Below are 230,686 nucleotides of genomic sequence, written 5' to 3'. Positions count from 1 at the left end.
GACGAAGTGATTGAGATTATCCGTAGCGAAGACGAACCAAAACCCGCGCTGATGTCGCGTTTCGGCATCACCGAGACCCAGGCGGAAGCAATCCTCGAACTGAAACTGCGTCATCTCGCCAAGCTGGAAGAGATGAAAATTCGTGGCGAGCAGGACGAGCTGGAAAAAGAGCGTGACCAGTTGCAGGGCATTCTCGCGTCCGAACGCAAAATGAATACCTTGCTGAAAAAAGAGCTACAGGCGGATTCCGATGCCTATGGCGACGATCGCCGTTCTCCGCTGCATGAGCGTGAAGAAGCTAAAGCGATGAGCGAACACGATATGCTGCCGTCCGAACCGGTGACTATCGTGCTGTCGCAGATGGGCTGGGTGCGCAGCGCCAAAGGTCATGATATTGATGCGCCGGGGCTTAACTATAAAGCGGGCGACAGCTTTAAAGCCGCGGTGAAAGGTAAGAGCAATCAACCGGTGGTGTTTATTGATACCACCGGGCGTAGCTATGCTATTGATCCCATTACGCTTCCGTCGGCGCGCGGGCAGGGCGAGCCGCTGACCGGCAAACTGACGCTGCCGCCGGGGGCGACCGTAGAGCATATGCTGATGGAAGGCGATGACCAGAAACTGCTGATGGCGTCGGATGCGGGCTACGGCTTCGTTTGTACGTTTAACGATCTGGTTGCCCGTAACCGTGCCGGTAAGGCGTTGATTACTCTGCCGGAAAACGCGCACGTCATGCCGCCGTTGGTGATTGAAGACGAGCACGATATGCTGCTGGCGATTACTCAGGCCGGACGTATGTTGATGTTCCCGGTAGACTCTCTGCCGCAACTGTCGAAAGGCAAAGGAAATAAGATCATTAATATTCCGTCAGCGGAGGCGGCGAAAGGCGATGATGGTCTGGCGCATCTGTACGTGTTGCCGCCGCAAAGCACTCTGACTATCCATGTCGGGAAGCGCAAAATCAAACTGCGTCCTGAAGAGTTACAGAAGGTGGCCGGCGAACGCGGACGCCGCGGCACATTAATGCGCGGCCTGCAGCGTATCGATCGTATTGAGATTGATTCACCGCATCGCGTAAGTCATGGCGACAGTGAAGAGTAAGAAGGTGTCACTCGTAGGCCGGATAAGGCATTTATGCCGCCATCCGGCGCTCTGCCGTTGCCGGATGATGATGCAGTAGCGTCTTATCCGGCCTACGGTTTCAGATCGGATTAACATTAAAATTTCCCGTAAAACCGTTGTTTATTCGTGCATTGCGATTAACAATACGTTTTTCCAGAGAGCCACACTTACCAAAATCCTAACCTGAATTTCAGGTGACGTAGAATGCCGGGCTCTTAGGCCTTCAGAGGTTGTTATGCTATATATTTTTCGTCTTATTGTTACCGTTATTTACTCCATTCTGGTCTGTGTTTTCGGTTCTATTTACTGCCTTTTCAGCCCACGTAACCCAAAACACGTGGCGACGTTTGGACATATGTTCGGTCGCCTGGCCCCGCTGTTTGGCCTGAAAGTGGAGTGCCGCAAACCCGCAGACGCGGAAAGCTATGGCAATGCTATCTATATCGCTAACCACCAGAATAATTATGATATGGTCACGGCGGCGAATATTGTGCAACCGCCAACCGTGACGGTGGGGAAAAAAAGCCTGCTTTGGATCCCGTTTTTTGGGCAACTGTACTGGCTGACCGGTAATCTGCTGATTGACCGTAATAACCGCGCCAAAGCGCATAGCACCATTGCGGCAGTGGTTAACCATTTTAAAAAGCGCCGTATTTCTATCTGGATGTTCCCTGAAGGTACGCGTAGTCGGGGACGCGGTCTGCTGCCGTTTAAAACCGGCGCGTTTCATGCGGCTATCGCGGCTGGCGTGCCGATCATTCCTATCTGCGTTTCCAACACCTCTAACAAAGTCAATCTAAACCGCCTGAACAACGGACTGGTGATTGTGGAAATGCTGCCGCCAGTCGACGTCAGCGAATATGGTAAAGATCAGGTTCGCGAGCTGGCAGCCCATTGCCGTGCGTTAATGGAGCAAAAAATCGCGGAACTTGATAAAGAGGTTGCGGAACGTGAAGCGGCCGGTAAGGTTTAAGCGATCTTACTCTGTTATTGTAGAAATCATTTTTTCAGGCACAACTCTTTAGCCTGTTTTACATGGAGCTTATATGTCATTCAGTCGGCGTCAGTTTCTTCAGGCATCGGGAATCGCACTATGTGCAGGCGCGATTCCCTTCAGGGCGAATGCTGCCGGTCAGCAGCAGCCGTTGCCTGTTCCGCCGTTGCTGGAGTCCCGTCGCGGACAGCCGCTATTTATGACGCTACAGCGAGCGCACTGGTCTTTCACGCAGGGCACGCGCGCGCCGGTTTGGGGAGTAAACGGTCGTTATCTGGGGCCGACAATCCGCGTCTGGAAAGGCGATGACGTTAAACTCATCTATAGCAACCGTCTGGCGGAAAATGTCTCCATGACGGTTGCTGGTTTACTGGTGCCGGGGCCGCTGATGGGGGGGCCAGCGCGTATGATGTCGCCGAACGCCGACTGGGCACCAGTGTTGCCGATTCGCCAGAGCGCCGCGACGCTGTGGTATCACGCCAACACGCCTAACCGCACTGCGCAGCAGGTGTATAACGGCCTGGCCGGAATGTGGCTGGTCGAAGACGACATCAGTAAAACGCTGCCCATTCCGAACCATTACGGCGTGGATGATTTTCCCGTCATTATCCAGGATAAGCGGCTGGATAACTTTGGGACGCCGGAGTACAGCGAACCGGGAAGCGGCGGTTTTGTCGGCGATACGTTGCTGGTGAACGGCGCGCAAAGCCCCTATGTCGAAGTGTCCCGCGGCTGGGTGCGGTTACGGTTATTGAACGCCTCGAACTCGCGCCGGTATCAGCTCCAGATGAGCGATGGCCGGGCGCTGCATGTGATTTCAGGCGATCAGGGCTTTTTACCTGCGCCGGTTTCCGTCAAACAGTTGTCACTGGCGCCCGGCGAGCGACGTGAGATCCTGGTTGATATGACTAACGGGGATGAAGTCTCGATCACCTGTGGGGAAGCGGCCAGCATAGTCGATCGGATTCGCGGTTTCTTTGAGCCTTCCAGTATTCTGGTTTCTACCCTGGTGCTGACGTTGCGGCCAACCGGATTGCTGCCGCTGGTGACCGATAATCTGCCGATGCGTCTGTTGCCGACGGAGATCATGAGCGGCGCGCCTATCCGCAGCCGGGACATTAGTCTTGGCGACGATCCGGGGATCAATGGCCAACTGTGGGATGTGAATCGCATTGATATTACCGCCCAGCAAGGCTCCTGGGAGCGCTGGACGGTACGCGCCGATATGCCGCAATCGTTCCATATTGAGGGCGTCTCTTTCCTGATTCGTAACGTCAACGGCGCTATGCCGTTCCCGGAGGATAGAGGCTGGAAAGATACCGTCTGGGTGGATGGGCAAGTCGAATTGCTGGTCTACTACGGTCAGCCGTCCTGGCCGCACTTCCCGTTCTATTTCAACAGCCAGACGCTGGAAATGGCGGATCGCGGCTCGATTGGGCAGATGCTGGTAAACCCGGCGCCATAATCCTTTTCTCGCCCGTCAGGGCGAGAGGTGAATACCTTTCGATTTCTCCTTCGTTCCGGCTTATAATCCCCGGCCTTTGATTATTTTTTTACCATTTTTGGAAGCACTATGAGCGCAACATCCCTGATCCAACCGGATCGCGACCTTTTCTCCTGGCCGCAGTACTGGGCCGCCTGCTTTGGGCCGGCGCCGTTTTTGCCGATGTCACGTGACGAAATGGATCAACTTGGCTGGGATAGCTGCGACATTATTTTGGTGACGGGCGACGCGTATGTCGATCATCCGAGTTTCGGCATGGCCATTTGTGGCCGTATGCTGGAATCCCAGGGCTTCCGCGTCGGTATCATCGCTCAGCCGGACTGGAACAGCAAAGACGACTTTATGCGTCTGGGCAAACCGAACCTGTTTTTCGGCGTCACCGCCGGTAATATGGACTCGATGATCAACCGTTACACGGCCGATCGCCGACTGCGCCACGACGATGCCTATACGCCAGATAACGTGGCGGGCAAGCGCCCGGACAGAGCCACTCTGGTCTATACCCAGCGTTGCAAAGAAGCGTGGAAAGATGTACCGGTGATCCTCGGCGGCATTGAGGCCAGTCTGCGCCGTACCGCGCATTACGACTACTGGTCTGATACTGTGCGCCGTTCCGTGTTAGTCGATTCCAAAGCCGACATGTTGATGTTCGGCAACGGCGAGCGTCCGCTGGTGGAAGTGGCGCACCGTCTGGCAATGGGTGAAACCATCGATCAGATTCGCGACGTGCGTAACACTGCGATTATGGTTAAAGAAGCTCTGCCTGGCTGGAGCGGCGTCGACTCCACTCGTCTGGACACGCCGGGTAAAATCGATCCAATCCCCCATCCCTATGGCGAGGATCTGCCGTGCGCGGATAACAAGCCGGTCGCGCCGAAAAAGCAGGAAGCTAAGGCGATTACCGTGCAGCCGCCGCGTCCGAAGCCGTGGGAAAAAACCTATATCCTGTTGCCATCCTTTGAAAAGGTGAAAGGCGACAAGGTGCTGTACGCCCATGCGTCGCGTATTCTGCATCACGAAACTAACCCTGGTTGCGCGCGGGCGCTGATGCAAAAGCACGGCGATCGCTATGTCTGGATTAACCCGCCCGCTATACCGCTCTCCACTGAAGAGATGGATAGCGTGTTTGCGCTGCCGTATCAGCGCGTACCGCACCCGGCTTACGGCAATGCCCGCATTCCGGCCTATGAGATGATCCGCTTTTCGATCAATATCATGCGTGGCTGCTTTGGTGGCTGCTCTTTCTGCTCGATCACCGAACATGAAGGACGCATTATTCAGAGCCGCTCGGAAGACTCTATCATCAACGAGATCGAAGCGATCCGCGACACGGTGCCGGGGTTTACCGGCGTGATCTCCGATCTGGGTGGTCCTACCGCGAACATGTATATGCTGCGCTGTAAGTCGCCGCGTGCGGAGCAGACCTGTCGTCGCCTGTCGTGCGTGTATCCGGATATCTGTCCGCATATGGATACTGACCATACGCCGACGATCAATCTTTATCGCCGCGCCCGCGAGCTGAAAGGCATTAAGAAAATCTTAATTGCCTCCGGCGTGCGCTACGACATCGCCGTGGAAGATCCTCGCTACATTAAAGAGCTGGCGAGCCATCATGTGGGCGGCTATCTGAAGATTGCGCCGGAGCATACTGAAGAAGGTCCGCTGTCGAAAATGATGAAACCGGGTATGGGCAGCTACGATCGCTTTAAAGAGTTGTTTGACCTTTACTCTAAACAGGCCGGAAAAGAACAGTATCTGATCCCGTATTTTATCTCCGCGCATCCGGGCACGCGGGACGAAGATATGGTGAATCTGGCGCTGTGGCTGAAGCGCCACCGCTTCCGTCTGGATCAGGTGCAGAACTTCTACCCGTCACCGTTGGCGAATTCGACCACCATGTATTACACCGGCAAAAACCCGCTGGGTAAGATTGGTTATAAGAGTGAAGATGTGGTGGTGCCGAAGGGAGATAAGCAACGTCGCCTGCATAAGGCGCTGCTGCGTTATCACGATCCGGCGAACTGGCCGCTGATTCGCCAGGCGCTGGAAGCGATGGGGAAAAAACATTTGATTGGCGGTCGCCGTGAGTGTCTGGTGCCTGCGCCGACCGTTGAAGAGATGCGCGAAGCGCGTCGCCAGAACCGCAACACCCGCCCGGCGTTGACCAAACATACGCCAGTGGCGCATCAGCGACAGGGGCTTGCTGCTAATAAGAAGCGCGGGAAAGGCGCGGGGCGTTAAACGGTTTTACAGGTATCCTATCAGGCTGGATAAGGCGAAGCCGCCATCCAGCGATTATTTTGCCTGATGGCGCTGCGCTTATCAGGCCCACAGATCGACCCAGGCCGAACGCATCCGGCAACGATTACGCCTGGATTTGCCGAATTCTGGCCGCCAGCGCGGCCAGTTTTTCATCACCCGCCCGTTCATGATCGTGCGATGAGAGATACCCCTCGTAGCGCTCGAAAAATTTATTCTGTCGCGATTCGATAGGTTTCCATTCACTCAGATTAGCTGTGCCGTGCATCGGACTTAGCTTACTGTGCACATGATCGACGCCAAATCCCTCAAAAAACATCCCGGTACGGCCCACATCCACAAACGCCTTATCCAGCAGTTTCGCCACTTTTTGCGTCGCCAGCATCAGGTCCGCCAGCGCCTGCGGTGGTAGATCGAACGCGTAGCTGGGGTAATGTTTTTTCGGGATCACTACGGTAAACCCATCGGTATTCGGAAAAATGGACAAAAAAGCCAGGTGATGCTCATCTTCCCAAACTTTATGACAAGGCGCTTTACCTTCAACTATTTGACAGAAAATGCAGGTCATTCCATTTCTCCGTTAACCGAGGGGCTTATCGATGCGTTAAGCGTTTAATACAACCCTAACACTTTCCACCATGCGAGGCCGACTGTCAAAAAGACCGCCTGATTAAAGAGGCTGATAATAAATCCCGTTCGCCACCAGACGCCCGTCGGTACATAGCCGGCGCCAAAAAGAATAGGGCCGCGTGCGTGGGTATACTGCGTAAGAGAGCAGTACAGGCTGCTGGTAAACGCCAGCATAAGCGCCATCGGCGCCGCCGGTATATTCAGATGCAGACCGACGCCCAGAAACACCGCATACAGCGCGGCGATTTGCGCGTTGCCGCTGGCGAAAAAATAGTGGGTATAAAAATAGGCTGCGTTAAGCAGCAGCAGGATGATCATCCAACTGGTTCCATGCATCGTACTGCCGATGCTGTCGCCAATCAGGTTGCCAAACCAACTGGTGAATCCTAGTTTCTTCAACTGGTTAGCCATCATCAGCAGCGCGGCGAACCAAATCAACGTATCCCAGGCGCCTTTTTCGCTTTTAACGTCTTCCCAGGTGAGCACGCCGCTCAGTAATAAAATCGAGAGACCGACAAAAGAGGCCGTCGTGGCATCCACGCCAAGCGTGTCGCCAAAAATCCACAGCACCAGTAACACGCCGACGGTCGCCAGCATGAGCCACTCGCCGCGCGCCATATTGCCCATTTGCGCCAGCTCTTTGCGCGCCAGATCCGGCGCATTCGGCGTATGTTTAATCTCCGGACGCGTCAGCCAGTAGACCAGCAGCGGGACGATAAGAAGAGAGACCAGGCAAGGCAGGAGCGCTGCGATAAACCAGCTTCCCCAGCTCAACGTAACGCCGGCGTTCGCCGCCAGTTTTACCGCCAGCAGATTACCCGTATAACCGGTCATAAACAGTGCGGCGGTGACGTCGTTAACATTGCCAATACAGGTGATCAGAAAGGTGCCGATTTTACTGCGAGACTCATCTTCCGGATGTGAATCAAAGCTGCGCGCCAGCGAGTCGGCGATCGGGTAAATCACGCCGCCGCAGCGCGCGGTGTTACTGGGCATCGCGGGGGAGAGGATCAGATCGGCAAACGCCAGGCCATAGGCCAGACCCAGCGTTCGTTTACCTAACAGACGGATCATTTGTAGGGCGATACGCCGACCCAGCCCGGTTTTGATAAACCCACGGGCAATCATAAATGCCACGACGATAAGCCAGATCAGTGAACTGTTCAGCTCGCTCAATGCCGTGGTAATCGCGCCGCTGGCCGTTTTATCGCCGGCGGCATAGGCGAGCGCAAAGACGGTGATGCCGATAATACCGATCGCGCCAATAGGCAGCACTTTCGCCACAATTGAGGCGATCGTCGCGACAAAAATAATCGCGGAATGCCAGGCCGGCGCGCTTAACCCGGAAGGGGGCGTTAGCTGCCACAGTCCTGCGGCGATCACCAGAATAAGAATGAATGGGAGCCATTTGACGCCCTGAGATTTTTTTTCCGCCACAATCACACATCCATAAATATTTTATATGCATTAAGTAAGCTGATAATTAATATGAATAAATTTTCATAAAATCAGAATAATGCTGCGCTTGTGCGCGGGGGAAATATACTGTTAAATGTGCGCCAATTGTTTCTTAATATTTCGGAATGCAAAAAAGCCCGACGAAATCGTCGGGCATGAAGCGCGGTAAGTCCGGCTTAGCCGCCGAACTGATCCGGATCGGGACCGAGGCGTTTTCCTTGATCCAGTTTTGCGATCTCGCCTAATTCATCTTTATCGAGACGGAAATCCCAGACAGCAAAGTTTTCCGCGATACGGGAAGGGGTGACGGATTTCGGGATGACGACCAGCCCGCAGTCCAGATGCCAGCGAATAACAATCTGAGCGGGCGTTTTGCCGTATTTATCCGCCAGCTCGCGAATCACTTTCTGATCGAATACGCCTTCGCCGCCCTGCGCCAGCGGGCTCCAGGATTCGGTCTGGATTTTATGCGTCGCATTCCACGCATGTAGCTGGCGCTGTTGCATCAAGGGGTGTAGCTCGATCTGGTTGATTACGGGGGTAACGCCGGTTTCATCGATCAGACGCTGGAGGTGATGGATCTGAAAGTTACAGACCCCGATACTCTTTACCAGCCCCTCTTTTTGCAGCGCGATCATGCCCTTCCAGGCTTCCACATAGTGATCGATAGCCGGTACGGGCCAGTGCATCAGATAGAGATCGAGATAATCAAGCTGCAGTTTTTTCAGACTCTCCTGCAGGGCTTCGCGGGGACGTTTTTGATCGTCATTCCACAACTTGGTGGTGATAAACAGTTCTTCCCGCGCCACGTTCGCTTCTTTTAACGCTTTACCGACACCCTCTTCATTCTGATACGCAGTGGCGGTATCAATCGATCGATAGCCCACCTCCAGCGCTTTATGAATCGCCGCGATCACCTCTTCATTGCTTGCTTTCCAGACTCCCAGTCCAAGTTGTGGTATTACGTTGCCATCCTGTAGCCTGATAATGGTTGGATTAGCCATGATGTGTTCCTCTTTTAATTGGCTCGCCGGAGTCGGGTCCGGCGAGACTAAGTGACTTAAGTCTGGACGAAATGGCCAAAAACGAAAGTCAGAGGCGAAAAAACCTTAGCGCGCCGCTTCGTAAATCCGACGACTGACATCCAGCGTAATATCCTGATTTTCACCTAAATTTGTGCATCCATGCGCCTCAAGTTTGGCCAGTAGTGCCGGAATAGCGCTGCCATCCAGACCGTAATCGGACAGGTGGGTAGGCACGCCCATTTGTTCGAAGAAATGGCGGGTGGCGGCAATGGCGGCATCAATACGTTCGTCGTCGGAACCGTCGGTGATATTCCATACACGTTCAGCGTATTGCAGGAGTTTTGCGCGTTTAACGTCGCGTTTTTCGTTCCATAGCGCAGGCAGAATGATAGCCAGCGTTTGGGCATGATCGAGACCGTGCATCGCCGTAAGCTCATGACCCAGCATATGCGTCGCCCAGTCCTGCGGAACGCCAGCGCCAATCAGGCCATTTAACGCCTGAGTGGCGGCCCACATCACGTTAGCGCGGACGTCATAGTTTTCAGGCTCTTGCAGCGCTTTGGGACCTTCTTCGATCAGTGTGAGTAAAATGCCTTCGGCGAAACGATCCTGAATTTTGCCGTTAACCGGGTAAGTGACGTACTGCTCAACGGTATGGACGAAAGCATCCACGACGCCGTTCGCAACCTGGCGCGGCGGTAATGTATAAGTGTAGACCGGATCGAGTACGGCAAATACCGGTTGCACGAACGAGGAGTGGAAGGCCTGTTTATCGCCAGTGGTTTTACGGGAAATGACTGCGCCGGCGTTCGATTCTGAGCCGGTTGCCGGCAGGGTCAGCACGGACCCCATCGGGATTGCGCTACGAATCTCAGTACCGCCGGTTTCCAGAATGTGCCACGGATCGACGCCGTCCGCATACTGCGCCGCTGCGGCGATAAATTTGGTGCCGTCCAGTACGGAGCCGCCGCCAACGGCCAGCAGGAATGTAATATTTTCGTCGCGTACAAGCTGAACGGCCTTCATCAGCGTTTCATAGGACGGGTTCGGTTCGATACCGCCAAACTCCCTAACGTCCAGCCCTTTTAACGCCTCCTGAACTTGCGCCAGTACGCCGGTCTTTTTCACGCTACCGCCGCCATAGGTAATCAGCACATGGGCGTCCTGCGGGATCTGATCGCGAAGATCGACGATTGCGCCTTTACCAAACAGAATGCGGGTAGGTGTATGTAATTTAAAATTGTTCATTGCTCATTCCCTTATATGGGTAAAAAGAGGGCAGACGGCTGTCTGCCTGATGGTCATCATTGTGGTCTTGTGATAGATGTCTCTCAATGCACATTTCTGCCAATGTTTTGCCTATTTCTCCAGAATGCTGGAGAAAATCGCTAAAAATGCGCACAATCCAGCGGAGTGGATTTGATAAAAGAATGGCGCGTTATGAATCGTGAAGTAATTTGCTTACAGCTAGCGGATAAAATTAATTATTTGAAAAATAATGATAAAATAATCAGCGAGCGACTACCGGGTATTCGTCTGTTATATGGCGTTGAGCCGGGACCGCGCACGCCGGTCATGTATCAGCCTGGCATCATATTTCTCTTTTCCGGCCATAAAATTGGCTATATTAATGAACGCGAGTTTCGTTACGACGCTAATGAATATCTTTTACTGACCGTTCCGCTCCCTTTTGAATGCGAGACCTGGGCGACGCCGGAGATACCGCTGGCCGGTATTCGGATCGACATTGATGTGCTGCAACTGCAAGAGTTGCTCATGGACATTGGCGAAGATGAGCGTTTCCAGTTGCCGATGGCGGCCAGCGGGATTAACTCCGCCACGCTGTCGGACGAGATTTTATGCGCGGTGGAAAGGTTGCTGGATGTGATGGAGCGCCCGCTGGATGCGCGGATTCTGGGAAAACAGATTATTCGCGAAATTCTTTATCATGTGCTGATGGGGCCGCGCGGCGGGGCGCTGCTTGCACTGGTTAGTCGTCAGACGCACTTTAGCCTGATCAGTCGCGTACTTAAACAGATCGAAATGAAATACACTGAGAATCTGAATGTTGAGCAACTGGCGGCAGAAGCGAACATGAGCGTGTCGGCATTTCACCATAATTTTAAGGCGGTCACCAGCACCTCGCCGTTGCAATATTTAAAAAGCTACCGACTGCATAAGGCGCGGATGATGATGATTCACGACGGTATGAAGGCCAGCGCCGCGGCGATGCGGGTCGGCTATGAGAGCGCATCGCAGTTTAGCCGGGAGTTTAAACGTTATTTTGGCGTGACGCCGGGCGAAGATGCGGCAAGAATGCGGACAATGCAAGGGAGCTAAGTGGGTCATCCCGCCACAGGCCAACGAAGCGTAACCGGGCCATCCTGGCCGGTTATGGATGCCTCAGGCGTTACAGTATTTCTTTTTAATCACCACGACCAGCGTACCTAACAGCCCGGCGACCAATAGGGCGATGGGAAGGATCATTAAAAATGTCATTACCTGGTCTTCATGGCGCTTAACAAACGGGATCATACTGAGCGCGTAGCCGAAGCTGGTCACGACAGTCACCCACAGCAGGCCGCTTAACCAGTTAAAAAACTGAAACCGGCGGTTGGAAAGGCCGGAAATACCCGCCATCGTTGGCAGCAGAGTGCGGACAAACGCCAGAAAACGCCCGGCAAGCAACGCTAACAAACCGTGACGGTCAAACATGCAGGTGGCGCGCTGATGATATTTTGCCGGAAGCTGCGCCAGCCAGCCTTTGACGGTACGCGTATTACCGAGCCAGCGTCCCTGGATATAACTTAGCCAGCAGCCGAGACTGGCCGCGGCGGTGAGAATGCCAATTGTTGGCAAAAAATGCATCACATCCTGGGCGATCAGCGCGCCTGCCAGTAGCAGCAGGCTATCGCCGGGTAAGAATGACGCTGGCAGCAGACCGTTTTCTAAAAATAGCGTGGCGAACATGACAAAGTAGACGACGCTAACAACGTGTGGATTCGCCAGCGCGGCAAAATCATGTTGCCAGAGCGCAGCGATAATATCTTGAATGACAGCCATGAACTTTCCTGTGGAACAGCATTTACGCTTTTATGTGCCTATTGTACTCCTGAATCGCCCGGGATGCCTTGATCCCGGACGCAACAAACGCAGACTTTTCCACGGAAATTGTCTGCATATATGTCCATCTGCGGCAACTTTACACAATTCTGGCGAATCCGGCGGCTAAATCAGCGATTAAATCATCAACATTCTCTAAACCAATATGCACCCGGACCAGCGTACCGGTAAAATCTACGCCGCCTGCGGGACGAATCGCGGCGATCTGTTCCGGCTGATTGGCGAGAATCAGCGATTCGTAGCCTCCCCAGGAGTAGGCCATACTGAACAGCGAAAAGTTATCCAGATAGGCTGATAATTCTGCCTCGGTCAGCTTTTTATTGAGCACGAAGGAAAACAGACCGCTGCTGCCTGTAAAGTCTCGTTTCCAGAACGCATGACCTTTGCTACCCGGCAGGGCCGGATGATTAACGCGCGCGACCTGAGGATGGTTCGCCAGCCACGCGGCGATTTTGAGGCTGCTTTCATGATGCTGGCGTAGTCGGACGCCGAGCGTGCGCAGACCGCGGCTGGTCATGTAAGCCGTGTCCGCGTCGAGCATTTGCCCCATCAGATAGGCGTTTTCCCGCAATTGTTCCCAGCAGCGCGCATTTGCAACGGCAGTACCGACCATCGCGTCAGAATGACCAATCAGATACTTGGTGCCTGCCTGGATAGAGATATCGATATCGAACTCCAGCGCGTTAAACAGAACGCCAGCCGCCCAGGTATTATCCATCATGATGACGGCTTCTGGCGCGACGCGTCTCACCGCACTGACAATGGTCGGAATATCATGTACTTCCATGGTAATAGAGCCGGGGGATTCCAGAAATACGACTTTCGTGTTCGGCTGAATATGTTGCATGATATCCGCGCCGATGAGCGGGTCGAACCAGCTTGTCGTCACGCCCAGTTTGCCGAGAATTTTGCTGCAGAAATCCTGGCTGGGTTCATAGGCTGTGTTAGTCATCAGGACGTGGTCGCCCTGTTCAACGAATGCCAGAATGGTGTTGGCGACCGCCGCCGCGCCGCACGGGAAGAGCGCGCATCCGGCGCCACCTTCCAGTTCACACATGGCTTCCTGGAGCGAAAAGTGGGTCAGCGTTCCCCGACGTCCGTAAAATAATTCGCCGTTGGCGCGATTGCGGGTGGCGTGTTTTTTGGCCTCGACGGTGTCAAATACCAGTGAAGAAGCGCGTTGAATCACACTATTCACTGAGCCAAGCGTGTATTTTTTGCTGCGTCCTGCGTTTACCAGTTTGGTATCCAACTGTTTATCCGTCATGTTGCGCTTCCTGATTTTAACCGTCTGGATGTCTAAACTAGCATGAATATAACAATCTGCATCCTGGCTACGTGTGATACAGATGAAAATTTTGCCAAAATAAAAACAGGTGACTTTTTTACTGCGTAAGCGCAAAGAAAAAGCATCAAAGGTGCGGCAGTATGTAAATAGTAATGAGAACGACTATCAATTCGACGTCGTTTTGATATTATTATGCTCAGATTTTGTGATTTGCGTCCTGGAGATACAGAGTGGGTAATAATTTGATGCAGACGGATCTTTCCGTCTGGGGTATGTATCAGCACGCCGATATTGTCGTGAAGTGCGTGATGATTGGTCTGATTCTGGCGTCGGTCGTCACCTGGGCTATCTTCTTCAGTAAAAGCGTTGAATTTTTCACTCAAAAGCGCCGCTTAAAGCGTGAACAACTGCAATTAGCCGATGCGCGCTCCTTAGAGCAGGCTTCCGATATTGCGGCAGGTTTCAGCGCAAAAAGCCTCAGCGCGCAGCTCATCAATGAAGCGCAGAATGAGCTGGAACTCTCTCAGGGCAGCGAAGATAACGAAGGGATTAAAGAACGTACCGGCTTCCGTCTGGAACGTCGCGTCGCGGCGGTTGGCCGCTACATGGGACGAGGCAACGGTTATCTGGCGACGATCGGCGCCATTTCCCCCTTCGTCGGGTTGTTTGGTACCGTATGGGGCATTATGAATAGCTTCATCGGTATTGCGCAAACGCAGACTACCAACCTGGCGGTGGTCGCTCCTGGTATTGCGGAAGCGCTGCTGGCGACGGCGATTGGGCTGGTAGCCGCGATCCCGGCGGTCGTCATTTACAACATCTTCGCACGTCAGATAGGCAGTTACAAAGCAACGCTGGGCGACGTAGCGGCGCAGGTATTGCTGCTGCAAAGCCGCGATCTCGATCTGAATGCGAGCGCCTGCGCGCAGCCGGTACGCGCCGCGCAGAAATTACGGGTAGGGTAATGCGTCATGGCAATGCGTCTTAACGAAAACCTGGATGACAACGGTGAAATGCATGAAATCAACGTGACGCCGTTTATCGATGTCATGTTGGTTCTGTTGATTATCTTTATGGTGGCTGCGCCGCTGGCGACGGTGGATGTCAAGGTGAATCTGCCCGCTTCTACCAGTACGCCGCAGCCGCGCCCGGAAAAACCGATTTATCTGTCGGTGAAAGCGGATAACACCATGTTTATCGGTAACGATCCGGTGACGGATGATACGATGATTGCCGAGCTAACGGCCCTGACGGAAGGGAAAAAGGATACTACGATTTTCTTCCGCGCGGATAAAACCGTAGATTATGAAACCCTGATGAAAGTGATGGATATGCTGCATCAGGCGGGCTATCTCAAGATTGGTCTGGTCGGCGAAGAGACCGCAAAAGCGAAATAAGTATTCTGCTGACGCTGTAGGCCGGGTAAGGCGAAGCCGCTACCCGGCTTTTTATTGCCTAAGATGGCGCTCTGCTTAACAGAATTGCGCCAGCTTAATCTACTCCATTCGTTAGCCTAAATGTTCCCCGCCGCACACGCCGTGCACTTCTGCGGTAACGTAACTTGATTCCTGACTTGCCAGATAGACATACACCGGGGCCAGCTCTGCCGGTTGACCGGCCCGCTTCATTGGCGTCTGCTGGCCAAACTGCGGAATTTTATCCTGTGTTTGGCCGCCAGAAATTTGCAGCGCTGTCCAGATAGGGCCAGGCGCGACAATATTCACGCGAATTCCTTTTTCCGCCACCTGTTTCGCCAGGCCGCGGCTGTAATTGAGGATTGCCGCCTTGGTTGCCGCATAATCCAGCAGGTGCGGACTGGGCTGATACGCCTGGATAGACGACGTCGTGATAATACTGGCGCCTTTTGGCAGCAGCGGAATCGCTTCCTGGGTTATCCAGAACAGGGCAAAAACGTTAACGGCGAAGGTTTGCTGAAATTGCTCACTGGTCAGATCTTTTATCTCCGGGATTGCTGTCTGTTTACCGGCTACCAGCGCCAGAATGTCCAGCCCACCCAGCGCTTCACGCGCCTTATGGACCAGCGAACGGGCGAAAGATTCGTCGCTAAGATCGCCTGGCAGTAACACCGCTTTACGGCCGCACTCCTCAATCAGCGTTTTAACCTGCTGGGCGTCCTCTTCTTCCGCCGGTAGATAGTTGATCGCGACATCTGCGCCTTCACGCGCGTAAGCGATGGCGGCAGCGCGCCCAATCCCGGAGTCGCCCCCTGTCACCAGCGCCTTACGATCTTTAAGGCGACCACTGCCGACATAACTTTTTTCGCCGCAGTCAGGAACAGGCGTCATTTTCGCCTGGACGCCGGGCGCCGGCTGTTTTTGCTTAGGATACTCGCCGGTATAATACTGCGTGGTAGGGTCGTATAGATGAGACATTGAGCTTCTCCCTTCAGGTTGAACACCTTTTAAGCGTAGACACTTTTACTACCGTAAGAGGGATAATCAGAACGATCCTTATGCTTCGCCCGTATTCACAACAGAGTTAACTAGCCATGACGGTTATTTTTCTTGCCGTGCGACGGTGGCGACGTTGCGCGTCCGGTAGTCGCCATCGGAAAGCTTACGCGTCAGACGTAAGGTTGCCGTCTCGCGAGCCAGCAGATGCTGCCAGTCACTTTCAAGACGAGACATAATTTTGTCTCGTAATTCAGGATGCTGCTCGATAATGGCATTGATGGTCGCGCCATAAATCTCCTCTTTGACCTGTAATGCATAAATCTCCCGTCGGTTTTGCCACTTCAGGCGCACTAACGCCGCCGGTATGGATACCACTTCCTGCGTTACCTTTTCCAGAGTGGCATTTTTACTGGCGATTAGTGCTGCAAGATTTTGCTTTAAGATAAATTCATCGCTTTTATGGTTATCTAAAGCCAAATAAACGTTATTATCTTCGACCTCTTTCATCTTTATCTTCCAGTGAATAAAATAGCGGCGTATTGGTCTCGCGAGTGATTAAATTAAGCCAAATGGCATTGCCTTTTTGATTTATCATTGCGGTTTTATCCGCCAGTATTTTACTTAGCGTTTGGGCGTCAATATCGCCTTCAGCCTGTAGTGCGTTTATCAGACGGGCAAACGTTTCAATTTTAGCCACACAATACAGACGTTCTTTAATATGACGGTCGCGTTCTTCAAATAATACGTTTCTGGGTTGCCCGGCAGCGTTAGCGCTAATTAAAATATCGGGCTCGTAATCGCTGAGTTTTGTCTTTCCCTGAGCCAAATTTTTACTGTTTTCTGTGGCTTCAGGGGGCGGCAATGACAGGCGAAAATGAGAGGAAACCAGATGCTCAGGAAGCATGACTAAATATCCTTTACGATCAGCGGTATACTATTTTTAATAGTGTAGGTTTCGTTGACAATAACATGGTGTAATTTTAAAATCAAAAAAAATGGAGCCTGCTATGAACAGTATTTTTTATTCTGTTATTATATTGCTATTACTGACTGGCGCGATACTCTTCCTGATGTGGGAGGTTAATAAAAAACGTCCTGGTGGAAAAGCCGTAAATTTAAATCAAACTGAACCCATGACAAAGGAAGAGGGTGAAGATCATTTTTCAGTATTAATGAATTCGATAACGCCGGTATGGTACTGGCGCGTTAACCATGAATATATCGATTTCCTTCATGCAACGATAAAACGAATGACAATGACTGAGTTGAATGAAACGCCCGGATTATTTGACGCTCAACGCCGTTGCAGCGACCTTAACTCTGCCGTTTATAAGTATTACGACAATATTAAGAAGCGTTGTCTGAACGGTGAAAAGGTGCCGTATTCGGATTTGGACGTCCTTAATTTACGTCAGTGTTTTCGGGAGTTCAGTCTTGAAGCCTACCCGGCGTTGGTAGCGCTGGTATGGCCTGAATATCAGCGCCCACAGGTTAAACCGGATGAGATTTAACTGGCATGTTGATCTGATGTTGCATGGTTGAGATATACTGTTGCTGGTTTTAGTTACCTGACAGGTCCCTATGGAACGCTTTCTTGAAAATGTAATGTATGCGTCTCGCTGGCTGCTCGCGCCGGTGTATTTTGGCCTCTCTTTGGCGCTGATCGCTTTAGCGTTAAAATTTTTCCAGGAAATTCTACACGTTCTGCCGAATGTTTTTGCCCTGGCGGAGGCCGATCTGATCCTGGTACTGTTATCGCTGGTTGATATGACGCTGGTCGGCGGGTTGCTGGTAATGGTCATGTTCTCCGGGTATGAAAATTTTGTCTCTCAGTTGGATATCTCGGCGGGCAAAGAGAAACTGAACTGGCTGGGGAAAATGGATGCGACTTCGCTAAAAAATAAAGTGGCGGCATCGATAGTTGCTATCTCTTCCATTCACCTGTTACGCGTGTTTATGGATGCGAAAAACGTCCCGGATAACAAATTAATGTGGTACGTCATCATCCATCTAACCTTTGTCCTGTCGGCGTTCGTGATGGGCTATCTTGACAGGTTGACGCGGCATAACCATTGAGCCGTTGTCAACGGCGGAGCAGTCGGGCAAAGGACGCTGAGCCCGGCTGTAAGACGCCGCTTCTTTAACGGCGGATAATCGTGTCCCTTCTGCCTTACGCAATATTTCTACTACATCCATACATTTGCTAAGTAATAACACTGAAAGATTTTCTCTGTGTTCACAGATATATAACATCTGTGCGCGCGTAAACGGCGATAACTGTAAAAAAATGGAGAATGCATTATATATTCTCCGCGCCTTGCCGATAACGAGAGTACGTCATCGTCTGATGACGAATCTCTTATATTCAGCAAGGAAATTCATATGCGTTTGCTGCAAAACTTTACTATTCGTATGGTCATGCTGACGATACTGGGGCTTTTTTGTCTACTCTGGTCGGGGGTGGGGTTATACAGCGTCCATGCATTATCCGAAGTTTCGGAAGGAAATGATATTGACCGACATCTTGTGCGGCAAATGACAGTGCTAAGCCAGGGTAACGATCAATATTTCCGCTTTGTTACCCGCCTTAGCCGCGCGATGGATGTAAAAATCGGCGGCGGCACGCCCGATTTTGCGCCCGCTCAGCAGTCGCTCGAGAATATGCGTCAGAAGCTGGAGGAGATGAAAACGCTGTCGCCAGGGCCGATGAACCCTGATATCTCAATGGCGGTGTTGTCCAACTGGCAGACCTTGCTGGAGAAAGGCGTTATTCCTCAAATGCAACTGGCGCAGCAAGGATCGCTGACCGCCTGGAGCGAACATGCCAGTACGGTCACGCCTGCACTCAGCCGCGCGTTCGGCGCCAGCGCGGAACGGTTTAATCATGAAGCTGGCGCCATGCTGGATAACACCCGCGTGATGGTCGATGGTAAAACCTATACCATCCGCATCCTGCTTATCACGGCGGTGATTCTGGGTATTGGCATCCTGATTTTTACCGATCGCTATCTGGTTGCAATGATGGTGAAACCGCTGGAGCGCATCCGTCAGCAATTTCAGCGCATCGCGCAAGGCGATCTTAGCCAGCCGATTGAAACGTTAGGGCGTAACTGCGTAGGTCGGTTGGTGCCGCTACTGCGCGCGATGCAGGACAGTTTACGGGAAGCTGTGAGTACGATTCGCGCCGGAAGCGACAATATCTGGCGCGGCGCGACGGAAATTTCTACCGGCAATAATGATCTCTCCTCCCGAACGGAAGAACAGGCCGCCGCGTTGGAAGAGACCGCCGCCAGTATGGAACAGCTTACCGCAACGGTGAAACTGAATGCCGACCACGCCCGCCAGGCCAGCCAACTTGCGGATGCCGCCTCGGTAACGGCAGGAAAAGGCGGTGAGCTGGTTTCCGATGTGGTGGAAACGATGGATGGTATTTCCGCCAGTTCGCAGCAGATCGCCGAAATTACTACGGTGATTAATAGCATTGCTTTCCAGACCAATATTCTGGCCTTGAACGCAGCGGTAGAAGCGGCCAGAGCGGGCGAACAGGGACGCGGCTTCGCGGTGGTCGCTGGTGAGGTGCGTAATCTGGCCAGCCGCAGCGCGGGGGCGGCGAAAGAAATTGAAGCATTAATTGGCGAATCGGTACGCCGCGTAGAGCAGGGTGCGGAGCTGGTTAAAGAGACCGGAGCGACGATGGACGCTATCCTGCGCGGCGTCACAGAAGTGACGACGATAATGAAACAGATCGCGTCCGCCTCCGAAGAGCAAAGTAAAGGTATCTCTCAGGTTGGCGTGGCGATTACGCAAATGGATAGCGTTACGCAACAAAACGCCGCGCTGGTGGAGCAGGTTTCCGCGGCGGCGGCGGCGCTGGAGCGGCAGACGGAGGATTTGCAACGCTCCGTACAGCAGTTCCGGCTTTCTGCTGGTGAACCGCAACAGCGCGCAACGGCGAAAGCGGCGCCTGGCGTTCAGAGAACGGCATCAGCTTCCGCGCAGGCTACTGATGAATGGGTAGCTTTCTGATGTGAAGCAAAAAAGCGCGTAATGCGCTGGCCTTCATTTAATTAGTCGCTATGTAATTTATTATATAGCGACTGGGGAGGTCAGATGAATAATCATTTTGGGAAAGGGTTAATGGCCGGGTTGAACGCGCCATATGCATATAGCGCGCATAATGCGGTGAATTTCTGTTCTGATTATAAACGTGGCTTTATATTAGGTTTTACGCACCGTATGTTCGAAAAGACCGGCGATCGCCAACTTAGCGCGTGGGAGGCCGGAATTCTGACGCGTCGCTATGGTCTGGATAAAGAAATGGTGATGGATTTCTTTAAAGAGAATCATTCCGGGATGGCAATTCGCTTCTTTATGGCAGGTTATCGACTCGAAGGTTGATCCAACAGGGGTATTATCTTGCTTTAATTAATTACACTATTGCCTCTTCCCTTCGTTTTACTGTTCCGTCGAAGTATTATGGCGCACATAACCATAAAAAAAGTGTGGTAAATGGCGCACCGATCGCAATAACTTCTTCGCGAACAGTGCAAAATAAAAGCCAGGTCTTCGTAACGGAATAACTATAAAATGACTGGAGATAATACTCTCATCACTTCTCACGGCATTAACCGTCGTGATTTCATGAAGCTTTGTGCAGCACTGGCCGCTACTATGGGGCTCAGTAGCAAAGCCGCCGCAGAAATGGCAGAGTCGGTATCCAATCCACAGCGTCCGCCCGTTATCTGGATTGGCGCTCAGGAGTGTACCGGTTGTACCGAATCACTGCTTCGTGCTACACACCCAACCGTCGAAAATCTCGTTCTGGAGACCATCTCTCTGGAATACCACGAGGTACTTTCCGCCGCGTTCGGCCACCAGGTCGAAGAAAACAAACATCACGCTCTGGAAAAGTATAAAGGGCAATATGTTCTGGTGGTGGATGGTTCTATCCCATTAAAAGATAACGGTATCTACTGCATGGTTGCCGGCGAGCCGATTGTGGATCACATCCGCAAAGCCGCCGACGGCGCAGCCGCAATTATCGCAATCGGTTCCTGCTCGGCATGGGGCGGCGTTGCTGCGGCTGGCGTAAACCCAACCGGCGCTGTCAGCCTGCAGGAAGTCTTACCAGGCAAAACGGTTATCAATATTCCTGGTTGCCCGCCAAACCCGCATAACTTCCTGGCGACCGTCGCGCATATCATCACTTACGGCACGCCGCCGAAGCTGGATGCGAAAAATCGTCCAACCTTTGCCTATGGCCGTCTGATTCATGAGCATTGCGAACGTCGTCCGCACTTCGACGCAGGCCGTTTTGCCAAAGAATTTGGCGACGAAGGCCACCGTCAGGGCTGGTGTCTCTACCATCTTGGCTGTAAAGGGCCGGAAACCTGGGGCAACTGTTCTACGTTACAGTTCTGCGACGTCGGCGGCGTCTGGCCAGTGGCGATCGGTCATCCTTGCTATGGCTGTAACGAAGAAGGTATCGGGTTCCATAAGGGCATTCACCAGCTTGCTCATGTCGAAAACCAAACTCCGCGTTCAGAGAAACCTGACGTCAATATGAAAGAAGGCGGCAACATCTCTGCGGGTGCCGTCGGTCTGCTTGGCGGCGTAGTAGGTCTGGTTGCCGGCGTCAGCGTGATGGCGGTACGTGAACTGGGGCGTCAGCAAAAGAAAGATAACGCTGACTCACGGGGAGAATAACCGTGAACAGACGTGACTTTATTAAAGCAGCCTCCGGTGGAGCATTGCTGTTGGGCGCCGCGCCCTCCGTCAGCCATGCGGCTGCAGAAAACCGTCCGCCGATTCCAGGTTCGTTGGGAATGCTGTACGACTCCACTCTGTGCGTGGGCTGTCAGGCCTGCGTCACAAAATGTCAGGATATCAACTTCCCGGCGCGTAACCCGGAGGGGGAGCAGACCTGGTCGAACAACGACAAGCTATCGCCGTATACCAATAACATTATCCAGGTATGGCGCAGCGGCACGGGCGTGAACAAAGATCAGGAAGAGAACGGCTACGCCTACATCAAGAAACAGTGTATGCACTGCGTCGATCCTAACTGCGTTTCCGTTTGTCCGGTGTCGGCGCTGAAAAAAGATCCGAAAACCGGCATCGTCCACTATGACAAAGATGTCTGCACCGGCTGCCGTTACTGTATGGTCGCCTGTCCGTACAACGTACCTAAGTACGACTATAACAACCCGTTTGGCGCGCTTCACAAGTGTGAGTTGTGTAACCAGAAAGGCGTTGAGCGTCTGGATAAAGGCGGTCTGCCGGGGTGTGTGGAAGTTTGTCCGGCAGGGGCCGTCATTTTCGGTACTCGTGAAGAGCTGATGGCAGAAGCGAAAAAACGTCTGGCTCTCAAACCAGGCAGTGAATATCACTATCCGCGCCAGACGTTGAAAACGGACGACACCTATCTGCATACGGTGCCTAAATACTACCCGCATCTCTATGGTGAAAAAGAAGGCGGCGGTACACAGGTGCTGGTGCTGACAGGCGTTCCTTATGAAGATCTGGATCTGCCGAAGCTGGATGACCTTGCAACCGGCGCGCGCTCCGAGCATGTTCAACACACGCTTTATAAAGGCATGATACTACCCCTGGCTGCGCTGGCGGGCTTAACCGTGCTGGTTCGTCGTAATAGCAAAAACGACCATCACGATGGAGGAGACGATCATGAGTCATGATCCAAAACCGCTGGGCGGGAAAATCATCAGTAAGCCGGTCATTATCTTTGGGCCGTTAATCGTCCTGTGTATGCTTCTTATCGTGAAGCGTCTGGTCTTCGGGTTGGGTTCCGTTTCCGACCTGAACGGTGGTTTCCCGTGGGGCGTCTGGATTGCCTTTGACCTGTTGATCGGCACCGGCTTTGCCTGCGGCGGTTGGGCGTTGGCATGGGCGGTGTATGTCTTTAACCGTGGGCAATACCATCCGTTGGTGCGCCCGGCGTTGCTGGCAAGCCTGTTTGGCTACTCGCTGGGTGGCCTGTCGATCACTATCGACGTTGGTCGTTACTGGAACCTGCCGTATTTCTACATTCCGGGTCACTTCAACGTGAACTCGGTACTGTTTGAGACGGCGGTCTGTATGACTATCTACATCGGTGTGATGGCGCTGGAGTTTGCGCCTGCCCTGTTTGAACGTCTGGGCTGGAAAGTCTCGCTCAAGCGTCTGAACAAGGTGATGTTCTTTATTATCGCACTGGGCGCGCTGCTGCCGACGATGCACCAGTCCTCAATGGGTTCATTGATGATCTCGGCGGGTTATAAAGTGCATCCTCTATGGCAAAGCTATGAAATGCTGCCGCTGTTCTCGGTTCTGACCGCGTTTATCATGGGCTTCTCCATTGTCATATTTGAGGGTTCGTTGGTTCAGGCAGGTCTGAAAGGAAACGGTCCTGACGAGAAAAATTTGTTTATTAAGCTGACAAATACCATCAGCGTGCTGTTGGCGATTTTCGTCGTCCTGCGCTTTGGCGAACTGATTTATCGCGATAAACTGTCCTATGCGTTTGCCGGCGATTTTTACTCCGCCATGTTCTGGATTGAAGTCGTCCTGATGGTCTTCCCGTTAGTGGTGCTGCGTGTGGCGAAACTGCGTAATGACTCTCGTATGCTGTACCTGTCGGCGTTGAGCGCGCTGTTGGGCTGCGCGACGTGGCGTCTGACCTATTCGCTGGTGGCATTCAACCCGGGCGGCGGCTACCACTACTTCCCAACCTGGGAAGAACTGTTGATTTCTATTGGTTTTGTGGCTATTGAGATTTGTGCATACATCGTACTCATTCGTCTACTGCCGATACTTCCTCCTTTAAAACAAAACGATCATAATCGTCATGAGGCGAGCAAAGCATGAGCCAGAGAATTACTATTGATCCGGTAACCCGTATTGAGGGTCATTTACGCATTGACTGCGAAATTGAGAACGGCGTCGTATCCAAAGCATGGGCGTCCGGCACCATGTGGCGCGGTATGGAAGAGATCGTGAAGAACCGCGATCCGCGCGATGCGTGGATGATTGTGCAGCGTATTTGCGGCGTTTGTACGACAACCCACGCAATTTCCTCCGTTCGTGCGGCGGAAAGCGCGCTGAATATCGATGTTCCCGTCAACGCGCAGTATATCCGTAATATTATTCTGGCGGCGCATACCACCCATGACCACATTGTCCATTTCTACCAGCTCTCTGCGCTGGACTGGGTGGACATTACCTCTGCGCTGAAAGCCGATCCGGCAAAAGCTTCCGCGATGCTTGATGGCGTGTCGAGCTGGCACCTGAACAGCGCGCAAGAGTTCACGAAAGTTCAGAACAAGATCAAGGATCTTGTCGCCAGCGGTCAGTTGGGTATTTTCGCCAATGGCTACTGGGGACACCCGGCAATGCAGTTACCGCCGGAGGTCAACCTGATTGCGGTCGCCCACTATCTACAGGCGCTGGAATGTCAGCGTGACGCTAACCGCGTGGTGGCGTTGCTGGGCGGTAAATCGCCGCATATCCAGAACCTGGCGGTCGGTGGGGTGGCGAACCCGATCAATCTCGACAGCATCGCTACGCTGAACCTTGAACGCCTGATGTATATCAAATCGTTTATCGATAAGCTGAGCGATTTTGTCGAGCAGGTGTATAAAGTGGATACCGCGGTCATCGCGGCCTACTATCCGGAATGGCTGGAGCGCGGCAAAGGTGCGGTGAACTACCTGAGCGCGCCGGAATTTCCGACCGACGGTAAAAACGGCAGCTTCCTATTCCCTGGCGGCTACATCACCAATGCCGATCTATCGACCTGGCGTCCGATCACCTCTCACTCCGACGAGTTCCTGATTAAAGGTATTCAGGAGAGCGCGAAGCACGCCTGGTATAAAGATGAAGCGCCGCAGGCGCCGTGGGAAGGCACCACGATTCCGGCTTACGACGGTTGGTCGGATGACGGTAAATACTCATGGGTCAAGTCGCCGACATTCTACGGCAAAACCGTAGAAGTCGGGCCGCTGGCAAACATGCTGTGTAAGCTGGCCGCCGGTCGTGAATCCACGCAGACTAAGCTCAATGAAATCATTGCGCTTTATCAGAAGCTGACCGGCAAAACGCTGGAAATGGCTCAACTTCACTCTACGCTGGGTCGTATCATCGGGCGTACCGTTCACTGTTGTGAACTGCAAAATGTATTGCAGGATCAATACAATGCGCTGATTGTGAATATCGGCAAAGGCGATTACACCACTTTTGTGAAGCCGAACATTCCGGCGACAGGCGAGTTCAAAGGCGTGGGTTTCCTGGAGGCGCCGCGCGGTATGCTGTCTCACTGGATGGTGATTAAAGACGGCATTATCAGTAACTATCAGGCGGTGGTGCCATCGACCTGGAACTCAGGTCCGCGTAACTTCAACGATGACGTGGGGCCGTACGAACAGTCGCTGGTCGGCACGCCGATCGCCGATCCGGCTAAGCCGCTGGAAGTGGTACGTACGATTCACTCCTTCGACCCTTGCATGGCGTGCGCGGTGCACGTGGTGGACGCCGATGGCAATGAAGTCGTCTCGGTGAAGGTTTTGTAATGCGGATATTAGTCTTAGGGGTCGGCAATATTTTGCTGACCGATGAAGCCATCGGGGTGCGTATTGTTGAAGCGTTAGAGCAACGATACACCCTGCCGGATTTCGTTGAGATTCTGGATGGCGGTACGGCGGGAATGGAACTTCTTGGCGATATGGCGAGTCGGGATCATTTGATCATTGCCGACGCCATCGTGTCGAAAAAGAACGCGCCGGGAACCATTATGGTACTGCGCGACGATGAAGTTCCGGCGCTGTTCACCAACAAAATTTCCCCCCATCAGCTTGGACTGGCCGACGTATTGTCGGCCCTCCGCTTTACCGGCGAGTTTCCGAAGAAACTGACCCTGGTCGGCGTTATTCCACAGTCGCTGGAACCGCACATCGGCTTAACGCCAACCGTAGAAGCGATGATTGAACCTGCGCTTGAGCAGGTTCTTGCCGCGCTGCGTGAATCCGGCGTGGAAGCAATTCCTAAGGAGACGGCGCATGTCTGAAGCGTTTTCGGGATTCGACACGGCGCCCGTCGCCCGGGTTCAGGCGGCGTTTGAAGAGATAGCCCATCGTTCGATGCACGATCTTTCGTTTCTGCATCCGAATATGCCGGTGCATGTCTCTGATTTTACGTTGTTTGAAGGGCAATGGACGGGCGTGGTAATTACGCCGTGGATGTTGAGCGCGTTAATCTTCCCTGGCCCGGACCAGATCTGGCCGGTGCGTACCATCGGTGAAAAACTCGGTCTGCAACTGCCTTATGGCACGATGACCTTTACCGTTGGCGAACTGGAAGGCATTTCGCAATATCTCGCCTGCTCGTTGATGTCGCCGCTTTCCCGTAGTCTGTCGCCGGAAGAGGGCGTCCGGCTGGCGGATGACTGCGCGCGAATGCTGTTATCCCTACCGGTAAGCAATCCTGATGCGCCGCAGACAAGCCGACGTGCGTTGCTGTTTGGCCGTCGGAGCTGTGAGAATGCATGAGCTGTCCCTTTGCCAAAGCGCCGTTGAAATTATCCAACAGCAGGCAGAACAGCACGGTGTGGCGCGCGTCACCGGCGTATGGCTGGAGATAGGTGCGCTTTCGTGCGTTGAAGAGCGCGCGGTTCGTTTCAGCTTTGACATCGCCTGCCAGGGGACTTTAGCGCAAGGGTGCGAATTGCACATCGACTACAGACCGGCCCAGGCCTGGTGCTGGGATTGCAGTCAGGTGGTGGAAATTCTCAGGCATGACGCGCAATGTCCGCATTGCCATGGCGATCGCCTGCGGGTGGATACCGGTGATTCGTTGAAAGTAAAAAGTATTGAGGTCGAATAACCCGCATTTTATTTCAGGTGGTTAATTATGTGTATTGGCGTCCCCGGTCAGGTGCTGGCCGTCGGTGATGATATTCACCAGCTTGCGCAGGTGGAAGTGTGTGGCATCAAACGTGATGTTAATATTGCTCTGATTTGTGAAGGTAAGCCAGCCGAGCTGGTAGGGCAATGGGTATTGGTACACGTTGGTTTTGCGATGAGCATCATTGACGAAGACGAAGCGAAAGCCACGTTAGATGCGCTGCGCCGCATGGAGTATGACATCACCAGCGCGTAATCTCTTAATCACCTCTATTATATCGCTCTATAATCGTTGTATAATTATTTATATATCGATTGTGGGGCGAAACCTATGAATAAATTTTTGCGCCAGCTCTCTCTGCTGGCGTTGCTTTTTTGCTGGCCGTTAATGTCACAGGCGGCGCGTACTTTTACCGATCAAATTGGCCGCCAGGTCACGGTTCCGGATACCGTGGGCAGAGTGGTGGTGCTCCAGCATCAAACGCTCAATCTCCTTGTACAGATGAATGCCACTGACAAAATCGTTGGGGTCATGGCGAACTGGAAGCAGCAATTAGGCGATGGCTATGCGCGTCTGGCGCCGGAACTGGCGCAAAAAGCCTCGCTGGGCGATCTAACGCACGTTGATCCTGAAAAACTGGTGGCGCTGCACCCGCAGGTGGTGTTTGTCACGAATTACGCTCCGCAGGAGATGATCGACAAGATCAGCCGTCTTGGTATTCCGGTGGTGGCGATTTCGCTGCGCCATGATGTTGCTGGCGAGCAGGCTAAAATGAACCCGACCATAGCGGATGAGGAGCAGGCTTACGATCGTGGACTGCGTGAAGGAATCGCTCTGATTGGCGATATCGTCAATAAACCGCAGGAGGCGAAAGCGCTGATTGAGGCGATGGATAAAGGTCGCAAGATGGTCAGTGACCGTTTGCAGTCGGTTCCTGAAAATAAGCGGGTTCGCGCCTATATGGCGAATCCGGAATTGACCACTTACGGTTCCGGTAAATATACCGGTCTGATGATGGCCCATGCGGGGGCGCTCAATGTGGCGGCATCCACCGTGAAGGGGTTTAAGCAGATAACACTGGAGCAGGTGATCGCCTGGGATCCGCAGGTGATCTTTGTCCAGAATCGCTATCCAAAGGTCGTCAATGAGATCCTGCAAAGTCCCCAGTGGCAGGTCATTGACGCGGTGAAGTATCATCGGGTTTACCTGATGCCGGATTATGCCAAAGCCTGGGGATATCCGATGCCGGAGGCGGTGGGAATCGGCGAACTGTGGATGGCGAAAAAGCTCTATCCGGAAAAATTCCACGATATTGACATGCAAAAGGCTGCTAACGACTGGTATCAACGTTTTTACCGTACTGACTATCAGGGCGTCCAGTGATGCGAATACTGGCAGCGGGGAGTTTGCGTGCCGTCTGGCCGCAGCTAATGGCAGCGTTTCAGGCGGATGCGGTATGTGATTTCGGTCCGGCGGGGCTGTTACGTGAACGTATCGAAGCGGGCGAAGCGTGCGACTTTTTTGCTTCGGCGAACCTGGCGCATCCGCAGGCGCTGCTGGAGACCGGGCGGGCGCTGCGGATCGCGCGTTTTACGACGAACCGTTTGTGTCTGAGCGTGCGGGCGCAGGCGATGCGTGAAGGCGAGGACTGGCTGTCGCTATTAACCCGGCGGGATCTGCGGATCGGTACATCAACAGCAGGTTGCGATCCTTCCGGCGATTATACGCAGCAGCTTTTTTCGCGTATGGGCAACGAGGGCGAAGTGGTCCGAAAACGCGCGGTAGCGCTGGTTGGCGGCAGGCAGACTTTGCCGTTACCGGCGGGCCGGCTGGCGGCGGAATGGCTCATCAATCATGATTACACCGATATCTTTATCGGCTATGCCAGCTATGCTCCCCGTCTGCGGCGGGTTAATTCGCTGCGAGTGGTTGATATCCCGGAACCTTATAATCCCGTGGCTGAATATGGCTTTACCTGCCTGAGCGAGCAGGGAAAAACGCTTGCCGACTTTTTGCTGTCGCCACGAGCGAGGTTAATTCTCATGCAACATGGGTTTAGTTAAACGCCGAATATCACAAACGCGCAGGGTTGATAAGCGAAGGCTATCAGGCAATACAATGCCGGATGGCGACATCAAAATCTGATCCGGCATCATGGCTTAGCTCTGACGTTTGTCTTCGGTATTGGTATCAAAGTCGCTGGCGTCATGGCGTTCGTGAAGCTGTTCGTTCAACGGTCCGTTGGTCCGGTTGACGATGCGCCCCCGCTTTACCGCCGGACGTTCGGCTACTTGTTTCGCCCAGCGTTGCACGTTTTGATAACTGCCGGCATCCAGAAACTCCGCTGCATCATAGACATTCCCCAGCACCACGTTGCCAAACCACGGCCAGATTGCCATATCGGCAATGGTGTACTCCTCTCCCGCGACATACGGGTTGTGAGCTAACTGCTTATCCAGCACGTCCAGCAGACGCTTGGCTTCCATGGTGAAGCGATTAATGGCGTACTCAATTTTTACCGGCGCATAATGATAGAAATGACCGAAACCGCCGCCGAGAAACGGCGCCGCGCCCTGTAGCCAGAACAACCAGTTAAGGGTTTCTGTGCGCTTAGCCAGATCCTGCGGCAGGAAATGGCCAAACTTATCCGCCAGATAAACAAGAATCGCGCCCGACTCAAAAACCCGAATTGGCGGGTTGTGTGAGTTATCGCGCAGCGCTGGGATTTTTGAGTTCGGATTGATGTCAACAAAGCCGCTGGAGAACTGATCGCCCTCACCGATGCGAATCAACCAGGCGTCATATTCGGTGCCGCTTACACCCTGTGCCAGGAGTTCTTCCAGCATAATGGTCACTTTCTGGCCGTTAGGCGTTCCCAGCGAGTAGAGCTGTAACGGATGTTTGCCGACGGGCAGCGTTTTGTCGTGCGTCGGGCCGGAAACCGGGCGATTAATGTTAGCGAACGCGCCGCCGCCGGATTTATCCCACGTCCAGACTTTTGCGGGTTGATAAGTATTATCTGCCATATTGACCTGCCTTCAGAGTGGTGGTGTTGAAGCAGTGTAGCAGTTTGCTAACCGGACATTTAACCGATTGGGACATTCCGGCGAGTGAAATTTTAACCTTCTGGCCTCAGTGTGCCTTATTGAGGTGTATGATTATGTCGACCTCTGTCCGGTTAGTGTCACAGAGCAGACAATCAGAGCGAAATCACGCCAGGCTGCTCAGGCGGTATTGTTTTGAGGTAAGGTGCATGAGCAAAGGAACCACCAGTCAGGATGCCCCCTTCGGGACATTATTGGGCTATGCCCCCGGCGGCGTAGCGATCTACTCTTCAGATTACAGTTCCCTCGATCCGCGGGACGACGACGACGCAGCTTTTCGTAGCTACATCGACGATGAATACATGGGGCATAAATGGCAGTGCGTGGAATTTGCCCGCCGTTTTCTCTTTCTGAATTATGGCGTTGTTTTTACTGACGTTGGCATGGCCTGGGAAATCTTCTCGCTGCGTTTTCTGCGCGAGGTCGTGAATGACAATATTTTGCCATTGCAGGCCTTCCCGAACGGTTCGCCGCGCGCGCCGGAGGCCGGGGCGCTGCTCATCTGGCAAAAGGGCGGCGAGTTTAACGAAACCGGTCACGTCGCGATTATCACCCAACTCCTGGATAACAAAATTCGTATTGCTGAGCAAAACGTTGTCCACACGCCATTGCCGCCAGGGCAGCAATGGACTCGCGAACTGGAAATGGTAGTAGAAAACGGGTGTTACACCCTGCGCGACACTTTTGATGACACGACGATTTTAGGCTGGATGATCCAGACCGACGACACGCAATACAGTTTGTCACAGCCTGACATCGCTAATCAGTCGCTGGCGATTCGCGGCGCAAGGCTGCCAGAGAAAGGTCAGTTTGACGGTCAGTGGCTGGATGAGCGCGATCCGTTACAAAAAGCCTATGTACAGGCGAACGGACACGTTATCAATCAGGACCCGTACCAGTATTTTACGATCACCGAGAGCGCCGAACAGGAGCTTATCAAAGCGACCAATGAGTTGCATTTGATGTACCTGCACGCCACAGACAAAGTCTTAAAAGACGATAATCTGCTGGCGCTATTCGATATCCCTAAAATTCTTTGGCCGCGCCTGCGTCTCTCCTGGCAGCGCCGTCGTCATCATATGATCACCGGTCGTATGGATTTCTGCATGGATGAACGTGGGCTGAAAGTCTATGAATACAATGCCGATTCCGCATCATGCCATACCGAAGCGGGATTAATTCTCGAAAAATGGGCTGAGCAGGGCTATACCGGTAAGGGGCATAACCCGGCGGAGGGCTTAATTAATGAGCTGGCAGGTGCCTGGAAACACAGTAAAGCGCGTCCTTTTGTCCATATCATGCAGGATGATGATATCGAGGAGGACTATCACGCGCAGTTTATGCAGCAGGCGCTGTATCAGGCCGGTTTCGCGAGCAAAATTCTCCGCGGGCTGGGCGAGCTGCGTTGGGATGAAGCCGGGCAGTTGATCGATGGCGACGGACGGCTGGTTAATTGTGTCTGGAAAACCTGGGCGTGGGAAACGGCGATGGAGCAGATACGCGAAGTCAGCGAGACGGAGTACGCCGCAGTGCCTATTCGTACCGGGCACCCGGAAAATGAAGTCCGGCTGATTGATGTATTACTGCGCCCGGAAGTGTTGGTGTTTGAACCGCTGTGGACGGTTATCCCGGGTAACAAAGCGATCCTGCCTATCCTGTGGTCGCTCTTCCCGCATCATCGCTATCTGCTCGACACGGATTTTACCGTTAACGATGAGCTGGTGCAGACCGGCTATGCGGTAAAACCGATTGCCGGACGTTGCGGTAGTAATATTGATCTGGTGAGCCATCAGGAAGAACTCCTGGATAAAACCAGCGGCAAGTTCGCCACGCAGAAAAATATCTATCAGCAGTTGTGGTGCCTGCCGAAGGTCGCCGGGAAGTATATTCAGGTCTGTACGTTTACCGTGGGCGGTAACTACGGCGGTACGTGCCTGCGCGGCGATGATTCATTAGTCATTAAAAAAGAGAGCGATATTGAACCGTTAATCGTCATCAAAGCGTAACGGGGTCATTCTTGTCGGGATATCGGCGTTGGTGCCGATATCCCGCCTGCTGTGTTTACCAACGAACGGCTATCAGCTCGTCATTTACTGGTAACATATGAGAAATAATAACACAAATTATTCTTAACTTTTCTGGCGCAGGCGGCGACGCTAGCCGCGTTGGCGCATACGTTTCCTGATTTTCGTCTAATCGGTATTTTTTGCGGCCGATTACGCCGCCCCCATCCCTTTGGATTTAGGTCATGCCTGTTTAGCTGATAAACGGACAACACAATATATTGACGAGTTCAAATGACATTATTAGTCATATAAAAAGTTTACGTTAGGTTATTTTTCTATTCCAAAAATTTGTGTTTAAACCCTATCTGTAATTCTTAGATAAACCTGTAAATAAACAGAAATAAATGCTGTTAATTATTATTTATGCCTCCTTTTTTGCCTTGTAAGCGATATTTTTGTGTAAAGTAAAGCTACTTGTAGTATCGCTGTTAATGGCATTGTTGAATAATTTACTCTGTAATTATTTAAGTTTAGTGGACGTTTTGTCTTATTCTATAGAACGGACGATTATGGCAGATGACATCCGATTTTTCATTATGTTAGCATGAGTTGATAATACTTTATCCAGGCATAGATCAGGATGTCCACATATAATAAGGAGAATGGTATATGTTTAAAAAAGTATTAGGCTTGCGCCACTGGAATAATAATGTTGTAAAAATACCGCCGCCAGCAGAATCTGGCGCTAATGCGTCTGACGTGGTGATGGATACTCCTGAGCCTTATGAGCGGATACTGTGCCAAAAAATTCTGATGGGGATCTCGACGATCGATATCATTCGTAATGCCATCATCAAGTCCTGTGAGCAGCTAAACATTGAAAAAGAACGCATTAATGAACTTAACGAACAGAATGATAAAGCCAGAAGTTCATTAAAATCGCTCGTGGAATTCATCACTGAAATTGGCACGACTTCATCGGATATTGGCTGTCGTATGGGCGACTTAAATACCTCCTTAACGCAAATTAATGCGTGTATTAAAGAGATACAGAAGATCGCTAACCAGACCAACCTGATAGCGATTAACTCCGCGATCGAGGCCGCGCGTGTAGGGGATGCCGGGCGTGGTTTTAGCGTTATTTCGAAAGAAGTGAAAAACCTGTCCGAAGATGTTAAACACAGTTCGAAAAGCGTTAGTACGCTAACCTCTGTAATCAAAGATAATACGGCCAGAGTGAGTGAGGTGCTGGATAACCAACAACCAGTTATTGATAATATTACGACTAATATAAATCAAATTGTGGAGTCTATTGGCATCGTCATTGATAAATCGCTGAGCATGAAATCGGTCATGCAGTACATCTCTACGGTGCAGTTTTTGAATATTGTTAAAGTTGACCATGTTATCTGGAAAATGGAAGTCTACAAGTTACTCTTAAATAAAGACATAAACAGTAAAATAACGATGCACGATCAGTGCCGGCTGGGGAAATGGTACTACGGTTTTGAAGGACAGCAGTTTAGCAACTACTACAGTTTCCGTAGTCTGGAAGCGCCACATAAAGAGGTGCATACCGCTGGTCACTCTGCGCTGAACTATTTTACCGCAGGCGATATGAATGCGATGTCGCAAGAACTCGACAGAATGGAGCGTTCCAGTAATGAAGTTGTTAACCAACTGGAAATGCTGGCTGTCGATTTATTAAAAGAAACCACACCGTGAAGCCATGAGTTATTGCCGTATAGCTAACAGGAGCCATCATCGACAGGACTGAGGTATCACACTTTCTGCACTCGAGTTATTCCGAACAGAGAAAAGAAGCATGACGCAGAAGATGGCTGTGTTTGTTCACCCGAATCACTTACCTTAGTAAGTGATTCGGGATTAATCAGCGACATCTTTGCTTTTTATCGGAGGCCAGATGGCTGGAAAAATTCGTTACTGATAAATTTCTCACTTTCTTACCGCCTTCCTGCCCCTCGAAATACCTGAAACCTGTGCTCACAGATTAATAGCGATTATTTAATCGTGAAATAACGCTGGGCATTATTGAAGCAGATATCCTGAACCATACGGCTTAGCATCGCTTCATCATCAGGAATCTCTCCGTCCTGCGCCCACTGTCCCAGCAGGTTACAGAGAATACGACGGAAATATTCATGTCGCGTATAAGAAAGGAAACTGCGGGAGTCGGTCAGCATCCCGACAAACTGACTTAACAGTCCCATCTGCGACAGTTGCTCCAGTTGGCGCAGCATCCCGTCTTTCTGATCGTTAAACCACCAGCCGGAACCAAACTGCACTTTTCCGGCAATTCCCGGCCCCTGGAAGTTACCGATCATGGTCGCCAGGACTTCATTATCACGTGGGTTCAGGCAATAGAGGATAGTCTTGGGCAGTTCATTGGTCACATCCATACTGTCGAGCAAACGGGAGAGCGCCCAGCTAATGTTATTATCGCCAATGGAGTCAAAGCCGGTATCCGGCCCCAGCAGGCGGAACATACGGGTATTATTGTTACGGATCGCGCCAATATGTAGCTGCATTACCCAGCCGCGCGCGGCGTACTGACGGCCCAGCCAGACCAGCACCGCCGTGGTAAACTGGGCGATCTCAAGTTCGCTCAGCGTTTCGCCAGCCAGACGTTTGCCAAGAATGGCGTCAAGCTGCGCGTCGTCGGGCACCGGCGCAAATCGCAGCGTTTCAATGCCATGATCGGACGCGCGGCAGCCGCAGGCGGCGAAATGGTCGAGACGGCGAGTGAGCGCCTGACGTAAATCGTCGAAACGGGTAATGCTGACATCTGCCGCCGCTTCCAGTTTCCCCAGGTAATCGACAAAGCCGTCCAGTTCGATTTTGAAAGCTTTGTCGGGGCGCCAGCTTGGCGCGACTTCAATATCAATGCTATCGTCGGCGGCTATCTGGCGGTGATATACCAGAGAATCTATCGGGTCGTCGGTGGTTCCGACCATCCGCACATTCATCTGCTGCATAATACCGCGCGCGGAAAAGGCCGGCGTCGCCAGTTTCTCATTACACTGCGTCCAGATACTTTCCGCGGTATCCGGTCCGAACAGCGTGCCTGTAATGCCAAATGGACGGCGTAGCTCAAGGTGCGTCCAGTGATACAGCGGATTACCCAGCGTTTTCGGTACGGTATTGGCCCAGGCCATATATTTTTCATAATCGCTGGTCTCTTTGCCGGTGATCAGCGACTCATCCACGCCTGCGCTTCGTAGCGCTCGCCATTTATAGTGGTCGCCTTCCAGCCAGATCTGACCGAGGTTATCGAAACGGCGATCGTCGGCGATTTCCTGCGGGCTTAAATGGCAGTGGAAGTCATAAATCGGCATGGGCGCGGCGTATTTATGGTACAGCGTGCGGGCAATGTCGTTTTTAAGTAGAAAATCTTCAGTCATAAACGTAGCCATGATTTATCTCCTTACTCTCCCAGCGCTTCTACTGTGGCCTTCGCGCCGTTCTGCAATAGCTGTTGGTAAGCGTTGGTAACGGCTTGCACAAATTCGCGATTCTTCGGCAGGTCGTTGCCAAAGATAGACTCGATGGCTAGTAGCCCGCGTACGCGTTCTTCCGGCGTCTGATATTGCTGATGAATCGCCTGATACTGCGCGAGCAGCGGATCGACGACATCAATGGTTTTACCTTGTTCATCCACACCGCCGACGTAACGCATCCATCCGGCGACGCCCAGCGTCAGGCGGCGATAGTCATCGCCTTGTTGCAAGTGCAGACGTACCGGGTCCAACAGACGCTGCGGCAGTTTCTGACTGCCATCCATCGCGATCTGCCAGGTGCGGTGTTTCAACGAGGGGTTAGTGAAACGCGCAATCAACAAATTCGCATATCCTTCCAGATCGGTGCCTTCCGGCATCGACAACGTCGGTGCTTGTTCATCAAGCATCAGCGCGAGCGCCGCGCGACGGTAAGCCGGGTTGGTCATGGTATCGGCGATAGTGTCATACCCGCCGAGATAACCCAGATAAGCGAGGAAAGAGTGACTGCCGTTAAGCATACGTAGCTTCATCATTTCAAACGGTACGACGTCTGCAACGAATTGCGCGCCGACGGTATCCCAATCCGGGCGGCCATTCACAAAATTATCTTCGATGACCCACTGGCGGAAGGGTTCGCAGGCGATAGCGCAGGGATCATAAACGCCCAACTGGTCGGCAACCAGTTGTAGCGTCTCTTCGGTCGCCGCCGGAACAATGCGGTCAACCATGGTGCAGGGGAAGGTCACATTGTCGGCAATCCATGCGGCGAGGGCGGCATCACGAGCTTTCGCCAGACCGAGGACGGCAGCCTTCGCGACGTGACCATTCTCGCGCACGTTATCGCACGACAGCACGGTAAAGGCTTTCAGTCCTTTCTCCCGGCGCATGTTTAGCGCTTCGACAATATAGCCAATGGCGGATTTAGGCTGCTGTGGATGGGCAAGATCGTTTTGGATCAGCGGGTTATTGACATCAAGCTCGCCGCTGGCGGGGTCGGTGCAGTAGCCTTTTTCGGTCACGGTTAAGGAGACGATCGCGGTTTCCGGGCGCGCCATTGCCGCCAGAATCCCTGCATGGCCGTCGAATTCAGGGTGCAGCGCTTCTTTCATTGAACCGATAATTTTCAGTTCGGTGCTTTCTGCGCCGCGTTCTGCAACGGTGTACAGCAGATTTTGCGCTTTCAGGTTCGCGATCAGCCGCGCGTCGTTACCCGGCATCAGGTTTACTTCACAAATGCCCCAGTCGCTGTCGCTCTTTTCCAGTAGATGATGGGTAAAGAGCGCCTGGTGCGCGCGGTGAAACGCGCCGCAGCCCAGATGCACAATACGGGATACCAGACGTGATTTGTCCCAGTTTGGGCGGGCGACGGAAACCTGGGCGGTGGCGATATTCTGTTCCATTGCAAACTCCTGTCATTCGACGTCTTCGCCCACGATCTCCGGGGCGAGGCATGTTGCTATTGCATTGAGTAGGGGAAATCGCATGACGCGTCGCGCCATGCGAGAGAAGGTTACTTGCTAAAGAAAGCGCGCTGGATAGCCAGTTCGACACCGCGAACTTCCGCAAGCCCTTTCAGACGGCCAATGGCGGAATAACCCGGATTCGTTTTCTTCTTCAGATCGTCCAGCATTTGATGACCGTGGTCCGGGCGCATCGGGATCAGATCATCGCTACCTTCGGCTTTACGACGGTGCTCTTCTTCTACAATCGCTTTAACGACTTCATACATATCCACATCGCCGTGTAAATGGGCGGCCTCGTGGAAGGTCTTCGGATTCTCTTCGCGCAGCGTAGAGCGCAGATGCGTAAAGTAGATGCGCGGACCAAATTGTTTGATCATATCAACCAGATCGTTGTCGGCGCGCACGCCGTAAGATCCTGTACACATGGTGAAACCGTTCGCCATGCTATTGACGGTGTCTACCATCCATTGCATGTCTTCAATGGTAGAGACAATGCGCGGCAGGCCGAGAATAGGGCGCGGCGGATCGTCAGGGTGAACGGCCATACGCACGCCAACCTCGTCGGCAACCGGAATAATGGCTTTCAGGAAATAGGCGAAATGTTCACGCAGTTTTGCTTTATCGATATCTTTATACGTCGCCAGGTGTTGACGGAACTGATCCAGCGTATAGCCTTCTTCCGCGCCAGGTAAACCGGCAATAATGTTGCGGGTCAGACGCGCTTTGTCTTCCTCGCTCATGGTGGCGAAACGCTGATCTGCCTGAGCAATCTCTTCTGCCGTATAGTCGGCTTCTGCTCCCGGACGCTTCAGGATATGCAGTTCGAACGCGGCGAATTCAATCTGGTCAAAACGCAACGCTTTTGAACCATCCGGCAATACATATTCCAGATCCGTACGTGTCCAGTCCAGCACTGGCATAAAGTTATAGCAAACCGTGTAGATACCGCATTGCGCCAGGTTACGCAGCGTTTGCTGGTAGTTTTTGATCCATAAATCGTACTGACCGGTGTGGGTTTTGATGTCTTCGTGGATAGGTACGCTTTCTACCACAGACCACTCCAGACCCGCCTCTTCAACGATAGCTTTACGTTTCTGGATTTCGTCTACCGACCAAATTTCGCCGTTCGGGATATGGTGTAACGCCGTCACCACGCCGGTTGCGCCAGCCTGGCGTACATCTGACAGCGTTACCGGGTCGTTAGGTCCGTACCAGCGCCAGGTTTGTTTCATATCTCGTTTCCTCTTCTTGCGATAACGTCTTCGTGGTTGACCCATTGCCAGCCAACACCGAAATGTGCTTTGTAAAACCCGTTCTGGCCCCTAAATTCAACCAAAATTTTTCTCATGTCAACCTTATTATTTAAATTGGCTAACCAAATCACAAATATCATCATTTATGGTCTGCCAATTTTATTTATTTGATCTGTGTCAATTTTTGCCGGGTAAAAAGCATTCACCATTCAACTTGAAATGAGTTGATGTATTTATTTCAGAAATATTAATGGCGAGTGTTGCCGCCAGATTTTGACCGGTCCGGATGAGAAAATATTGATTGGTCAACCAATTTGTGTGATTTCAGTTTTCCCGCTACAGGTCAGACGGCGTGGAGATAATGTTTTTTAACGAGGCTTTATCATGAAGATGACAAAATTAAGATGGTGGATTATCGGCCTGGTCTGCGTAGGGACCATCGTAAACTACCTGTCCCGTAGCTCGCTTAGCGTTGCGGCGCCAGCGATGATGAAAGAACTCCATTTTGATGAGCAACAATATTCCTGGGTGGTGAGCGCCTTCCAGCTTTGTTACACCATTGCGCAGCCGATCACCGGCTATTTGATGGATGTCATCGGACTGAAAATCGGCTTCTTTATCTTTGCGTTGTTGTGGTCGCTGATCAACATGGCGCACGCGCTGGCTGGCGGCTGGATAAGCCTGGCATTTCTGCGTGGTCTGATGGGGCTAACCGAAGCGTCGGCGATTCCTGCCGGGATTAAAGCCAGCGCCGAATGGTTCCCGACGAAAGAACGTGGTATTGCGGGGGGCTTGTTTAATATCGGCACCTCGATTGGCGCGATGCTGGCGCCGCCGCTGGTAGTCTGGGCGATGCTGACCTTTGCTGATAGCGGCATCGGTACTGAAATGGCGTTTGTGATTACTGGTGGTATCGGCGTGCTGTTCGCCATCACCTGGTTCCTGATTTATAACTCGCCAAACAAACACCCGTGGATCACCCACAAAGAGCTGCGTTATATCGAAGACGGCCAGGAAAGCTATCTCCAGGATGACAACAAAAAACCGGCCGTTAAAGAGATCGTTAAAAAGCGTAATTTCTGGGCGTTGGCGATCACTCGTTTTCTGGCTGACCCGGCATGGGGAACGCTGAGTTTCTGGATGCCGCTGTATCTGATTAACGTCATGCATCTGCCGTTAAAAGAGATCGCCATGTTTGCCTGGCTGCCGTTCCTGGCGGCGGACTTTGGTTGCGTTGCAGGCGGTTTCCTGGCGAAGTTCTTCATGGAAAAGATGCACATGACCACAATTAATGCGCGTCGTTGTAGCTTTACCATCGGCGCTATTTTGATGATTTCGATCGGTTTTGTCAGTATTACGACTAACCCATACGTCGCCATTGCATTGATGAGTATTGGCGGTTTTGCGCACCAGACGCTTTCTACTGTCGTCATTACCATGAGCGCTGACCTGTTCAAGAAAAATGAGGTCGCGACGGTTGCCGGTCTGGCAGGATCTGCGGCATGGCTGGGACAGTTAAGCTTCAACCTGTTTATGGGGGCGTTGGTCGCTATTATCGGTTACGGCCCGTTCTTCATTGCACTAAGTCTGTTCGATATTATCGGCGCCATCATTCTGTGGGTACTGATTAAAGATCCAGAAAAGCGCCACCCGCAAATGACGGAGCAGCCGCTGGCGTCTCACCGCTAAAGCTGTCTTGGTTTCATAGGCCTGATAAGCGAAGCGCTACCAGGCTCTAACGGCCACCTTCGGGTGGCCGTCTTCATCTTACCTGAGCATAAAATCATACTGGATGCTCATTTTCACATCCCAGTAATTCAGGCGATCGCCCAGCGCGCTACCGTCGCGTTTTTCGCGCCCTTTGTCAGCGGCAAGAAAAATGTTCATGCCCTCTAGCGGCCCCTCTTCAATACGATAATTTATGGCTCCCAGCAGACCCAACCCCTTAATGTGAACAGCGCGCTGGCTGGACTCATAACCGCGCGTGACGACAGGCGCGAACGTCATGGTGAGCTGTGGCGTAACACGGTAATTAACGCCCGCCTGCCAGGACTGCATGCCTTCCCGGTTGCGATCGAGGCTTAAAGAGAAGGGATAACCAATATCGGTATCGACCACCGCGCCGTTCATGGCGTGTTGCAGATAGCCGCCGCTGGCAAACAGGCTGCCCCAGGGGGCGCTCCAGGTAAACTGACCGCTAACCAACCCGGTCTCATTAGGCTGGGTGGATGAACGGCTTAGCCCCTCCAGCCGGGCGTAAAAACCGAGCAGCTCGCCTTTCAGGGCATAACCATCGTCTAGTGGTATCCGTTTTTCAAAGATACCCTGTACCTGACGGGAGACATCGTTTTGCTGCGAGCCGCCTATGGAATAGCGGCTGTTCTCGTCGTGCCAACTGGCGGCGAAAAATGCGCGTGGACGATGATGATCATATTGACCCGTTTTACTGTTGTAGACGCCTTCATTGCGAATACCGGTCGTTGAGTCTGTCCACTGAAAAACGCGGGTACGCCACATTGCCCAGAGCTCTACATTTGGCGTCAGCGCCAGGTAGCCCAGCGCGCCTTCGGAAGCGGTCGGTAGCGTGCGCTGTGAGCTGTTGGCGATGAGCGGAATTCGCCAGGGGAGACTGCCATAACTATAATCGGTGCCAAAACGACCTATTTTTAAGCGGCTATTTTCTGTTGGCTTTATTTTTATTGCGCCAAGCACATAGCCGAAACTCTCGTGTCCGTCTAAGTACCAGCGCGTACTCATATTATCGCGAGCACCGAGTTTATAAACATAATACGCGCTACCCTCGACGCCAATCCGTTGTGAATAATAGCCGCTATTAAAATCAATTAACCCACCCTGGACCCAGGCATAAATATCTCTGCCGGCGCCCGCGCTGGGCTTATCAGCTCTTCGTAACTCATTTTTCAATCTAAAACGTAAGGCGGACTCATCATCAGAAATTTGTAGGGCCAGGGCAGAAGGACAGGCCGCGGCCACGGCTATCGGAATAGCCGCTATCTTCGCGAATTTTTTCATTGTTTAACCTGTTGTATATTATTGTTATCGAAAAGCTATTTATTGAAATCTTTAATAAGTTGTTGCTGTGACTGTTTTCGTTTATCTATCTCCTGAACAATCTCCTTAAATTTATTATCCGTTAATGGGTAAAACCAAATAATAATAAAAGCCAGTAACATAAAGCCGCACGGTATGAGCGATATAGACATCCGGATACCGGTAATGACTTCCGGCGTTTGCGTCTGATTGGCGATATAACCACTTAACCCAAGAATAAAGGCCGGAATAGAACCGCCGATAGCCTGGCCGCATTTACGGGTAAAAGAAAATAGCGAGTAAGTCAGGCCTTCTATGCGCACGCCCGTGAGATATTCGCCGTACTCCACGGTATCCGCCTCCAGCGCCCACATTACCGTCATGGTGATCCCCTGGCCAATAGCGGCAATCGCCAGAGCGGTTAAGGCCACGGGCACTGAATGGTCAGACATATAAAAGAAAAGTAAATACCCAAGGGTGCCCATTAAGGCGCCCGCCAGGAAGGTGTTCTTCTTACCTATCTTCGCTACCAGACGGGGAACCAGAGGTGCAGACGCCACAGAACCTACCAGCATTTGTACCAGCACGATAACCGAGAAAAGGGCGGTATCATTCAAAACATAGCGTACATAGAACAGTGACGATGCGCTGACGGCGAAGGTCGAGATCAGAATGCATAGCGCGCCGGTACAAAGCATAATTAGCGGGCGGTTCTGTTTAAGCGTTTGCAGACTGATTTTTAACGATGGCTGCGCGACGATACGCACCACGTTTTCGCGGGTAGATTTAAAACAGATGAAATACAGCGCCATACCGGCAATGGCCAGAATAATGGTCCAGAAGAGGTAGACCGACGCCATTTCTGTCGGGCTGGAATGAGTAATACGCGGCCCGATCAGGAAGGCCAGACAGACAAACGTTAGCGAGGCCGCAATACTGCGCGCCGCGCCGAGACGGGCGCGCGAACGCGGTTCCTGAGTCATTGCCGTCGCCAGCGATCCATAGGGAATATTGACCATGCTATAGCAGAACCCAAGTCCCATATAGGTGAGATATGCGTAAATAACTTTGCTGCTATGGCTCCACTCTGTCGGGACGCAGAAGACCAGTACGCTAAACAGCATTAACGGCGCCGATCCGAACAGCAGGAACGGGCGAAATTTCCCCCAGCGGGTATTGACGCTATCTACTATGCGTCCCGCCACCACATCGGCGAAGGCGTCAAATATGCGTACCAGTAAGAGCATCGTACCGGCAGCGGCGGCACCGACGCCTGCGACGTCGGTGTAATAACTTAGCAGGAATAGCGCCCCCATGGCGAAGGCGAAATTATTGGCGACATCACCCAGGCTGTAGCCTACGATAGCGCGCCAGGAAAGCGGCTGGTTCATGATTTCTCTCCCTGCTGTGGCTTTTCGCCGAAGGTCATACCGGTCCAGCGTTTTTGCAGTATAAAGGCCGCCGATTTTGGTCTTCTGTCGCGGGTAAAAATCCCTTTTCGATTACCGCCGACGCGCATAATGCCCTGTGAAGTCGCGAAATCGGCAAAGTTCCAGACCTGCTCGCCGACAACGGCGCTTACGCGATCGAATACCCGGTGATACATCTCCAGCCAGGCGCACTGGTATTCTTCGCTCCACATGTCGCTGTACACCGAATGCAGCCCTGCCAGCGTATCGACGCCATATTCCGTCATGATGATGGGGCGGTGGAGTTTCTCCTGCCAGGCCAGTAACTCTTTCTCCAGCACTTTTTCTGCTTTCGCAAGATCGCCGCTTTGTACATACCAACCGTAATAGCGGTTCAGGCATACCACATCGAAGAGGTCGGTGATGGTGTCGGTTTCCACATCACAGAACATGACGTTCACGCAGGTTATAGGGCGGGTCGGGTCCAGTTCGCGCGTGGCCTGCGCCAGTGGCGCAAAATAGTCTCTGGCGCCTTCTGGACGGGTATCCGGCTCATTCGCGATACTCCACATCACCACGCTGGGATGGTTTTTATCACGGGCGATCAATTCCTGAATAGCCTTGAGATGCGCCCGCTGTGTTTCATCATTGACGCCTTCCTCGCTGTATAGCGCCTTCGGTTTTTCGCAGGAATCAAAGCCGATACCTAAAGAGAGATTGAAACCAACGGCTGCGGTTTCATCAATGACGACAATGCCATGCTCATCCGCCCAGTCGAGCATCTCTTCGGCGTACGGATAGTGCGACGTGCGATAAGAGTTGGCGCCAATCCACGACATTAGCGCGTGATCGTGTACCATCAGCACGTTATCAAATCCTTTCCCTCGTAGATCGGCATCTTCATGGCGACCGAAGCCGGTAAAATAAAAAGGTTTATGATTTATCAGAAACTGTTCGCCTTTTACCGCTACGCTACGGATTCCTACCCGAAGCGGATAGTCATCACGTTCGCTCTGATGCTGTGCGATAACCCGCAGCTCGTACAGGTATCCTTCGCCCGGTTGCCATAAGCGCGGCGCCGCTATCTGTAATTCGCCCTTTGCCCCTTCGCCGTAGGCGACAATATGCTGCCCGGCATCCCGCAGTTCTACGCGTACTTCACCGTTGGCCTCCACCCGCCAGCTCAGCGTGGCCCGGGAGAGATCGTTCGCAATCTCCGTCGTCACCGTAATATCCTGAACAAACGTTTTTGGCGTGGTGTAGAGCATGACGCTACGGTGGATACCGGCGTAATTAAAGAAATCATGGAAGTATGATTGCTGCCTTTTCCCCGTTTCATCACGGGTCACCACCCCCGGAGGGATAGTCTGCCAGCTCAGCTCGTTATTGACGCATACCGTGATACGTATGCTCTCTCCGGCTGCCGCCAGGTGGCTGATATCCGCTTCGAAAGGCGTATAGCCTCCCTGATGTTCCATCACTGCGTGGTCATTTACCCATACCTTTCCATAATGCGTGACGGCATCAAAACGTAGAACGATGCGTTGATGCTCCCAGCCTTTGGGGATGCGGACGTTGAGCTGATACCAGACATTGCCGACATAGTTGCGGATCTCTGCATCGGCAAACTGATCGTTATAACTACCCGGTACGGCGATGGCGCGGCTTTGGGGGAGCGGTTGTCGCCACCATTGTTGCGCGATACCGCAATCGTCTGCATCCGTGCAAAACGACCACAGTCCATCAAGTTTTTTGATTTCGCGGCTCTGGGTTTCTACGGGACGTAACATTGTTTACTCCTTAATCCTGATGAATTTCCATTGGTCAACCAGCAATAAAAACAAGTTAACCAGTTGTCTGGGGCAATAGTTATCACGCAGCGATCGAGAGAGAAAATGCAGAAAGGAAGGATCTTAAGGCGGATCAAAAAAAGCAGGATTGCAACCTGATTTTTGTGTCTTTTGTCACATAAAACCATTTTCATCCGTTGACATATGGCAAAAAATGTTCAATCGAACGTTCGTTCTGTTGTTTTTTATACAGGAAGTGAGAGGGGGGGCGGGAGGGATATCATGAGGATCAAAGAAAATAGGATGAAGAGTAGGCGCCTGAAGTGCGCCCGGGTACACTGCCACCACGCAGAGTGAAAAATGGGTCAACGTAATGGAGAATAAACTTACCGAACCACTACCGACGCGGATGCGAATTTTACGCGCCGCCAGGCAGTGTTTTGCTGAAAACGGTTTTCACAGTACATCAATGAAAACGATCTGTAAGGCCAGCGACATGAGCCCCGGCACACTCTATCATCACTTCCCTTCTAAAGAGGCCCTGATTGAAGCCATTATTTTAGAAGATCAGGAAAGAGCACTAACCCATTTTCGTGAGCCGCTGGAAGGCGTTGGGCTGGTGGATTATCTGGTGGAGTCAACTATTGCCGTCACGCGTGAAGACTACGCGCAGCGGGCGTTGGTCGTAGAGATTATGGCTGAAGGGATGCGTAATCCTCAGGTCGCGGAAATGCTAACCAATAAATACCACACCATTATCGCCTCGCTGGTTGCACGTTTTAACGATGCGCAGGCGAAGGGGGAAATTGGCGCCGATGTGGATAAAGAAATGGCGGCAAGGCTATTATTAGCTATCACATATGGTGTTTTATCGGATTGCAGCTCTGCTGAGAATGCCCGGCACGTCAGTTTTGCGACGACGTTAAGAACTATGTTAACCGGGCTACTAAAATGCAACTCTGCAAGCTAGTTTTCGGCAAAAATACGCGTTCGTTTTATACGAGCGCGTTATCATTTAGTTTGCCTGGTTATTTTCAGATGCTGAAAATAATATTGTGGTAAGGGTTATTGTTTTCCGCCAGGATTTTTATCGACTCTCTAACTCGCTGCGTTAATCGATAACGTACCCTTTATGTAAATAAAGGCTCAATACTTCTACTTTTTTACTCCATAAATTTTGCGCAGCCTCACAAAAAATAGCCTGACGTTGAAATGCTTATTCCATAATATCCTCTATACACTATACGTTAATTTGGATTTAAATTTCATGTCGGGGATATCACGATGACACGCAATTTTACTGTTTCAGCCTGTCAGTATATTGTTACTGAAATAAACACTTTTGAAGATTTCATAACAAAGGTAAGAGCACTCCTTAATAAAAGTAAGGGTGCTGATGTCGTTATCTTCCCGGAACTATTTACCATTGAATTATTCACACTATTGAAAAAATGGCAAGAAAGACCAATTTCACACCTTATTTTAATTGAACAGTTCACGGATGCCTATAAGCAGCTTTTTCAACAGGAAGCGAAAGAAAGAGGACAGTTTATCGTTGCCGGCTCTCATCTGGAGCAGACCGGGGCAGATCGATATGAAAATGTTGCGCATATATGGGGACCCGATGGTGAACATTATTCCCACAGTAAGACGCATATCTTCCCGGCTGAACGTGGCTGGTATACTCAGGAAGGCGATAAAATGGCTGTTTTTCAACTGCCATTTGCCAGAGTGGGTTTTAATATTTGCTATGAAGCAGAAATTCCGGAGTGTGCCGCGACACTGGCGGAGCAGGGCGTGGAGTTAATTTTAACGCCTTCCGCCACGTTTACTGAACAGGGATTTTGGCGAGTCAGGCATTGTTGCCATTCACGTTGTATTGAAAATCAAATTTACCTTGTCCACTGTTGCCTGGGCGGAAATCCTGGCGGACCATTGCCTGCCTGCTGGGCCCGAAGTTCAATTTTAAGCCCCTGTGATGTCGTGTGGAAAAATCCACAAGGTATTATTGCAGAGGCGCACGTCAATAAAGAGGATGTCATCTCAGGAGAAATTAACCTCGATATTCTATATGAAAATAGACTTGAGGGAGCAGCAACAACGTTCAAGGACAGACGCAGAAAAGCAGGCATATACAATATCTGGCCATCACACATTAAATAACAAAATGTGTCCCTTCTATGTATTAACTGGAGGTCGTTATGGGATATTTAAAATTACCTGAGGGTAAAAGGATTGCGGTTAATCTTGGTGTCGATGTTGATGCTCAGTCTTTATGGCTTGGCGGATTTAATCGACCATCGCCATCCTTTATGTCACGTGGGGAGTTTGGTGCGCAAGTTGGCGTGCCGAGGCTTCTGAAATTGTTCAAAGAAAATAATATCAGAACCACCTTTTTTATTCCCGGACACTCTGTCGACACCTTCCCGGAAATCAGTAAAGCGATTTTTGATGCCGGGCATGAAATCGCTCACCATGGCTACTATCATGAAAACCCGACGCTGGTGAATCGTGACACAGAACGCCGACTTATGGATCTGGCATTCGCCTGTTATAAAAGACATTTCGGCATACGTCCTGCGGGATATCGTTCTCCCTATTGGGATTATAGCGAGAATACGCTGGATCTTCTGGAGGAAGCCGGTTTTATATATGACAGTAGCCTGATGGCGAGAGATCTTGTGCCTTACCATCCTCAGCGTTGGCAGGTGAATTGGGAGACGGGAAATATCGCAGGCCCAGCTAGCGCGATTCTGGAAATTCCTGTCAGTTGGTATCTGGATGACTTTCCCGCACTGGCGTATACCGGCAACCAGGAGGGGATGAGCGATACTGATGGTGTTCTGCGACGCTGGAAGGATATTTTTACCTATGCTTATAACCATCAGGAAAAAGGTTTATATGCGATGGCTCTTCATCCGCAGATAATCGGTCATGGGCATCATATGATGATGTTGTCACGTTTGATTGAACATATTAAAGGGCATGATGGCGTATGGTTTGCAACCTGTGAAGAGATAGCCCGTGTGTGGGTGGATGATGAAGAAGATCGTCAAAAAATGCTCCGTCCTGATGTTCGTGGCGTAGCGCCGGTTCCGGATGATTATGGCTGGCCTGGTAAATGATACCGCCTCATGACAATGTTAATAATATCAGCCGGGTAACGGATTACCCGGACAGAAGTTGTCTGTTTGCTCGCTCGTTAATTAATATTGTCCATCAGAAAGGGCTGCTATCCTGAGGCGTATAAAATTCTTTTTTATTTCAGTAAAAGCGTTAATTAACTGGAATGATTTGTTTTTTGATTTAAATCATTTTTTAGTGTATGCAGTAAAATAAAAAATTAAGAAAATAACATTCATAATGTGAATATTCAGAAAAATAAAATTTCCATAGTGATTAAGTTTTATTTAACGCTTTGATTTTTAATATTTTGTATGTGTTAATTGATGTGAGTCAATTTGGCGGTTTTTTATTGAATAAGTAAAAATTAAGTTGATATTTGTTTTTTGATGTGTTTTTTATATATGGCTGGTTATTATTCTGAAATGTCGATTTTTGAATAACGACGCTGTGATACCGGCGCCAGGGATACTTTGCGATAAAAGGGATTGAATATGGCAGAGAGCATTCAGTATAACCTCAATTGTATTTGGCCACTGTGGGTCAAAATCATCTTTGACGTTGCAATCGGCGGAATAACGTTCATTAGACGCGGGTAAACGTTAGCAAAACCTCTGTAAACCTGACGCTTTTCACGCTGTGTTTTTTGGTCGCTGCGCTTTTAATGAGAGTGACAAGAGTTAGCCGCCTGTATTCGTCTGGCCGCTGAACTGCCACCTGATCAACAAGGAGATAAATCATGGATGCGATTTTTTTAAAGCTCGACAATATCAAAGGCGAAAGCCAGGCTGAAGGCTTTGAAGATCAGATAGAGATCATGTCTTATAGTCACAATGTGGCAATGCAGGTAAGTAACGATGTTAGCCTCGCCGAGCGGACTTCCGGGCGCGCGCATGTTGGTGAAATGTCGCTCACCAAATTTGTCGACCTCGCCACGCCTGTGCTCAATGAGTACTGCTGTAGCGGGAGGCTAATTAGAACAGCGGTGCTGACGTTGTGCCGCAATGACGACGGCAAAATGCGGTCGCTTATCGTTTATACCCTGACAAACGCGCTGATATCACAACTCAGTGTTAGCGGCGGCGCCGGCGGTAAGCCGGTGGAAACGATGTCGCTGAACTTCACGAAAATCGAATGGCAAATCACTGCCGAGAAATCAGACGGCGCTCAACAGGAGTCCAGATCGTCAGTATGGGATCTGGCGATGGACCAGAAATGATGATGACGCCAGCCATTCCGGTCGCGCTATTCGACAGGCTCTTGGTTGAGGGGATAAGCCCACATGAATTGGTACGCCGCAAGTTAATGTGTTTATTCAATTCTTGCGCTGTGGCAGGTGGCGAGACGTTACCGCCGCTGCTCACTCGGGGTATGCCGGAATGGCACGAGGTAAATGTGGGTGATAAACGGGTTCTCAACTGGTTTTGCCGTGAACTTCGCGCTGCTATTTTACGTTATGAACCGAGAATCAACATGCTGAAAGTCAGTGTAAAAGATGCCCATCATCAGACGCTGGCGTTGTCTTTGGAAGCGATGTTACAGGATGAGCCTGAACCGTTAAGGCTGGAGATAGCCTACTCTAACGGTAGATGGCGCGAGTTAACGCAGGAAGGAACGCCGGGCCGGGCGTTTAACATTACCCACAAGCAATAAAACGCAGCGAGCGAACCTGATAATCAGGCAGGCAGTCCGCCTTTCGGTATGGCCGATCTGCCTGCATCATTTTCAGCGCACTATTGACGCTAATAGAACGTCGATTCGTTTAATATTGCTACGAGAACATATAACATTTTCATGATTGTTAATAACGGACCATGACCGATTTAAGTTCGGTATAGTCATCAATAAACGCGCTACCAAATTCACGGCCAATACCCGATCCTTTCATCCCTCCAAAGGGTACCGCTGGATCGAGAAAGGTATGCATATTTACCCACACCATGCCAGCATCAATATCTTCAGCGTAGCGTAATGCCTTACAAATATTTTCCGACCACACACTTGCTGCAAGACCAAATGGCGAAGCGTTGATATGCGAAAGCGCCTCTTTTTCATTCTGATAACCGATAAAACTACAGACAGGGCCAAAGGTCTCTTCGTGCATCAATGTACTGTTTTTACTACGCACTTTTACCGCCGTCGGCTGTAAAAAGTACCCTTCGCCGGGTAAAGTTTCACCGCCGTAAACAATAGTATCCCCTTCTTCCCGTGCGAGTTGAATCAGACGCAACACTTTTTCAAACTGAATCTGATTCGCCAGCGGGCCCATCACCGTTTTTTCATCTAAAGGCGAGCCGGGCGCGATCTCCGATAACCGTTGTCTGAGGAGCGTCATAACCGTATCCAGTTTTTCCTGGGGCAGATAAAAACGCTCTGCGGCCGCACAAATCTGTCCTTGATTCAGATAACCGGCTTCAAGAATACCGTTGACCATGGCTTGTGCCGTGAGATCATTGAGAAACAGCGCCGCATTTTTCCCTCCCAGTTCGAGGGTAACGCGTTTTCCTGACGATATTGCCGAACGCTGGACTTTCTCACCTGTCGCCACTGACCCTGTGAAACTAACTTTGGCGCAATCTGGATGCGCGATCAGCTGTTGCGCTATCTCACCGCCAACACCGTTTACCACGTTAATCACGCCATCAGGGAGACCCGCCTCTTTAGCCAGTTCAGCGACTCGCAACAGTGTCAGCGGGGTATATTCACTTGGTTTGATGACGATGGTGCAGCCACATACCAGCGCTGCGGCCAGCTTCCAGATAGCAATCATAATTGAGAAATTCCACGGCACGATACCGACGACCACGCCAATGGGTTGACGTTGGGTAAACGCTGTGTATCTCTCTTCCCCTATTGATGGCAGTGAGACATCCAGCGTTTCACCGGTTATTTTTCCTGCCCAACCGGCAAAGTAACGCAGGAATGCCACTGACTGATCGAGTTCAAGACCGCGCGACAGCATAATCGTTTTACCTGAACACACGCTTTCCAGTTGAGCTAACTCTTCACGATGAGCGGCAAGAGTATCAGCCAGTTTCAGCAGTAATGCGCCGCGTTGTAACGTTGGCATTTTACGCCAGACATCAAACGCCTGTCTGGCGCTCTGCATGGCCTGTTCTGCCTGCGCAGGAGTTGCCGACACAACGTCGGCAATGATTTTGCCGGTGGCTGGGTTAGTGACCGAAAAGTTCGTGCCGTTTCCGGCCTGACGTTCACCTGCAATAAATTGCCCGTGTCGTTGGCGTAAAAAAGTGGTTACTTCGGCAAGTAATGTCACATCGCTCATCAGAAGTGCCTGTAGGTCAGGAATGTACGTTTTTCCATCCCAACATACTTGCCTGGAAATGAATATCGTTCCAAAGAACGTCATTCTTCCGGACGATATTTTGTAAAACGTTACCGTGCTGTGATAGCGGTCTTAGTCAAGCGTGATGACAAGGTAACGCGATGAATACAAAAATCGATGCGTTGAATTACTACGGCGCGACGAAAAAATACCCGTTGCATTTTCCTGCTCTGCAAGAGGATATTGATGCCGATGTGGTGATCATTGGCGGTGGCTTTTCAGGCATCAATACCGCGCTGGAACTGGCGGAGCAGGGGATCACCAATGTTGTCGTTCTGGAAGCCCGACATCTTGGGTATGGCGGCACCGGGCGAAACGGCGGTCAGGTAATGGCCGGTATAGGTCACGACATTGAAGCCGTTAAAAAATATGTAGGCGCAGCGGGAATGGAGACGCTGTTTAAAATCTCGAACCTCGGCGCAGGCATTATTCGGGAGCGAATTCGTAAATACCATATTGATGCTGATTTTGTCCCCGGATATGGTTATCTGGCCTACAACCAGCGGCAGTTAAAAACGCTGCAACAGTGGGAAAAAGAATTCAAAGCCGCTACGCCGGAAGACGATATTGAACTCTATACCGGTAAAGACGTGCAGCAGGTTATCGGTTCCGACGTCTATTGCGGTGTTCTCAAGCATATGGGGGGAGGGCATGTCCACTCGCTGAATTTATTGCTGGGCTCCGCTCAGGCTGCGAATTCGTTGGGGGTGAAGATATTCGAATATTCACCAGTGGTTGAGGTCAGTTACGGTAAAACTGTGCGGGTACGTACTGCGATGGGCAGCGTAAAAGCGGCCAAATTGCTGTGGGCCTGTGATAGTTTCCTCAATAATCTGGAACCAGAAATTTATAAGAAAACGCTGGTTACTTATTCTTATCAGGTCTCTACAGAGCCTCTCTCCAGTGAGCTTGTTGAGCGGATCAGTCCGTTGCGCGGGGCTTTCAGTGATATCCGCCCGGTTATAAATTACTACCGTCTCACAAAAGAAAACCGTCTGCTGTTTGGCAGTGCCACAAGGTTTCTTGAATATACCCCTCACGATTTTGCTGCCTGGAACCGCGCTCTGTTGACCGAGGTCTTTCCTTATTTGAAAGACGTTAAAATCGATTTTGCCTGGGGCGGACCGATGGCCTGTAGCGCGAATCTGTTTCCGCAGATTGGCACGCTTCGTGAGCACAATAATGTTTTTTATGTTCAGGGATATTCCGGATTTGGCGTCACGCCCTCCCATATCGTATGCAAAATTCTGGCCGAAGGAATAAATGGCGGTTCCGAGCGGTATCGTCTGATGAGTAGCATTCCCCACGCGACAATTTATGGTCGCGATAGTCTACGTCTATTGCTGGTCAGTGCTGGAAAACTGATACATCAAACAGCCGGTTTCTGGAAAGGCCGGAATTAACCAGGAGAACATTAATGCACGCTTTTAAACTCAATCAACCTGTTCCTGAATTACAGCCAGTCGGGAGTGTCAGCCTGTTGGGGGCGTTACCAACAGAAGGCGATCCCCAGGTCGCTGTCGCAATGATTTACGGTAAACCTGAGGATGTATTTACCTGTGGACTGTTTTCATCGACCCGCGGCGGTTTCACTATGATTTATCCCTTTACTGAGCACGCAACCGTGCTGGAAGGGGAAGTGGAACTCACTGTCGCGGGTCAGGAACCGATACGTTTTTCACCGGGCGATAGTTGGTTTGTTGAACAGGGAACCGAAGTGGCGTGGAAAGTTTTGACGCCCCGTTTTGTAAAACATTATCTGGCAAAAGTTGAAAGCCACAAGCAGGACTGAATCCTTTAATTGTTCGTCAGTAGCGTTGGCATTACTGGGGAGAATAACTCACTCCCCATTTGCTATTAGCGCGTGCGGGGACGGCGTCACAAATTTATTTACCGTTATCCCTCTTCAGGACGATACCCGCTGGATGGGATGCCTGCCATAAATAAACGTTATTCCGGAGCGGTAATTTATTGTTGTAATAATAGTGAAGAGGTTGACCATGTTTAAAAACAGACTTGCCAGCCATCTTGAACGTGGCGTTATCGGTTTCCCCACGACGCTTGCCAGCTCCGTCGGGCTGATTATGGCAAGCCCGGTGATCCTGACCGTAACCAGTGGTTTTGGCTCAGGGGGAGATACCTTTGCTCTTGCGGTATTACTGGCATTTATTATGATGCAAGCGCAGATTACCACCTTTGCCGAAGCGGCAACACTCATTCCCACGACTGGTTCCGTCTACGACTATATTTCCTGCGGGATGGGGCGTTTTTTCGCTATCACCGGTGCGCTTTGCGCTTATCTGATCGTACACATTTTTGCCGGAACGGCAGAAACAATTCTCGCTGGCGTCATGGCGTTGGTGAACTTTGAGTCTGTTAATGAACACGTGGCCATGCAGCACAATACCTGGATGGTTGGCGTCGGCATGGTAGTGGTTTTCGGAATACTGAATGCCATTGGTGTTGAAGTATTTGGCAAGGTGGAAGTATTTCTTACTTTCGGTATGTGGACTACCCTGACTATCTTCGGTTTATGCGGGATCATGTTATCCCCGGTCACTCATCATTCTGGGTGGTTTGGCGCACCGCTTGATGTCAGTAATCTCTCTGGTCTGTTTGGTTATATTGGCATGGCGATGTTTATGTTCGTCGGTTGTGAACTGGTAACGCCAATGGCGCCGGAAATTAAAAAAGCGCATCGTACGATTCCCAGAGCGATGGCGCTTGGCCTTTTAGCGGTGGCAGGTTGTATGTTCCTCTATGGCGCCGCGATTAATCGTCAGGTAAATAATGTGGTCGTCGATGCGGCAAACAATATCTTTTTACTGGATACGCCGATGGCTATTCCCGCCTTCGCTAATCGTGTCATGGGACATGTCGGGCAATACTGGCTGGGCGTGGGGTTGTTGTTGGCGGGATGTGCGACGATTAATACTCTGATGGCTGCAGTACCGCGTATTATATACGGCATGGCGCTGGACGGCGCTTTGCCGCGGTTTCTGACCTGGCTGCACCCTCGCTTTAAAACACCGGTAATCGCCATCGCTTTCGGTGTTGCGATTCCCTGTTTACACGCCTGGTATCTGAACGGTGATATCGACCACATTGTTCCGCTGATCCTCGCTGCGGTCTGCGCCTGGGGGGTAGCTTATCTGCTGGTAACGTTATCGGTCGTTATCTTACGTATTCGGCGTCCCGATCTGCCCCGCGCTTACCGGGCCCCCTGGTTCCCCTTACCTCAGATTATTTCGAGCGTGGGTATTATTATCGCCATTATTAATATTGCACCTCCAGGAATGAACAGTCGGGATGTACTTATACCATTCGGTATTATGCTTGGATTGACTGCCGCCTATGCCTTATTCTGGACATTATGTGTGCAACGGGTTAATCCTTTCCTCCCGCTTCCCGTAGAAGAGGTCGTGGAACGGGCGATGGGCAATTATGAAAAGCGAAACAATGAAGAGATGACGCCAGATGTCCTCCGTCCCCTGGTTTAAGAGCACATTAATGAACATGGTGTTACGTGATTTGAGCGGCTGGCGTTGTGAAAAATTGACCGAGCATAGCGCCGTGCTGCATCTGAATGCATTTACCCAGGTTATCTGCCATGTTCAGCAAAAACGGTTATTTATGGCCAGTATTTATAGTTGTGAATTCAGGGTGAAAGGCGCAATCAATTATCCTTTGCAGGGTAAAATTCGCGTTCATCAGCCCGGATGGCTGAAACGTTATCCAGTCATTTTTACTGGCAGTAAAAGTACTGCCGGGCTGATTAACTATCTTAATCGTTTCCCCAATTTACAACAGGCTCTGAGTGAACTGGATTATCGTCGGTTTACTCTGGTTTTACATCATAAGGAATGGTATTGCAGCATTGAGCTATGGGCTGCTAGCGAAGTGGTTTGTAAAATGCCGCCGCTGCGCCGTTATCTGCGGCTTGAGCGGCACCAGCGTGTTCTTCTGCTGAGTGTGATAAATATGATCAATCAGGTCATGAATCAATGGCTGCAACAGGATACCGACGCCAGATAATATGACATTTTATTGAAGTGCCAGCTCAGAGAGTGCTATTAATTCAGGCATATATGACACGCGGGGAAACGTCCCGCCATTGACGCGGGATAAAAGAGAAAGCGTTCACATATTCAGTGAGTGTTGTACCGAGGGCATTCTGGTTCGGGAAACCAGTTCCGTACGATTTATCACTTCTGTTTTAGCAAAAATATTGCGTAAATGCGTTTTCACTGTTGAGAGAGAGATATTCAACTGACGGGCAATCAATTTGTTGCTGGCACCTTCGCAGACCATTCCCACAATTTCACGCTCTTTTGCGGTCAATATTGACGCCAGATCGTTGTCTCCCTGAAGAGAATCATGAATCGCCAGTCCCAGTAAGGGTTGTACTGCCTGTGCTCGCAAACGCTCTTCGCTGGAAAAAGGTATATCGCGCATTAATGAAATGCCCGCGATAATACGATGGCCCCGACGAATAAAGATCTCAATCATGTCGCAAACATGATTAGGTAGCATAAATTCATGATAATAATGGCGATGACGGGCACAGATACCGGGCGTCATCGTCGCTACTGTAATAACCCGTTGGCCGAACCGGGAGGGCGATAGCGGGTCTAATGGTTGAAAATGCTCCAGATATTGTTGGTGTGTGTCATTAGAAATGTTATGTAAAACATAACCTTCCGGTTTTAAATAATCATTAACACGATAAAAAACTGCCGACGACAGAGGAATGAGTTGCGCAATGCTCTGTAAGCAATGGAGAGTGATCCCGTCATTATGGCCAGTATTTGATAAGGCTGACATGTTATCTCCTTCCATCCGGATGAGCGCGCCGGGACGCAGTAAGACAGTGGTTGTTGAAACATACAATTTACATTCATTTAACACAATCATTCATATGTTAATAATGTGACGCGTGTTGCGATATTTTTCATAACCATTTGAAATATATGATTTATAATCTAAATATCATCTTGTTTTTTAAAAAACATCTAAAAATTATTAATATAATGCTTTTCTGTCGTGGTTGAACTCATATCCTGAAAATGCCGTCGGTTCTCGTCCTTCAGGACGATATCCTTTTGAGACGACTGTTCTATGATTTTCTGAAACAGCGCAGGTTAACAGAGACTTAATTTCTGGCTCAGATATGATTTGCTAAATAACGTTTCAATAGTGTCATGCGCTATGCAGAAAACCGGCGTGTCAATAGATACAGCTTGCTCACGGCATTCTGCCCGCAGCACCAGACGGACGTTATTGCGAAATGTTAGTGATGTCTCTGCATCAGAAATGATAATTACAGGACAGAATAATGTTGAATCTTAACACATTACGGCAACAGCAAATCCCCGTAATGACTGAAAACCGGGCGCTGGTACCCTTTCATATTCTGGCGAAACCCATAGGCCCTGCGTGTAATCTGGCCTGCCGCTATTGTTATTACCCACAGGGCGAAACGCCCGTAGAAAAAATGAATGAATCAACGCTGGAGGTTTTTATTTGTCGCTATATTGCGGCGCAACCTGCCAGTGCGCGTGAAATTAATTTTGTCTGGCAAGGCGGTGAACCGCTTTTAGCCGGAATCGGTTTTTATAAAAAGGTAATAGCGCTTCAACAACGATATGCGCCTGATGGCGTGACGATCAGTAATAGTCTGCAAACGAATGCGACGTTGTTAAACGATGCCTGGTGCCGTCTGTTTCGCGACAATAATTTTACTATTGGCATCAGTCTTGAGGGCAGTGAAGACTTGCAAAATCACCATCGTCCGGGCAAACGTGGCGAGGCCAGCTATCCGGCTGCGCTACGGGGAATCGCATTGTTACAACACTATCGAGTCGATTTTAACTTACTGATTGTCGTGCATGATGACATGGCTCGCCATGCGGCAGCCATCTACGATCATGTTGTTAGCCTTGGCGCTCGTTATCTGCAATTTCAGCCACTGATGAACGAAGGCAACGCCCTACAGCAAAGTTACCAATTGAGTGCGGATAACTGGGGGCGTTTCATGATTGATATCTGGCGTCAATGGCGCAAACGCGGCGATATGGGGCGGGTCTTTGTGATCAATCTTGAACAGGCATGGGCACAATATTTTACGCATATCAGCGCCACTTGTGTCCACTCCGCCCGCTGCGGCACGAATCTGGTCATGGAACCGGATGGCAAACTCTATGCCTGCGATCATCTGATTAATAGCCAGCATTACCTGGGACAGCTTGCTAATAATACGTTAGCTCCAGCAGTAGATGCCGCAATCCGGCTTCCCTTTGGTATTAAGAAAAGCCAGCGCCGGGAGTGTCAACGGTGTTCTGTGAAAATAGTCTGCCAGGGAGGCTGCCCCGCACATATCAACAGTGCCGGCTACAACCGACTTTGTAGCGGCTATTACTCTTTTTTCACGGAGATTCTGGCTCCGCTTCGTGCCTGGCCCCGGGATCTGAATGGCCTGAAGGCCTGGCGTGCTGACGTTGTGAACAGGTTTTCGGGCTGATAGCCCTTCTTGCCGCATTTGCCCGCCGCTCTTGTACAACATCCGTAGTCTGAAATGGAGAATAAGCCGTGAAAAAACAAGCAACACTTGCCACACTCAGCATTATCTTCTCCGGTACGGCGCACAGTACGCAAAACGAACGTCCTGATATTATCGTGATTATCGCTGATGATATGGGATATTCTGACATCAGTCCCTTCGGTGGGGAAATCCCAACGCCTAATTTGCAGGCGATGGCTGAGAACGGCGTGCGGATGAGTCAATATTACACGTCTCCCATGTCTGCTCCCGCCCGTGCGATGCTATTAACCGGGAACACCAGTCAGCAAGCTGGTATAGGCGGTATGTGGTGGTATGAAAATACCATAGGTAAGGAGGGCTATGAATTGCGCCTGACTGATCGGGTGACTACCATGGCTGAACGCTTTAAAGATGCTGGTTACAATACGCTGATGGCGGGTAAATGGCATCTTGGTTTTACGCCAGGCTCGACGCCAAAAGATCGGGGCTTTCGTCATTCTTTCGCCTTGATGGGGGGAGGCGCCAGTCACTTTGATGATGCTGTGCCGCTGGGAACCGTTGAGATATTTCATACCTATTACACCCGTGACAACCAGCGCATTTCACTGCCCTCCAATTTTTACTCCAGCGAAGCCTATGCCAGCCAGTTGAATCGCTGGATCAGTGAGACGCCACGGGAACAACCCATCTTTGCGTGGTTGGCCTTTACTGCGCCACATGATCCCCTGCAGGCGCCGGATGAATGGATTAGCCGTTTTAAAAGTCAGTATGAACAGGGCTATGCAGCCGTCTATCGTCAGCGTATTGCTCGTCTGAAGAAACTGGGTTTTCTGCGTGATGACATACCTCTGCCAGGACTGGAACTTGATAAAGAATGGCAGGCGATGACCCCGGAACAGCAGAAATACACGGCAAAGGAGATGCAGGTTTACGCTGCTATGATCGCCAATATGGATGCACAGATCGGCACCGTTATTGAGACGTTAAAAAAGACCGGGCGCGATAAAAACACGATTCTGGTCTTCTTAAGTGATAATGGTGTTAATCCGGCGGAGGGCTTTCACTATGAATCTGAACCAGATTTTTGGAAGCAATTTGATAATCGTTACGAAAATATTGGTCGTAAAAATTCATTTATCTCTTATGGCCCCCACTGGGCTGATGTCAGCAATGCACCTTATGGTCGCTATCACAAAACGACCAGCGGCCAGGGGGGGATTAATACCAGTTTTATGATTTCCGGTCCTAGTATCATACATAATGGCGCCATAGATCACACTACGATGGCGGCGTATGATGTCGCGCCCACGCTATATGAATTTGCAGGTATTGATGTCAGTAAATCATTATCTGAAAGACCGACACTGCCAATGATCGGCGTGAGTTTTAAACGCTATCTGACCGGTGAAAGTCTGCACGCGCCTCGCACGCAATATGGCGTTGAACTCCATAATCAGGCGGCCTGGATAGATGGAAAATGGAAATTGCGTCGTCTTGTCACATTATTCCCACAGGCTGGTAATGCGCCATGGGAATTATTCAACCTGCAACGTGACCCCCTGGAAACAGATAATCTCGCAGCAGATTATCCGGATAAAGTGAAAATACTGAGTAGTGCATATGAGGCATTTGCAAAACAGACAATGGTGCTTTATGCCAAAGGCAAGCTTATCGATTATGTGGGTATCGACAGTAAAACCGGGCGCTATCTGGCAGTCGATCCACAGACATTGCAGCCAGTTCCTGCTCCGTTAGTGATTCCTTTAAACACAAAATCGGGTCACTAATTATTGGTTACGTTTCAAATGATTATTCAACGCTCACGTAACAGCATTCAGCCAGTGACTTTCAGGATGAAGTTTCTCAGCGTTGGCGATGTATCGCCGCGCCGGTATGCCAGAGCCAGCTTTGCGACGGGCATCTGGTCTGCAACGGGGCGGTATACTACTCCCTTGACCTTAACCTGTCTCATTGAATCTGGAACCATCGACACGCCCATCTCTGCCGACACAAGGTTAATGACTGACGAAATTTGCGGCACGAGTTGACCAATTTTCGGTTCAAAGCCCGCCTTACCGCAGGCCTCGATCACTGCGTCATAAAGCGACAGGCCGATTTCACGTGGGAAGAGTAAAAAAAACTCATCTTTGAGAGTCGAGAGTGCAATCTGTTTACACGCCGCTGCTGGATGCGTTTCTGCCAGCACAATAACCATCGGCTCTTCAGACAGTAACCTGAGCTGGAACCGTTCATTGCCTGTAAAACCGGGTCTCAGAAAGGCAACATCCAGCGATCCTTCATTCAATTCATCAGCCAGTTGGGTTGTATTTCCTTCCTCAAGCTGTAAACGAACGTCAGGATAAGCCCGCTTGAAAGTACGGATTGCGCCGGGGACCACACTGTTAAATGCCGCAGAGGCAGTAAAACCCACCCTTAACACGCCCGACTCCCCCCTGGCAACACGCTGCGCCGCCAGCGCGGCTCTTGTCGCGGTAGCAGGCATCCCTTTAACAACATCATAAAATGCTTTTCCAGCCTCAGTTAATTCCGCGCCATGAGGCACTCTTCGGAATAGCTGCGCTCCCAGCTCTCTTTCCAGATCCTTAATCTGTTGGCTTAGCGGCGGCTGACCTATGCCTAATTTTGTCGCAGCCCGCGTGAAATGCCGCTCTTCAGCGACGGCGAGAAAATAGCGAATATGGCGCAGTTCCATCCTCATCTCCAAAAGCAATTAAGAATGGCACCATCATATATTGGAAGAATGAAACCGGCGAGCGCATAGTGAGGTTAACAGGAGGTGCAATATGTCCGATATTTCTCATGCTCCGACACGTAGCTGGCTTTTTACTCCAGCAATTCGACCCGAACGTTTCATAAAAGCAGTTGAAAGTGGGGCGGACATTTCTATTATCGATCTTGAAGATTCCGTCACCCCGAATGACAAGGCGCAGGCCCGGAAAATTGCGATGCAGTTCCTTTCATCCCGACCAAACTCATCGCTAAAAATAGCATTAAGAATTAATGGAATGAATACTCATGCTGGCATTGAAGACCTGCATATGTTACTGGAATGCCGTTTTTTTCCTGATTACATTATTCTTCCGAAAACAGAGTCAGCCGCGCACCTGCAAATCGTGGATAGTCTTATCATGATGGCTGGTTCTGATACTCGCCTTATTGGCATTATTGAGTCAGTTGCCGGGCTTAATGCCGTAGAGTCTATTGCGGACGCCACCCCCAGACTCTACGGGTTGATGTTTGGCGCCGCAGATATGGCGGCTGACATTGGCGCCACACCTGCCTGGGAGCCTCTTGCGCTGGCGCGGGCCAGAATAGTGGCTGCCTGCGCTATGAAAGGGCTTCTTGCAATAGATGCTCCCTTCTTTGATATAGGCGATTTTTCAGGTCTGAAAGAGGAAACGCTGCAGGCGCTCAGTTTTGGTTTTTCTGCAAAATCGGCTATTCACCCCGCTCAGATTAGCGTAATCAACACCGCATTTACTCCTACAACAGCAGAAATTAATCATGCTCGTGCAGTACTGACAGAGAATGCCAAAGGCGTCGGGATCGTTAGCGGCATGATGATAGATGCAGCCGTTGCCCGTCAGGCCCGGCGATTACTCGCCCGGGCAGGGATCTTTTCCTGATTTTATTAACAGAGGAATTGATTATGAACACGTTATTACCCGCTTATAAAACCATTAGCGAGGGGCGCTACCGAGAAATTTCGGGTCTTTACTGGGAGGATTTTTATCCCGGTGATATTTTTGAACATCGTCCCGGTCGGACGGTTCTGGACGCCGATAATGTGTGGTTTACCCTGCTCACTCTCAATGTGCAGCCGGTCCATTTCGATGCGGCTTACGCCAGCAAAACGGAATGGAAAAAGTTACTGGTTGATTCAACGTTCACTCTGGCGCTTTTAACCGGTATGAGCGTGCGTACTGTCAGCGCCAAAGTGGTGGCCAATCTTGGCTGGGATAAGGTACAAGCCGTCCATCCGGTTTTCGCAGGGGATACACTTTATGCTGAAAGCACTGTACTCAGCAAACGCCTGTCAAATAGTCGCCCGGGACAAGGCATCGTTACCGTTCGGACATGTGGTATTAACCAGGATGGTGTAGAGGTCATGCGCTTCGAACGAACAATGTTAGTTTATTGCCGTGGATGTTCGCCTGAAGAAGACGCCGCTTATTGAGAAATCGCCCTGAGGTTTAGAGTCATGATGAATGTTAATGCAGCGTATGCCGAAAAATGCGTGACGCCTGACGAAGCGGTTACTTTAATTACCTCCGGCAGTCACCTCTCTATGGGAATGTTTGCAGCAGAGCCTCCAGCTTTGCTGAATGCGCTGGCAAAGCGAGCGAAAAGGGGAGAAATCAACGATCTGCGGGTTTACTGTTATGAAACAGCCAACATTGCCGGGAACACTATTTTCCGTTATGAGCTAAGTGACTATATTCATCTCTACAGTATGTTTATTACCGGTATTGAACGGGCTTTAATACATCAGGGGATTGAGAGTTCCGGGCGAAAAATAGTTAACTATGTTCCTTCAAATTTTCATCAGGCGACGCGATTACTGGCTGATGATATTGGTATTGATACTTTTATTCACACCGTGTCCCCTATGGATAAGTATGGCTATTTTAATTTTGGAACTGGAAACGATTATTCCACCAGGATTGCGAGGACAGCTAAAAAACTTATTGTCGAAGTTAACCAATATATGCCGCGCGTTCATGGAGAAGGTGCTGCAATCCATATTTCAGAAATTGACGCCATTGTTGAAAACCATGTCCCTTTAATTGAACTACCAATACGTACTGCCGTAGCTGAAGATATTGCTATCAGTCAGATTATCGCCTCTCTTGTGCCAGATGGCGCTTGTCTCCAGATGGGGGTCGGCGCATTACCGGAGCTCATCTGTAATGCGCTCAAGGAACATAATGATCTGGGGGTCCATACAGAGGCGCTGAATCCGGGGTTGGTAAGTTTGATTCAACAAGGCGTCGTTACCAACCAGCGTAAAAATATCGACCGGGGAATGTCTGTATTTACTTTCGCTATGGGACAAAAGGATATGTATGACTATCTCAACGACAACCCCTCTTTTTTTAGTCGGCCTGTCGATTATGTTAACGATCCGGGGATCATTGCGCAAAATGAGAATGTTGTCTCCATTAACGCTACCTTACAAATCGATCTTACCGGCGCCTGTAACTCTGAACATTTGCTTGGACACCAGTACAGCGCTTCAGGAGGGCAATTGGATTTTGTCAGAGGCGCATATGCATCTAAAGGAGGTCGTTCCGTTATTACGACACGCTCAACGGCCGCGAATGATACGATTTCTCGTATTGTTCCCCGCCTTGAGGGGCCTGTAACAACCCCACGAACGGATACGCACTGGATAGTCACTGAATTTGGCTCCGTAAACCTGAAGGGGCTCTCTTCAACCGAGCGTGCGCTCAGGATTATTGAATTGGCGCATCCCAATTTTCGGCAGCAACTTAGAGTAGATGCAAAAAAAATGCATCTGATTTAAAAGTAGGTTAATGCTATTTTTTAATGTAGCATCCACAAAATATAAACATTATGAGTCTATTCAAATGATAATTGACAGAATTGATCACCTTGTATTAACGGTATCTGATATATCAACCACAATAAGATTCTACGAAGAGGTACTTGGTTTTTCTGCGGTAACATTTAAACAAAACAGAAAAGCGTTAATATTTGGAGCGCAAAAAATTAACCTCCATCAGCAAGAAATGGAGTTCGAACCAAAAGCGAGTAGACCAACGCCGGGATCTGCCGATTTATGTTTTATTACATCGACACCGATAAATAATGTTGTGTCTGAGATCTTACAGGCAGGCATTCCCATTGTTGAAGGCCCGGTTGAGAGAACTGGAGCCACAGGCGAGATAATGTCTATCTACATCAGGGACCCTGATGGAAACTTAATTGAAATTTCGCAGTATGTTTAATGTTAAAACTTACTATTACTGCCTTTATTATGATCACGCATCCGTTTATATTGGCTTGATGGAGATCATATGGCAATAATTTCTGGAAAGAGTCTATGTTCAAACTTATTGACTTGAAGACACCGAGGAATTCATAAGGAAGTATAAAAAAGGAAAGGTGGTGCCCGGACTCGGGAACATTCAATTACCTACCAATTTGATTTACATAATAAATTCTTTTGCTATCTCCCGTCAAGACCCAGAGGTTGACCCTCATTTCTACTTTTAAATCATAAAGGTAAATTAACATAAGTAGAAAGTCTCTCGGTTCGATACTCCGGTTCGATTCCTTCTGAATTATCGTAATGACATCTGCGTTACGCGTGTTGTATACTTAATATCCACAGAAACACAGGAGGACAACACCATGCCTGCCGCAAACAGTATGGCGATGAAACGCGAAACCCTGAACCTGCGCATCAAGCCCGCCGAGCGCGATCTTATCGATCGGGCTGCAAAAGCCAGAGGGAAAAACCGCACAGACTTTGTGCTAGAAGCTGCCCGCGCCGCCGCCGAGGAAGCGCTGATCGAGCAACGTATCATCATGGCCGATCCGCAGGCTTATCAGGCATTTCTGACTCGGCTGGATCAGGCTCCTGCGCCAAACGATGCGTTGCGTAAAACCATGCAGACCCCTGCGCCGTGGGAGCAGGAAAATGATCTCCGCCCCTGAACCGCTTCATGCCGGGCATATTCTTACCCCGTTTTGCTGCGGCGTGGAGTCGATGGATAACTGGCTTAAACAGCGCGCGATGAAAAATCAGGTCACTGGCGCATCCCGTACTTTTGTGTGTTGCGGTAGCGATTCTAACGTACTGGCGTATTACTCGCTGGCGTCCAGCGCAGTAACAACAAACACCGCCCCCGGTCGCTTTCGTCGCAATATGCCCGATCCGATCCCCGTTGTGGTGCTGGGACGTCTGGCGGTGGACCGGTCGCTACATGGGCAGGGCGTAGGTCGGGCGCTGGTGAGGGATGCCGGACTGCGGGTAATTCAGGTGGCGGAAACTATCGGTATTCGCGGGATGCTGGTTCATGCCCTGTCGGATGAAGCGCGGGAGTTTTACCTGCGGGTGGGGTTTGAGCCGTCGCCGATGGATCCGATGATGCTGATGGTGACGTTGGGGGATTTGATTCATGCATGATTGGTATTATTTGGTGCCAATAAGATGGTTGTTTTATGAATCAAATTATCAATGATATATTGTTGCCCGGCATGTCCGCTGTCTGAAGTCATCAGGTATCTTCAGTGTTTAATGTGAAGTAAAATAAGATCTGCGCACAACCTCAAACATTATTTTAATGCTTGAGGTTTGATTACAATTCAAAAGTTAAAAATTAACTTCATCCGGGGAAAAAGATTAGAAAAAAAGACCAAGAAACTAATAGAATAGAAAATATAACACACAATAAATATTGGTGAGATTTTTAAAACTGGCTTAATTGCTTTTCTATATTTTTCAACTAATCCCAGATCATATAGCCTGGCTTTCCTGGAGTCTCCTATTAAGTTACTATCAATATCCTTTGCTATGTCTTCTTCTATTTTATGAAACGCTCTCTTTTCTGTCATGTCCTGTTTGGAATTAAATATAAATATGCAGAATAACAAGATTGCCGCGATAACTTGAATTAGTGGTATATTTACACTCCAACATCCAAGAGTTGAAATAAATAACCAAATCCCTTGTGAGTTTGCCTGCGATCTAAATTCATCAATATGTTTACTATAATTCTTAATATGTTCTAATATAGCATCATTTTTACATTGTTCCATACAATTATTTCCATTGTAAACATTTAAAATCATCAGAAGAAAAGCAGCTACATGTAGCTGCCTATAGATATAAAGACGCTGTTATTTCCGCCCTTTATTGGCTTGGGAAAGAACTGAAGCAGCAAGCGTCTTTGTTTGGTCATTATATTTAGGGCTATTTAAAACTTTTGAGGCTGTAGTCTCCATTTCCCCACCCGTTTGGTTTGAAGTCCCAGATTGGGATAAGGCAGATCCGGCTAAACTTTTCTGAATAGCTGAAGCATTAGGATCTTTCAGCACTTGAGCTGCTCGTGATGCAATCGTTGAGGAGGTTTTCTTAGTATTATTTGGCATATGTATTAGCACCTATGTAGAGTTACAGTTTTGAGCATGTAGTGTCATTTTTTAATAAAACATACCATATGTTGTATATACTGTATTCATATACAGTCATGAGATCAAGCCAAATAATTTGATATATATCAAACTATGGTTATATTATGTTTAAAACATAAGAGCTACAAAGAGAGCTAAAAAGCAAACAAAATAAAGGAATCCAGTTTTCCAGATGGCCAATGGTATTCTCTTGGTTGCATGGTAATACTTACGGTGTTTTGTTGGCTCTCGCTAATTAACCCGATCTCTGGTTAATTAGCGAGAGCTATATTGCTAACGTTGGTGGCCACCATTCCGTGAAACATCTAAAACGAAAACATCAATTAAACCACGGAGATCAGCCGGTAGTACTGCTTCAATACTGATTTTAAGCTCCTGAGCGGTTTTAATTCCGTGGGTTTTGCGGCCAGCAACGGTTTCGCTTTCTCCAAACCATATGACAAGAAAGATACCTTGCTGTTCGGCATCAGGGTGAATGGAATAACGGTCATAGAGTTGGGCTGAAGCAGCGGAATATAACTCTCTGTGCCACTGGCCTTTGACTTCCGTAACCAGCAGCCGTCTTCTTCCGCCAATCAATTTAGATGCTGTGAAATCACTCCTGTTTTGCCCTTTCAACTGATGCTCTGGAGTTATAGCGATACCCTGAGGCTGAAGTCTTAAACTCAGGCGCTCCGCAATAATCTCTGTGGACTTTACCTCATCGAGGCGTTCATTTTTCTCATAGAAGCGATCAGCCGAGTTAAATTCCCCGCCATCAATCGCTTTCTGAAAATCATGAAGCTCCTGAAGAACTAACTGACGCAGGCCTTCAACGGTAACGACTGAATCACAATCAAGGCGTTGAACTATCTCATCTGGCGTCGGTGGTTCAAAATCTCTGAGTGCTTTTTTTCTGATCTGATCAGCGTATATGCTTTGCAACTCTTTATGTAGATTGGTGAAACGTGGATCGTTAAGAAGACGGTCCAGCACTGGTATTGCATCATCGGGAGTGTCCGAGTTAATTGACCAAATCAAATCAGTCAAAAAGCGGTAGGCTTTCTCTTCTTCAGGGCTATCACTACCCCAGCTATCAGGTAGATCAACTCGCGGCCAGTGTTCAATGAAAGCGTCTAAAATGGCTTCAACCTTAATTGAGGCGAGTTCCGGCCAAGCGCGGTGCTCGCTTCGATTCATACGTCCAGAACGTTCATAAAAATGCAGTAAATTATTTTTATCAGATTTTAACCATGCCCAATAAGTATCCGCAATGTTCTCCATAAAGTAGAATTCACGTACCAGCCAGAATATTCGTTTGCGTTCAATATCCTCATTTTCTGTCGGATTGGGCCAGCCTGACATCATCTCTGAGCAACGCTCTGCAATAATTTCTTTTAACTCCTCACGATCGCTGTATTGCGCAGCAATTTCAAAAAGGGTATCGACTGAATTAAGGGATACATCGGGAAAACGACGAAGCCATTCAATGGAAAGTTTAGCGCGTGAATGACGAAAGACCTCTTGTCTACTTAATATCCCGATTTCAGGGTGAGGGCATGGCTGAGCGAGTTGGGGTTCAACGTACTGTCGGAGATATTTTTCAGCACTTTCACTATCAGGAAAAATGAGGCGGTCGATTTCAGTCTGTAGCGCATCACGTTCTTCCTTCGAAACTGAGTGGTATCCCCTGTGAATGTTCGTTCTTAAGGCTGTAAGCAACTCGATATTGACGCATTCAAGATTGCCTTCTGCACGTAGAATCTCCAGACAGGCGGCATATAAAACCGTCTCAGAATACCTGTGTTTAGATTCGCATTGCAGGGCCGCCAGTTCGGGCAGGGTGGGAACCACGGGAGCAATAAAATCCAGACAATTTCTTAACGCAATCCGCACCAGTTTCTCGTCACCAAATTCTAATTCAATTCTTTCCGGATGCATGAGCACAAGTTCTGCAAAACGCAGCAGGCACCGCCAGTGACGACCTCGCTCTACAATGTCTCTGTTCTCATTAACAAATTTTATGTTTCTGGCGTGGATCTCTCGTTGCTTTCTGTCACGGCGTTTCATCTTTCGGCTATGTCTGAATCTCCGGAGTTGGCTCTTCTGCCCGGATAATTTCATTGCATTGTTGTATCGGGCCCATTCGCGCATAAATGCGGGCTTGGAGAGGGCATGCTGACGCATTTGTGCCCGCAAATCATCAGGACCTTGCTCTTCCTTGTTTCTGTAACGTTGGTGGTTGACAAGGAAACTCGCCCACAGGTCAACGTTATCTGCTTCAAAAGCCAGATTGAGGATAAATTTATAGTCATTCCTCCATAAATGAAGGCCTGAATGTGAGTGCAGATGCCCGTCGAACTTTTCTACTCTTGTGTTGAATATTTCATTACGATCCGTTAAAGGCCCAAATACATAGGCAATGATCCCCTGACGAAGTGTGTCATTTTCCCGAAGCACTTGTACCGATTTGCTTTGATCGGCCTGACATTGGTGATGAAAATTGAGATTACCTGTCCATTGCCAGATCCTTACAGGGTCAAACGGCGCTAGAGCTAATTCAAAATAGCGATCGACCATTGAACCGACAATCTTGCTTATTCCATTACGACAATCACATTCATAGGATTCTTTCCCACAATGGCAATAAAGGTTACAGGTTAATTCGTCCAGAAGAAGTTCGAGAGTATGCAGTGAAAAACAGGAAATGAGCTTTTTAATAAAATAACGAGAGCCGACCACTCTTTCGAATTGTTCTTCGTGACCGGGATAGAGATTCGCACAGACGCGGAAGAATCCAGAGAGATATCGGTGGTCGAATTTTTCGGGCCCTGTGACTTCGATGACGTTGGCTGCAATATTGAGTGAAATATTACTGGCCTCAAAAATCAAAACAGCTAAAGCGCCAATGCAATCGTATTCTTTGATATTGAGTAAGCATCTGCTTGCTAAGGTTCGAATATGTTCAGACTCGTTGGGATTTAACGTAAGCTGGCTCAATTCAGGCACCAACTGACTGTTTACTGGAGAGTCTGCCAGAAGTTCTAAAATTAAATCACGTAAATGACCATCATTGCCCATCGTTAAAAGAGGCTTTATTTCCTCAACAACGTCTTGCGTGAAAAAACCAGCCGCGCTGAACCGGCGCCAGAAATCACTCCGACGAAAGTAAGGATCTGCGGCTTCAATCTCTTTGAGTTGATAGAGAAGCTGTCGTTTTGATGAGCGTTCAAGCTGCGATGGATCGCCGTTTGCGAGTACCGCATAGGCGTCAAGCTCAATAATGGATCCCTGTACCGACCTGTTGCCTAATGCTGCCATCCATCCGAGCAGACCTCTCAACTCATCTCTGGCAATACCGTTCGGTGCAATAACAGGCAAGCACTTTGGTAAAGTGAGGACATCCACAGGATCGGCTATTCGTTTAATGAGATAATCCGCTGCGCAGTATTCAACGACGATCTTGTGGACCGGGCGGTGCTGGTCTTCCTTATCGCCCGGTTTGAAAAGCTGCGTTGACAATATGTCGTCACAGGCAGTACTGCTGCTAAACAACGCTGGCAGCATGGGATACATCCGGTTTGCAGTTGCGTCGATGGTGCTGACTCCCTCTGCACCCGACAACAGAAGTTTGGCATAAACCTCGGCAGAAAAGGAAATCTTCTGTGCAATTGAAAGAGATACAGAGGCTTTCGGGATATTTGGATTGGCTTCCTTAGCCAGTCGTTCGACCGCTAAAGCGAAGATTGAACGTTTGTCAGCAAATCGCCTGCCACTTTCTAAATAGGCATCGGTGAACATTTTCAGAAACTGAGGGTTTGGTAACAACATGTCTAAACTAAACCGTGTTACTTCGGTCTGGAATGCAAAGAAGTCTTCTTCTGGCGCATGGTGCGTAAAGATGGCGTGCTGTTCGTCTTGATCGAACTCTCTCAGCCTCACAATCATAGGGGAGAAACCAAGAAATTGTTCAAAAATACCCGTAGAAGCCAGTCCCCATTCGCTTGATCTGCTCGACATGATTACGCGAGTCGGCTTTGATGCTTTGGCATGCGCAAGAAGTTTATGAATACCTGACTGATCGATTCTGGCGACTTCATCAACGGCGTCAATTATCAACGGGCTATTTTCTTTATTTGTTCCCACGTAGGCAAATATGCTGGCATTTAAGACAGTAGTGTTCAGTTTTCGAGCGAGGCTTTTCATCAGCTCCGTTTTCCCGCCGCCGGGTTCTGCTAACACAACAATGTGCGTTGATGCAGCCAGCAATTCTGTCTCTGTGTACGTCTTGTCACCGTGTATAAAAGTACGTTCAAGATAGAAGGTTGAATTCATCGTTACAAAATACTTCGTGTTGAATAGCCCAAATATTCCAGCAGAAAGGAAAGCTGCGCCTGAGTTTTCTTGCTTATATCAGAGATAGTACGGCATTTTTTCTTTATTGGGGGGCTGTTTTATCAACTGCTGGGGGCATTATACAACTTATTGACATTCATCACATTTTGCAATGACGATATGCAGGCTGATAGATATTAAACCTTTCCTGTTATAGAGGGCCTGTCTGCGGAATTTTTATTTTCTGCGATCTGCTTCCAGAACCCCTCACTTGCTGCTATTGGCTAATTGCGGTATCTTTTACCCGCACCTGCAAAATCAGGTGCCGGGATTGGAACCCTGAGAAATGTTACAGGCGACATACGACGCGCCAGCGTCTTTTTTTATGTCGTGCGCTCGGTTATACCTCAATGGTGGGCTGGGCGGGGGCACCGTAAGGTGCGCCGGTTGCCTGTAACGCCGGTAGTTCCAACCCCGTTCAGTCCACCACCATGAGATTGGAACCTCTGGTGGTGGGTTTTAAACCCGTTACAGGAGGCTGCCACTATGGCTACGATCCCCACTCAAACACACCCGTTACTTGCTGTTCCATTCAATGCCGCCACGGACTTCACCGTACTGGCAGAACACTGCAAACAGTTCGCCGAAATCCTGATCGAACACGACGATCCCATGCTGAAAATGGCGCTTTGCGGCAGGCTTGATGCCTGCCTGCGGTTGCTCCAGCCCTCACTGCTCGATCCGATCCCGGACCACATGATGGACAGCCTGACCGTTGATACACTCCCTACCAGCTCACCGCGTTTCGATCCCGAATGTACCGAACTTTGCCACTACTGCCTTGCCCTGACGCAGGTGCTGACGGGACAGGGGCTGTTACCGGAAACCAGAAATTACCTTGGCTGCCTGCTGTACGACTTGATTCACTATTTTTCTGATGAAATCACTGCTCCACGCTGGTTGCGTACCGCCGACGGCGTGAAGTTTATTGACGGGGAGGCGGCATGAGCATGATGCAACCGGACTGGCATTCTGCCGACATTATCGCGGCGCTAAAAAAGCAGGGGACATCGCTTTCTGCCGTTTCCCGCAACTCAGGGCTGGCGTCCTCCACGCTGGCAAATGCGCTGATAAGGCACTGGCCCAAAGGTGAGAGATTGATCGCTGAAGCGTTGGGCGTTGCGCCAGAACACATCTGGCCTTCGCGCTACCGTAAGCCCGAAAATTGCTAAATCATCTCTCCCGATCTTCTGCCTGCATTTGCAGGGGGAAGCTCGGGAGAAGGCAAGCGAAGCGCGGCAGTATATGTTCGCAAATAACCTTTTTGATGCAAAAACAGTTTTTCCTTATCTGCGCCATCGACACAGGCGTAGTCTCCCTCATGCTCCATGCTGTCGTTGACAGCGCCCGACGCTTCACAACCTGAAAGAAGCGCCTGTTATCAGGACGGTTGATCCGTTTACCGGTGCAGACCTTTGCAAACACCGGGTCGCAGGACATCGCGACGGAGGCCTGAATTTTCACACGATACGTCCTTTACTGCGCCAGCCTGCTGGTCTGAATCTGCACCAGCCTGCGATTTTAAAAACACTGCACCAGACCCGTGCGTCACTTTAACCGCGCAAAGCGGGAAAGTGACGCACGCAGCCCTTTCGACCTGCACCAGAAAACTCAACTGCGCCAGCTCACGGCTGGATCCTGACACCGCCTTTTCAGGCCATTTGACCAATAAGGAGAACATGAACCGATACCGGAGGGGGATCAGGACGATCCGGGGGATAACCCGCTAACGCGGGCGGCTGCTCAGAGAGCACAACCGAAGCCCCACCACACCTCAACGGCTGCCGCCCCGGCGCTCAGGTATCGTTCGCAGCCCCGACAAAAAACAGGGGCTATTGGCCTGTGCGCCGGGGAAAGCAGTATCAGTTTTGGATTTTTGGGGAATGAGTTTGCGGCAATCATGAAAAGGGGAAAATATGGGGATTCTGGAGCAGGAAATGAAGCGGCTGGCACAGCAGGCTGGCGGCAGCCATAAGACCGTTCACGACCGTATTAAGCTGGCACAGCGGTTTTGTGAGCGTCTGGTACTGGCGCAGAATGTGCAAATTCGGCGGGTGGAACAGCTTAAGGCGCGGCATATTGAAGGTTATATCCGTGAACGACTGGCGCAGAGTGAGCGGCTGAATAACCGTTCTCTTGGTCTGTCTGGCGCATCCCGTAACGGTACAAAGCTGGTTATCACGCCGGAGCACTATCGCGACGTGCTGGAGATGGCCCGCGTAAAAGATCCGGGGATGGCGGCTGCGCTGGAGCTCTCAAGGCTGATGGGATTACGTTCGCAGGAGGCGGTGCAGAGCGTACAGTCGCTGAAAACGTGGCGGCAGGCGCTGGAACGCGGCGATCCCCGGTTAACCGTGGTGTTCGGTACCGAAGGCAGGCGGCCCCGCGAGACGATTATTCTTGATACTGGCGCTGTCAGAAAAGCGCTGGATAATGCGCTGACCGTGGCTGAAGATCGCCACGGCAGGTTGATAGATAAGCTGGATCTGAAAAGTGCGATGAAGTACTGGCACAGTCAGGCGTCACGTCTCGGGTTAACTGGCACATATTCCCCGCACTCGTTGCGCTATGCGTGGGCGCAGGATGCGATCCGTCATTATCTGGCGCAGGGATTTTGTGAGAAGGAAGTGCTGGCAATGACGGCGATGGATTTGGGTCACGGCGACGGGCGCGGGCGGTATGTGGCGCAGGTTTACGGGCGAAAGGATACTGGCTGATAGGCGTTGCCTTGAAAAGAGCGAGTTATCCATCGGTTTTCGGGCAAAATTATTTGCCTCAAATAATTTTGGGTAGTTTCCTATTAATCTTGGGGGTATTAATCGGTTTTTGTACGGTTTCCTCTTAATAACGGTACTTACGAACGGTATAGCCTATTAACAGGATTCTGGGGCAATGTTACGGTATTTTTTCTGGGGATTGCGCCAGCAAAAGGGAAAAGGCCAGATAAAGGTAAAGGGCGGCTAAGGGTAACAGCGCCAGACCGGAAAGGGCCAAAGGGCTTAAAAGGCTGATGCTGGCACAGTTCGGTATTTATCCGGTGGTATCTGGCATAATCCTGACACCGACAGGCGACGGCGGATTGGTGCAGGTAAGCGATGATAATGAACTGGTGCAGATAAAATCTTTAAATGCAAAAAAGCAGTTCCCGGACAACCGGAAACCGCTTTTCCATTCTCAATAAATTACGCTGTTACTGGCTCAGGCCGCCTTATGTCGCCGCGCATAAATATACGGCGCAACGTACCCTTCGCGGCTCACGTCGAGATAATCCGACCACCACTGCATCATCTCCATACGCGCTTCCAGATGCTCCGCCTTATGCACATACGCCGTTACGCTCCTTGTGGCTCATCTGGCGCTCAATGGCGTCTTTAGACCACAGTGCGGACTCGTTCAGGGCGCTACATGCCATCGTGCGGAAGCCATGACCGCAGACCTCCGTTTTGGTGTTGTAGCCAATCACGCGCAGCGCCTTGTTGATGGTGTTTTCACTCATCGGCTTGTTCATTGAGTGCGCACCGGCAAAGACGAAAACGGACTCTCCGGTAATTTCCTTTATCTGCTCCAGCAGGGCGACAGCCTGTGCAGACAGCGGCACCAGATGCTCATCTTTCATCTTTGCGCCACGCGATGAAAATCTCACACCTTTAACCGCTTCCCGCTGTGCAGGTACCGTCCAGATACGGGCTTTCAGGTTGAACTCATCCCAGCGGGCGAGGCGTAACTCACTGGAACGCAGAAAGACGTGCAGATTCAACTCCAGCGCCAGAGGGGTCAGTTCCCGCCCTTTGTAGCCTTTAATCTTGTCCAGCAGCTCCGGCAGGCGTTTCAGGGGCAGGGCGGGATGGTGTTGGGTCACAACCGGGGTCACGACGCCATCCAGATCGTAAGCCGGATTATATTTGATAATCCCCTGCTGCACCGCATGACGCATGATTTTGGTCAGATGCTGACGCACCCGACCGGCAACGTCATGAACGCCTTTATCGTCGATGGATTTAACAAGCTGCGCCAGATGGCGGGTTTCAACCTCTGCAATGTCCATTGTGCCAATATCAGGGAAGACGTAGCGTTTCAGGCAGGTGAGGATTTTATCGGCGTGGTCAGCAGACCAGAGTTTCAGGCAAGTGGTGTGCCATGCGGTGGCGATGTACTGAAAGGTGCGCGTACCGTCAACGGCGGCTTTCTTCGCCTTACGGGGCAGGGAAGGGCAAACACCGGATACCAACAGCTTACGCGCCGCATCGCGCTTTTCTCGGGCTTCTGCCAGCGTAACCTGCGGATAGGGGCCGAAGGCCAGACGGTTTTCCTTACCTTCAAAACGATAGCGGAAATACCACAGCTTAGAGCCGCTGGCGGATACCGTCAGATACAGACCTTGTGCATCGGTGAGTTTGTAGGATTTTGCGAGGGGGTTCGCGGCGCGGATTTTACTGTCAGTCAACATGAGGGCCTCTCCGTTCATCGAACTGAATGAACCCTCAATCTGACCCACAATTTTCCGGATACACAGAGATAAACCAAAATGTATCAGGAAAGATTTTTATGCTAACTTATTGAATTACATACACACAGGGATTTATAAGGAAGCATAAAAAAGGAAAGGTGGTGCCCGGACTCGGAATCGAACCAAGGACACGGGGATTTTCAATCCCCTGCTCTACCGACTGAGCTATCCGGGCAACGAGGCGCATTAAACCGTAATCGCCTCGCTTCGTCAACGAAATTTCTTCAAATCAACGCAGACTGCACAATCTATCACCACTTTGTTGTTATTGCACGCCGCGTCAGGCAAAAAATGCCGCCCATGCGGCGGAAATCGGCATTGCCAGCAACAGAGCCGGGAGCATATTCACCACCGGAAACATTTTGATCCCGCATACACGCAAGCCGGTTGCCACCAGCAGCAGTCCGCCCACTGCGCTAAAGTCGCCCATCATTGCCGGCGTGGTCAGCGGAAGAATGAGGGTGGCGCAGGCGGCAAGCGTTAACTGGATAATCAACATCGGTGCGCAAATCGCCGAAACGGCGATGCCAAGCGAACAGGCGAAAATCATGGCGGTGAAAAAATCCAGAAAAGATTTAGCGATCAAAATGTTCGGGTCGCCGGTCATCCCTTCATGCATTGCGCCGAAAATACCGGTGCCGCTGGCGCAAAACAGTACAATGATAGCGACATAACTTTGAATAAATGACTCATGTGTCGGTTTCTTACCCGATGCCATAAATAATTGTTGGATTTTCGCGACTGCGCCATTAATGCCTTTTTCCAGCAAACAAAACTCGCCGATAAGCGCGCCGACCAGTGTCGCCAGCACCATCACCGGAAGATTAGCGCACTTCATCACCAGCAGAATACCAATTCCCAGAGAACACAGGCCAAAAATAGACGTCATTGAGACGCGGATCCGTTCTGGCAGACGCTGACTTAACAGCGCGCCAAAAACGCCGCCGAATAAAATTGCGCCAGCGTTAATAAAAGGTCCAATTACCACACTAACTCCTGTTATTTATTTTTTAAATTGCCCTATTATCGCGCGATTAAGCTGTTGATAGCTTGATTATCTGTGACGTGTGGAGCGCTGATTTTACCTTGCGCCGTCTGGTGAAAGGTGCCATGATTGCGCGAAATTTCTCCTGCCAGCATGGGGCTCGCCGGGATGAACATAGCGCCTTTATATTGTCTTCACTGTCGCCTGACTGCGCGAGGTTTGCCCCTTTCTTTCCTTTTTTTTGTCGTCCCCGCTATGCGGTGAGGGCAGCGCACGCTCACTGCAGGACAACAGTAAAATCAGAAACAGTCTGTTTTTACTGATGTCTGGCGGTCGGAGCTGGTATCCAGTTTGACCCGGCATCTCGTTGGGCAAGGCATCGGGCCTTGTCCGGGGTTACTCTACTCCCGAAACGGGTATTTGCGCTTATGAAATCAATGAATATTGCCGCCAGCGGTGAACTCATCTCCCGACTCTCCACCCACCGAAACGTGGTGGCGCTGGACAGTACCGACTTTACCGATGTGGCCGCAGTCGTCATTACCGCTGCCGACAGCCATAGCGGCATTCTGGCGTTGCTTAATCGCACTGGTTTTCACCTGCCGGTGTTTATGCTTACGGATGAACTCGTCAGTGCGCCTGCCGGCGTTACGGCGGTAATAGGCGGTAACGCGCAGGAATGGCTGGAGCTGGAAAACGCTGCCTGTCGCTACGAAGCGGAGCTTCTGCCTCCCTTTTATGACACCCTGACCCAGTATGTCGACATGGGTAACAGCACCTTTGCTTGTCCGGGGCACCAGCATGGCGAATTTTTTAGAAAACATCCCGCAGGCCGTCACTTTTATGACTTTTTTGGTGAAAACCTGTTTCGTGCGGATATGTGTAACGCCGATGTGAAACTTGGCGATCTGTTAATACACGAAGGTTCTGCTAAACACGCGCAGAAATTTGCGGCAAAAGTGTTTAATGCGGATAAAACCTACTTTGTGCTAAATGGGACTTCGGCAGCGAATAAAGTGGTCACCAACGCTCTGCTAACGCGCGGCGATCTGGTGCTGTTTGATCGTAATAATCACAAATCCAACCACCACGGCGCTCTGATTCAGGCTGGGGCGACGCCGGTCTATCTTGAAGCGGCGCGCAACCCGTTTGGTTTTATTGGCGGTATTGATGCGCACTGTTTTGATGAAACGTACCTGCGTGACCAGATTCGTGACGTGGTGCCGGAAAGAGCCGATGCGCCGCGTCCGTTCCGCCTGGCAATCATTCAGCTTGGTACCTATGACGGTACCATTTACAACGCCCGTCAGGTGGTGGATAAAATCGGGCATCTCTGCGATTACATCCTGTTTGACTCCGCGTGGGTAGGCTATGAGCAGTTTATCAATATGATGGCGGATACCTCGCCGTTGCTGCTGGAGCTCAATGAAAACGACCAAGGGATCTTTGTGACCCAATCGGTACATAAGCAACAGGCGGGGTTCTCACAAACCTCGCAGATCCACAAAAAAGATAACCATATTCGCGGCCAGGCGCGTTTTTGCCCGCACAAACGCCTGAACAACGCCTTCATGTTGCACGCCTCAACCAGCCCGTTCTATCCGCTGTTTGCGGCGTTGGATATCAATGCCAAAATCCACGAAGGGGAGAGCGGTCGCCGCCTGTGGGCGGAGTGCGTTGCACTGGGCATTGACGCGCGTAAAGCCATCCTCGCCCGTTGCAAACTGCTTCAGCCCTTTATTCCACTGGAGGTTGACGGCAAGCCGTGGCAGGCATATCCGACGGAGAGCATTGCCAGCGATCGTCGTTTCTTCAGTTTTGAACCTGGGGCGAAATGGCATGGCTTTGAAGGCTACGCGGATGACCAGTATTTTGTCGACCCCTGTAAACTGTTACTGACCACGCCAGGTATTGATGCCGATAGCGGGCGATACACCGAATTCGGCATCCCGGCGACCATTCTTGCCCACTATTTGCGTGAGAACGGTATTGTGCCTGAGAAGTGCGATCTCAACTCGATTCTATTCTTGGTGACGCCCGCCGAGAGCGCAGAGAAACTGGCGCGGCTAGTCGCGATGCTGGCACAATTTGAACGGCACATTGAAGACGATACGCCGCTTGCGGATGTATTGCCGACGGTTTTTCAGAAATACCCGGTGCGTTACCGCGATTACACCCTGCGTGAGCTATGTCAGGAGATGCACAACCTGTACGTTAGCTTCGACGTTAAGGATCTGCAAAAGGCGATGTTCCGCAAAGAAAGCCTGCCGCATGTGGCGATGAACCCACAGGATGCCAACAGCGCCTTTATTCGCGGCGATGTAGAACTGGTGCGCCTCAGTGAGGCGGATGGGCGTATTGCTGCCGAGGGGGCATTACCATATCCGCCGGGCGTACTATGCGTGGTGCCGGGGGAGATTTGGGGCGGCGCGGCGCAGCGTTATTTTCTGGCGCTGGAAGAGGGCATCAATTTGTTGCCCGGTTTTTCGCCGGAATTGCAGGGAGTGTACAGCGAGACCGATACCGATGGAATTAAACGGTTGTACGGGTATGTTTTAAAATAACGTTGCCTACAGGCCAGATAAGGCGTTAATGCCGGATAAGACGCTTTCGCGTCTTATCCGGCCTGCGAAATCGGGCAACTATTAATGCGCGACGGATTGAGAACCCGCCGGAACGCGAACATGTTTATATTTGAACAAGGCTACGAACGCGAAGGCCAGCACCAACGAGTAGCCCGCGAAGATGAGCCACACGGTCTGCCAGTCGGTAATGCCGTTTTGAGTGTAATACTCCACCACTTTACCGCTCACAATGCCGCCCAGGATACAGCCGAAGCCGTTGGTCATCATCAGGAACATCCCCTGCGCGCTGGCGCGGATTTCCGGGCGTACTTCTTTTTCGACAAACACCGAGCCAGAAATGTTGAAGAAATCGAAGGCGCAGCCGTACACAATCATCGACAGTACCAGCAGGACGGTACCGAACGGCGTTGGGTCGCCATAAGCGAACAGGCCGAAACGCAGCATCCACGCCACGATACTGATAAGCATAACGTTCTTAATACCATAACGACTCAGGAAGAACGGAATGGTCAGGATGAATAACGTTTCAGAAATCTGCGAAATCGACATCATCACCGAAGCGTGCTGCACGATAAAGCTGCTGGCGAACAGCGGATCTTTATCAAAGCTATGCAGGAAGGTGTTGCCAAACATGTTGGTGATCTGGAGTTCCGCGCCCAGCATCATGGAGAAGATGAAGAAAATAGCCATCCGCTTATTTTTAAATAGCGCAAAAGCGTCAAGGCCCAGCATCGATGTCCAGCTCTGGTTTTTCTGTTGGTTCGCCACCGGAATGTGCGGCAGGGTAAAGGTAAACAGTACCAGCAGAACGGAAAGCGTCGCGCCGATATAAAGCTGCATATGGCTCAGCTCGAAACCGGAGAAACTCACGCCCCACATTGCCAGAATAAAGCCAATGGTGCCCCAGATGCGGATAGGCGGGAAGTCAGTCACAATATCCATGCCGGCAGATTGCAGGCGGTAATACGATATCGTGTTGATCAAGCCCAACGTCGGCATATAGGCCAACGAGTTAAGCAGGATCACAAAGAACATCTCCCCTGGCGTAGTGACTTCCGCGGCCATGAATAGCGTGATGGTGCCGACAACATGACACAGGGCATAGACCCATTTCGCGCTCAGCCATTTGTCAGCCACAATGCCTAGCAAGGTCGGCATAAAGACGGCGGCAATCCCCAGTGAACTATAAACTGCGCCAATAGATGCGCCGTCAAATTTTAAGGTGACGAACATATACGAGCCCAGGGTAGTGAGCCAGCTTCCCCACAGACAGAACTGCAGAAAAGAGAGTATTTTAAGCTGCAGCTTAAGATTCATGTTAATTTCCTCACACCTGAGAGCGGATGGGTGTTTTAAAAGGCACATTTGCCGTTGTGATTTGGTGTAATTCTATCAATGAAGGGGGCTTTTTTTGTTACCTGTGACAAATATTTGCAAACAATTTCTGATTGCAAAGCGAAAGAGTGACGTAGTTAACACTTTTCGCCTGTCCCGCCCCTGTTATGTGACCAGCCAGAGGCGGGAGGCGATGGTTTATCGGCGGCGATACGATCGCTGGGCAGAATTTACCTTATACAGATAGCGGCGCGACTCCGCAGACGGATGTCGGGTAGTTAATACCTGGTACACATCCCCCGGTGACATGCGGTTAATCATATTCGCAGCCTGAGTCTTATCGTTCGAGAATACGCGTAATACGCTGCCTGCGCCGCCATTGTAGGCTGTAATGACCGCATAGCGCCGCGACGTCGGATTCTCGATACCGCTCAGATACACATTATTCAACATCGCCAGATACGCTGTGCCGGTATCGATATTGCTGGCGGGGTCAAACAGGAAGTTGCGGCTTGGCGTGCCGGATTTACCCTGAGAACGGAACACATCTTTCCCGGCGCTGTGTTGCACCACCTGCATCAGGCCCAGCGCATCCGCGTGGCTGACCGCATACGGGTTAAACGAGGACTCCGTTTGCATAATCGCCAGAATCAGCGACTCGTCAACGCCGTATTTACGGGAGGCCTGGCGTACCATACCAATGTATTTATGCGCGCGTTTATCAAGGTGGTTAGGCACCAGATTAATGGTGATACTGTAAATAATACGCAGGCCGTTACTGCGGCTTTTGAGCCGCGTTTTCAGCAAGTAATCCGCGAATGTTGTGGCGCGGCCTTCCCAGCGAATAGGCTGACCGGTATTGTCGACGACCTGACCATACAGGAAGGGTTCTTTGGAAATTTTAATGTCATCGACATCGGAGTAAAGATCGACGGAGGTTGGATCGTCACCCATGAGCAACGTTTTAATAATGGCCCGGCGCAGATGTGCGGTAGGTTCCGTCCCGGCGATGGTTTCAACGGTAATGGTCCCATCATCAAAGTTGATGTGGCTGCGGGTCTGGAACTGGTCGGTATATTTGACGTAGTCTTTCGGCCCCGCGATCAAGACTTCCTTATATCCCCACAGATTTTCAATGTTGTTGGCAAATTGCCCCATCAAAATATCAAAGCCGTTGGTATCCTTGACCCAGGCTTCATTATACGTCTCGCCTTTTTTGGTCGAACTGGAACAGGAGATGAGCAACGGCGCAATAACAGCAAGCGCGAGTAATTTTTTCATCATTCCGGGAGTGCATGTTGTGTTGTCGTTATGCTACGTTGCCGGACAGCGGCGCCAGGGGCTTATCCGGCATAGTTCACTGGCCGAATAAGCGCAGCGTCATTCGGCAACGGGCCTATTTTTTATCTTCCGGCGTATAACCTTCGATATGAACGTCTTTCCCTTCGAACAGAAAGCTCACCATCTCCTGCTCCAGCAGTTTACGGTGCTCGGCGTTCATCATGTTGAGCTTTTTCTCGTTAATCAACATGGTCTGCTTATGCTGCCACTGCGCCCACGCGTCTTTGGATATCTCGTTATAGATACGTTTTCCCAGCTCGCCAGGGTAGAGCTGAAAATCCTGTCCTTCAGCGTCGCGTTGCAGGTAAGTACAAAAAATCGTTCTGCTCATAAGTCATCCTCTTTATCGACCGGGGCGTTAAACTGACGCTCCGGTACGTAACTGCTGTAACAAGCGCTCCACGGGCGCCGCCAGTCCGACTGACGGCGGTTGCGCTAAGTTATACCAGAGCGCACCGCCTTCATCCATGCAGGCGTCCAGTGACGACACGGGAAGCCACATAGGCACAATATCCAGATGGAAATGGCTAAATGTATGGCGAAACGCGTTAAGCTGGGTCAAATTATCAGCGTTAACATGCCGTTGCGCCAGCCATTCGCGCAGTTCATCTTCACTGGCAAACTGCGGGAAGCAGTATAATCCGCCCCATAAACCGCTGGGAGGGCGCTGCGCCAGGAAAATTTCCTGATGATGCTGTAGCAGTAAAAAGTAGCTGGTACGCTCCGGTAATGTCTGTTTCGGTTTCTTGCCCGGATAGCGTGACCAGCTTTCATTCGCAGCGGCGATACAACCGCTTTGCAGCGGACACAGGGTGCACTTTGGCTTTGAACGCGTACAAACCATCGCGCCCAGATCCATCATCGCCTGATTAAAACGCTCCACGCCACTTGCGGGCGTTACTTGTTCGCTCAACGTCCACAGCGTATTCTCCACCTCTTTTTTTCCAGGCCAGCCGCTAACAGCATAACAGCGAGCCAGCACACGTTTAACGTTTCCATCAAGAATCGGATAATGTTTACCTAACGCGAGGGAGAGAATCGCGCCGGCGGTTGAACGCCCGACGCCGGGGAGCGCGGCGATTTCGTCAAAAGTTTGCGGGAATTCTCCACCGTGAAGCGTCGCCACCTGTTGCGCCGCTTTATGCAAATTACGCGCGCGGGCGTAATAGCCGAGCCCGGTCCACAAATGGAGCACTTCATCCAGCGGCGCATTCGCTAAATCTGTCACCGTGGGAAAGCGCGCCATAAATCGCTCAAAGTAAGGAATAACCGTCGTCACCTGCGTTTGTTGCAACATGACTTCCGAGAGCCATACTTTGTAAGGCGTCTTGTTAATTTGCCAGGGCAGCGTTTTCCGCCCGTATTTGTCGTACCAGTCCAGAACCTGGGCTGAAAATTGAGACGCTTGCATGGAAACTCATTCATTATTGCCGGGGGCAAGATTGCAGCACAGAGGCCGCAGGGTGTAAACCGGAACTTTCCGCAGTGCGCTTCATGCTTGCATCCGGCAACTAACTTTGGATAATGCCCGTTTTCAGAACTCAAACACAGCAGACTACACTTTTATGAAAAACGACGTCATTTCACCGGAATTTGATGAAAACGGCCGCCCACTGCGCCGTATTCGTAGTTTTGTTCGTCGCCAGGGGCGACTGACAAAGGGGCAAGAACACGCGCTGGAAAACTACTGGCCGGTGATGGGCGTCGAGTTCAGCGAAGCGCCGGTAGATTTCGCCACGTTGTTTGGTCGCGAAGCGCCGGTGACGCTGGAGATTGGTTTTGGCATGGGGGCGTCTCTCGTGGCGATGGCGAAAGCGCGCCAGGAGCAGAATTTCCTCGGTATTGAAGTGCATTCGCCTGGCGTCGGCGCGTGTCTGGCGTCCGCTCATGAAGAGGGCGTTGAAAACCTGCGCGTCATGTGCCACGACGCGGTAGAAGTGTTGCATAAAATGATTCCTGACAATTCCTTATCGATGGTTCAGCTCTTTTTCCCTGACCCGTGGCATAAAGCGCGTCATAATAAACGCCGTATCGTTCAGGTGCCGTTTGCTGAACTGGTATTGAGCAAGCTGAAATTGGGCGGCGTTTTCCATATGGCGACCGACTGGGAAGCGTATGCGGAACACATGCTTGAAGTAATGTCTTCTATCGACGGGTACAAAAATCTGTCAGAGAGCAATGATTATGTACCGCGCCCGGAATCGCGCCCGGTAACGAAATTTGAACAACGTGGCCATCGTCTTGGTCATGGCGTATGGGACTTAATGTTCGAGAGGGTGAAGTAATGGCAAAGAACCGTAGTCGTCGTCTGCGTAAAAAAATGCACATTGACGAATTCCAGGAATTAGGATTTTCGGTGGCATGGCGTTTTCCGGAAGGTACATCTGAAGAGCAGATCGATAAGACTGTCGATGACTTTATTAATGACGTTATTGAGCCTAATAAGCTGGCGTTTGATGGCAGCGGCTACCTGGCCTGGGAAGGGCTGATTTGTATGCAGGAAATCGGTAAATGTACTGAAGAACATCAGGCGATTGTGCGTAAGTGGCTGGAAGCGCGCAACCTTGAAGAAGTCCGTACCAGCGAACTTTTCGACGTTTGGTGGGACTAATAAGTACAGGGTCGGCATATGCCGACCCGCTTTGTCTTGAGGGAAAGTTATGATGCGCAAAACGCTGCTGGCGACAGTGCTAACGTTTACGGCGATGGCCGCTCACGCAGATTACAAATGCAGCGTCACACCGCGTGACGATGTGATCCTGAGTCCACAAACGGTGCAGGTGAAAGGTGAAAACGGCAACCTGGTGATCACGCCGGACGGCAATGTGATGTACAACGGTAAGCAGTACACCCTTAGCGCCGCGCAGCGCGAGCAGGCGAAAGATTACCAGGCGGAGCTGCGAAGCGCGCTGCCGTGGATTGATGAGGGCGCCCGATCGCGCGTCGAAAAAGGCCGCGTGGCGCTGGATAAAATCATCGCTAAAGAGGTGGGCGAAAGCAGTAACATGCGCAGCCGCCTGACGAAGCTTGATGCGCAATTAAAAGCGCAAATGAACCGCATTATCGAACATCGTACGGACGGCCTGACGTTCCATTATAAGGCTATCGACCAGGTGCGAGCCGACGGTCAGCAGTTGGTGAACCAGGCGATGGGCGGTATTTTGCAGGACAGCATTAACGAAATGGGCGCCAAAGCGGTGCTTAAAGGCGGCGGTAACCCTTTACAGGGCGTGATGGGCAGTCTCGGTGGTTTGCAAACTGCCATCCAGAACGAATGGAAAAACCAGGAGAAAGATTTCCAGCAATTTGGCAAAGATGTCTGTAGCCGCGTGGTGACCCTGGAAGACAACCGCAAAGCGCTGGTCGGCAGCCTGAAATAATCTTCCCATTTTTAAACAATGGCGTAGATCGCATCTGCGCCTTTTTATTCTGTTTTTTCCTGTATTTTGTTATCCATCTCTAAAAAATCCTCTCTGTCAGATATATATCGCTAGTTAATCGTATGTCGTCACATTATTCGTCTGCAATATTGGGATAATGCGACCAATTGACATAACTGGAGATATAACATGGAGTTTTTCAGGAAAACGGCATTAGCTGCTCTGGTAATGGGTTTCAGCGGCGCGGCGTTCGCTTTACCGAATATCACCATCTTAGCGACCGGCGGAACGATTGCTGGCGGCGGTGATTCAGCAACAAAATCAAATTATACGGCAGGTAAAGTCGGCGTCGAAAATCTGGTGGATGCCGTTCCTCAACTGAAGGACATTGCGGTAGTGAAAGGCGAGCAGGTCGTTAACATTGGCTCGCAGGATATGAACGATGAGGTCTGGCTCACGCTGGCGAAAAAAATCAATACTGAGTGCGACAGTACCGACGGTTTCGTGATCACCCACGGCACTGATACGATGGAGGAGACCGCTTATTTCCTCGATCTGACCGTTAAATGCAATAAACCCGTGGTACTGGTCGGCGCGATGCGGCCCTCCACGTCAATGAGCGCAGATGGTCCGTTTAACCTCTATAATGCGGTAGTAACAGCGGCTGATAAACAGTCCGCCAACCGCGGCGTGCTGGTGGTAATGAACGATACCGTCATGGACGGACGCGACGTCACTAAGACCAATACGACTGACGTGGCGACGTTTAAAGCGGTTAACTACGGCCCGCTGGGTTATATTCACAACGGTAAAATTGACTACCAGCGTACGCCAGAGCGTAAACATACCACCTCCACCCCATTCGACGTGTCCAGGCTGACCGCGCTGCCGAAAGTTGGTATCATTTATAACTATGCGAATGCGTCCGATCTGCCAGCAAAAGCGTTGGTAGATGCAGGTTACGACGGGATCGTGAGTGCAGGCGTGGGTAATGGCAACCTGTATAAAACGGTCTTTGATACCCTGGCGACCGCCGCGCATAACGGTACGATAGTGGTGCGTTCCTCACGTGTGCCGACTGGCGCAACCACGCAGGATGCGGAAGTAGATGATGCAAAATACGGCTTTGTCGCCTCCGGCACGCTGAACCCGCAAAAAGCACGTGTTTTACTGCAACTGGCGTTAACCCAGACCAAAGATCCGAAACAGATCCAAACGATGTTTAATCAGTACTAATCGTTAAAGGCGGCTACGCTTATCACTCTAATTTTGTAGGTCTGATAAGCGTAGCGCCATCCGGTAGTTTGCCGGATGGGGCGCAAGGTCCTATCCGGCCTGCGCATTTACGGCATCATTCCGCTAAAAACAGCTCCAGCAGCGAATTTAAAAATAGCTTACCGTGCCGGGTGATCTGCCAGCTATCTTCACTCTCGGTCAGATAACCTTGTGTGATAGCCTCATCCATCTGTTGACGAATTATATCTTCGCTAAGCCCGGTATAGTCGACAAACTCGGCGCGAGGCGCGCGTTCCAGCAACCGAAAACGGTTCATAAAGAACTCAAAGGGTTTATCGTCATCACTAACGTTACGCTGGCTTTCCAGGTAACGTCCCTGCATATAACCGCGTGGGTGACGAGTTTTGGTAGTGCGCAAGATCCTGCCGTCCGGGAAGGTGACTTTACCGTGGGCGCCGCAGCCAATACCCAGATAGTCGCCAAAGCGCCAGTAGTTCAGATTATGCTGGCACTGATAACCGGGTTTGGCATAGGCCGACGTTTCGTATTGCTGATAGCCAGCGGCGGTTAATAATTGGTGGCCCTGGTCAAAGATATCCCACAGAGCGTCATCGTCCGGTAGAACCGGCGGACGCGAACCGAACAGGGTGTTGGGTTCAATCGTCAATTGATACCATGAGAGATGCGGCGGATTAAGCGCAATCGCTTGTCGCAAATCGTTCAGCGCCTCTTCCAGCGTTTGATCCGGCAATCCATGCATCAAGTCCAGGTTAAAGCTGCGTAGCCCAAGCCCATTTGCCAGTATTGCTGCCCGCATCGCCTCTTGTGGGCCGTGAATACGGCCAAGACGTTTCAGCTTAGGTTCACTAAAGCTCTGCACGCCAATGGAGATCCGGTTTACGCCGGCGCGCTGATAGTCGACGAAGCGGTCGGCTTCGACCGTGCCAGGGTTCGCTTCCATGGTAATTTCCGCATCCGCCGCCAGATTCAGGCGCGCACGCACGCCGTCCAACAGCGTTTGCATCGCCTGCCCGGAAAGCAGGCTTGGCGTACCGCCGCCAATAAAAATGGTCTTTATTTCACGTCCTTGCGCCCAGGCGACGTCGGCATCCAGATCGCTTAACACATGCTGGACGTAGTCGTCATGCGGCACCTCGCCCTTCAACGCATGGGAATTGAAGTCGCAATACGGACATTTTTGTACGCACCAGGGAATATGAATATAAAGACTGAGCGGCGGTAGTTTAGCCATTGCGTAACGCATCCAGCAGCAGCTTGAGCGCTTGTCCACGATGGGAAATCGCGCTTTTTTCTTCACGGGTTAGCTCTGCGGCGGTTTTGCCTTCAGACGGTACGAAGAAAATGGGATCATAGCCAAATCCACCATTTCCGGCCGCCTGGCGAGTAATAACGCCAGGCCAGCTACCGTGACAGACTATCGGTGTGGGATCTTCCGCATGACGCAGATAAACCAGCACACAATGGAATCGCGCCTGGCGTTTGTCGTCCGGAACATCCCGTAGAGTATGCAGCAGTTTTTCCAGGTTTTGCTGATCTGTCGCGTCTTCGCCAGAATAGCGCGCGGAATAGATACCTGGCGCGCCGCCTAAAACGTCAACGGCCAGACCGGAGTCATCGGCAATGGCGGGCAGACCGGTCATTTTAGCGGCATGACGCGCTTTGAGAATCGCGTTTTCAATAAACGTCAGGCCGGTTTCTTCCGCGGAGTCGACGCCCAGTTCCGTTTGCGCTACCACATCAAGCCCAAAATCGCTTAACAGCGACGCGAGCTCACGCACTTTACCGGCGTTGCCGGTCGCGAGAACAACTTTTTGCATGGAATACCTACTCAGTTAACGCCGCAATTTCCGGCGGGATCTGTTGCGGGTGAATAATTTTTACCTGTTTGTGACGGCCCAGCTCGCCTTTTTCGATGACGATCTGACTTTTCGCCACGCGGAACTGTTTGCCGAGAAACTTGACCAGATGGCTGTTTGCCTGACCGTCAACCGGCGGGGCGGTAATGGCGACTTTCACCTCGTCGCCATGTAAGCCCACTATACTGTCGCGGCTGGCTTTCGGCTGAATATAAAGCCGTAACACCAGACCGTCTTCGTAGCGAGTCACAGCACTCATAACGCCATCCACAACCCCGGCAGCAACATGTTGCCTGTCGCTTGTAAGACTTCAGCGATCCCCATATTAACGACATACAGCAGCAGCACCAGAACCATCGGCGAGAAGTCGATGCCGCCCATCGCAGGCAGTATACGGCGAATCGGGCTGAGCAGCGGCTCGGCAAGCTGAATCAATACATATTCAATCGGGCTACGACCCTGGCTCACCCAGCTCATGATGGCCATGACCAGCAGAACCCAGAAGATCAGCAGGCCGATTGTTTTAAGTAAGATAAGCACCGCGGCGATCCAGATAATCGCCTGAAACGTAATCACCTTAAACAGCACTATCGCCTTAATAACGCTAAGAATAAACGCCACCAGTAGGGAAGCGCTGTCAATCGGCCCCATTGGCGGGATAATACGGCGCAGCGGTCCGATAATGGGCTGCGTAATTTTCACCACGAACTGGGAGAAAGGGTTGTAAAAGTCACAGCGGGCCCACTGCATCCACACGCGCAATAATAGCACCATGGTATACAGTTCAATTACCGTTGAGAGCAGGAAGGTCAACGTATTCATGGCGTTCCTCAGTTTTCCTTAATTTTTTGTGTAATCACGAGCACCAAAGATAGCGGTGCCGATGCGCACCATTGTGCTACCTGCCGCAATCGCGGCCTCCATATCGTCGCTCATACCCAGAGATAAGGTATCAACGTCAGAGTAGCGCGCTTTCAGCCCGGCAAATGCTACAGCCATTTGACGTGCGACTTCAAACTGCCTTACATAATCTGACTCTGGCGCCGGGATCGCCATCAGTCCGCGAAGCCGCAGACGCGGCAATGCAGCCACCGCAGCGGCCAGCTCATCCAGTTCCGCCAGCGGAATGCCTGACTTGCTGTTTTCATCGCTGATATTAATCTGGATCAGAACATTTAGCGGCGGCAGATTATCCGGACGCTGTTCGCTCAGACGCGAGGCGATACGCAAGCGATCGATGGTATGACACCAGTCGAAATGCTCGGCCACCAGACGACTCTTGTTGGACTGTAAAGGGCCAATAAAGTGCCAGTGCAGGCCTTCCACTTTCGCTTCCTGAAAGTGGCGGATTTTTTCCACCCCCTCTTGTACATAATTTTCACCAAATGCCCGTTGTCCGGCGGCAATGGCTTCTGCGATGTCGCTCGCAGGTTTGGTTTTACTCACTGCAAGCAACGTAACTTCTTCTGAAGAGCGGCCGCAACGCGTCGCTGCGGCGGAGATTTTGTCCCGGATGTGTGCCAGGTTATGCGCGATATCGTTCATTTTCCGAGGATGTTTATATGAATATGGAAGAAATTGTGACGCTTAGTGTAAAGCATAACGTCTCGGATCTACACCTGTGTAACGCCTGGCCTGCGCGATGGCGCAAACAAGGACGGATGGAGATCGCGCCTTTTACTGCGCCTGATGTCGACAGGCTTCTGCTTGATTGGCTTAATGACGCGCAACAATATCAGTGGCGAACGCACGGCCAGCTTGATTTCGCCGTTTCGCTGGCCGGTACGCGGCGCCTGCGCGCCAGTGCGTTCACACATCAACAGGGAACGTCGCTGGCGCTACGGCTCTTGCCCGAGCGTTGTCCTGATCTGGCGGAAATCCAGACGCCGCCGATAGTACCAGCACTGCTTGCCAGTGAGAACGGACTGATTCTGGTCACTGGCGCCACTGGCAGCGGGAAATCCACCACGCTGGCGGCGATGGTGGGGTATCTTAATCAACATGCCGATAAACATATTCTGACGCTGGAAGATCCTATTGAGTACCGTTACGCCAGCAAGCGTTGCCTGATACAGCAGCGGGAGATCAACCAGCATTGCGCCACTTTCGCCGCCGGGCTGCGCGCGGCGTTGCGTGAAGATCCCGATGTCATTTTGCTGGGAGAGTTGCGTGACAGCGAAACCATTCGCCTGGCGCTGACAGCGGCGGAAACGGGACATCTGGTACTGGCAACCCTGCATACTCGCGGCGCGGCGCAGGCGGTGGAAAGATTGGTGGATAGTTTTCCGGCGCAGGAAAAAGAACCGGTACGTGGCCAACTGGCGGGCAGCCTGCGCGCCGTACTATCGCAAAAACTGGAGCCTGACAGGCAGGATGGGCGCGTGGCGTTGTTTGAATTACTGATTAATACGCCAGCCACAGGGAATTTGATCCGAGAAGGTAAACTCCATCAGTTGGCCCACGTGATACAAACCGGGCAGCAGCAGGGGATGATGACGTTCGCCCAGAGCGCGCAATGGCGTCAGGCGCAGGGACGGCTGTAGCGAGCATGGTTGCGTACTGGTTTTGTAAAGTGTTGGCTGGCGCGGTGGATAGAACGGCGTGCAGGCTTGTATCCTGGCGAACCGGCGTTAAAATCGCAGCTTTGTTAAGACCACAGCGAAGCCATTTAACGATGTCATCACAACCGAATCAAAGCCTGATAGATGGCATTCGCTGTCTGCAATATCTGGTCTCCAGCGACCGTGCTATCGGATGTCGCGAACTTGCCCGCTTGATGGATATTAATACCACGCGCGTTAATCGCCTGTTAATGACGATGGCTTCTATTGGACTCACGATGCAGGATGAGCACCGACGCTATGTACCCGGGCCAGGTATTCACGCTTTGGCGGCGCAGGCGATTCGCGGTTCAGCGCTGTTTTCTCATGCGTTCCCCATCCTTGAGCGACATGCGCCCAAAGACATCGTGGTAGCGTTAGGCGTGCTATGGGAAGACCAGATTATCTATATTTATCACTCTACGCCGGGTTCGCAGGTAAGTCAGGCGCTGGCGGGGTTTCGCATGTATCCGGCCTGGCAGTCGGTACCAGGGATGGCGTTACTGGCGGCGGAAAGCGATGAGGCGCTAATGCAGCGCTTTACTCCGGAGCAGTGGCGTAATCTGGCGCCGCATGTGGCACAGCAGCGCCAGCGGGGATACGTGCTGTGGCATCACGCTGACGGTGAAGTTTCTATGGCGCAACCGCTGGGCAGACACGCCGCAGCGCTGGCCTTTGCGGGAATGTGGCGGATTGATGAGGCGGAGGCGGCGGCGCGTTTACAGACGCTTAAGGCATTAAACCAGCTTATTGCCCAGTAGGCCCGGCAACCGTGGCCGCATTATCCGGCCTGCTGACAAAAACGGCTTTAATACCCCTGTTCAAAATAGCTTTCGAGGATAATCACGGCGGACGCCGAGTCCACTTTGCCCTTGTTCAGGGCGCGATACCCACCTTGTTCAAACAGACCGGAGCGCGCTTCAACGGTGCTGAGTCGTTCATCGTGAAGCGTGACAGTTACCCCGAAACGCCCATGAATACGGTTGGCGAATTTACGTGCTCGCGCCGTCAGCAGTTGTTCAGTGCCATCCATATTGAGCGGTAGTCCGACAATAATTTCGCCCGGCTGCCACTCTTTCAGCAAACGTTCAATGAGCGTCCAGTCAGGCGTGCCATCCTGTGCTTTGAGTGCCGGAAGCGGACGGGCGGTGCCGGTAATGCGTTGTCCTATTGCAACGCCGATACTTTTTGTGCCGAAGTCAAAGGCCAGTAAGGTGCCGCTCATCAGGCATGCCCCGCAACGCCAGGCATGGTCAGAATATCAATGCCAATAAGTTTCGCCGCTTCGCGCCAGCGCTCGGCAATGGGGGTTTTGAATAAAATATTGAGATCGGCAGGCGCGGTAAGCCAGGCGTTATCAAGCAGTTCCTGCTCAAGCTGGCCTTTATCCCAGGAGGCGTAGCCCAGCGCGACCAGCACATCGGAAGGCTGCTGTTGCGTACCTAACGTTTCCAGCACATCGCGGGAGGTGGTAATCACGGTATTGTCTGAGATACGAATACTGGATGCGAAACGTGACGGCGGAGTATGCAGAATAAACCCACGATCTTCCGCCAGCGGGCCACCCAGCATCACGGCTTTATCAAGGCGCATCGCCGGATCGCGCGGTTCCGGCGTAATTTTCAGTTTTTCCAGAATCCCTTCAATTTTCAGGTTTTCCAAAGGCTTATTAACAATAATCCCCATAGCGCCGTCCTGGTTGTGCTCGCAAACATACACCACGGAACGGCGGAAAATCGGGTCCTGGAGCGCAGGCATGGCAATAAGAAAGTGATGCTGTAAATTCATTGTCAGAGGTTCTGTTTCCTGGTTCAAAAAAGCGACAGCGTTCAGTATGTGGGGAAAGCGGACGGTTGTCACTCATATAAGCCGTCTTTTGCCGAAGGGCGGCTGCGCCTTATTGGGCAATAGATTGCCGGATGGCTACGCTGACGCGCCTTATCCGATCTGGGCTGCGTGATTGCGCAGGCCCGGTAAGCGCACGCCACCGGGCAATAATCGTTTTACTTCGCCAGGCGCGCTTCAATGGCGTCCATCAACATCCCGGTGATAGAGATCGGGTATTCCGCTTCAATTTCACGCACGCAGGTTGGGCTGGTCACGTTAATTTCCGTTAAGCGGTCGCCGATAATATCCAGACCGACGAAAATAAGCCCTTTGGCTTTAAGCGTCGGCCCAACGCGGCGGGCGATTTCCCAGTCGCTTTCGCTCAACGGACGGGGTTCGCCGCGACCGCCAGCCGCCAGGTTTCCGCGGGTTTCGCCGCCCTGCGGAATACGCGCCAGGCAGTAAGGCACCGGCTCGCCGTCGATGACCAGTACGCGCTTATCGCCCTCTTTGATCGCGGGCAGATAGTTTTGCGCCATACAGTAGCGGTTGCCCAGCTCGGTCAGCGTTTCGGCAATAACGCCCATGTTAGGATCGCCTTCCTTAACGCGGAAAATGGACGCGCCGCCCATACCGTCCAGCGGTTTCATAATGATATCGCCGTGCTTTTCCCAAAATGCTTTGAGCTGCGCTTTATTGCGCGTTACCAGAGTTTCCGGCGTCAGATCGGAAAACCAGGCGGTATACAGTTTTTCATTACAGTCGCGCAGGCTCTGCGGTTTGTTGACGATCAGCGTGCCTTTCTCTTCGGCGCGTTCCAGAATATAGGTCGCGTAAATAAACTCGGTATCAAACGGCGGATCTTTGCGCATCAAAATGACGTCCAGATCGGCCAGCGGCAGGTCCTGCTCGTCATTCAATTCATACCATTTATCGTAGTTTTGCTCCACGCTCAACATTCGCGTGCGGGCGCGCGCTTCGCCGTTAATCAGATACAGGTCGGCCATCTCCATATAATGAAGTTCATAACCACGACGTTGGGCTTCCAGCAGCATAGCGAAACTGGTGTCTTTCTTGATGTTGATGTTTGCGATGGGGTCCATCACGATGCCGAGCTTGATCATTATTTTCTCCGTTAACGCTTCATCCTAAGTCGCCAAAACGCACCTGTAGCGCGGTAATGGCGGTGAGCGCAGTTGTCTCAGTACGCAGAACGCGAGGTCCTAACAGAATATCAGTAAACTGATAGCGCGCGGTCATCGCGATTTCGTCCGCCGACAGCCCGCCTTCCGGGCCGATCAGCAGTCGGACACGTTCAACCGGCAGCGGCAGGGTGTTGATGCTGGCATGGGCGCGCGGATGAAGATTGAGCTTCAGCCCAGAATCTTGCTCGGCGCACCAGGTTTCCAGCGCCATCGGCGGGCGAATTTCCGGCACCCGATTACGCCCGCATTGTTCGCAGGCGGCGATGGCGATCTTTTGCCACTGCTGGCGCTTTTTGTTCAGACGTTCACTGTCCAGTTTAACGCCGCAGCGCTCAGAGAACAGTGGCGTAATGAGGCTTACACCCAGTTCGATCGATTTCTGGATAGTAAATTCCATTTTTTCACCGCGCGACATCACCTGGCCCAGATGGATATGCAGCGGCGATTCACGATCGTCGATTTCGCCTTTCATCACTTGCACTTCAACGCTTTTCTTACTGGCGCTAATGATTTCAGCATCGAAGACCTGATTGCTGCCGTCAAACAAGTGTAAAGCTTGTCCCGGCCCCATGCGCAGTACACGACCAATATGGTTGGCCGCATCTTCGCATAACGAAATTTGCGTACCGGACGTTAACAATTCTGGGTGATAAATGCGGGGAATACGCATAATAAAAAATCCGCGTCATGGCCCCGGCGTTTGGATATCCAGGGCATGGGTTAACAAGAATCCCGCTAGTGTAGGTTAGCTCTTTTGCGCCTGGCAAGCGCGTTGCACATAGGGATTATGATTGCCCTGCACCTTCGCGATACGCGCATCGCGTTCGCACTCCCAGGCGGTAACGGGGTACTGCTTATCCCAGACGTTAAAAAGCTGCGTTTGTTGACGGGAAAGTTTCAGTTGGTATTGGTCGCGCATATAAAAATAGGTGCGGGCGATTGCGCCGCGGGTGCGGGCGGGCGGCTCGGCGATTTTTGCTTTAAAATCCACTTTCATGGTGCACTGCCCGTACTGGCCTTCGCCGCCGTTCCACTGGCTATACATAAAGTTGCCGCGATCGCCGTTCACTTCGCCAATCGCGGGTTGCAGGTTATGCATATCGCTTTCTATTTTGCGATAGACCGGGTCTTTAGCGCAGTTTTTTCGCCCGCCATCCTGCCAGCACTGGCGCTGATGGCCGAATTGCCAGGCGGGGACAACGTGCTCCCACTCAATTCGTCTGGCGCGATTCTCGTTTTTACGCACCTTATAGCCGCAGGACGCCAGGTCTACGACGCCTTTTTTACCCTGCCAGCGGATTTGGCACCCGCAGTAAAAGCTGCCGGGCGCGTCGGCATTAACTTTGACGCTCGCCGCTTTGGCCTGAGAGAAACTGGTAATGCCGTCGGCCAGTGCATGGCCTGAAAACGCCGCTGCCAGCAACACAGCGGCAAAAGAAAAATTACGGTACATCGCACACTCCATAGCAAAACGAGCCCGCAACGTAACGAAAGTTGTACCTGTATGCAATCAGTTCGCTCGGGAAAGTTCCCAAACGTTTCGGAAACTACCCGGCGACCAGCGGTTCGCCGCAGCGAATGCAACGATAAACCGCTTCGCCGCGTACCACGCGGTTATGGCGGCGGACGGTAAGTTGATGTTGCTGGCATTGGCAATGGTAAGGAAAGGTAGTGCGCCGTACGGATTGCAGTTCAAATTGATGAGTGCGTCTGGCCGGAACGCCCAGCACGCTTTCCATCATCCACTTCCACTCCTTGCCATGCGGGGCCTTGCGTCCGAAGTGCTTCCACACCAGCAGATGCGCCAGTTCATGCGGCACGACCTCTGCGATAAAGGTGTCAGCGTTTTCTATCAGCAACACCGGATTGAGGCGGATTTCGTAGCTCTCCAGCCAGGCGGTACCCGCCGAGGTGCCGCGTTGCGTATACACCAGTTTCGGCTCCGGATAATGTCTATCGAGCTTGAGGTTAGCCTGGGCGAGATTTTCCCGCAGACGACGCATCACGGCCTGCTGAATAGCGATAGGGAGACGAGGGGTTTTCATAGCGGCAGAGAATAGTGCGAGGAGAGAGGGACTGCAAGAAAAACACTTCCTCCCGTGGCGGGAGGAAGTGTGTGGAAGTTAGTCGTGGGCGCCGATTTCGCGCAGTTTACGACCTTTCATCAGGTTACGTTCAATGTGTTCCAGCGAAACGTGTTTGGTTTCCGGCACCAGCCACAGGGTCAGCAGGATAAACAGTACGTTCAGGCCTGCGTAGACCCAGAAGGTGTTGGCGTTACCCAGATTGTTCAGCATGGTCAGGAAAGTTGCGCCGACGATCATATTGGCGATCCAGTTGGTCGCGGTGGAGCAGGTGATGCCGAAATCACGGCCTTTCAGCGGCTGGATTTCGGAGCACAGTACCCAAATCAGCGGACCGGCGCTCATCGCAAATCCAATGATGAACATCAGCAGCATAGCGATAGCGAAGTATTGCGCAGACGGCGAATGGATGCCGATGTGCATCATCGTACCCAGAATCCCCATACCAATCGCCATGACCAGGAAGCCCAGCGTCAGAGTAGGCTTGCGACCCCAGCGGTCAACCAGACCGATAGCGATAAAGGTTGCCAGGACGTTAGTCAGACCAACGATAACGGTGCCCCACATCTGCTCCGTTGTGTTGGTGTATCCCGCCAGTTCGAAGATTTTTGGCGCGTAATACATGATGACGTTCATCCCGGTAAACTGCTGCATTACCTGCAACAGAACACCAAGAAATACGGCGCGGCGGAAGTTACTGTTTTCTTTGAACAGCGCCCAACCGCTCTGTTTAACCTGCAAACTTTCGCGAATTTCATCGAGCTCACGTTTTGCTTCCGCACTGGTATCACGCAGGCGCAACAGGACGCGTTCAGCATCATGGAAGCGGCGTTTCGCCGCAAACCAGCGCGGGCTGTCCGGCAGGAAGAAGACGCCGATCAACAGCAGAATGGCCGGGATGATGATCACGCCGAGCATCCAGCGCCATGCGCCGCTGTAGCTGAACGCGGTATCGGACAGATAAGCGCCCAGAATCCCGATGGTGATCATGAGTTGGTACATTGAGATCATACTGCCGCGAATTTTCTCCGGCGCGATCTCAGACAGGTACAACGGCGCAGTGTAGGAAGCGACGCCAACGGCCAGACCCAGCAGCACGCGAGAAATAATCAGGACTTCAACGTTAGGCGCCGCAGCGGAGAACAGTGAACCGGCAACGAACAGGATAGCGCCGATCATCAGGCTTTTTTTACGACCCAGCCTAAAGGAGAGCCAGCCGCTGCCGACAGCGCCGACGGCCGCGCCAAACATCATGGAGCTGACCACCCATTCCTGAGTGTGTGCGGTAATCTGGAACTCGTCGGTAATGAAGGGTAAAGCACCGGCGATAACGCCGATATCCAGGCCAAAAAGTAATCCTGCCAGGGCTGCAAGAAAGCAGACAAAAAATGTCATGGCCTTGTTGGAACGCCCTTGTTTTTTATTGTCAGGCATTATGCCCTCCGATTGGGTTAGCAATTTTATCGATGTTAAGAGTAGGTGAGTACGCCGTAAAAATATGTGAGGGCAATCACAATGGTGTAATCGTTTACACCACTATTTATCACTGTGATTATTTAATTATCTGAAAAATAATAGTTTTAATAATCTTATAACCATATCAATCGCCTGGTATTCAGACAAGGCTGAAAAACAATGTAACATTTTCATCTCAGGATAAGCACACCGATAGTGGCATTGTCAGTTCTTAATGAAAATGAATGTAATCGCTTTCATTGTTGCTGAAACGGAATGATGAAAAGTGTAGTCGAAGAAACGAAAGGGGAGAGCGGATTGTGCTGTGCATCACAAAAAGGTCAGTGTAAATACACTCTGGAGCATCTGATAGCGCTGCGTTTATCAGCAATGATAAAGGCCAGCATGGCGCTGGCCTTTATAAGCACGGCATGGTTTACCTGACTGAAAAACACCGTCAGGTGCGGGCGATTATTTCAGACCGGCAGCATCGCGCAGCAGTTGCGCTTTGTCGGTTTTCTCCCACGGGAAGTTTTCGCGACCGAAGTGGCCGTAAGCCGCGGTTTCTTTGTAGATCGGGTGCAGCAGATCCAGCATCTGAATCAAACCGTACGGGCGCAGATCGAAGAATTCGCGCACCAGCAGAATCAACTGTTCAGCAGGCACTTTTTCGGTTCCGAACGTTTCCACCATGATGGACGTCGGCTCCGCTACGCCGATAGCGTAGGAGACCTGAATTTCACAGCGATCCGCCAGACCTGCCGCCACGATGTTTTTCGCGACATAACGCGCAGCGTAAGCTGCAGAACGGTCAACTTTCGACGGATCTTTACCGGAGAAGGCGCCGCCGCCGTGACGCGCCATACCGCCGTAGGTATCAACGATGATCTTACGACCGGTCAGGCCGCAGTCGCCCATTGGGCCGCCGATAACAAAACGACCGGTTGGGTTGATAAAGAACTTAGTAGACGTATTTAACCATTCAGACGGCAGAATGGGTTTGATGATCTCTTCCATCACCGCTTCTTGCAGCGATTTCTGGTCGATATCTTCTGCGTGCTGCGTAGAGAGAACCACGGCGTCGATACCGACGATTTTGCCATCGTCATACTGGAAAGTGACCTGGCTTTTTGCATCCGGACGTAGCCATGGCAGAGTGCCATTTTTACGCACTTCAGCCTGACGCTGTACCAGACGGTGCGCGTAGGTGATTGGCGCAGGCATCAGTACGTCGGTTTCATTCGTCGCGTAGCCAAACATCAGGCCCTGGTCGCCCGCGCCTTGTTCCAATGGGTCTGCGCGGTCAACGCCCTGGTTGATATCCGGAGACTGTTTGCCAATTGCGCTCAGTACCGCGCAAGAGTTGGCGTCAAAGCCCATGTCGGAATGCACATAGCCAATTTCGCGCACCGTATTACGGGTGATCTCTTCGATATCGACCCAGGCGCTGGTGGTGATCTCTCCGCCAACTAAAACCATGCCGGTTTTGACGTAGGTTTCACAGGCGACGCGTGCTTTCGGATCCTGTTGCAGGATGGCGTCTAACACGGCATCAGAGATTTGGTCAGCGATTTTGTCAGGATGCCCTTCTGATACGGACTCAGACGTAAAAAGGTGTTTTGCCATATTTAATTTCACCTAAGGAGAATTTAGTTAGCTCAAACTGTTGTGCGGAATAGTCAGGGTAGAAGCTTCTACCATGAGTCTGAAGGTCACTGACACTGGCAGTCTGAGTGTTAATCAGTATGGATGGATTAACATCTGGACGGCTATTTTAGGTCACTTCTTCGCCCAATTTCCAGCTTTTTTTGAAGGCCGTCGCATCGTCGGTCAAAATCAGGCGGTAAACGTTTCTGACGATGCTGACATTATGCGCATTTATGCTTTGCTTTTTTTCTGCGTTCTGGGTATAAAACGCGACGCGCGGCTCATACAAAAGCACACGACGTTTTCTTCGTGTCGCCACTTCCAGCCGGGTTAAAACGTTGCTTTGGCTTGTGGGTTCGTCTTACGAGGCGGCCGTGGAGGTGATACGAGATAATGAACCGTTGTATTCTGCTGAATCTGTCGCATCGTTCTGGTGCGCGCATGTCCCCCGCAATCTGCATCTCTGCTTTGCATACCTGCCGATGTTATACCCATCTCGGCGCTTCTCAGGACTCCAGAGCCGGCAATGGCGCTGAAGACTGAACAAGGGCGCTCTTGTTAACGCAAGAGTTTTCTCGTGGTTTCGCCGAACCGTTATCTGTGAGTTCGGTTACGTGTTTTACAATGATATGAAAAAGAAACCGGTCGCGCAGGCGGAGCATCAGCACTATCTGCTGGAAAATCCGCTTGTTTATGGGTTGTTATCGCGTCTTCGGATTGCGATAGTAGTCAACTGTTTTACACTTGCTAATAAAATTTGAGGTTCGCTATGTCTGACGACATTTCTATGGGTTCGCCTTCGTCAGCAGGCGAACAGGGTGTACTACGCTCCATGCAGGAGGTTGCAATGAGCTCCCAGGAAGCCAGCAAGATGCTGCGCACTTACAATATTGCCTGGTGGGGCAATAACTACTACGACGTCAACGAGCTGGGCCACATCAGCGTGTGCCCTGATCCCGACGTACCGGAAGCGCGTGTCGATCTTGCCAAACTGGTGAAAGCGCGCGAAGCGCAAGGTCAGCGTCTGCCGGCACTGTTCTGCTTCCCGCAGATCCTGCAACACCGTTTGCGTTCGATTAACGCGGCGTTTAAGCGTGCGCGTGAATCGTACGGTTATAATGGCGACTACTTCCTCGTTTACCCGATTAAGGTCAATCAGCATCGCCGCGTGATTGAATCCCTTATCCATTCCGGTGAACCGTTGGGGCTGGAGGCGGGGTCGAAAGCTGAATTGATGGCGGTGCTGGCGCATGCCGGCATGACCCGTAGCGTGATCGTCTGTAATGGTTATAAAGACCGTGAATACATTCGGCTGGCGCTGATTGGCGAGAAGATGGGCCATAAGGTTTATCTGGTCATCGAAAAGATGTCTGAAATCGCTATTGTGCTGGAAGAAGCCGAGCGGCTGAGCGTGGTTCCTCGTCTGGGCGTGCGTGCGCGTCTGGCCTCTCAGGGGTCCGGTAAGTGGCAATCCTCCGGCGGCGAAAAATCAAAATTCGGCCTGGCGGCGACGCAGGTGCTGCAACTGGTAGAGACCCTGCGCGACGCCGGGCGTCTGGACAGTCTGCAACTGTTGCACTTCCACCTTGGGTCGCAAATGGCGAACATTCGCGATATCGCGACCGGCGTGCGCGAGTCCGCCCGTTTCTATGTTGAGCTGCATAAGCTGGGCGTTAATATCCAGTGCTTCGACGTGGGCGGCGGTCTGGGTGTGGATTATGAAGGTACCCGCTCGCAGTCCGACTGTTCGGTGAACTATGGCCTGAACGAATATGCCAATAACATCATCTGGGCGATTGGCGATGCCTGCGAAGAGCATGGTTTACCGCATCCGACGGTGATTACCGAGTCTGGCCGCGCCGTCACCGCGCACCATACTGTACTGGTGTCTAACATTATCGGCGTGGAGCGTAACGAATACACGGAACCGACTGCCCCTGCTGAAGATGCGCCGCGCGCGCTACAAAATCTGTGGGAAACCTGGCAGGAGATGCATAAGCCTGGCACCCGCCGCTCGCTGCGTGAGTGGCTGCATGACAGCCAAATGGATTTGCACGATATTCATATTGGCTACTCTTCCGGCGCGTTTAGTTTGCAGGAGCGCGCCTGGGCGGAACAACTTTACCTCAGTATGTGCCATGAGGTGCAGAAGCAACTGGACCCGCAAAACCGTGCGCATCGTCCGATTATCGACGAACTGCAAGAGCGAATGGCGGACAAAATGTACGTCAACTTCTCGCTGTTCCAGTCAATGCCGGACGCGTGGGGGATCGATCAACTCTTCCCGGTGCTGCCGCTGGAAGGATTAGATCAGGTACCGGAACGTCGTGCTGTGTTGCTGGATATTACTTGTGATTCCGATGGCGCTATCGACCACTATATCGATGGCGACGGTATCGCCACGACGATGCCGATGCCGGAATACGATCCAGAGAATCCGCCGATGCTCGGCTTCTTTATGGTTGGTGCCTATCAGGAGATCCTCGGTAACATGCACAACCTGTTTGGCGATACTGAAGCGGTTGACGTGTTTGTCTTCCCGGACGGTAACGTCGAGGTTGAGCTGTCTGACGAAGGCGATACCGTTGCGGATATGCTGCAATATGTGCAACTGGACCCGAAAACTCTGTTAACGCATTTCCGCGACCAGGTAAAACAGACGGATCTGGACGATGCGTTGCAGCAACAGTTCCTCGAAGAATTTGAAGCGGGACTGTACGGGTATACTTACCTGGAAGACGAGTAGCCGTTGATGCCCGGTGGTGCTGCGCTTACCGGGCCTACGAGTGCAGGCTGGATAAGGTAAAGCTGCCACCCGGCAGAATGCTATACTCACTTGAACCCGTATGAATTAACGGCGATAATTCGCCTCAATAGCGATTTACAAATCAATCCCTTCCTCGTCGGGTTTAACGACGCGGAGGGGATTTTTTTCATCTGTTTTAATGCAACGACTCTAAAAGAGGTCAGGACATGAGCACTTTAGGTCATCAGTACGATAACTCACTGGTTTCTAATGCGTTTGGTTTTTTACGTCTGCCAATGAACTTTCAGCCGTATGACAGCGATGCCGACTGGGTGATCACCGGCGTACCGTTTGATATGGCAACGTCCGGTCGCGCTGGCGGTCGTCATGGCCCGGCGGCGATCCGTCAGGTATCGACCAATCTCGCCTGGGAACATCACCGTTTCCCGTGGAATTCTGACATGCGTGAGCGCCTGAATGTCGTGGACTGCGGCGATCTGGTGTATGCGTTTGGCGATGCCCGTGAAATGAGTGAAAAATTACAGGCGCACGCCGAAAAACTGCTGTCTGCGGGTAAGCGTATGCTCTCTTTCGGCGGCGACCACTTTGTCACGCTGCCGCTGCTGCGCGCCCACGCCAAACATTTTGGCAAAATGGCGCTGGTACATTTTGACGCGCATACCGATACCTACGCTAACGGCTGCGAATTCGATCACGGCACGATGTTCTACACCGCGCCGAAAGAAGGCCTGATCGATCCGCATCATTCGGTGCAGATCGGTATTCGCACCGAGTTTGACAAAGACAATGGCTTTACCGTACTGGATGCTTGTCAGGTCAACGATCGCGGCGTGGATGATATCCTCGCTCAGGTGAAACAGATCGTCGGCGATATGCCGGTCTATCTGACCTTTGATATCGACTGTCTGGACCCGGCGTTTGCGCCTGGTACCGGTACGCCAGTGATCGGCGGTTTGACCTCCGATCGTGCCATTAAACTGGTACGCGGTCTGAAAGATCTGAACATTGTCGGTATGGATGTGGTAGAAGTCGCGCCGGCTTACGATCAGTCGGAGATCACCGCTCTGGCGGCCGCGACGCTGGCATTAGAAATGCTCTATATCCAGGCGGCGAAGAAGGGCGAGTAATCGCGCATTGCCCGGCGGTGCGACGCTTACCGGGCCTGCGTGTTGGCCAGATAAGGCGTTCACGCCGCCATCCGGCACTGTTCAGGGATTATTTGATCCCGTCCGCGCTCATGCGATCGCGCACATGCTGCGCACGCGCGGCGGATGCCGGATGATCGTCGAACATCGAGCTTTGACGGCCCGCTTCCAGTTTTGCCAGTTTCTCAAAGCTGGTGGCGAGTCCTGCCGGACTGATACCGCGTTTGCGCAACAGATCGTAAGAATAATCATCCGCTTCGGACTCCTGACGCTGGGAGAACTGCGAGTTCACCAGTTTTTCGCCAAGATCGCCAAGCTGTGATTGCGACAGGCTGCCGACAACCCCTCCTGCCGATGCCGCCGCGACGCGCACCGCGTTAGTACCCAGCGCGACCTGCATCCCTTTCTTTACATGACCCAGCGCGACATGGCCCATCTCATGGCCGATCACTGCTTCAACTTCGTTGTCGGTCATCATATCCATTAGCCCGCTGTAGACGCGGATACAGCCGTTCGCCATGGCAAATGCGTTGACGTCTTTCGTCTCGTAAACCTTGTAGTTCACCGGCTGGCCGTTAATGTTATCCCCCAGAGCGGCGGCGATTTTTGCCAGTCGTTTGGCGTATTCGCTGCTCGCTGGCGCGATTTTCGCTTTGCTGTCGAGTTCTTTACAGGATTGATCGCTCAGCGCTTTTACCTGCGCATCGCTTAACGTATAGGCCTGAAAAGCTTCAGCGCCCGAGGAAAGCAGTCCATTGGAGTCCATATTCTGGCAGCCAGTCAGTGCCGTCGCCATGCCCAAAGCAAACAGTGAAGCGCGAATTTTCATTTTTCTCTTCCATACGAATCAATATTGTTTTGAAATGCGCCGGTTGCAGATGAATTAGCGCCTGGGTTAAGTATAAAGAAAAGCGCGGCAGGCAAGTTAGCTAATTGGGTAACATGCGAGCACGATCCGGAGATTTCTGAAGCGGTAAAAGGATGTTCCATGTACATGACGCGCGGCTTGGGGTAAATTGTTGGCAAATTTTCCGGCGTAGCCCAAAACGCGCTGTCGTCAAGTCGTTACGGGCATGGCCTTTCAACATCCGATCTGGAGTCAAAATGTCCTCACGTAAAGAGCTTGCCAATGCTATTCGTGCGCTGAGCATGGACGCAGTACAGAAAGCCAAGTCCGGTCACCCCGGTGCCCCGATGGGTATGGCTGACATTGCCGAAGTCCTGTGGCGTGATTTCCTGAACCACAACCCGACCAACCCGTCCTGGGCCGACCGCGACCGCTTCGTGCTGTCCAACGGCCACGGCTCCATGCTGATTTACAGCCTGCTGCACCTCACCGGCTATGATCTGCCGATGTCCGAGCTGCAGAATTTCCGTCAGCTACATTCCAAAACGCCGGGTCACCCGGAAGTGGGCTACACCGCGGGTGTTGAAACCACCACTGGTCCGCTGGGTCAGGGTATTGCCAACGCCGTCGGGATGGCGATTGCCGAGAAAACTTTGGCGGCGCAGTTTAACCGTCCTGGCCACGACATCGTTGACCACTTCACCTACGTCTTTATGGGCGACGGCTGCATGATGGAAGGCATTTCTCACGAAGTGTGCTCACTGGCCGGTACTCTGAAGCTGGGCAAACTGATTGCGTTCTATGATGACAACGGGATTTCTATCGATGGTCACGTTGAAGGCTGGTTCACCGATGACACCGCGAAACGTTTTGAAGCCTATGGCTGGCACGTTATCCGTGGCGTTGACGGTCATGATGCAGACGCCATTAAACGCGCCACGGAAGAAGCTCGCGCCGTGACTGACAAACCGTCCTTGCTGATGTGTAAAACCATTATCGGTTTCGGTTCGCCGAACAAACAGGGTACCCACGATTCCCACGGTGCGCCGCTGGGCGACGCGGAAATCGCACTGACCCGTGAACAGTTGGGCTGGAAATACGCGCCGTTCGAAATCCCGTCTGAAATCTACGCCCAGTGGGATGCGAAAGAAGCCGGCCAGGCGAAAGAGTCGGCCTGGAATGAGAAATTCGCTGCTTATGCGAAAGCCTTCCCGCAGGAAGCTGCTGAATTCACCCGTCGTATGAAAGGCGACATGCCGGCTAACTTCGATGCGAAAGCGAACGAGTTCATCACTAAACTGCAGGCTAACCCGGCGAAAATCGCCAGCCGTAAAGCGTCCCAGAATGCCATCGAAGCCTTTGGTCCGCTGTTGCCGGAATTCCTCGGCGGCTCCGCAGACCTGGCGCCCTCTAACCTGACCCTGTGGTCCGGTTCTAAGGCTATCAATGAAGACGCGGCGGGTAACTACATTCACTACGGCGTGCGCGAATTCGGTATGACCGCTATCGCTAACGGTATCGCCCTGCACGGCGGTTTCCTGCCGTACACCTCGACCTTCCTGATGTTCGTCGAATATGCCCGTAACGCGGTGCGTATGGCGGCGCTGATGAAACAACGTCAGGTGATGGTTTACACCCACGACTCCATCGGTCTGGGCGAAGATGGCCCGACGCACCAGCCGGTCGAGCAGGTGGCAAGCCTGCGCGTAACGCCGAACATGTCCACATGGCGCCCGTGCGACCAGGTGGAATCTGCGGTGGCGTGGAAATATGGCGTAGAGCGTCAGGACGGTCCAACCGCGCTGATCCTCTCCCGTCAGAACCTGGCGCAGCAGGAACGTACTGAAGAACAGTTGGCGAATATCGCCCGCGGCGGCTACGTACTGAAAGATTGTGCGGGCCAACCGCAGATTATCTTCATTGCGACCGGTTCAGAAGTTGAACTGGCGGTTGCCGCTTACGAAAAACTGACTGCCGAAGGCGTGAAGGCGCGCGTGGTTTCTATGCCGTCCACCGACGCATTTGACAAGCAGGATGCGGCTTACCGTGAATCCGTGCTGCCGAAGGCGGTCTCTGCGCGTGTGGCTATTGAAGCGGGTATCGCTGACTACTGGTTCAAATACGTCGGCCTGAACGGCGCTATTGTCGGTATGACCACCTTCGGTGAATCCGCCCCGGCAGAGCTGTTGTTTGAAGAGTTTGGCTTCACTGTGGACAACGTGATCGCCAAAGCGAAAGCACTGCTGTAATCCTTAATACGGCATAAAACGGGTCGCTTCGGCGACCCGTTTTTATTGGAAGATACATTTATTTTGCTGTTAACAAGGTTTTATTTGTGATGTTTATCGCAATTTTTATATTGTGTTATTTATTGTATTTGTAATTAATATCACAAAATGAAGATTGCTTTTTATTTTTATTGTTTTAACTAATTGTTTTGTAGGTGGATTATAATCTTATCACTTTAAGTGCTCGCTTTTTCGCCTGGATTGATTTCATTTTGCCGCCCGCGTATTTTATTTTTAACGACAGGTTGTACCCTAAAAATAAAATAAGGAGAGCTTATGCGGTTAATAGATTATTTTCCTGAAGCATCTATTACAATAAGACCATCGGCACAAAATTGGCAGGAAGCTGTTGATTTTTCCATGTCATCGCTTTTGGCTAATCGTTATATAAATTCAAATTATATTCAGGCTATCAAAGATTCAACAATCAGTAATGGTCCTTACTATATTCTGGCGCCCGGTGTCGCGATGCCTCATGCTCGCCCCGAATGCGGCGCGTTAAAAACCGGGATGTCATTAACATTGCTCAGGCAGGATGTACAGTTTACCGACGAGGATGACGGCATAAAATTATTAATCGGCCTGTCAGCAGCAGATTCAGATTCACATATTGGTGCTATTCAGGCGTTAAGCGAACTATTATGTGAAGAGGATATTTTAGCGGCGTTATTAGCTGCGAAATCAGAAAAAGAGCTGGCGGATATTATAGCTCGCGAATAATTATTCTCTCCTTTACAGGATATTATTATGGAACACAAGTCTGCTCGTGCAAAGGTCCAGGCTTTTGGGGGCTTTTTGACCGCGATGGTCATTCCCAATATCGGCGCTTTTATTGCCTGGGGTTTTATTACTGCATTATTTATTCCGACCGGGTGGATGCCAAATGAGCATTTCGCCAAAATTGTCGGTCCGATGATTACCTATTTACTGCCGGTAATGATTGGTTCTACCGGTGGACATCTGGTAGGTGGAAAACGTGGCGCCGTGATGGGAGGAATTGGCACCATTGGCGTTATTATCGGCGCTGATATCCCTATGTTTCTTGGCTCAATGATTATGGGGCCTCTCGGCGGTCTGGTCATTAAACATATTGATAGGTTGCTGGAGAAGCGGATTCCTGCCGGTTTTGAGATGGTGATTAATAACTTCTCACTGGGTATCGCCGGGATGATTTTGTGTCTGCTGGGTTTTGAAGTGATTGGTCCGGCGGTACTCATTGCCAATAACTTTGTGAAGGAGTGTATTGAATCGTTGGTACATGCGGGCTATCTGCCGCTGTTGTCCTTAATCAATGAACCGGCAAAAATCCTCTTTTTGAACAATGCTATTGATCAGGGCGTTTATTATCCGCTGGGAATGCAACAGGCGTCGGAAACCGGAAAATCTATTTTCTTTATGGTGGCCTCTAATCCGGGGCCTGGCTTAGGTTTGCTGCTTGCCTTTACGCTATTCGGCAAAGGAATGGCAAAGAAATCTGCGCCTGGCGCCATGATTATCCATTTCCTCGGCGGGATTCATGAGCTCTATTTTCCCTACGTGCTGATGAAGCCATTAACACTCATCGCCATGATTGCCGGCGGGATGAGCGGAACATGGGTGTTTAACCTGCTGGATGGCGGCCTGGTGGCAGGGCCAAGCCCGGGTTCAATTTTCGCCTATCTGGCGCTGACGCCGAAAGGTTCTTTCCTCGCTACGATTGCTGGCGTAACGGCGGGAACGGCAGTGACCTTTATTATCACCGCTTTCATTTTGAAAATGGAAAAAAGTAGCGAAGCCGACAGCGAAGATACTTTTAGCGATTCCGCTAAAGCGGTGAAAGTCATGAAGCAGGAAGGCAAATTTTCATATCGCGACGTGAAACGCATCGCCTTTGTCTGCGATGCGGGGATGGGCTCCAGCGCAATGGGCGCGACAACGTTCCGCCGACGTCTGGAAAAGGCGGGCCTGACTATCGACGTTAAACATTACGCTATCGAAAATGTACCGGATGATGCCGATATTATTGTTACCCATGCCAGCCTTGAAGGACGTGTTAAGCGAGTCAGCAATAAGCCCTTAATACTTATTAAGAACTATATTGGCGATCCGCGCCTTGATGATTTATTTAACCATTTGACATCGAATTAATATTTCAGATTTCTGGAGTAAATATGAAAACGAAAGTAGCTGCTATATATGGCAAGCGGGATGTCCGTATCCGTGAGTTTGAATTACCCGACATTACTGAAAATGAACTGCTCGTAAGCGTAATTTCCGACAGCGTATGTCTCTCTACCTGGAAAGCCGCCTTATTAGGCAGTGAACATAAGCGAGTGCCTGATGACCTGGAAAATCATCCAGTCATTACGGGTCATGAATGTGCCGGAATTATCGTCAAAGTAGGAAAAAACCTGACTGGTAAATATAAAAAAGGACAGCGTTTTGTTTTACAACCGGCGATGGGCTTGCCGAGCGGTTATTCTGCCGGCTACAGCTACGAATATTTTGGCGGTAACGCCACGTACATGATAATCCCGGAAGTAGCGATTAATCTGGGCTGTGTTTTACCGTATCACGGTTCTTATTTTGCCGCAGCATCGCTGGCGGAACCCATGTGCTGCATTATTGGCGCCTATAATGCGAATTATCATACAACGCCTTATGTTTATGAACATCGGATGGGAGTCATACCCGGCGGTAATATCGCGCTCCTGGCTTGTGCCGGTCCGATGGGCATTGGCGCGATTGATTATGCCATTAACGGTGGGCTTCAGCCGTCGCGAGTGGTGGTGGTAGATATCGATGAGGCCCGCCTGGCGCAGGCGAAAAAACTGCTGCCGGTCAAACAGGCCGCCGAGAAGGGCATTGAGCTTATCTATGTGAATACCGCGGGCATGGCTGATCCTGCTGCGCAACTTCGGGCATTAACCGATGGCGCAGGATTTGATGATGTGTTTGTTTATGCAGCTGTTCCGTCCGTCGTTGAAATGGCTGACGATCTTCTCGCAGAAGACGGTTGCCTGAATTTCTTTGCCGGGCCGACAGATAGCCAGTTCAAGGTACCGTTTAATTTTTACAATGTGCATTACAACAGTACCCATGTCGTAGGGACATCCGGTGGCTCCACGGATGATATGAAAGAGGCTATTGCGTTAAGCGCAACAGGACAGCTTCAGCCTTCATTCATGGTGACGCATATTGGCGGGCTGGATGCAGTGCCGGACACCGTGCTCAACCTGCCGGATATTCCCGGCGGTAAAAAGCTTATCTATAACGGCGTCACCATGCCGCTGACGGCGATTACTGATTTCGCTGAAAAAGGGAAAACGGAGCCGTTGTTCAGGGAGCTGGCGCGTCTGGTTGAAGAGACGCACGGCATCTGGAACGAAAAAGCGGAAAGATACCTGCTGGCGCAATTTGGCGTGGATATCGGGGAGGCGGCATGATGTCTCTGGCATGGCCGCTATTTCGCATTACGGAACAGGCGGCGTTAGCTGCCTGGCCGCAAACCGGATGCGGCGATAAGAACAAAATTGATGGGCTGGCTGTTACCGCAATGCGACAGGCATTAAATGATATCGCCATCCGTGGGCGGATCGTCATCGGCGAGGGGGAAATCGATCATGCGCCCATGTTGTGGATTGGCGAAGAGGTTGGTAACGGTGAGGGGCCGGAGGTGGATATCGCCGTCGATCCTATAGAAGGCACCCGAATGGTCGCCATGGGACAAAGCAATGCGCTGGCCGTCATGGCGTTTTCGCCCCGGGGCAGCTTGTTACATGCGCCTGATATGTATATGAAGAAGCTGGTCGTAAGCCGCCAGGCGAAAGGGGCGATTAATCTGGCGTTGCCGTTAACGGTCAACCTGCGAAACGTCGCCAGGGCGCTTAACAAGCCGCTGGAGGAGTTGCGTATGGTGACGCTGGATAAACCACGGTTGCAGCCTGCCATTGCCGAGGCGACCCAACTGGGCGTGAAAGTTTTCGCCCTGCCCGATGGCGATGTGGCGGCCAGTGTCCTGACCTGTTTGCAGGACAATCCTTATGATCTGATGTATACCATTGGCGGCGCGCCTGAAGGCGTCATTTCCGCCTGTGCGGTAAAAGCGTTGGGCGGTGATATGCAGGCGGAGCTGCTCGACTTCTGTGAAGCGAAAGGGGATAACGCTGACAACCGTCTGGTGGCGCAACAGGAGCGTCAACGCTGCGAAGAGATGGGCGTTGCGGTTAACCGCGTCTACTCCCTTGACGAACTGGCGGCCGGTAACGACATTCTCTTTAGCGCGACGGGCGTTACGGGGGGCGATCTGGTTAATGGGATCCAACGGGTTGCGAACGGTGTGCGCACGCAAACTTTACTGATCGGTAGCGCAGATCGAACGTGTAATATTATAGACTCTCTGCATTCATGGTGACCTATCGAGAAACGAATGACGACGCTGACAGAAGACGATGTGCTTGAGCAACTGGACGCTCAAAATAATTTACTTTCGTTTATGACGACGGCACATACCATTTTGCTCCAGGGCATTAAGCGCTTTCTGCCGTCGTTGTTTGTCGATAATGATGAAGAGATTGTGGAATATGCCGTGAAGCCGCTACTCGCCCAAAGCGGGCCGCTTGACGATATCGACGTTGCATTACGTCTGATTTATGCGCTGGGGAAAATGGATAAATGGCTCTACGCTGACATCACCCATTTTTCTCAGTTTTATCAGTACCTGCATGAACAAGACGCGATTCCCGGTTTTGCCGACGACATTACCTGGGACTTCATCAGTAACGTTAACTGTATTACCCGTAATGCGCCCTTATATAGCGCGCTGGAGTCGATGAAGTTTGCCGACTTCGCCGCGTGGTCTGAGGTGCGTTTTACCGGTATGGTCAAGACGGCGATGGCGCTGGCGGTAACGACAATTTTAAAGGAATTAACGCCGTGAAAATCGCATTGACGGTTAATGGGCTGCACGTTGAAGCACATTATCATGATGATGAAATAGAAAAGGTTCACAAGCCCTTATTGCAACAACTGGCTAAAATACATGCCGCTAAACCTGAGCGCCGTACCATCGTTTTTCTTAGCGCGCCGCCTGGCACAGGCAAATCCACGCTGACCACCTTCTGGGAATACCTCTCTCGTCAGGATGCTGACCTGCCGGAAATTCAAACGCTTCCCATGGATGGTTTTCATTACTATAACCGCTGGCTGGAGGCGCATCATTTACGTGCCTGTAAAGGCGTGCCGGAAACTTTTGACGTCGATAAGCTGGCGGAAAATCTGCGTCAGGTGCGGGCTGGCGAGGCGACCTGGCCGCAGTACGACCGACAGCGGCACGACCCGGTGGAACACGCTGTTGTCGTCACGGCGCCGATCGTGATTGTGGAAGGAAACTGGCTCCTGCGGGATGACGACAGATGGCGCGCGTTAGCGGAGTTTTGCGATTTCTCATTATTTATTCGCGCCCCGGCGGAAACCTTACGCGCCCGGTTGATTGGACGCAAACTGGCGGGAGGATTATCACAGGCGGAGGCGGAAACCTTTTATGAACGCACCGACGGCCCGAATGTGCGCCGGGTACTGGAAAGTAGTCTGCCAGCCGATCTCATGCTGGAAATGACCCCTACGGGCGAATATCGGATGGCGCGTCCTTAATGATGTTACGCGGCGTTATCGCGCCATTATGCAATCGTACCACCCTTGAAAAATGACGCTGGGTAAACGCAGCGTCATGGCTAATCGCCGCGACGCAGGTTCCCCGCGCCCGGCATGTCGCCAGCCAGTGCTCAAATACGGTTAGCCAGTGGGCGTCAAAATCCCGGCTGGGTTCATCCAGCAATAACACAGGCGGCGCCATCGCCTCCAGACTGGCTACCGCCACCATCCTGCGCTGCGCGGCGTGCAGATCAAGCGGATGCGCCTCGGCGACGTCCATTAGCTGGCATAACCGCAGCGCGGCCTGGGTGCGCCGTGAAATTTCCTCTGCCGATAAGCGTTGTAGTTTCAGCCCAAAAGCGACCTCTTGTGCGACATTGCTGTGGAAAATCTGGTTTTCCGCTTCCTGAAAGAGTACGCCGATAGCGGCGGCGCGTTGACGATTTTTAAGCTGCGCAATCGGTTCTCCATTCAGCGTTACCGAGCCGGAAGTGGGGGAAAGCAGGCCGGCCATAATCCGTAACAGCGTCGATTTTCCCGCGCCGTTATCGCCGGTCAACGCCAGCCACTCGCCGTCATGAAGTTCAAGCGAGATAGCGTGCAAACAGTCGGCTGCGGCATCCGGCCAGCGATAAGCGACCTGATTTAACGTCAACATAATGGGGTTAGCGCTCCGTCGCGCAATTGCCATACCCGCTGGCATCGCGTCAGAAAAGGAAAATGATTACGTTCAAAAAGCACAATGAGAGAATGACGTTCCAGCGCCCACTGTTGTAGCCGTTCCAGCAGCGTCCCGGTAGCGACTGATGTCAGCCGACTGAAGGCTTCATCAAGAACTAATAGTCTGGGCTGCATGGCAAGCGCGCTGGCAATCACTACCCGCTGCGTTTCGCCGCCGGAGAGCGTGCCGGGATGGCGATGGCGTAACGACTGGCAGTTTGTCAGGGTCAGCGCCTCGTCAATGCGCCGTAGAATTTCCGCTTCATGGAGGCCGAGGTTCTCCGGGCCAAACGCCACCTCTTCCTCTACGCTAAAGGTACAGCCGGAAAGCTGTAAATAAGGCGACTGCTGCACCAACTGGATGGTGGGCGACTGTTCTACCAGCGAGAGCTGCCCGATAGGGACGCCAAGCAGTAAGCCTGTGCCGTCAATATCGCCGGGAAGATAATCCGGATACCAGCCTGCCATCAGTTGCGCCAGCGTACTTTTTCCGCTGCCGTTATCGCCGACTATCGCCACCATTCCGGGCGTTGAATAGTGGAAATCAAAACATGCCGGCGGGCGTGTCGCATCGGACGGAAGATAACGAAACTGCTCTAACGTAACCATATCCACACTCCCGCTTCCGCCAGTATCAGCAGTACCATTCCATACCGCGCAACCCGTTGTAACACGCTATCTTTCGGTGCCCACAGCGTGGTTCGGGTACGATGCAGCCGAAATCCTCGCATATCCAACGCCGCGCCGCGTATCGCCAGATCGTTAAGCGCATTTTGCGTAAGCGGCACGATCAGCGCAGGTATCGCCCGTAGCCGCTGATACCAGCCTTCATCCAGCGGCACGCCGCGCGCGCGTTGGGCTTCATGAACGATCGCCAGTTGTCGTTTGAGCTGTTCGACGACCAGCAACGGGCCAGCGAACAGATAAGCGATGCCGGGCGGCAGACGTGAAGCAAACAGGGCGCGAATAAACCGCTGAACCGGCACATATTGCATCCATAGCTGCGACGTTGACACGATCGCCAGCAGGCGTAGCCATAGCGTAACGGCATATATCCAGCGTTGCGGAGCGCGAGGCTGCCCGCTTATCCATTCCGTTAGCCAACCGCCATGTACCAGCCATAGCCCAACCCCTAAAGACAGCATCAGCCAGGCGACATACTTCGCCCGCTGCCGCGTTGATTTCGACGCTAACAGACAGAGGAAGGTTGCCGCGCTATAAACCGGGAGCACGGTCTGCGCAGGGAGTAGCAGCGTGGTGCAGGCCGCCAGCGCCCATAAGGTTAACGAGGTAAACGGATGCATTTAGCGTACGGCTGACATCGCAGGAAAATGCCGTGTAGTACGTAACGGTAGCTGACGCAGCAGCCCCCAAACGATAATCGCGGTCAGAATTTTATCGACCAGATTGGCACCTATGACGGTAATCGCGACAGACTCTACCAGGTTTTGGCCCATTGAATGCATCTAGGCGACGAATAAATCGGCGCCACTACCGGTAACGCCGCCAAAAAGCGCGGTACGAAGTGGGACTGCGACCAGCGTCACCGCTAACGTAATGACGACGCCGCTGGCGACCACTTTTGGCAGGGTACGAAACCAGCCTGCGCGCGCCAGCCACCCGGCGACCAGGCCGATAACCATCGCTACCGGGGCAAACGCGGCAGCGATAGGGTCGGTAAGCAGCCCCCACAGCAAGTTGGTCAGAAGCCCAGTCAACATGCCGATTACCGGCCCTAACAGCACCGCGCTAATTAAGGTGCCGATCGAGTCGAGAAAAATAGGCAGCTTCAACATGCTAATAAGCTGTCCGCCAATCATATTGATGGCAATAGCGATGACAATCAAAACCAGAGACTGGCTGGAAAACGGGCGACGCGCCATAAAGTACCTCTTAAAGAGTCGTCAATTAACGGGAAGAAATATGCAGTTCGTCATAACCGGAAATGGCGCACGGTTGACGGCTGAACGTCAGCGCTGGCAACTCGCCGATAATCAGTTCCAGCGTGGTACGCACGGTACACCCCGGCATCATATGACCGCCGAGCATTGCCCCGTAGGGATCTGATACCGCGAGATGCAGATGCTCGCCGGTCAGTTCAAGCGTGCCGTTTAGCGAGATAACTTCAAATGTGCCGGTGAGCGACGTGGTCGCCTCTTGCCCGGCATAACGCAGCGCAACGTCGGTCAGACTGCCGGTACACCCAGCTATCCAGGCGGCGTGTAATTGGTTCTGTTGCACAAAGGCGTGTAATTGGGAAAACACTTCCTGGCCGGGAAGCAGACGAAGCGCGTAAAAGCGCGCTGTAGAGGCGTTGTGGTGAGATGCAGTCATCGTTACAGGACTCCGAGACTCGGACGTGGCGCTGATAATATAGACGCTGGCGACAGCGCTTTCTGATATAAATCAGTATTTGTGACGCGACGATGAAAAGATCTGGCGGGCGTACTGGTGATTCTTAAATACGGAATAAATTGCAGCGTAAGCGGCCATGAAATGTGATGCAGGTCAGATTACTGTCTTCTTCGACTGGACAAACATTCCTTTTATTCCCCGTTTCGCTTATTCTAGCTGAAGCGTTTCAGTTAATTAAATGTTCGACAATTAACCAATCAGTCGCAGTTTGCGACAGGTGAGGTTTTACTCGACGATGAGCTGCATTACTCTGTCAGCCTCATCTGAATCGGGATAGCCTTGCAGGAGACCTATGACCGTACGCATAGCGATTAATGGCTTTGGTCGCATCGGGCGTAACGTGGTTCGTGCTTTGTATGAATCCGGACGTCGGGCGGAAATTACCGTGGTGGCCATCAACGAGCTGGCGGATGCCGCAGGCATGGCGCATTTGTTGAAATATGATACCAGCCACGGGCGTTTTGCATGGGAGGTTCGCCACGAGCGCGAGCAGCTTTTTGTCGGCGACGATGTCATTCGTATTCTGCATGAACGAACGTTGGCGGATCTGCCGTGGCGCGAACTGGGCGTGGATGTCGTGTTGGATTGTACGGGCGTATATGGCAACCGGGAGCATGGCGAGGCGCATATTGCCGCTGGCGCGAAGAAAGTGCTCTTTTCTCATCCGGGCAGCAACGATCTTGACGCCACCGTCGTTTTTGGCGTGAACCAGAACCAACTGCTTGCGGAACATCGTATTGTCTCAAACGCATCCTGTACCACGAATTGCATAATTCCCGTCATTAAATTGTTGGATGATGCTTACGGCATCGAGTCTGGTACCGTCACGACGATCCACTCCGCGATGAACGATCAGCAGGTGATCGACGCGTATCATTCCGATCTGCGGCGCACGCGCGCGGCCAGCCAGTCGATTATCCCGGTAGATACAAAACTGGCGGCAGGCATTACGCGTATATTCCCGCAGTTTAACGATCGTTTTGAGGCGATTGCCGTGCGCGTTCCCACCATTAATGTGACGGCGATCGATTTAAGCGTGACGGTGAAAAAACCGGTAAAAGCCAGTGAAGTCAACCAGTTGCTGCAAAAAGCAGCACAAGGTGCATTTCATGGTATAGTTGACTATACGGAATTACCGTTGGTCTCGATAGATTTTAACCACGACCCGCACAGCGCCATTGTTGATGGCACGCAAACCCGGGTCAGTGTCGCCCACCTGATCAAGACCCTGGTCTGGTGCGATAATGAATGGGGCTTTGCTAATCGGATGCTCGACACCACGTTAGCGATGGCCGCAGTTGGTTTCAGGCTCGACGCGTAAGCGCCGACAAAACTTTAAGAATCATTGAGAGGATTCACCATGTCTGTAATTAAGATGACCGATCTGGATCTGGCCGGGAAACGCGTTTTTATCCGTGCGGATCTGAACGTACCTGTTAAAGAAGGTAAAGTGACCAGCGATGCGCGTATCCGCGCTTCTCTGCCAACCATCGAACTGGCTCTGAAACAGGGTGCGAAAGTGATGGTAACTTCCCACCTGGGTCGTCCTACCGAAGGCGAGTACAACGAAGAATTCTCTCTGCTGCCGGTTGTTAACTACCTGAAAGAAAAACTGTCTAACCCGGTTCGCCTGGTCAAAGATTACCTCGACGGCGTTGACGTGGCCGAAGGTGAGCTGGTGGTTCTGGAAAACGTTCGCTTTAACAAAGGCGAGAAGAAAGACGACGAAGCGCTGTCTAAAAAATATGCTGCCCTGTGTGACGTATTCGTGATGGACGCCTTTGGTACTGCGCACCGCGCGCAGGCTTCTACCCACGGTATCGGCAAATTCGCTGACGTCGCATGCGCAGGCCCGCTGCTGGCCGCTGAACTGGATGCGCTGGGTAAAGCGCTGAAAGAACCGGCTCGTCCGATGGTGGCTATCGTTGGTGGTTCTAAAGTGTCTACCAAACTGACCGTTCTGGATTCCCTGTCTAAAATCGCTGACCAGCTGATTGTTGGCGGCGGTATCGCCAACACCTTCGTTGCCGCTCAGGGCCACAGCGTTGGTAAATCCCTGTACGAAGCAGACCTGGTTGACGAAGCAAAACGTCTGCTGACTACTTGCGATATCCCGGTTCCGGCCGATGTTCGCGTTGCCACCGAGTTCTCCGAAACCGCACCGGCGACCCTGAAATCCGTTAACGACGTGAAAGAAGACGAGCAGATCCTGGATATCGGCGATGCTTCCGCTCAGCAACTGGCTGAAATCCTCAAGAATGCCAAAACCATTCTGTGGAACGGCCCGGTTGGCGTGTTTGAGTTCCCGAACTTCCGTAAAGGGACTGAAATCGTGGCGAATGCGATTGCAGACAGCGAAGCCTTCTCTATCGCTGGCGGCGGCGATACCCTGGCGGCAATCGACCTGTTCGGCATTGCTGACAAAATTTCCTACATTTCTACTGGCGGCGGCGCATTCCTCGAATTCGTGGAAGGTAAAGTTCTGCCAGCCGTAGCGATGCTCGAAGAGCGCGCTAAGAAGTAATCGTTACGGGCAGGGATTCCTGCCCGTTGATTTATCGCCGATCTGACATTCAGGGCGGCCCGTGTTTTTTCCCAAAGCCCGACGATACAGGACAACGAAACATGTCTAAAATTTTTGATTTCGTAAAACCAGGCGTGATCACTGGTGATGACGTACAGAAAGTGTTCCAGGTAGCAAAAGAAAACAATTTTGCTCTGCCGGCAGTTAACTGCGTGGGCACTGATTCCATCAACGCTGTTCTGGAAACCGCTGCAAAAGTTAAAGCGCCGGTCATCGTTCAGTTCTCCAACGGCGGCGCTTCCTTCATCGCGGGTAAAGGCGTGAAAACTGACGTACCTCAGGGCGCGGCAATCCTGGGCGCTATCTCTGGCGCGCATCACGTTCACCAGATGGCTGAACATTATGGCGTTCCGGTTATCCTGCACACTGACCACTGCGCGAAGAAACTGCTGCCGTGGATCGACGGTCTGCTGGACGCGGGTGAAAAACACTTTGCGGCTACCGGTAAACCGCTGTTCTCTTCTCACATGATTGACCTGTCTGAAGAGTCTCTGCACGAAAACATCGAAATCTGCTCCAAATACCTGGCGCGCATGTCCAAAATTGGCATGACTCTGGAAATCGAACTGGGTTGCACCGGTGGTGAAGAAGACGGCGTGGACAACAGCCACATGGACGCTTCTGCCCTGTACACCCAGCCGGAAGATGTTGATTACGCGTACACTGAGCTGAGCAAAATCAGCCCGCGTTTCACCATTGCCGCTTCCTTCGGTAACGTACACGGCGTTTACAAGCCGGGTAACGTGGTTCTGACCCCGACCATTCTGCGTGATTCTCAGGACTATGTTTCTAAGAAACACAACCTGCCGCACAACAGCCTGAACTTCGTTTTCCACGGCGGTTCCGGTTCTACTGCTCAGGAAATCAAAGACTCCGTAAGCTACGGCGTAGTGAAAATGAACATCGATACCGATACCCAATGGGCAACCTGGGAAGGTGTTCTGAACTACTACAAAGAAAACGAAGCGTATCTGCAAGGTCAGTTGGGCAACCCGAAAGGCGAAGATCAGCCGAACAAGAAATACTATGACCCGCGCGTATGGCTGCGTGCTGGCCAGACTTCGATGATCGCTCGTCTGGAAAAAGCATTTAAAGAACTGAACGCGATTGACGTTCTGTAATATAGTCTGCTGATTGAAATGGCTTCCCTCGGGAAGCCATTTTTTTATCGCCATTCCCGGAGAGCGGCGTTAGTGCTTTCATCCGGCCTATCTTTTTTTGGATGATGCCGAAAAATGGCATATTCCTCTGTTTTTGTTTACCTTTAAAAAGTTCTTTTCGTGAGAATGATCTCAATTGCTTGTTTTGCTATGACCAAGGAATATTGAATGGAAGATTTGAATGTTGTCGACAGCATAAATGGTGCGGGCACCTGGCTGGTACGCAACCAGGCGTTATTGCTCAGCTATGCTGTGAATATTGTTGCGGCTCTTGCCATTATCATCATTGGGTTGATTGTAGCGCGCGTGATCTCCAATACGGTAAATCGTCTGATGCGTGCGCGTCATATTGATGCGACAGTGGCCGACTTTCTTTCTGCGTTGGTGCGCTATGGGGTTATCGCTTTTACGCTGATTGCAGCTCTGGGTCGCGTGGGGGTTCAAACCGCCTCGGTTATTGCCGTACTGGGCGCTGCCGGTTTAGCCGTTGGCCTGGCATTACAGGGATCGCTCTCTAACCTCGCCGCTGGGGTATTGCTGGTTATGTTCCGTCCGTTCCGCGCCGGTGAGTATGTCGATTTGGGCGGCGTTGCCGGTACGGTACTGAACGTGCAAATCTTTTCCACGACAATGCGCGCGGTAGACGGCAAAATTATTGTGATTCCGAATGGCAAAATTATCGCGGGAAATATCATCAACTATTCTCGTGAGCCAGTTCGCCGTAACGAATTCATTATTGGTGTGGCCTACGATTCTGATATCGATCAGGTAAAACAACTGCTAACGACGATTATCGAGTCCGATGCTCGCATTTTAAAAGATCGCGAAATGACGGTGCGTTTGAATGAGCTGGGCGCGTCATCGATTAATTTTGTGGTGCGTGTCTGGAGTAAAAGCAGCGACCTGCAAAATGTCTACTGGGACGTGCTGGAACGTATTAAACGTGAATTCGACGCCGCTGGTATTAGCTTCCCGTACCCGCAGATGGACGTCAATTTTAAACGCGTGAAAGATAACGCCGCGGAGTAATTTTCCTCCCGCGATACCTGCCGGCGCTGCGCTTATCCGCCTCCAGTATTCTCTGGTTGTAGAGTGGATAAGTGTAGCTGCCATCCGCCATTCAGTCTCTTTATTAGCTTTTCTTATTAATGATTAAAATTATCAATTTCCGCTAATAATATTCCCGCGCTATAGTCTGCCTTTAAGAAAAACAGCTCAGGGTAGTTAACGTGATATCTTATTATTTTCAAGGGCTTGCCCTTGGTGCCGCCATGATCCTTCCGCTTGGCCCGCAAAATGCGTTTGTGATGAATCAGGGAATTCGTCGCCAGTACCACCTCATGATAGCGCTGCTTTGCGCGTTAAGTGATTTAGTCCTGATTAGCGCCGGTATTTTTGGCGGCAGCGCGTTGCTGATGCAGTCGCCGTGGCTGCTGGCGCTGGTCACATGGGGCGGGGTCGCGTTCTTGTTATGGTACGGTTTTGGCGCGCTAAAAACGGCAATGAGCAGTAATCTGGAGCTGGCCAGCGCCGAGGTTATGAAGCAGGGGCGCTGGAAAATTATTGCTACGATGCTGGCGGTAACGTGGCTGAATCCGCACGTTTATCTGGATACGTTTGTTGTGTTGGGCAGTCTCGGCGGGCAACTGGCTATGGAGCCAAAGCGCTGGTTCGCCCTCGGCACGATTAGCGCGTCGTTCTTATGGTTTTTTGGACTGGCGCTACTGGCGGCCTGGCTTGCGCCTCGACTGCGTACGGCGAAAGCTCAACGTATTATCAACATTCTGGTTGGGGTGGTGATGTGGCTTATCGCCTTCCAGCTAGCGCGGGAAGGCGTCGCGCATATGCACGCGCTTTTCAACTAAGCGTTGTCTGATGGACAACAGGCTGATATCCGCTAAGCTTGCCTGCATGCGCCCTGTATATCAGGGCAATGACTGCAATATGGAGGAGAGACTGTGAAGTTCAAAGTGATGGCCCTGGCGGCATTAGTGGGTTTAAGTGCAATGTCGGCGCAGGCAAGCGAACTGCCGGAAGGCCCGCACATCGTGACTTCCGGTACGGCAAGCGTCGATGCTGTGCCTGATATCGCCACCTTAGCGATTGAAGTGAATGTCGCGGCGAAGGATGCGGCGACGGCGAAGAAGCAGGCTGATGAGCGCGTGGCGCAATATCTTTCCTTCCTGGAGCAAAATCAGATTGCGAAAAAAGACATTAGCGCGGCGAATCTGCGCACGCAGCCGGATTATGATTACCAAAACGGTAAAAGCATTCTGAAAGGGTATCGCGCGGTGCGAACCGTCGAGGTGACGCTGCGTCAGTTAGATAAACTCAATTCGCTGCTGGACGGCGCGCTGAAGGCGGGTCTGAATGAGATTCGTTCGGTATCGCTGGGCGTGGCGCAACCGGACGCCTATAAAGACAAGGCCCGCAAAGCCGCCATTGATGACGCGATTCATCAGGCGCAGGCGCTGGCAGCCGGTTTCCACAGCAAGCTGGGTCCGGTTTACAGCGTTCGCTACCATGTTTCTAATTATCAGCCGAGTCCGGTGGTGCGAATGATGAAAGCCGCAGAGGCTGCGCCAGTATCCGCGCAGGAAACTTACGAGCAGCCGACCATTCAGTTCGACGATCAGGTCGATGTGGTATTCCAGCTTGAACCTGGAACAGAGCGGACGCCGGCAACGGCCGCCAGCGCGCAGTAATCTCGCCCGGCCTGGGCGTGCTTCCAGGCCGCGTTTCTCCCCAATGTTCTTGTCGTTTTTGTGTGAGCAACTGTAAAACTGCGACCTGGCATCCAGTCTTTTTTTCCCGTTGAAAGAGGATAGACCATAGTGATTTTCTGAGGTGACTATGGATATCTTTATTTCTAAAAAAATGCGTAATTTCATTCTGTTGGCGCAGACCAATAATATTGCCAGGGCGGCGGAGAAAATTCACATGACGGCCTCGCCTTTCGGTAAAAGCATCGCCGCGCTGGAGGATCAAATGGGCTATACGCTGTTTACCCGTAAAGATAACAGTATCAGCCTGAATAAAGCGGGGCAGGAACTTTATCAAACACTCTTTCCCATCTATCAACGTTTGTCGGCCATCGATAATGAGATTCATAACGCGGGGCGCCGTTCACGTAACATCGTGATAGGCATTGATAATACGTATCCAACCATTATCTTCGATCAGTTGATTAGCCTGGGCGACAAATATGACGGCGTGACGGCGCAGGCCATCGAATTCAGCGAAAATGGCGTAATTGATAATCTGTTCGACAGGCAACTCGACTTTATTATTTCGCCTCAGCATGTATCGGCGCGTGTGCAGGATCTGGAAAATTTGACGATTAGCGAGCTGCCGCCGTTACGTCTTGGCTTTCTGGTTTCCCGGCGGTATGAAGACAAGCAGCCGCAGGCGCTGCTGCGTGAACTGCCCTGGCTGCAAATGCGTTTCCAGAACCGGGCCAATTTCGAAGCGATGCTGGATGCCTACATGCGACCCTGCGGCATCAACCCTACCGTGATTTACCGTCCTTACAGTTTTATGGCCAAGATAAGCGCGGTGGAGCGCGGTCAGTTCCTGACGGTCATTCCGTATTTCGCCTGGCGACTGGTGAATCCGGCAAAACTGAAATATTTTGATGCGCCGCACAGCCCAATGTACATGCAGGAATATCTTTATTCATTGAAAAACCATCGCCATACCGCCACGATGCTCCGGCATATCGCCGAAGATCGCGACGGGGACGAACTAACCGAGCATTGATCCGGTTTCCAGCAGGTTACGATGAAGATCAAAAGCGTGACTGAGGTCGTGGTGAATATGACCACCGGGCGCGTTTTCCAGATAACGGCGCAAATAGTCGCGGTAAAGCGGGTGCGCGCAGCGATCAATAATGGTATGTGCGCGTTGCAGAGGAGAGAGTCCGCGTAGATCGGCAATGCCTTGCTCGGTAATGATCACTTTAACGCTGTGTTCGCTGTGATCGACATGGCTGCACATCGGCACAATGGTGGAAATTTTTCCTCCTTTGGCCACGGACGGCGCCATAAAGAGAGAGAGGTAAGCATTACGCTCAAAATCGCCGCTGCCACCGATACCGTTCATCAGATTCACGCCGGCGACATGAGTGGAGTTGGCATGTCCATAGATGTCAAACTCCAGGCCGACATTCAGCGCAATAACGCCAAGCCGCCGGATAATTTCTGGATTATTGGAGATCTCTTGCGGACGCAGCACGATACGACTGGCGAAGAAATCCATATTATCGTAAATCTTTTGCAGCGAGTCGGCGGAAACCGTCAGGCTGGAGGCGCTGGCGCCAGTGATTTTGCCTGTCTCCAGCAGATGCACCACAGACTCCTGCAACACTTCGGAATACATCATAAAGGACGGAATATCCGGGTTTTCGCCAAGTCGCGCCATCACCGCATTGTTGATGTTGCCCACGCCGCTTTGCAGCGGTAAAAATTCTGCCGGGATGCGCCCCTGCGCCATCTCATTAAGCAGAAACGTAACCACATTATCGGCAATCTGCTGGCAGATGGGGTTGGCGTTATCCAGCACGTTGCCAGCATCGGGAAGATTCGTTTCTACCACCGCGACAATTTTGCGCGGATCGATCTGTACGTACTGATGACCTACCCGATCCAGCGCATGAAAAATAGCGACGCTGTTGCGCCGCGGCGGTGCGCCGGGAATGACGATATCGGCCAGTTCGGCGACGCGCGGGTTATGATAGTGATTCAGTTCGATGATCACTTTTTGGGCCCGCAGCAGCCAGGTCGGCGCATTGCCGATACCGCTGGATAGCCAGACGCGCCCATCGCTGGTAATGGCTGTGGCTTCGATAACGGCCACGTCGATGTCGCCAAAAAAGCCGTAGTTAACCATCTGCGCGACTTCGCTCAGATGCAGATCGACAAACTTTACCTGCCCCTGATTAATTTTTTGGCGCAGGCCGGTTGAGGTCTGATAGGGCGCACGCCAGGAGACCGCATCAGCCTCCGACAGCGCATCGTCGGCGGCGGCGCTGATAGACGCGCCCGTTAATAATCGAATCTGAAAAGGCTGCCGCATTTGGTGCAGCGCATTGGCGCGTCTGGCGATCGCGGCAGGCAGCGCTTTGGGCGAACCGGCGGGGGTAAAGCCGCTGAACGCCACCATATCGTTATGCTGAATGATTTCCGCCGCGTCATCGGCGCTCATTGTTGGCCAGGAGACTTTCATCGCGTGATCCTCACCCTCAGTGCCCCACGAAATGGGGCTTACGTTTTTCCAGAAAAGCGTTCATTCCTTCCTGATAATCCTCGCTGTCATAAACGGCGCGCCGCATTCCCTGGATGCGTTCAAACTCATCAGAATTCATGGTGTGCGCTTCGCCCAGCACCCGCAGTTCTTCTTTTATCACCGCTATGGCCAACGGCGCTTTTTCTGAAATATGGTGCGCCATTTGTAACGTGAAATCTTCCAGTTCGTCGGCTTCAACAACATGGTTAAGAATGCCGACCGCCAGCGCGCGCTGGGCAGTAATTGGCGACGCGGTAAAAATTAGCTCCTTAACGATATGGAATCCCGCATCGCGGATCAGGTTATGAATGCCGACCAGGTTGTACGGTACGCCAAGATTCACCGGCGTCATGGAGAAAGTGGAAGTGCTGGCGGCGATGATCAGATCGGAGCTCATGATCATCTCAAACGCGCCACCCCAAACGCTGCCCTCTACCATCGAGATCACCGGCTTGGGATACTTCTGGATCAAGCGGGTGATCTGACGTAGCGGATCGTCATAAGACAGCGGATCGCGCCGTCCGCTGGGCAATTCATGAATATCATGGCCTGCGGAAAAGACTTTTGCGCCGCTGGGCGCGCGCAGAATAATGCAGCGAATTTCTGGACGATTAAGATCGCTTAGCGCTTGCATCAGATCATCAATAAAGACTTTGCTCAGGGCGTTAAGTTTACGGGCATAATTGAATTCAATGACCGCGACTTTTTGAATAATAACGACATTAACATATTGATAAGACATAATAATCTCTTTATTGAAAGTAATGATTCTGTAGAAATTCGCTAATGCGCCGCAGACCGGTGCGCGGTGAAAGATCGTTGCTTTTCACAGCCTGCAACGTGTGCTGGAAATAGCGCGCAAAATCGGGGCGGGCAAACAGCATATGCAACGTCTGTTCTTTCGTTTGTTGCTGTAACCAGTGAAGCGCCTGCTGACGGCGTACCTGCTCCAGACGGCCGCTGGCGGCAAGGGTAGAGCGGAAATCACAGAGGGTTTGCCATACCTGGTCGACTCCGCGATTTTGCAGGGCGCTACAGGTTAGAACCTGCGGCTGCCATTCGGCATACTTGCGGCGCAGGATATGCAGCGCGCTTTCATACATATGGCGGGCGATAGCCACATTGCCGCGATTATCGCCATCATCCTTATTAATGACGATCAGATCCGCCACCTCCATAATGCCTTTTTTAATCCCCTGCAGATCATCGCCGCCACCGGCGATCTGTAGCGCAATAAAACAGTCCACCATATTGGCGACTTCCGTTTCCGACTGGCCAACGCCTACGGTTTCGACGATGACGATGTCATAGCCTGCCGCTTCGCACAGCAGTATCAGCTCTCGCGCGCGCAGACAGGCACCGCCCAGATGTCCGCCGGAAGGGACGGGACGAATAAACGCCGCGTCCGATCGCGAAAGCGCTGTCATTCGGGTTTTATCGCCGAGAATACTGCCGCCGCTTACCGGGCTGCTGGGATCGACGGCAATAACTGCCACGCGTAAGTTCTGGCGAATCAATAACATGCCGAAGGCTTCCAGAAATGTGCTTTTTCCGGCGCCTGGCGTTCCGGTGATCCCCAGCCGCAGAGCGTTACCGGTAAAAGGCATAATGGCATCCAGCAGGCGCGCGCTAAGTTCCTGATGACGAGGATGGCTGCTTTCTATCAGCGTCATCGCTTGCGCGAGCGTGGCGCGATCGCCTTGACGCAGGCGCGTGACGGCGTCTATCAGCGTGGTATCGTTAATCATGATGCTGACTAATCCGGGTCAGAACATCGCGTACGCTCTCCAGCATCGGCGTGCCGGGACCATAAATTGCCGCCACGCCATGTGCTTTAAGGAAAGCGTAGTCCTGCGGCGGGATCACGCCGCCCGCCACCACGCAGATGTCTTCGCGGCCCCATTTTTTGAGTGCTGCCACCAGCTCCGGAATTAATGTCTTATGACCGGCTGCCAGCGATGAGGCGCCTATGACATGAACGTCATTTTCCACCGCCAGGCGGGCGATCTCGTCTGGGGTAGAGAACATAGGGCTGAGATCGACATCGAAACCGAGATCGGAATAGGCGCTGGCGATCACTTTTGCTCCGCGATCGTGGCCGTCCTGGCCCATTTTGGCGATCAGGATGCGCGGACGGCGCCCTGTGTCAGCGAGAAATTGCTGAGTTTGCGCAACAATGGCATCAAACTCACCGGCAGACTTATCGGACTGATGATAGCTTTGCGCAATCACGCCGGTAACGCACTGGCTGGGCACCAGATAGCGATCAAACGCCGCTTCCAGAGCATCGGAGATTTCCCCCAGCGTGGCGCGAACGCAGGCGGCCTCGACGGCGGCGGCCAGCAGGTTTTCATGATGCTGCGCCGCGTGAGTCAGCGCTTCCAGAGCAGCTTTCACCGCACGGTTATCGCGAGTAGCGCGGATGCGTTTCAGCGCGGCGATCTGCTCGTTGCGCACCTTCACGTTATCAATTTCCAGTACTGCCGTTTCGTCTTCTTTTTCCAGCTTGTATTTGTTGACGCCGACGATAACGCGTTCGCCCTGGTCGATGAGCGACTGTTCGCGGGCGGAGGCTTCTTCGATCATCCGCTTCGGTAATCCAGCCTCGATCGCCTTCGCCATGCCGCCCGCCTTGTCGATCTGTTTGATAATCGCTCTGGCTTGCTTGACGATCTGATCGGTGAGTGACTCGACGTAATATGAGCCCGCCAGCGGATCGACGGTGCGGCAGATCGCCGACTCTTCCTGAATAATGATCTGCGTATTACGGGCGATACGCGCCGAAAAGTCGGTCGGCAGGCCGAGCGCTTCATCAAAGGCGTTAGTATGCAGAGACTGGGTGCCGCCAAGCGTGGCGCCGAGCGCTTCAATGGTGGTGCGAATGACGTTGTTATAAGGGTCTTGCTCGGTCAGGCTCCAGCCGGAGGTCTGGCAATGGGTACGTAGTGCCAGCGATTTGGGATTGGTCGCGCCGAAACCGCTCACTGCTTCGCTCCACAGATAGCGTGCGGCGCGCAGCATGGCAACGTTCATAAACAGGTCCATACCGATACCGAAAAAGAACGACAGGCGCGGAGCGAAATCATCAATTTTCAGCCCGGCGGAAAGGGCGGCTTTAATGTATTCGATACCGTCCGCCAGGGTAAATGCCACTTGTTGCACGCAGTTCGCGCCAGCTTCGCCCATGTGATAGCCGCTGATGCTGATAGTGTTAAAGCGCGGCATGTTCCCGGAACACCAGGCGATGATGTCGGCGATAATACGCATGGACGGTTTTGGCGGATAGATATAGGTGTTACGGCACAGATACTCTTTCAAAATGTCGTTTTGTATTGTCCCGGTGAGCTGTTCAGGCGCGACGCCTTGCTCCTGCGCTGCGACGATATAAAACGCCATTATCGGCAATACTGCGCCGTTCATCGTCATTGATACTGACATCTTATCCAGCGGGATCTGGTCGAACAGCACTTTCATATCTTCGACGGTATCAATCGCCACGCCGGCTTTACCGACATCGCCCGCCACGCGCGGGTTATCAGAGTCATAACCACGGTGGGTCGCCAGATCAAAAGCGACAGAAAGGCCTTTTTGCCCGGCGGCGAGGTTGCGACGATAAAAGGCGTTGGACTCTTTGGCGGTGGAGAATCCGGCATACTGACGAATGGTCCATGGCTGGGCGGTGTACATGGTGGCGCGTGGACCACGCACGTAAGGCGGCAGGCCGGGCAGCGTACCGGTGACTTCCAGATTATCAAGATCGGCTTCGGTATACAGCGGTTTAACGGCAATGCCCTCCGCTGTTTGCCGTATCAACGATTCGACGGTTTTTTCCCGTCGGCTTAGCTCCTTATTGGCGAGCGTTTGCCACGCCTGTAAATTAGCCATTTTTCGCTCCGTATTACGCAATGAAAATGAAGATTTGCTAATACGGTGAGCGTTTTGAATCGCCTTGTCGCCTGCAAAAAATAGCCAACGGCGCGTCGTTTTTTGCCGCCTGAATGTAATGATTTTGTGATGAATTTCAAAGAAGTGATGGGGGAATAATGGGTCATGCAGGCCGGATAAGGCGTTCACGCCGCCATCCGGCATTAATAAGAAAGGCTAATCCTGACGCAGCACCTTGTGCCCGTACTCCAGCAGCGCGTCGGTCACTTTGCGCATCATCCGGCTTTCCGGGGCAAAACGGTGCCAGTAAAGCATCCGGCGTTGTAGCAAACCGGGCGTTAAGTTGATCAACTCGCCGCTTTCCAGCTCTTTCTCAATCTGCAGGTGAGGGATCATGCAGCAGGTCGTGCCCTGCCGCGCAAGCTGTACAAAAGCTTCGGATGAATTAACGATATGGCACGGCACGCTGCCGGGCGGCAGATCGAAATTCTGTTGCAAAAAGGCCTGATGCATATCATCCAGATGGTCGAACGCGACGGCAGGCGCTTTCAGCAGGGACGAACGGGTAACGCCGTTGGGGAAATAGCGCTCGGCAAACGGTTTTGACGCGACAAACAGATAGTCGAGCGCGCCCAGTTTGTCCACCAGGCAACTGGGCAGCGCCTGATGCTGGATACTCACCGCGCCCACCACCTCGCCGCGACGCAGACGTTCTTGCGTGCGCGTTTCATCTTCCACCTGTAAATTGAGACGGATAGGGGAGTCCGCCAGCACCGGCGCCAGCGCCGGAAGCAGCCAGGTCGCCAGACTGTCGGCGTTAACCGCCAGCGACAGCAGCAGCGGCGTAGAACCGGTTTGTTCATCGCCCAGCCACTCTTCTTCCAGCAGTTCAACCTGACGCAGCAGAGCCAGTAATTTTTGCCCTTGTTCCGTGGGGCGAGGAGGAACGGTACGCACCAACAAAGGTTGTCCGAACATATTCTCAAGCTGTTTTATGCGCTGTGAGACGGCGGATTGCGTGATGCACAGTTTCTGGGCGGCGCGCTCGAATCCTCGTTCACGTATAACGGCATCCAGCGCCTGTAGTGTTCTGTAGTCCGGACGTTTCATTGTTGTGTCGTGCTCCTGATATTTTTTTCCGCACTATGACATAAATTTGCCGTCGGTACAGATGAAATCCGTAGCCTGTGTACGGACACGGAGATTTTTCCCGACAATGTTCTATAATGCGGCTGAATTTTCACACCACAGGCGAAACGATCTATGACGCAGGATGAACTGAAAAAAGCGGTAGGATGGGCGGCACTTCAGTATGTACAGCCCGGCACCATTGTGGGCGTTGGTACAGGCTCAACGGCCGCACACTTTATTGATGCGCTGGGCACAATGAAAGGCCAGATTGAAGGCGCGGTCTCCAGCTCGGACGCCTCGACTGAAAAACTCAAAGGCCTCGGTATTCATGTGTTTGATCTCAACGAAGTGGATAGCCTGGGCATCTATGTCGACGGCGCGGACGAAATCAACGGTCATATGCAGATGATCAAAGGCGGCGGCGCGGCATTAACCCGTGAGAAAATTATTGCTTCCGTGGCGGAGAAATTTATCTGTATTGCGGATGCCTCTAAACAGGTGGATATTCTTGGCAAATTCCCATTGCCGGTCGAAGTGATTCCGATGGCGCGCAGCGCGGTCGCTCGTCAACTGGTGAAGCTGGGCGGGCGTCCGGAGTACCGTCAGGGCGTGGTCACGGATAACGGCAACGTGATTCTGGATGTTTATGGTATGGAAATCCTTGATCCCATCGCGCTGGAAAATGCCATTAACGCGATTCCGGGCGTCGTGACCGTGGGGCTGTTCGCCAACCGTGGCGCCGATGTTGCACTGATTGGCACGCCGGACGGGGTGAAAACCATCGTAAAATAATCCCGCAAGGCGCATTTCCTGCCGCGTAAAAAATTCGGTCAGGGCAAATTTGGTGACATGTATCACGTTTAATCGTTTGCCCTGCCGATCTCTCCAAAGAAAAAGTTATTCCTGGCATTTTCATCTGCTATTTCCCGCTGTATGCGATTCCTTCAGGACGCTGGCGCAAACGTTCATATTGCCGCGATAATTTTTTTTGATATGTTGAAGGACGGATGCAAATCCACACACAACATCAGATGGCAAAAAAGACAGGATCGGGGAAATGGCAAAGGTATCGCTGGAGAAAGATAAAATTAAATTTCTGCTGGTTGAAGGGGTGCATCAAAAGGCGCTGGAAAGCCTTCGTGCGGCAGGTTACACCAACATTGAATATCACAAGGGCGCGCTGGACGCTGAACAGTTGAAAGCGTCCATCCGCGATGCCCACTTCATCGGTCTGCGATCCCGTACTCATCTGACAGAGGAAGTGATTAATGCCGCAGAGAAGCTGGTGGCGATTGGCTGTTTTTGCATCGGCACCAACCAGGTGAATTTAAATGCGGCGGCAAAACGCGGTATTCCGGTCTTTAACGCGCCATTCTCGAATACCCGTTCCGTGGCGGAGCTGGTGATTGGCGAGCTATTGCTGCTGCTGCGCGGCGTGCCGGAAGCGAACGCCAAAGCGCACCGCGGCGTATGGAATAAACTGGCGGCGGGATCGTTCGAAGCGCGCGGCAAAAAGCTTGGCATTATCGGTTACGGCCATATCGGGACGCAGTTGGGCATTCTGGCGGAATCGCTGGGGATGCATGTCTATTTCTATGATATTGAAAATAAACTGCCGCTCGGTAATGCAACTCAGGTACAGCACCTGTCTGAATTGCTGAATATGAGTGATGTGGTCAGTCTGCATGTACCTGAAAACGCCTCTACCAAAAATATGATGGGCGCAAAAGAGATTGCCCTGATGAAGCCCGGTTCGCTGCTGATTAACGCCGCGCGCGGTACGGTGGTGGACATCCTGGCTTTGTGCGACGCGCTGGCGACGAAACATCTGGCGGGGGCGGCTATCGACGTCTTCCCGACGGAGCCGGCCACTAATAGCGATCCGTTTACCTCTCCGCTGTGCGAATTCGATAACGTGATCCTGACGCCGCATATCGGCGGCTCGACGCAGGAGGCGCAAGAAAACATCGGTCTGGAAGTTGCAGGAAAACTGATTAAGTATTCGGATAACGGCTCGACGCTTTCCGCCGTGAACTTCCCGGAAGTGTCGCTGCCGCTGCACGGCGGTCGTCGTCTGATGCACATTCATGAAAACCGTCCGGGCGTATTGACCGCGCTTAACCAGATCTTTGCCGAGCAGGGCGTTAATATTGCCGCGCAGTATCTGCAAACCTCCGCCCGAATGGGGTATGTGGTGATTGATATAGAAGCCGATGGCGATGTGGCGGAGAAAGCGCTGCTGGCGATGAAGGCGATTCCGGGCACCATTCGCGCCCGTCTGCTGTACTGATTTTACCCTTCACGGGCAGGTCGTCGGTCTGCCCGAACTTTTCCGCTGTTTCCCTGCCTGGTTGAACCTTTTGTAACGTATACATTCTGTTTTCGAGCTTGGCCGCAATGGGTGATTAAAGGCTTTGCCGTGCATTGTGTGTGAGAAAAAGAAACTTACGATAGGGGTCAGCACTGGGCTGAAACGGAAAGGCCCCTACCGAAGCAGGAGCTATGAAAGGAAAGGGACAATGATGAGGTACGTCATCATACTGCTGATACTGTTAATCATCGCTACGCCAGCATATTAACAGCACAAACGCAGGAGGGAGGTTCGCCTCCCTCACCCTTTACCGACGAATTTAGGTCAAAAAAACGACGCTGTCAATCAGGAGAATGGGCCTGCCAGGTCCACACCTTTGACGGCGTCACTACCGCAGGTAGAGGGATATCCCACTCTTCAACCGGCAGTTTTTCGACGCGCTGGCAATCGTGCGTATAGCCGACCGGTGTCAAACCATAAGACTGCCAGTTTTGTAGCGTACGGTCATAAAAACCGCCACCCATACCCAGACGCTGTCCGTCGTCGTCAAACGCCACTAACGGCGTCACCAGCACATCCAGTTGGGAGAGCGGTAAAACGTCGCGCACATCCAGCTTAGGCTCCTGAATTTTCAGACGATTGGTTACCAGTTCGCTGTGCGGATGGTAATGCAAAAACAGCAAATTACCAGCGCTGAATGGATGCAGTACCGGTAAGTAAACCCGTTTTCCTGATAACCAAAGCTGTTCTATCAGCGGCTGGGTGTCGAGTTCGCCGTCAAAGGAGAGAAACACGGCGACAGTGTGCGCCATCACGACAGGAGGAAAACTGAGCATTCTGGCGGCGGCCTGTTGACCAAAGCGGCGTTGCTGCTCTGGCGTCAGCGCACGGCGACGTTGCCGAATCACTCGGCGGATTTCTTGTCGTGATAAAGAGAGTTCAGGAAGTTGCATCATGGCTGTCGCCAGTCAGAAGGGGAATCTCCGAGATGCCGCCGCAGGCTGTAACCCTTGAACCCTTGGTTCAAGGTGAATGTGTCGTCACAGTTTTAAGGCTTCTCGGACGAACCGAGCATGCTCACCAACCGCGGAGCGCCACATTCTTGTGGTATGAAATATCGGCTCAGGGGACTGGCCCGCTTGCAAACATCTCAGAGAAATTCTGTTTTCACAATCACTTTACCATAGTAAAGCGAAAAGTGTTATTCAAAGTTTTGGCCCGTTTTTTCGGTTATGCGACCCTGATCAAGCAACGCCTGTTCGATGGTCTGTTGTAGCATCCGAATACGTTGTTCCATGCTCGCCGCGTAGTCGCGGGTCTTCGCTTTTTCCTGAGTTAACTCATAGCTGATATTCAATGCGGCAATGAAAACCAACTGCTCAGTATTTGTGACTCTAGTGCGAACTTTCAGATCTTGCAACCGCTGATTCAGATCGTCCGCAGCCTGATTCAACGCATCCCTTTGGTCAGGCGGGCAATTCACTCGCAGTGAACGGCCAAATATTTGGATATCGACGGGTTGTGCAGACATGCCACCTTCCTGCTGATTGACTGCGCTGCCTTCGTCTCCAGACCCAGGGTCCGCGAAGGGGCGACACTATAGCTACCCTGGTGTGAAGATACAAGCCCTTTTCTGGTTCACCAGGGTCCAAAGTGGTAGCATACCATGAATATCCTCCCTTTGATGACGAATGCTTATGTCTATACAGAACGAAATGCCTGGTTACAACGAAATGAACCGGTTTTTGAATCAACAAGGGGCCGGTCTGACCCCGGCTGAAATGCATGGTTTAATCAGCGGGATGATTTGCGGCGGCAACAACGACAGCTCATGGCAGCCGCTGCTTCACGACCTGACGAACGAAGGTTTGGCCTTCGGGCATGAGCTTGCTCAGGCGCTGCGCAAAATGCACGCGGCGACCAGCGACGCGCTGGAAGACGACGGCTTTCTTTTTCAGCTTTATCTGCCTGAAGGCGACGATGTCAGCGTGTTTGATCGCGCGGATGCGTTAGCCGGGTGGGTTAACCACTTTTTGCTTGGCCTCGGCGTAACGCAGCCTAAACTTGATAAAGTCACCGGCGAAACGGGTGAAGCGATTGACGACCTGCGTAATATTGCGCAGCTTGGTTATGATGAGAGCGAAGATCAGGAAGAGCTGGAGATGTCGCTCGAAGAGATTATCGAATATGTCCGTGTTGCGGCGCTGTTATGTCATGACACTTTCACGCGCCAACAGCCGACTGCGCCGGAAGTGCGTAAACCGACGCTACACTAAGAAAAAACGAAATGGAGGCCATGTCATGACTCAGCAGGAATACCAACGTCGTCGCCAGGCATTACTGGCGCAAATGCAGCCCGGCAGCGCCGCGCTGATCTTTGCCGCGCCGGAGGCGACGCGTAGCGCAGACAGTGAATATCCGTATCGCCAGAGTAGCGACTTCTGGTATTTCACCGGTTTTAACGAACCGGAGGCCGTGCTGGTACTGATTAAGAGTGATGACACCCACAACCACAGCGTTTTGTTCAACCGCGTTCGCGACCTGACGGCGGAAATCTGGTTTGGTCGCCGTTTAGGGCAGGATGCCGCGCCGGAAAAACTGGGCGTTGACCGGGCGCTGGCGTTTAGCGAAATCAACCAGCAACTCTTTCAATTGCTTAACGGTCTGGATGTGGTGTACCACGCGCAGGGCGAATATGCGTATGCCGACGAGATTGTTCTGGCTGCATTGGAGAAGCTGCGTAAAGGCTCCCGCCAGAATCTGACCGCGCCGGCCACCATGACTGACTGGCGACCTATCGTCCATGAGATGCGCCTGTTCAAATCGCCGGAAGAGATTGCGCTCATGCGCCGCGCCGGGAAAATTAGCGCGCTGGCGCATATCCGCGCGATGGAAAAATGCCGTCCGGGGATGTTTGAGTATCAGTTGGAGGGTGAAATTCACCACGAATTTAATCGCCACGGCGCGCGCTATCCCTCCTATAACACCATTGTCGGCAGCGGCGAAAATGGCTGTATCCTGCATTACACTGAAAACGAAAGTGAAATGCGCGACGGCGATTTAGTGCTTATCGACGCGGGCTGTGAATATAAAGGTTACGCGGGTGACATCACGCGTACTTTCCCGGTGAACGGGAAATTTACGCCAGCTCAGCGTGAAATTTATGACATCGTTCTGGAATCGCTGGAGACCAGCCTGCGACTGTTCCGTCCTGGTACCTCTATTCAGGAGGTGACCGGCGAAGTAGTGCGCATCATGATAACCGGGCTGGTGAAGCTGGGGATTTTGCAAGGAGAGGTTGATCAACTGATTGCCGAAAACGCGCATCGTCCCTTCTTTATGCATGGCTTGAGCCACTGGTTGGGGCTGGATGTTCACGATGTCGGCGTTTATGGGCCGGATCGCTCCCGCATCCTGGAGCCGGGCATGGTGCTGACCGTAGAGCCAGGCCTCTATATCGCGCCGGATGCCGACGTGCCGGAAGCGTATCGCGGCATTGGCGTTCGAATTGAAGATGACATTGTCATTACCGAAACCGGTAATGAAAACCTGACCGCAGGCGTTGTGAAGAAGGCGGATGACATTGAAGCGTTAATGGCGGCGGCGCGGCAGCAATGAGCGTCATTATCGTTGGCGGCGGCATGGCAGGCGCGACGCTGGCGCTGGCCATCTCTCAGTTCAGTCATGGGACGTTGCCGGTACATCTGATTGAAGCGAAAGCGCCTGAAGCCGACGGTCATCCCGGCTTTGACGCCAGAGCGATCGCGCTGGCGGCGGGGACTTGTCAGCAACTGGCGCGAATTGGCGTCTGGCAGGCGATTTCCGATTGCGCAACGGCAATCAACACCGTACACGTCAGCGATCGCGGCCATGCCGGATTTGTGACTCTCGACGCGCAGGATTACAGCCTGGCGGCGTTGGGTCACGTTGCGGAGCTGCATGATATCGGGCTGCGTCTGTTTGCGCTCTTGCGTAAAGCGCCGGGCGTTACGCTGCACTGCCCGGAGCGCGTAGCCAGCGTGTCGCGTACTCAGCAGCAGGTTAACGTCACTCTGGAAAACGGCAATGTGATAGCTGGCAGCGTTCTGGTGGCGGCTGACGGTACCCACTCCGCGCTGGCGTCAGCCTGCGGCGTTGACTGGCTTCAGGAGCCTTACGAACAGTTAGCGGTGATAGCGAATGTCGCGACCGCTATCCCGCATCAGGGACGCGCCTTTGAACGTTTTACCCCCCATGGCCCGCTGGCGATGTTGCCGATGTCGCACGGCCGATGTTCGCTGGTTTGGTGCCACCCGCTCGACCAGCGCGATGAGGTGCTGAGCTGGTCTGACGCGCAGTTCTGTCATGCGTTGCAGGCCGCGTTCGGCTGGCGTCTGGGGCGAATTACTCAGGCGGGTAAGCGCAGCGCGTATCCGCTTGCCCTTACTACGGCGGCGAAAGCGTTTACTCACCGGGCTGTCATGGTCGGAAATGCGGCGCAGACGTTGCATCCTATCGCAGGACAAGGGTTTAATCTCGGTCTGCGCGATGTCATGAGTCTGGCGGAAACGCTGGTCGCGGCACAGGACGCGGGCGAGGATATTGGCGCCTGGCACGTGTTATCGCGCTATCAGCAGCGTCGTCAGGTTGACCGGGATACGACGATTGGCGTAACGAACAGTCTGGTCCATCTGTTTGCAAATCGTTGGGCGCCGCTGGTTATTGGGCGCAATATTGGTTTAATGGCGATGGAATTATTACCACCTGCGCGCGATGCGCTGGCACAGCGTACGCTTGGCTGGGTCGCGCGATAAGTTAACCGTAAGCCGCCATCCGGCAGGCGCTGTACAAGCCCTGATGGCGTTTCGCTTATCAGATCTACGAAAGGCGTCATTTTACCAGGAGTAAATAGTGCAAAGTGTTGATGTAGCAATAGTTGGCGGAGGCATGGTGGGACTGGCTGTCGCCTGCGGCTTGCAGGGGAGCGGTTTGCGCGTTGCGGTACTGGATCACGTTGTCCCCCAGCCGTTGGCGAACGATGCGCCGCCTCAGCTTCGGGTGTCGGCGATTAATGCCGCCAGCGAAAAACTGCTTACCCGTCTTGGCGTATGGTCAAACATTGTGGCGCGGCGGGCAAGTTGCTACCACGGTATGGAAGTCTGGGATAAAGACAGCTTTGGCCGTATTACGTTTGATGACGCAAGCATGGGATATAGCCATCTGGGGCATATTGTTGAAAACAGCGTCATTCACTACGCACTATGGCAAAAAGCGCAGCAAGCAGCGGATATCACCTTAATGGCGCCAGCGGAGTTACAGCAGGTCGCCTGGGGAGAGAACGATGCCTTCCTGACTTTAAAAGACGGCGCGATGTTAACCGCGCGTCTGGTGATTGCCGCGGATGGCGCTAACTCCTGGCTGCGTAACAAAGCGGATATTCCCTTAACCTTCTGGGACTACCGACACCATGCGCTGGTAGCGACTATCCGCACCGAAGAGCCGCACGGCGCGGTTGCTCGCCAGGTGTTTCATGGTGAAGGTATTCTGGCGTTTTTGCCGTTAAGCGATCCGCATCTGTGTTCCATTGTCTGGTCGCTTTCTCCGCAGGATGCGGAGCGTATGCAACAGAGCGGCGACGAAGCGTTTAACCAGGCGTTGACTATCGCCTTCGATAATCGGCTGGGCTTATGCCGCGTGGAAAGCGAACGACAGGTCTTTCCTCTGACGGGCCGCTATGCTCGCCAGTTTGCCGCGCATCGTCTGGCGTTGGTCGGCGATGCTGCACACACCATCCATCCGCTGGCGGGGCAAGGCGTCAACCTCGGCTTTATGGACGCGGCCGAACTGGTGGACGATCTGCGCCGTCTTCAGCGCCAGGGCAAAGACATTGGCCAACATCTTTATCTTCGTCGTTATGAGCGTAGCCGTAAACATAGCGCGGCGATGATGCTGGCCGGGATGCAGGGTTTTCGTGACCTGTTTGCCGGAGAAAACCCGGCAAAAAAATTGCTGCGCGACATCGGGCTGAAACTGGCCGATACGCTCCCCGGCGTCAAACCCCAACTGCTTCGCCAGGCGATGGGGTTAAACGACCTTCCGCAATGGCTTCGTTAAGCGTTTGACTGCACGCCGGCAAGAGTTTGAAACCCGTCACACTTTGCTTTCCCGGCTATCGTGCCGGGGGGCTATCCTCATTTGAAATAATCTAATTTCACCGCTTATTTCGCATTATATTTTCTAATGTCACCATTTTTAGCTAACGCGATTTTCGACATTTTTTCCGCATTTAATATTAATTCATGTCGGGGTAAATCGTATCAGCTTGCTGTTTATGGAGGTCATTTATCGTGATAGTGGTTTTTTGTGCTGATGGGGTTTTGGCGTTTTTTAGTCATAAGCTAATGTGATGGTAAATTCAGCCTTATGGTTTAGCGTCTGGTTCGGTGGTAAGTTCAGGAGTAAGAGAACGTTTGCGTCGGCGCAGGGAAAAGGGCGTCGATGTCAGGTTTCGTGGCGAAGATTTCCCATGAAAATGGTTGTTAGCCCCCGCTAATTCAACGAGGAAAAGATGGCCCAACAGACGCCTTTGTACGAACAACACACGCTATGCGGCGCCCGCATGGTCGATTTTCATGGCTGGATGATGCCCCTGCATTACGGTTCCCAGCTTGATGAACACCACGCTGTGCGCACTGATGCCGGGATGTTTGATGTATCGCATATGACCATTGTCGATCTTCATGGCAGCCGCACCCGGGAGTTCTTGCGTTATCTGCTGGCAAACGACGTCGCGAAGCTAACGAAGACGGGTAAAGCCCTCTACTCCGGTATGCTTAACGCATCGGGCGGCGTGATTGATGACCTTATCGTCTACTACTTCACTGAAGATTTCTTCCGTCTCGTTGTTAACTCCGCCACCCGCGAAAAAGACCTCTCCTGGATTACCCAACACGCTGAACCTTATGCCATCGACATCAGCGTTCGTGACGACCTGTCGCTGATTGCGGTACAGGGGCCGAATGCGCAGGAAAAAGCGGCGACGCTGTTTAGCGAGGCGCAGCGTAACGCGGTAGAAGGGATGAAGCCGTTCTTCGGCGTACAGGCGGGTGATTTGTTTATCGCCACCACCGGTTATACCGGCGAAGCGGGCTATGAAATCGCCATGCCGAATGAAAAAGCGGCGGATTTCTGGCGTGCGCTGGTGGAGACGGGCGTGAAGCCGTGCGGTCTTGGCGCGCGCGACACGCTGCGTCTGGAAGCAGGCATGAACCTGTACGGTCAGGAGATGGATGAAGGTATCTCTCCGCTGGCGGCCAACATGGGCTGGACTATCGCCTGGGAACCGACGGATCGCGACTTTATTGGCCGTGAGGCGCTGGAGATGCAGCGTGAAAAAGGCCATGAGCAGCTTGTCGGTCTGGTGATGACCGAGAAAGGCGTATTGCGTAATGAACTGCCGGTGCGTTTTACCGATGCGCAGGGCAATCAGCAAGAAGGTATTATCACCAGCGGGACGTTCTCCCCAACGTTGGGCTACAGCATTGCGCTGGCGCGCGTTCCGGCGGGCATCGGCGAGACGGCGATTGTACAAATTCGTAACCGTGAAATGCCGGTAAAAGTGACTAAACCTGTTTTTGTGCGTAACGGCAAAGCCGTCGCGTGATTCATCCTTTTTTGGAGATTGATTGATGAGCAACGTACCCGCAGAACTGAAATACAGCAAAGAACACGAATGGCTGCGTAAAGAAGCGGACGGCACTTACACCGTTGGCATTACTGAACACGCTCAGGAGCTGTTGGGCGATATGGTTTTTGTTGATTTGCCGGAAGTCGGCGCGACCGTAAGCGCGGGCGACGACTGCGCCGTGGCGGAGTCCGTAAAAGCGGCGTCCGACATTTATGCGCCGATAAGCGGCGAGATCGTGGCGGTAAACGATGCGCTGAGCGACTCCCCGGAGCTGGTTAACAGCGAACCGTATGCCGGCGGCTGGATCTTTAAAATCAAAGCCAGCAATGAAAGCGAGCTGGAGTCTCTGCTGGATGCCACCGCGTACGAAGCATTACTCGAAGACGAGTAAATACGCTTCATCCTTCACGCTGCAGGCGCGTTAGCTTTACTCGGCCTGAGGCCTCGCCCCTTCGGGGCCAGCGCAAGCGCTGTTCAAACCGGCGTAGTCGGTTTGTCTTCGCTCACCCCAGTCACTTACTTATGTAAGCTACTGGGGACTCTCTGCGTCGCCGCCGTCCTGCATCGCGAATGATTTTGCGTATTCGTTTTATATGCTCAGGCCCGGTAAGCGCTAGCGTCACCGGGCAACGTAGTCTGACAAATACGATTCACTGCATGTTTCAGGAACCATCGCTCATGACACAGACGTTAAGCCAGCTTGAAAACAGCGGCGCTTTCATTGAACGCCACATTGGACCCGACGCCGAGCAGCAGCAAGAGATGCTGAATACCGTCGGCGCCGAGTCATTAAACGCGCTGACAGGCCAGATCGTGCCGAAAGACATTCAGCTCGCAACCCCGCCGCAGGTAGGCGAGGCGGCGACCGAATATGCCGCACTGGCGGAATTAAAAGCCATCGCCGGGCGTAACAAGCGCTTCACGTCGTACATTGGTATGGGCTATACCGCCGTGCAGCTACCGCCAGTTATCCTGCGCAACATGCTGGAAAATCCAGGCTGGTATACCGCCTACACGCCGTATCAGCCGGAAGTCTCTCAGGGGCGTCTGGAAGCGCTGCTCAACTTCCAACAGGTGACGCTGGATCTGACCGGACTGGACATGGCCTCCGCCTCGCTGCTGGATGAAGCGACCGCCGCCGCTGAAGCGATGGCGATGGCAAAGCGCGTCAGCAAACTGAAAAATGCCAACCGTTTCTTTGTCGCCTCTGATGTCCATCCGCAAACTTTGGATGTCGTCCGCACCCGCGCCAAAACCTTCGGCTTTGATGTGATTGTCGATGATGCGGCAAAAGTGCTGGATCATCAGGACGTATTCGGTGTGCTGTTACAACAGGTAGGCACCACGGGCGAAATTCACGACTACAGCGCGCTGGTTAGCGAACTCAAAGCCCGTAAAGTGATCGTCAGCGTCGCCGCCGATTTTATGGCGTTAGTGCTGCTCACCGCGCCGGGTAAACAGGGCGCGGATATTGTTTTTGGCTCTGCGCAACGTTTTGGCGTACCGATGGGTTACGGTGGCCCGCACGCGGCATTCTTTGCCGCCAAAGATGAATTCAAACGCTCCATGCCAGGCCGTATTATCGGTGTCTCAAAAGACGCGGCGGGCAACACCGCGCTGCGCATGGCGATGCAGACGCGCGAGCAGCATATCCGTCGTGAGAAAGCGAACTCCAACATTTGTACCTCGCAGGTGCTGCTGGCTAACATCGCCAGTCTGTATGCCGTTTATCATGGTCCGGTCGGCCTGAAGCGCATCGCTAATCGTATCCATCGCCTGACCGATATTCTGGCGGCTGGCCTGCAACAAAAAGGGCTGAAGCTGCGCCACGCGCACTACTTCGACACGCTGTGTGTGGAAGTGGCCGATAAAGCTGCGGTACTGGCGCGTGCTGAAGCAGCAGAGATCAATCTGCGCAGCGATATTCATAACGCGGTGGGCATCACCCTGGACGAAACCACTACCCGCGACCATGTCCTGCAACTGTTTACGGTACTGTTGGGCGATGACCACGGCCTGAACATTGAAACGCTGGATAAAGACGTGGCGCTTGATAGCCGCTCCATTCAGCAAAGTATGCTGCGCGATGACGCGATTCTGACGCATCCGGTATTTAACCGTTACCACAGCGAAACCGAAATGATGCGCTATATGCATTCGCTGGAGCGTAAAGATCTGGCGCTGAACCAGGCGATGATCCCGCTGGGTTCCTGCACCATGAAGCTGAACGCCGCTGCTGAAATGATCCCTATTACCTGGCCGGAATTTGCCGAATTGCATCCGTTCTGCCCGCCGGAGCAGGCGGAAGGATATCATCAGATGATTAGCCAGCTTTCTGACTGGCTGGTGAAACTCACCGGGTACGACGCTGTCTGTATGCAGCCGAACTCCGGCGCGCAGGGGGAATACGCGGGGCTGCTGGCGATTCGTCACTATCATGAAAGCCGTAACGAAGGGCATCGCGATATCTGCCTGATCCCGGCATCTGCCCACGGCACCAACCCGGCATCCGCTCAGATGGCGGGAATGCAGGTGGTGGTGGTGGCATGCGATAAGAACGGTAACATCGATCTTGACGATTTGCGCGCCAACGCGCAGCAGGCAGGCGAAAATCTCTCCTGCATCATGGTGACGTATCCGTCTACGCACGGCGTCTATGAAGAAACGATCCGTGACGTGTGTGACATCGTTCATCAGTTTGGTGGTCAGGTTTACCTTGACGGCGCGAACATGAACGCTCAGGTTGGTATCACCTCACCGGGCTTTATTGGCGCAGACGTTTCGCACCTCAATTTGCATAAAACTTTCTGTATTCCGCACGGCGGTGGTGGTCCGGGGATGGGACCAATCGGCGTGAAAGCGCATCTGGCGCCGTTTGTGCCGGGTCACAGTGTGGTGCAAATTGAAGGAATGCTGACTCGCCAGGGCGCAGTGTCTGCGGCGCCGTTCGGCAGCGCCTCCATTCTGCCGATTAGCTGGATGTATATCCGCATGATGGGCGCGGAGGGGTTAAAACAGGCGAGCCAGGTGGCGATTCTGAATGCTAACTATATCGCCAGTCGTCTGAAAGACGCGTATCCGGTACTGTATACCGGTCGCGATGGCCGCGTGGCGCACGAATGTATTCTTGATATTCGCCCGCTGAAAGAGGAGACCGGCATTAGCGAGCTGGATATCGCCAAGCGCTTAATCGATTACGGTTTCCATGCGCCAACCATGTCTTTCCCGGTCGCGGGCACGCTGATGGTAGAGCCGACGGAATCTGAAGGTAAGGCTGAGCTGGATCGCTTTATCAATGCGATGCTGGCGATTCGCGCGGAAATCGAGCGCGTGAAAGCCGGTGAGTGGCCGCTGGAAGATAATCCGCTGGTGAATGCGCCACACACGCAAAATGAGCTGGCGGCGGAGTGGAATCATGGTTACAGCCGTGAGGTTGCCGTCTTCCCGGCGGGCGTGGCGAACAAGTACTGGCCGATCGTGAAACGCCTTGATGACGTGTATGGCGACCGGAATCTGTTCTGTTCCTGCGTACCGATGAGCGAATACCAGTAATTACTACCGCTGTAAAAAAGTTTTGTAGGCCGGGTAAGGCGTAGCTGCCACCCGGCAATCGCAACTATAATTTCTCGCCGTTGCTGGCGATCACCTCTTTGTACCAGTTGAAGCTTTTCTTACGCGAACGTGACATATCGCCAGTACCATCGTCATGCTTGTTCACATAGATAAAGCCGTAACGCTTGCTGTACTGTCCGGTAGTGAATGAAACGCAGTCGATACAGCCCCACGGCGTGTAACCCATGAGATCTACGCCATCCCAGGTCACTGCTTTCATCATCTCTTCAATATGAGCACGTAAATAGTCAATGCGATAGTCATCATTGATGCTGCCGTCTTCTTCAACCTTATCGTATGCGCCAAAGCCGTTTTCGACGATAAATAGCGGCTTTTGATAGCGTTCGTACAGTTCACACAATGAATAACGCAGGCCCACCGGGTCAATCTGCCAACCCCAGTCAGAGGCTTTGACGTAGGGGTTAGGCACGCTGCCTTCAAAGCCGGAAATCGCATCGCCGCTACCGCCTTCGGCTTTGACCGCGTTGGTCATGTAGTAGCTGAAGCCTAAATAGTCGCAGGTACCTTCACGCAAAATGGCTTCGTCGCCTGCTTCCATCTTGATGTTGAAACCGCGACGCTCCCATTCGTTCAGCACATAGCTTGGGTAGTAGCCGCGTAGCTGGACATCGGTAAAGACATAGCGTTCGCGCATCGATTCCTGAGCAAACATCACATCTTCCGGTTTACAGGAGAAGGGGTACAGCGCGACCATCGCCAGCATACAGCCGACTTTCATCTGCGGATTAATACGACGTGCCGCTTTTACCGCCAGCGCGCTGGCGACAAACTGATGATGTAAGACCTGATACATGGTTTCTTCTGGATTCTCATGCTCGGTATACACCACGCCGGAACAGCAGTAGCCAAATAGCGGCGCGCGCCAGTTTCGCTGATTGTTGATTTCATTGAAGGTCATCCAGTATTTGACCTTATGTTTGTAGCGTTCAAACACGACTTCAGCAAAACGGACAAAGAAATCAACGACCTTACGATTGGTCCAGCCGCCGTAGTGCTGTACCAGATGTAACGGCATTTCAAAGTGGGAAAGGGTGATGACCGGTTCGATGTTGTATTTGAGCAACTCATCAAACATGTCGTCGTAGAATTTCAGACCGGCTTCGTTTGGCTGGGATTCGTCGCCATTCGGGAAGATACGCGTCCAGGCAATAGAGGTACGGAAGCATTTGAACCCCATTTCGGCGAAAAGACGGATGTCTTCTTTGTAATGTCCGTAAAAATCGACCGCCTCGTGGTTCGGATAATATTTGCCAGGAACGACGTCCTGGGTGATTTCGCGTGGTACGCCGTGTGCGCCGCCGGTTAACACGTCGCAGATACTGGGGCCTTTACCGCCTTGATTCCAGCCGCCTTCGACCTGATGTGCGGCAACCGCGCCGCCCCATAAAAAATCTTTTGGCAAGGTGAGTTTTTTCATTGTTGTATAATCTCAATTTATCTGGTCTGTTATCATTCATTCTGCACCAAATGGTATTTAAAGCGTACGCAAAATTCTGGGATGCTCGCGTGTCGGGGCGAGAACACACTCAGATCGCAACATTCACTTCAAGAGTTCATATTCAGGGAATAACCACATGCAGCCAAACGATATTACTTTCTTTCAACGTTTCCAGAATGACATTCTGGCAGGGCGTAAAACCATCACTATTCGTGATGCCTCCGAGTCCCACTTTAAAGCAGGCGATGTGCTACGCGTGGGGCGATTCGAAGATGATGGCTATTTTTGCACAATCGAAGTGACAGGAACGTCGACTGTGACGCTGGATTCGCTGAACGAAAAACATGCACAACAGGAAAATATGTCTCTTGATGAGCTGAAGCGTGTAATTGCTGAAATCTATCCCAACCAGACGCAATTTTATGTGATTGATTTTAAATGTCTTTAATAAAGCTGAACGCTTGTTAGTTGAATTTTTCAATTTAACACGTTGAATAATAATAAAAATATAATTTTACGGATTTATTTTAGCTAACATGTGTTCACTGGAACTATTCTCAGTTACGCTAGAGGCGCAGTTCATCATTATGAACGTTTCTCCGGAGTAAGTTATGGGGCAAAAACCATTAATGGCGCAGGGTTATTCGCTGGCTGAGGAAATCGCCAACAGTATTAGCCACGGCATTGGATTGGTATTTGGTATTGTCGGCCTGGTGCTGTTGTTGGTTCAGGCGGTAGAGGCGAATGCTGGTATGACGGCTATCGCCAGCTACAGTTTATATGGCGGGAGCATGATCCTGCTTTTTCTTGCCTCAACGCTTTATCATGCCATTCCTCATCAGCGGGCAAAAATCTGGTTAAAGAAATTTGATCACTGCGCTATCTATCTGCTCATTGCCGGAACCTATACGCCATTTCTGCTGGTAGGTCTGGATTCGCCGCTGGCGCGCGGGTTGATGATTGTGATCTGGAGCCTGGCGCTACTCGGTATCCTCTTCAAGTTGACAATTGCGCACCGGTTTAAAGTGCTTTCACTGGTTACGTATCTGGCAATGGGCTGGCTATCGCTGATTGTGGTTTATCAACTGGCGATTAAGCTGGCGATAGGCGGCGTGACGCTGCTGGCGGTAGGCGGTGTCGTTTATTCGCTGGGCGTGATTTTCTATGTTTGCAAACGCATACCTTATAACCACGCTATCTGGCATGGTTTTGTACTGGGCGGCAGCGTGTGCCATTTCCTGGCCATCTATTTGTATGTGGGGCAGGCGTAATGTCGTGATGCCGGCGCAAGCGCCTTATCTGGCCTACGGCAACAGCGCGTGCGGGCCTGATAGCGCAGCGCCATCAGGCTATCCGGTTTTTAACGCGATATCACTCTTCCAGCGAGTAGGGGAGCGGGACGATATGCAGGGTGTTGGCATCGTCGCGAACGCGGAAGACGCTTTCGGCCTCTAAATCGTTATTCATGACGGCCTGAACCAGTAACTGACCATCGTCCAACTGCGTCGCAGCCAGAATAGCGCCAGTACGACGCCAGTTCTCGCCCATCTGTAGCTCCAGATCTTCTCCTGCTTCCGGTACCCGGCTGGCTTTGCCCGCCAGCGACCAAAGCGCGCGTTTATTGGCGCCGCGGAATTTTGCCCGCGCGACCATCTCCTGCCCGGTGTAGCAGCCTTTCTTGAAGCTGATGCCGCCCAGCGCCTGTAGGTTAGTCGCCTGGGGGATAAACTGACCGCTGTTCGCTGCGTCAATCACCGGAATGCCTGCTTCAATATCCAACGCCAACCACTGTTGGCTGTTATTCAGTTCGGCTTCACCGTGCAACTTCTCCGTTAACATGTTTACCGTAGCGACATCGGTGACAAGCAGGAATCGTTCTGCAGGATGTTCAAACCACAGCAGCGTGGACACACCGTCTCTGACCACCTGATTTTCGCTATTGGGCAGTACGCTAAAGACATTAGCCAGCGCCGCGCGAGCCTGAAAACCCGCCACGCCAAGCAATACGTGGTCGTCATCCGGCGCGATGACCACTTTGGAAAATACGGCGTATTTTTTCAGCTCCGTTAATTGCGCTTCACGCACGCTACGGCGTTCAATCCAGGCGAAACCGTCGCGCTCGCGAAACAGACGCAGATTGCTCCACATCTTACCTTTAGCATCGCAGTGGGCGGTGAGAAGGTGTTGCTGTTCAGTCATCTGGCTTACGTCAGCGGTGACCTGGCCCTGAATATACTTTTCACTGTCTACGCCGGTAATGGTCGCCAGCGCCCAGTCGTCAAGCGCGATCAGCGTCAGCGGCAGGCGGGCTGACGCCGAGGGATGACGTGGTGGAAAGGAGATAAAAGCCATAATTAATGTCCTGGTTAGCTGCAACAATAATGGTTAATGGTAAAAGAGCCATAGCCCATTGCAAGTGCTTTAAATAGCCCATTGAGAGCGGATTGATCGTTTTGCGAGGCGGTATCCAAAACGGGTGAACATATTGATTCCCTGCTTTTTATTTCGCGATCGCGTTCCAGATTACTGAGATTCCCGTAAAACAACGTCAAAAACACGTTACAATAGCCCGGTACTTCATTTTCGCGAGGCAGGAAGAAGAACATGGACATTCACAATAAAGCACGTATTCACTGGGCATGTCGTCGCGGTATGCGCGAACTTGATATTTCCATCATGCCGTTTTTTGAACATGAGTACGATAGTTTAAGCGACGAAGAAAAGCGTATTTTTGTCCGTTTGTTGCAGAGTGATGACCCGGATTTATTTAACTGGTTGATGAATCACGGTAAACCGGCTGACGCTGAACTGGAACAGATGGTCCGACTCATTCAGACACGGAATCGGGAACGTGGTCCTGTGGCAATCTGAATTACGCGTCTCATGGCGCGCTCAGTGGATCTCGTTGCTTATTCATGGGCTGGTTGCCGCGGTGATTTTATTGATGCCCTGGCCGCTGAGTTATACCCCATTGTGGATGATGCTACTGTCGCTGGTCGTGTTTGACTGCGTACGTAGCCAGCGCAGGATTAATACCTGCCAGGGAGAAATCAAGCTGCTAATGGATGGGCGCTTACGCTGGCAGGGGCAGGACTGGACGCTTTTGCGTCCGCCCTGGTTACTGAGGAGCGGGATGGTGTTGCGTTTACGCGCTGAGTCTGGGCACCATCAGCATTTATGGCTGGCGGCGGATAGCATGGAAGCAGCGGAATGGCGTGAGTTGCGTCGGATAATGTTACAGCAACCAATATCGCGCCAACACTGACGGAACGGCACAAAACCGGTTCCGTCGGGAGGCGCATGCAGGGGTAAGGCTTCAGGCGTAGTGTTCGGCCATTTCGCCGAGAATTTGTTCACACCAGGCCTGTATACGCTCATCGCTGAGATCGTACTGGTTCGTTTCATCCAGCGCCAGGCCGACAAACAGTTGCCCATCCGCAATGACCGGTTTATTGCTGGTAAATTCGTAGCCTTCAGTGGGCCAGTAGCCGACAAATTTAACGCCTTTGAGGGCAAGTTTGTCATGCAACATACCCAGAGCATCCAGGAACCACTCACCGTAGCCGAGCTGGTCGCCCATACCGTAAAGCGCAACGATTTTGCCTTCCAGATTGAGATCGTCTAACTGCTCCCAGACGGCTTCCCAGTCCTCCTGGATTTCGCCAAAATCCCAGGTGGGGATGCCTAAAATGAGCACGTCGTACTGCTCCATTAAGGCGGGCGCGTCATCCTTGAGGTTATGTAATGTCACCAGCTCCGGGCCGAGGATATCGCGAATTTTCTCTGCGGCCATCTCGGTGTAGCACGTGCTGGAACCGTAAAAAAGACCCATGTTCATTACGTTACATCTCGATTCTGCTATAGCGTTGCGGGTAGTGTAACAGAATCGCTGCATTCACGGCACAATGAGGCATAATGCACCAAAAGTAAGCGTGAAGTAGGGGGCGCGAATGGAACAGGATTTAGCGCGTATTGAGCAGTTTCTGGATGCCCTGTGGCTGGAACGAAATCTGGCGGAAAATACATTAAGCGCGTATCGTCGCGATTTCTCGATGGTCGTTGCGTGGTTGCATCATCGCGGAAAAACGCTTGCGACGGCGCAGGCTGATGATTTGCAAACGCTGCTGGCTGAACGGGTGGAGGGCGGATACAAAGCGACCAGCTCCGCACGCCTGTTAAGCGCTATGCGGCGCTTTTTCCAGCATCTGTACCGTGAAAAGTATCGTGAGGATGACCCGAGCGCGCAGTTGGCCTCGCCTAAGCTTCCGCAGCGTTTACCGAAAGACCTTAGCGAGGCGCAGGTTGAACGACTCTTACAGGCGCCGCTTATTGATCAACCTTTGGAGTTGCGCGATAAAGCTATGCTGGAAGTGCTGTACGCCACTGGTTTGCGCGTGTCGGAACTGGTGGGGCTGACAATGAGCGATATCAGTCTGCGGCAGGGCGTGGTGCGGGTTATCGGTAAAGGCAATAAAGAGCGGTTGGTGCCGTTAGGCGAAGAGGCGGTGTATTGGCTGGAGACGTATCTGGAGCATGGGCGTCCCTGGTTACTCAATGGCGTATCGATTGACGTATTGTTCCCCAGCCAGCGTGCGCAGCAGATGACACGGCAGACCTTCTGGCACCGTATTAAACATTATGCGGTACTGGCTGGAATTGATAGCGAAAAACTGTCGCCGCACGTTTTACGTCACGCTTTTGCCACGCATTTGCTGAATCACGGCGCCGACTTGCGCGTTGTACAAATGCTACTTGGACATAGCGATCTTTCGACGACACAAATTTATACGCATGTCGCAACGGAGCGTTTACGTCAACTTCATCAACAGCACCATCCGCGGGCATGAGTGCTGACAGGAAAGGATAGTTTATGAAAAAGCGTTTTATGATGTTCACTTTACTGGCGGCGGCGTTTTCAGGCGTGGCCCATGCGGATGATGCGGCTATCCGTCAGTCGCTGGCTAAGCTGGGCGTTCAGAGTACGGAAATTCAAGCCTCGCCAGTGGCAGGCATGAAAACCGTCCTCACTAACAGCGGCGTACTGTACGTCACTGACGACGGCAAACATATTATTCAAGGGCCGATGTATGACGTGAGCGGCGCGCATCCGGTAAACGTGACGAATAAACTGCTGATGGGCCAGCTAAATGCGCTGGAAAAAGAGATGATCGTCTATAAAGCGCCGGATGAGAAACATGTCATTACTGTTTTTACCGATATCACCTGCGGCTATTGTCATAAGCTACATGAAGAGATGAAAGATTATAACGCGCTGGGGATAACGGTACGTTATCTGGCCTTCCCGCGCCAGGGGCTGGAAAGCCAGGCGGAGCAGGATATGAAATCTATCTGGTGCGCCAAAGACAAAAACAAAGCGTTTGATGACGCCATGGCAGGTAAGGGCGTGAAACCGGCAAGCTGTGATGTGAATATTGCTGATCATTATGCGTTGGGCGTACAGTTGGGCGTTAGCGGTACGCCAGCCATTGTATTGAGTAACGGCTATGTGGTGCCTGGCTATCAGGGACCGAAAGAGATGAAAGCGTTTCTTGATGAGCATCAAAAACAGACCAGTGGTAAATAATACGCGTGAAACAACAGAGACAACTTCGTCGGCGCGAGGCTGATGAGACGGCGGAACTACTACTCGCCGATCTTCCTCCATTACTGCGACGTTTATATGCCAGCCGGGGCGTTCGTAGCGCCCGCGAACTGGAGCGCAGCGTGAAAGGAATGCTGCCCTGGCAGCAGCTTAGCGGCATGGATAACGCGGTGGAGATCCTCTACAACGCCTTTCGCGAAGGTATCCGCATTATTGTTGTCGGCGATTTTGACGCCGACGGCGCGACCAGTACTGCACTAAGCGTATTGGGAATGCGTGCGTTGGGGTGTGACAACATCAGTTATCTGGTGCCTAATCGCTTTGAAGACGGCTACGGTTTAAGCCCGGAAGTGGTCGATCAGGCGAAGGCGCGCGGGGCGCAGCTTATCGTCACCGTAGACAACGGCATCTCATCCCACGCCGGCGTAGCGCATGCAAAGACGCTGGGGATTCCGGTGATCGTGACCGATCACCATCTACCTGGCGACACGTTGCCGGATGCCGAAGCGATTATTAATCCCAATCTGCGCGACTGCGAATTCCCGTCTAAGTCGCTGGCGGGCGTCGGCGTGGCGTTTTACCTGATGCTGGCGTTGCGGACATTTTTGCGCGACAAAGGATGGTTCGACGAGCGCGGCATCGTGCCGCCGAATCTGGCGGAGCTGCTGGATTTAGTGGCGTTGGGAACGGTAGCAGACGTTGTGCCGCTGGACGCTAACAACCGTATTCTGACCTGGCAAGGGCTAAGTCGTATTCGTGCCGGGAAATGCCGTCCGGGAATTAAAGCGTTGCTGGAGATATCGAATCGCGATCCGCAGCAGCTTGCCGCCAGTGATTTAGGCTTCGCGTTGGGGCCTCGCCTGAATGCCGCCGGCAGACTGGATGATATGTCCGTTGGCGTGGCGTTACTGTTGTGCGACAACCTCGGCGAAGCGCGTGTTCTGGCCAGCGAGCTGGATGCGCTTAACCAGACGCGCAAAGAAATAGAGCAGGGGATGCAGGCGGAAGCGCTTATCCTGTGCGAAAAGCTTGAGCGCAGTAGTGAAACGCTTCCGGGCGGTCTGGCGATGTACCATCCTGAATGGCATCAGGGCGTGGTCGGAATTCTGGCGTCGCGTATTAAAGAGCGTTTTCACCGCCCGGTAATCGCCTTTGCGCCTGCGGGCGACGGCACGCTTAAAGGCTCAGGCCGATCGATTCAGGGGTTGCATATGCGCGATGCGCTGGAACGGCTGGATACGCTTTACCCTGATCTGATGATCAAGTTTGGCGGCCATGCGATGGCGGCGGGATTGTCGCTGGAAGAGCATAAATTCGAGCAGTTCCAGCAACGTTTTGGCGAGCTGGTGACGGAATGGCTCGATCCTGCCCTGTTGCAAGGTGAGGTGATCTCCGATGGTCCATTAAGCGCGGCGGAGATGTCTATGGAAGTGGCGCAACTGTTGCGGGATGCCGGACCGTGGGGGCAAATGTTCCCGGAACCGTTATTCGATGGCCGTTTCCGTCTGCTACAACAGCGCCTGGTGGGCGAGCGTCACCTCAAGGTGATGGTGGAGCCCGTCGGCGGCGGCCCGCTGTTAGATGGCATCGCATTTAATATTGATACTACCTGCTGGCCGGATAACGGCGTGCGGGAGGTAGAACTGGCTTATAAACTGGACATTAACGAGTTTCGCGGCAACCGTAGTTTACAGATTATTATCGATGATATTTGGCCGCTATGATCGGGGCGATTTAACAACACTTTCGCTGTAATTAAGGGGCGAAATCCGCTAATATTTCGCCCTTATAACCGCATTTTGACAAGTCAAATAAAAGAAATCAGACCATGTTTGAAATTAACCCGGTGAATAACCGCATTCAGGACCTCACGGAACGCACCAACGTTCTTAGGGGGTATCTTTGACTATGATGCCAGGAAAGAGCGTCTGGAAGAAGTAAACGCCGAGCTGGAACAGCCGGATGTCTGGAACGAACCCGAGCGCGCGCAGGCTCTGGGAAAAGAGCGCTCATCGCTTGAAGCGATCGTCGATACGCTTGATCAAATGTCTCAGGGGCTGGACGACGTTTCCGGGCTGCTGGAACTGGCGGTAGAAGCTGACGACGAAGAGACGTTTAACGAAGCCGTCGCGGAACTGAATACGCTGGAAGAGAAACTGGCGCAATTGGAATTCCGTCGGATGTTCTCCGGTGAGTACGATAGCGCCGATTGCTATCTCGATATTCAGGCCGGTTCCGGTGGTACTGAAGCGCAAGACTGGGCCAGCATGCTGCTGCGTATGTATCTGCGCTGGGCGGAAGCGCGCGGCTTCAAAACTGAAGTCATTGAAGAGTCGGAAGGTGAAGTCGCCGGCATTAAATCCGCGACTATCAAAATCTCCGGCGAATATGCCTATGGCTGGCTACGTACTGAAACCGGCGTGCATCGTCTGGTGCGTAAAAGCCCGTTCGACTCCGGCGGTCGCCGTCATACTTCGTTTAGCTCCGCGTTTGTGTACCCGGAAGTGGACGACGATATCGATATCGACATTAACCCGTCGGATCTGCGTATCGACGTCTATCGTGCGTCCGGCGCAGGCGGTCAGCACGTTAACCGTACGGAATCCGCGGTGCGTATCACCCATATTCCAACCGGGATTGTGACACAGTGCCAGAACGACCGTTCGCAGCACAAAAACAAAGACCAGGCCATGAAGCAGATGAAAGCGAAGCTTTATGAACTGGAGATGCAGAAAAAGAACGCTGAAAAACAGGCGATGGAAGACACCAAGTCCGATATCGGCTGGGGAAGCCAGATTCGTTCCTATGTCCTGGACGATTCCCGCATTAAAGACCTGCGTACTGGGGTGGAAACCCGCAATACACAGGCGGTACTGGACGGTAGTCTGGATCAATTTATCGAAGCAAGTTTGAAAGCAGGGCTATGAGGAATCAACATGTCTGAACAAAACGCACAGGGCGCTGACGAGGTAGTCGATCTTAACAATGAAATGAAGGCACGTCGCGAGAAGCTGGCTGCACTGCGTGAGCAGGGTATCCCGTTCCCGAACGATTTCCGTCGTGACCGTACCTCAGACCAACTGCACGCAGAGTTTGACGCGAAAGAAGCTGAAGAACTGGAAGCGCTGAATATTGAAGTGTCCGTCGCGGGCCGTATGATGACTCGCCGTATTATGGGTAAAGCCTCTTTTGTTACCCTGCAAGACGTAGGCGGCCGCATTCAGCTGTATGTGGCGCGCGATGATCTGCCGGAAGGCGTTTACAACGAGCAGTTCAAGAAGTGGGATCTTGGCGATATCCTCGGCGCGAAAGGTAAGCTGTTCAAAACCAAAACCGGTGAGCTGTCTATCCACTGCACCGAACTGCGCCTGCTGACTAAAGCGCTGCGTCCGTTGCCGGATAAATTCCACGGCCTGCAGGACCAGGAAGCGCGCTATCGCCAGCGTTATCTGGATCTCATCTCTAACGATGAATCCCGTAACACGTTCAAAACCCGTTCGAAGATCCTGGCCGGTATTCGCCAGTTCATGGTGGCTCGCGGCTTTATGGAAGTCGAAACCCCGATGATGCAGGTGATCCCAGGCGGCGCGTCTGCCCGTCCGTTTATCACCCATCACAACGCGCTGGATCTGGACATGTACCTGCGTATCGCGCCGGAACTGTACCTCAAGCGTCTGGTGGTTGGCGGCTTCGAACGCGTATTCGAAATTAACCGTAACTTCCGCAACGAAGGCATCTCTGTGCGCCATAATCCTGAGTTCACCATGATGGAACTCTATATGGCGTATGCGGACTACAAAGACCTGATCGAGCTGACTGAGTCTCTGTTCCGTACGCTGGCGCAGGATGTTCTGGGCACCACCCAGGTTCCGTACGGTGATGAAGTGTTTGATTTCGGTAAGCCGTTCGAAAAACTGACCATGCGTGAAGCGATCAAGAAATATCGTCCGGAAACGGATATGGCTGATCTGGACAACTTCGATTCCGCGAAGGCGATTGCTGAAAGCATCGGCATTCACGTCGAGAAGAGCTGGGGTCTGGGCCGTATCGTCACCGAGATCTTTGACGAAGTTGCTGAAGCGCATCTGATTCAGCCGACCTTCATCACCGAATATCCGGCTGAAGTGTCTCCGCTGGCGCGTCGTAATGATGTGAACCCGGAAATCACTGACCGCTTCGAGTTCTTTATCGGCGGTCGTGAAATCGGTAATGGCTTTAGCGAGTTGAACGATGCGGAAGACCAGGCGCAGCGTTTCCTGGATCAGGTTAATGCAAAAGCGGCGGGCGACGACGAAGCCATGTTCTACGACGAAGACTACGTGACAGCGCTGGAACACGGTTTACCGCCGACAGCGGGTCTGGGAATTGGTATCGACCGTATGGTGATGCTGTTTACTAACAGCCACACGATTCGCGACGTTATTCTGTTCCCGGCGATGCGCCCGGTGAAATAAGATGTAAATTGCCGGATGGGGCATTAGCCGCCATCCGGCATCTCTTCGTTCAGGCGTAGCGCCATCAGGCAATCATTCAGCGCTGGCAGTAATCGCGCAGTAGTTCGCGCGCTTGTTCGTCTGACGTTTGCATGACCATCCACGGGCTAAATGCCCACGGCGTAGCGAGAAGGCTTTTCCATACGCTTTTAAATTCGCTCCACTGATAGTCCATCACCTCTTCGCTGTTAACCTGTAACCCACTGGTCGCCCGCGCGGCAAATACCGGACAGACTTCATTTTCCACAATACCGTTTGGATCTGTCGCCCGATAGCTGAAGTGCGGATAGACGGGGGTGAGATCGGTAATTTCCACGCCGAGTTCGAACCGACAACGGCGGATGATCGCCTCTTCGGTGGTTTCGCCTTGTTGCGGATGACCGCAAACCGAATTCGTCCATACGCCCGGCCAGGCTTTCTTGCTCAGCGACCGTCGTGTTACCAGCAACTGACCATCTTCGTTAAATAGCCAGCAGGAGAAAGCCAGATGCAAAGGCGTATTAAGAGTATGAGCCGCATACTTTTCCAGTGTGCCGGAAGGCTTATCCTGCTCATCCAATAAAACGACATGTTCCTCAGTCATGAAAGCTCCTGAAAATTAAAATGACCCTGCAGCATGGCCGGGCCATATACTCAGACGATCAGCGTAGCTCATAACAGAAAGAAAGGCATTACCAAAACAGGTCTTGACAGAACGCAGACGAGCGCCATTGTGCCGTTAGTCGATATTATGCTGGAATATCGGATACTAGCGGCATCATCATCCACGCTGCTCCTTTCCGGCGTCAATGGATTGGGCATACGGCGTTTGGCTGCTATCATAAGGCGTCTGTCAATAGAGTGAGGAAAAGTTTTGAGCGCAGGACGCCTGAACAAAAATAGCCTAGGTATTGCGGTGCTGTTATGCACAGGGCTGCTGCTGGCGGGGTGTTCCAGTAATTCCGGCTCAGGAACATATTCCGGCTCCGTCTATACCGTTAAGCGCGGCGATACGTTGTATCGTATATCGCGCGCCACGGGAACCAGCGTGAAAGAACTTGCCCGACTGAATGGCATTTCTCCGCCTTATACTATTGAGGTGGGGCAGCGAATTAAAGTGCGCGGCAGCGCAAAGAGCAGCAGTGCAACACGCAAAACCAGCAATAAAACAGCAACAAAAACTGCCGCGGTCAGACCGTCATCTTCGGTGCCAAAATCCTCCTGGCCGCCGGTGGGGCAGCGTTGTTGGGTATGGCCTGCTAACGGTAAAGTGATTTTACCTTATTCCACCGCGGAAGGCGGAAATAAAGGAATCGATATTGCGGGCGCGCGCGGAACGCCTGTTTATGCGGCGGGAGCTGGTAAAGTTGTCTATGTCGGGAACCAGCTGCGCGGTTACGGCAATCTCATTATGATTAAGCACAACGAAGACTACATTACGGCTTACGCTCATAATGACACCATGCTGGTTAATAATGGACAAAGCGTTAAAGCGGGGCAAAAAATCGCTACGATGGGCAGCACGGATGCCGCATCCGTAAGGCTGCATTTCCAGATTCGCTACCGGGCGACGGCCATCGATCCGCTGCGTTATCTGCCGCCGCAGGGGAGTAAACCGAAATGCTGACGGCGAATTAATCGCCAGTCGGTCAGTTAGTCTCTTGCCAACCAGAGCGTAAGGTTTATAATGCCTTACGCATCTCAAAGCGGGCGTAGTTCAATGGTAGAACGAGAGCTTCCCAAGCTCTATACGAGGGTTCGATTCCCTTCGCCCGCTCCAGACAAACCTTTCTCAAGTTCTCCTAACCCCTACAAAACCCAGTAATCACGAGCTTCTCAGGCTATATTGGTGATTTTAAGCTCTACATGGTTCTAGTGAAATCTACACATACAGTTGTATAGTAATGCGTATAGACGGTTTGCCATTCTTTGGAACTATACACAATGCCACTCACAGACCTTGAAATAAGGCGCTCTAAGCCGCGTGAGAAGTCCTATACACTCAATATCCCTGCTCATCGAGCCTAACGGTTCGAAAGGGTGGCGTTTCCGGTACAGATTCGACGGTAAGCCTAAAATGCTCTCGCTGGGCACATATCCGACTATCTCGCTGACTGATGCCCGGCAAAAACGCGATGAGGCTAAAAAGCTGGTTGTGACGGGTATAAACCCTGGCGAAGTGAGAAAGAGGGAAAAGCAACGTATACGAGCGTAGGTAAACATGTGGCAAGTGATTCCGCAGCAAATGCGCAAATACAGGGAACGGTAAACCTTATAGAACTGACCAAAACACAAAAGGCGGCTGTAGCGAGGTTTGATCCGTCCGAGTTGCTCCGCACAAAAGAGTAGTTCTGTGGAATCCGCGCCGTTAGTAGCAAATCGGGTGATTATCGCCGGTGGTGATCATCCGATAATTTTCCGTAATGGGTGTAAATGCAGCCGGTTAATTAACAGTCAGTAACACACTCGTAATTGTTTGCTTTATCCCTGTAGATATTATGGTTTTTAGGGGATGACCCCGTAAAACCATAAGGATTTTATATACATGGCTATTCCAGTTTATTTATGGCTGAAAGATGACGGCGGCGCAGATATTAAAGGTTCGGTTGACGTAAGGGATCGCGAAGGCAGTATCGAGGTTAACGGATTTACGCATAACCTGCGCCTGCCTACCGATGTCTTTACCGGGAAAGTGACCGGCACTCGCCAGCATGCGCCGTTGGTTTTTCAGAAAGAAATAGACTCATCCTCGCCCTACCTCATGAAAGCCGTTGCAACCGGACAAACGCTCAAATCAGCGGAGTTCAAATGGTACAACATCAATGATGCCGGGCAGGAAGCTGAGTATTACAATATGCTACTGGAAAACGTGAAAGTTGTCTCCGTTACCCCGTTGATGCATGACATCAAAGACCCCACCAAAGAGAAGCATAACCACCTTGAGCTGGTGGAACTGCGTTACGATAAAATCACCTGGAAATACTGCGACGGCAATTTGCAGTTTGCTGACAGTTGGGCAGAGCGTTAATCATGCGCTTTCCGGTGTACTCAACTCCATATGATATTTCATCGTTCGCACCGCCCGGCGTTGATGTTGTAAGCCATATGGTGATTGCTCGCCTACACGGTGGCGCTTCGCTGATGACTTACGTATGGTTTTATCAGATGGTTCGGAATCATGGCCCGTGGGATTACAAGCAAAGCCACCCACAATATGCGAATTTCGGTAACTTCCATTACGGCGCAATTGGTGCGGCAGCGGGTATTCCTGACGGTGTGCTTTTACGTGGCGCTGGTGCGGCGCAGATTCTGGCTGGTACAAGTAATCCGGTAGAGTTCGCACAGTACCATGCGGTCGACGCATACGGCGATGACCCCGTAGATCAGTCATGGATAAAGGCGGGTATTGATTATGCAAGGCGCAGTGGGTTTTAGCAGGAAGACAGGCGCAATATTTGTGTTGCTTCTTCTGGGTTTTCTGGCTTATCAGTTTCGTGATTTTTTCAGCGTTTATGAGCAGGTGAAAAGCACGGTTAAAATTAACGATAAGTTGACGTTGTACGTTACCGAAGTGTCTAAAAGCTCGCTCTCTAAAGATACCTACAACTACTATTTTTATGATGCTGGTAAGAGCGCGGATGACTTCCTGATTCACGTTAAGAGTATAGAGCCGGTGATGACAACAGATGACTACAAGGCCAGCGCAGAGGTAAAAGACGGCGATATTTATTTCCGCGTTCGCGGGAATGTCTATGCCTTCAGGAGCGTCGGCTATAACGTCAGTATCCACCTCGATACATCGCCATACTGAAAAATGGCCCCCATCCCGTTTCGGCGGGATTTTTCGTTCTCGCCCGGGCGAATGTACCGTTGTGGCACCGGTAACCACTCAGCCCTGCAATGGTGGCGTTCGCTGGCTCACATAACCGGATTATCATGCCCGCGAAATTAAAAAATCCATCTGCGCAAAAAGCGGAAAATCATTGCGCAAAATATCACTGCGCAGAACGGTGGAAACTGGCCTGTAAGTCTTGCCAGATCTGGGTTTCATATTGCGCAAAACTCTGCGCATCCTGATCCGTAAAGATCCGCCCCAGCCGAAAACTGCGCAGAAAAAAGTTGCGCAGACGATACACAAAAAAAGTACGCAATTTGGTACGCAGATAATACGCAAAATCCGCGTACCGCTTGGCTTAATCGCTGGTGTGCCGTGGGGCTGATATATAGATTTATATAGGTTTCCACGTAATACGATGCTGAGAAATGCTAAGGTTTTGCGTACCGGGTTATGTCAAGGTTTGTTAAGGTTAAAGGCGCAAATTTCGGTTGATGCTTCCTAAGATTTCCTAAGGTCTTGGCGTGAAATGCGGATGCAGATTCCCCATTAGACCACCATCGCGTGATTGAGATATCTGCGCTGGTGGTCATCATGAACGTTGTAATTTGCACCTAAGAATTCGGGAAAAGCAACGTATACGAGCGTAGGTAAACATGTGGCAAGTGATTCCGCAGCAAATGCGCAAATACAGGGAACGGTAAACCTTATAGAACTGACCAAAACACAAAAGGCGGCTGTAGCGAGGTTTGATCCGTCCGAGTTGCTCCGCACAAAAGAGTAGTTCTGTGGAATCCGCGCCGTTAGTAGCAAATCGGGTGATTATCGCCGGTGGTGATCATCCGATAATTTTCCGTAATGGGTGTAAATGCAGCCGGTTAATTAACAGTCAGTAACACACTCGTAATTGTTTGCTTTATCCCTGTAGATATTATGGTTATTAGGGAATGACCCCGTAAAACCATAAGGATTTTATATACATGGCTATTCCAGTTTATTTATGGCTGAAAGATGACGGCGGCGCAGATATTAAAGGTTCGGTTGACGTAAGAGATCGCGAAGGCAGTATCGAGGTCACCGGGTTGGCGCATCGTGTCGCGCTTCCTACCGACTCAGCGACAGGTAAACCTACAGGCACACGCGAGCATTCAACGTATGTTTTCCAGAAAGAAATCGACTCATCAAGCCCATATCTCTACAAAGCTGTAACCACGGGTCAAAAATTGAAATCTGCCGAATTTAAATTTTACAAAATCAATGACGCCGGACAGGAAGCAGAATATTTTAATACCAGCATGGAGAACGTGCGAATTACGTCAGTAGTGCCGGTAATGGCGGATACTAAATCCGAAGAAGGCGAAAAACATAACCATATGGAAATCGTCGAACTTCACTATGAGAAGGTCACATGGAAATATCTGGATGGTAACGTTATCCATTCTGATAGCTGGAATGACCGCCAGACGGCGTAAGGGGGAAAGCATGGCATGGATTTACCACCAAAGCACGGGTGAGCTGTGGCATAACGGCGTTCTTAAAGGCAAAGGATATTCCGGCGTACTGACCAACAAAAACAATCCCGATCGCCAGCAGGTGAAAGGGATGGGGCCATTACCGCGAGGGACATATCACATCGCAGGGCATAACAACTCAATCAGCCCAATGACCGTCATACTGGTACAAACATCTGGTGAGAGTTATGGGCGTTCATTATTCCGAATTCATGGTGAAAAGCGACCGCCAGCCATTCCTGGGTTTGCGTCAGAAGGTTGCATTATCATGGGGCCGGGGTTCGTTCGCAGGTGATTATGTCTCACGACAGAACGCTTGAGGTGGTGCGATGAAAAAAATGGTTCTCTTACTGGTGCTATGTACCACCAGCGTGGCCTGTCTGGCAGCAGGGAGCGACTGGAGTGATTTTATCAAAAGAGTCGAGAGAGCCGACCCGCAGACCATTCAGTCATTGCCAGAGTCAGTGAATAAAATCGGTGATTCTCTTAACGGTGATCGCGCCACTGAACTGGCTACCGCAGCCAGCTTTGCGTTGCTAAAAGACCCGGTAAGTGTCCTCAACGCCACGGCAGAGATCGGCAAAAGTCAGGATGAGCTGATACAGCGTTTTGATTCGATGATGATCTGCAGCCTGCCGATGATGAATGGCTACACCAGAGCCGCTATCGAAAAATATTACGCACAGGCCGTAACTGTACTCCAAAATGCCGGGAAGCCGGCAATTGAGTGTCTGAACAATATGCGCGATACAATGGATGAACTACGGGCGGATGGCCCGGATGGTAAAGGTGATGATGAGAAGCTCAACACATTACCGGATGTGGGATAGCTGATCTGATGGAGAATATCCTGCCAGCATTCATCACTGGCGGGATATTGTGGGATCTACGAAGACCGAATAGGCGCATAGGGGCGGGTAAATTTCTACAGTCCCTATTCTGTGTGACAGCCCACTTCATCGTATTTTTATACACGCGAAATTAAAAAATTCATCTGCGCAAAAAGCCGAAAATCATTGCGCAAAATATCACTGCGCAGAACTAAGAAAACAGGCCTGTAAGTCTTGCCAGCTCTGGGTTTCATATTGCGCAAAACTCTGCGCATCCTGATCCGCAAAGATCCGCCCCAGCCGAAAACTGCGCAGAAAAAAGTTGCGCAGACGATACACAAAAAAGTACGCAATCTGGTACGCAGTTTGGTACGCAGATAATACGCAAAATCCGCGTACCGCTTGGCTTAATCGCTGGTGTGCCGTGGGGCTGATATATAGATTTATATAGGTTTCCACGTAATACGATGCTGAGAAATGCTAAGGTTTTGCGTACCGGGTTATGTCAAGGTTTGTTAAGGTTAAAGGCGCAAATTTCGGTTGATGCTCCCTAAGATTTCCTAAGGTCTTGGCGTGAAATGCGGATGCTGATTCCCCATTAGACCACCATCGCGTGATTGAGATATCTGCGCTGGTGGTCATCATGAGCGTTGTAATTTGCACCTAAGTTATGGATGCCCTTGATAGGGTAAACAAGTTCAAGCGACAGCTACGTGTGTATAGAAATGTGTATAGAATTAAAGTCCTAACTCAAAGAGTCCTGGTATTTACAGGGCCTATCGGAGTTTGTACGGTTCCCTTCGCCTATCTACTGACGTCTACTAAGCCCACGAATTTACAGCAATTTTGCCTTTCTGAACGTCTGTTGTTGCTTATGTAACCCCCATTCTGGTTAACAATCTTTTTTCATCAGTGGCCATCCAGGCAGTAACCGAGCTTCAGGACGGGATAAGATTTACCACTCAACGACCTGTTATCGACCCTTTAGTCCCCCTGCCTTTGATGATGAGTTGAACATATCAAGAGCAGGGTATTATATAAATGTATGTATACGTCTATTCGCTTTACGTCTGAAATCAGTCGGAAACCCGTTCAAGAGGCGTGCTGAACGTATGTCCTTCCATATCTATCAGTACCAGCGTTACCGGACCGTTCGGTAATCTATCGCTACCTCTTTTTATAACACCAGCAGGAAGGGTGAGCGTGGCGGCTGATCCGACAATAGCCTGTATGCCGTAGTGACCAGGAGCGAATTTGTTGTAGGCATAATCGTTCCGGAAGCTATCAGGCGGTAATGCCGACAGCATGGCGGTGTCCCAGTGAATAAGCGTTGCGCCATCGGCATCTTTCAGCCATGCCTCCATGATATGCTCAGGTGCCTCAGGCGTTCCTGCATCCAGGTAAGCATGAACCTGAACGCGGCCATCAGGGAACAATTTTCCTTCAGTCAGGCGGACATGATGTGTGGTAGGGCTAACAGGGCCATGATGATATGGCGTGACCACTGAGCCACGATAGTAACTGTAAGTCCCTACATCAAAAACCACCACTAAAGCTAATAGCCATAGCGCCAGTTTTTTATAACCGACCGGGGTTAGCGGCACAGGAAGTGAACCACAACACCACCGGAAAATCCGACTGTCAGCCAAATGGGGCTTTCTCTTCAGGATAACGTTGTCCAGGGCATAGCTGTGTGACCCGCAAAGAAACAATGTGGTTCCCATCGCCAGATTACAGGCAGCCATTGTCCATTCATCAATACAGGTTGCCCCTTGCCAGCCAAACATCAGCATTAGCAATACGGAGAAAAACATCGACAACAGCGCTGAAATACGGGTGAACAGACCTATCATTAGAAACAGCCCGGCGATGAGTTCAGCCGCGCTGAAAAGTATTACGCCGGCATACAGCAGCCAGAAATGCTGGAGCATAAATGAAATTACATGCTCCAGCCCCATAAGAGCACCGGGCATTGCCGTCTGAAACTTGTAGGCCATCCAGTGGGGTGCATCCGGGTTAAGTTTATCCGGCGCATAAATAAAACGTCGGCTCCCACCCCCCCAGTAAATAAATCCCTGGATAATTCTGACCGCCAGTAATCCCAGGCCTGCCAGCAGATAAACATCTGTCACAGGTTTTGCGGGATTAACGTGTGTAGCTGAACTCATAATTATTATCCCCTGTCGTTATATCGTTATGCCAAAAAGGCATATGAGTAAAAATAAAACAATTAACACACAAATGGTTAACAATATTGTTGCTTTATGTAACGGTTGTTAAGAATATTTATCGTTACGTTCTGGGCATTTTAAACAGGAATGGCACCAGGCTAATGACGACTTATGAAAACCATCTCAGTGGAAACCCTTGCCGGAAGGGTTTGGTGGGTTTTCAAACGTATTGCATACATTTTCAGACCCTTGCTTAATGGTGATTTGCATCACATTTTTAGTTGGCGGTATTTTTTTATGTTGACTGGAGCTGTCTGCCAACAGCATAACTTTTACAGCCAGAGAATAAATAAAAGAGCACCAAAATGTCGTATTCTGACATGTTTGCGAAGGGAGTACCGCTCCCTTCTTTTTTTGTTTCCTGAATACTCACTAAACAATGCCGTTACTGCCAGATAACTGCCGCATACCGCTCTCCATAGTCGTTTCCTGCAACTAATTCACAGGCTTGATTCACCTGGCTGACATGGCTTCTTGCCCGTTATATATCAGTGAACATCTATTTTTGTCAGTTTTTATTTTCCAGTTTATGTATTATTAAATACTGTTTCTGGCCTGGATTTATTTTCATGAATCAAGCCTCCGGGTGGGCAGAGATAAAGATATTTACTGGCGTAACAGATCTCATAATTTAAAAGACTTATTCATACTTTGTTATCACGGAACGATTTTAACTTAATGCATGCCTGTGAGGCATCAGGTAAAAATAACCGGAGAGAAGAAGATGAACAAAATGCTATTAGCCGGAAGTACCGGTATTGTTCTGCTGTCTGCTGCAGCCAGTCCGGTATGGGCAGACGATAATGCCAGTACATTTTCACTCGGATACGCCCAGTCCCATACTAATCACGCCGGAACGCTGCGTGGAGTACGGCTGGCAAACAACTATGAAATGTCACCGGACTGGGGGCTGACAACCTCATTTTCCTGGCTAAATGGAAGTCAGCGCTATTCCGATGAAAGCAGTAATGGTCGTGTAACAACCCGTTATTACTCTCTGCTTGCAGGTCCCTCATGGAAAATAAATAACCAGTTAAGCCTGTATAGTCAGGTGGGCCCCGTATTATTGCATCAGCGTGATCATGGGATAAATGAGTCTGACAGTAAGGTCGGATATGGTTATTCCGCAGGTGTGGCTTACACCCCAGTCAGTAATGTTGCGGTAACTCTGGGTTATGAAGGTGCAGATTTTGATGCTACCCATAACAGCGGAAGCCTTAATAGCAATGGTTTTAATCTTGGCGTGGGTTATCGGTTTTGAACCGGATAATCCGATAAAAAATGTTAATTTGGGGAGATGATGGATTATGAAAAGCCATATTATGCCAGGAGTTGCGCTGATGTTGATCCTGTTTTCAGGAAGTATTATGGCCGCAACAAATATGTCTGATAACGTTACCCTGAATAATGACAAGATATCCGGACAGGCCTGGCAGGCCATGCGTGATATCGGAATGTCGCGATTCGAACTGTTTAATGGTCGGACACAAAAGGCTGAACAACTGACTGCGCAAGCAGAAAAACTCCTGAACGATGACAGTACTGACTGGAATCTGTATGTAAAATCAGATAAAAAAGCACCAGTTGAAGGAGACCGCTATATTCGGATAAATTCATCGATTACGGTAGCAGAAGATTATCTCCCTGCCGGGCAGAAAAATGATGCTATTAATAAAGCAAACCAGAAAATGAAAGAAGGAGATAAAAAAGGCACTATAGAGGCTCTGAAACTTGCAGGCGTCAGTGTTATTGAAAATCAGGAACTCATTCCTCTTCAGCAAACCCGCAAGGATGTGACCACAGCGCTTTCCTTGATGAACGAAGGAAAATACTATCAGGCAGGTCTGATACTTAAATCAGCTCAGGATGGTGTAATTGTGGATTCTCAGTCTATTCAGGAGTCACCGACACCCCCCGTGCAGCATGATGCTGCACATTAATATCCCCCGGCCTGCTGTATATATTACAGTAGGCCGTATTATGCCTGACAGCTATTTGTAGCTGCTTATTGCTGCTCTTTGTTCAGGAAACAATTTCGACAATGTCTCGACAAACTACCAGACAAAGTATGTAACGGCTGAATAGCCAGAAATACTGTCAATGACCTCTTCCGTACTTGACCAGATATACAGTCTGGGCAGCAAGCAGAAATACATTAGGCTCATGAGAGCATTTCAATAGAGTTATGGATTTATTCTTTACGGTGACATTATTTTTAAATTTCTTCCGTGAAGTTCAGTAATGTCATGGTTCTGAAATTGTGACTAACATCACAAATTCAGGAAGATATCATTTCATTTATTATTTTTTAGTATTTCTACTTATGATGGTTCATAGTTATTTGTTAAGTTAATATTTTGGCATTAAATGTCTTTTGTTAATGAATTGTGTGGGTTTTTATTCTGCTAATGATTGCTTTTTTATGTGTGATTAGCATTATGTTTTGTAAATGTTCATTCCGGCAGAAAAGCAAAATATACATTTTTGATGACATATTACAAAATATTTCTTGCTCGCTGAGAATATCTGTCTGTCAGGTATTCATATGCTTATAATTACATTAAAAAGTATTTCTTTGATGATTATTCTTAAATTACGATCATAATCATCGATCGTATCGATCTATTTTTATTGTTTTAATTTGCATGAGAATTTTCTTACAACTGATCAGGCATTAGCTGAAATCAATATTTTTTCGATGAAAAGTTCAGGTGCTTCGTTTAACACCAGACGTTTATTATTTATACGAATCTTTTCTGAACGCTTTCATTAATACCCTCAGACTTGTTTTCAGTCTTTGCAAAATAATTCTCATTCAAAGGACATATTATCTATGCGTAATAAAATAATACTTGCCATGGCGGCTGCCGGTATGATGTATGGCGCTTCTGTATTCGCCGCCGATACTACGCCTACAGCAGGCTCGTTCGGCTCAGGTAAAATTATTTTCACTGGTACCATCACCAATTCACCCTGCGATATCGCACCGGGTGACGATGCGATCACCGTTCCGTTTGGACAGATTTCTTACCGTAAACTGAATGCCGCCGACGCAACTACGGAATCAAAACCGTTCACCATTCATCTGCAGAACTGCGCCTTCGATCCGAATGATGCAGGTTCAAATCCTGCTGGCTCCGCAGGGAAAATGTCTAAAGTAATAGTCTCTTTCTCTGGCGGAGCCAATGTCGCGAAGAAGGCTTACACCACCAGCGGCAGCGCACTGCATGTTGGTGTCCAGCTACTGAAGAGTGACAACTCCACAATTATCGATCCCAACACCCCGATGCCGGATGGCGACGCTCAGCAACTGCAGGCCGGAAACAACGAACTCAACTTCTATGCCCGCCTGATAGCACTGGATAATGGCGTCACGCCCGGTGACTTCACCGCATCCGTCACCTACACCCTGAAATACCTGTGATTTTACGCGGTAAATAACGACAGGGATAAGCCGTCCACGGAGGGGTTCGGACGGCTTTTATATCTGACCACGCCTGCGGGCTGTCTGTTACACGGACGACAACACGAAAGCGCCATGCCATGAAAATTACCCGGCTTGCCATTCTGATTACCCTGACATTTTCCGTCCTGAAGTCGCAGGCCACGGAGTTTAATGCCAGCCTGCTGGACAGCGGGAACCTGTCCAATGTGGACCTCACGGCCTTCAGCCGCGAGGGGTATGTGGCGCCCGGTAACTATATTCTCGATATCTGGCTCAATGACCAGACGGTACGGGAACAGTATCCGGTCAGGGTTGTACCGGCTGCCGGACGCGATGCGGCCGTCATCTGTGTGACAACCGATATGGTGGCCATGCTGGGTCTTAAGGATAAGATTATTCATGGCCTGAAACCCGTTACCGGTATCCCGGACGGGCAGTGCCTTGAGCTGCGCTCCGCTGACAGTCAGGTACGGTACAGCGCTGAAAAGCAGCGTCTGACCTTCATTATCCCCCAGGCCTGGATGCGCTATCAGGACCCGGACTGGGTCCCCCCTTCACGCTGGAGCGACGGCGTCACCGCCGGACTGCTCGATTACAGCCTGATGGCCAGCCGCTACATGCCGCAGCAGGGGGAGACCTCTGACAGCTACAGCCTCTACGGCACCGCCGGGTTTAATCTCGGCCCGTGGCGGCTGCGCAGTGATTACCAGTACAGCCGCCTTGACAGCGGACATGGGGCATCGCAGTCCGATTTTTATCTGCCGCAGACGTATCTGTTCCGTGCTCTGCCCTCACTGCGTTCAAAACTGACGCTGGGACAGACGTACCTCAGTTCCGCTATTTTTGACTCCTTCCGCTTTGCCGGACTCACTTTAGCCAGCGATGAGCGCATGCTGCCGCCCTCCCTGCAGGGATATGCCCCGAAAATCAGCGGTATTGCGAACAGTAATGCGCAGGTCACCGTCAGCCAGAACGGCCGCATTCTGTACCAGACCCGGGTGTCGCCGGGGCCTTTTGAGCTTCCCGACCTGAGCCAGAATATCAGCGGCAACCTGAATGTGACGGTGCGCGAAAGCGACGGCAGCGTCCGGACCTGGCAGGTCAACACGGCCAGCGTCCCCTTTATGGCACGCCAGGGACAGGTTCGCTATAAGGTGGCCGGCGGACGTCCGCTGTACGGCGGGACGCATAACAACAGTACGGTCAGCCCTGACTTCCTGCTCGGGGAGGCCACCTGGGGAGCATTTAACAACACGTCGCTGTACGGCGGTCTCATTGCCTCCACCGGCGACTACCGGTCCGCTGCGCTCGGGATAGGCCAGAATATGGGGCTGCTGGGTGCCCTCTCCGCGGACGTCACCCGTTCAGATGCGCGGCTGCCGCACGGGCAGAAGCAGTCCGGTTACAGCTACCGTATCAACTATGCCAAAACGTTTGATAAAACCGGCAGCACCCTGGCGTTCGTCGGATACCGGTTCTCGGACCGCCATTTTCTGTCCATGCCGGAATACCTGCAACGCCGGGCCACCGACGGCGGCGATGCGTGGCATGAAAAACAGAGCTACACCGTGACTTACAGCCAGTCCGTTCCGGTACTCAACATGAGCGCGGCCCTCTCGGTAAGCCGGCTCAATTACTGGAATGCACAGTCCAACAATAACTACATGCTCAGCCTCAACAAAGTGTTCAGTCTCGGCGACCTTCAGGGGCTTTCGGCCTCGGTGTCATTTGCCCGTAACCAGTACACCGGCGGGGGCAGCCAGAACCAGGTCTACGCCACCATCAGTATCCCGTGGGGCGACAGTCGCCAGGTGAGCTACAGCGTGCAGAAGGATAACCGGGGCGGCCTGCAGCAGAACGTAAATTACAGCGATTTCCATAACCCGGACACCACATGGAACATCAGCGCCGGCCATAACCGTTATGACACCGGCAGCAACAGCAGCTTCAGCGGCAGTGTGCAGAGCCGTCTGCCGTGGGGCCAGGCGGCAGCGGACGCCACCCTGCAGCCCGGACAGTACCGCAGCCTGGGCCTGAGCTGGTACGGCTCGGTGACTGCCACCGCCCACGGTGCCGCTTTCAGCCAGTCGATGGCCGGGAATGAGCCCCGCATGATGATAGATACCGGAGACGTGGCCGGTGTGCCGGTGAACGGCAACAGCGGGGTGACCAACCGCTTCGGGGTGGGCGTGGTGAGCGCCGGCAGCAGCTACCGCCGCAGCGATATTTCGGTTGATGTGGCCTCCCTGCCGGAGGACGTGGACGTCAGCAGCTCCGTCATCAGCCAGGTGCTGACGGAAGGCGCGGTGGGCTACCGGAAGATTGACGCCAGCCAGGGGGAGCAGGTGCTCGGTCATATCCGGCTGGCGGACGGCGCCAGTCCGCCGTTTGGCTCCCTGGTGGTGTCCGGGAAAACCGGCAGAACCGCAGGGATGGTCGGGGATGACGGTCTGGCTTACCTGACCGGACTCAGCGGGGAAGACCGCCGGACCCTGAATGTGTCCTGGGATGGCCGGGTGCAGTGCAGGCTCACCCTGCCGGAAACGGTGACACTCAGCCGGGGGCCGCTGTTACTGCCCTGCAGATAAAAATATCCCTGTCACAGAGCAGGACTAAAGGAGAAAACAGGTGAAAAACAGCAGAATAAGCCGTGTGATTTTACTCGCACTGGTGGCAGCATGGAGCCAGTGCAGCCCGGCGGCCGTCAACGTCGACCGGACCCGTATTATCATGGATGCGCCGCAGAAAACGGTGGCCATCACGCTGAATAACGATGACAAAACCACGCCGTTCCTGGCGCAGTCCTGGGTGACGGATGCTGACGGGGTGAGAACGGATGCGCTGATGGCGCTGCCACCGCTGCAGCGTATTGATGCCGGACAGAAATCCCAGGTCCGTATCACCCAGGTTCGCGGGCTGACAGACAAGCTCCCTCAGGACAGGGAAACGCTGTTCTGGTTTAACGTGCGGGGCGTTCCCCCGAAGCCGGAAGACGACAACGTCCTGCAACTGGCCATGCAGAGCCAGCTGAAACTGTTTTACCGTCCGAAAGCCATTATCAGAAGCAGCAGTGACCAGCCGGAAAGAAAGCTGACTGCTGAACGGGAAGCGGGGCGCCTGACATTAAAAAATCCGACGCCGTACTACATCACTGTGGCGTGGCTGGGAGCAGACCGCAGCCACAGGCTCAGCGGTTTCCGCGAGGGCGTGATGGTGCCGCCCCTGGGGAGCCTGCCTTTAAAGGCTGTTCTGCCGGCAGAAACCCGGACGCTGTGGGTGGGGTATATTGATGATTACGGCGGACTGCAGATGAACCGCTACGCCTGTGATGCCCTGAACTGCGCGTTTAAGGACGCAGGGGCGACATCATGACAGAACGATTATTCAATATGAAATCACTGATACTGTCAGGTGTGTTTCTGTTTTTTGCTGTCAGTGATTCTGCACGGGCAAATATCGACTGGTCATATTGTAATGCCACTGGGAGTGTTAACATCCAGAATATTAATATTAAAGCAGGGCAATATAGCGCAGGTGATGAACTGCAGAAAATTAAAGACATTCCCTTCAGTTATACCTGCATCACTACAATTAAAACTTATTCAGAACCTTATAATGCCACTATCAGTCTTAAGAATGTGCAACCAATGGTGGATGCCCTGAAAAAGAGCGGTCTTGGTATTGAGCTGTTTATTCAGGAGGGTAGTCGAGATCCTGTTAATTTTTCATGGCGGGAGATACAGGCAGGTTTTGCCGGCTGGGCCAGCTCAAAGATATTTGGGCAAGAGTTGGAACAGAATAAAACATATAATCTGAGTGGAAAACTTACTGTACGTATTTATGTTGAACAAAGTTTTAAATATGGTTTTTTGAACATAAACATTCCGGCAAGTACATTTGATATTCTTCCCTATAAACCATCAACCGTACCGCCACCATCTAAACCGTATACATCTTTGTCGGTTTCCGCCTTTAATATCAGAATGATTCCTGACAACTCAGGCAGGGTTATTATCTCTCCTTCTACTACCATCAATATGGGGCGTTTTTATACGGAATATAAGGAAACCATGGTGCCCAGGGAAGTACCTTTCACCGTTACAGCACAACAGAATGTCGGAACGCAGATCCCGTTCGTCGCCCCACTGGCTATAGAGTTCAGGACCAACGGTCTGACACTGGCAGATGCTGACAGCACCGTGATTCTTAAGAATAATAAACAAGAAAACAATGGCTTCGGACTGTCGGTAATTGATGTGGATAATGACACACCAGTTAAATTTAATATGAAAGCAGATATGGGACCTATCCATCTTGATAACGGTGCCGGTGGCAGAATTATAAAGCACTACAAAGCAAAAGTAGAAGCCATACCAGGAGCGAAAATTAAAACAGGTGATTTTTCGGCAGCAATGACAGTTATTGTTACTTACAATTAACAGGATTAAATGCCATTTACTGATAGTTAATTAAAAATAGATATGAATTTATCTTTATGATTATTTTTTTTTGCTTCTCGGTCTTTTTCACAAAAAAACGGAGAGTCTGCATGTCTTCTGATAAAAAAACAAAAGAAAAGATAGTTTTTTCAGGTAACGATATTCATTATCCCGGACAGACCAACCATGATGCCTGCTTTATTCCGGAAAGTGTCCGCCAGTATGCCGGCGAGCCCCTGTATATCATCGTGGCACACTGGTGTCTGTTGCAGCAGAACTGGGTGCAGCGTAACCAGATATCAGAGGCGTTTCACATCACGGCCAGACGGGCCAGCTACCTGATTGCCTACCTGCGAAGCAAAACATCACGGGTGGTCAGCGTCTGCCGTCACCAGACCCTGCCCAATAAAGCCCTGCGCTATGAAATTTATGTTTTCCGGGTTCTTGACAGCCCCACCCCGTCCACGCGCCGTGAAAAGGCCGGACCGCCGCCGGTATCAAAACGCCGGGTCGGTAACGGTGACAGGTCGATGGCAAATGAACTGTGGAACCGGCTGTGCAGTAACAGAATGCGGGAAAAATCCTGAAAAGGAAAGTGAATGATGGCGACGACGTATAACCGGTCAGTCACGCCCCGGCAGGTTATTATTCTCGGTGACTGCTGGCCGGTGACGACCGCTGTGGCACATCTGGTCCGGACATTTCTGCCGGGCAGCGACTGTGAAAGCACATATAGGCTGCCAGCGCTGTTGCAGCAACTGCGCCGGAAACCGGAGGCCATACTGATACTGTGTTTGCGTCCCCGTGAACATCTCTTTTTGTTCTATGCCCTGAGGCAGGTGCTGCCGGAGCACCCGGTGATGGTCATCAGCGATGAGCTGCTTTTCAGTGACCGGGTGGTACTGAAGGTGTACGGGGGTATCCCGGCGCTGCCGGAGCAGGCGCTGGAGGAGATACTTATCCGGGTGCGGCGGGGTGAACAGTGGTCCGGGGGGGCACGTCTGCGGGTGACGGGAACACTGGAGGGGTTTCTGTTATCACCGACCCCGGTGACGGGTTTTCTGGAGGTGCCACCGATATTTAACAGTCCGAAGCGGCTGATGAACTGTATGGACCATCTGATGCACCGGGAGATACTGGCATGTGGAGTGAGCCTGGCCCAGTTACGTTTGCTTCAGGAAGTTTACCGTGGACGGGGAAGGTTATCAGCGCTATGTGGGAGGCTGAATACGCAGGAGAAGCAAATCTGGCAGGACAAATACCGGTTACTGGTGAAGCTGGGAATGCGGAACCGGTTACGGGAACTGCTGTTTGGTACCCGGTTTTGTAAATCACTGCAGCGAACTCCGTTTATTGCTCCGCAGTAACCCGCATCCGGCGACCACATCACAATAGCCCCGACAGGCCGAATATCTGGCACGAAGATGACAAAAATGTAATGGAATTTTCAGGCTGAAAACATTAACTATAAGGTCTATATAACAGGAGTGGATAAGATGAAAAAAAGGGTCAGCGCATTGATATTAGGTGTTTTTTTTGTGGCTGGAGTCACGTCCGCTGCCACAATGAGTATTCCGATGAATGAAGCCCTGCCTTCAGGAAGCGGAAAGGCGCTCGGGGAGATTACCGTAACAGAAACACCTTATGGTTTACTGTTTCAGCCACATTTGTCTGGTCTTGTTGCCGGGATACATGGTTTCCATGTGCATACTCACCCAAGCTGTTTGCCGGGGCTTGAAAATGGTAAAGAAGTCCCTGCGTTGCAGGCGGGCGGGCATCTCGATCCGGGAAAAACAGGCAAGCACATGGGGCCTTACAATGATAAAGGACACCTGGGAGATTTACCTGGTCTGGTGGTGAATGCAGATGGAACCGCAACTTATGAACTGCTGGCTCCCCGCTTGAAATCTCTGTCGGAACTGAAGGGGCATTCTCTGATGATCCATGCTGGCGGGGATAATTACTCTGATAACCCAGCTAAACTTGGTGGAGGAGGGGCGCGTTTTGCCTGTGGTGTAGTAGAATAAACGACAGAAAACCATTCAGGCGGAGCACTGAATGTATGGCCTTTCATAACAGTATGATGAGTAAAAATGCTTCTGGAATGAAACTCGAAGCGATAGCTTCCCGGTACAGTAGATGCCCACTGTACCGGGTTAGCCAGATATTTATTCGAGGTAACGTGTCTGGTGGGGGCCCGTATTATGCGGCGGGACGGGCAGCATGCCGCCCCGTGTAGCATCTCAGAACGACCATGACATGCCTACCGTCGCCCGCCAGGGGGATTGTACTCCGGCCCCATCCCCGTAACCGGCGCTCAGATGCCCTGTCAGATTATCCGTAATTTTGGCATGTACCCCAGTCTGAAATACACCTATCATGCCGGACAGATCATTATTAAAACGGTCCCTGTTATTGATAGTCACCTGATTATTATTAGCCAACTCCTGTCGTGCAGAAATTTTCAGCCATGGCTGTAGTTCACCCCCATTGCTCAGTATCAGGCGATAATCCATACCCAGGCCAGCCTCTGCTCTTAGCATACGCGTAGTATCCACGTCAGCCTGCATACCATTAGAAAGGGCATATTTCCGGGCGCTGCCCGTAAAACCGGTAAATGCCATATATGGTGTCGCACTCCAGTTATTGTTGCTTAATCGTATCCCGCTTTCCAGGTGAGCCCCAATGCCCCAGGTACGATAATCACCATCCGCAGCGCCTCCGTTATTCATTCGCCCCTTAACGTTATTGTCGAAAAGATTGGCCTTCGCGATGCTATCCAGATAAAAACCGCTTTCGTGCTGTAATCCAGCGTAAGCGCCGAAGGAATAGCTGTCCACGTAACCTTCGCCACCGCGCGAAAAGCCAATATTCGAGTGTGAATAGCTGAAAAATGCCCCCAGCGTACCCGAACTCTTTTCATACTGTGAAAGGCGATCAATGCCCATGATCAGACCTCCAAGCGTTTGTTTAAACTCGGCTCCCGCAGAGGTGGAGACGTTATTCCGGGTATTGTACTGCGTCATCCATAATGGGTCGTCACGCCCGGCCATTTTTCTGGCTTGCAAACGCTCCCGTACACTTTCCAGTTCAGCATCAAATACCAGCGGCTGTACTGCTGCCATATTTAAAACCGCTGCAGTTGATGCCGAAATACGCCGTTTTATATTCTCAGCCGGTAATTCTGGCTGCGGCAGCGGGTCTGGCTGCGGCGCCGGGTCAGGCTGTGGCACCGGGTCTGGCTGTGGCGCCGGGTCAGGCTGCGGCGCGGGGTCTGGCTGCGGCGCCGGGTCTGGCTGCGGCACCGGGTCAGGCTGCGGCACCGGGTCAGGCTGCGGCAGCGGGTCTGGCTGTGGCAGCGGGTCTGGCTGTGGGGCTGGTCTCAGATCCGGGCTGAGTAACCAGCTTCCGCTATTATTTTCTTTCAGTCTGTATTCCCATGTGCCCAGTTCAACGAGCCCTCCTTTATTTCCGAGGGTAAAAACAGCACCTCCTCCTCCTGTTTTGACCAGCAACAGGCTGTCATCTGAAGTCGGACTGACTCCGGAGTCCTGAACAAACAACCGAAACGAACCTGTCGCATTTCCGGTTATGTTCAAAAGATCTCCTTTACCACTGGCCACCTCTGTGTGCATATAAAAATCGCCATTACCGGACAGACTGGATAAATTCAGTGTATTCCAGCCTGTGGAGGCACCCGGAGGGGTGTTATAAAGCGCAACACTGCCTCCTGACAGGGCCAGGCTGTTCAGAATGTACAGACAGTTTGTGGTACACGCGCCAGCATTGTTTAACTGCAGGCTGGCATCATTACTCACCGTCATATCTGCGCCGGATGAGTCCGCGCCGTAACTTAAAACAATCCGTCCTTTGTCCGAAATGGTGATGTCTCCTGTAATAACAGGCTTCATGTTGTTCCTTGCAGGTTCAAGGTAGAGCCCGGCATCCTGACCTGATACGTCCACATTATTTACCGTTCCGCTATATACATACACGGCTCCTCCGTGAGTAACAGTGGTATCAGTGGCTACAGAATTATCAAATACGGCCAGGCGCCCACCATTATTAATGACGGTACCGGAAACTAAGGTGTTCCCGCGTATATTCTGAGAACCGTTATTAATAGTGGTATCAGTGATATTTCCATTTAATACTTCGAAATGCCCACCATTATTCACAACGGTGTTTTTAATAACGGTTGATAAGTTCGCAGCATCAAGGCGTCCGCCATTAATGACGGTATTCGATACAGATCCGCCATGTGCGTATAGCTCCCCGTAGTGATTGATGGTTGTGTCCGTGACAGAACCGCCAGTCACATTCTGGGTGCCCCCATCATTAATAATCGTGTTTGTGACAGAACCGCCAGTCACATTCTGGGTGCCCCCATCATTAATGATCGTGTTTGTGACAGAACCGCCAGTCACATTCTGGGTACCCCCATCATTAATGATCGAGTCCGTGACAGAACCGCCCTCCACATTCTGAATACCTCCATTGTTAATAGTGGTATCACTGGCTTTGCCTCCAGACTGAATATATTGCTGTCCGGACTCGATTATCGTATTTTTAGCAATGCCGGATACATATTGAACTCCACTATTACTTAATGTTGTATTTATTGCCTGCCCTGAACCATAAACAGACTGATATCCACCTTTAATAAGGGTGCCTTCTACCAATCCTGATATTTTTTGCTCGCCGGAAATGGTTGTATTTAATGCAAAACCATCGACATACTGAATTCCACCTGTATGGATAATGGATGACTCATCTGTCGCGTTTTTATTTACCTCCATAATACCACCAGACTCAATATTTATACCATTACTTCTGGCACCATTATCGAGAGTAAGCCGACCGGATGACACAACCGTACTGTCTGTAACAGAGTCGCCATTGGTCAATATTTGATGATAGTCTATGATGTTGTGATTGTAATCCGCGGCAAATACTGCTGTGTGGTAATACAGAGCACTGGAGATAAAACCAAAAAAATTTAATTTCACAAGTTCTAAAGCCTTATTTATGACGAATGTCTTGCTAAAAAATATTACTAATGTACGAAAATCAGTAATAATAAAAGGTTATACCTGGCATAATACGAAATGGAGGTAAACTCTAAATTACTATGTGTATCAAAACATCTCCTCTATGCTGATAAATTCATATGGTTATGTTTTTAGAGTGAAATTTACAAAGCGTATTAACCATACCAGAAAAAACTATTTTGCATAAAATTATCCTGAATCATTAAGCGCTATGAAATAATAAATGATGAAAAATACGATGAGTAATAGTTTTGTAACCCGTTAGTCATATACCAGGTCATAAACCAAACCGTCAGCATACCGGTAAAGCTAGTAAATCCTTCGAAACTGAAGCCGTTTGTATTCATTGATTATTCCATTAGTTTCGTTATAGGGTGCAGCAGAGAACGCATCTGTAGTCTTACACCGTGTTTCTTCGAAACGGTCGCGACCATTTCAGATAGCAGGTCGCTCACATATCATGTAATTACATTATTATTGTTAAGGTTTATTTTTTTAGTTGTCATTTTTATGATGAAGACTACTCACATGATGACAAAAGGTTTAATTATATATTCCCTGAGCTAAAGTTTTCTCTAACATAGACTTGAACTGCTAGTTAATCTACTGGGATAAAATAATCACATATAAACTCTGGATCATCATCATAGAAATTGATTGTATAATGAAAGAGTTCTATATCTGCGCCACTCCGTCGGTGTAGTTTTGTTTTTGGTAAAATATTCATATAAATATAGTGGCTAAATTTTGAATAATCGCTCCACTTGCCATTAAATACAAATTTAATATAACGTCCGCCTTCTATGTAGAAAGTATCATGTTTTGCAGATTTTTTCTCTACTTCGACACCCGATAACATAGTAATATCAATAACATCACGAATAGCTGAATATCGATTTCTCGGTGGTAAAAAATTTGACGCAATAACAATGTCAGTTTTATATAATTCGGAATAATACCGTATTTTCTTTAGTCTATTTCTTTTTGATTCTAATGTTGGAGTACGCAAAATTTTTTGCTGATAGAAACATTCGTCGCCACTAACATATATTCCGGAACGCTCGATTATACAGCTATCAACGTGCCAGCAGTTATCAAAATTAATAGCTGATACGAGTAAAGATAAATCCCATGAGGGTAAATTTCTGTACTCTGTCGGGGTCATATTAAATGTACGCTTAAATGCCCTGCCAAAGTTTTGTGCGCCGCCAAAATGAACTCGGTGGGCAATTTCAATAACGCTGAGTTTTGTCAAGCGTAGAAGTGTTGCCGCCCGGCACATTTTTCTCTGCCGCATATAAGTCCCGACCGGTAAACCAAATTCCTTTTTAAACATTAGTTGGACCGCTCTGCGACTGTATCCGGTATAATTAACTAAATCATCAATTGTTTTATCCTCTTCAATGTGATCCTCAATCCATCTTACAAAATGCTGCACTATTTTTTTTTCATAGCTCATCTCCCGTTGACGCCTGCCATATTAGCGGAAAAATCTTATACAGTATGCTCATTTTGTGCAAAAAGCCGGAGACAGGTTGCTCTGACTGTAGAAACACACGCATTAACACGCAAATTCTTACTGCTCGGGTTATAGGGGCAGTATGATGAAGTTGAAAGGTCAGAAACGATACCGCCCCAGCGACTGAAAACCCAGCGGGGGGAGCTCCTTTTTAGGTTGATAAAAATGGGTATCGATCTTTCTTTCGCTTTTTCCCGCCCCCGTTAACATCGACGATGCAACACACGGGTTAATCCCAAATACGTAAACTGATGCTATCTGCATGTCCGGGAAAATGACCCGGCAAGATCGAAGGTAAACAGCAATCCGCAGGAGCGACGCGAAAAGACGCCAGAATAATGATACGACCTGAGCAGAAGCGTTACGTATTTACTGCATAATCCCGGTATAGCCATGAAACCCCATATACAGACCGACCAGACCAATCAGAACGCTCGAAAAATAGGGGGCCCGCCGGGCGAGCGTCGTAAAACCACTCCAGCGCTTTGCTGCCTGTTGAACGCTTATCGCCGCGCCAACGCCTACCGTCACCAGCGTTAATGCCAGGCCAAGACTAAAGCACAGCACCATCGTGGCGCCCAGCGTAAACGCGTTAAGCTGGATACAAATCAGTAAAACAGTGATCGCAGCCGGACAGGGGATAAGCCCTCCGGTCAGGCCGAACAGCAGGATCTGTCCATTTGTCACTTTTTGACCATGAAAACGGCGTTGAATATCGGCAGCATGGGCGCGTTCATGGGCATCCTGATACGCTTTTGACATTGCGCCTTCCGGATGTATGTGACCATGATGGTCGTGGTCGTGGTCGTGGTCGTGGTCGTGGTCGTGGTCGTGGTCGTGGTCGTGGTCGTGGTCGTGGTCGTGGTCATGGTGATTTCCCGCCAGCCACTGCTGCTCGCCTCGCCATGTCCGCCAGAACATCCAGCACGCGGTGCTCAGAATAATGATCGCGGAAATCAACTGCAGCCATGGTTCCACTGATTCAGCGGTGAAGGCCCGGCTAAGATACATCCCACCCAGCGCGATTAACCAGACGATCCCTGTGTGAGAAAGCGTTGCCGCCAGGCCGAGCATAACTGCCTGTTTAACCGTGCCTTTTATGGCAATGATAAAGGCCGCCATCATGGTTTTGGAATGCCCGGGTTCAAGCCCATGCAAAATGCCTAATAAAATGGCGCTGGGAATGAAGAACCAGCCGTTTCCTTGCTGAAGAAGTGTTGAAAATTCACCCATGAGAATGATTCTTAGTTGTTTTATGTGGGCGTTATTCTACTCCCCCCCAGTATGTAATACTACCCCCCAGTAGCATCGTAATGCTATAATTTGTATTTATTAATGTTAATAAGGTGTAGTAATGTCACATACCATCCGGGACAAACAAAAGCTTAAAGCCAGAACCAGCAAGATTCAGGGGCAGGTGATAGCGCTAAAAAAAATGCTGGATGAACCGCATGAATGCGCGGCTGTTTTACAGCAGATCGCTGCGATTCGCGGTGCGGTAAATGGGTTAATGCGCGAGGTGATTAAAGGGCATCTGACCGAGCATATCGTCCATCAGGGGGATGAAGCCAGACGTGAAGAAGATCTGGACGTAATATTAAAGGTGCTGGATTCTTATATAAAATAGCCGGGAGTCATATCCCGGCTATCTTCTCCTTTAGCCGAAAAACATCACCGATACGCAAAGTAAACCGACTACCAACGTAATGAAATTACCTACTGAACGATAGGGTTTTAATGCCGGTATCAGGTACGTTGACAATGTGGGCATAATAAATAGGATCATCGCAATGAGCGGGCCGCTAATGGCATAAATCATTGAAATGGCGTTCGGGTTAATACAGCAAATAATAAACGTAATCCCGGAAACCAGCATGATAGACAGTGCGCGATTGAACGCCCGGCTTTTTTTCACGCCGACCTGCTGTAAGGTGGTTCTTACCATTTCGGTTGCGCCCTCAATGACGCCGAAATAGGTGCCGAGGAAAGATTTCGACATGGCCACGACGGCAACGATAATACCGGAAATAGAGAGCCAGGCCGGCGCATTGGGCATCATCGAGAGCGCGGAAAGGATGGTAACACCTTCGTTGCGAGCGTCTTCAATGTATGATGGCGGAATGGAGAGCAGGCAGCTAAAGACAAAGAACAGCACGCTCAGGCAGATAATCAGGTAGGCGACCTTCATGATCTTTTTGCATTTACCCATGGCCTGCTCGCCAAAATTTTCCCGTCTGTCGATGGCAAACGTCGAAATAATGGGCGTATGGCTAAAAGCAAAAACCATCACCGGAATAGAAATCCATACCTGGTGCAGCGTGTGACTATCAAAAGACATTTGCCCGGTCAGTAACGAGGGTTGCCAGCTTCCGGTTAAGTATAGCGAAAGAAACAAGAAGTAAGCGATAAGCGGAAAGACCAAAAAGCCCATTACGCGAATAGTGACATGTCTTCCCATTAAAAAAATCATATTCAGGATAAGTACTACGCCGAAGCTAACTAACATCCGGATGCGAATATCTATCTGAATATGCTTCGCTAATTGCTCTGTCAGGGAGTTGGTAATAGCCACAGCATAAATTAATACCACGACAAAAAACGCAATGAAATAAAGCGCGGTGATAATACTGCCGATTTTCTTGCCGTAATAATGAGTAACGGCACCAGTAATTCCCTCACCTGCAGAAGTCTTTGAAGAAAGAATAAACTGACACAGCGCCTTATGTGGCCAGTATGTTAGAGGCCAGGCGACCAGCGCGGTAATAAATAGCACGATTGCGCCTGCTGATCCCAACTGGATGGGAAGGAAAAGGGTGCCTGCGCCTACAGCCGTTCCGTATAATGCAAAACTCCAGAGAGTCTCATCTTTTGACCAAATTTTAGACATTATTTGAATTTATCAACTATAAAACACACAAAAAGAAGCGTAATTTACCATAAATAGCGTCAGTTGGGGGCGTTTTAAGCAGGTAGATGTCGCGGAGTAAGGGCGCCGGAACAGTTGCGATCCCGGCAAAAAAGAGCAATATCATGCACTAACGTGTTGTTGGCGGCGAGTCACTATTCGCTGGCGTAAAACATCATATGCCCAGTTGTACAGCATCGTGTACGGCAAAAAGAACAAGAAGAAACTAATTTCCAGAGTGAATGCCTGTAGCAGGCTGACGTTCAGTACCCAGGCGACGATACTCACGCCGATGACGATAAACCCGCTTTCAAACCCTAACGCATGGAACGCGCGGACTTTGGCGGTTCGTCTCACCCGGTGCGTCGGCCACAGCCGATCAAACAGAACGTTATAAATGATATTCCAGATCATGGCCGTCGTTGCCAGCAATATCGTCAGGCCGCCCATCTCCAGTACCGAGCGCTGCATTAGCCAGGCGGTAGCAGGCGCCAGTATCGCAGTCGCGATACCTTCAAAACAGACAGCATGGAAAATACGCTCCGGCAGCGAGCGACGTTGTATTGCGTCATGTTGCATAAACGAAAAAACCTTACTCTTCACCAGACTAAAAAAATTTCAGCTATTTTATCGTTTAATATGATACATAAAAGATAACATCCATCGATAAAGTAGATAGGTTATGCGTTATTCCCCTGAAGCATTAATGGCATTTGTTGAGACCGTCTCTTGCGGTTCGTTTTCTGCGGCGGCGCGCCGCTTGCGTAAAAGCCAGTCCACCATTAGTACCGCCATTGCGCATCTGGAGGCGGATCTGGGATTTTCATTATTTAATCGTTCATCGCGCCAGCCCGTTCTGACCGAAGAAGGAAAACGGGTACTTAGCTATGTTCAGGCTATTTTATCGGCGAGCGACCGTCTGGATGAGGTGGCGCTGGCGTTATCCGGCGAGACGGAGGCGAGACTCACGTTCGTTCTCTCTGATACCCTGCATCCAGACAGCCTGGAAGAGTTAATGGCGCAGTTTGATCGTCAATTCCCGCATACCGGCTTTGAATGCTTGATCGGAGAAAATGATGATGTCATCGACCTGTTGCAAAAAGGGCGCGCCCAGATAGGACTGATTGAAGCGCGTGATGACTATCCCACAGACATTGGCGCGACGCGTCTGCCTGTTCAAAGCTGGATGGGGGTTTATGTGGCGACCACCCATCCGTTGGCATTACAGACGAACCTACAATGGGAGCAACTGCATACCTGGCGCGAGCTGCGTCTGAATACCTACCTTGAATCTAACACCAACATTACGCGCGGCCCGGCCTGGTCAGCGCCAAACTATTTATTACTGTTGAGCATGGCGGCTCAGGGATTTGGCTGGTGTGTGTTGCCCTGTGCGCTGGTGGAGGAGTTTGCGGCGGAAAAACCGCTGACGCAACTAGATGTTCCTGGCTGGCCGAGGGCGATTGCTATTGATTTGCTATGGAACAAGAAGACGCCGCCCGGAACGGCGGGGAACTGGCTTCGCTATCATCTGCAGCAGAAATAAGCTACGCCACCGTCAAATTAGCGTCATTTCCTTTGTGATAAAACTCACCTTTTTTAAACAATCAAGATAACTAATTTTAACAATGCTCTACTATGGCGGTGTCATTTTGCGCTGAGGTGGTAATGAAAGAGGTTGTGATCGTGGGGGCCTTACGGACACCCATCGGCTGTTTTCAGGGAACGCTGGCCCGTCATTCCGCCGTCGAGTTGGGGAGCATGGTCGTAAAAGCGTTAATTGAGCGCACCGGCGTGGACGCTAATGCTATCGATGAGGTCATCCTCGGTCAGGTGCTGACGGCTGGCGCCGGGCAGAATCCGGCACGCCAGTCAGCCATCAAAGGAGGACTGCCTACTACCGTTTCCGCTATTACCATTAATGACGTTTGTGGTTCCGGTTTAAAAGCGTTGCACCTGGCGACGCAGGCTATTCAGTGCGGCGAAGCGGACATTGTTATCGCGGGCGGGCAGGAGAATATGAGCCGTGCGCCGCATGTCCTCAATGACAGCCGTACTGGCGCGCTGCCTGATGCCGACAATCTGGTGGATAGTCTGGTACATGATGGTTTATGGGATGCCTTCAACGATTATCACATTGGCGTGACGGCAGAAAACCTGGCGCGGGAATATGGCATCAGCCGTGAATTACAGGATGCTTATGCGCTCAGCTCGCAGCAAAAGGCCAGGGCCGCGATTAATACCGGACGTTTTAAAGATGAGATTGTCCCCATCGTCACGCAACGTAACGGGCAGGCTATGATTGTCGATACGGATGAACAACCGCGGGCCGATGCCAGCGCGGAAGGGTTAGCCCTGCTGCATCCGGCGTTTGATAGCCTGGGTTCGGTGACGGCGGGTAATGCCTCCTCAATCAACGATGGTGCCGCTGCGGTGATGATGATGAGCGAGACGAAAGCCCTGGCGCTGGGGCTGCCGGTGCTGGCGCGCATCCGCGCGTTTGCCAGCGTCGGCGTCGATCCTGCGCTAATGGGGATTGCGCCGGTATATGCTACCCGACGCTGTCTGGAGCGTGCCGGCTGGCAACTGGCGGAGGTCGATCTTATCGAAGCCAACGAAGCGTTTGCCGCTCAGGCGCTGTCGGTAGGAAAAATGCTGGAATGGGATGAGCGACGGGTAAATGTTAACGGAGGCGCTATTGCGCTGGGGCATCCTATTGGCGCTTCCGGTTGTCGAATTCTGGTTTCACTGGTGCATGAAATGGTTAAACGCGACGCGCGAAAAGGCCTGGCGACGCTTTGTATAGGCGGTGGTCAGGGGGTCGCTTTGACTATTGAACGCGACTGATCCTGCGTCAGCCATCCTTTTCCTTCTTCAGTACTCCTGTCATAAAAAAGCCCTCCATCAAGAGGGCAAAGCCAGTTACAGAAACGCCTATTTCGTTGTAGCGCAGAACGTCTTGCCGCGGACGTTACAGACACGTATCACCTTTAGTTCATTTCGCACATCAGACCCATTTCTCAAACAAGCGCTAATTTTTATCTGAGTCACCTCATACCGCGTCTGGCGCGCAGGTCTGAAAATCAGAGAAGGGCGTAAGTTTTAGCGCCGATCGTGATCGCTACGGCAGTTTCAAAAATAACCAACTGTAAAAATGAAACGATGTTTTATTTATTGTTGAAAACCTTTATCCAGGCGACTATGATGCCGTTAAATAAATCAAAACGATGTTTTGATTTTATGTCGTCGCGATCGATTTATTAATGGAGGGGAAGGTGGACGTAAGGCAAAGTATCCATAGCGAGCACGCTAAAACGCTGGACACTCAGGCGCTGCGACGCGAGTTTTTGATAGAAAACATTTTTGTCGCTGATGAATATACGATGGTCTACAGCCATATCGACCGCATTATTGTCGGCGGCATTATGCCCGTCAGTCATACCGTCGAAATCGGCGGGGAAGTGGGTAAACAGCTTGGCGTCTCCCGATTACTGGACCGCCGCGAACTGGGCGTCATTAATATTGGCGGCGCGGGCGTCATTATCGTTGACGGGCAGCGCCATGACATTGGTCATCGCGATGCTCTGTATATTGGCAAAGGGGCGAAAGAGCTGGTTTTCGTCAGCAATGAGGCGAGCAGACCGGCGAAGTTTTATTACAACTGCGCGCCAGCGCATACCGCTTATCCGACGAAAAAAGTGACGCCTGCCGACGTTGCACCTGTCACCTTAGGCGATAACCTCACCAGTAACCGTCGCACTATCAATAAATACTTCGTTCCGGATGTACTGGAAACCTGTCAGCTCAGTATGGGACTCACCGAACTGGCGCCCGGCAATCTATGGAACACCATGCCATGTCATACCCATGAACGCCGTATGGAGGTTTACCTCTATTTCAACATGGAAGAAGACAGTTGCGTCTTCCATATGATGGGGCAACCTCAGGAAACTCGTCATATTGTGATGCGTAATGAACAGGCGGTTATTTCTCCAAGCTGGTCAATACATTCCGGCGTTGGCACCAAAGCCTATACGTTTATTTGGGGCATGGTGGGGGAAAACCAGGTCTTCGATGACATGGATCACGTTGCGGTAAAAGATCTGCGCTAGTCGCGACCGGTGATAACGCCTGTCCGTGACAGGCATGACAAAAGTAAGGATTAACAATGATTTTGAATGCATTCTCTCTTGAAGGTAAAGTTGCGGTTGTTACAGGTTGCGATACCGGGCTGGGTCAGGGTATGGCTTTAGGACTGGCGGAAGCGGGCTGTGACATCGTCGGTATTAATATCGTTGAACCGACGGAAACCATTGCGCGCGTTACCGCTCTGGGACGTCGTTTTTTAAGCCTGACGGCCGATCTGCGTCAAATCGATGGTATTCCGGCGCTCCTGGAACGGGCGGTAGCGGAATACGGTCATATTGATATTCTGGTGAATAACGCGGGCTTGATCCGTCGTGAAGATGCGATTGATTTCACGGAAAAAGACTGGGATGACGTCATGAACCTGAATATCAAGAGCGTGTTCTTTATGTCTCAGGCGGCGGCAAAACATTTTATTGCCCAGGGCAACGGCGGCAAAATTATTAATATCGCCTCTATGCTCTCCTTCCAGGGCGGTATTCGCGTTCCGTCTTATACCGCGTCGAAAAGCGGCGTAATGGGAATAACGCGCCTGATGGCGAACGAGTGGGCGAAACACAATATCAATGTGAATGCTATCGCGCCGGGCTATATGGCTACCAATAATACCCAGCAATTACGCGCTGATGAACAACGTAGCGCCGAAATTCTCGACCGTATTCCGGCTGGACGTTGGGGACTTCCGGGCGATTTAATGGGCCCTGTAGTTTTCCTGGCATCCAGCGCCGCTGATTATATTAACGGCTATACCGTAGCGGTAGATGGCGGTTGGCTGGCGCGTTAAATCGCTAACGGCAAATGAGTTTCTGGGAAAATTGACTCTTTGACCGAAAAAAACTGACAAGACCCTGTCCTCGCGCAGGGTTTTTTATAATCTCATTAACATAGTCCATATTGTGGATTTAACTTAATCCATATGTCGTTAAATAATAGCCATGACCAATGCTTTAATTCATTGAAATATTAGTGGGTTAAAAAAATATCTTAAAATGGCGTTAAGTTTTAAAAGTGTAATATCCATCACATATCGCTATAGCGTAGCCATTTAATCCATATTTATGCCGTTTCCAGCCTGACACTTGAGGAAGAGTATCCCGTAATTTCAGGCTATGTCTTACTCTGTTGTGGCAGGAAAATATGGTCTCTATTAATCATGACTCTGCTTTAACGCCGCGTTCGCTTCGCGACACACGACGTATGAATAGGTTTGTTTCGGTTTCTGCGGCGGTCGCGGGACTGTTATTTGGTCTGGATATCGGCGTTATCGCCGGGGCGCTGCCTTTTATTACCGACCATTTTGTGCTGACCAGCCGGCTGCAGGAATGGGTCGTCAGCAGTATGATGCTTGGCGCGGCAATTGGCGCATTATTTAACGGCTGGCTTTCATTCCGGCTTGGGCGTAAGTATAGCCTGATGGTCGGCGCGATTTTGTTTGTGCTCGGCTCGCTGGGATCGGCGTTTGCTTCCAGCGTAGAAGTATTGATTAGCGCCCGCGTGATACTGGGCGTAGCGGTAGGGATTGCGTCCTATACCGCGCCGCTTTATCTCTCTGAAATGGCAAGTGAAAATGTTCGCGGCAAAATGATCAGTATGTATCAACTGATGGTGACGTTAGGCATTGTGCTGGCTTTTTTATCCGATACGGCATTCAGCTACAGCGGCAACTGGCGCGCGATGTTGGGCGTGCTGGCGCTGCCTGCGGTGTTGCTCATTATTCTGGTGGTATTCCTGCCGAATAGTCCGCGCTGGCTGGCGCAAAAAGGTCGCCATATCGAAGCGGAAGAGGTGCTGCGTATGCTGCGTGATACCTCGGAAAAAGCCCGTGATGAACTGAATGAGATTCGGGAAAGCCTCAAACTCAAGCAGGGTGGGTGGGCATTATTTAAAGCTAACCGCAATGTTCGCCGCGCCGTGTTCCTTGGTATGCTGCTACAGGCAATGCAGCAGTTCACCGGCATGAACATCATTATGTACTATGCGCCGCGCATTTTTAAAATGGCTGGCTTTACCACCACGGAACAGCAAATGATCGCCACGCTGGTGGTTGGACTGACCTTTATGTTCGCGACTTTTATCGCCGTCTTTACGGTAGATAAAGCCGGACGTAAACCGGCGTTAAAAATCGGTTTCAGCGTAATGGCGTTAGGGACATTGGTGTTGGGCTACTGCCTGATGCAGTTTGATAACGGTACGGCATCAAGCGGTCTCTCCTGGCTTTCCGTTGGGATGACGATGATGTGTATCGCCGGTTACGCGATGAGCGCCGCTCCGGTAGTGTGGATACTGTGTTCGGAAATTCAGCCGCTGAAATGTCGTGACTTTGGCATTACCTGTTCAACCACGACAAACTGGGTATCGAACATGATCATCGGCGCGACATTCCTGACCCTGTTGGACAGCATTGGCGCGGCAGGTACGTTCTGGCTCTACACCTCGCTGAATATCGCTTTTATCGGCATCACTTTCTGGCTGATCCCGGAAACCAAAAATGTCACCCTGGAGCACATCGAACGCAAGCTGATGGCGGGCGAGAAGCTAAAAAATATTGGCGTGTAATCACCCCTCCCATGCCGGATGACGCCTGTTATCCGGTATGATGAAAAACAGACTGGAAACGGATGTGTAAGTTTGCTTCACTGCCATAATGTTTTAAAAAAGGAGAGCGCAGTGAAAACGATCGGGCTGTTGGGTGGTATGAGCTGGGAATCGACTATTCCTTATTACCGTCTAATCAATGAAGGTATTAAACAGCAGTTGGGAGGCCTGCACTCGGCGAGCTTACTGCTGCATAGCGTAGATTTTCACGATATTGAAATATGTCAACGCCGCGGTGAATGGGATAAAGCGGGCGATATTCTGGCGCAGGCCGCGCAGGGGTTACAACAGGCGGGGGCAGAAGGCATTGTGTTATGTACTAATACCATGCATAAAATCGCGCATATTATTGAATCTCGTTGTGCTCTGCCTTTCTTACACATCGCGGATGCTACCGGGCGAGCCATTGTCCGTCAGGGGTTGCGTCGAGTGGCGCTATTAGGGACTCGCTATACGATGGAGCAGGATTTTTATCGCGGGCGGCTGGAACAGCAATTTGCGATTGAGACCATGGTGCCGGAGGCGGACGATCGGGCGCGAATCAATCAGGTGATTTTTGACGAGCTCTGTCAGGGGAAATTCACTGACGCGTCGCGCCACTATTATTTACAGGTTATCGAACAACTGGCGGCGCAAGGCGCGCAGGGCGTTATTTTTGGCTGCACTGAAATTGGTCTGCTTGTTCCCCAGGCGCAAAGCGCGCTACCGGTTTTCGATACCACGGCAATTCATGCCGCAGATGCCGTGACCTTTATGCTTTCGTCATCGGCCCCAGAATAACCTCCAGCGGTTCGACCAGGCGCGAAAGATGCGTTTGTAAATGCTTACTGAAGGCGTCAACCAGCGCGGAGGCGGGGCGGTGTAGCGGGCGAATCAGACTGACGGTAAAGGGCACATCAATGCTAAAGCGGCGGACGGTGACGCCGCTGGCGGCATAGTCCAGCGCGGTCAGCGGGTTAACGATCGAAATGCCCGCTCCGGCGCGCACCATCGCGCAGACGGAGGCCGCGCTATGCGTTTCCACCACCATTCTGCGCTTCACCTGATGTTCGGCAAATAACGTATCCAACAACTGTCGATAACTGTCCAGACGGGAGAGGCTGATAAAGTTTTCCCCCTGAAAATCGTCCGGCATGAGTACGGTTTTGGCGGCAAGCGGATGGTCGCAGGGCAGTACGCATACTTCATTCAGCGTCAGTAACTCGGTGCGGGTTGTTCCTGCCGGGGCATGAAGCGTCTCCGTCAGCCCTAAGTCGTGGCGCTGGGCGGAGAGCCACTCTTCCAGCAACGGCGACTCCTGCGGCACAATATTCAGGCTGACATCCGGATAACGCGCCAGAAAAGGTGGTAGCAGCGGCGGCAAAAAGGATTGTGAAAAGACCGGCAGGCAGGCGATAGAGAGCTCGCCCTGGCGGAATTCGCGCAGGCTTTCCGCCGCGCTGACGATGCGATCCAATCCATACCAGGAGCGTTGTACCTCTTCGAACAGGCGTAGCCCTTGTACCGTCGGATGTAAGCGTCCGCGCGTGCGCTCAAACAGCGTTAATCCCAGCACTTTCTCAAAACGCGCCAGCTCGCGACTGACGGTAGGCTGTGAGGTATGCAGCAGCCGCGCCGCTTCGGTGAGATTTCCGGCGGTCATTACGGCGTGAAAAATTTCAATGTGACGTAAATTAACGGCAGCCATACGTTTCCCCGAATAATTTATCCCATATCATTTTTGCATAGACTGACGATAAAACGATATTTTTTATTCCTTTTAAGGTATGGCGTAATCGTTAAAAAGCCTGTTCCGGAGTTTGTTATGTCATTGCCGCATTATTACGCAGAAACCGACCTTAACGCTGAAAATTTGCTCAGATTGCCTGCCGAATTCGGCTGTCCGGTCTGGGTATATGATGCGCACATTATTCGCCGTCAGATAGCTGCCCTACAGCAGTTTGACGTCGTGCGCTTTGCGCAAAAAGCCTGTTCGAACATTCATATCCTGCGTTTAATGCGCGCGCAGGGCGTAAAGGTGGATTCTGTTTCATTGGGGGAGATCGAACGTGCACTGGCGGCGGGCTACGATCCGCAAACGCGTCCTGATGATATCGTTTTTACCGCCGATGTGATTGACGCCGCCACGCTGGCGCGCGTGAGCGAACTGCATATTCCGGTCAATGCCGGCTCGGTAGATATGCTGGCGCAGCTTGGTCAGATTTCCCCGGGGCATCGCGTCTGGCTACGCGTGAACCCTGGCTTTGGTCATGGCCACAGCCAGAAAACCAACACCGGGGGCGAAAACAGCAAACACGGCATCTGGCATAGCGATCTTCCGGCGGCGCTGGCGGTAATGCAGAAATACCGACTGAAACTTGTCGGTATCCATATGCACATTGGTTCCGGCGTCGATTATGGCCATCTGGAACAGGTTTGTGGCGCGATGGTACGCCAGGTGCTGGAATGTGGTCAGGATTTGGACGCGATTTCGGCAGGCGGCGGCCTCTCGATACCTTATCGCGAGGGAGAAGAGTCCGTTGATACGCGCCATTACTATGGTCTGTGGAACGCGGCGCGCGAGCAAATCGCCCGTCATCTGGGACATGCGGTCAAACTTGAGATCGAACCCGGACGTTTTCTGGTGGCGCAATCGGGTGTGCTGTTGACGCAGGTGCGTAGCGTAAAACAGATGGGAAGCCGCCATTTCGTCCTGGTAGATGCTGGTTTTAACGATCTGATGCGCCCGGCGATGTACGGTAGCTATCACCGTATTTCGGCTCTGGCGGCGGATGGTCGCGCGCTTGAAAACGGCCCGTGGGTCGAGACGGTGGTAGCCGGGCCGTTATGCGAATCAGGCGATGTTTTTACACAGCAGGAAGGGGGAATGGTCGAAACGCGCCCCTTACCTGCGGTCATCCCCGGCGATTACCTCGTATTGCACGATACCGGCGCGTACGGCGCGTCTATGTCATCGAATTACAACAGCCGCCCGCTCCTGCCGGAAGTGCTGTTTGATAACGGTCAGGCGCGGCTGATCCGCCGTCGTCAGACCATTGAAGAGCTGTTAGCGCTGGAGATGCTCTGAAGAGCTTCATTAGGCCGGGCGTTGAAAAAACGGGCCGGCGGCGACGGACTCGCGCAGAATCAGCGTGCCGGTAAAGGGCGGGATCGGGGCGACCGGCTCGCTGTTCGCCAGGCGGACGGCCTGATCGATCGCGGTGGCGATCATATCCTCAATGGGTAAATAGACCGTCGAAAGCCCCGGCTCAAGCCAGGTTGCGCCCGGCGCATCGTCAAAGCCAAACAGCGACACATCCTGCGGGATGCGTAATCCGGCATGGCGCAGCGCTTTTGCTGCGCCCAGCGCCGTGTCATCATTACAGGCGAATAGCGCGCTAAACGTGACGCCTTCCTCCAGTAATTCCCGACAGGCGTCATAGCCGCGCGTCAGCGTGTAATCGCCGTATTTCACTTTTGCCGACTGCCAGGGAATGCCATATTTTTCCAGCGCCTTGCGATAACCCGCTACGCGTGATGTGCCGGTGGGGGTATGAACAGGCACCGTAATACAGGCGATATCGCGATGGCCCTGCGCAATCAGATATTCCACCGCCTGGAATGCAGCCGCCTCCTGCTCAAAGAAAATAGCGCGGTCGCGGGCCTGAATGACGTTGCGATTAATAATCACCAGCGGCATTTCCGTGGCGTCAATCAACGACAAAATCGCCGGCTCATCCATATAGCGGGTATAAAGAATAATAGCGTCGCACTGTCTGTCGGCCAACATTTGTACGGCTTCCTGCTCCCGTTCCGGCGTATCGTGACCATCGGTGACGATCAACTGCTTGTTATGAGACTCCGCCTGGCGCGACGCCCGGCGCAACAAACTGCCAAAATAGAAGCCGTCAAACGTAGAGACGACCAGACCGATGCTGTTGCTGGTGCGATTCGCCAGCGAGCGCGCCAGCAGGTTGGGGCGATAGTCCAGCGCCTGCATCGCCGTAAACACTTTCTGGCGCGTACTTTCTTTTACCTGCCCGGTCCCATTCAGCACTCGTGAGACGGTGGCTTTTGATACGCCCGCATGGCGGGAAACATCCAGCATTGTCGCCATCATGCTACCCTGATTAATCGGTTGTCGACAGGTGCCCGGTATCCGTTGGCGTGGATACCGAATGTCGGCGTACTAGTGTCGGACTAAACACATGAGTCACTTCCGGCGTAGGACATTTCCCTGCCAGCGCTAACGCCAGTTCCGCCGCCTGTGTCGCCATGGTGACGATCGGATACCGAATTGTGGTCAGCCGGGGACGCACATAGCGTGAGACCAGAACGTCATCAAAACCGATGAGCGATACTTCGCCCGGCACCCCCACGCCATTATCATTTAATACTCCCATCGCGCCAGCCGCCATCGAGTCGTTATAGCAGGCCACCGCGGTAAAATTTCTGCCGCGACCTAATAACTCAGTCATCGCCTGCTCGCCGCCGCTTTCATCCGGTTCGCCGAACGTCACCAGCCGATCGTTAGCCGGAATATGGCTTTCCGCCAACGCATCGTAATAGCCCTTCAGGCGATCTTCGGCATCGGAGATGGTGTGATTGGAACAGATATACCCAATACGCGTATGACCTTGCTGGATCAGATGTCGGGTCGCCAGCCATGCCCCGTAACGGTCATCCAGCGCGACACAGCGGTGTTCGAACTCCGGTAAAATGCGGTTTATTAGCACCATGCCGGGGATTTGCTTCATTAATGAGGCCAGGTCCGCATCCGGGATCATTTTGGCGTGAACCACTAACGCTGCGCAACGGTGACGAATCAACTGTTCAATAGCCTGATGCTCTTTTTGTTCGTTGTGATACCCGTTGCCAATCAGTAAAAAATTGCCGGTGTGATACGCCACTTGTTCAACGGCTTTCACCATCGCGCCGAAAAAAGGATCGGAAACGTCGCCGACCACCAGACCGAGGGTTTCCGTTGCCTGCTGTGCCAGCGCGCGCGCGTTGGCGTTAGGGTGATAACTAAGGGACTCCATTGCGCTGGTCACCGCCAGCCGGGATGCTTCGCTGGCTTTTGGCGAATCGTTAATAACGCGAGAAACGGTGGCGACTGAAACACCGGCCAGTCGGGCTACATCTTTTATGGTCGCCATGATAATACCTATAGTGGGTAAACGCTTACATTACGCCAGTTTTACGGAAAATGAACGTCTGTTCAAGCCTCTTGCCCCGCGGTGTCGGGCAAATGTGACCTGTACGGGCGAAATGCGTCTGTAAAGTGACAATACAAATCTTTCGTTACAGTTTGCGAAGCGATGTTGCGATTGTCTACTGGCAGGCCAGCGAGTCAGGTTGATAGAGTAGTGATCCCAGAGGTATTGATAGGTGGAATCAACGTTATTGTTGATCACACGAATTACACCAACCTGCGTAGAGATGCGCAGGTTTTTTTTTGTTTCGCCTGAACGTGTAACAGTAACGGATAATTTACACAACTCGTTGCATTTCCGTTTATTCCTTTGCGTTTTCGGACTGGCGATACAGACGAGCGAAGACCACAATCAAGATCCCAGAGGTATTGATTGGTGAGATTATTCGGTACGCTCTTCGTACCTGTCTTTTGCACCAACCTGCGCGGATGCGCAGGTTTTTTTTCGCACTTATTTTGCTATCGCTCCTGTTACGCATCTCGTGTAATCTGCCACAATTCATGTTTTAGCGAATTGTCGGCCAAAGGGAGTTGAAATGCTGTTTGGATTTTTTCGTAACCTGTTTCGCGTGCTTTATCGCGTGCGCATCACTGGCGATGTCCGGGCGCTACAGGGGAACCGGGTCTTAATTACCCCCAATCACGTTTCATTTATCGATGGTATGCTGCTGGCGCTGTTTTTGCCGGTACGGCCTGTCTTTGCGGTATATACCTCCATCAGCCAGCAATGGTATATGCGCTGGTTAACGCCGCTGATCGATTTTGTGCCGCTCGATCCAACCAAACCCATGTCCATTAAACACCTGGTCCGTCTGGTGGAGCAGGGGCGTCCAGTGGTGATTTTCCCGGAAGGACGGATTTCCGTAACCGGCTCGCTGATGAAAATTTATGACGGCGCAGGCTTTGTGGCGGCAAAATCGGGCGCAACCGTCGTTCCGCTCCGTATTGACGGCGCGGAGCTTACGCCTTTCAGTCGCTTGAAAGGCCTGGTTAGACGGCGCTTATTCCCCCGCATTCAGCTTCATATTTTACCGCCGACGCAAATACCGATGCCGGAAGCGCCGCGCGCGCGCGACAGGCGTAAGATAGCGGGTGAGATGCTGCATCAGATCATGATGGAAGCGCGTATGGCGGTGCGCCCGCGCGAGACGTTATACGAATCGTTGCTGGCGGCGCAATATCGTTACGGCGCGGGTAAAAACTGTATTGAGGACATTAACTTTACGCCGGATACGTATCGTAAATTACTGACCAGGACGCTTTTTGTCGGCCGGATTCTGGAAAAGTACAGCGTTGAGGGCGAGAAAATCGGTTTAATGCTGCCGAATGCTGCCATCAGCGCGGCGGTTATTTTCGGCGCGGTTTCTCGTCGCCGCATTCCGGCTATGATGAACTACACGGCGGGGGTAAAAGGGCTGACCAGCGCGATTACCGCTGCGGAAATTAAAACGATTTTTACCTCCCGCCAGTTCCTCGATAAAGGTAAATTGTGGCATCTGCCGGAACAGCTAACGCAGGTTCGCTGGATTTACCTGGAAGATTTAAAAGCGGACGTCACACCCGCCGATAAGCTGTGGATTTTTGCCCACCTTCTGGCGCCGCGACTGGCGCAGGTAAAACAGCAGCCGGAAGACGCAGCGATCATTCTTTTTACCTCCGGCTCGGAAGGGCACCCGAAAGGGGTGGTACACAGTCATAAAAGCATTCTGGCGAACGTCGAGCAGATAAAAACGATTGCGGATTTTACCGCCAATGACCGTTTTATGTCGGCGCTGCCGCTCTTTCACTCGTTCGGTTTGACGGTGGGTTTGTTTACACCGCTATTGACCGGCGCGGAAGTGTTTCTTTATCCAAGTCCGCTGCACTACCGCATTGTGCCGGAACTGGTCTATGACCGTAACTGTACCGTGCTGTTTGGCACATCGACCTTCCTCGGCAACTATGCGCGCTTTGCCAATCCATATGATTTTTATCGCCTGCGCTATGTGGTGGCCGGCGCGGAAAAACTTCAGGAGAGCACCAAACAACTGTGGCAGGATAAATTCGGCCTGCGCATTCTTGAGGGCTACGGGGTAACGGAATGCGCGCCAGTGGTATCGATTAACGTGCCGATGGCGGCTAAGCCTGGCACTGTTGGCCGTATTCTGCCTGGAATGGACGCTCGTCTGCTGGCGGTACCTGGTATTGAAAACGGCGGTCGGTTACAGCTTAAAGGGCCGAATATCATGAATGGCTATCTGCGCGTGGAAAAACCGGGCGTGCTGGAGGTGCCGTCGGCGGAAAACGCCCTGGGCGAAACCGAGCGCGGCTGGTACGATACGGGCGACATTGTACGCTTCGATGAAAATGGTTTTGTGCAGATTCAAGGGCGCGCGAAACGCTTCGCGAAAATTGCTGGCGAAATGGTCTCGCTGGAGATGGTCGAGCAACTGGCGCTTGGCGTCTCGGCGGACAAAATGCATGCTACAGCCATTAAAAGCGATGCCAGCAAAGGTGAAGCGCTGGTACTGTTTACGACGGACAGCGAACTCACCCGCGAAAAGTTACAGCACTATGCCCGTGAACACGGTATTCCGGAACTTGCCGTCCCGCGCGATATCCGTTATCTGAAACAGCTTCCCTTACTTGGCAGCGGAAAACCCGATTTTGTCACGCTGAAAAGCTGGGTGGATGCGCCGGAACAACATCATGAGTGAGTCAGTACGCACTAACACCTCCATCTGGTCGAAAGGGATGCTGTCGGTGATTGTCGCGCAGTTTCTCTCGGCTTTTGGCGATAATGCGCTGCTGTTTGCGACGCTGGCGCTGCTGAAAGCCCAGTTTTATCCGGACTGGAGCCAGCCTGTTCTGCAAATGGTGTTTGTGGGCGCTTACATTCTTTTTGCGCCGTTTGTCGGTCAGATCGCGGACAGCTTTGCCAAAGGCCGGGTGATGATGGTCGCCAATGGCCTTAAACTGGCGGGAGCGGCAGGTATCTGCCTCGGCGTGAATCCTTTTGTCGGTTATACGTTGGTCGGGATTGGCGCGGCGGCTTATTCTCCAGCGAAATACGGCATTCTGGGCGAACTGACGACAGGCGATAAGCTGGTTAAAGCCAATGGTCTGATGGAAGCCTCTACTATTGCGGCGATTTTGCTCGGTTCTGTCGCTGGCGGCGTATTGGCCGACTGGCATGTCATCGCCGCACTGGTCGCCTGTGCGTTGGCCTACGCTGGCGCAGTGGCGGCGAACCTGTTTATCCCGAAGCTTGTGGCGGCGCGTCCAGGACAATCCTGGCGGTTGGCGGCGATGACGCGTAGCTTTTTCTGCGCTTGCGTTGTCCTTTGGCGTAACGGTGAAACGCGTTTTTCGCTGGTGGGCACCGGCTTATTTTGGGGCGCAGGCGTGACGCTGCGTTTTCTGCTGGTACTGTGGGTGCCGGTGGCGCTGGGCATTATGGATAACGCCACGCCGACTTACCTGAACGCCATGGTGGCGGTAGGGATTGTGGTCGGCGCGGGCGCGGCGGCAAAACTGGTGACGCTGGAGACCGTATCGCGCTGTATGCCCGCCGGGATTTTGATTGGTGTTGTGGTCGCGATCTTCTCATTACAGCACGCATTGTTGCCTGCTTATGCCTTGTTGCTGTTGATAGGTATGCTGGGCGGCTTTTTTGTAGTGCCGCTCAACGCCTTGCTACAGGAGCGCGGTAAGAAGAGCGTTGGCGCCGGGAATGCCATTGCCGTACAAAATCTGGGCGAGAATAGCGCCATGCTATTAATGCTGGGGTTGTACTCGCTGGCGGTGCTGGTTGGCGTTCCGGCAGTGGCGATAGGTATCGGCTTTGGCGTGCTGTTCGCGCTGGCGATCGCGGCGCTGTGGATCTGGCAGCGCCGGCAGGCATAATGCAGAATGAATATGCCGGGTGGCGAGTGCGCCTTATCCGGCTTACATTGTCTTTGCAGGTTCGGGAAGCGTAGCGCCACCGGGCACTGACCATCACGGCGCCGGATAGGTATAAACCTGATGCGCCGCCTCAATCTCCGCCAGGACCTCTTCGCTTAACGTCAGATGCAGACTTTCCACATTCGTCTTGAGCTGCGCCATCGTGGTTGCGCCCAGTAACGTACTGGCGACAAACGGCTGGAGGCGAACAAAGGCCAGCGCCATCTGCGCCGGATCAAGATTGTGACGCTTCGCGATGTCGACGTAGGCGGCAACGGCTTTTTGTGCCTGTTCGCCGCTGTAACGTGTGAAGCGGCTGAACAAGGTATTCCGCGCGCCTGCAGGTTTGGCCCCGTTCAGGTATTTACCGGTTAACGTGCCAAACGCCAGACAGGAATAGGCGAGCAATTCAACGCCTTCATACTGGCTGACTTCCGCCAGCCCGACCTCGTAGCTGCGGTTTAACAGGCTATAGGGGTTCTGGATAGTGACAATACGCGGCAGGTCATGTTTTTCCGCCAGATGCAGATAGCGCATAACGCCAAACGCTGTCTCATTTGAAACACCAATATAACGAATCTTACCCGCTCGCTGAAACTCACTTAGTGCGTCTAACGTCTCCAGTAGACTTACTACTGGTGCGGAGTCTGTCCAGCTATAGCCGAGTTTACCGAAGCAGTTAGTGGGTCGCTGCGGCCAGTGCACCTGATACAAATCCAGATAGTCGGTCTGCAATCGGGTCAAACTGTCGTGTAGCGCTTCGCGAATATTTTTTCGATCCAGCGCCTGATGAGGTCGGATGCCTTGATCATTATGACGTGCCGGTCCGCTGACTTTGCTGGCGATGATCAGTTTTTCACGGTTGCCGCGTTTGGCGAGCCAGTTACCGATATAGGATTCCGTCAGCCCTTGCGTTTCCGGGCGCGGCGGTACCGGATACATCTCGGCGGCGTCGATAAGGTTAATGCCATTTGCGACGGCATAGTCGAGCTGTGCGTGAGCGTCGGCTTCGCTGTTTTGTTCACCAAATGTCATTGTGCCCAGCCCTAGCGTACTTACTTCGAGCGAGCTGTGGGGTATACGGTGATAGTGCATAGCCGTTTCCTTTTTATTATGAAGTCAGAAATTCCCGACAAAGGACAATAAAAATGGCAGAGGGAAGGGAAAAGGGAAAGTAAAATTGCAGGCTGCGCGGCGTAATTGTTACCGGGCGTGGTCGCCACGCACCGTTCCTGGACGCAGCCTGAAGGTCTACAGAATGCTGACCCCGATCACAGGCTATCGTTTAACGTTCGATGATTTGAGACACTTCGTCACGGTTGATTTGCATCTCGTTTCCCTGTGCATCGGTATAGCTGACCAGACCGGTATCGTCGTCAACTTGCGGTTTTCCATCGGTCAGGATCATACGACCATCTTTTGTCGCCATCACGTAATCGCTGCTGCATCCGGATACCGCAAAAGCCAACCCTACTGCGGAAATTACAACTGCCCATTTTTTCATCCGTTTGTCCTCACGTAACCTGCATCTGATAATAGTCTGTTAATCATATGTCTGATAATAGTCTAGTAATAACGCGCAGCTCTGCATGTCGGAAGCAGCAAAATCTTAATCTGTGAGAAGAAAGGAAATAAAGTGAGTATTCGCTCCCCGGCGGGGGAGCGAGACAGGATTACAGCGGATTCTTTTTACTGCGCAACAGATTCAGGCTCTCTACTGCGATAGAGAAGAACATGGCGAAATAGATATACCCTTTCGGAACGTGAACGTCGAAACTTTCCAGAATCAGGGTAAAGCCAACCAGGATCAGAAAGGAGAGCGCCAGCATTTTTACCGACGGATGACGATCGACAAACTCGCCGATGGGCCGTGCCGCAAACATCATGACGCCCACGGCAATAACGACCGCCGCCATCATAATAAACAGATGGTCGGAGAGGCCAACCGCTGTGATAACTGAATCAAGACTGAAAATAATATCCAGCAGCATAATCTGCACTATTGCGCCCAGGAAAGAAGAAACACGGGTTTTTAACCCCTCTTCTTCGCCTTCGATGGACTCATGAATCTCCTTGCTGGCTTTCCAGATTAAAAATAACCCGCCCAGTAAAAGAATGAGATCGCGGGCGGAAATCGCTTCGCCGAAAAGCTCAAACAGCGGATTAGTCAGGCGAGTGACCCAGGCGATTGATGCCAGCAACGCCAGACGCATTATCATCGCCGCCGCCAACCCAAGCCGCCGCGCGTGGTTCCGTTGCGCCGTAGGAAGTTTTGCTACCACCAGAGAAAGAAAAATAATGTTGTCGATCCCAAGTACAATCTCCAGCAGCGTCAGCGTACCGAGCGCCAGCCAGGCATTGGGATCGGTTATCCATGCAAATAACATCGAACAAAGTCCTGCCAAAAAAAGAAGCGGTAATTATAGGCCTGTCGTGCGGCGGGCGAAAGCCCGGGCTGAATTTGCGCAACCACGAAGGGTGTAAAATAGCGGCGACAATGCGTTTACGCTTATCGGACGTCGGCCCGATGCGTAGCCATAGCGGGGGCGCGTTTGCGCGTAGCGGGCGTTACGGATTCTGCAATAAAAAATGGCGAGCCAGCAGCGCCTGCGTAAAATTTTTTTTCAGATAAAATCCACGCGGTAGCGTCAAAATCGGTTCCCCGCGCGCGCCGATAGCCTCGGTGAGCGCCCTGGCATTGGCGGCTTTGGGCCGCAGTTGCAAGACTTCGCCATGGCGGGCGGTAATGCGTTCCACCTGCCCCAGCACTATCATGTCCATCAGCTCTTCCCAGTCGAGGCGTAATTGTCTGTCTTCTTCTTCATTTGGACTCCAGAGTAGCGGTGAACCTACGCGGCGTTCGGCTAACGGTATGCTACGCTCGCCTTCGACCGGGACCCATAGTACGCGCTTCAGTTTATGGCGTACGTGGCTTGTCTCCCAGGTCACGCCGCTGTTACCGGTTAACGGCGCCACGCAAACAAAGGTTGTTTCCAGAGGACGACCCAGGCTATCCACAGGGATGGTTTTCAGTTCTACGCCTAACGCGGCGAAATCCTGCTCCGGCTTGCTTCCGGCGCTGGCGCCGAGCCAGATCTCCAGCAGAACGCCGATCCAGCCTTTGTCTCGCTTCAAATCTTTAGGTGTGGTAATACCAGCTATCGCTGCCAGCTCGCCTAACGTATAGCCGGAAAGCTGCCGCGCCTGGGCTAACAGCAATGCTTCCGAAGCAGGCGGAGTCAGTAGCGGACAAAGAGCGGACATTGCAATTACCTTAGGTTAAAAAATGAGCAGTGATTTTATACCGTGTGAACAGAGTTTATCTTTTTCTGTGTCCTATATTCAATAGACTGATTTTTATTGCTTTTTTTGTGTTGTTTCTTCGTGTTGCGCAACGCAGGAGCAGGTTTTCCAATTCTGGTCACTGACAATAAACAGGATCTTACACTATGTTATCCACAGAAAGTTGGGATAACTGTGTAAAACCACCACTACTGTTTCCATTTACAGCCTTGACGTGCGACGAAAATCGAAAATTCAGACAAATAGTGCGTAAGTTATTGGCACAATCTGTGGATAAAATCGACGCTGGTTGATCTTTCATCAGCATAAGGATCTTAGGTGTGACGCTGGTCACGATTTATGAAGGTAACATGTAATATTGGTCTATAACACCATGAATATAAGGCACTATTTTTACTGTCTCTCACACGAGGAATTCAGACTGTTCTGGGTTTTCCCGTGGTAATTCCATACTTCTTCACAACTATATCCACAGAAAAGGTGAATAAAATGGCACAAGGGCGTCATCATCTGTTTATAACTCGGCCATTTACTGTGAGTTATTCAATTGTTATTAGGCTGTGTCACTATTACAGAGTGGTTTACCGCCTCACTGGAGTATGAAACAATCGTTCATATATAAGGTTTATGTTGAGGTAGTCCGGTGATTGATGACGATGGCTACCGCCCAAATGTAGGTATCGTAATTTGTAATCGTCAGGGGCAGGTGATGTGGGCCCGGCGATTTGGTCAGCACTCCTGGCAGTTCCCGCAGGGCGGGATAAATCCAGGGGAGTCGGCAGAACAGGCGATGTACCGGGAACTGTTTGAAGAAGTAGGGTTAAGCCGTAAAGATGTGCGAATCCTTGCTTCAACTCGCAACTGGTTGCGTTACAAGTTACCAAAACGTTTGGTGCGTTGGGACACAAAGCCGGTATGTATCGGCCAGAAACAAAAATGGTTTCTTTTGCAGTTAATGAGCGCCGACGCCGAAATCAATATGCAAACCAGCAGCACGCCGGAGTTTGACGGCTGGCGCTGGGTAAGTTACTGGTATCCGGTTCGACAAGTGGTGTCGTTTAAACGCGATGTCTACCGCAGGGTAATGAAAGAGTTTGCAAGTGTTGTAATGGCGCTTCAGGATAATACGCCTAAGCTACAAAGCGCGCCTGCTTATCGACGTAAAAGAGGTTAAGCCACGCAAATTATGCTCACTCGCCTGCGCGAAATAGTCGAAAAAGTGGCCAGCGCGCCGCGTCTGAACGAGGCGCTGAATATTCTGGTCACGGATATCTGTCTTGCGATGGATACAGAGGTTTGCTCGGTTTACCTGGCCGATCATGACCGACGCTGTTATTACCTGATGGCGACGCGGGGATTGAAAAAACCGCGTGGTCGAACCGTTGCGCTTGCGTTTGATGAGGGGATCGTTGGCCTGGTGGGTAGGCTGGCGGAACCCATTAACCTTGCCGATGCGCAAAAACATCCCAGCTTTAAATACATTCCGTCGGTAAAAGAGGAACGTTTTCGCGCGTTTCTCGGCGTGCCGATCATTCAGCGTCGCCAACTTCTGGGCGTGCTGGTCGTACAGCAGCGCGAATTGCGCCAGTACGATGAAAGCGAAGAGTCTTTCCTCGTCACGCTCGCCACGCAGATGGCGGCTATCTTGTCACAGTCGCAGGTCACAGCGCTGTTCGGGCAATACCGGCAGACACGAATCCGCGCGCTTCCTGCGGCGCCGGGCGTGGCTATCGCGTCGGGCTGGCAAGATGCGACCATGCCGCTGATGGAACAGGTTTACGAAGCGTCTACGCTGGATACCTCTCTTGAACGTGAACGATTGACCGGCGCGCTGGAAGAGGCGGCGAACGAATTCCGACGGTACAGCAAACGCTTTGCCGCTGGTGCGCAAAAAGAGACGGCGGCCATTTTCGATCTGTACTCACACCTGCTTTCAGACGCCAGATTGCGTCGCGAGCTTTTCGCCGAGGTTGACAAAGGCGCTGTTGCGGAGTGGGCCGTTAAAAAAATCATCGAAAAATTTGCCGAACAATTTGCGGCGCTAACCGATAACTACCTCAAAGAACGTGCGGGAGACTTACGCGCTCTGGGGCAGCGACTGTTATTTCATCTTGATGATTCAGTCCAGGGGCCAAACGCCTGGCCGGAACGTTTTATTCTGGTCGCGGACGAGCTGTCGGCGACCACGCTGGCGGAGTTGCCGCAGGACAGGCTGGCTGGCGTTGTGGTGCGCGACGGCGCGGCAAACTCTCATGCGGCGATTATGGTGCGCGCGCTCGGTATCCCGACCGTTATGGGCGCTGATATTCAGCCTTCGGTGCTACATCGTCGTACTTTGGTGGTGGATGGTTATCGCGGTGAATTACTGGTCGATCCTGAACCGGTGCTTATTCAGGAATATCAGCGGCTCATTAGTGAAGAGATCGAACTCAGTCGCCTGGCAGAGGACGACGTCAATCTTCCCGCCCAACTGAAAAGCGGCGAGCGCGTCAAAGTGATGCTGAATGCCGGGCTCAGCCCCGAGCATGAGGAAAAGTTAGGCGCTCGGATCGACGGTATCGGCCTGTACCGTACTGAAATCCCCTTCATGCTGCAAAGCGGGTTTCCCTCGGAAGAAGAGCAGGTGGCGCAGTATCAAGGGATGCTGCAAATGTTTAACGATAAACCGGTGACGCTGCGGACCCTGGATGTGGGGGCGGATAAGCAACTGCCCTACATGCCGATCAGCGAGGAGAACCCGTGTCTGGGCTGGCGCGGGATTCGCATTACGCTGGATCAGCCGGAGATCTTTTTGATCCAGGTCCGCGCGATGCTGCGCGCCAATGCGGCGACTGGCAACCTCAGCATTTTGCTGCCGATGGTTACCAGCATTGATGAAGTCGATGAAGCGCGCCGCTTGATCGAACGCGCCGGACGCGAGGTCGAGGAGATGATCGGCTATGCGATCCCGAAACCGCGTATCGGTATTATGCTGGAAGTACCGTCAATGGTATTTATGCTGCCGCATCTGGCTAACCGGATCGACTTTATCTCGGTCGGCACTAACGATTTAACGCAATATATCCTGGCGGTAGATCGCAACAATACCCGCGTGGCCAGTATTTATGACAGCCTGCATCCCGCTATGCTGCGCGCACTGTCTATGATTGCGCAGGAAGCCGAAAAAAATGGCATCGATCTTCGCCTGTGCGGCGAGATGGCGGGCGATCCGATGTGCGTAGCGATTCTTATCGGTCTGGGATATCGCCATCTTTCGATGAATGGCCGTTCGGTAGCGCGTGTGAAATATCTTCTGCGGCATATCGATTTTGAAGACGCGCAAACCCTTGCCAGGCGCAGCCTTGAGGCGCAGATGGCGACCGAGGTGCGTCATCAGGTGGCAGCCTTTATGGAGCGCCGCGGGATGGGGGGATTGATTCGCGGAGGGTTATAACGACCGGAGCGGGAAAAGAGAGTGACTCTGGATTCACGGCGCAGACAACACGCCTGCAAGGTGAAAGACAATGCGTATACATATCTTTTAACGGTAATCGGCATCTCGCTTTTAACCCTTGTGCTATTATTCGCACCTTTGGAGCGTCTGCAACGCGCAGACGCGATTATCAATCGCTATCTCTTCAGCGAAATAACAAGAAATTGTGGTGACAGATGACCAGTAGCTATCTGCATTTTCCGGACTTTGATCCGGTCATTTTCTCAATTGGACCCGTCGCGCTTCACTGGTATGGTTTGATGTATCTGGTGGGGTTTGTTTTCGCGATGTGGTTGGCGGTGCGTCGCGCTAACCGTCCGGGAAGCGGTTGGACCAAAAACGAAGTTGAAAATTTACTCTATGCAGGTTTCCTGGGGGTCTTCCTGGGGGGGCGTATTGGCTATGTTCTGTTTTATAACTTCCCTCTGTTTCTGGATAACCCGCTCTATTTATTCCGCGTCTGGGACGGCGGCATGTCCTTCCACGGCGGACTTATCGGCGTGATACTGGTGATGATTATTTTCGCCAAACGCACGAAGCGCTCGTTCTTTCAGGTGTCTGATTTTATTGCGCCGTTAATTCCGTTCGGCCTGGGCGCCGGGCGTCTGGGCAACTTTATCAACGGTGAATTGTGGGGGCGCGTCGATCCTAACTTCCGGTTTGCCATGCTCTTTCCGGGCTCACGCGCGGAAGATATTGCGCTGCTGCCGTCACATCCGCAATGGCAGCCTATTTTTGATACCTACGGCGTATTGCCGCGCCATCCTTCTCAGTTGTATGAACTGGCATTAGAAGGCGTGGTGCTGTTTATCATCCTTAATCTCTTTATCCGCAAACCGCGTCCGATGGGCGCTGTCTCCGGATTATTCCTGATTGGTTATGGCGCGTTTCGTATCATTGTTGAATTCTTCCGCCAGCCGGACGCGCAATTTACCGGCGCATGGGTACAGTACATTAGCATGGGGCAGATTCTCTCTATCCCGATGATTATCGCTGGCGCGATCATGATGGTTTGGGCATATCGCCGCCGCCCGCAGCAACACGTTTCCTGAGGAACCATGAAACAGTATTTAGAACTGATGCAAAAAGTGCTGGATGAAGGCACACAGAAAAACGACCGTACCGGCACCGGCACGCTTTCCATTTTTGGCCATCAGATGCGTTTTAACCTGCAGGAAGGTTTTCCTCTGGTGACGACGAAACGCTGCCATTTACGTTCAATTATTCACGAACTGTTATGGTTTTTGCAGGGCGATACCAACATCGCTTACCTGCACGAAAATAATGTCACCATCTGGGACGAATGGGCCGATGAAAACGGCGATTTAGGCCCGGTTTATGGCAAGCAGTGGCGTGCATGGCCAACACCGGATGGCCGCCATATCGATCAGATCGCCACGGTCTTAAGCCAGCTTAAAAACGATCCGGACTCCCGCCGTATTATCGTTTCTGCGTGGAACGTCGGCGAGCTGGATAAGATGGCGCTGGCGCCGTGTCACGCCTTTTTCCAGTTTTATGTCGCAGATGGAAAACTCTCCTGTCAGCTTTATCAGCGCTCCTGCGATGTGTTCCTCGGTCTGCCGTTCAACATTGCCAGCTACGCGTTACTGGTGCATATGATGGCGCAACAGTGCGACCTGGACGTCGGCGATTTTGTCTGGACCGGCGGCGACACGCACCTGTACAGCAACCATATGGAGCAGACGCACCTGCAATTAAGCCGTGAACCGCGCGCGCTCCCGAAGTTGGTCATTAAGCGTAAACCCGATTCGCTTTTTGACTACCGGTTCGACGATTTTGAAATTGAAGGCTATGATCCGCACCCAGGTATTAAAGCGCCGGTCGCTATCTAAGCGCTGACGATCCTGCCGTAACCGACGTCATTGCGCGTCGGTTTTTTTTACCCTTCGTCTCAATCTTCGGCGCGGATTCCTGAAATTTTGCAACGCGCTGCAAGACATGAACTTTTTTCCGTAACGCGCCGAACAATCCGCATTTGGTGCTCGTTATTTTTTTCCCGACCGCCATACTGCCGACATGAAAAAACAACATGGCTATACGCTCATTGAAACGGTGGTCGCGATGTCGCTCATTATCATTCTCAGCGCCACAGGACTTTATGGCTGGCAACGCTGGCAGCAGCAACAGCGCCTGTGGCAAACCGCATGTCAGGTGCGGGACTACCTGCTGCAACTTCGTGAGGACGCTCACTGGCATAACCGCGATCACATTATTCGCGTGGTCAGCGAAGGGGGGTCATGGTGCGTTGTCAGCTCTGTTGCTGCGCAAACATCGTGTACGCCATCTTCCCCCTTTGTGTTTACGCCCGACTGGCGTGATGTCGTCCTCGCCGATATCACGCCGTCTTTAGCTTTCTTTGGCCTGCGCAATACGGCATGGGCAGGGCACATCGTACTGAAAAACGCAGCCGGAGAGTGGCGTCTGGTCATCTCCTCATGGGGGCGAATCAGGCTATGCGAGCGTAACGAGGCCGACACATGTCAATAACCACGCGGGGGTTCTCGCTACTGGAGGTCGTGCTGGCGATGGCGATAGGTTCCATTTTACTGCTTGGAACTGCACGATTTTTACCGGCGCTACAGCGTGAGATCTGGCACAACACGCGACAGTTATCGCTGGAAGATGAAATCTGGCAGCGAACCTATACCGTAGCGAAGCATCTTCAACGTGCGGGTTACTGTCATGGCCACTGTATCGGCGAAGGGTTACATCTTGCCGAGCAGGGGCAATGCGTCATCGTTCAGTGGGACGGGAATAATAACGGCGTCTGGGATACCATACCGGCGAAGGAGGCCGACCAGACCGGGTTCCGTGTGAAGGATAACGTCCTGGAAACATTACGCGGAGCAACATCTTGCCAGGGTAAGGGATGGGAAAAAATGACCGATCCCAATACGGTACTCATCACGGCGTTTAGCGTTGAGCGCCAGGATATAACGGGATTCTCGCCAATGCTCATGCTGCATCTGCGCGGCGCCAGCAAAGCCGAGCCTCAGACGGTTATTGACGCGCAATACAGCGTAACGGGATTTAATCTGTGAATCGGGAACGTGGCGCTTCTTCGCTAATACTGGCGCTTTTAATACTGATTCTGGGTAGTCTGCTCCTGCAAGGCGTAAATCAGCAGCAGGCCAGCTATGCCTCCCGCGTGGCGACGCAGAGCCTGGCGATACAACGCCAGGCGCTCGTACAGTCGGCGCTGGAATGGGGACGAGGGCAGCTATGGTCAGGCGTAGCCGAAATGGAATGTCGGCGCTATTCCTCTTCGGGAGCGCGAGTCTGTTTGCGGAGATTATCGGGGGATGAGGTGGTGATGGCGGCGCAAGATGACGGCATGACGTTATGGCGTTTGGGCAACGTAATTCAGGGAACCATTGTCTTTTCTCCCCACGGCTGGAGTGATTTTTGTCCGTTAAAAGAGGTGGCGTTATGTCGCATCCCCTGAATTTACAACGCGGGTTTAGCCTCCCGGAAGTTTTAGTGGCGATGGTTCTAATGGTAATGATCGTAACCGCATTGTCAGGCTATCAGCAGGTATTAATGCACAGTTTTACATTACGACACCAGTATCTCCAGATCTGGCGGCAGGCGTGGCAGCAAACGGCGCTGTATCCATTTTCGCCTGCTGACGGCTGGAAGGCCAACCGGATGCAGACAACGCAATCGGGATGTGTCAGCATCAGCGTCACGATGGTTTCACCCTCTGGCAGGCAGGGGCAGATGACGCGCTTGCATTGTCCAAATCGTTAATCGTCAGGAGTAATTATGTTAAGGGTCTACCACTCCAATCGTCTGGATGTGCTGGAAGCGTTGATGGAGTTCATCGTCGAACGCGAGCGGCTGGATGATCCCTTTGAACCAGAAATGATTCTGGTGCAAAGCACGGGTATGGCGCAGTGGCTGCAGATGACCCTTTCACAAAAGTTTGGTATTGCGGCGAATATCGCTTTTCCGTTACCGGCGAGTTTTATCTGGGAGATGTTTGTCCGCGTGTTGCCGGAAATCCCCAAAGAAAGCGCTTTCAGTAAACAAAGCATGAGCTGGAAACTGATGACCTTGCTGCCGCAGTTGCTGGATAAGGATGAGTTTGCACTGCTGCGCCATTATCTGACCGACGACACCGATAAACGCAAACTCTTTCAGCTTTCCGCGCGTGCTGCCGACCTGTTCGATCAATATCTGGTTTATCGGCCTGACTGGCTTACGCAGTGGGAAGCGGGAAAAACCGTGGAAGGACTGGGGGAGGCGCAAAACTGGCAGGCGCCGCTGTGGAAAGCATTGGTGGAATATACCGCCGCGCTGGGTCAACCGCGCTGGCATCGCGCCAATCTCTACCAACGCTTTATTCAGACGCTGGAGCGCGCGACCTCCTGCCCGCCAGGGTTGCCGTCCCGCGTTTTTATTTGCGGCATTTCCGCGTTACCGCCAGTGTATCTCAGAGCATTGCAGGCGTTGGGTAAACATATTGAAATCCATCTTCTTTTTACTAATCCGTGTCGGTATTACTGGGGGGACATTAAAGACCCAGCCTGGCTGGCAAAACTAATGGCTCGCCAGCGCCGTCACAGTTTTGAAGACCGTCATTTACCTTTGTTCCGTGAAAACCAGAATCCGCAAGCCTTATTTAACAGCGACGGCGAGCAGGATATCGGTAATCCGCTACTGGCCTCATGGGGAAAACTGGGGCGGGATTATATCTACCTGCTATCTGAACTGGAAAACAGCCAGGAACTGGATGCGTTTGTTGATATTACGCCAGATAATCTTTTGCATCGGATTCAGGCGGATATTCTTGAACTGGAAAGCCATGCGGTGGCGGGCGTAAATCTTGAGGAGTATTCGCGCAGCGACAATAAGCGTCTGCTCGATCCCGAGGATAACAGCCTCTCTTTTCACGTTTGTCACAGCCCGCAGCGCGAGGTGGAAATACTGCACGATCGCCTGCTGGCGATGCTGGAAGCCGATCCGACGCTAACACCGCGCGACATTATCGTTATGGTGGCTGATATTGACAGCTATAGCCCGTTTATCCAGGCGGTATTTGGTAGCGCGCCGACGGAGCGCTATCTGCCTTATGCCATTTCCGATCGGAGGGCGCGTCAGTCACATCCGGTGTTACAGGCGTTTATCAGTCTACTTTCGTTACCGGACAGCCGCTTTGTCTCCGAAGATGTTCTGGCTCTGTTAGACGTACCGGTATTGGCTGCCCGCTTTACGATCAACGAAGATGGGCTGCGTTATTTGCGCTTGTGGGTCAATGAGTCAGGCATTCGCTGGGGAATCGACGACGACAACGTACGCGAGCTGGAACTTCCTGCCACGGGGCAGCATACATGGCAATTTGGCCTGACGCGTATGCTGCTGGGATATGCCATGGAAAGCGCCCAGGGCGAGTGGCAGTCTGTTCTGCCTTATGACGAATCCAGCGGCCTGATTGCTGAGCTGGTCGGCCATCTGGCTTCGCTGCTGATGCAGCTTAATATCTGGCGGCGCGGTCTGGCGCAGGAGCGACCGCTGGAAGAGTGGTTACCCGTTTGTCGCGATATGCTCAATGATTTCTTCCTGCCCGATGCGGACACGGAGGCGGCAATGACGTTGATTGAACAGCAGTGGCAGGCCATTATCGCCGAAGGCGTCGCGGCGGAATATGGCGACGCGGTACCGATTTCGCTACTGCGGGATGAACTGGCGCAGCGTCTGGATCAGGAACGTATTAGCCAGCGCTTCCTGGCGGGCCCCATCAATATTTGTACGCTGATGCCGATGCGTTCCATTCCGTTCAGAGTCGTTTGCCTGCTGGGAATGAACGACGGCGTATACCCGCGCCAGCTTGCGCCGTTGGGTTTTGACCTGATGAGCCAAAAACCAATGCGCGGGGATCGTAGTCGTCGCGACGATGACCGCTATCTATTTCTGGAAGCGTTAATTTCGGCGCAGCAGACGCTTTATATCAGCTACATCGGCCGCTCCATCCAGGATAATAGCGAACGCTTTCCCTCTGTCCTGGTGCAAGAGTTGGTGGATTACATCGGGCAAAGCCACTATTTGCCAGGCGACGAAATGCTGACCTGTGATGAGAGCGAAGCACGCGTTAAAGAGCATATGACGCGTCTGCATACCCGTATGCCTTTTGATGCGCAAAATTACCAGCCGGGCGAACAGCAAAGTTATGCCAGAGAGTGGTTGCCCGCGGCGAGTCAGTCGGGAAAAGCGCATTCTGACTTTGTGCAGCCGCTTCCTTTTACGATGCCGGAAACACTGACTCTGGAAAGTCTGCAGCGTTTTTGGGCCCATCCGGTCCGCGCATTTTTTCAGATGCGGCTTCAGGTTAATTTCCGCTCGGAAGAGAGTGAGATTCCTGATGCGGAACCGTTTGAATTAGAGGGATTGACGCGATATCAACTTAACCAACAGTTGCTCAATACGCTGGTTGAAGAAGAAGACGCCGAACGCTTGTTCCGCCGTTTCCGTGCTGCGGGAGAGCTGCCTTACGGTGCGTTTGGTGAAATATTCTGGGATGCGCAATGCCAGGAGATGCAGCAACTGGCAAGCCGGGTCATCGCCTGTCGTAAGCCGAGCCAAAGCCTGGAAGTGGATCTGCTTTGCAATGGTGTTCAGCTAACCGGCTGGCTACCGCAGGTACAGGAGGATGGATTATTGCGCTGGCGTCCCGCTTTAATCAGCGTTGCGCAAGGTGTGCAACTTTGGCTGGAACACCTTGTCTATTGTGCCAGCGGCGGTAGCGGCGAAAGCCGCCTGTTTTTGCGCAAAGAGGGAAAGTGGCAATTTCCGCCTCTTGATAAAGCGCAGGCAATGGCTTACCTGGCGCAACTGATTGAAGGCTACCGGGAAGGTATGTCTTCTCCGCTATTGGTACTGCCGGAAAGCGGCGGCGCATGGATAAAAGCCTGTTATGACGCGGAAAATGATGTCATGTTAGACGACGATGACACCTTACAGAAGGCCAGAACAAAGTTTCTACAGGCTTATGAAGGCAACATGATGGTGAGCGGCGAAGGCGAAGATATCTGGTATCAACGTCTTTGGCGTCAGCTGGAATCTGAAACGTTGCAGGCTATTATTGCGCAGTCCCGGCATTACCTGTTACCGCTGTTTCGTTTTAATCAGTCTCGTTGATTGTATGAAAATTGCGCAATTAAAAGGCTTCGACTATGATGCGCTCTTCGTCACAGACTGATTACTGATAAAAAGATGCTGCCTGGTTCAGCACAATAATATCCCGTTCTGCTCAGGTTGATGGTTTATGTGGCCATAGAGATGAGTGGGACTGAAAGTTAATGATGAGGTCCGTGAATGCCCCGCAGCATCTGGTTCAAAGCGTTATTGTTGTTGGTCGCCCTCTGGGGGCCTGTAGTTCAGGCGGCTATCGGTTGGCAACCGCTGCAAGAAACTATCCGTAAAAGCGATAAAGATACCCGGCAGTATCAGGCGATACGTCTTGATAATGATATGGTGGTATTGCTGGTATCCGATCCGCAGGCTGTAAAGTCTCTTTCAGCGTTAGTGGTGCCCGTTGGATCGCTTGAAGATCCTGAGACTCATCAGGGGCTTGCTCATTACCTTGAGCATATGTGTCTGATGGGGTCAAAAAAATATCCGCAGGCGGATAGCCTTGCCGAATACCTTAAAAGACATGGCGGTAGCCACAACGCCAGCACCGCGCCTTATCGAACAGCCTTCTACCTGGAGGTTGAAAACGATGCGCTTCCAGGCGCCGTAGATCGCCTGGCCGACGCCATTGCCGCGCCATTGCTCGATAAAAAGTACGCCGAACGCGAACGAAACGCGGTGAACGCCGAGCTGACGATGGCGCGCACCCGCGACGGTATGCGCATGGCGCAGGTAAGCGCCGAAACCATTAACCCGGCGCACCCAGGCTCGCACTTTTCTGGCGGCAATCTGGAAACGCTAAGCGATAAGCCGGGCAATCCGGTGCAACAGGCGTTGATCGCTTTTCATGAAAAATACTATTCAGCTAATCTGATGAAGGCGGTGATTTACAGTAATAAACCCTTGCCGGAGCTGGCGCGTATTTCCGCAGCAACCTATGGCCGCGTGCCGAATAAACAGATTAAAAAACCGGAAATTACCGTACCTGTCGTCACCGACGCGCAGAAGGGCATCATTATTCATTACGTGCCGGCGCTACCGCGTAAAGTACTGCGCGTGGAGTTTCGTATTGATAACAATAGCGCGCAGTTCCGTAGCAAGACTGATGAACTGGTCTCTTATCTGATTGGCAATCGTAGCCCGGGGACGCTCTCTGACTGGCTGCAAAAACAAGGTCTGGTCGAAGGTATTAGCGCGGATTCCGATCCGATTGTTAATGGTAACAGCGGCGTATTTGCCATTTCGGCAACGCTGACCGATAAAGGTTTGGCCAATCGTGATGAAGTCGTCGCGGCTATCTTCAGCTATCTCAATATGTTACGCGAAAAAGGGATAGATAAACGTTACTTTGACGAGCTGGCGCATGTGCTGGATCTCGACTTCCGCTATCCGTCGATTACCCGCGATATGGATTATGTAGAGTGGCTGGCGGACACCATGATCCGCGTCCCGGTAGCGCATACGCTGGATGCGGTGAATATCGCCGATCGTTACGATCCTGCCGCTATCAAAAATCGCCTGGCGATGATGACGCCGCAGAATGCGCGCATCTGGTATATCAGTCCCCAGGAACCACATAATAAGACTGCGTATTTTGTGGATGCGCCCTATCAGGTCGATAAGATTAGCGAACAGACGTTTAAAAACTGGCAGCAAAAAGCACAGGGCATTGCGTTGTCCCTGCCGGAGTTAAACCCCTATATTCCTAATGATTTTACGCTTGTTAAGAATGACAAAAACTACGTGCGGCCAGAACTGATTGTCGATAAAGCGGATTTGCGCGTGGTTTATGCGCCGAGTCGTTATTTCGCCAGCGAGCCAAAAGCTGACGTGAGCGTGGTATTGCGTAACCCGCAGGCGATGGACAGCGCCCGCAATCAGGTATTGTTCGCCCTTAATGATTATCTGGCGGGAGTGGCGCTCGATCAGCTCAGCAACCAGGCGGCAGTGGGCGGCATTAGCTTTTCCACTAACGCCAACAATGGTCTGATGGTCAATGCGGACGGTTATACCCAGCGTTTGCCGCAGCTTTTCCTGGCGTTGCTGGAAGGATATTTTAGCTACGACGCCACGGAAGAACAGCTGGCGCAGGCGAAGTCCTGGTATACGCAGATGATGGATTCTGCGGAGAAGGGAAAAGCCTACGAACAGGCGATTATGCCGGTGCAGATGATTTCGCAGGTGCCTTATTTTTCCCGTGATGAACGTCGCGCTTTGCTGCCGTCCATTACGTTGAAAGAGGTGATGACCTATCGTAATGCGTTAAAAACGGGCGCTCGTCCGGAATTTCTGGTTATAGGGAATATGAGCGAAGCCCAGGCGACCACTCTGGCACAAGATGTTCAAAAACAGCTCGCGGCGAACGGATCGGCGTGGTGTCGCAACAAAGAAGTGGTGGTTGAGAAAAAGCAGTCCGTAGTATTTGAAAAAGCGGGCAGTAGCACCGACTCCGCGTTAGCTGCGGTCTTTGTCCCGGTCGGCTACGACGAGTACGTCAGCGCCGCCTACAGCGCGATGTTAGGTCAGATTGTTCAACCGTGGTTTTACAATCAGTTACGAACCGAAGAGCAACTGGGATACGCCGTTTTCGCCTTTCCGATGAGCGTTGGCCGTCAGTGGGGAATGGGATTCCTGCTACAGAGCAACGATAAACAGCCTTCTTACCTGTGGCAACGCTATCAGGCATTTTTCCCTGACGCCGAGACGAAGCTGAGGGCGATGAAGCCGGAAGAGTTCGCACAAATTCAGCAGGCGATTATTACGCAAATGCGCCAGGCGCCGCAGACCCTGGGCGAAGAAGCATCCCGGTTAAGCAAGGATTTCGATCGGGGTAATATGCGCTTCGACTCGCGTGATAAAATCATCGCTCAGATAAAATTGCTGACGCCGCAAAAACTTGCTGACTTCTTCCATCAGGCTGTGGTGGAGCCGCAAGGCATGGCAATATTGTCACAGATTGCCGGTAGCCAGAATGGGAAAGCAGAATACGTGCATCCGACAGGCTGGAAAGTGTGGGATAACGTCAGCGCATTGCAGCAAACTTTACCCTTGATGAGCGAAAAGAATGAATGATGTCGCCGAGACTCTTGATCCTCTGCGCTTGCCCCTTACAGGCGAGCGTCTGATTGAAGCGTCAGCGGGTACAGGCAAAACGTTTACTATCGCGGCGCTGTATTTGCGGCTACTGCTCGGCTTAGGCGGAGGCGCCGCATTTCCCCGCCCGCTGACCGTTGAAGAACTGCTGGTGGTAACGTTTACGGAGGCCGCCACTGAAGAGTTGCGTGGGCGAATCCGCAGTAATATCCATGAGTTGCGCATCGCCTGTCTGCGGGAAAGCACGGATAATCCGCTGTACGCCCGCTTGCTGGAAGAAATTGGCGACAAAAAGCAAGCCGCGCAGTGGTTATTACTGGCTGAACGACAAATGGACGAGGCCGCGGTCTTTACCATCCACGGTTTTTGCCAGCGTATGCTCAGCCTGAACGCTTTCGAATCCGGCATGTTGTTTGAGCAACAGCTTATTGAAGACGAATCTCTGTTGCGTTATCAGGCCTGCGCCGATTTCTGGCGGCGTCATTGCTATCCGCTGCCGCGCGACATCGCGCAGGTGGTGTTTGACGTGTGGAAGGGGCCGAAGGCGCTTTTAAAAGATATCGATCGTTATCTGCAGGGCGAAGCGCCGGTCATTAAAGCGCCGCCATCGCAGGAGGAGACGCTGGCATCGCGTCATGAACAGATCCTGGGGCGCATCAACCAGGTGAAGCAGCAGTGGCGTGAGGCGGTTAGCGAGCTGGACGCGCTGATCGAATCATCCGGCATCGACCGCAGAAAATTCAACCGCGGCAATCAGGCGAAATGGATCGAAAAGCTCACCGCGTGGGCGCAAGAAGAGACGAAAAATTATCAATTACCCGAGGCGTTGGGAAAATTTTCACAGTGTTTTTTAGCTGAGCGTACCAAAGCTGGTGGCGTGACGCCCCAGCACCCATTGTTTGTCGCGATTGATAACCTGTTGGGCGAACCGCTATCGATTAAAGATCTGGTCCTTACCCGGGCGCTCTCAGAGATCCGTGAAACAGTGGCTCAGGAAAAACGACGGCGCGGTGAGCTGGGATTTGACGATATGCTCAGCCGTTTAGATACAGCGCTGCGTAGTGAAAGCGGAGAGGCGCTGGCCGCGGCGATTCGTACCCGTTTCCCGGTGGCGATGATCGATGAATTTCAGGATACCGATCCACAACAGTACCGTATTTTTCGCCGTATCTGGCGACATCAACCCGATACGGCGCTATTACTGATAGGCGATCCTAAACAGGCGATTTATGCGTTTCGCGGCGCGGATATCTTTACCTACATGAAGGCCCGCAGCGAAGTGAGCGCGCACTATACGCTTGACACTAACTGGCGTTCCGCGCCGGGGATGGTGAATAGCGTTAACAAGCTGTTCAGTCAGATGAACGATGCCTTTATGTTCCGCGATATTCCCTTCAGTCCGGTAAAGTTTGCGCACAGAAACCAGTCGCTGCAATTTAAAGTGAATGACACTCCTCAACCGGCGATGACCCTGTGGCTAATGGAGGGGGAAAGCTGCGGCTCGGGCGATTACCAAAGCTGTATGGCTCAGGTGTGCGCCACGCAAATTCGCGACTGGCTGCGCGCCGGACAAACGGGCGACGCGCTGCTGATGAACGGCGATGTGTCGCGGCCGGTTCGCGCCTCGGATATCAGCGTGTTGGTACGCAGCAGGCGGGAAGCCGCGCTGATACGGGATGCTCTGACCTTACTGGCGATTCCCTCCGTCTATCTTTCTAACCGCGACAGCGTATTCGAAACGCTCGAAGCGCAGGAAATGCTATGGGTATTGCAGGCGGTGATGGCGCCCGAACGGGAGAATACGCTGCGTAGCGCTCTGGCGACATCGATGATGGGCCTTACCGCGCTGGATATCGAAACGCTTAACAATGATGAAAATGCGTGGGATGCGGTTGTCGAAGAGTTTGATGGCTACCGGCAGATTTGGCATAAACGCGGCGTGATGCCTATGCTGCGCGCGCTAATGTCGGCGCGCAATATTGCTGAAAACCTGCTGGCGACGGCGGGAGGCGAACGTCGGCTGACGGATATTCTGCATATTAGCGAACTGTTACAGGAAGCCGGTTCGCAACTGGAAAGCGAACATGCGCTGGTGCGTTGGCTGGCGCAACATATCCTTGAACCCGATAGCAATGCTTCCAGCCAGCAACTACGTCTGGAAAGCGATAAGCATCTGGTGCAAATCGTCACCATCCATAAATCGAAAGGTCTGGAATATCCGCTGGTCTGGCTACCTTTTATCACCCATTTCCGCGTGCAGGATCAGGCTTTTTATCACGACAGGCACTCTTACGAAGCGGTGCTGGACCTTAGCCACGCTGAAGAGAGCATAGAACTGGCGGAAGCCGAACGCCTGGCGGAAGATCTGCGCCTACTTTATGTCGCGCTGACCCGGGCAGTGTGGCACTGCAGCCTCGGCGTCGCGCCGCTGGTGCGGCGTCGCAGTGATAAGAAAGGCGAGACGGATGTGCACCAAAGTGCGCTTGGGCGACTCCTGCAAAAAGGCGAACCGATGGATGCCGCAGGCCTTCGCGGCTGTATTGAGGCGCTATGTGACGAGGATATCGTGTGGCGCACGCCGGGCAATACGGATAACGACCGCTGGCAAATTGCCGCTGCATCGCACGCGGAACTCAGCGCCAGAATACTGCAACGCCTGCCTTATGATAGCTGGCGCGTCACCAGTTATTCCGGTTTGCAACAGCGGGGGCATAGCGTGGCGCAAGATCTTATTCCTCGCCTCGACATTGACGCCGCAGGCGTTGGCGAAGCGGCGGAAGCGCCGGCAATGACGCCACATCACTTTCCTCGCGGGGCATCACCGGGAACATTTTTGCACAGCCTGTTTGAAAATCTTGATTTTACTCAGCCTATAGATCCCCATTGGGTACAGGAAAAACTGGAGCTGAGCGGTTTTGAGACGCGATGGGAACCCGTGCTTACCCGCTGGCTGGACACCGTGTTGCACGTTCCCCTTAACGAGACGGGCGTCAGTCTGAGCGTGCTGACCGAGCGTGAAAAACAGGTCGAAATGGAGTTTTATCTCCCGATCGTCCAGCCGCTTACTGCCAGAGAGTTGGATGCGTTGATTCGTCGATACGACCCGCTTTCAGCAAGCTGCCCGGCGCTGGATTTCATGCAGGTTCGCGGCATGTTAAAGGGCTTTATCGACCTGGTGTTCCGTTATGAGGGGCGCTATTACCTGCTCGACTATAAATCCAACTGGCTGGGCGAGGATAGCGCCGCTTATACCCAGACGGCGATGGCTACGGCGATGCAGGCGCATCGCTATGATTTGCAGTACCAGCTTTATACGCTGGCATTGCACCGTTACCTTCGTCATCGAATGGCGAATTACGACTATGAACGCCATTTCGGCGGCGTCATCTATCTCTTTTTACGCGGGGTGGATAGCGAACGTCCACAGCAGGGTATTTTTACCACTCGCCCTGCGGCGGCGTTAATTAACCAACTGGATGACATGTTTGCAGGTGAAATGAGTGAGGAGGCGCAATGACAATCCAGGAGCGGTTACTGGAGGCCGTTGGACAAAAACTATTACGGCCCATTGATGCCCAGTTTGCTTTAACCGTCGCCGGTAACGACGATCCCGCCGTGACGCTGGCGGCGGCGCTGCTTAGCCATGACGCGGGCGAAGGTCACGTGTGTCTGCCGTTATCGCGTTTAATGTTAACGGAGGAGGCGCATCCCTTACTGGTCGCGTGGATAAGCGAAACGGCTACGCCAATCGACTGGAAAAAACGGTTACTGGCGTCGGCGGCGGTGAGCTGTGGCGATAGCCCCGCGCCGTTAATTTTGTGCGGCGATCGTCTCTACTTGAATCGAATGTGGTGTAACGAGCGTACGGTTGCGCGCTTTTTTAACGAGGTTAACCAGGCCATCGACGTAGATGAAGCGCAGTTGTCCCGTATTCTGGACGCGCTTTTCCCTACGACTGACGAAGTGAACTGGCAAAAAGTGGCCGCCGCCGTAGCGCTAACTCGTCGTATCTCCGTAATTTCAGGCGGTCCCGGCACCGGTAAAACCACCACCGTCGCGAAGCTGCTGGCGGCATTAATTCAAATGGCGGATGGCGAACGTTGCCGTATCCGACTGGCGGCGCCGACGGGGAAAGCGGCTGCACGCCTGACGGAGTCGCTCGGCGCGGCGTTGCGTCAGCTTCCTCTTACTGATGCGCAGAAAAAACGTATACCGGAGGACGCCAGTACGCTGCACCGACTGTTAGGCGCACAGCCCGGTAGCCAGCGATTACGCCATCATGCGGGTAACCCGCTGCATCTGGACGTGCTGGTGGTCGATGAAGCATCAATGATTGATTTGCCGATGATGTCACGTTTGATTGACGCTCTGCCGCCGCACGGGCGGGTCATTTTTCTTGGCGATCGCGATCAGTTGGCATCCGTTGAGGCGGGCGCTGTGTTGGGCGATATTTGCGCCTATGTCAACGCAGGGTTTACGGCGGAACGCGCCCGGCAGCTAAGTCGGCTAACAGGGTGCGCCATTCCGGCTGGGGCCGGAACGCAAGCCGCCTCTTTGCGCGATAGCCTCTGTTTGTTGCAAAAGAGCTACCGTTTCGGCAGCGATTCCGGTATCGGCAAGCTGGCGGCGGCGATTAACTGCGGCGACAGGTCGGCAATCCAGGCTGTTTTTCAGCAGGGCTTTAGTGATATAGAGAAGCGTACATTACAAAGCAGCGACGATTATGCCGGGATGCTGGATGAAGCGCTGGCGGGCTATGGTCGCTACCTGCGGTTGCTGCATGAGAAAGCGACGCCGGAGGCAATCCTTCAGGCTTTCAATGAGTATCAATTGCTTTGCGCGCTGCGCGAAGGCCCATTTGGCGTGGGGGGACTGAATGACCGTATTGAGCAGGCGATGGTTCAGCAGCGAAAAATTCACCGGCATCCGCATTCTCGCTGGTATGAAGGGCGTCCGGTAATGATTGCGCGCAACGATAGCGCGTTGGGGTTATTTAACGGCGATATTGGTATTGCGCTCGATCGCGGACAGGGGCTACGCGTCTGGTTTGCGATGCCGGACGGCGCGATCAAGTCCGTTCAGCCCAGCCGCCTGCCGGAACATGACACAACCTGGGCGATGACGGTACATAAATCACAGGGGTCTGAATTTGATCACGCCGCGCTGATTTTACCCAGCCAGCGTTCGCCGGTCGTGACGCGGGAGCTGGTGTATACTGCCGTTACACGGGCACGGCGGCGTTTATCGCTGTATGCCGATGAACGGATCCTGGCAGGCGCGATTGTGACGCGTACGGAACGGCGCAGCGGGTTAGCCACCTTATTTGATGAAGTCAGTCGTACCGGATAAGACGAGTTCTCGCCGGATGGCGACGCATAGCGTCTTGTCCGGCCTACAAACGATGCTTTCGAGCGTAGACCTGATAAGCGCAGCGCCCTCAGGCAACCCTTGTTACCCTAAATCAGCCATCAGCACCTTTGAACGCCGCTGATAGTTATACATTTTTTTCTTGCTCTCTGGCAGTAACTCAATATCGACAGGCGTGAAACCGCGCTCCTGGAACCAGTGAATACTGCGCGTCGTCAGCACAAACAATTTACTCAGCCCCATTTGCCGCGCTTGGGCGGCAACCCGCTCCAGAAGCATTTCTCCGCGCGATGAGCTGCGATAATCCGGATGCACTGCTACGCAGGCCATTTCGCCTATCTTCTCTTCCACAAAAGGATACAGCGCCGCGCAGGCGATAGTCATATTATCGCGCTGAATAATGGTAAATTTATCGATTTCCATCTCCAGTTGTTCGCGGGAACGGCGTACCAGAATGCCCTGCTGTTCCAGTGGGCGGATAAGCTCCAGAATACCGCCAATATCGTTGATGGTGGCGCGGCGAATCTGCTCGGCGCTCTCCATGACGATCTGTGTGCCGATACCGTCACGCGAGAACAATTCCTGTAATAGCGCGCCATCTTCCTGATAGCTGATCAGATGGCAACGACGGACGCCGCTACGACAGGCTTTTACCGCGCCGCGCAAAAAACGTACGGTGCCGGAGTTGTAATCGCCCTGCGCTTCCAACTCTTCCACCCGCGCCTGCGCTTCATTCGGGAAGAGTTCAGAAATGATGCCGCCCTCACTATTGGTAACGCCCTGAGAAGAACAGAAACCGATCATTTTTTCCGCTTTCAGTTTAACGGCGAGTTGAGTGGCAATCTCTTCTGAAGTCAGATTAAAACTTTCGCCGGTCACTGAGACAGCGACCGGCCCCATTAGAACAATCGCGCCGTTATCCAACTGGCGGTTGATGGCATCTTCATCAATTCGACGGATACGACCGCTATGACAGTAGTCCACGCCATCATCAACGCCCAGCGGTTGCGCAATGGTGAAATTGCCGCTGACGACATTAATGTGCGCGCCCTGCAACGGCGTATTGTTCAGACTCATCGACAGACGGGCGGTAATATCAAGCTGGAGTAAACCGGCGGCCTGTTTCACCAGCTCCAGCGCTTTGGCGTCCGTCACCCGCGTGTTTTTGTGGTAAATCGGTTCATGCTGATGCGCGGCCAGATTGGCGTCGATTTGTGGTCGTGCGCCATACACCACGACCAGGCGAATACCGAGACTATGTAACAGTCCGATATCGTTAACAATACTGGAAAAATTGTCGTGCTCAATGGCTTCGCCGCCGAGCATAATGACAAAGGTTTTTCCGCGATGGGTATTGATATAGGGAACCGAATGGCGAAACCCCTCTACCAGTTCGGTTCTACGTTCCTTTATCATTGTGCGCCCCAATAGTGAATTATTATTCGAAATTATCGTATTTTTATTCTGTTTTTGTCTTGTGTGCAAGCGTAAATTTTATGCGGACCGATCGCTTTTCTTAGTAATGCCGTGAATATAAAAAGAATGTTTACCCTTTTATAGATGACAGATTATGCGTCATTCGCTAAAGTTTCCGGTCAATTTGGATGAACTTTGTATGATCTCTATTTAGTTTTTGCTCGGGAGAAGCATGTCGGGAGCCAATTCAGCAATCAGCCGTCGCCGTTTACTACAAGGCGCGGGCGCCATGTGGCTATTAAGCGTGAGCCAGGTCGGGCTGGCTGCCGTAAGCCAGGTCGTTGCGGTGCGTATCTGGCCTGCGTCCAGCTATACCCGCGTCACGGTAGAGTCGAATCGTCTGCTGAAATATAAACAATTTGCCTTAAGTAACCCGGATCGCGTGGTTGTGGATATTGAGGATGTGAATCTGAACTCGGTGCTTAAAGGCATTGGCGCGCAGATTCGCAGCGACGATCCGTATATTAAATCCGCAAGAGTAGGGCAGTTTGATCCTAAGACTGTGCGTATGGTCTTTGAGCTAAAACAAAACGTGAAGCCGCAGCTATTTGCGCTGGCGCCTGTGGCAGGCTTTAAAGAACGCCTGGTGATGGATCTTTATCCTGCCAATGCGCAGGATATGCAGGATCCGCTGCTGGCGCTGCTGGAAGACTACAATAAAGGCGATCTGGATAAGCAGGTGCCGCCTTCGCAAAGCGGGCCGCAGCCCGGTAAAGCGGGGCGCGATCGTCCCATTGTCATTATGCTTGATCCGGGACACGGCGGCGAAGATCCGGGCGCGATAGGCAAATACAAAACGCGTGAAAAAGACGTGGTGCTCCAGATAGCCCGCCGCCTGCGAGCGTTGATCGAAAAAGAAGGCAACATGAAGGTCTATATGACGCGCAATGAAGACATCTTCATTCCGTTAAAAGTCCGGGTGGCGAAAGCGCAGAAACAGCGCGCCGACCTGTTTGTCTCTATTCATGCGGATGCCTTCACCAGCCGGCAGCCTAGCGGTTCATCCGTATTCGCGCTATCGACCAAAGGCGCCACCAGTACCGCGGCGAAATATCTGGCGCAAACGCAGAACGCCTCGGACTTAATTGGCGGCGTGAGCAAAAGCGGCGACCGTTATGTCGACCATACGATGTTCGATATGGTGCAATCACTGACCATTGCCGATAGTTTGAAATTCGGTAAAGCGGTGCTGAAGCAGCTTGGTAAAGTTAATGACCTGCATAAAAACAAGGTCGAGCAGGCGGGGTTCGCGGTGTTAAAAGCGCCCGATATTCCGTCTATTCTGGTCGAGACAGCGTTTATCAGTAACATTGAAGAAGAACGCAAGCTCAAGACCGCCACGTTCCAGCAACAAGTCGCAGAGTCAATTCTGGCGGGCATTAAAGCGTATTTTGCCGATGGGGCGACGCTGGCGAGAAGAAGTTAACCTGATATGACGGAGAGCTTATTGCGCGGGTAAGTAGGATACTGCCCGCACTGTCGTTGCGGACCGGACGACAGAAACAAAAAAACACCCGTAAGGGTGTTAATTAAGTTGGTTGCGGGGGCCGGATTTGAACCGACGACCTTCGGGTTATGAGCCCGACGAGCTACCAGGCTGCTCCACCCCGCGTCCGTCTAAACTTTCATTCTCATTGTAATTGGTTGCGGGGGCCGGATTTGAACCGACGACCTTCGGGTTATGAGCCCGACGAGCTACCAAGCTGCTCCACCCCGCGTCCGTGGATGCGCACTATACTCCGCTGAGCTTTTGTTGCAACCCTTTTTTAATATAAATCGCTAATTTCTCATGGATTGCGCAAATACGCCGCAGATAGCGCGATTTTTAAACGAATTTACATAATGAGATAGCGATCGCATTTCATTACCCTGGACGGTTTGTTATCTTCACCGGGCACTTACGATTATGCAGAAGATGAGACACCATGAAAGGACGTTGGGCAAAATATGTGGCGACAGGCGTAATGCTGGCAATGCTGGCTGCCTGTTCATCAAAACCGACCGATCGCGGTCAGCAATATAAGGACGGGAAATTTACCCAGCCCTTCTCCCTGGTAAACCAGCCGGACGCGGTGGGCGCGCCGATTAATGCCGGTGACTTTGCCGAGCAGGTCGACCAGATCCGTTCCGCGTCGCCGCGTTTATACACTAATCAAAGCAACGTCTATAACGCTGTCCAGAACTGGTTACGTTCCGGAGGCGATACGCGCACTATGCGTCAGTTTGGTATCGATGCCTGGCAGATGGAGGGCACCGACAACTACGGTAACGTCCAGTTCACGGGCTACTATACACCCGTCGTTCAGGCTCGCCATACGCGCCAGGGCGCGTTCCAGTACCCTATCTATAGTATGCCGCCAAAACGCGGACGCTTACCGTCCCGTGCCCAGATCTACGCAGGCGCGCTGAGCGATAAGTACATCCTGGCCTACAGTAATTCGCTGATGGATAACTTTATTATGGATGTTCAGGGCAGCGGCTATATTGATTTCGGCGACGGTAGTCCGCTGAACTTCTTTAGTTATGCGGGTAAAAACGGTTGGCCCTATCGCAGTATTGGTAAAGTGCTTATCGATCGCGGTGAAGTGAAAAAAGAAGATATGTCGATGCAGGCTATACGCGAATGGGGAGAAAAGCACAGCGAAGCGGAAGTGCGTGAATTGTTGGAGCAGAACCCGTCGTTCGTCTTCTTTAAGCCGCAATCTTTTGCGCCGGTGAAAGGCGCCAGCGCCGTACCGCTGATTGGACGCGCGTCCGTCGCCTCCGACAGCAGTATTATTCCGCCCGGCACTACTTTGCTGGCGGAAGTGCCGTTGCTGGATAACAACGGTAAATTTAGTGGTCAATATGAGCTACGTTTAATGGTCGCGCTGGACGTCGGCGGAGCGATTAAAGGCCAGCATTTTGATATTTACCAGGGTATTGGCCCGGACGCTGGGCATCGTGCCGGATGGTATAATCACTATGGTCGCGTTTGGGTGTTAAAAACGGCGCCGGGCACCGGGCGCCTGTAACGTGTTTAGCGGCTGATTGTGGTATTCTGCAATAACTGTATTGTCCGATAACGAGAGCGTTATCGGACCTGAAAACATTGAGCAGGGGTGAGGGATAACCTCACCTTTTTTTATTCTGAGGTCATATGTCTGTGGTGATAAGTGATGCCTGGCGTCAACGATTTGGCGGCACCGCGCGTCTGTACGGTGAAAAAGCGCTGCAGCGGTTTGCTGAGGCGCATATCTGCGTCGTGGGAATCGGCGGGGTGGGATCATGGGCGGCAGAGGCGCTGGCGCGTACTGGCATCGGCTCGATTACGCTGATTGATATGGATGATGTCTGTGTGACCAATACGAACCGCCAGATCCATGCGTTGCGCGATAACGTCGGGTTGGCGAAAGCGGCAGTGATGGCCGAACGGATTCGTCAAATTAACCCGGAGTGCCGGGTAACGGTTATCGATGATTTTATCACGCCGGATAATGTGGCGGGTTATATGAACGCGGGTTTTACCTATGTCATTGACGCCATTGACAGCGTTCGCCCGAAAGCCGCGCTGATTGCGTACTGTCGCCGATATAAGATTCCTTTAGTGACCACTGGCGGCGCGGGCGGGCAGATCGATCCAACGCAAATCCAGGTCGTTGATTTGGCGAAAACCATCCAGGACCCGCTGGCGGCAAAATTGCGCGAGCGATTGAAACATGATTTTGGCGTAGTGAAGAACAGCAAAGGTAAGCTGGGTGTAGACTGCGTTTTTTCCACCGAAGCGCTGGTTTACCCACAGTCGGACGGTTCTGTATGCGCGATGAAAGCCACCGCAGAAGGGCCAAAACGGATGGATTGCGCCTCCGGCTTCGGTGCGGCGACGATGGTGACGGCAACGTTCGGTTTTGTCGCTGTTTCCCATGCGCTGAAGAAGATCATGGCTAAAGCGGCGCGACAGGGGTAAAAGGACGGGGCGGAGAGTCACGCAGACGCGTGTTATCCGGCCCTGCCCCCTTTGTTAGCGAAAGAAGCGATGTACCCTGCCAAACATCGGTTTCAGACGGGAGCGAAGATAATGAGAATATAAATTTTCAGATATGCATAGAAACAACCCGAACCATACCGCAGAAAAGCAGAGCAGTTCCGCATAATTAATGTGCTCGCCAAATATCATAATGGCAAGTAAGAACTGTAAAGATGGCTCTATATATTGCGCCAGACCGGTGACAATCAGTGAAGTGTGATTTAACGCGATGGCAAATAATACCAGCGGAATAATCGTCACTGGCGCCGTCATGACATATAAAAAGAAAGGAGTATTAGCAGATATAATCGGTCCGGCATCGCTAAAGAGAAAAATTAATAGTGAGACAGGCAACGCCCATAATGTTTCAATCGTTATAGAGGTCATCACATCATAATGTATAAACTTTCGCGCCAGGCCATATAACGCAAATGATAATCCCATTGTTAGCGCCAGTGCCGGAAAATGCCGTAGCATGATAATTTGAAACGTCAGGCCACAGACGCCGGAGAAAACCGCGATGGCCTGAAACAACGAAAGTTTTTCTTTAAGAAAAATGCATCCCAGCGCAATAACAAATAGCGGGTTGATAAAATAGCCGAGGCTGGCATCAAGTACCAGATGATTAGTTAGCGCATAAATAAAGGATGACCATGAGACGATCATCAAGAGTCCGGCGATCATGCAGAAGAAAAAGGATTTTTTATCTTTCCAGGCATCATGAAAACGCGTTCGCTGCCGAAATAACAACCTTACCGCCAGTAATAATGGAATCGACCAGAAAACCCGGTATATCAATATTTGTGCGAGATTACCCCCTGATAAATATTGATAGTATAAAGGTGTTAACCCCCATAATATAAATGCCAGTACCACAAGCATGGGGCCGTTACGCAGATATTTTTCCACTTATCCATATCCTGTTATATCATCACCCGATGCGTATGAATTTTCCAGCTCTCCTGCTACGCTAAATCGGGTGGTTTTATTTACTATAAAATCTTCACGCCGTTTTAACATGAATTCTAACATTGTCATTTCATTGTGATAGCTGATAAAAATCAAAAGAATGTTTATCAGGGAAATCTGATACCGAAAATAATAAAGTCACTGGATTATTCTATCAGTACCGCCTGATAGCGTCAGGCGGTACTGTCAGGCAACAGAATATTTACGCTATTTCAATGCTCATGCGTCGTGGCAACAATCGCTTCGCTCAGCGCGTTCAGCCCCTGACTACGTGAGGCGCTAAGCTGGGTGCGTAAGCCCAGCTCATCAAACAGCGCCAGCGGGGAACGAGCCTGCAGTTCGGCGGCGTTTTTTCCTTCCACCGCGGTGAGCAATACCGCCAGCAGGCCGCGGACAATCCGCCCCTCGCTGTCGCCGAAAAAGTGCATAGTGCCGTTATCTGACCGGGTAAAGCCCAGCCAGACGCGGTTCTCGCAACCGGCTATCTCTTTCGCCTGCGCTTTGCATTCATCCGGCAGAGCGGGGAGCTGTTTTCCTAACAGAATTAGCTGACGATATTTATCTTCCCACTGGGTCAGCGGGATAAAGATAGCGCGTAACGTCTCTTCCGTTATCGTTGTGCCGAACGGGTGTCCGGTATAAAGAGGGTTTGTCATTAATCCACCAGCAGTTCCAGTGCGCGGTCAACGGCGTTAACCAACGCATCCACATCATGTTGGGTATTATACGGGGCAAAAGAGGCGCGCAGAGTCCCTGTTACGCCAAGTTCCGCCAGCAATGGCTGGGCGCAATGTTGCCCGGCCCGGAGCGCAATACCGTATTCCGCCAGCAGCGTCACCATATCGCCGTGGTGTACGCCGACAAAATCAAAGGCCAACAGACTGGAGTCCTGGCAGCGGAACGAGCGAAAGCCCGGCCGTTTCGCCAATGCGTCTTCCGCCAGAGTCGCCAGCCCCCGGCTCCAGTTTTCGGCTTGTTCAATATCGACGTCGGACAGCCATTCCAGCGCAGCGCTCAGGCCAATGACCCCGGCGACGTTAGGCGTTCCCGCTTCCAGCTTCCAGGGAGCGCTTTGCGTGGTGAAACCTTCAAAGCTAACGTCACGGATCATCTTGCCGCCGCCAAGCCAGGGCGACATCGCCTCAAGGAGATCCGGCTTACCGTACAGCACGCCGATACCGGTTGGACCATACAGTTTGTGAGCGGAAAAAGCATAAAAATCGATATCAAGCTGCTGGACATCCGCCGGGAAGTGTACCGCGCCTTGCGCGCCATCCACCATCACTACCATTCCCACCGCGTGAGCGGCGCTGATAGCGTGCGCGAGATCCGGGCAGCCGCCCGTTACGTTCGACATTTGCCCTAGTGCCAGAATCCGGCTGCGCGACGTGATCAGCTCCGGCAGACGCTCAACATCAGGAAGACGTCGGTCATTAAGCGGCAGTTTTATGACGTGCGCGCCGGTTTGTTGCGCCACCATCAGCCAGGGCACAAGGTTGGCGTGATGCTCGGCGACGCTAACGATAATTTCATCGCCGGGGCGCAGACGGGAACGAGCGTAACACTGCGCCACCATGTTGATCGCTTCGGTGGTACCGCGTGTCCAGACGATACTTTTTTCATCGGGCGCGTTTAACAGCCGCGCTGCTTTTGCTCTGGCCGCTTCATATTGCGCCGTCAGGCGCTGCGCCTGTGCGAACTGGCTACGATGAACGTTACCGGCGCTCAAACGATAAAACTGGTGCGTGGCGTCAATCACCGCCTGCGGCTTTAATGCCGTGGCGGCGCTATCGAGATAAACACCCGCATCGGTTAGCGCGGGAAACTGCGCGCGAAACTGCGTGGGATTAAAAGCGTTCATGATATTCCTCGGTTCAGTTTACCGATCGTGGCGTAAAAGTGCGGCTGATACAAGGTTTGTCCTAACCATCGGAATCGTCTGTATATCCTGGCGAATTATGTAAAGGAGGTTATGCTGAATAATGTTAGGCGAATGTTTAAGCCTGTTACGGAGTCCGCTTTAAATAGCACAAACAGCTTTAAGGAGAAGAAGATGAAAAAGACTGCCGCAATTATCTCTGCATGTATGCTGACTTTTGCCCTGAGCGCCTGTTCCGGTCCTAATTACGTTATGCACACCAATGACGGACGTAGCATTGTGACCGACGGTAAACCCCAGACCGATAACGATACCGGTATGATTTCGTATAAAGACGCTAATGGCAACAAACAGCAGATCAATCGTACTGACGTGAAAGAGATGGTGGCTCTGGAAGACTAACCGTTTGTTATGCAAAAAAAAGCACCGCAATATGGCGGTGCTACATTAATCACTATGGACAGACAGGGTAAATGTACAGGAAGTGAAAAAGGGTAGCTTTGCTACCGTGGTCTGAATAGCAGACCAATTGCAAACACAACAACACAACATCACAACCGTAAGCCAAAAGCCCATCAGAACACGCATTCCGATAAAACTTTTCGTTCCGGCTCAGGAAGTGCCGCCACTATAGGTATTTGCTGGTAGAACCTCAACGGACAATTTATAATGTCTCAGATTAAAAAAACTAATAGGTTACATAGTGTTACCTATTTGTTAAATTCATTCGACATTAAGTCCAGAGGCCATGTCAAAACGATTACCTCCTTTAAATGCTTTACGCGTTTTTGATGCTGCCGCGCGCCACTTAAGTTTTACGCGGGCAGCGGAAGAACTTTTTGTGACGCAGGCCGCAGTAAGCCACCAAATCAAGTCACTTGAGGATTTTTTGGGGCTAAAACTGTTTCGCCGCCGCAATCGTTCGCTGCTGCTGACGGAAGAAGGCCAAAGCTATTTTCTCGACATTAAAGAGATATTTTCCCAGCTAACGGAAGCAACGCGTAAGCTCCAGGCGCGTAGCGCCAAAGGGGCGCTGACGGTGAGTTTACCGCCCAGTTTTGCCATCCAGTGGCTGGTGCCCAGACTCTCTAGCTTTAACTCAGCTTATCCGGGAATTGACGTCAGGATACAAGCCGTTGACCGTCAGGAGGATAAACTGGCAGACGATGTCGATGTCGCGATTTTTTATGGCCGCGGAAACTGGCCGGGCTTGCGCGTCGAAAAATTATACGCAGAATATTTACTGCCCGTCTGTTCCCCTTTATTACTCACAGGCGAAAAACCATTAAAGACGCCGGAAGATCTGGCGAAACATACGCTATTGCACGATGCCTCCCGGCGTGACTGGCAGGCCTATACTCGTCAGTTAGGGCTCAACCATATTAACGTCCAGCAAGGGCCGATATTTAGCCACAGCGCGATGGTGCTACAGGCCGCTATTCACGGACAGGGGATCGCGCTGGCGAATAATGTCATGGCGCAGTCTGAAATTGAAGCCGGGCGACTGGTGTGCCCATTCAATGATGTTCTGGTGAGTAAAAATGCTTTTTATCTGGTTTGTCATGACAGCCAGGCAGAACTGGGTAAAATAGCCGCTTTCCGTCAGTGGATTTTGGCGAAGGCGGCGACGGAACAAGAAAAATTCCGTTTTCGTTACGAACAATAATTAACTTAGGGTATGACCATGACCAGCCGTTTTATGCTGATTGTCGCCGCTATCAGCGGTTTTATTTACGTTGCTCTGGGCGCGTTTGGGGCGCATGTTTTGAGTAAAACCCTGGGCGTGGTTGAAATGGGCTGGATTCAGACCGGCCTGCAATATCAGGCGTTCCATACGCTGGCGATCTTTGGTCTAGCGGTGGCGATGCAGCGCCGTATCAGCATCTGGTTTTACTGGAGCAGCGTTTTTCTGGCGCTGGGTACGGTGCTGTTTAGCGGCAGCCTGTACTGTCTTGCGCTTTCGCATTTGCGCCTGTGGGCGTATATCACGCCTGTCGGCGGCGTCAGTTTCCTGGTAGGCTGGGCGCTATTGCTGATTGGCGCTATTCGTATGAAACGTAAGGGCGCGAGCCATGAATAAAGTTGTATTGCTCTGCCGTCCGGGGTTTGAAAAAGAGTGCGCCGCAGAAATTACCGATAAAGCAGGAAAACGGGAAATATTTGGTTTTGCGCGCGTAAAAGAGAACGCAGGCTATGTCATTTATGAATGCTACCAGCCGGAAGATGGCGAAAAGCTGATTTCCGAACTGCCGTTCAGTTCGCTGATTTTCGCCCGCCAGTGGTTTGTGGTGGGCGAACTGCTGCAACATTTACCACCGGAAGACAGAATTACGCCGATTGTCGGAATGTTGCAGGGCGTAGTGGAAAAGGGCGGCGAGCTACGGGTTGAAGTCGCCGACACGAATGAAAGTAAAGAACTGATGAAGTTCTGCCGCAAATTTACGGTGCCGCTGCGTGCGGCTTTGCGGGATACGGGAGTATTGACGAATTATGAAACGCCGAAGCGTCCGGTAGTCCATGTCTTTTTTATCGCGCCAGGATGCTGTTATACCGGTTATTCGTTCGCGCATAACAATTCACCGTTTTATATGGGCATCCCGCGTTTGAAGTTTCCGTCCGATGCGCCGAGCCGCTCAACGCTGAAACTGGAAGAGGCGCTCCACGTTTTCATCCCGGAAGATGAGTGGGATGAACGTCTGGCGAACGGCATGTATGCGGTGGATTTGGGCGCCTGTCCAGGCGGATGGACTTACCAGTTAGTGAAGCGCAACATGTGGGTCTACTCCGTAGATAACGGCCCAATGGCGCAAAGCCTGATGGATACCGGACAGGTGACCTGGCTGCGCGAGGATGGCTTCAGGTATCGTCCGAACCGGAATAATATTTCGTGGATGGTCTGCGATATGGTGGAGAAGCCGGCCAAAGTCACCGCGTTGATGGCGCAGTGGCTGGTGAACGGCTGGTGTCGGGAGACGATTTTTAATCTTAAACTGCCGATGAAAAAACGCTATGAAGAGGTGTCGCATAACCTGGCGTATCTTCAGGCGCAGTTGGATGAGCATGGCGTTAATGCGCAGATCCAGGCGCGTCAGCTTTATCACGATCGCGAAGAGGTGACGGTGCACGTGCGTCGTTTGTGGGCGGCCGTCGGCGGGCGTCGCGACGAGCGATAAAAACGCGCAGTCGCCATCCAGCGTGTAATCAGTACCGGATGGCGCACGCTTATCCGGCCTACGACTGCGGCGCATCTGAAACAATATGCGTCACGTTATCCAGATGCCCGATGCGCGCCTCTCCCGAACGATTAAATTTACTTTTATCAATCAATAATAAAGACTGCGATGCGCGCCTGAGCAGGATAGATTTAAAATCGGCGTTGATCGCATTGGAGTCCCACAGATCGCCGCCGCCGTCGATCCCCTCACAGGAAAAGATGAACAGATCGATATCAAGCGATTTTAACTGTGAGATAAGAGATGGATTAACGTAACAGCCATATTTGCGTTCAAGCTGACCGCCGGAGCTTATCAGCGCAATGTGTTCGCGTTTTCCCAGTTCCTGACAGATAGGATGGCTATTGGTAAAAACCTGAACATGAATATCCGGCAACTGGCGGGCCAGATACCAGCAGGTTGAACTGGCATCCAGCGCAATCGTCATTCCTTCTTCTATCCACGCTAACGCTTCACGGGCAATATCGGCTTTATGCGCATAATGACTTTTCAGACGGATATGGAATGGATCGCCGCTGTCCTGATTTTCACGATGAATATATTTAGCTCGTCCGTGATTACGCAGCACTTTTCCCTGTGTCTGTAGTTCACTGAGATCGCGGCGGATGGTCTCTTTACTGACGTTAAGCCGGGTGGCCAGCGCTTCGGTGGTCAGACTTTTATGATTGATCAGCAGATCGACTATCGCTTGTTGGCGTGCCGCTTTCATTTTTCTCACCCCATCATTCGATGAACGCCCGCGCCATGCGGGCGCACCGACAAGAGATTACGGCGTTACCCCTTTTTTTAAAAGAATATTTCCGTACTTCGCGCACTCACCTGTGATAACGATCGCAAACGCTTTTTGCGCCCGTTCATAAAACGCATAGCGGTTGAGACGAACAATATCCGGGCACGGCGCTTCTAATGACAAGGCGTTCCGATAGCGCGCTTCAACGCTGGGGTCGAGCGTGTCGCCTTCCACGGCAGCCATCATCACCAGCGGTGGAGCGTAGCTATCCAGTTCAAATAGCGGAATAATTGCCCGCAGTAGATCGCTGACGCTAAGACCATCGGCACGAATCACCTGTGGGCCCAGACTCTGCGCGGGAAAGTGAGCGTCGGAAAAAATGATTTCATCCCCGTGGCCCATCTCGGCCAGCACTTTGAGCAGTGTCGGGGAAATTAATGGTGAAATGATTTTTAACATTTCATACTTCCTCAATAATTTCGGGTTCGGTTTGCGGCCAGAAATAGCGATACTGATAATTGACCTGCGCGCGCGCCTGCTCCGGGCTACTAAATTCGCCTACGCCGTACCAGCCGAACATGGCGGCGCCGGCAACGGTGGTTTCTGCGTCGTCCAGCACTTTGATAGGGATATCAAGATGATTAGCTTTCATTTGATTCCACAAAGTGTTGCGACTGCCGCCGCCAACCAGTAACAGTTCTGTGGCGTTAAAATGACCGATTTTCTCCAGCGTGCGCAGATTACGCTGAAGTTGCGCCGTCAGGCCTTCCAGCGCGGCGCGATAGAAATGGCCGCGGGTGGTATTGAGCGTCACGCCCTGCCAGCCTGCATTTTGACAGGCGAGCAGATCGCACTGCATCCGCACGCCTTCCGTGCCAGCGGGAATAGCACGCGCTTCGTCGATCAGCGTTTGCCATGGCGTTTCCGGCGTCCACAGCAGTTTTCGTACCCATTCGAGTACTCCGGAGGCCAGCCACTGCATTCCGGGGTTATAAAGCCCCGACTGACTGTCCAGTTCACAGGTTGAGCCCGGATACTGGCTGAGCAGCGAGGTATCCACCTGACCGCTGCGAACCATCAGAATCTCCCACGTTCCGGAGGAGAGTACCGGTTCACCTTGCTGCGCGCCAGCGCCGAATAACGCGAACTGAGTATCGTGTCCGGCAGAGATCACCGGGACACCCGCTGGTAGCCCAAGTAGCCTGGCCGCGTCTGTCTGTAGCGTGCCTATCGGTGCGCCCGCTTCCACGATACGTGGGAACAGGCGGCGCGCCAGGCCTGTCGCCTGCAAGATTTCCGGACTAAAGTCGCGCTGATGGATATCCAGTAGCTGACTGGTGCCAGCCATAGTGATATCGGTCGTAAACTCGCCGGTCAGACGGTGGTTAATCAGCGACGAGATAAACAGCCAGCAGTGAGCTTGCTCCAGCAAGCGCGGATGATTTTCTTTAAGCCAGACCAGCTTAT

At 51.8% G+C, this 230,686-nt stretch carries 209 protein-coding genes, 4 tRNA genes, 1 other RNA gene and 5 pseudogenes (2 of these 219 running past the window's edge); 136 read left to right on the top strand and 83 right to left on the bottom strand.

The window, feature by feature from the left end:
• The 4 genes from parC to F4V72_RS02780 form a co-directional block, all read left to right on the top strand.
• Positions 1-1,101: the 3' portion of a DNA topoisomerase IV subunit A gene (gene parC / locus F4V72_RS02795; protein ID WP_150342423.1), read on the top strand. Its footprint begins 1,158 nt before the window's first position; only the last 1,101 of its 2,259 coding nucleotides appear in the window; its start codon lies off the left edge, out of view; the stop codon is at positions 1,099-1,101.
• 256 nt (positions 1,102-1,357) lie between these two features.
• Complete coding sequence (gene plsC / locus F4V72_RS02790; RefSeq protein WP_002954469.1) at positions 1,358-2,095, top strand: 1-acylglycerol-3-phosphate O-acyltransferase; 738 nt, start codon at positions 1,358-1,360, stop codon at positions 2,093-2,095.
• Between the two features lie 73 nt (positions 2,096-2,168).
• Positions 2,169-3,581 (top strand): cell division protein FtsP, encoded by a 1,413-nt coding sequence (gene ftsP, locus F4V72_RS02785; protein ID WP_023248564.1) that lies wholly within the window; start codon positions 2,169-2,171, stop codon positions 3,579-3,581.
• 108 nt (positions 3,582-3,689) lie between these two features.
• Complete coding sequence (locus F4V72_RS02780) at positions 3,690-5,861, top strand: YgiQ family radical SAM protein (RefSeq protein WP_063390830.1); 2,172 nt, start codon at positions 3,690-3,692, stop codon at positions 5,859-5,861.
• Positions 5,862-5,985: 124 nt separating this feature from the next.
• On the opposite strand, the gene F4V72_RS02775 is transcribed toward F4V72_RS02780, so the two are convergent.
• From F4V72_RS02775 to yqhD, 4 genes and pseudogenes are all read right to left on the bottom strand, one after another.
• Positions 5,986-6,447 carry an HIT family protein gene (locus F4V72_RS02775; RefSeq protein ID WP_023248562.1) on the bottom strand — a complete coding sequence of 154 codons (462 nt, stop codon included), beginning with the start codon at positions 6,445-6,447 and terminating at the stop codon, positions 5,986-5,988.
• A 44-nt stretch (positions 6,448-6,491) separates the two neighbouring features.
• Positions 6,492-7,977 (bottom strand): annotated as a pseudogene (locus F4V72_RS02770) (DASS family sodium-coupled anion symporter).
• A gap of 166 nt (positions 7,978-8,143) precedes the next feature.
• Positions 8,144-8,971 (bottom strand): 2,5-didehydrogluconate reductase DkgA, encoded by an 828-nt coding sequence (dkgA, locus tag F4V72_RS02765; protein WP_053508206.1) that lies wholly within the window; start codon positions 8,969-8,971, stop codon positions 8,144-8,146.
• A gap of 105 nt (positions 8,972-9,076) precedes the next feature.
• Positions 9,077-10,240 carry an alcohol dehydrogenase gene (gene yqhD, locus F4V72_RS02760; RefSeq protein WP_053508205.1) on the bottom strand — a complete coding sequence of 388 codons (1,164 nt, stop codon included), beginning with the start codon at positions 10,238-10,240 and terminating at the stop codon, positions 9,077-9,079.
• A 192-nt stretch (positions 10,241-10,432) separates the two neighbouring features.
• On the opposite strand from yqhD, the gene F4V72_RS02755 reads away from it, so the two are divergent.
• On the top strand, positions 10,433-11,332 hold the full coding sequence (locus F4V72_RS02755) for an AraC family transcriptional regulator (protein WP_136057996.1): 900 nt from the start codon (positions 10,433-10,435) through the stop codon (positions 11,330-11,332).
• A 63-nt stretch (positions 11,333-11,395) separates the two neighbouring features.
• Here the strand turns inward: F4V72_RS02755 and yghB are convergent, their stop codons facing one another.
• On the bottom strand, positions 11,396-12,055 hold the full coding sequence (yghB, locus tag F4V72_RS02750) for a DedA family general envelope maintenance protein YghB (RefSeq protein ID WP_023248558.1): 660 nt from the start codon (positions 12,053-12,055) through the stop codon (positions 11,396-11,398).
• A gap of 139 nt (positions 12,056-12,194) precedes the next feature.
• On the bottom strand, positions 12,195-13,382 hold the full coding sequence (gene metC / locus F4V72_RS02745) for a cystathionine beta-lyase (RefSeq protein WP_023248557.1): 1,188 nt from the start codon (positions 13,380-13,382) through the stop codon (positions 12,195-12,197).
• Between the two features lie 251 nt (positions 13,383-13,633).
• On the opposite strand from metC, the gene exbB reads away from it, so the two are divergent.
• Together exbB and exbD are read left to right on the top strand one after the other, a co-directional pair.
• A complete protein-coding gene (exbB, locus tag F4V72_RS02740; RefSeq protein ID WP_070801632.1) occupies positions 13,634-14,368 on the top strand; it encodes a tol-pal system-associated acyl-CoA thioesterase in 735 nt (244 codons plus the stop codon).
• A gap of 6 nt (positions 14,369-14,374) precedes the next feature.
• A complete protein-coding gene (gene exbD, locus F4V72_RS02735; RefSeq protein WP_023248555.1) occupies positions 14,375-14,800 on the top strand; it encodes a TonB system transport protein ExbD in 426 nt (141 codons plus the stop codon).
• Between the two features lie 111 nt (positions 14,801-14,911).
• On the opposite strand, the gene F4V72_RS02730 is transcribed toward exbD, so the two are convergent.
• From F4V72_RS02730 to F4V72_RS02720, 3 genes are all read right to left on the bottom strand, one after another.
• Positions 14,912-15,796 carry an SDR family oxidoreductase gene (locus tag F4V72_RS02730; protein ID WP_023248554.1) on the bottom strand — a complete coding sequence of 295 codons (885 nt, stop codon included), beginning with the start codon at positions 15,794-15,796 and terminating at the stop codon, positions 14,912-14,914.
• Positions 15,797-15,919: 123 nt separating this feature from the next.
• A complete protein-coding gene (locus tag F4V72_RS02725) occupies positions 15,920-16,324 on the bottom strand; it encodes a hypothetical protein (protein WP_023248553.1) in 405 nt (134 codons plus the stop codon).
• Positions 16,305-16,721 carry a hypothetical protein gene (locus F4V72_RS02720; RefSeq protein WP_136057997.1) on the bottom strand — a complete coding sequence of 139 codons (417 nt, stop codon included), beginning with the start codon at positions 16,719-16,721 and terminating at the stop codon, positions 16,305-16,307. Before F4V72_RS02720 ends, F4V72_RS02725 begins: the two co-directional genes overlap by 20 nt.
• A gap of 103 nt (positions 16,722-16,824) precedes the next feature.
• On the opposite strand from F4V72_RS02720, the gene F4V72_RS02715 reads away from it, so the two are divergent.
• The 14 genes from F4V72_RS02715 (at position 16,825) to F4V72_RS02650 (ending at position 28,773) form a co-directional block, all read left to right on the top strand.
• Complete coding sequence (locus F4V72_RS02715) at positions 16,825-17,328, top strand: ESA_00282 family adhesion-associated protein (protein ID WP_023248551.1); 504 nt, start codon at positions 16,825-16,827, stop codon at positions 17,326-17,328.
• 70 nt (positions 17,329-17,398) lie between these two features.
• The gene (locus F4V72_RS02710; RefSeq protein ID WP_000439335.1) at positions 17,399-17,893 is read left to right on the top strand and encodes a TIGR00645 family protein; all 495 of its coding nucleotides are present in this window, start codon (positions 17,399-17,401) and stop codon (positions 17,891-17,893) included.
• 306 nt (positions 17,894-18,199) lie between these two features.
• Positions 18,200-19,843: a methyl-accepting chemotaxis protein gene (locus tag F4V72_RS02705; protein ID WP_063390829.1), complete on the top strand. Its 1,644-nt coding sequence runs from the start codon at positions 18,200-18,202 to the stop codon at positions 19,841-19,843.
• A gap of 84 nt (positions 19,844-19,927) precedes the next feature.
• Positions 19,928-20,215, top strand: coding sequence for a DUF2623 family protein (locus F4V72_RS02700; protein ID WP_053508201.1), 288 nt, complete (start codon positions 19,928-19,930; stop codon positions 20,213-20,215).
• Positions 20,216-20,404: 189 nt separating this feature from the next.
• Positions 20,405-21,523, top strand: a complete 1,119-nt coding sequence (gene hybO, locus F4V72_RS02695; protein ID WP_023248548.1) for a hydrogenase 2 small subunit — start codon at positions 20,405-20,407, stop codon at positions 21,521-21,523.
• A gap of 2 nt (positions 21,524-21,525) precedes the next feature.
• A complete protein-coding gene (hybA, locus tag F4V72_RS02690; protein WP_023248547.1) occupies positions 21,526-22,512 on the top strand; it encodes a hydrogenase 2 operon protein HybA in 987 nt (328 codons plus the stop codon).
• Positions 22,502-23,680, top strand: coding sequence for a Ni/Fe-hydrogenase cytochrome b subunit (gene hybB / locus F4V72_RS02685; protein ID WP_023248546.1), 1,179 nt, complete (start codon positions 22,502-22,504; stop codon positions 23,678-23,680). Before hybA ends, hybB begins: the two co-directional genes overlap by 11 nt.
• Entirely contained in the window at positions 23,677-25,380 is a 1,704-nt protein-coding gene (hybC, locus tag F4V72_RS02680; protein ID WP_136057998.1) for a hydrogenase 2 large subunit, read from the top strand. Before hybB ends, hybC begins: the two co-directional genes overlap by 4 nt.
• Positions 25,380-25,874: a HyaD/HybD family hydrogenase maturation endopeptidase gene (locus tag F4V72_RS02675; protein ID WP_001221962.1), complete on the top strand. Its 495-nt coding sequence runs from the start codon at positions 25,380-25,382 to the stop codon at positions 25,872-25,874. Before hybC ends, F4V72_RS02675 begins: the two co-directional genes overlap by 1 nt.
• Positions 25,867-26,355, top strand: a complete 489-nt coding sequence (hybE, locus tag F4V72_RS02670; protein ID WP_023248543.1) for a hydrogenase-2 assembly chaperone — start codon at positions 25,867-25,869, stop codon at positions 26,353-26,355. The genes F4V72_RS02675 and hybE overlap by 8 nt, the downstream gene beginning before the upstream one ends.
• Positions 26,348-26,689 (top strand): hydrogenase maturation nickel metallochaperone HypA, encoded by a 342-nt coding sequence (gene hypA / locus F4V72_RS02665; RefSeq protein ID WP_000544945.1) that lies wholly within the window; start codon positions 26,348-26,350, stop codon positions 26,687-26,689. Before hybE ends, hypA begins: the two co-directional genes overlap by 8 nt.
• 27 nt (positions 26,690-26,716) lie before the next feature.
• On the top strand, positions 26,717-26,965 hold the full coding sequence (gene hybG / locus F4V72_RS02660) for a hydrogenase maturation factor HybG (RefSeq protein WP_000334891.1): 249 nt from the start codon (positions 26,717-26,719) through the stop codon (positions 26,963-26,965).
• Positions 26,966-27,040: 75 nt separating this feature from the next.
• On the top strand, positions 27,041-28,093 hold the full coding sequence (locus F4V72_RS02655; protein WP_079836337.1) for an ABC transporter substrate-binding protein: 1,053 nt from the start codon (positions 27,041-27,043) through the stop codon (positions 28,091-28,093).
• Positions 28,093-28,773 (top strand): molybdate ABC transporter substrate-binding protein, encoded by a 681-nt coding sequence (locus tag F4V72_RS02650; RefSeq protein WP_136058599.1) that lies wholly within the window; start codon positions 28,093-28,095, stop codon positions 28,771-28,773. Before F4V72_RS02655 ends, F4V72_RS02650 begins: the two co-directional genes overlap by 1 nt.
• 96 nt (positions 28,774-28,869) lie before the next feature.
• Here F4V72_RS02650 and yghU read toward each other — a convergent pair whose 3' ends face one another.
• Entirely contained in the window at positions 28,870-29,736 is an 867-nt protein-coding gene (yghU, locus tag F4V72_RS02645; RefSeq protein WP_063390826.1) for a glutathione-dependent disulfide-bond oxidoreductase, read from the bottom strand.
• Between the two features lie 227 nt (positions 29,737-29,963).
• Here yghU and gss point away from each other — a divergent pair, with 227 nt between their 5' ends.
• Both gss and F4V72_RS02635 read left to right on the top strand, forming a co-directional pair.
• Positions 29,964-31,820, top strand: a complete 1,857-nt coding sequence (gss, locus tag F4V72_RS02640; RefSeq protein ID WP_053508190.1) for a bifunctional glutathionylspermidine amidase/synthase — start codon at positions 29,964-29,966, stop codon at positions 31,818-31,820.
• Positions 31,821-32,489: 669 nt separating this feature from the next.
• Entirely contained in the window at positions 32,490-33,545 is a 1,056-nt protein-coding gene (locus F4V72_RS02635; RefSeq protein WP_023248538.1) for a methyl-accepting chemotaxis protein, read from the top strand.
• 296 nt (positions 33,546-33,841) lie between these two features.
• On the opposite strand, the gene uxaC is transcribed toward F4V72_RS02635, so the two are convergent.
• The 3 genes from uxaC to uxuA form a co-directional block, all read right to left on the bottom strand.
• Positions 33,842-35,254, bottom strand: a complete 1,413-nt coding sequence (gene uxaC / locus F4V72_RS02630) for a glucuronate isomerase (RefSeq protein ID WP_023248537.1) — start codon at positions 35,252-35,254, stop codon at positions 33,842-33,844.
• Positions 35,255-35,265: 11 nt separating this feature from the next.
• Positions 35,266-36,738, bottom strand: coding sequence for a fructuronate reductase (locus F4V72_RS02625; RefSeq protein WP_079817064.1), 1,473 nt, complete (start codon positions 36,736-36,738; stop codon positions 35,266-35,268).
• A gap of 110 nt (positions 36,739-36,848) precedes the next feature.
• A complete protein-coding gene (gene uxuA / locus F4V72_RS02620) occupies positions 36,849-38,033 on the bottom strand; it encodes a mannonate dehydratase (RefSeq protein WP_023248535.1) in 1,185 nt (394 codons plus the stop codon).
• A gap of 405 nt (positions 38,034-38,438) precedes the next feature.
• Between uxuA and F4V72_RS02615 the strand changes: the two genes are divergently transcribed.
• A complete protein-coding gene (locus F4V72_RS02615; RefSeq protein WP_023248533.1) occupies positions 38,439-39,743 on the top strand; it encodes an MFS transporter in 1,305 nt (434 codons plus the stop codon).
• Positions 39,744-39,821: 78 nt separating this feature from the next.
• Here F4V72_RS02615 and uidC read toward each other — a convergent pair whose 3' ends face one another.
• The 3 genes from uidC to uidA are packed head-to-tail and all read right to left on the bottom strand — an operon-like array spanning position 39,822 to position 44,304.
• Complete coding sequence (gene uidC, locus F4V72_RS02610) at positions 39,822-41,087, bottom strand: glucuronide uptake porin UidC (RefSeq protein WP_053528741.1); 1,266 nt, start codon at positions 41,085-41,087, stop codon at positions 39,822-39,824.
• A gap of 35 nt (positions 41,088-41,122) precedes the next feature.
• Entirely contained in the window at positions 41,123-42,496 is a 1,374-nt protein-coding gene (gene uidB / locus F4V72_RS02605; protein WP_023248531.1) for a glucuronide transporter, read from the bottom strand.
• Positions 42,493-44,304: a beta-glucuronidase gene (gene uidA, locus F4V72_RS02600; protein WP_070801625.1), complete on the bottom strand. Its 1,812-nt coding sequence runs from the start codon at positions 44,302-44,304 to the stop codon at positions 42,493-42,495. Before uidA ends, uidB begins: the two co-directional genes overlap by 4 nt.
• 373 nt (positions 44,305-44,677) lie before the next feature.
• Here uidA and F4V72_RS02595 point away from each other — a divergent pair, with 373 nt between their 5' ends.
• The 5 genes from F4V72_RS02595 to iraD all read left to right on the top strand — a co-directional run bounded on the left by F4V72_RS02595 (position 44,678) and on the right by iraD (position 49,080).
• Positions 44,678-45,274 (top strand): TetR/AcrR family transcriptional regulator, encoded by a 597-nt coding sequence (locus F4V72_RS02595; RefSeq protein ID WP_053528739.1) that lies wholly within the window; start codon positions 44,678-44,680, stop codon positions 45,272-45,274.
• Between the two features lie 314 nt (positions 45,275-45,588).
• The gene (locus F4V72_RS02590) at positions 45,589-46,467 is read left to right on the top strand and encodes a carbon-nitrogen hydrolase family protein (protein ID WP_023247078.1); all 879 of its coding nucleotides are present in this window, start codon (positions 45,589-45,591) and stop codon (positions 46,465-46,467) included.
• Between the two features lie 38 nt (positions 46,468-46,505).
• Positions 46,506-47,429, top strand: coding sequence for a polysaccharide deacetylase family protein (locus tag F4V72_RS02585; protein WP_053508179.1), 924 nt, complete (start codon positions 46,506-46,508; stop codon positions 47,427-47,429).
• A 737-nt stretch (positions 47,430-48,166) separates the two neighbouring features.
• Positions 48,167-48,646: an Hcp family type VI secretion system effector gene (locus F4V72_RS02580; protein WP_053528738.1), complete on the top strand. Its 480-nt coding sequence runs from the start codon at positions 48,167-48,169 to the stop codon at positions 48,644-48,646.
• Positions 48,646-49,080, top strand: a complete 435-nt coding sequence (gene iraD, locus F4V72_RS02575) for an anti-adapter protein IraD (RefSeq protein WP_070804389.1) — start codon at positions 48,646-48,648, stop codon at positions 49,078-49,080. The genes F4V72_RS02580 and iraD overlap by 1 nt, the downstream gene beginning before the upstream one ends.
• Positions 49,081-49,228: 148 nt before the next feature.
• Here iraD and F4V72_RS02570 read toward each other — a convergent pair whose 3' ends face one another.
• Positions 49,229-50,713: an aldehyde dehydrogenase family protein gene (locus F4V72_RS02570; RefSeq protein ID WP_079796059.1), complete on the bottom strand. Its 1,485-nt coding sequence runs from the start codon at positions 50,711-50,713 to the stop codon at positions 49,229-49,231.
• 161 nt (positions 50,714-50,874) lie between these two features.
• On the opposite strand from F4V72_RS02570, the gene F4V72_RS02565 reads away from it, so the two are divergent.
• From F4V72_RS02565 to F4V72_RS02550, 4 genes are all read left to right on the top strand, one after another.
• Positions 50,875-52,176, top strand: coding sequence for an NAD(P)/FAD-dependent oxidoreductase (locus F4V72_RS02565; RefSeq protein WP_023247083.1), 1,302 nt, complete (start codon positions 50,875-50,877; stop codon positions 52,174-52,176).
• A gap of 14 nt (positions 52,177-52,190) precedes the next feature.
• Positions 52,191-52,565 (top strand): cupin domain-containing protein, encoded by a 375-nt coding sequence (locus tag F4V72_RS02560; protein ID WP_023247084.1) that lies wholly within the window; start codon positions 52,191-52,193, stop codon positions 52,563-52,565.
• A gap of 208 nt (positions 52,566-52,773) precedes the next feature.
• A complete protein-coding gene (locus F4V72_RS02555) occupies positions 52,774-54,273 on the top strand; it encodes an APC family permease (protein WP_053528736.1) in 1,500 nt (499 codons plus the stop codon).
• Positions 54,251-54,808, top strand: coding sequence for a DUF3156 family protein (locus F4V72_RS02550; RefSeq protein ID WP_023247086.1), 558 nt, complete (start codon positions 54,251-54,253; stop codon positions 54,806-54,808). The genes F4V72_RS02555 and F4V72_RS02550 overlap by 23 nt, the downstream gene beginning before the upstream one ends.
• A 105-nt stretch (positions 54,809-54,913) precedes the next feature.
• Here F4V72_RS02550 and F4V72_RS02545 read toward each other — a convergent pair whose 3' ends face one another.
• Complete coding sequence (locus F4V72_RS02545; RefSeq protein WP_023247087.1) at positions 54,914-55,597, bottom strand: helix-turn-helix transcriptional regulator; 684 nt, start codon at positions 55,595-55,597, stop codon at positions 54,914-54,916.
• Positions 55,598-56,108: 511 nt separating this feature from the next.
• On the opposite strand from F4V72_RS02545, the gene F4V72_RS02540 reads away from it, so the two are divergent.
• Positions 56,109-57,293: an anaerobic sulfatase maturase gene (locus F4V72_RS02540; protein WP_079813150.1), complete on the top strand. Its 1,185-nt coding sequence runs from the start codon at positions 56,109-56,111 to the stop codon at positions 57,291-57,293.
• A 68-nt stretch (positions 57,294-57,361) separates the two neighbouring features.
• Positions 57,362-59,101, top strand: coding sequence for an arylsulfatase (locus F4V72_RS02535; RefSeq protein ID WP_136057999.1), 1,740 nt, complete (start codon positions 57,362-57,364; stop codon positions 59,099-59,101).
• 47 nt (positions 59,102-59,148) lie between these two features.
• On the opposite strand, the gene ripR is transcribed toward F4V72_RS02535, so the two are convergent.
• Positions 59,149-60,027, bottom strand: a complete 879-nt coding sequence (ripR, locus tag F4V72_RS02530) for an itaconate degradation transcriptional regulator RipR (RefSeq protein WP_023247090.1) — start codon at positions 60,025-60,027, stop codon at positions 59,149-59,151.
• A 91-nt stretch (positions 60,028-60,118) separates the two neighbouring features.
• Between ripR and ripC the strand changes: the two genes are divergently transcribed.
• The 6 genes from ripC to F4V72_RS02500 all read left to right on the top strand — a co-directional run bounded on the left by ripC (position 60,119) and on the right by F4V72_RS02500 (position 64,491).
• Positions 60,119-60,961 carry an itaconate degradation C-C-lyase RipC gene (ripC, locus tag F4V72_RS02525; protein ID WP_053508166.1) on the top strand — a complete coding sequence of 281 codons (843 nt, stop codon included), beginning with the start codon at positions 60,119-60,121 and terminating at the stop codon, positions 60,959-60,961.
• A 23-nt stretch (positions 60,962-60,984) separates the two neighbouring features.
• Entirely contained in the window at positions 60,985-61,512 is a 528-nt protein-coding gene (gene ripB / locus F4V72_RS02520) for a (R)-specific enoyl-CoA hydratase RipB/Ich (protein WP_023247092.1), read from the top strand.
• Positions 61,513-61,536: 24 nt separating this feature from the next.
• Complete coding sequence (gene ripA, locus F4V72_RS02515) at positions 61,537-62,862, top strand: itaconate CoA-transferase RipA/Ict (RefSeq protein ID WP_077958016.1); 1,326 nt, start codon at positions 61,537-61,539, stop codon at positions 62,860-62,862.
• A gap of 64 nt (positions 62,863-62,926) precedes the next feature.
• Positions 62,927-63,307 (top strand): VOC family protein, encoded by a 381-nt coding sequence (locus F4V72_RS02510; protein ID WP_024149592.1) that lies wholly within the window; start codon positions 62,927-62,929, stop codon positions 63,305-63,307.
• 406 nt (positions 63,308-63,713) lie between these two features.
• On the top strand, positions 63,714-64,019 hold the full coding sequence (locus F4V72_RS02505; protein ID WP_079813147.1) for a DUF1778 domain-containing protein: 306 nt from the start codon (positions 63,714-63,716) through the stop codon (positions 64,017-64,019).
• Positions 64,003-64,491 (top strand): GNAT family N-acetyltransferase, encoded by a 489-nt coding sequence (locus F4V72_RS02500; RefSeq protein ID WP_079813146.1) that lies wholly within the window; start codon positions 64,003-64,005, stop codon positions 64,489-64,491. The genes F4V72_RS02505 and F4V72_RS02500 overlap by 17 nt, the downstream gene beginning before the upstream one ends.
• 179 nt (positions 64,492-64,670) lie before the next feature.
• On the opposite strand, the gene F4V72_RS02495 is transcribed toward F4V72_RS02500, so the two are convergent.
• From F4V72_RS02495 to F4V72_RS24305, 3 genes are all read right to left on the bottom strand, one after another.
• A complete protein-coding gene (locus F4V72_RS02495) occupies positions 64,671-65,123 on the bottom strand; it encodes a hypothetical protein (protein WP_121767698.1) in 453 nt (150 codons plus the stop codon).
• 81 nt (positions 65,124-65,204) lie between these two features.
• Positions 65,205-65,456 carry a hypothetical protein gene (locus F4V72_RS02490; protein ID WP_170245737.1) on the bottom strand — a complete coding sequence of 84 codons (252 nt, stop codon included), beginning with the start codon at positions 65,454-65,456 and terminating at the stop codon, positions 65,205-65,207.
• Positions 65,457-65,771: 315 nt separating this feature from the next.
• Positions 65,772-69,812: a hypothetical protein gene (locus tag F4V72_RS24305; RefSeq protein ID WP_170245736.1), complete on the bottom strand. Its 4,041-nt coding sequence runs from the start codon at positions 69,810-69,812 to the stop codon at positions 65,772-65,774.
• 546 nt (positions 69,813-70,358) lie between these two features.
• Between F4V72_RS24305 and F4V72_RS02475 the strand changes: the two genes are divergently transcribed.
• The 4 genes from F4V72_RS02475 (at position 70,359) to F4V72_RS24040 (ending at position 73,053) form a co-directional block, all read left to right on the top strand.
• Positions 70,359-70,820 (top strand): hypothetical protein, encoded by a 462-nt coding sequence (locus tag F4V72_RS02475; protein WP_136058002.1) that lies wholly within the window; start codon positions 70,359-70,361, stop codon positions 70,818-70,820.
• A 2-nt stretch (positions 70,821-70,822) separates the two neighbouring features.
• Positions 70,823-71,044 carry a helix-turn-helix domain-containing protein gene (locus F4V72_RS02470; RefSeq protein WP_136058600.1) on the top strand — a complete coding sequence of 74 codons (222 nt, stop codon included), beginning with the start codon at positions 70,823-70,825 and terminating at the stop codon, positions 71,042-71,044.
• A gap of 744 nt (positions 71,045-71,788) precedes the next feature.
• A complete protein-coding gene (locus F4V72_RS02460) occupies positions 71,789-72,589 on the top strand; it encodes an integrase domain-containing protein (RefSeq protein WP_053528729.1) in 801 nt (266 codons plus the stop codon).
• 293 nt (positions 72,590-72,882) lie between these two features.
• Entirely contained in the window at positions 72,883-73,053 is a 171-nt protein-coding gene (locus F4V72_RS24040) for a hypothetical protein (RefSeq protein WP_157719768.1), read from the top strand.
• 17 nt (positions 73,054-73,070) lie between these two features.
• Here the strand turns inward: F4V72_RS24040 and F4V72_RS02455 are convergent.
• The 3 genes and pseudogenes from F4V72_RS02455 to F4V72_RS02445 all read right to left on the bottom strand — a co-directional run bounded on the left by F4V72_RS02455 (position 73,071) and on the right by F4V72_RS02445 (position 75,367).
• Positions 73,071-74,319 (bottom strand): annotated as a pseudogene (locus F4V72_RS02455) (tyrosine-type recombinase/integrase).
• Positions 74,320-74,478: 159 nt separating this feature from the next.
• Positions 74,479-74,554, bottom strand: a tRNA-Phe gene (locus F4V72_RS02450).
• Positions 74,555-74,659: 105 nt separating this feature from the next.
• The gene (locus F4V72_RS02445) at positions 74,660-75,367 is read right to left on the bottom strand and encodes a DUF554 domain-containing protein (RefSeq protein ID WP_023247095.1); all 708 of its coding nucleotides are present in this window, start codon (positions 75,365-75,367) and stop codon (positions 74,660-74,662) included.
• 425 nt (positions 75,368-75,792) lie between these two features.
• Between F4V72_RS02445 and F4V72_RS02440 the strand changes: the two genes are divergently transcribed.
• The gene (locus F4V72_RS02440; protein ID WP_136058003.1) at positions 75,793-77,928 is read left to right on the top strand and encodes an ornithine decarboxylase; all 2,136 of its coding nucleotides are present in this window, start codon (positions 75,793-75,795) and stop codon (positions 77,926-77,928) included.
• Between the two features lie 81 nt (positions 77,929-78,009).
• On the opposite strand, the gene F4V72_RS02435 is transcribed toward F4V72_RS02440, so the two are convergent.
• The 4 genes from F4V72_RS02435 to mutY all read right to left on the bottom strand — a co-directional run bounded on the left by F4V72_RS02435 (position 78,010) and on the right by mutY (position 82,036).
• Positions 78,010-79,266: a nucleoside permease gene (locus F4V72_RS02435; protein WP_136058004.1), complete on the bottom strand. Its 1,257-nt coding sequence runs from the start codon at positions 79,264-79,266 to the stop codon at positions 78,010-78,012.
• 216 nt (positions 79,267-79,482) lie between these two features.
• Positions 79,483-80,568, bottom strand: coding sequence for a membrane-bound lytic murein transglycosylase MltC (gene mltC, locus F4V72_RS02430; RefSeq protein WP_044136154.1), 1,086 nt, complete (start codon positions 80,566-80,568; stop codon positions 79,483-79,485).
• A gap of 112 nt (positions 80,569-80,680) precedes the next feature.
• Positions 80,681-80,956, bottom strand: a complete 276-nt coding sequence (locus F4V72_RS02425; protein ID WP_000091706.1) for an oxidative damage protection protein — start codon at positions 80,954-80,956, stop codon at positions 80,681-80,683.
• A 27-nt stretch (positions 80,957-80,983) separates the two neighbouring features.
• Complete coding sequence (gene mutY / locus F4V72_RS02420; RefSeq protein ID WP_053508154.1) at positions 80,984-82,036, bottom strand: A/G-specific adenine glycosylase; 1,053 nt, start codon at positions 82,034-82,036, stop codon at positions 80,984-80,986.
• A gap of 154 nt (positions 82,037-82,190) precedes the next feature.
• Here mutY and trmB point away from each other — a divergent pair, with 154 nt between their 5' ends.
• The 4 genes from trmB to ansB all read left to right on the top strand — a co-directional run bounded on the left by trmB (position 82,191) and on the right by ansB (position 85,241).
• Complete coding sequence (trmB, locus tag F4V72_RS02415) at positions 82,191-82,910, top strand: tRNA (guanosine(46)-N7)-methyltransferase TrmB (protein ID WP_023247100.1); 720 nt, start codon at positions 82,191-82,193, stop codon at positions 82,908-82,910.
• Positions 82,910-83,236, top strand: a complete 327-nt coding sequence (locus F4V72_RS02410; RefSeq protein ID WP_001107559.1) for a YggL family protein — start codon at positions 82,910-82,912, stop codon at positions 83,234-83,236. Before trmB ends, F4V72_RS02410 begins: the two co-directional genes overlap by 1 nt.
• A 49-nt stretch (positions 83,237-83,285) precedes the next feature.
• Positions 83,286-84,005 carry a DUF2884 domain-containing protein gene (locus F4V72_RS02405; protein WP_023247101.1) on the top strand — a complete coding sequence of 240 codons (720 nt, stop codon included), beginning with the start codon at positions 83,286-83,288 and terminating at the stop codon, positions 84,003-84,005.
• A gap of 189 nt (positions 84,006-84,194) precedes the next feature.
• Positions 84,195-85,241: an L-asparaginase 2 gene (ansB, locus tag F4V72_RS02400; RefSeq protein ID WP_063390817.1), complete on the top strand. Its 1,047-nt coding sequence runs from the start codon at positions 84,195-84,197 to the stop codon at positions 85,239-85,241.
• Between the two features lie 115 nt (positions 85,242-85,356).
• Here the strand turns inward: ansB and hemW are convergent, their stop codons facing one another.
• Genes hemW through F4V72_RS02375 form a run of 5 tightly spaced genes read right to left on the bottom strand, consistent with a single transcriptional unit; the run spans position 85,357 to position 88,663 of the window.
• Positions 85,357-86,493: a radical SAM family heme chaperone HemW gene (gene hemW, locus F4V72_RS02395; RefSeq protein ID WP_079836910.1), complete on the bottom strand. Its 1,137-nt coding sequence runs from the start codon at positions 86,491-86,493 to the stop codon at positions 85,357-85,359.
• Positions 86,486-87,079: an XTP/dITP diphosphatase gene (locus tag F4V72_RS02390; protein WP_001174766.1), complete on the bottom strand. Its 594-nt coding sequence runs from the start codon at positions 87,077-87,079 to the stop codon at positions 86,486-86,488. The genes hemW and F4V72_RS02390 overlap by 8 nt, the downstream gene beginning before the upstream one ends.
• Before the next feature lie 7 nt (positions 87,080-87,086).
• The gene (gene yggU / locus F4V72_RS02385) at positions 87,087-87,377 is read right to left on the bottom strand and encodes a DUF167 family protein YggU (RefSeq protein WP_023247104.1); all 291 of its coding nucleotides are present in this window, start codon (positions 87,375-87,377) and stop codon (positions 87,087-87,089) included.
• Entirely contained in the window at positions 87,374-87,940 is a 567-nt protein-coding gene (locus F4V72_RS02380; protein ID WP_001094848.1) for a YggT family protein, read from the bottom strand. Before F4V72_RS02380 ends, yggU begins: the two co-directional genes overlap by 4 nt.
• A gap of 18 nt (positions 87,941-87,958) precedes the next feature.
• A complete protein-coding gene (locus tag F4V72_RS02375) occupies positions 87,959-88,663 on the bottom strand; it encodes a YggS family pyridoxal phosphate-dependent enzyme (RefSeq protein WP_023247105.1) in 705 nt (234 codons plus the stop codon).
• A 17-nt stretch (positions 88,664-88,680) separates the two neighbouring features.
• Between F4V72_RS02375 and F4V72_RS02370 the strand changes: the two genes are divergently transcribed.
• On the top strand, positions 88,681-89,661 hold the full coding sequence (locus F4V72_RS02370; RefSeq protein WP_023247106.1) for a type IV pilus twitching motility protein PilT: 981 nt from the start codon (positions 88,681-88,683) through the stop codon (positions 89,659-89,661).
• Positions 89,662-89,792: 131 nt separating this feature from the next.
• Positions 89,793-90,479 carry an IclR family transcriptional regulator gene (locus F4V72_RS02365; protein ID WP_023247107.1) on the top strand — a complete coding sequence of 229 codons (687 nt, stop codon included), beginning with the start codon at positions 89,793-89,795 and terminating at the stop codon, positions 90,477-90,479.
• A 47-nt stretch (positions 90,480-90,526) separates the two neighbouring features.
• On the opposite strand, the gene ruvX is transcribed toward F4V72_RS02365, so the two are convergent.
• The 7 genes from ruvX to galP all read right to left on the bottom strand — a co-directional run bounded on the left by ruvX (position 90,527) and on the right by galP (position 96,268).
• The gene (ruvX, locus tag F4V72_RS02360; protein WP_136058005.1) at positions 90,527-90,943 is read right to left on the bottom strand and encodes a Holliday junction resolvase RuvX; all 417 of its coding nucleotides are present in this window, start codon (positions 90,941-90,943) and stop codon (positions 90,527-90,529) included.
• Positions 90,943-91,506 carry a YqgE/AlgH family protein gene (locus F4V72_RS02355; protein ID WP_053508147.1) on the bottom strand — a complete coding sequence of 188 codons (564 nt, stop codon included), beginning with the start codon at positions 91,504-91,506 and terminating at the stop codon, positions 90,943-90,945. Before F4V72_RS02355 ends, ruvX begins: the two co-directional genes overlap by 1 nt.
• A gap of 215 nt (positions 91,507-91,721) precedes the next feature.
• Complete coding sequence (gshB, locus tag F4V72_RS02350) at positions 91,722-92,669, bottom strand: glutathione synthase (RefSeq protein ID WP_053508145.1); 948 nt, start codon at positions 92,667-92,669, stop codon at positions 91,722-91,724.
• Positions 92,670-92,688: 19 nt separating this feature from the next.
• Positions 92,689-93,420 (bottom strand): 16S rRNA (uracil(1498)-N(3))-methyltransferase, encoded by a 732-nt coding sequence (gene rsmE, locus F4V72_RS02345; RefSeq protein WP_023247111.1) that lies wholly within the window; start codon positions 93,418-93,420, stop codon positions 92,689-92,691.
• A 75-nt stretch (positions 93,421-93,495) separates the two neighbouring features.
• Entirely contained in the window at positions 93,496-94,203 is a 708-nt protein-coding gene (gene endA / locus F4V72_RS02340; protein WP_023247112.1) for a deoxyribonuclease I, read from the bottom strand.
• 94 nt (positions 94,204-94,297) lie between these two features.
• Positions 94,298-94,795, bottom strand: a complete 498-nt coding sequence (locus F4V72_RS02335) for a SprT family zinc-dependent metalloprotease (RefSeq protein ID WP_053508144.1) — start codon at positions 94,793-94,795, stop codon at positions 94,298-94,300.
• Between the two features lie 78 nt (positions 94,796-94,873).
• Positions 94,874-96,268: a galactose/proton symporter gene (galP, locus tag F4V72_RS02330; protein ID WP_023247114.1), complete on the bottom strand. Its 1,395-nt coding sequence runs from the start codon at positions 96,266-96,268 to the stop codon at positions 94,874-94,876.
• Positions 96,269-96,565: 297 nt separating this feature from the next.
• On the opposite strand from galP, the gene F4V72_RS24035 reads away from it, so the two are divergent.
• A complete protein-coding gene (locus F4V72_RS24035; RefSeq protein WP_154707535.1) occupies positions 96,566-96,733 on the top strand; it encodes a hypothetical protein in 168 nt (55 codons plus the stop codon).
• A gap of 27 nt (positions 96,734-96,760) precedes the next feature.
• On the opposite strand, the gene metK is transcribed toward F4V72_RS24035, so the two are convergent.
• Together metK and F4V72_RS24030 are read right to left on the bottom strand one after the other, a co-directional pair.
• A complete protein-coding gene (gene metK / locus F4V72_RS02325; protein WP_001062140.1) occupies positions 96,761-97,915 on the bottom strand; it encodes a methionine adenosyltransferase in 1,155 nt (384 codons plus the stop codon).
• A gap of 148 nt (positions 97,916-98,063) precedes the next feature.
• Positions 98,064-98,231 (bottom strand): hypothetical protein, encoded by a 168-nt coding sequence (locus F4V72_RS24030; RefSeq protein ID WP_063390815.1) that lies wholly within the window; start codon positions 98,229-98,231, stop codon positions 98,064-98,066.
• A gap of 98 nt (positions 98,232-98,329) precedes the next feature.
• Between F4V72_RS24030 and F4V72_RS24585 the strand changes: the two genes are divergently transcribed.
• The 4 genes from F4V72_RS24585 to speB all read left to right on the top strand — a co-directional run bounded on the left by F4V72_RS24585 (position 98,330) and on the right by speB (position 101,830).
• Positions 98,330-98,479 carry a hypothetical protein gene (locus F4V72_RS24585; protein ID WP_001751809.1) on the top strand — a complete coding sequence of 50 codons (150 nt, stop codon included), beginning with the start codon at positions 98,330-98,332 and terminating at the stop codon, positions 98,477-98,479.
• Positions 98,480-98,565: 86 nt separating this feature from the next.
• Positions 98,566-98,697 carry an acid stress response protein YqgB gene (gene yqgB, locus F4V72_RS02320; protein WP_023247116.1) on the top strand — a complete coding sequence of 44 codons (132 nt, stop codon included), beginning with the start codon at positions 98,566-98,568 and terminating at the stop codon, positions 98,695-98,697.
• Between the two features lie 8 nt (positions 98,698-98,705).
• Complete coding sequence (gene speA / locus F4V72_RS02315; RefSeq protein ID WP_053508142.1) at positions 98,706-100,682, top strand: biosynthetic arginine decarboxylase; 1,977 nt, start codon at positions 98,706-98,708, stop codon at positions 100,680-100,682.
• 227 nt (positions 100,683-100,909) lie between these two features.
• Positions 100,910-101,830: an agmatinase gene (speB, locus tag F4V72_RS02310; protein ID WP_136058006.1), complete on the top strand. Its 921-nt coding sequence runs from the start codon at positions 100,910-100,912 to the stop codon at positions 101,828-101,830.
• A gap of 88 nt (positions 101,831-101,918) precedes the next feature.
• Here the strand turns inward: speB and F4V72_RS02305 are convergent, their stop codons facing one another.
• Complete coding sequence (locus F4V72_RS02305) at positions 101,919-102,677, bottom strand: M48 family metallopeptidase (RefSeq protein ID WP_023247118.1); 759 nt, start codon at positions 102,675-102,677, stop codon at positions 101,919-101,921.
• Positions 102,678-102,952: 275 nt separating this feature from the next.
• Here F4V72_RS02305 and tkt point away from each other — a divergent pair, with 275 nt between their 5' ends.
• From tkt to F4V72_RS02265, 7 genes are all read left to right on the top strand, one after another.
• A complete protein-coding gene (tkt, locus tag F4V72_RS02300; protein WP_070804055.1) occupies positions 102,953-104,944 on the top strand; it encodes a transketolase in 1,992 nt (663 codons plus the stop codon).
• A 315-nt stretch (positions 104,945-105,259) separates the two neighbouring features.
• Entirely contained in the window at positions 105,260-105,703 is a 444-nt protein-coding gene (gene cmtB, locus F4V72_RS02290; protein ID WP_063390813.1) for a PTS mannitol transporter subunit IIA, read from the top strand.
• Between the two features lie 27 nt (positions 105,704-105,730).
• Positions 105,731-107,110, top strand: a complete 1,380-nt coding sequence (locus F4V72_RS02285; protein WP_023247121.1) for a PTS mannitol transporter subunit IICB — start codon at positions 105,731-105,733, stop codon at positions 107,108-107,110.
• A gap of 23 nt (positions 107,111-107,133) precedes the next feature.
• Complete coding sequence (locus tag F4V72_RS02280; RefSeq protein ID WP_088733709.1) at positions 107,134-108,408, top strand: zinc-binding dehydrogenase; 1,275 nt, start codon at positions 107,134-107,136, stop codon at positions 108,406-108,408.
• Positions 108,405-109,376 (top strand): class II fructose-bisphosphatase, encoded by a 972-nt coding sequence (glpX, locus tag F4V72_RS02275; RefSeq protein WP_023247123.1) that lies wholly within the window; start codon positions 108,405-108,407, stop codon positions 109,374-109,376. Before F4V72_RS02280 ends, glpX begins: the two co-directional genes overlap by 4 nt.
• A gap of 15 nt (positions 109,377-109,391) precedes the next feature.
• Positions 109,392-109,901 carry an MltR family transcriptional regulator gene (locus tag F4V72_RS02270; RefSeq protein ID WP_023247124.1) on the top strand — a complete coding sequence of 170 codons (510 nt, stop codon included), beginning with the start codon at positions 109,392-109,394 and terminating at the stop codon, positions 109,899-109,901.
• On the top strand, positions 109,898-110,614 hold the full coding sequence (locus F4V72_RS02265; RefSeq protein WP_136058007.1) for a nucleoside/nucleotide kinase family protein: 717 nt from the start codon (positions 109,898-109,900) through the stop codon (positions 110,612-110,614). Before F4V72_RS02270 ends, F4V72_RS02265 begins: the two co-directional genes overlap by 4 nt.
• Here the strand turns inward: F4V72_RS02265 and F4V72_RS02260 are convergent.
• From F4V72_RS02260 to F4V72_RS02240, 5 genes and pseudogenes are all read right to left on the bottom strand, one after another.
• Positions 110,583-111,272 (bottom strand): energy-coupling factor ABC transporter ATP-binding protein, encoded by a 690-nt coding sequence (locus F4V72_RS02260; RefSeq protein ID WP_023247126.1) that lies wholly within the window; start codon positions 111,270-111,272, stop codon positions 110,583-110,585. The two genes, F4V72_RS02265 and F4V72_RS02260, sit on opposite strands and share 32 nt — an antisense overlap.
• Entirely contained in the window at positions 111,266-111,943 is a 678-nt protein-coding gene (locus F4V72_RS02255) for an ABC transporter ATP-binding protein (RefSeq protein WP_023247127.1), read from the bottom strand. The genes F4V72_RS02260 and F4V72_RS02255 overlap by 7 nt, the downstream gene beginning before the upstream one ends.
• A complete protein-coding gene (locus F4V72_RS02250) occupies positions 111,931-112,638 on the bottom strand; it encodes an energy-coupling factor transporter transmembrane component T (RefSeq protein WP_053508135.1) in 708 nt (235 codons plus the stop codon). Before F4V72_RS02250 ends, F4V72_RS02255 begins: the two co-directional genes overlap by 13 nt.
• Positions 112,639-113,217: pseudogene (locus tag F4V72_RS02245) on the bottom strand (ECF transporter S component). It abuts the gene before it with no gap.
• A 25-nt stretch (positions 113,218-113,242) separates the two neighbouring features.
• Positions 113,243-113,668, bottom strand: coding sequence for a PPC domain-containing DNA-binding protein (locus F4V72_RS02240; RefSeq protein WP_070802120.1), 426 nt, complete (start codon positions 113,666-113,668; stop codon positions 113,243-113,245).
• A 373-nt stretch (positions 113,669-114,041) separates the two neighbouring features.
• Here F4V72_RS02240 and epd point away from each other — a divergent pair, with 373 nt between their 5' ends.
• The 7 genes from epd (at position 114,042) to srsR (ending at position 121,252) form a co-directional block, all read left to right on the top strand.
• Entirely contained in the window at positions 114,042-115,070 is a 1,029-nt protein-coding gene (epd, locus tag F4V72_RS02235) for an erythrose-4-phosphate dehydrogenase (RefSeq protein ID WP_136058008.1), read from the top strand.
• Positions 115,071-115,109: 39 nt separating this feature from the next.
• Complete coding sequence (gene pgk, locus F4V72_RS02230; protein WP_121768107.1) at positions 115,110-116,273, top strand: phosphoglycerate kinase; 1,164 nt, start codon at positions 115,110-115,112, stop codon at positions 116,271-116,273.
• A gap of 101 nt (positions 116,274-116,374) precedes the next feature.
• Positions 116,375-117,454, top strand: coding sequence for a class II fructose-bisphosphate aldolase (gene fbaA / locus F4V72_RS02225; protein WP_000034386.1), 1,080 nt, complete (start codon positions 116,375-116,377; stop codon positions 117,452-117,454).
• 207 nt (positions 117,455-117,661) lie between these two features.
• Positions 117,662-118,522, top strand: a complete 861-nt coding sequence (locus tag F4V72_RS02220) for a small-conductance mechanosensitive channel MscS (RefSeq protein WP_085347488.1) — start codon at positions 117,662-117,664, stop codon at positions 118,520-118,522.
• Positions 118,523-118,722: 200 nt separating this feature from the next.
• On the top strand, positions 118,723-119,358 hold the full coding sequence (argO, locus tag F4V72_RS02215) for an arginine exporter ArgO (protein WP_000626876.1): 636 nt from the start codon (positions 118,723-118,725) through the stop codon (positions 119,356-119,358).
• A 93-nt stretch (positions 119,359-119,451) separates the two neighbouring features.
• Positions 119,452-120,198 (top strand): oxidative stress defense protein, encoded by a 747-nt coding sequence (locus tag F4V72_RS02210; RefSeq protein ID WP_070802117.1) that lies wholly within the window; start codon positions 119,452-119,454, stop codon positions 120,196-120,198.
• Between the two features lie 148 nt (positions 120,199-120,346).
• Positions 120,347-121,252, top strand: coding sequence for a LysR family transcriptional regulator SrsR (srsR, locus tag F4V72_RS02205; RefSeq protein WP_023247136.1), 906 nt, complete (start codon positions 120,347-120,349; stop codon positions 121,250-121,252).
• Here srsR and F4V72_RS02200 read toward each other — a convergent pair.
• The 5 genes from F4V72_RS02200 to argP all read right to left on the bottom strand — a co-directional run bounded on the left by F4V72_RS02200 (position 121,238) and on the right by argP (position 127,771).
• The gene (locus F4V72_RS02200; RefSeq protein ID WP_023247137.1) at positions 121,238-122,716 is read right to left on the bottom strand and encodes an acetyl-CoA hydrolase/transferase family protein; all 1,479 of its coding nucleotides are present in this window, start codon (positions 122,714-122,716) and stop codon (positions 121,238-121,240) included. The two genes, srsR and F4V72_RS02200, sit on opposite strands and share 15 nt — an antisense overlap.
• 16 nt (positions 122,717-122,732) lie before the next feature.
• Positions 122,733-123,518 carry a methylmalonyl-CoA decarboxylase gene (gene scpB / locus F4V72_RS02195; RefSeq protein ID WP_023247138.1) on the bottom strand — a complete coding sequence of 262 codons (786 nt, stop codon included), beginning with the start codon at positions 123,516-123,518 and terminating at the stop codon, positions 122,733-122,735.
• Positions 123,519-123,528: 10 nt separating this feature from the next.
• Complete coding sequence (gene meaB / locus F4V72_RS02190) at positions 123,529-124,524, bottom strand: methylmalonyl Co-A mutase-associated GTPase MeaB (RefSeq protein ID WP_023247139.1); 996 nt, start codon at positions 124,522-124,524, stop codon at positions 123,529-123,531.
• On the bottom strand, positions 124,517-126,661 hold the full coding sequence (gene scpA / locus F4V72_RS02185) for a methylmalonyl-CoA mutase (RefSeq protein WP_136058009.1): 2,145 nt from the start codon (positions 126,659-126,661) through the stop codon (positions 124,517-124,519). The genes meaB and scpA overlap by 8 nt, the downstream gene beginning before the upstream one ends.
• Before the next feature lie 216 nt (positions 126,662-126,877).
• Positions 126,878-127,771, bottom strand: coding sequence for a DNA-binding transcriptional regulator ArgP (argP, locus tag F4V72_RS02175; RefSeq protein WP_000828345.1), 894 nt, complete (start codon positions 127,769-127,771; stop codon positions 126,878-126,880).
• 153 nt (positions 127,772-127,924) lie between these two features.
• Between argP and rpiA the strand changes: the two genes are divergently transcribed.
• A complete protein-coding gene (gene rpiA / locus F4V72_RS02170) occupies positions 127,925-128,584 on the top strand; it encodes a ribose-5-phosphate isomerase RpiA (protein ID WP_000189739.1) in 660 nt (219 codons plus the stop codon).
• Between the two features lie 265 nt (positions 128,585-128,849).
• The gene (serA, locus tag F4V72_RS02165) at positions 128,850-130,082 is read left to right on the top strand and encodes a phosphoglycerate dehydrogenase (protein WP_136058011.1); all 1,233 of its coding nucleotides are present in this window, start codon (positions 128,850-128,852) and stop codon (positions 130,080-130,082) included.
• 362 nt (positions 130,083-130,444) lie between these two features.
• Here the strand turns inward: serA and F4V72_RS02160 are convergent, their stop codons facing one another.
• The 3 genes from F4V72_RS02160 to zapA all read right to left on the bottom strand — a co-directional run bounded on the left by F4V72_RS02160 (position 130,445) and on the right by zapA (position 131,634).
• Positions 130,445-131,059 carry a 5-formyltetrahydrofolate cyclo-ligase gene (locus F4V72_RS02160; RefSeq protein ID WP_053508132.1) on the bottom strand — a complete coding sequence of 205 codons (615 nt, stop codon included), beginning with the start codon at positions 131,057-131,059 and terminating at the stop codon, positions 130,445-130,447.
• A gap of 20 nt (positions 131,060-131,079) precedes the next feature.
• A non-coding RNA gene (ssrS, locus tag F4V72_RS02155) (6S RNA) lies at positions 131,080-131,263 on the bottom strand.
• 41 nt (positions 131,264-131,304) lie between these two features.
• Positions 131,305-131,634: a cell division protein ZapA gene (zapA, locus tag F4V72_RS02150; protein WP_001276011.1), complete on the bottom strand. Its 330-nt coding sequence runs from the start codon at positions 131,632-131,634 to the stop codon at positions 131,305-131,307.
• Between the two features lie 166 nt (positions 131,635-131,800).
• Between zapA and F4V72_RS02145 the strand changes: the two genes are divergently transcribed.
• The 7 genes from F4V72_RS02145 to gcvP all read left to right on the top strand — a co-directional run bounded on the left by F4V72_RS02145 (position 131,801) and on the right by gcvP (position 141,321).
• Positions 131,801-132,379 carry a YecA family protein gene (locus F4V72_RS02145; RefSeq protein WP_000027236.1) on the top strand — a complete coding sequence of 193 codons (579 nt, stop codon included), beginning with the start codon at positions 131,801-131,803 and terminating at the stop codon, positions 132,377-132,379.
• Positions 132,380-132,404: 25 nt separating this feature from the next.
• Entirely contained in the window at positions 132,405-133,721 is a 1,317-nt protein-coding gene (pepP, locus tag F4V72_RS02140) for a Xaa-Pro aminopeptidase (RefSeq protein ID WP_088759674.1), read from the top strand.
• A complete protein-coding gene (ubiH, locus tag F4V72_RS02135) occupies positions 133,718-134,896 on the top strand; it encodes a 2-octaprenyl-6-methoxyphenyl hydroxylase (RefSeq protein WP_136058012.1) in 1,179 nt (392 codons plus the stop codon). The genes pepP and ubiH overlap by 4 nt, the downstream gene beginning before the upstream one ends.
• A 97-nt stretch (positions 134,897-134,993) precedes the next feature.
• Positions 134,994-136,196, top strand: coding sequence for an FAD-dependent 2-octaprenylphenol hydroxylase (gene ubiI / locus F4V72_RS02130; protein WP_058114565.1), 1,203 nt, complete (start codon positions 134,994-134,996; stop codon positions 136,194-136,196).
• Positions 136,197-136,650: 454 nt separating this feature from the next.
• On the top strand, positions 136,651-137,745 hold the full coding sequence (gene gcvT / locus F4V72_RS02125; protein ID WP_136058013.1) for a glycine cleavage system aminomethyltransferase GcvT: 1,095 nt from the start codon (positions 136,651-136,653) through the stop codon (positions 137,743-137,745).
• A 25-nt stretch (positions 137,746-137,770) separates the two neighbouring features.
• Positions 137,771-138,160, top strand: a complete 390-nt coding sequence (gene gcvH / locus F4V72_RS02120) for a glycine cleavage system protein GcvH (RefSeq protein ID WP_053508125.1) — start codon at positions 137,771-137,773, stop codon at positions 138,158-138,160.
• Between the two features lie 287 nt (positions 138,161-138,447).
• Complete coding sequence (gene gcvP / locus F4V72_RS02115) at positions 138,448-141,321, top strand: aminomethyl-transferring glycine dehydrogenase (RefSeq protein WP_136058014.1); 2,874 nt, start codon at positions 138,448-138,450, stop codon at positions 141,319-141,321.
• 64 nt (positions 141,322-141,385) lie between these two features.
• On the opposite strand, the gene bglA is transcribed toward gcvP, so the two are convergent.
• A complete protein-coding gene (gene bglA / locus F4V72_RS02110; RefSeq protein WP_070802113.1) occupies positions 141,386-142,819 on the bottom strand; it encodes a 6-phospho-beta-glucosidase BglA in 1,434 nt (477 codons plus the stop codon).
• Between the two features lie 157 nt (positions 142,820-142,976).
• Between bglA and yqfB the strand changes: the two genes are divergently transcribed.
• Together yqfB and trhA are read left to right on the top strand one after the other, a co-directional pair.
• A complete protein-coding gene (gene yqfB / locus F4V72_RS02105; protein WP_136058015.1) occupies positions 142,977-143,288 on the top strand; it encodes a N(4)-acetylcytidine aminohydrolase in 312 nt (103 codons plus the stop codon).
• Positions 143,289-143,451: 163 nt separating this feature from the next.
• Positions 143,452-144,111, top strand: a complete 660-nt coding sequence (trhA, locus tag F4V72_RS02100) for a PAQR family membrane homeostasis protein TrhA (protein WP_023249205.1) — start codon at positions 143,452-143,454, stop codon at positions 144,109-144,111.
• Positions 144,112-144,211: 100 nt separating this feature from the next.
• Here trhA and ygfZ read toward each other — a convergent pair whose 3' ends face one another.
• Complete coding sequence (ygfZ, locus tag F4V72_RS02095) at positions 144,212-145,192, bottom strand: tRNA-modifying protein YgfZ (protein WP_023249206.1); 981 nt, start codon at positions 145,190-145,192, stop codon at positions 144,212-144,214.
• Between the two features lie 252 nt (positions 145,193-145,444).
• On the opposite strand from ygfZ, the gene sdhE reads away from it, so the two are divergent.
• Together sdhE and F4V72_RS02080 are read left to right on the top strand one after the other, a co-directional pair.
• A complete protein-coding gene (gene sdhE / locus F4V72_RS02085) occupies positions 145,445-145,711 on the top strand; it encodes an FAD assembly factor SdhE (protein WP_000351186.1) in 267 nt (88 codons plus the stop codon).
• Complete coding sequence (locus F4V72_RS02080; protein WP_023249207.1) at positions 145,692-146,105, top strand: protein YgfX; 414 nt, start codon at positions 145,692-145,694, stop codon at positions 146,103-146,105. The genes sdhE and F4V72_RS02080 overlap by 20 nt, the downstream gene beginning before the upstream one ends.
• 51 nt (positions 146,106-146,156) lie before the next feature.
• On the opposite strand, the gene fldB is transcribed toward F4V72_RS02080, so the two are convergent.
• Positions 146,157-146,678 carry a flavodoxin FldB gene (gene fldB, locus F4V72_RS02075; protein WP_001055884.1) on the bottom strand — a complete coding sequence of 174 codons (522 nt, stop codon included), beginning with the start codon at positions 146,676-146,678 and terminating at the stop codon, positions 146,157-146,159.
• A 112-nt stretch (positions 146,679-146,790) separates the two neighbouring features.
• Here fldB and xerD point away from each other — a divergent pair, with 112 nt between their 5' ends.
• The 5 genes from xerD (at position 146,791) to lysS (ending at position 152,896) form a co-directional block, all read left to right on the top strand.
• Positions 146,791-147,687, top strand: coding sequence for a site-specific tyrosine recombinase XerD (gene xerD, locus F4V72_RS02070; protein ID WP_136058016.1), 897 nt, complete (start codon positions 146,791-146,793; stop codon positions 147,685-147,687).
• A 23-nt stretch (positions 147,688-147,710) separates the two neighbouring features.
• Entirely contained in the window at positions 147,711-148,424 is a 714-nt protein-coding gene (gene dsbC / locus F4V72_RS02065; RefSeq protein ID WP_023249209.1) for a bifunctional protein-disulfide isomerase/oxidoreductase DsbC, read from the top strand.
• Positions 148,425-148,429: 5 nt separating this feature from the next.
• Positions 148,430-150,166: a single-stranded-DNA-specific exonuclease RecJ gene (gene recJ / locus F4V72_RS02060; RefSeq protein WP_023249210.1), complete on the top strand. Its 1,737-nt coding sequence runs from the start codon at positions 148,430-148,432 to the stop codon at positions 150,164-150,166.
• A 104-nt stretch (positions 150,167-150,270) separates the two neighbouring features.
• Positions 150,271-151,369, top strand: a protein-coding gene (gene prfB / locus F4V72_RS02055; protein ID WP_100212306.1) for a peptide chain release factor 2 whose coding sequence is annotated in 2 segments (ribosomal slippage) — positions 150,271-150,345 and positions 150,347-151,369 — 1,098 coding nt in all. Because the reading frame shifts where the segments join, the coding sequence is not laid out codon by codon here.
• Positions 151,370-151,378: 9 nt separating this feature from the next.
• Positions 151,379-152,896: a lysine--tRNA ligase gene (gene lysS, locus F4V72_RS02050; protein ID WP_000003339.1), complete on the top strand. Its 1,518-nt coding sequence runs from the start codon at positions 151,379-151,381 to the stop codon at positions 152,894-152,896.
• 76 nt (positions 152,897-152,972) lie between these two features.
• Here the strand turns inward: lysS and idi are convergent, their stop codons facing one another.
• Positions 152,973-153,518 carry an isopentenyl-diphosphate Delta-isomerase gene (idi, locus tag F4V72_RS02045; protein ID WP_023249211.1) on the bottom strand — a complete coding sequence of 182 codons (546 nt, stop codon included), beginning with the start codon at positions 153,516-153,518 and terminating at the stop codon, positions 152,973-152,975.
• A gap of 270 nt (positions 153,519-153,788) precedes the next feature.
• On the opposite strand from idi, the gene actS reads away from it, so the two are divergent.
• The 9 genes and pseudogenes from actS to F4V72_RS02000 all read left to right on the top strand — a co-directional run bounded on the left by actS (position 153,789) and on the right by F4V72_RS02000 (position 159,090).
• Positions 153,789-154,541, top strand: coding sequence for an amidase activator ActS (actS, locus tag F4V72_RS02040; protein WP_023249212.1), 753 nt, complete (start codon positions 153,789-153,791; stop codon positions 154,539-154,541).
• Positions 154,542-154,620: 79 nt separating this feature from the next.
• A tRNA-Gly gene (locus tag F4V72_RS02035) sits at positions 154,621-154,694 on the top strand.
• Positions 154,695-154,858: 164 nt separating this feature from the next.
• Positions 154,859-155,111 (top strand): annotated as a pseudogene (locus tag F4V72_RS02030) (Arm DNA-binding domain-containing protein); the annotation flags it as partial.
• Positions 155,112-155,459: 348 nt separating this feature from the next.
• Complete coding sequence (locus tag F4V72_RS02025; protein WP_079837005.1) at positions 155,460-155,942, top strand: Hcp family type VI secretion system effector; 483 nt, start codon at positions 155,460-155,462, stop codon at positions 155,940-155,942.
• Positions 155,943-155,956: 14 nt separating this feature from the next.
• Positions 155,957-156,349 (top strand): polymorphic toxin type 44 domain-containing protein, encoded by a 393-nt coding sequence (locus tag F4V72_RS02020; protein ID WP_226312184.1) that lies wholly within the window; start codon positions 155,957-155,959, stop codon positions 156,347-156,349.
• Between the two features lie 22 nt (positions 156,350-156,371).
• Positions 156,372-156,725: a hypothetical protein gene (locus F4V72_RS02015; RefSeq protein ID WP_023249215.1), complete on the top strand. Its 354-nt coding sequence runs from the start codon at positions 156,372-156,374 to the stop codon at positions 156,723-156,725.
• Positions 156,726-157,729: 1,004 nt separating this feature from the next.
• Complete coding sequence (locus tag F4V72_RS02010; RefSeq protein WP_053528707.1) at positions 157,730-158,221, top strand: Hcp family type VI secretion system effector; 492 nt, start codon at positions 157,730-157,732, stop codon at positions 158,219-158,221.
• Between the two features lie 10 nt (positions 158,222-158,231).
• Positions 158,232-158,555, top strand: coding sequence for a tlde1 domain-containing protein (locus tag F4V72_RS02005; protein ID WP_070788885.1), 324 nt, complete (start codon positions 158,232-158,234; stop codon positions 158,553-158,555).
• Between the two features lie 34 nt (positions 158,556-158,589).
• On the top strand, positions 158,590-159,090 hold the full coding sequence (locus F4V72_RS02000; protein WP_053528705.1) for a hypothetical protein: 501 nt from the start codon (positions 158,590-158,592) through the stop codon (positions 159,088-159,090).
• A 1,076-nt stretch (positions 159,091-160,166) separates the two neighbouring features.
• Here the strand turns inward: F4V72_RS02000 and F4V72_RS01995 are convergent.
• Positions 160,167-161,258, bottom strand: coding sequence for a TQO small subunit DoxD (locus tag F4V72_RS01995; protein ID WP_023249216.1), 1,092 nt, complete (start codon positions 161,256-161,258; stop codon positions 160,167-160,169).
• A gap of 787 nt (positions 161,259-162,045) precedes the next feature.
• On the opposite strand from F4V72_RS01995, the gene F4V72_RS01985 reads away from it, so the two are divergent.
• The 9 genes and pseudogenes from F4V72_RS01985 to sodC all read left to right on the top strand — a co-directional run bounded on the left by F4V72_RS01985 (position 162,046) and on the right by sodC (position 171,232).
• Positions 162,046-162,582, top strand: a complete 537-nt coding sequence (locus tag F4V72_RS01985; protein ID WP_023249217.1) for an STM3031 family outer membrane protein — start codon at positions 162,046-162,048, stop codon at positions 162,580-162,582.
• A gap of 46 nt (positions 162,583-162,628) precedes the next feature.
• Entirely contained in the window at positions 162,629-163,261 is a 633-nt protein-coding gene (locus tag F4V72_RS01980) for a YfdX family protein (RefSeq protein ID WP_023249218.1), read from the top strand.
• 893 nt (positions 163,262-164,154) lie between these two features.
• Positions 164,155-164,745 carry a fimbrial protein gene (locus F4V72_RS01975; protein ID WP_136058017.1) on the top strand — a complete coding sequence of 197 codons (591 nt, stop codon included), beginning with the start codon at positions 164,155-164,157 and terminating at the stop codon, positions 164,743-164,745.
• Between the two features lie 119 nt (positions 164,746-164,864).
• Positions 164,865-167,354 carry a fimbrial outer membrane usher protein StdB gene (gene stdB, locus F4V72_RS01970; RefSeq protein ID WP_136058018.1) on the top strand — a complete coding sequence of 830 codons (2,490 nt, stop codon included), beginning with the start codon at positions 164,865-164,867 and terminating at the stop codon, positions 167,352-167,354.
• A 40-nt stretch (positions 167,355-167,394) separates the two neighbouring features.
• Complete coding sequence (gene stdC / locus F4V72_RS01965) at positions 167,395-168,138, top strand: fimbrial biogenesis chaperone StdC (RefSeq protein WP_136058019.1); 744 nt, start codon at positions 167,395-167,397, stop codon at positions 168,136-168,138.
• Complete coding sequence (locus F4V72_RS01960; protein WP_136058020.1) at positions 168,135-169,205, top strand: fimbrial protein; 1,071 nt, start codon at positions 168,135-168,137, stop codon at positions 169,203-169,205. Before stdC ends, F4V72_RS01960 begins: the two co-directional genes overlap by 4 nt.
• A gap of 110 nt (positions 169,206-169,315) precedes the next feature.
• Positions 169,316-169,824: pseudogene (locus F4V72_RS01955) on the top strand (CaiF/GrlA family transcriptional regulator).
• On the top strand, positions 169,808-170,572 hold the full coding sequence (locus F4V72_RS01950; protein WP_136058601.1) for a transcriptional regulator: 765 nt from the start codon (positions 169,808-169,810) through the stop codon (positions 170,570-170,572). The pseudogene F4V72_RS01955 and the gene F4V72_RS01950 overlap by 17 nt, the downstream one beginning before the upstream one ends.
• 129 nt (positions 170,573-170,701) lie before the next feature.
• Positions 170,702-171,232 carry a superoxide dismutase family protein gene (sodC, locus tag F4V72_RS01945; RefSeq protein WP_114049059.1) on the top strand — a complete coding sequence of 177 codons (531 nt, stop codon included), beginning with the start codon at positions 170,702-170,704 and terminating at the stop codon, positions 171,230-171,232.
• Positions 171,233-171,448: 216 nt separating this feature from the next.
• On the opposite strand, the gene F4V72_RS01940 is transcribed toward sodC, so the two are convergent.
• The 3 genes from F4V72_RS01940 to F4V72_RS01930 form a co-directional block, all read right to left on the bottom strand.
• Entirely contained in the window at positions 171,449-174,214 is a 2,766-nt protein-coding gene (locus F4V72_RS01940) for an autotransporter outer membrane beta-barrel domain-containing protein (protein WP_232081659.1), read from the bottom strand.
• 640 nt (positions 174,215-174,854) lie between these two features.
• Entirely contained in the window at positions 174,855-175,715 is an 861-nt protein-coding gene (locus F4V72_RS01935; RefSeq protein WP_023249228.1) for a helix-turn-helix domain-containing protein, read from the bottom strand.
• A 429-nt stretch (positions 175,716-176,144) separates the two neighbouring features.
• Positions 176,145-177,008, bottom strand: a complete 864-nt coding sequence (locus F4V72_RS01930; RefSeq protein WP_121768164.1) for a nickel/cobalt efflux protein RcnA — start codon at positions 177,006-177,008, stop codon at positions 176,145-176,147.
• Positions 177,009-177,129: 121 nt separating this feature from the next.
• Here F4V72_RS01930 and rcnR point away from each other — a divergent pair, with 121 nt between their 5' ends.
• On the top strand, positions 177,130-177,402 hold the full coding sequence (gene rcnR, locus F4V72_RS01925) for a Ni(II)/Co(II)-binding transcriptional repressor RcnR (RefSeq protein ID WP_000019952.1): 273 nt from the start codon (positions 177,130-177,132) through the stop codon (positions 177,400-177,402).
• 30 nt (positions 177,403-177,432) lie between these two features.
• Here rcnR and F4V72_RS01920 read toward each other — a convergent pair whose 3' ends face one another.
• Together F4V72_RS01920 and F4V72_RS01915 are read right to left on the bottom strand one after the other, a co-directional pair.
• Positions 177,433-178,662 (bottom strand): amino acid permease, encoded by a 1,230-nt coding sequence (locus F4V72_RS01920; RefSeq protein ID WP_053510919.1) that lies wholly within the window; start codon positions 178,660-178,662, stop codon positions 177,433-177,435.
• Positions 178,663-178,803: 141 nt separating this feature from the next.
• Positions 178,804-179,259, bottom strand: coding sequence for a multidrug/biocide efflux PACE transporter (locus F4V72_RS01915; protein ID WP_023249231.1), 456 nt, complete (start codon positions 179,257-179,259; stop codon positions 178,804-178,806).
• A gap of 103 nt (positions 179,260-179,362) precedes the next feature.
• Here F4V72_RS01915 and F4V72_RS01910 point away from each other — a divergent pair, with 103 nt between their 5' ends.
• From F4V72_RS01910 to F4V72_RS01885, 6 genes are all read left to right on the top strand, one after another.
• Complete coding sequence (locus tag F4V72_RS01910; RefSeq protein WP_053510917.1) at positions 179,363-180,226, top strand: LysR family transcriptional regulator; 864 nt, start codon at positions 179,363-179,365, stop codon at positions 180,224-180,226.
• A 122-nt stretch (positions 180,227-180,348) separates the two neighbouring features.
• Entirely contained in the window at positions 180,349-181,527 is a 1,179-nt protein-coding gene (locus tag F4V72_RS01905; RefSeq protein WP_053510914.1) for an acetyl-CoA C-acetyltransferase, read from the top strand.
• Positions 181,528-181,955: 428 nt separating this feature from the next.
• A complete protein-coding gene (gene kduI, locus F4V72_RS01900; RefSeq protein ID WP_023249234.1) occupies positions 181,956-182,792 on the top strand; it encodes a 5-dehydro-4-deoxy-D-glucuronate isomerase in 837 nt (278 codons plus the stop codon).
• Positions 182,793-182,848: 56 nt separating this feature from the next.
• Positions 182,849-183,610, top strand: coding sequence for a 2-dehydro-3-deoxy-D-gluconate 5-dehydrogenase KduD (kduD, locus tag F4V72_RS01895; protein ID WP_023249235.1), 762 nt, complete (start codon positions 182,849-182,851; stop codon positions 183,608-183,610).
• Positions 183,611-183,963: 353 nt separating this feature from the next.
• The gene (gene araE, locus F4V72_RS01890; RefSeq protein ID WP_136058024.1) at positions 183,964-185,382 is read left to right on the top strand and encodes an arabinose-proton symporter AraE; all 1,419 of its coding nucleotides are present in this window, start codon (positions 183,964-183,966) and stop codon (positions 185,380-185,382) included.
• Positions 185,383-185,493: 111 nt separating this feature from the next.
• Positions 185,494-186,201, top strand: coding sequence for an aspartate/glutamate racemase (locus F4V72_RS01885; RefSeq protein WP_023249237.1), 708 nt, complete (start codon positions 185,494-185,496; stop codon positions 186,199-186,201).
• On the opposite strand, the gene F4V72_RS01880 is transcribed toward F4V72_RS01885, so the two are convergent.
• A complete protein-coding gene (locus F4V72_RS01880) occupies positions 186,173-187,108 on the bottom strand; it encodes a LysR family transcriptional regulator (protein ID WP_053510912.1) in 936 nt (311 codons plus the stop codon). The two genes, F4V72_RS01885 and F4V72_RS01880, sit on opposite strands and share 29 nt — an antisense overlap.
• 117 nt (positions 187,109-187,225) lie before the next feature.
• Here F4V72_RS01880 and lysA point away from each other — a divergent pair, with 117 nt between their 5' ends.
• Positions 187,226-188,488, top strand: a complete 1,263-nt coding sequence (gene lysA, locus F4V72_RS01875; RefSeq protein WP_023249239.1) for a diaminopimelate decarboxylase — start codon at positions 187,226-187,228, stop codon at positions 188,486-188,488.
• A gap of 9 nt (positions 188,489-188,497) precedes the next feature.
• Here lysA and F4V72_RS01870 read toward each other — a convergent pair whose 3' ends face one another.
• Together F4V72_RS01870 and galR are read right to left on the bottom strand one after the other, a co-directional pair.
• Positions 188,498-189,520, bottom strand: a complete 1,023-nt coding sequence (locus F4V72_RS01870) for a LacI family DNA-binding transcriptional regulator (protein WP_072161994.1) — start codon at positions 189,518-189,520, stop codon at positions 188,498-188,500.
• Between the two features lie 10 nt (positions 189,521-189,530).
• A complete protein-coding gene (gene galR / locus F4V72_RS01865; RefSeq protein WP_053528691.1) occupies positions 189,531-190,559 on the bottom strand; it encodes an HTH-type transcriptional regulator GalR in 1,029 nt (342 codons plus the stop codon).
• A 592-nt stretch (positions 190,560-191,151) separates the two neighbouring features.
• On the opposite strand from galR, the gene aas reads away from it, so the two are divergent.
• Together aas and lplT are read left to right on the top strand one after the other, a co-directional pair.
• On the top strand, positions 191,152-193,311 hold the full coding sequence (gene aas, locus F4V72_RS01860; protein WP_053510898.1) for a bifunctional acyl-ACP--phospholipid O-acyltransferase/long-chain-fatty-acid--ACP ligase: 2,160 nt from the start codon (positions 191,152-191,154) through the stop codon (positions 193,309-193,311).
• Complete coding sequence (gene lplT / locus F4V72_RS01855) at positions 193,304-194,500, top strand: lysophospholipid transporter LplT (protein WP_023249243.1); 1,197 nt, start codon at positions 193,304-193,306, stop codon at positions 194,498-194,500. The genes aas and lplT overlap by 8 nt, the downstream gene beginning before the upstream one ends.
• A 93-nt stretch (positions 194,501-194,593) precedes the next feature.
• Here the strand turns inward: lplT and F4V72_RS01850 are convergent, their stop codons facing one another.
• The 4 genes from F4V72_RS01850 to mutH all read right to left on the bottom strand — a co-directional run bounded on the left by F4V72_RS01850 (position 194,594) and on the right by mutH (position 197,803).
• Positions 194,594-195,634: an NADP(H)-dependent aldo-keto reductase gene (locus F4V72_RS01850; protein ID WP_136058025.1), complete on the bottom strand. Its 1,041-nt coding sequence runs from the start codon at positions 195,632-195,634 to the stop codon at positions 194,594-194,596.
• 190 nt (positions 195,635-195,824) lie between these two features.
• On the bottom strand, positions 195,825-196,043 hold the full coding sequence (locus F4V72_RS01845; RefSeq protein ID WP_000758662.1) for a YgdI/YgdR family lipoprotein: 219 nt from the start codon (positions 196,041-196,043) through the stop codon (positions 195,825-195,827).
• A 169-nt stretch (positions 196,044-196,212) separates the two neighbouring features.
• The gene (locus F4V72_RS01840) at positions 196,213-196,926 is read right to left on the bottom strand and encodes a TerC family protein (RefSeq protein ID WP_000895633.1); all 714 of its coding nucleotides are present in this window, start codon (positions 196,924-196,926) and stop codon (positions 196,213-196,215) included.
• Between the two features lie 181 nt (positions 196,927-197,107).
• A complete protein-coding gene (gene mutH / locus F4V72_RS01830; RefSeq protein WP_071650698.1) occupies positions 197,108-197,803 on the bottom strand; it encodes a DNA mismatch repair endonuclease MutH in 696 nt (231 codons plus the stop codon).
• 682 nt (positions 197,804-198,485) lie between these two features.
• Here mutH and rppH point away from each other — a divergent pair.
• The 12 genes from rppH (at position 198,486) to recD (ending at position 216,908) form a co-directional block, all read left to right on the top strand.
• Positions 198,486-199,016: an RNA pyrophosphohydrolase gene (rppH, locus tag F4V72_RS01825; protein ID WP_000564482.1), complete on the top strand. Its 531-nt coding sequence runs from the start codon at positions 198,486-198,488 to the stop codon at positions 199,014-199,016.
• Positions 199,017-199,028: 12 nt separating this feature from the next.
• Entirely contained in the window at positions 199,029-201,275 is a 2,247-nt protein-coding gene (gene ptsP, locus F4V72_RS01820; RefSeq protein WP_023249246.1) for a phosphoenolpyruvate--protein phosphotransferase, read from the top strand.
• 215 nt (positions 201,276-201,490) lie between these two features.
• Entirely contained in the window at positions 201,491-202,366 is an 876-nt protein-coding gene (gene lgt, locus F4V72_RS01810) for a prolipoprotein diacylglyceryl transferase (protein ID WP_000204643.1), read from the top strand.
• A 6-nt stretch (positions 202,367-202,372) separates the two neighbouring features.
• Complete coding sequence (gene thyA / locus F4V72_RS01805; RefSeq protein ID WP_000816247.1) at positions 202,373-203,167, top strand: thymidylate synthase; 795 nt, start codon at positions 202,373-202,375, stop codon at positions 203,165-203,167.
• 184 nt (positions 203,168-203,351) lie between these two features.
• On the top strand, positions 203,352-203,822 hold the full coding sequence (locus F4V72_RS01800; RefSeq protein WP_023249248.1) for a prepilin peptidase-dependent protein: 471 nt from the start codon (positions 203,352-203,354) through the stop codon (positions 203,820-203,822).
• Positions 203,813-204,376: a prepilin peptidase-dependent protein gene (locus tag F4V72_RS01795; protein WP_063390785.1), complete on the top strand. Its 564-nt coding sequence runs from the start codon at positions 203,813-203,815 to the stop codon at positions 204,374-204,376. The genes F4V72_RS01800 and F4V72_RS01795 overlap by 10 nt, the downstream gene beginning before the upstream one ends.
• Positions 204,373-204,780 carry a DUF2509 family protein gene (locus F4V72_RS01790; RefSeq protein ID WP_053510886.1) on the top strand — a complete coding sequence of 136 codons (408 nt, stop codon included), beginning with the start codon at positions 204,373-204,375 and terminating at the stop codon, positions 204,778-204,780. The genes F4V72_RS01795 and F4V72_RS01790 overlap by 4 nt, the downstream gene beginning before the upstream one ends.
• Positions 204,765-205,085 carry a prepilin-type N-terminal cleavage/methylation domain-containing protein gene (locus F4V72_RS01785; RefSeq protein WP_023249251.1) on the top strand — a complete coding sequence of 107 codons (321 nt, stop codon included), beginning with the start codon at positions 204,765-204,767 and terminating at the stop codon, positions 205,083-205,085. Before F4V72_RS01790 ends, F4V72_RS01785 begins: the two co-directional genes overlap by 16 nt.
• Before the next feature lie 15 nt (positions 205,086-205,100).
• Entirely contained in the window at positions 205,101-208,472 is a 3,372-nt protein-coding gene (recC, locus tag F4V72_RS01780) for an exodeoxyribonuclease V subunit gamma (RefSeq protein WP_136058027.1), read from the top strand.
• A gap of 177 nt (positions 208,473-208,649) precedes the next feature.
• Complete coding sequence (ptrA, locus tag F4V72_RS01775; RefSeq protein ID WP_136058028.1) at positions 208,650-211,538, top strand: pitrilysin; 2,889 nt, start codon at positions 208,650-208,652, stop codon at positions 211,536-211,538.
• Entirely contained in the window at positions 211,531-215,076 is a 3,546-nt protein-coding gene (recB, locus tag F4V72_RS01770; protein WP_136058029.1) for an exodeoxyribonuclease V subunit beta, read from the top strand. The genes ptrA and recB overlap by 8 nt, the downstream gene beginning before the upstream one ends.
• Positions 215,073-216,908, top strand: a complete 1,836-nt coding sequence (recD, locus tag F4V72_RS01765) for an exodeoxyribonuclease V subunit alpha (protein ID WP_053510878.1) — start codon at positions 215,073-215,075, stop codon at positions 216,906-216,908. Before recB ends, recD begins: the two co-directional genes overlap by 4 nt.
• 102 nt (positions 216,909-217,010) lie before the next feature.
• Here recD and argA read toward each other — a convergent pair whose 3' ends face one another.
• Positions 217,011-218,342, bottom strand: a complete 1,332-nt coding sequence (gene argA / locus F4V72_RS01760) for an amino-acid N-acetyltransferase (protein WP_023249256.1) — start codon at positions 218,340-218,342, stop codon at positions 217,011-217,013.
• A 232-nt stretch (positions 218,343-218,574) separates the two neighbouring features.
• On the opposite strand from argA, the gene amiC reads away from it, so the two are divergent.
• Positions 218,575-219,828 (top strand): N-acetylmuramoyl-L-alanine amidase AmiC, encoded by a 1,254-nt coding sequence (gene amiC, locus F4V72_RS01755; RefSeq protein WP_000011921.1) that lies wholly within the window; start codon positions 218,575-218,577, stop codon positions 219,826-219,828.
• Positions 219,829-219,937: 109 nt separating this feature from the next.
• Here amiC and F4V72_RS01750 read toward each other — a convergent pair.
• Together F4V72_RS01750 and F4V72_RS01745 are read right to left on the bottom strand one after the other, a co-directional pair.
• Positions 219,938-220,014 (bottom strand) — tRNA-Met (locus F4V72_RS01750).
• Positions 220,015-220,043: 29 nt separating this feature from the next.
• Positions 220,044-220,120: transfer RNA gene (locus F4V72_RS01745), tRNA-Met, on the bottom strand.
• Between the two features lie 207 nt (positions 220,121-220,327).
• Between F4V72_RS01745 and mltA the strand changes: the two genes are divergently transcribed.
• Complete coding sequence (gene mltA / locus F4V72_RS01740; protein ID WP_023249257.1) at positions 220,328-221,416, top strand: murein transglycosylase A; 1,089 nt, start codon at positions 220,328-220,330, stop codon at positions 221,414-221,416.
• A 125-nt stretch (positions 221,417-221,541) separates the two neighbouring features.
• A complete protein-coding gene (gene tcdA / locus F4V72_RS01735; RefSeq protein WP_136058030.1) occupies positions 221,542-222,348 on the top strand; it encodes a tRNA cyclic N6-threonylcarbamoyladenosine(37) synthase TcdA in 807 nt (268 codons plus the stop codon).
• Positions 222,349-222,402: 54 nt separating this feature from the next.
• Here the strand turns inward: tcdA and rarD are convergent, their stop codons facing one another.
• From rarD to csdA, 3 genes are all read right to left on the bottom strand, one after another.
• A complete protein-coding gene (rarD, locus tag F4V72_RS01730) occupies positions 222,403-223,290 on the bottom strand; it encodes an EamA family transporter RarD (protein ID WP_079813680.1) in 888 nt (295 codons plus the stop codon).
• Positions 223,291-223,589: 299 nt separating this feature from the next.
• The gene (csdE, locus tag F4V72_RS01725) at positions 223,590-224,033 is read right to left on the bottom strand and encodes a cysteine desulfurase sulfur acceptor subunit CsdE (RefSeq protein ID WP_023249260.1); all 444 of its coding nucleotides are present in this window, start codon (positions 224,031-224,033) and stop codon (positions 223,590-223,592) included.
• The gene (csdA, locus tag F4V72_RS01720) at positions 224,033-225,238 is read right to left on the bottom strand and encodes a cysteine desulfurase CsdA (RefSeq protein WP_053509179.1); all 1,206 of its coding nucleotides are present in this window, start codon (positions 225,236-225,238) and stop codon (positions 224,033-224,035) included. The genes csdE and csdA overlap by 1 nt, the downstream gene beginning before the upstream one ends.
• Positions 225,239-225,430: 192 nt before the next feature.
• Here csdA and F4V72_RS01715 point away from each other — a divergent pair, with 192 nt between their 5' ends.
• The 4 genes from F4V72_RS01715 (at position 225,431) to rlmM (ending at position 228,429) form a co-directional block, all read left to right on the top strand.
• Entirely contained in the window at positions 225,431-225,658 is a 228-nt protein-coding gene (locus F4V72_RS01715; RefSeq protein WP_000750392.1) for a YgdI/YgdR family lipoprotein, read from the top strand.
• Positions 225,659-226,004: 346 nt separating this feature from the next.
• Positions 226,005-226,922, top strand: coding sequence for a glycine cleavage system transcriptional regulator GcvA (gene gcvA / locus F4V72_RS01710; protein WP_000044409.1), 918 nt, complete (start codon positions 226,005-226,007; stop codon positions 226,920-226,922).
• Positions 226,923-226,940: 18 nt separating this feature from the next.
• On the top strand, positions 226,941-227,336 hold the full coding sequence (locus tag F4V72_RS01705; protein WP_000203913.1) for a DUF423 domain-containing protein: 396 nt from the start codon (positions 226,941-226,943) through the stop codon (positions 227,334-227,336).
• Complete coding sequence (gene rlmM / locus F4V72_RS01700; protein WP_053529407.1) at positions 227,329-228,429, top strand: 23S rRNA (cytidine(2498)-2'-O)-methyltransferase RlmM; 1,101 nt, start codon at positions 227,329-227,331, stop codon at positions 228,427-228,429. Before F4V72_RS01705 ends, rlmM begins: the two co-directional genes overlap by 8 nt.
• Positions 228,430-228,487: 58 nt before the next feature.
• Here rlmM and fucR read toward each other — a convergent pair whose 3' ends face one another.
• The 3 genes in view from fucR to fucK are tightly spaced (at most 57 nt apart) and all read right to left on the bottom strand, a layout consistent with a single transcriptional unit that may run on beyond the window.
• A complete protein-coding gene (gene fucR / locus F4V72_RS01695) occupies positions 228,488-229,198 on the bottom strand; it encodes an L-fucose operon activator (RefSeq protein WP_023249263.1) in 711 nt (236 codons plus the stop codon).
• A 57-nt stretch (positions 229,199-229,255) separates the two neighbouring features.
• Positions 229,256-229,678, bottom strand: coding sequence for an L-fucose mutarotase (gene fucU, locus F4V72_RS01690; RefSeq protein ID WP_080070754.1), 423 nt, complete (start codon positions 229,676-229,678; stop codon positions 229,256-229,258).
• A 1-nt stretch (position 229,679) separates the two neighbouring features.
• A protein-coding gene (fucK, locus tag F4V72_RS01685; RefSeq protein ID WP_136058031.1) for an L-fuculokinase crosses the window boundary here: on the bottom strand, positions 229,680-230,686 show its 3' portion. Its footprint extends 412 nt past the window's final position; only the last 1,007 of its 1,419 coding nucleotides appear in the window; its start codon lies beyond the right edge, outside the window — the gene reads right to left on this strand; it ends in the stop codon at positions 229,680-229,682.

Origin of the sequence: Salmonella enterica subsp. diarizonae, assembly GCF_008692785.1 — a bacterium.
Lineage (GTDB): Bacteria > Pseudomonadota > Gammaproteobacteria > Enterobacterales > Enterobacteriaceae > Salmonella > Salmonella diarizonae.
Note: the sequence above shows the minus strand (reverse complement) of the source record. Positions and strands in the feature narration are given on the sequence as shown.

Excerpts from the sequence above, each read along its gene's own strand:
- plsC (WP_002954469.1), top strand. The coding sequence starts at position 1,358 with ATGCTATATATTTTTCGTCTTATTGTTACCGTTATTTACTCCATTCTG.
- ftsP (WP_023248564.1), top strand. The coding sequence starts at position 2,169 with ATGTCATTCAGTCGGCGTCAGTTTCTTCAGGCATCGGGAATCGCACTA.
- F4V72_RS02780 (WP_063390830.1), top strand. The coding sequence starts at position 3,690 with ATGAGCGCAACATCCCTGATCCAACCGGATCGCGACCTTTTCTCCTGG.
- F4V72_RS02775 (WP_023248562.1), bottom strand. The coding sequence starts at position 6,447 with ATGACCTGCATTTTCTGTCAAATAGTTGAAGGTAAAGCGCCTTGTCAT.
- dkgA (WP_053508206.1), bottom strand. The coding sequence starts at position 8,971 with ATGGCTAATCCAACCATTATCAGGCTACAGGATGGCAACGTAATACCA.
- yqhD (WP_053508205.1), bottom strand. The coding sequence starts at position 10,240 with ATGAACAATTTTAAATTACATACACCTACCCGCATTCTGTTTGGTAAA.
- F4V72_RS02755 (WP_136057996.1), top strand. The coding sequence starts at position 10,433 with ATGAATCGTGAAGTAATTTGCTTACAGCTAGCGGATAAAATTAATTAT.
- yghB (WP_023248558.1), bottom strand. The coding sequence starts at position 12,055 with ATGGCTGTCATTCAAGATATTATCGCTGCGCTCTGGCAACATGATTTT.
- metC (WP_023248557.1), bottom strand. The coding sequence starts at position 13,382 with ATGACGGATAAACAGTTGGATACCAAACTGGTAAACGCAGGACGCAGC.
- exbD (WP_023248555.1), top strand. The coding sequence starts at position 14,375 with ATGGCAATGCGTCTTAACGAAAACCTGGATGACAACGGTGAAATGCAT.
- F4V72_RS02730 (WP_023248554.1), bottom strand. The coding sequence starts at position 15,796 with ATGTCTCATCTATACGACCCTACCACGCAGTATTATACCGGCGAGTAT.
- F4V72_RS02725 (WP_023248553.1), bottom strand. The coding sequence starts at position 16,324 with ATGAAAGAGGTCGAAGATAATAACGTTTATTTGGCTTTAGATAACCAT.
- F4V72_RS02720 (WP_136057997.1), bottom strand. The coding sequence starts at position 16,721 with ATGCTTCCTGAGCATCTGGTTTCCTCTCATTTTCGCCTGTCATTGCCG.
- F4V72_RS02715 (WP_023248551.1), top strand. The coding sequence starts at position 16,825 with ATGAACAGTATTTTTTATTCTGTTATTATATTGCTATTACTGACTGGC.
- F4V72_RS02710 (WP_000439335.1), top strand. The coding sequence starts at position 17,399 with ATGGAACGCTTTCTTGAAAATGTAATGTATGCGTCTCGCTGGCTGCTC.
- F4V72_RS02705 (WP_063390829.1), top strand. The coding sequence starts at position 18,200 with ATGCGTTTGCTGCAAAACTTTACTATTCGTATGGTCATGCTGACGATA.
- F4V72_RS02700 (WP_053508201.1), top strand. The coding sequence starts at position 19,928 with ATGAATAATCATTTTGGGAAAGGGTTAATGGCCGGGTTGAACGCGCCA.
- hybO (WP_023248548.1), top strand. The coding sequence starts at position 20,405 with ATGACTGGAGATAATACTCTCATCACTTCTCACGGCATTAACCGTCGT.
- hybB (WP_023248546.1), top strand. The coding sequence starts at position 22,502 with ATGAGTCATGATCCAAAACCGCTGGGCGGGAAAATCATCAGTAAGCCG.
- hybC (WP_136057998.1), top strand. The coding sequence starts at position 23,677 with ATGAGCCAGAGAATTACTATTGATCCGGTAACCCGTATTGAGGGTCAT.
- F4V72_RS02675 (WP_001221962.1), top strand. The coding sequence starts at position 25,380 with ATGCGGATATTAGTCTTAGGGGTCGGCAATATTTTGCTGACCGATGAA.
- hybE (WP_023248543.1), top strand. The coding sequence starts at position 25,867 with ATGTCTGAAGCGTTTTCGGGATTCGACACGGCGCCCGTCGCCCGGGTT.
- hypA (WP_000544945.1), top strand. The coding sequence starts at position 26,348 with ATGCATGAGCTGTCCCTTTGCCAAAGCGCCGTTGAAATTATCCAACAG.
- hybG (WP_000334891.1), top strand. The coding sequence starts at position 26,717 with ATGTGTATTGGCGTCCCCGGTCAGGTGCTGGCCGTCGGTGATGATATT.
- F4V72_RS02655 (WP_079836337.1), top strand. The coding sequence starts at position 27,041 with ATGAATAAATTTTTGCGCCAGCTCTCTCTGCTGGCGTTGCTTTTTTGC.
- F4V72_RS02650 (WP_136058599.1), top strand. The coding sequence starts at position 28,093 with ATGCGAATACTGGCAGCGGGGAGTTTGCGTGCCGTCTGGCCGCAGCTA.
- yghU (WP_063390826.1), bottom strand. The coding sequence starts at position 29,736 with ATGGCAGATAATACTTATCAACCCGCAAAAGTCTGGACGTGGGATAAA.
- gss (WP_053508190.1), top strand. The coding sequence starts at position 29,964 with ATGAGCAAAGGAACCACCAGTCAGGATGCCCCCTTCGGGACATTATTG.
- F4V72_RS02635 (WP_023248538.1), top strand. The coding sequence starts at position 32,490 with ATGTTTAAAAAAGTATTAGGCTTGCGCCACTGGAATAATAATGTTGTA.
- uxaC (WP_023248537.1), bottom strand. The coding sequence starts at position 35,254 with ATGGCTACGTTTATGACTGAAGATTTTCTACTTAAAAACGACATTGCC.
- F4V72_RS02625 (WP_079817064.1), bottom strand. The coding sequence starts at position 36,738 with ATGGAACAGAATATCGCCACCGCCCAGGTTTCCGTCGCCCGCCCAAAC.
- uxuA (WP_023248535.1), bottom strand. The coding sequence starts at position 38,033 with ATGAAACAAACCTGGCGCTGGTACGGACCTAACGACCCGGTAACGCTG.
- F4V72_RS02615 (WP_023248533.1), top strand. The coding sequence starts at position 38,439 with ATGAAGATGACAAAATTAAGATGGTGGATTATCGGCCTGGTCTGCGTA.
- uidC (WP_053528741.1), bottom strand. The coding sequence starts at position 41,087 with ATGAAAAAATTCGCGAAGATAGCGGCTATTCCGATAGCCGTGGCCGCG.
- uidB (WP_023248531.1), bottom strand. The coding sequence starts at position 42,496 with ATGAACCAGCCGCTTTCCTGGCGCGCTATCGTAGGCTACAGCCTGGGT.
- uidA (WP_070801625.1), bottom strand. The coding sequence starts at position 44,304 with ATGTTACGTCCCGTAGAAACCCAGAGCCGCGAAATCAAAAAACTTGAT.
- F4V72_RS02595 (WP_053528739.1), top strand. The coding sequence starts at position 44,678 with ATGGAGAATAAACTTACCGAACCACTACCGACGCGGATGCGAATTTTA.
- F4V72_RS02590 (WP_023247078.1), top strand. The coding sequence starts at position 45,589 with ATGACACGCAATTTTACTGTTTCAGCCTGTCAGTATATTGTTACTGAA.
- F4V72_RS02585 (WP_053508179.1), top strand. The coding sequence starts at position 46,506 with ATGGGATATTTAAAATTACCTGAGGGTAAAAGGATTGCGGTTAATCTT.
- F4V72_RS02580 (WP_053528738.1), top strand. The coding sequence starts at position 48,167 with ATGGATGCGATTTTTTTAAAGCTCGACAATATCAAAGGCGAAAGCCAG.
- iraD (WP_070804389.1), top strand. The coding sequence starts at position 48,646 with ATGATGACGCCAGCCATTCCGGTCGCGCTATTCGACAGGCTCTTGGTT.
- F4V72_RS02570 (WP_079796059.1), bottom strand. The coding sequence starts at position 50,713 with ATGAGCGATGTGACATTACTTGCCGAAGTAACCACTTTTTTACGCCAA.
- F4V72_RS02565 (WP_023247083.1), top strand. The coding sequence starts at position 50,875 with ATGAATACAAAAATCGATGCGTTGAATTACTACGGCGCGACGAAAAAA.
- F4V72_RS02560 (WP_023247084.1), top strand. The coding sequence starts at position 52,191 with ATGCACGCTTTTAAACTCAATCAACCTGTTCCTGAATTACAGCCAGTC.
- F4V72_RS02555 (WP_053528736.1), top strand. The coding sequence starts at position 52,774 with ATGTTTAAAAACAGACTTGCCAGCCATCTTGAACGTGGCGTTATCGGT.
- F4V72_RS02550 (WP_023247086.1), top strand. The coding sequence starts at position 54,251 with ATGTCCTCCGTCCCCTGGTTTAAGAGCACATTAATGAACATGGTGTTA.
- F4V72_RS02545 (WP_023247087.1), bottom strand. The coding sequence starts at position 55,597 with ATGTCAGCCTTATCAAATACTGGCCATAATGACGGGATCACTCTCCAT.
- F4V72_RS02540 (WP_079813150.1), top strand. The coding sequence starts at position 56,109 with ATGTTGAATCTTAACACATTACGGCAACAGCAAATCCCCGTAATGACT.
- ripR (WP_023247090.1), bottom strand. The coding sequence starts at position 60,027 with ATGGAACTGCGCCATATTCGCTATTTTCTCGCCGTCGCTGAAGAGCGG.
- ripC (WP_053508166.1), top strand. The coding sequence starts at position 60,119 with ATGTCCGATATTTCTCATGCTCCGACACGTAGCTGGCTTTTTACTCCA.
- ripB (WP_023247092.1), top strand. The coding sequence starts at position 60,985 with ATGAACACGTTATTACCCGCTTATAAAACCATTAGCGAGGGGCGCTAC.
- ripA (WP_077958016.1), top strand. The coding sequence starts at position 61,537 with ATGATGAATGTTAATGCAGCGTATGCCGAAAAATGCGTGACGCCTGAC.
- F4V72_RS02510 (WP_024149592.1), top strand. The coding sequence starts at position 62,927 with ATGATAATTGACAGAATTGATCACCTTGTATTAACGGTATCTGATATA.
- F4V72_RS02505 (WP_079813147.1), top strand. The coding sequence starts at position 63,714 with ATGCCTGCCGCAAACAGTATGGCGATGAAACGCGAAACCCTGAACCTG.
- F4V72_RS02500 (WP_079813146.1), top strand. The coding sequence starts at position 64,003 with ATGATCTCCGCCCCTGAACCGCTTCATGCCGGGCATATTCTTACCCCG.
- F4V72_RS02495 (WP_121767698.1), bottom strand. The coding sequence starts at position 65,123 with ATGGAACAATGTAAAAATGATGCTATATTAGAACATATTAAGAATTAT.
- F4V72_RS02490 (WP_170245737.1), bottom strand. The coding sequence starts at position 65,456 with ATGCCAAATAATACTAAGAAAACCTCCTCAACGATTGCATCACGAGCA.
- F4V72_RS24305 (WP_170245736.1), bottom strand. The coding sequence starts at position 69,812 with ATGAATTCAACCTTCTATCTTGAACGTACTTTTATACACGGTGACAAG.
- F4V72_RS02475 (WP_136058002.1), top strand. The coding sequence starts at position 70,359 with ATGGCTACGATCCCCACTCAAACACACCCGTTACTTGCTGTTCCATTC.
- F4V72_RS02470 (WP_136058600.1), top strand. The coding sequence starts at position 70,823 with ATGATGCAACCGGACTGGCATTCTGCCGACATTATCGCGGCGCTAAAA.
- F4V72_RS02460 (WP_053528729.1), top strand. The coding sequence starts at position 71,789 with ATGGGGATTCTGGAGCAGGAAATGAAGCGGCTGGCACAGCAGGCTGGC.
- F4V72_RS24040 (WP_157719768.1), top strand. The coding sequence starts at position 72,883 with ATGCTGGCACAGTTCGGTATTTATCCGGTGGTATCTGGCATAATCCTG.
- F4V72_RS02440 (WP_136058003.1), top strand. The coding sequence starts at position 75,793 with ATGAAATCAATGAATATTGCCGCCAGCGGTGAACTCATCTCCCGACTC.
- F4V72_RS02435 (WP_136058004.1), bottom strand. The coding sequence starts at position 79,266 with ATGAATCTTAAGCTGCAGCTTAAAATACTCTCTTTTCTGCAGTTCTGT.
- mltC (WP_044136154.1), bottom strand. The coding sequence starts at position 80,568 with ATGATGAAAAAATTACTCGCGCTTGCTGTTATTGCGCCGTTGCTCATC.
- F4V72_RS02425 (WP_000091706.1), bottom strand. The coding sequence starts at position 80,956 with ATGAGCAGAACGATTTTTTGTACTTACCTGCAACGCGACGCTGAAGGA.
- mutY (WP_053508154.1), bottom strand. The coding sequence starts at position 82,036 with ATGCAAGCGTCTCAATTTTCAGCCCAGGTTCTGGACTGGTACGACAAA.
- trmB (WP_023247100.1), top strand. The coding sequence starts at position 82,191 with ATGAAAAACGACGTCATTTCACCGGAATTTGATGAAAACGGCCGCCCA.
- F4V72_RS02410 (WP_001107559.1), top strand. The coding sequence starts at position 82,910 with ATGGCAAAGAACCGTAGTCGTCGTCTGCGTAAAAAAATGCACATTGAC.
- F4V72_RS02405 (WP_023247101.1), top strand. The coding sequence starts at position 83,286 with ATGATGCGCAAAACGCTGCTGGCGACAGTGCTAACGTTTACGGCGATG.
- ansB (WP_063390817.1), top strand. The coding sequence starts at position 84,195 with ATGGAGTTTTTCAGGAAAACGGCATTAGCTGCTCTGGTAATGGGTTTC.
- hemW (WP_079836910.1), bottom strand. The coding sequence starts at position 86,493 with ATGGCTAAACTACCGCCGCTCAGTCTTTATATTCATATTCCCTGGTGC.
- F4V72_RS02390 (WP_001174766.1), bottom strand. The coding sequence starts at position 87,079 with ATGCAAAAAGTTGTTCTCGCGACCGGCAACGCCGGTAAAGTGCGTGAG.
- yggU (WP_023247104.1), bottom strand. The coding sequence starts at position 87,377 with ATGAGTGCTGTGACTCGCTACGAAGACGGTCTGGTGTTACGGCTTTAT.
- F4V72_RS02380 (WP_001094848.1), bottom strand. The coding sequence starts at position 87,940 with ATGAATACGTTGACCTTCCTGCTCTCAACGGTAATTGAACTGTATACC.
- F4V72_RS02375 (WP_023247105.1), bottom strand. The coding sequence starts at position 88,663 with ATGAACGATATCGCGCATAACCTGGCACACATCCGGGACAAAATCTCC.
- F4V72_RS02370 (WP_023247106.1), top strand. The coding sequence starts at position 88,681 with ATGAATATGGAAGAAATTGTGACGCTTAGTGTAAAGCATAACGTCTCG.
- F4V72_RS02365 (WP_023247107.1), top strand. The coding sequence starts at position 89,793 with ATGTCATCACAACCGAATCAAAGCCTGATAGATGGCATTCGCTGTCTG.
- ruvX (WP_136058005.1), bottom strand. The coding sequence starts at position 90,943 with ATGAGCGGCACCTTACTGGCCTTTGACTTCGGCACAAAAAGTATCGGC.
- F4V72_RS02355 (WP_053508147.1), bottom strand. The coding sequence starts at position 91,506 with ATGAATTTACAGCATCACTTTCTTATTGCCATGCCTGCGCTCCAGGAC.
- gshB (WP_053508145.1), bottom strand. The coding sequence starts at position 92,669 with ATGATCAAGCTCGGCATCGTGATGGACCCCATCGCAAACATCAACATC.
- rsmE (WP_023247111.1), bottom strand. The coding sequence starts at position 93,420 with ATGCGTATTCCCCGCATTTATCACCCAGAATTGTTAACGTCCGGTACG.
- endA (WP_023247112.1), bottom strand. The coding sequence starts at position 94,203 with ATGTACCGTAATTTTTCTTTTGCCGCTGTGTTGCTGGCAGCGGCGTTT.
- F4V72_RS02335 (WP_053508144.1), bottom strand. The coding sequence starts at position 94,795 with ATGAAAACCCCTCGTCTCCCTATCGCTATTCAGCAGGCCGTGATGCGT.
- galP (WP_023247114.1), bottom strand. The coding sequence starts at position 96,268 with ATGCCTGACAATAAAAAACAAGGGCGTTCCAACAAGGCCATGACATTT.
- F4V72_RS24035 (WP_154707535.1), top strand. The coding sequence starts at position 96,566 with ATGATGAAAAGTGTAGTCGAAGAAACGAAAGGGGAGAGCGGATTGTGC.
- metK (WP_001062140.1), bottom strand. The coding sequence starts at position 97,915 with ATGGCAAAACACCTTTTTACGTCTGAGTCCGTATCAGAAGGGCATCCT.
- F4V72_RS24585 (WP_001751809.1), top strand. The coding sequence starts at position 98,330 with ATGAACCGTTGTATTCTGCTGAATCTGTCGCATCGTTCTGGTGCGCGC.
- yqgB (WP_023247116.1), top strand. The coding sequence starts at position 98,566 with ATGAAAAAGAAACCGGTCGCGCAGGCGGAGCATCAGCACTATCTGCTG.
- speA (WP_053508142.1), top strand. The coding sequence starts at position 98,706 with ATGTCTGACGACATTTCTATGGGTTCGCCTTCGTCAGCAGGCGAACAG.
- speB (WP_136058006.1), top strand. The coding sequence starts at position 100,910 with ATGAGCACTTTAGGTCATCAGTACGATAACTCACTGGTTTCTAATGCG.
- F4V72_RS02305 (WP_023247118.1), bottom strand. The coding sequence starts at position 102,677 with ATGAAAATTCGCGCTTCACTGTTTGCTTTGGGCATGGCGACGGCACTG.
- tkt (WP_070804055.1), top strand. The coding sequence starts at position 102,953 with ATGTCCTCACGTAAAGAGCTTGCCAATGCTATTCGTGCGCTGAGCATG.
- cmtB (WP_063390813.1), top strand. The coding sequence starts at position 105,260 with ATGCGGTTAATAGATTATTTTCCTGAAGCATCTATTACAATAAGACCA.
- F4V72_RS02285 (WP_023247121.1), top strand. The coding sequence starts at position 105,731 with ATGGAACACAAGTCTGCTCGTGCAAAGGTCCAGGCTTTTGGGGGCTTT.
- F4V72_RS02280 (WP_088733709.1), top strand. The coding sequence starts at position 107,134 with ATGAAAACGAAAGTAGCTGCTATATATGGCAAGCGGGATGTCCGTATC.
- glpX (WP_023247123.1), top strand. The coding sequence starts at position 108,405 with ATGATGTCTCTGGCATGGCCGCTATTTCGCATTACGGAACAGGCGGCG.
- F4V72_RS02270 (WP_023247124.1), top strand. The coding sequence starts at position 109,392 with ATGACGACGCTGACAGAAGACGATGTGCTTGAGCAACTGGACGCTCAA.
- F4V72_RS02260 (WP_023247126.1), bottom strand. The coding sequence starts at position 111,272 with ATGTTGACGTTAAATCAGGTCGCTTATCGCTGGCCGGATGCCGCAGCC.
- F4V72_RS02255 (WP_023247127.1), bottom strand. The coding sequence starts at position 111,943 with ATGGTTACGTTAGAGCAGTTTCGTTATCTTCCGTCCGATGCGACACGC.
- F4V72_RS02250 (WP_053508135.1), bottom strand. The coding sequence starts at position 112,638 with ATGCATCCGTTTACCTCGTTAACCTTATGGGCGCTGGCGGCCTGCACC.
- F4V72_RS02240 (WP_070802120.1), bottom strand. The coding sequence starts at position 113,668 with ATGACTGCATCTCACCACAACGCCTCTACAGCGCGCTTTTACGCGCTT.
- epd (WP_136058008.1), top strand. The coding sequence starts at position 114,042 with ATGACCGTACGCATAGCGATTAATGGCTTTGGTCGCATCGGGCGTAAC.
- pgk (WP_121768107.1), top strand. The coding sequence starts at position 115,110 with ATGTCTGTAATTAAGATGACCGATCTGGATCTGGCCGGGAAACGCGTT.
- fbaA (WP_000034386.1), top strand. The coding sequence starts at position 116,375 with ATGTCTAAAATTTTTGATTTCGTAAAACCAGGCGTGATCACTGGTGAT.
- F4V72_RS02220 (WP_085347488.1), top strand. The coding sequence starts at position 117,662 with ATGGAAGATTTGAATGTTGTCGACAGCATAAATGGTGCGGGCACCTGG.
- srsR (WP_023247136.1), top strand. The coding sequence starts at position 120,347 with ATGGATATCTTTATTTCTAAAAAAATGCGTAATTTCATTCTGTTGGCG.
- F4V72_RS02200 (WP_023247137.1), bottom strand. The coding sequence starts at position 122,716 with ATGAAAGTCTCCTGGCCAACAATGAGCGCCGATGACGCGGCGGAAATC.
- scpB (WP_023247138.1), bottom strand. The coding sequence starts at position 123,518 with ATGTCTTATCAATATGTTAATGTCGTTATTATTCAAAAAGTCGCGGTC.
- meaB (WP_023247139.1), bottom strand. The coding sequence starts at position 124,524 with ATGATTAACGATACCACGCTGATAGACGCCGTCACGCGCCTGCGTCAA.
- scpA (WP_136058009.1), bottom strand. The coding sequence starts at position 126,661 with ATGGCTAATTTACAGGCGTGGCAAACGCTCGCCAATAAGGAGCTAAGC.
- argP (WP_000828345.1), bottom strand. The coding sequence starts at position 127,771 with ATGAAACGTCCGGACTACAGAACACTACAGGCGCTGGATGCCGTTATA.
- rpiA (WP_000189739.1), top strand. The coding sequence starts at position 127,925 with ATGACGCAGGATGAACTGAAAAAAGCGGTAGGATGGGCGGCACTTCAG.
- serA (WP_136058011.1), top strand. The coding sequence starts at position 128,850 with ATGGCAAAGGTATCGCTGGAGAAAGATAAAATTAAATTTCTGCTGGTT.
- F4V72_RS02160 (WP_053508132.1), bottom strand. The coding sequence starts at position 131,059 with ATGATGCAACTTCCTGAACTCTCTTTATCACGACAAGAAATCCGCCGA.
- zapA (WP_001276011.1), bottom strand. The coding sequence starts at position 131,634 with ATGTCTGCACAACCCGTCGATATCCAAATATTTGGCCGTTCACTGCGA.
- F4V72_RS02145 (WP_000027236.1), top strand. The coding sequence starts at position 131,801 with ATGTCTATACAGAACGAAATGCCTGGTTACAACGAAATGAACCGGTTT.
- pepP (WP_088759674.1), top strand. The coding sequence starts at position 132,405 with ATGACTCAGCAGGAATACCAACGTCGTCGCCAGGCATTACTGGCGCAA.
- ubiH (WP_136058012.1), top strand. The coding sequence starts at position 133,718 with ATGAGCGTCATTATCGTTGGCGGCGGCATGGCAGGCGCGACGCTGGCG.
- gcvT (WP_136058013.1), top strand. The coding sequence starts at position 136,651 with ATGGCCCAACAGACGCCTTTGTACGAACAACACACGCTATGCGGCGCC.
- gcvH (WP_053508125.1), top strand. The coding sequence starts at position 137,771 with ATGAGCAACGTACCCGCAGAACTGAAATACAGCAAAGAACACGAATGG.
- gcvP (WP_136058014.1), top strand. The coding sequence starts at position 138,448 with ATGACACAGACGTTAAGCCAGCTTGAAAACAGCGGCGCTTTCATTGAA.
- bglA (WP_070802113.1), bottom strand. The coding sequence starts at position 142,819 with ATGAAAAAACTCACCTTGCCAAAAGATTTTTTATGGGGCGGCGCGGTT.
- yqfB (WP_136058015.1), top strand. The coding sequence starts at position 142,977 with ATGCAGCCAAACGATATTACTTTCTTTCAACGTTTCCAGAATGACATT.
- trhA (WP_023249205.1), top strand. The coding sequence starts at position 143,452 with ATGGGGCAAAAACCATTAATGGCGCAGGGTTATTCGCTGGCTGAGGAA.
- ygfZ (WP_023249206.1), bottom strand. The coding sequence starts at position 145,192 with ATGGCTTTTATCTCCTTTCCACCACGTCATCCCTCGGCGTCAGCCCGC.
- sdhE (WP_000351186.1), top strand. The coding sequence starts at position 145,445 with ATGGACATTCACAATAAAGCACGTATTCACTGGGCATGTCGTCGCGGT.
- fldB (WP_001055884.1), bottom strand. The coding sequence starts at position 146,678 with ATGAACATGGGTCTTTTTTACGGTTCCAGCACGTGCTACACCGAGATG.
- xerD (WP_136058016.1), top strand. The coding sequence starts at position 146,791 with ATGGAACAGGATTTAGCGCGTATTGAGCAGTTTCTGGATGCCCTGTGG.
- dsbC (WP_023249209.1), top strand. The coding sequence starts at position 147,711 with ATGAAAAAGCGTTTTATGATGTTCACTTTACTGGCGGCGGCGTTTTCA.
- lysS (WP_000003339.1), top strand. The coding sequence starts at position 151,379 with ATGTCTGAACAAAACGCACAGGGCGCTGACGAGGTAGTCGATCTTAAC.
- idi (WP_023249211.1), bottom strand. The coding sequence starts at position 153,518 with ATGACTGAGGAACATGTCGTTTTATTGGATGAGCAGGATAAGCCTTCC.
- F4V72_RS02025 (WP_079837005.1), top strand. The coding sequence starts at position 155,460 with ATGGCTATTCCAGTTTATTTATGGCTGAAAGATGACGGCGGCGCAGAT.
- F4V72_RS02010 (WP_053528707.1), top strand. The coding sequence starts at position 157,730 with ATGGCTATTCCAGTTTATTTATGGCTGAAAGATGACGGCGGCGCAGAT.
- F4V72_RS02005 (WP_070788885.1), top strand. The coding sequence starts at position 158,232 with ATGGCATGGATTTACCACCAAAGCACGGGTGAGCTGTGGCATAACGGC.
- F4V72_RS02000 (WP_053528705.1), top strand. The coding sequence starts at position 158,590 with ATGAAAAAAATGGTTCTCTTACTGGTGCTATGTACCACCAGCGTGGCC.
- F4V72_RS01995 (WP_023249216.1), bottom strand. The coding sequence starts at position 161,258 with ATGAGTTCAGCTACACACGTTAATCCCGCAAAACCTGTGACAGATGTT.
- F4V72_RS01985 (WP_023249217.1), top strand. The coding sequence starts at position 162,046 with ATGAACAAAATGCTATTAGCCGGAAGTACCGGTATTGTTCTGCTGTCT.
- F4V72_RS01980 (WP_023249218.1), top strand. The coding sequence starts at position 162,629 with ATGAAAAGCCATATTATGCCAGGAGTTGCGCTGATGTTGATCCTGTTT.
- F4V72_RS01975 (WP_136058017.1), top strand. The coding sequence starts at position 164,155 with ATGCGTAATAAAATAATACTTGCCATGGCGGCTGCCGGTATGATGTAT.
- stdB (WP_136058018.1), top strand. The coding sequence starts at position 164,865 with ATGAAAATTACCCGGCTTGCCATTCTGATTACCCTGACATTTTCCGTC.
- F4V72_RS01960 (WP_136058020.1), top strand. The coding sequence starts at position 168,135 with ATGACAGAACGATTATTCAATATGAAATCACTGATACTGTCAGGTGTG.
- F4V72_RS01950 (WP_136058601.1), top strand. The coding sequence starts at position 169,808 with ATGGCGACGACGTATAACCGGTCAGTCACGCCCCGGCAGGTTATTATT.
- sodC (WP_114049059.1), top strand. The coding sequence starts at position 170,702 with ATGAAAAAAAGGGTCAGCGCATTGATATTAGGTGTTTTTTTTGTGGCT.
- F4V72_RS01935 (WP_023249228.1), bottom strand. The coding sequence starts at position 175,715 with ATGAGCTATGAAAAAAAAATAGTGCAGCATTTTGTAAGATGGATTGAG.
- F4V72_RS01930 (WP_121768164.1), bottom strand. The coding sequence starts at position 177,008 with ATGGGTGAATTTTCAACACTTCTTCAGCAAGGAAACGGCTGGTTCTTC.
- rcnR (WP_000019952.1), top strand. The coding sequence starts at position 177,130 with ATGTCACATACCATCCGGGACAAACAAAAGCTTAAAGCCAGAACCAGC.
- F4V72_RS01920 (WP_053510919.1), bottom strand. The coding sequence starts at position 178,662 with ATGTCTAAAATTTGGTCAAAAGATGAGACTCTCTGGAGTTTTGCATTA.
- F4V72_RS01915 (WP_023249231.1), bottom strand. The coding sequence starts at position 179,259 with ATGCAACATGACGCAATACAACGTCGCTCGCTGCCGGAGCGTATTTTC.
- F4V72_RS01910 (WP_053510917.1), top strand. The coding sequence starts at position 179,363 with ATGCGTTATTCCCCTGAAGCATTAATGGCATTTGTTGAGACCGTCTCT.
- F4V72_RS01905 (WP_053510914.1), top strand. The coding sequence starts at position 180,349 with ATGAAAGAGGTTGTGATCGTGGGGGCCTTACGGACACCCATCGGCTGT.
- kduD (WP_023249235.1), top strand. The coding sequence starts at position 182,849 with ATGATTTTGAATGCATTCTCTCTTGAAGGTAAAGTTGCGGTTGTTACA.
- araE (WP_136058024.1), top strand. The coding sequence starts at position 183,964 with ATGGTCTCTATTAATCATGACTCTGCTTTAACGCCGCGTTCGCTTCGC.
- F4V72_RS01880 (WP_053510912.1), bottom strand. The coding sequence starts at position 187,108 with ATGGCTGCCGTTAATTTACGTCACATTGAAATTTTTCACGCCGTAATG.
- lysA (WP_023249239.1), top strand. The coding sequence starts at position 187,226 with ATGTCATTGCCGCATTATTACGCAGAAACCGACCTTAACGCTGAAAAT.
- F4V72_RS01870 (WP_072161994.1), bottom strand. The coding sequence starts at position 189,520 with ATGATGGCGACAATGCTGGATGTTTCCCGCCATGCGGGCGTATCAAAA.
- galR (WP_053528691.1), bottom strand. The coding sequence starts at position 190,559 with ATGGCGACCATAAAAGATGTAGCCCGACTGGCCGGTGTTTCAGTCGCC.
- aas (WP_053510898.1), top strand. The coding sequence starts at position 191,152 with ATGCTGTTTGGATTTTTTCGTAACCTGTTTCGCGTGCTTTATCGCGTG.
- lplT (WP_023249243.1), top strand. The coding sequence starts at position 193,304 with ATGAGTGAGTCAGTACGCACTAACACCTCCATCTGGTCGAAAGGGATG.
- F4V72_RS01850 (WP_136058025.1), bottom strand. The coding sequence starts at position 195,634 with ATGCACTATCACCGTATACCCCACAGCTCGCTCGAAGTAAGTACGCTA.
- F4V72_RS01845 (WP_000758662.1), bottom strand. The coding sequence starts at position 196,043 with ATGAAAAAATGGGCAGTTGTAATTTCCGCAGTAGGGTTGGCTTTTGCG.
- F4V72_RS01840 (WP_000895633.1), bottom strand. The coding sequence starts at position 196,926 with ATGTTATTTGCATGGATAACCGATCCCAATGCCTGGCTGGCGCTCGGT.
- mutH (WP_071650698.1), bottom strand. The coding sequence starts at position 197,803 with ATGTCCGCTCTTTGTCCGCTACTGACTCCGCCTGCTTCGGAAGCATTG.
- ptsP (WP_023249246.1), top strand. The coding sequence starts at position 199,029 with ATGCTCACTCGCCTGCGCGAAATAGTCGAAAAAGTGGCCAGCGCGCCG.
- lgt (WP_000204643.1), top strand. The coding sequence starts at position 201,491 with ATGACCAGTAGCTATCTGCATTTTCCGGACTTTGATCCGGTCATTTTC.
- thyA (WP_000816247.1), top strand. The coding sequence starts at position 202,373 with ATGAAACAGTATTTAGAACTGATGCAAAAAGTGCTGGATGAAGGCACA.
- F4V72_RS01800 (WP_023249248.1), top strand. The coding sequence starts at position 203,352 with ATGAAAAAACAACATGGCTATACGCTCATTGAAACGGTGGTCGCGATG.
- F4V72_RS01795 (WP_063390785.1), top strand. The coding sequence starts at position 203,813 with ATGTCAATAACCACGCGGGGGTTCTCGCTACTGGAGGTCGTGCTGGCG.
- F4V72_RS01785 (WP_023249251.1), top strand. The coding sequence starts at position 204,765 with ATGTCGCATCCCCTGAATTTACAACGCGGGTTTAGCCTCCCGGAAGTT.
- recC (WP_136058027.1), top strand. The coding sequence starts at position 205,101 with ATGTTAAGGGTCTACCACTCCAATCGTCTGGATGTGCTGGAAGCGTTG.
- ptrA (WP_136058028.1), top strand. The coding sequence starts at position 208,650 with ATGCCCCGCAGCATCTGGTTCAAAGCGTTATTGTTGTTGGTCGCCCTC.
- recB (WP_136058029.1), top strand. The coding sequence starts at position 211,531 with ATGAATGATGTCGCCGAGACTCTTGATCCTCTGCGCTTGCCCCTTACA.
- recD (WP_053510878.1), top strand. The coding sequence starts at position 215,073 with ATGACAATCCAGGAGCGGTTACTGGAGGCCGTTGGACAAAAACTATTA.
- argA (WP_023249256.1), bottom strand. The coding sequence starts at position 218,342 with ATGATAAAGGAACGTAGAACCGAACTGGTAGAGGGGTTTCGCCATTCG.
- amiC (WP_000011921.1), top strand. The coding sequence starts at position 218,575 with ATGTCGGGAGCCAATTCAGCAATCAGCCGTCGCCGTTTACTACAAGGC.
- mltA (WP_023249257.1), top strand. The coding sequence starts at position 220,328 with ATGAAAGGACGTTGGGCAAAATATGTGGCGACAGGCGTAATGCTGGCA.
- tcdA (WP_136058030.1), top strand. The coding sequence starts at position 221,542 with ATGTCTGTGGTGATAAGTGATGCCTGGCGTCAACGATTTGGCGGCACC.
- rarD (WP_079813680.1), bottom strand. The coding sequence starts at position 223,290 with ATGCTTGTGGTACTGGCATTTATATTATGGGGGTTAACACCTTTATAC.
- csdE (WP_023249260.1), bottom strand. The coding sequence starts at position 224,033 with ATGACAAACCCTCTTTATACCGGACACCCGTTCGGCACAACGATAACG.
- csdA (WP_053509179.1), bottom strand. The coding sequence starts at position 225,238 with ATGAACGCTTTTAATCCCACGCAGTTTCGCGCGCAGTTTCCCGCGCTA.
- F4V72_RS01715 (WP_000750392.1), top strand. The coding sequence starts at position 225,431 with ATGAAAAAGACTGCCGCAATTATCTCTGCATGTATGCTGACTTTTGCC.
- gcvA (WP_000044409.1), top strand. The coding sequence starts at position 226,005 with ATGTCAAAACGATTACCTCCTTTAAATGCTTTACGCGTTTTTGATGCT.
- F4V72_RS01705 (WP_000203913.1), top strand. The coding sequence starts at position 226,941 with ATGACCAGCCGTTTTATGCTGATTGTCGCCGCTATCAGCGGTTTTATT.
- rlmM (WP_053529407.1), top strand. The coding sequence starts at position 227,329 with ATGAATAAAGTTGTATTGCTCTGCCGTCCGGGGTTTGAAAAAGAGTGC.
- fucR (WP_023249263.1), bottom strand. The coding sequence starts at position 229,198 with ATGAAAGCGGCACGCCAACAAGCGATAGTCGATCTGCTGATCAATCAT.
- fucU (WP_080070754.1), bottom strand. The coding sequence starts at position 229,678 with ATGTTAAAAATCATTTCACCATTAATTTCCCCGACACTGCTCAAAGTG.